Source organism: Vibrio sp. TRT 17S01 (genome assembly GCF_050113695.1).
GTDB lineage: Bacteria > Pseudomonadota > Gammaproteobacteria > Enterobacterales > Vibrionaceae > Vibrio.
Window position 1 is genome coordinate 173014 of record NZ_JBNJOG010000001.1, and the last position, 230686, is coordinate 403699.

215 protein-coding genes, 1 other RNA gene, 2 riboswitches and 1 other annotated feature (2 of these 219 running past the window's edge) are annotated in these 230686 nt (G+C 43.4%); of the genes, 134 read left to right on the forward strand and 82 right to left on the reverse strand.

Annotated elements, in window-relative coordinates:
* The 12 genes from ACQEXS_RS00735 to ACQEXS_RS00790 form a co-directional block, all read left to right on the forward strand.
* A protein-coding gene (locus ACQEXS_RS00735) for a beta-ketoacyl-ACP synthase III (RefSeq protein WP_427010932.1) crosses the window boundary here: on the forward strand, positions 1 to 130 show its end. It extends 821 nt beyond the left edge of the window; the window shows 130 of its 951 coding nt (coding positions 822–951); its start codon lies beyond the left edge, outside the window; it ends in the stop codon at positions 128 to 130.
* A gap of 76 nt (positions 131 to 206) precedes the next feature.
* Positions 207 to 1130 carry an ACP S-malonyltransferase gene (fabD, locus tag ACQEXS_RS00740; protein WP_427010931.1) on the forward strand — a complete coding sequence of 308 codons (924 nt, stop codon included), beginning with the start codon at positions 207 to 209 and terminating at the stop codon, positions 1128 to 1130.
* 34 nt (positions 1131 to 1164) lie between these two features.
* Positions 1165 to 1899: a 3-oxoacyl-ACP reductase FabG gene (gene fabG, locus ACQEXS_RS00745; RefSeq protein WP_427012814.1), complete on the forward strand. Its 735-nt coding sequence runs from the start codon at positions 1165 to 1167 to the stop codon at positions 1897 to 1899.
* A 235-nt stretch (positions 1900 to 2134) separates the two neighbouring features.
* Positions 2135 to 2368 carry an acyl carrier protein gene (acpP, locus tag ACQEXS_RS00750; RefSeq protein WP_004406112.1) on the forward strand — a complete coding sequence of 78 codons (234 nt, stop codon included), beginning with the start codon at positions 2135 to 2137 and terminating at the stop codon, positions 2366 to 2368.
* A gap of 90 nt (positions 2369 to 2458) precedes the next feature.
* A complete protein-coding gene (fabF, locus tag ACQEXS_RS00755) occupies positions 2459 to 3703 on the forward strand; it encodes a beta-ketoacyl-ACP synthase II (RefSeq protein ID WP_427010930.1) in 1245 nt (414 codons plus the stop codon).
* A gap of 76 nt (positions 3704 to 3779) precedes the next feature.
* Positions 3780 to 4586 (forward strand): aminodeoxychorismate lyase, encoded by an 807-nt coding sequence (gene pabC / locus ACQEXS_RS00760; RefSeq protein ID WP_427012487.1) that lies wholly within the window; start codon positions 3780 to 3782, stop codon positions 4584 to 4586.
* A complete protein-coding gene (mltG, locus tag ACQEXS_RS00765; RefSeq protein ID WP_427012488.1) occupies positions 4579 to 5595 on the forward strand; it encodes an endolytic transglycosylase MltG in 1017 nt (338 codons plus the stop codon). Before pabC ends, mltG begins: the two co-directional genes overlap by 8 nt.
* The gene (gene tmk / locus ACQEXS_RS00770) at positions 5592 to 6227 is read left to right on the forward strand and encodes a dTMP kinase (protein WP_367988592.1); all 636 of its coding nucleotides are present in this window, start codon (positions 5592 to 5594) and stop codon (positions 6225 to 6227) included. The genes mltG and tmk overlap by 4 nt, the downstream gene beginning before the upstream one ends.
* Complete coding sequence (holB, locus tag ACQEXS_RS00775) at positions 6224 to 7183, forward strand: DNA polymerase III subunit delta' (protein ID WP_427012489.1); 960 nt, start codon at positions 6224 to 6226, stop codon at positions 7181 to 7183. Before tmk ends, holB begins: the two co-directional genes overlap by 4 nt.
* Entirely contained in the window at positions 7174 to 7950 is a 777-nt protein-coding gene (locus ACQEXS_RS00780) for a TatD family hydrolase (RefSeq protein WP_427010927.1), read from the forward strand. The genes holB and ACQEXS_RS00780 overlap by 10 nt, the downstream gene beginning before the upstream one ends.
* A 433-nt stretch (positions 7951 to 8383) precedes the next feature.
* Positions 8384 to 9814, forward strand: a complete 1431-nt coding sequence (gene ptsG, locus ACQEXS_RS00785) for a PTS glucose transporter subunit IIBC (protein ID WP_427010926.1) — start codon at positions 8384 to 8386, stop codon at positions 9812 to 9814.
* A 167-nt stretch (positions 9815 to 9981) separates the two neighbouring features.
* Positions 9982 to 10386 (forward strand): hypothetical protein, encoded by a 405-nt coding sequence (locus ACQEXS_RS00790; protein ID WP_427012490.1) that lies wholly within the window; start codon positions 9982 to 9984, stop codon positions 10384 to 10386.
* Positions 10387 to 10442: 56 nt separating this feature from the next.
* Here ACQEXS_RS00790 and ACQEXS_RS00795 read toward each other — a convergent pair whose 3' ends face one another.
* The 3 genes from ACQEXS_RS00795 to ACQEXS_RS00805 all read right to left on the reverse strand — a co-directional run bounded on the left by ACQEXS_RS00795 (position 10443) and on the right by ACQEXS_RS00805 (position 13058).
* Positions 10443 to 10538, reverse strand: coding sequence for a MetS family NSS transporter small subunit (locus tag ACQEXS_RS00795; RefSeq protein ID WP_367988597.1), 96 nt, complete (start codon positions 10536 to 10538; stop codon positions 10443 to 10445).
* Positions 10535 to 12001 (reverse strand): sodium-dependent transporter, encoded by a 1467-nt coding sequence (locus ACQEXS_RS00800; RefSeq protein WP_427012491.1) that lies wholly within the window; start codon positions 11999 to 12001, stop codon positions 10535 to 10537. The genes ACQEXS_RS00795 and ACQEXS_RS00800 overlap by 4 nt, the downstream gene beginning before the upstream one ends.
* A gap of 466 nt (positions 12002 to 12467) precedes the next feature.
* Positions 12468 to 13058: an outer membrane beta-barrel protein gene (locus ACQEXS_RS00805; protein ID WP_427012492.1), complete on the reverse strand. Its 591-nt coding sequence runs from the start codon at positions 13056 to 13058 to the stop codon at positions 12468 to 12470.
* A gap of 152 nt (positions 13059 to 13210) precedes the next feature.
* Between ACQEXS_RS00805 and ACQEXS_RS00810 the strand changes: the two genes are divergently transcribed.
* The 6 genes from ACQEXS_RS00810 (at position 13211) to ACQEXS_RS00835 (ending at position 20260) form a co-directional block, all read left to right on the forward strand.
* Complete coding sequence (locus ACQEXS_RS00810) at positions 13211 to 13300, forward strand: YnhF family membrane protein (protein WP_367988599.1); 90 nt, start codon at positions 13211 to 13213, stop codon at positions 13298 to 13300.
* Between the two features lie 13 nt (positions 13301 to 13313).
* On the forward strand, positions 13314 to 14489 hold the full coding sequence (locus ACQEXS_RS00815) for a patatin-like phospholipase family protein (RefSeq protein ID WP_427012493.1): 1176 nt from the start codon (positions 13314 to 13316) through the stop codon (positions 14487 to 14489).
* Between the two features lie 159 nt (positions 14490 to 14648).
* The gene (locus tag ACQEXS_RS00820; RefSeq protein WP_427012494.1) at positions 14649 to 16325 is read left to right on the forward strand and encodes a GGDEF domain-containing protein; all 1677 of its coding nucleotides are present in this window, start codon (positions 14649 to 14651) and stop codon (positions 16323 to 16325) included.
* Positions 16326 to 16640: 315 nt separating this feature from the next.
* A complete protein-coding gene (glgC, locus tag ACQEXS_RS00825) occupies positions 16641 to 17858 on the forward strand; it encodes a glucose-1-phosphate adenylyltransferase (RefSeq protein ID WP_427012495.1) in 1218 nt (405 codons plus the stop codon).
* Positions 17848 to 19305 carry a glycogen synthase GlgA gene (gene glgA, locus ACQEXS_RS00830; protein ID WP_427012496.1) on the forward strand — a complete coding sequence of 486 codons (1458 nt, stop codon included), beginning with the start codon at positions 17848 to 17850 and terminating at the stop codon, positions 19303 to 19305. The genes glgC and glgA overlap by 11 nt, the downstream gene beginning before the upstream one ends.
* Positions 19306 to 19456: 151 nt before the next feature.
* On the forward strand, positions 19457 to 20260 hold the full coding sequence (locus tag ACQEXS_RS00835; RefSeq protein ID WP_367988605.1) for an alpha/beta fold hydrolase: 804 nt from the start codon (positions 19457 to 19459) through the stop codon (positions 20258 to 20260).
* Here ACQEXS_RS00835 and ACQEXS_RS00840 read toward each other — a convergent pair.
* The 5 genes from ACQEXS_RS00840 to torD all read right to left on the reverse strand — a co-directional run bounded on the left by ACQEXS_RS00840 (position 20254) and on the right by torD (position 24251).
* Positions 20254 to 20571 (reverse strand): DUF2007 domain-containing protein, encoded by a 318-nt coding sequence (locus ACQEXS_RS00840; protein ID WP_367988606.1) that lies wholly within the window; start codon positions 20569 to 20571, stop codon positions 20254 to 20256. The two genes, ACQEXS_RS00835 and ACQEXS_RS00840, sit on opposite strands and share 7 nt — an antisense overlap.
* Entirely contained in the window at positions 20571 to 21263 is a 693-nt protein-coding gene (locus tag ACQEXS_RS00845; protein WP_427010921.1) for a TVP38/TMEM64 family protein, read from the reverse strand. Before ACQEXS_RS00845 ends, ACQEXS_RS00840 begins: the two co-directional genes overlap by 1 nt.
* 175 nt (positions 21264 to 21438) lie before the next feature.
* Entirely contained in the window at positions 21439 to 22029 is a 591-nt protein-coding gene (locus tag ACQEXS_RS00850) for a TfoX/Sxy family DNA transformation protein (RefSeq protein WP_367988608.1), read from the reverse strand.
* Between the two features lie 108 nt (positions 22030 to 22137).
* Positions 22138 to 22223: riboswitch (cyclic di-GMP riboswitch) on the reverse strand.
* Positions 22224 to 22365: 142 nt separating this feature from the next.
* Positions 22366 to 23373 (reverse strand): HTH-type transcriptional repressor PurR, encoded by a 1008-nt coding sequence (purR, locus tag ACQEXS_RS00855; RefSeq protein ID WP_427010920.1) that lies wholly within the window; start codon positions 23371 to 23373, stop codon positions 22366 to 22368.
* A gap of 230 nt (positions 23374 to 23603) precedes the next feature.
* Positions 23604 to 24251: a molecular chaperone TorD gene (gene torD, locus ACQEXS_RS00860; RefSeq protein WP_427010919.1), complete on the reverse strand. Its 648-nt coding sequence runs from the start codon at positions 24249 to 24251 to the stop codon at positions 23604 to 23606.
* A 238-nt stretch (positions 24252 to 24489) separates the two neighbouring features.
* On the opposite strand from torD, the gene torR reads away from it, so the two are divergent.
* Entirely contained in the window at positions 24490 to 25203 is a 714-nt protein-coding gene (gene torR / locus ACQEXS_RS00865) for a two-component system response regulator TorR (protein WP_367988611.1), read from the forward strand.
* A 72-nt stretch (positions 25204 to 25275) separates the two neighbouring features.
* Here torR and elyC read toward each other — a convergent pair whose 3' ends face one another.
* A complete protein-coding gene (gene elyC, locus ACQEXS_RS00870; protein WP_427010918.1) occupies positions 25276 to 26079 on the reverse strand; it encodes an envelope biogenesis factor ElyC in 804 nt (267 codons plus the stop codon).
* Between the two features lie 115 nt (positions 26080 to 26194).
* Between elyC and cmoM the strand changes: the two genes are divergently transcribed.
* The 7 genes from cmoM to ACQEXS_RS00905 all read left to right on the forward strand — a co-directional run bounded on the left by cmoM (position 26195) and on the right by ACQEXS_RS00905 (position 35526).
* Positions 26195 to 26977, forward strand: a complete 783-nt coding sequence (cmoM, locus tag ACQEXS_RS00875; RefSeq protein WP_427010988.1) for a tRNA uridine 5-oxyacetic acid(34) methyltransferase CmoM — start codon at positions 26195 to 26197, stop codon at positions 26975 to 26977.
* 12 nt (positions 26978 to 26989) lie between these two features.
* Positions 26990 to 28327, forward strand: a complete 1338-nt coding sequence (gene mukF / locus ACQEXS_RS00880; RefSeq protein WP_367988613.1) for a chromosome partition protein MukF — start codon at positions 26990 to 26992, stop codon at positions 28325 to 28327.
* Positions 28308 to 29030: a chromosome partition protein MukE gene (gene mukE, locus ACQEXS_RS00885; RefSeq protein WP_367988614.1), complete on the forward strand. Its 723-nt coding sequence runs from the start codon at positions 28308 to 28310 to the stop codon at positions 29028 to 29030. Before mukF ends, mukE begins: the two co-directional genes overlap by 20 nt.
* Entirely contained in the window at positions 29027 to 33502 is a 4476-nt protein-coding gene (gene mukB / locus ACQEXS_RS00890) for a chromosome partition protein MukB (RefSeq protein ID WP_427012497.1), read from the forward strand. The genes mukE and mukB overlap by 4 nt, the downstream gene beginning before the upstream one ends.
* Positions 33503 to 33724: 222 nt before the next feature.
* Positions 33725 to 34258, forward strand: coding sequence for a hypothetical protein (locus ACQEXS_RS00895; protein WP_427012498.1), 534 nt, complete (start codon positions 33725 to 33727; stop codon positions 34256 to 34258).
* The gene (locus tag ACQEXS_RS00900; protein WP_427012815.1) at positions 34258 to 34476 is read left to right on the forward strand and encodes an Imm49 family immunity protein; all 219 of its coding nucleotides are present in this window, start codon (positions 34258 to 34260) and stop codon (positions 34474 to 34476) included. The genes ACQEXS_RS00895 and ACQEXS_RS00900 overlap by 1 nt, the downstream gene beginning before the upstream one ends.
* A gap of 345 nt (positions 34477 to 34821) precedes the next feature.
* On the forward strand, positions 34822 to 35526 hold the full coding sequence (locus tag ACQEXS_RS00905; protein ID WP_427012499.1) for an Imm49 family immunity protein: 705 nt from the start codon (positions 34822 to 34824) through the stop codon (positions 35524 to 35526).
* A 65-nt stretch (positions 35527 to 35591) separates the two neighbouring features.
* On the opposite strand, the gene ACQEXS_RS00910 is transcribed toward ACQEXS_RS00905, so the two are convergent.
* The 6 genes from ACQEXS_RS00910 to ACQEXS_RS00935 all read right to left on the reverse strand — a co-directional run bounded on the left by ACQEXS_RS00910 (position 35592) and on the right by ACQEXS_RS00935 (position 41762).
* On the reverse strand, positions 35592 to 36560 hold the full coding sequence (locus tag ACQEXS_RS00910) for an alpha-L-glutamate ligase-like protein (RefSeq protein ID WP_367988618.1): 969 nt from the start codon (positions 36558 to 36560) through the stop codon (positions 35592 to 35594).
* A 3-nt stretch (positions 36561 to 36563) separates the two neighbouring features.
* Positions 36564 to 38069 carry an inactive transglutaminase family protein gene (locus ACQEXS_RS00915; RefSeq protein WP_367988619.1) on the reverse strand — a complete coding sequence of 502 codons (1506 nt, stop codon included), beginning with the start codon at positions 38067 to 38069 and terminating at the stop codon, positions 36564 to 36566.
* Between the two features lie 9 nt (positions 38070 to 38078).
* Positions 38079 to 38825 carry an ATP-dependent zinc protease family protein gene (locus ACQEXS_RS00920; protein WP_367988620.1) on the reverse strand — a complete coding sequence of 249 codons (747 nt, stop codon included), beginning with the start codon at positions 38823 to 38825 and terminating at the stop codon, positions 38079 to 38081.
* A gap of 221 nt (positions 38826 to 39046) precedes the next feature.
* Complete coding sequence (gene cmoB / locus ACQEXS_RS00925) at positions 39047 to 40033, reverse strand: tRNA 5-methoxyuridine(34)/uridine 5-oxyacetic acid(34) synthase CmoB (protein ID WP_427012500.1); 987 nt, start codon at positions 40031 to 40033, stop codon at positions 39047 to 39049.
* A gap of 67 nt (positions 40034 to 40100) precedes the next feature.
* Positions 40101 to 40838, reverse strand: a complete 738-nt coding sequence (cmoA, locus tag ACQEXS_RS00930; RefSeq protein ID WP_367988622.1) for a carboxy-S-adenosyl-L-methionine synthase CmoA — start codon at positions 40836 to 40838, stop codon at positions 40101 to 40103.
* A gap of 90 nt (positions 40839 to 40928) precedes the next feature.
* Positions 40929 to 41762, reverse strand: coding sequence for a DUF72 domain-containing protein (locus ACQEXS_RS00935; protein ID WP_427012816.1), 834 nt, complete (start codon positions 41760 to 41762; stop codon positions 40929 to 40931).
* A gap of 309 nt (positions 41763 to 42071) precedes the next feature.
* Here ACQEXS_RS00935 and aspS point away from each other — a divergent pair, with 309 nt between their 5' ends.
* Positions 42072 to 43850 carry an aspartate--tRNA ligase gene (gene aspS, locus ACQEXS_RS00940; protein WP_427012501.1) on the forward strand — a complete coding sequence of 593 codons (1779 nt, stop codon included), beginning with the start codon at positions 42072 to 42074 and terminating at the stop codon, positions 43848 to 43850.
* A gap of 178 nt (positions 43851 to 44028) precedes the next feature.
* On the opposite strand, the gene ACQEXS_RS00945 is transcribed toward aspS, so the two are convergent.
* Positions 44029 to 44724 carry a pseudouridine synthase gene (locus tag ACQEXS_RS00945; RefSeq protein ID WP_427012502.1) on the reverse strand — a complete coding sequence of 232 codons (696 nt, stop codon included), beginning with the start codon at positions 44722 to 44724 and terminating at the stop codon, positions 44029 to 44031.
* A gap of 306 nt (positions 44725 to 45030) precedes the next feature.
* Between ACQEXS_RS00945 and ACQEXS_RS00950 the strand changes: the two genes are divergently transcribed.
* Complete coding sequence (locus ACQEXS_RS00950; RefSeq protein ID WP_427012503.1) at positions 45031 to 47253, forward strand: NADP-dependent isocitrate dehydrogenase; 2223 nt, start codon at positions 45031 to 45033, stop codon at positions 47251 to 47253.
* Positions 47254 to 47323: 70 nt separating this feature from the next.
* Here the strand turns inward: ACQEXS_RS00950 and cspD are convergent, their stop codons facing one another.
* Positions 47324 to 47545 (reverse strand): cold shock domain-containing protein CspD, encoded by a 222-nt coding sequence (gene cspD, locus ACQEXS_RS00955; RefSeq protein ID WP_367988626.1) that lies wholly within the window; start codon positions 47543 to 47545, stop codon positions 47324 to 47326.
* A 470-nt stretch (positions 47546 to 48015) separates the two neighbouring features.
* On the opposite strand from cspD, the gene clpS reads away from it, so the two are divergent.
* Positions 48016 to 48336, forward strand: a complete 321-nt coding sequence (gene clpS, locus ACQEXS_RS00960; RefSeq protein WP_367988627.1) for an ATP-dependent Clp protease adapter ClpS — start codon at positions 48016 to 48018, stop codon at positions 48334 to 48336.
* Between the two features lie 42 nt (positions 48337 to 48378).
* Positions 48379 to 50649 carry an ATP-dependent Clp protease ATP-binding subunit ClpA gene (gene clpA / locus ACQEXS_RS00965; protein WP_367988628.1) on the forward strand — a complete coding sequence of 757 codons (2271 nt, stop codon included), beginning with the start codon at positions 48379 to 48381 and terminating at the stop codon, positions 50647 to 50649.
* A gap of 144 nt (positions 50650 to 50793) precedes the next feature.
* Here clpA and ACQEXS_RS00970 read toward each other — a convergent pair whose 3' ends face one another.
* The 4 genes from ACQEXS_RS00970 to ACQEXS_RS00985 all read right to left on the reverse strand — a co-directional run bounded on the left by ACQEXS_RS00970 (position 50794) and on the right by ACQEXS_RS00985 (position 53932).
* Positions 50794 to 51294, reverse strand: coding sequence for a YchJ family protein (locus tag ACQEXS_RS00970; protein WP_427012504.1), 501 nt, complete (start codon positions 51292 to 51294; stop codon positions 50794 to 50796).
* Positions 51295 to 51354: 60 nt separating this feature from the next.
* Positions 51355 to 52569 (reverse strand): EAL and HDOD domain-containing protein, encoded by a 1215-nt coding sequence (locus ACQEXS_RS00975; protein ID WP_427012505.1) that lies wholly within the window; start codon positions 52567 to 52569, stop codon positions 51355 to 51357.
* Between the two features lie 80 nt (positions 52570 to 52649).
* Positions 52650 to 53378 carry a UDP-2,3-diacylglucosamine diphosphatase gene (gene lpxH, locus ACQEXS_RS00980; RefSeq protein WP_427012506.1) on the reverse strand — a complete coding sequence of 243 codons (729 nt, stop codon included), beginning with the start codon at positions 53376 to 53378 and terminating at the stop codon, positions 52650 to 52652.
* Between the two features lie 59 nt (positions 53379 to 53437).
* Complete coding sequence (locus tag ACQEXS_RS00985; RefSeq protein WP_367988634.1) at positions 53438 to 53932, reverse strand: peptidylprolyl isomerase; 495 nt, start codon at positions 53930 to 53932, stop codon at positions 53438 to 53440.
* Between the two features lie 201 nt (positions 53933 to 54133).
* Between ACQEXS_RS00985 and cysS the strand changes: the two genes are divergently transcribed.
* Positions 54134 to 55516, forward strand: a complete 1383-nt coding sequence (cysS, locus tag ACQEXS_RS00990; protein WP_367988635.1) for a cysteine--tRNA ligase — start codon at positions 54134 to 54136, stop codon at positions 55514 to 55516.
* A gap of 80 nt (positions 55517 to 55596) precedes the next feature.
* Positions 55597 to 56175 carry a thymidine kinase gene (locus tag ACQEXS_RS00995; protein ID WP_427010900.1) on the forward strand — a complete coding sequence of 193 codons (579 nt, stop codon included), beginning with the start codon at positions 55597 to 55599 and terminating at the stop codon, positions 56173 to 56175.
* A gap of 94 nt (positions 56176 to 56269) precedes the next feature.
* On the opposite strand, the gene infA is transcribed toward ACQEXS_RS00995, so the two are convergent.
* The 3 genes from infA to aat all read right to left on the reverse strand — a co-directional run bounded on the left by infA (position 56270) and on the right by aat (position 57987).
* A complete protein-coding gene (gene infA, locus ACQEXS_RS01000) occupies positions 56270 to 56488 on the reverse strand; it encodes a translation initiation factor IF-1 (RefSeq protein ID WP_001040192.1) in 219 nt (72 codons plus the stop codon).
* A gap of 81 nt (positions 56489 to 56569) precedes the next feature.
* Positions 56570 to 57268 carry an arginyltransferase gene (locus tag ACQEXS_RS01005; protein ID WP_427012507.1) on the reverse strand — a complete coding sequence of 233 codons (699 nt, stop codon included), beginning with the start codon at positions 57266 to 57268 and terminating at the stop codon, positions 56570 to 56572.
* Positions 57265 to 57987 carry a leucyl/phenylalanyl-tRNA--protein transferase gene (gene aat, locus ACQEXS_RS01010; protein ID WP_427012508.1) on the reverse strand — a complete coding sequence of 241 codons (723 nt, stop codon included), beginning with the start codon at positions 57985 to 57987 and terminating at the stop codon, positions 57265 to 57267. Before aat ends, ACQEXS_RS01005 begins: the two co-directional genes overlap by 4 nt.
* Before the next feature lie 23 nt (positions 57988 to 58010).
* Here aat and ACQEXS_RS01015 point away from each other — a divergent pair, with 23 nt between their 5' ends.
* Positions 58011 to 58466 carry a glycine zipper 2TM domain-containing protein gene (locus ACQEXS_RS01015; protein WP_427010897.1) on the forward strand — a complete coding sequence of 152 codons (456 nt, stop codon included), beginning with the start codon at positions 58011 to 58013 and terminating at the stop codon, positions 58464 to 58466.
* A 162-nt stretch (positions 58467 to 58628) separates the two neighbouring features.
* On the forward strand, positions 58629 to 59909 hold the full coding sequence (aroA, locus tag ACQEXS_RS01020; RefSeq protein ID WP_427010896.1) for a 3-phosphoshikimate 1-carboxyvinyltransferase: 1281 nt from the start codon (positions 58629 to 58631) through the stop codon (positions 59907 to 59909).
* Between the two features lie 90 nt (positions 59910 to 59999).
* Here the strand turns inward: aroA and ACQEXS_RS01025 are convergent, their stop codons facing one another.
* A complete protein-coding gene (locus tag ACQEXS_RS01025; RefSeq protein ID WP_427012509.1) occupies positions 60000 to 60248 on the reverse strand; it encodes a YciN family protein in 249 nt (82 codons plus the stop codon).
* A gap of 320 nt (positions 60249 to 60568) precedes the next feature.
* On the opposite strand from ACQEXS_RS01025, the gene topA reads away from it, so the two are divergent.
* Positions 60569 to 63196, forward strand: coding sequence for a type I DNA topoisomerase (gene topA, locus ACQEXS_RS01030; protein WP_427012510.1), 2628 nt, complete (start codon positions 60569 to 60571; stop codon positions 63194 to 63196).
* 67 nt (positions 63197 to 63263) lie between these two features.
* Here topA and pyk read toward each other — a convergent pair whose 3' ends face one another.
* Positions 63264 to 64706: a pyruvate kinase gene (pyk, locus tag ACQEXS_RS01035; RefSeq protein WP_427012511.1), complete on the reverse strand. Its 1443-nt coding sequence runs from the start codon at positions 64704 to 64706 to the stop codon at positions 63264 to 63266.
* Positions 64707 to 64973: 267 nt separating this feature from the next.
* Here pyk and mlc point away from each other — a divergent pair, with 267 nt between their 5' ends.
* Positions 64974 to 66191, forward strand: a complete 1218-nt coding sequence (gene mlc, locus ACQEXS_RS01040) for a sugar metabolism global transcriptional regulator Mlc (RefSeq protein ID WP_367988644.1) — start codon at positions 64974 to 64976, stop codon at positions 66189 to 66191.
* Between the two features lie 132 nt (positions 66192 to 66323).
* Positions 66324 to 67271 (forward strand): chemotaxis protein CheV, encoded by a 948-nt coding sequence (locus ACQEXS_RS01045; RefSeq protein WP_367988645.1) that lies wholly within the window; start codon positions 66324 to 66326, stop codon positions 67269 to 67271.
* A 51-nt stretch (positions 67272 to 67322) separates the two neighbouring features.
* Here the strand turns inward: ACQEXS_RS01045 and ACQEXS_RS01050 are convergent, their stop codons facing one another.
* The 4 genes from ACQEXS_RS01050 to ACQEXS_RS01065 all read right to left on the reverse strand — a co-directional run bounded on the left by ACQEXS_RS01050 (position 67323) and on the right by ACQEXS_RS01065 (position 73358).
* The gene (locus ACQEXS_RS01050) at positions 67323 to 70394 is read right to left on the reverse strand and encodes an error-prone DNA polymerase (RefSeq protein WP_427012512.1); all 3072 of its coding nucleotides are present in this window, start codon (positions 70392 to 70394) and stop codon (positions 67323 to 67325) included.
* Between the two features lie 12 nt (positions 70395 to 70406).
* Positions 70407 to 71807, reverse strand: a complete 1401-nt coding sequence (locus tag ACQEXS_RS01055; RefSeq protein WP_427012513.1) for a Y-family DNA polymerase — start codon at positions 71805 to 71807, stop codon at positions 70407 to 70409.
* Between the two features lie 2 nt (positions 71808 to 71809).
* On the reverse strand, positions 71810 to 72487 hold the full coding sequence (imuA, locus tag ACQEXS_RS01060) for a translesion DNA synthesis-associated protein ImuA (protein WP_427010891.1): 678 nt from the start codon (positions 72485 to 72487) through the stop codon (positions 71810 to 71812).
* 127 nt (positions 72488 to 72614) lie between these two features.
* Positions 72615 to 73358, reverse strand: coding sequence for a YciK family oxidoreductase (locus tag ACQEXS_RS01065; RefSeq protein WP_427010890.1), 744 nt, complete (start codon positions 73356 to 73358; stop codon positions 72615 to 72617).
* Positions 73359 to 73447: 89 nt separating this feature from the next.
* On the opposite strand from ACQEXS_RS01065, the gene sohB reads away from it, so the two are divergent.
* Positions 73448 to 74509 (forward strand): protease SohB, encoded by a 1062-nt coding sequence (gene sohB / locus ACQEXS_RS01070; protein ID WP_427010889.1) that lies wholly within the window; start codon positions 73448 to 73450, stop codon positions 74507 to 74509.
* Positions 74510 to 74520: 11 nt separating this feature from the next.
* On the opposite strand, the gene rrtA is transcribed toward sohB, so the two are convergent.
* Positions 74521 to 75072, reverse strand: coding sequence for a rhombosortase (rrtA, locus tag ACQEXS_RS01075; RefSeq protein ID WP_427012514.1), 552 nt, complete (start codon positions 75070 to 75072; stop codon positions 74521 to 74523).
* Positions 75073 to 75075: 3 nt separating this feature from the next.
* On the opposite strand from rrtA, the gene ACQEXS_RS01080 reads away from it, so the two are divergent.
* Entirely contained in the window at positions 75076 to 75687 is a 612-nt protein-coding gene (locus ACQEXS_RS01080) for a tRNA-uridine aminocarboxypropyltransferase (RefSeq protein WP_427012515.1), read from the forward strand.
* Between the two features lie 7 nt (positions 75688 to 75694).
* On the opposite strand, the gene ACQEXS_RS01085 is transcribed toward ACQEXS_RS01080, so the two are convergent.
* The 4 genes from ACQEXS_RS01085 to ACQEXS_RS01100 form a co-directional block, all read right to left on the reverse strand.
* Positions 75695 to 76276: a C40 family peptidase gene (locus tag ACQEXS_RS01085; protein ID WP_427012516.1), complete on the reverse strand. Its 582-nt coding sequence runs from the start codon at positions 76274 to 76276 to the stop codon at positions 75695 to 75697.
* A 135-nt stretch (positions 76277 to 76411) separates the two neighbouring features.
* Positions 76412 to 77734 (reverse strand): anti-phage deoxyguanosine triphosphatase, encoded by a 1323-nt coding sequence (locus tag ACQEXS_RS01090; RefSeq protein ID WP_427012517.1) that lies wholly within the window; start codon positions 77732 to 77734, stop codon positions 76412 to 76414.
* A 95-nt stretch (positions 77735 to 77829) separates the two neighbouring features.
* The gene (locus tag ACQEXS_RS01095) at positions 77830 to 79377 is read right to left on the reverse strand and encodes a DHA2 family efflux MFS transporter permease subunit (RefSeq protein WP_427012518.1); all 1548 of its coding nucleotides are present in this window, start codon (positions 79375 to 79377) and stop codon (positions 77830 to 77832) included.
* Positions 79378 to 79380: 3 nt separating this feature from the next.
* Positions 79381 to 80442 (reverse strand): HlyD family secretion protein, encoded by a 1062-nt coding sequence (locus tag ACQEXS_RS01100; protein ID WP_427012519.1) that lies wholly within the window; start codon positions 80440 to 80442, stop codon positions 79381 to 79383.
* 130 nt (positions 80443 to 80572) lie between these two features.
* Between ACQEXS_RS01100 and ACQEXS_RS01105 the strand changes: the two genes are divergently transcribed.
* A complete protein-coding gene (locus ACQEXS_RS01105; RefSeq protein WP_427012520.1) occupies positions 80573 to 81469 on the forward strand; it encodes a LysR substrate-binding domain-containing protein in 897 nt (298 codons plus the stop codon).
* Positions 81470 to 81487: 18 nt separating this feature from the next.
* On the opposite strand, the gene yfbR is transcribed toward ACQEXS_RS01105, so the two are convergent.
* Together yfbR and ACQEXS_RS01115 are read right to left on the reverse strand one after the other, a co-directional pair.
* Positions 81488 to 82087 carry a 5'-deoxynucleotidase gene (yfbR, locus tag ACQEXS_RS01110; protein ID WP_367988658.1) on the reverse strand — a complete coding sequence of 200 codons (600 nt, stop codon included), beginning with the start codon at positions 82085 to 82087 and terminating at the stop codon, positions 81488 to 81490.
* 76 nt (positions 82088 to 82163) lie between these two features.
* Positions 82164 to 83378: a pyridoxal phosphate-dependent aminotransferase gene (locus ACQEXS_RS01115; RefSeq protein ID WP_367988659.1), complete on the reverse strand. Its 1215-nt coding sequence runs from the start codon at positions 83376 to 83378 to the stop codon at positions 82164 to 82166.
* A 218-nt stretch (positions 83379 to 83596) separates the two neighbouring features.
* Here ACQEXS_RS01115 and ACQEXS_RS01120 point away from each other — a divergent pair, with 218 nt between their 5' ends.
* The 5 genes from ACQEXS_RS01120 to menE all read left to right on the forward strand — a co-directional run bounded on the left by ACQEXS_RS01120 (position 83597) and on the right by menE (position 89876).
* Complete coding sequence (locus ACQEXS_RS01120; protein WP_427012521.1) at positions 83597 to 84904, forward strand: isochorismate synthase; 1308 nt, start codon at positions 83597 to 83599, stop codon at positions 84902 to 84904.
* The gene (gene menD, locus ACQEXS_RS01125; protein ID WP_427012522.1) at positions 84901 to 86610 is read left to right on the forward strand and encodes a 2-succinyl-5-enolpyruvyl-6-hydroxy-3-cyclohexene-1-carboxylic-acid synthase; all 1710 of its coding nucleotides are present in this window, start codon (positions 84901 to 84903) and stop codon (positions 86608 to 86610) included. Before ACQEXS_RS01120 ends, menD begins: the two co-directional genes overlap by 4 nt.
* Positions 86600 to 87394, forward strand: coding sequence for a 2-succinyl-6-hydroxy-2,4-cyclohexadiene-1-carboxylate synthase (gene menH / locus ACQEXS_RS01130; protein WP_427012523.1), 795 nt, complete (start codon positions 86600 to 86602; stop codon positions 87392 to 87394). The genes menD and menH overlap by 11 nt, the downstream gene beginning before the upstream one ends.
* Before the next feature lie 125 nt (positions 87395 to 87519).
* The gene (gene menC, locus ACQEXS_RS01135; RefSeq protein WP_367989155.1) at positions 87520 to 88506 is read left to right on the forward strand and encodes an o-succinylbenzoate synthase; all 987 of its coding nucleotides are present in this window, start codon (positions 87520 to 87522) and stop codon (positions 88504 to 88506) included.
* Positions 88506 to 89876 (forward strand): o-succinylbenzoate--CoA ligase, encoded by a 1371-nt coding sequence (gene menE, locus ACQEXS_RS01140; RefSeq protein ID WP_427012524.1) that lies wholly within the window; start codon positions 88506 to 88508, stop codon positions 89874 to 89876. Before menC ends, menE begins: the two co-directional genes overlap by 1 nt.
* Positions 89877 to 89944: 68 nt before the next feature.
* On the opposite strand, the gene nagE is transcribed toward menE, so the two are convergent.
* Entirely contained in the window at positions 89945 to 91405 is a 1461-nt protein-coding gene (gene nagE / locus ACQEXS_RS01145; RefSeq protein WP_427012525.1) for an N-acetylglucosamine-specific PTS transporter subunit IIBC, read from the reverse strand.
* A gap of 175 nt (positions 91406 to 91580) precedes the next feature.
* Between nagE and ACQEXS_RS01150 the strand changes: the two genes are divergently transcribed.
* Positions 91581 to 92462, forward strand: a complete 882-nt coding sequence (locus tag ACQEXS_RS01150; protein ID WP_427010880.1) for a LysR substrate-binding domain-containing protein — start codon at positions 91581 to 91583, stop codon at positions 92460 to 92462.
* Between the two features lie 99 nt (positions 92463 to 92561).
* A complete protein-coding gene (locus ACQEXS_RS01155; RefSeq protein ID WP_367988667.1) occupies positions 92562 to 92735 on the forward strand; it encodes a hypothetical protein in 174 nt (57 codons plus the stop codon).
* Here the strand turns inward: ACQEXS_RS01155 and ACQEXS_RS01160 are convergent.
* From ACQEXS_RS01160 to ACQEXS_RS01170, 3 genes are all read right to left on the reverse strand, one after another.
* Entirely contained in the window at positions 92721 to 93644 is a 924-nt protein-coding gene (locus ACQEXS_RS01160) for a YeiH family protein (RefSeq protein ID WP_427012526.1), read from the reverse strand. The genes ACQEXS_RS01155 and ACQEXS_RS01160 overlap by 15 nt on opposite strands.
* A 97-nt stretch (positions 93645 to 93741) precedes the next feature.
* Positions 93742 to 95616, reverse strand: coding sequence for an MFS transporter (locus ACQEXS_RS01165; protein ID WP_427012527.1), 1875 nt, complete (start codon positions 95614 to 95616; stop codon positions 93742 to 93744).
* Between the two features lie 15 nt (positions 95617 to 95631).
* On the reverse strand, positions 95632 to 96222 hold the full coding sequence (locus ACQEXS_RS01170; RefSeq protein WP_367988670.1) for a TetR/AcrR family transcriptional regulator: 591 nt from the start codon (positions 96220 to 96222) through the stop codon (positions 95632 to 95634).
* 186 nt (positions 96223 to 96408) lie between these two features.
* On the opposite strand from ACQEXS_RS01170, the gene ACQEXS_RS01175 reads away from it, so the two are divergent.
* Positions 96409 to 97278: a Tim44 domain-containing protein gene (locus ACQEXS_RS01175; protein ID WP_427012528.1), complete on the forward strand. Its 870-nt coding sequence runs from the start codon at positions 96409 to 96411 to the stop codon at positions 97276 to 97278.
* Positions 97279 to 97393: 115 nt separating this feature from the next.
* Positions 97394 to 97711 carry a DUF1244 domain-containing protein gene (locus ACQEXS_RS01180; protein ID WP_367988672.1) on the forward strand — a complete coding sequence of 106 codons (318 nt, stop codon included), beginning with the start codon at positions 97394 to 97396 and terminating at the stop codon, positions 97709 to 97711.
* 63 nt (positions 97712 to 97774) lie between these two features.
* Here ACQEXS_RS01180 and ACQEXS_RS01185 read toward each other — a convergent pair whose 3' ends face one another.
* The 3 genes from ACQEXS_RS01185 to ACQEXS_RS01195 all read right to left on the reverse strand — a co-directional run bounded on the left by ACQEXS_RS01185 (position 97775) and on the right by ACQEXS_RS01195 (position 100586).
* The gene (locus tag ACQEXS_RS01185) at positions 97775 to 98116 is read right to left on the reverse strand and encodes a hypothetical protein (protein ID WP_427012529.1); all 342 of its coding nucleotides are present in this window, start codon (positions 98114 to 98116) and stop codon (positions 97775 to 97777) included.
* Positions 98117 to 98276: 160 nt separating this feature from the next.
* On the reverse strand, positions 98277 to 99227 hold the full coding sequence (locus ACQEXS_RS01190) for a copper resistance protein NlpE N-terminal domain-containing protein (RefSeq protein WP_427012530.1): 951 nt from the start codon (positions 99225 to 99227) through the stop codon (positions 98277 to 98279).
* Between the two features lie 288 nt (positions 99228 to 99515).
* Positions 99516 to 100586 (reverse strand): PLP-dependent cysteine synthase family protein, encoded by a 1071-nt coding sequence (locus tag ACQEXS_RS01195; RefSeq protein ID WP_427012531.1) that lies wholly within the window; start codon positions 100584 to 100586, stop codon positions 99516 to 99518.
* A 124-nt stretch (positions 100587 to 100710) separates the two neighbouring features.
* Between ACQEXS_RS01195 and ACQEXS_RS01200 the strand changes: the two genes are divergently transcribed.
* The gene (locus tag ACQEXS_RS01200; protein WP_427010873.1) at positions 100711 to 101169 is read left to right on the forward strand and encodes an Lrp/AsnC family transcriptional regulator; all 459 of its coding nucleotides are present in this window, start codon (positions 100711 to 100713) and stop codon (positions 101167 to 101169) included.
* A gap of 30 nt (positions 101170 to 101199) precedes the next feature.
* Here ACQEXS_RS01200 and tesB read toward each other — a convergent pair whose 3' ends face one another.
* A complete protein-coding gene (gene tesB / locus ACQEXS_RS01205) occupies positions 101200 to 102063 on the reverse strand; it encodes an acyl-CoA thioesterase II (protein ID WP_367988679.1) in 864 nt (287 codons plus the stop codon).
* 217 nt (positions 102064 to 102280) lie between these two features.
* On the opposite strand from tesB, the gene ACQEXS_RS01210 reads away from it, so the two are divergent.
* On the forward strand, positions 102281 to 102712 hold the full coding sequence (locus ACQEXS_RS01210; protein WP_367988680.1) for a YbaY family lipoprotein: 432 nt from the start codon (positions 102281 to 102283) through the stop codon (positions 102710 to 102712).
* A 32-nt stretch (positions 102713 to 102744) separates the two neighbouring features.
* Here the strand turns inward: ACQEXS_RS01210 and ACQEXS_RS01215 are convergent, their stop codons facing one another.
* Positions 102745 to 103047, reverse strand: a complete 303-nt coding sequence (locus ACQEXS_RS01215) for an MGMT family protein (protein ID WP_427012532.1) — start codon at positions 103045 to 103047, stop codon at positions 102745 to 102747.
* 94 nt (positions 103048 to 103141) lie between these two features.
* Here ACQEXS_RS01215 and ACQEXS_RS01220 point away from each other — a divergent pair, with 94 nt between their 5' ends.
* The 9 genes from ACQEXS_RS01220 to ACQEXS_RS01260 all read left to right on the forward strand — a co-directional run bounded on the left by ACQEXS_RS01220 (position 103142) and on the right by ACQEXS_RS01260 (position 112079).
* Positions 103142 to 103882 carry a hypothetical protein gene (locus tag ACQEXS_RS01220; protein WP_367988682.1) on the forward strand — a complete coding sequence of 247 codons (741 nt, stop codon included), beginning with the start codon at positions 103142 to 103144 and terminating at the stop codon, positions 103880 to 103882.
* A 180-nt stretch (positions 103883 to 104062) separates the two neighbouring features.
* Positions 104063 to 104159, forward strand: an RNA gene (ffs, locus tag ACQEXS_RS01225) — signal recognition particle sRNA small type.
* 583 nt (positions 104160 to 104742) lie between these two features.
* Positions 104743 to 106374 carry an ABC transporter substrate-binding protein gene (locus ACQEXS_RS01230; protein ID WP_427012533.1) on the forward strand — a complete coding sequence of 544 codons (1632 nt, stop codon included), beginning with the start codon at positions 104743 to 104745 and terminating at the stop codon, positions 106372 to 106374.
* A gap of 106 nt (positions 106375 to 106480) precedes the next feature.
* A complete protein-coding gene (gene oppB, locus ACQEXS_RS01235) occupies positions 106481 to 107401 on the forward strand; it encodes an oligopeptide ABC transporter permease OppB (RefSeq protein ID WP_367988700.1) in 921 nt (306 codons plus the stop codon).
* 15 nt (positions 107402 to 107416) lie between these two features.
* Positions 107417 to 108319, forward strand: coding sequence for an oligopeptide ABC transporter permease OppC (gene oppC, locus ACQEXS_RS01240; protein ID WP_367988701.1), 903 nt, complete (start codon positions 107417 to 107419; stop codon positions 108317 to 108319).
* Between the two features lie 28 nt (positions 108320 to 108347).
* Positions 108348 to 109319 (forward strand): ABC transporter ATP-binding protein, encoded by a 972-nt coding sequence (locus ACQEXS_RS01245; RefSeq protein WP_367988702.1) that lies wholly within the window; start codon positions 108348 to 108350, stop codon positions 109317 to 109319.
* The gene (gene oppF / locus ACQEXS_RS01250; protein WP_427010326.1) at positions 109316 to 110308 is read left to right on the forward strand and encodes a murein tripeptide/oligopeptide ABC transporter ATP binding protein OppF; all 993 of its coding nucleotides are present in this window, start codon (positions 109316 to 109318) and stop codon (positions 110306 to 110308) included. Before ACQEXS_RS01245 ends, oppF begins: the two co-directional genes overlap by 4 nt.
* A gap of 224 nt (positions 110309 to 110532) precedes the next feature.
* On the forward strand, positions 110533 to 110985 hold the full coding sequence (azu, locus tag ACQEXS_RS01255; protein WP_427012534.1) for an azurin: 453 nt from the start codon (positions 110533 to 110535) through the stop codon (positions 110983 to 110985).
* A 140-nt stretch (positions 110986 to 111125) separates the two neighbouring features.
* Positions 111126 to 112079 carry a glutathione S-transferase family protein gene (locus ACQEXS_RS01260; RefSeq protein ID WP_427012535.1) on the forward strand — a complete coding sequence of 318 codons (954 nt, stop codon included), beginning with the start codon at positions 111126 to 111128 and terminating at the stop codon, positions 112077 to 112079.
* Positions 112080 to 112162: 83 nt separating this feature from the next.
* Here ACQEXS_RS01260 and pta read toward each other — a convergent pair whose 3' ends face one another.
* Together pta and ACQEXS_RS01270 are read right to left on the reverse strand one after the other, a co-directional pair.
* Positions 112163 to 114328 (reverse strand): phosphate acetyltransferase, encoded by a 2166-nt coding sequence (gene pta / locus ACQEXS_RS01265; protein WP_367988706.1) that lies wholly within the window; start codon positions 114326 to 114328, stop codon positions 112163 to 112165.
* Positions 114329 to 114450: 122 nt separating this feature from the next.
* Positions 114451 to 115647: an acetate kinase gene (locus ACQEXS_RS01270; protein ID WP_427012536.1), complete on the reverse strand. Its 1197-nt coding sequence runs from the start codon at positions 115645 to 115647 to the stop codon at positions 114451 to 114453.
* A gap of 366 nt (positions 115648 to 116013) precedes the next feature.
* Between ACQEXS_RS01270 and yfbV the strand changes: the two genes are divergently transcribed.
* On the forward strand, positions 116014 to 116466 hold the full coding sequence (gene yfbV, locus ACQEXS_RS01275; protein ID WP_367988708.1) for a terminus macrodomain insulation protein YfbV: 453 nt from the start codon (positions 116014 to 116016) through the stop codon (positions 116464 to 116466).
* A 95-nt stretch (positions 116467 to 116561) separates the two neighbouring features.
* Here yfbV and ald read toward each other — a convergent pair whose 3' ends face one another.
* Positions 116562 to 117686 carry an alanine dehydrogenase gene (gene ald, locus ACQEXS_RS01280; RefSeq protein WP_427012537.1) on the reverse strand — a complete coding sequence of 375 codons (1125 nt, stop codon included), beginning with the start codon at positions 117684 to 117686 and terminating at the stop codon, positions 116562 to 116564.
* Between the two features lie 156 nt (positions 117687 to 117842).
* Between ald and lrp the strand changes: the two genes are divergently transcribed.
* Positions 117843 to 118337 (forward strand): leucine-responsive transcriptional regulator Lrp, encoded by a 495-nt coding sequence (lrp, locus tag ACQEXS_RS01285; RefSeq protein ID WP_367988710.1) that lies wholly within the window; start codon positions 117843 to 117845, stop codon positions 118335 to 118337.
* Positions 118338 to 118478: 141 nt separating this feature from the next.
* Positions 118479 to 121406 carry a DNA translocase FtsK 4TM domain-containing protein gene (locus ACQEXS_RS01290; RefSeq protein ID WP_427012817.1) on the forward strand — a complete coding sequence of 976 codons (2928 nt, stop codon included), beginning with the start codon at positions 118479 to 118481 and terminating at the stop codon, positions 121404 to 121406.
* 219 nt (positions 121407 to 121625) lie between these two features.
* Here ACQEXS_RS01290 and dsbB read toward each other — a convergent pair whose 3' ends face one another.
* Positions 121626 to 122144: a disulfide bond formation protein DsbB gene (gene dsbB / locus ACQEXS_RS01295; protein WP_427012538.1), complete on the reverse strand. Its 519-nt coding sequence runs from the start codon at positions 122142 to 122144 to the stop codon at positions 121626 to 121628.
* 85 nt (positions 122145 to 122229) lie between these two features.
* Positions 122230 to 123819 carry a Na(+)/H(+) antiporter NhaB gene (gene nhaB, locus ACQEXS_RS01300; RefSeq protein ID WP_367988712.1) on the reverse strand — a complete coding sequence of 530 codons (1590 nt, stop codon included), beginning with the start codon at positions 123817 to 123819 and terminating at the stop codon, positions 122230 to 122232.
* A gap of 638 nt (positions 123820 to 124457) precedes the next feature.
* Here nhaB and fadR point away from each other — a divergent pair.
* On the forward strand, positions 124458 to 125297 hold the full coding sequence (fadR, locus tag ACQEXS_RS01305) for a fatty acid metabolism transcriptional regulator FadR (RefSeq protein WP_367988713.1): 840 nt from the start codon (positions 124458 to 124460) through the stop codon (positions 125295 to 125297).
* 101 nt (positions 125298 to 125398) lie between these two features.
* Here fadR and ACQEXS_RS01310 read toward each other — a convergent pair whose 3' ends face one another.
* Together ACQEXS_RS01310 and ACQEXS_RS01315 are read right to left on the reverse strand one after the other, a co-directional pair.
* Entirely contained in the window at positions 125399 to 127081 is a 1683-nt protein-coding gene (locus ACQEXS_RS01310) for an aspartate:alanine antiporter (RefSeq protein WP_427010319.1), read from the reverse strand.
* Positions 127082 to 127235: 154 nt separating this feature from the next.
* Positions 127236 to 127499 carry a GrxA family glutaredoxin gene (locus ACQEXS_RS01315; protein ID WP_367988715.1) on the reverse strand — a complete coding sequence of 88 codons (264 nt, stop codon included), beginning with the start codon at positions 127497 to 127499 and terminating at the stop codon, positions 127236 to 127238.
* 265 nt (positions 127500 to 127764) lie between these two features.
* On the opposite strand from ACQEXS_RS01315, the gene ACQEXS_RS01320 reads away from it, so the two are divergent.
* A complete protein-coding gene (locus tag ACQEXS_RS01320) occupies positions 127765 to 129006 on the forward strand; it encodes an iron-containing alcohol dehydrogenase (RefSeq protein ID WP_367988716.1) in 1242 nt (413 codons plus the stop codon).
* Positions 129007 to 129030: 24 nt separating this feature from the next.
* Here the strand turns inward: ACQEXS_RS01320 and ACQEXS_RS01325 are convergent, their stop codons facing one another.
* From ACQEXS_RS01325 to ACQEXS_RS01345, 5 genes are all read right to left on the reverse strand, one after another.
* Positions 129031 to 129885, reverse strand: a complete 855-nt coding sequence (locus ACQEXS_RS01325; RefSeq protein ID WP_367988717.1) for a MurR/RpiR family transcriptional regulator — start codon at positions 129883 to 129885, stop codon at positions 129031 to 129033.
* Positions 129886 to 130168: 283 nt separating this feature from the next.
* On the reverse strand, positions 130169 to 131815 hold the full coding sequence (panP, locus tag ACQEXS_RS01330) for a pyridoxal-dependent aspartate 1-decarboxylase PanP (RefSeq protein ID WP_427012539.1): 1647 nt from the start codon (positions 131813 to 131815) through the stop codon (positions 130169 to 130171).
* Positions 131816 to 131922: 107 nt separating this feature from the next.
* Complete coding sequence (locus tag ACQEXS_RS01335) at positions 131923 to 132435, reverse strand: hypothetical protein (protein WP_427010317.1); 513 nt, start codon at positions 132433 to 132435, stop codon at positions 131923 to 131925.
* Positions 132436 to 132518: 83 nt separating this feature from the next.
* The gene (locus ACQEXS_RS01340) at positions 132519 to 133424 is read right to left on the reverse strand and encodes a lysine exporter LysO family protein (protein WP_427012540.1); all 906 of its coding nucleotides are present in this window, start codon (positions 133422 to 133424) and stop codon (positions 132519 to 132521) included.
* A 20-nt stretch (positions 133425 to 133444) separates the two neighbouring features.
* A complete protein-coding gene (locus ACQEXS_RS01345) occupies positions 133445 to 134365 on the reverse strand; it encodes an HDOD domain-containing protein (protein WP_427010315.1) in 921 nt (306 codons plus the stop codon).
* Positions 134366 to 134730: 365 nt separating this feature from the next.
* On the opposite strand from ACQEXS_RS01345, the gene ACQEXS_RS01350 reads away from it, so the two are divergent.
* Positions 134731 to 135318 (forward strand): TfoX/Sxy family DNA transformation protein, encoded by a 588-nt coding sequence (locus tag ACQEXS_RS01350; RefSeq protein WP_367988722.1) that lies wholly within the window; start codon positions 134731 to 134733, stop codon positions 135316 to 135318.
* A 94-nt stretch (positions 135319 to 135412) separates the two neighbouring features.
* On the opposite strand, the gene ACQEXS_RS01355 is transcribed toward ACQEXS_RS01350, so the two are convergent.
* From ACQEXS_RS01355 to ACQEXS_RS01365, 3 genes are all read right to left on the reverse strand, one after another.
* Complete coding sequence (locus ACQEXS_RS01355) at positions 135413 to 135961, reverse strand: hypothetical protein (RefSeq protein WP_367988723.1); 549 nt, start codon at positions 135959 to 135961, stop codon at positions 135413 to 135415.
* A gap of 181 nt (positions 135962 to 136142) precedes the next feature.
* A complete protein-coding gene (locus tag ACQEXS_RS01360; protein ID WP_427012541.1) occupies positions 136143 to 136640 on the reverse strand; it encodes a response regulator in 498 nt (165 codons plus the stop codon).
* A gap of 10 nt (positions 136641 to 136650) precedes the next feature.
* On the reverse strand, positions 136651 to 138597 hold the full coding sequence (locus ACQEXS_RS01365) for an ATP-binding protein (RefSeq protein ID WP_427010313.1): 1947 nt from the start codon (positions 138595 to 138597) through the stop codon (positions 136651 to 136653).
* A 173-nt stretch (positions 138598 to 138770) separates the two neighbouring features.
* Between ACQEXS_RS01365 and ACQEXS_RS01370 the strand changes: the two genes are divergently transcribed.
* The 10 genes from ACQEXS_RS01370 (at position 138771) to ACQEXS_RS01415 (ending at position 147469) form a co-directional block, all read left to right on the forward strand.
* Positions 138771 to 140036 carry a DUF945 family protein gene (locus ACQEXS_RS01370; protein ID WP_367988726.1) on the forward strand — a complete coding sequence of 422 codons (1266 nt, stop codon included), beginning with the start codon at positions 138771 to 138773 and terminating at the stop codon, positions 140034 to 140036.
* Between the two features lie 124 nt (positions 140037 to 140160).
* Positions 140161 to 141243: a 3-phosphoserine/phosphohydroxythreonine transaminase gene (gene serC, locus ACQEXS_RS01375; RefSeq protein WP_427012542.1), complete on the forward strand. Its 1083-nt coding sequence runs from the start codon at positions 140161 to 140163 to the stop codon at positions 141241 to 141243.
* 180 nt (positions 141244 to 141423) lie between these two features.
* Positions 141424 to 141843, forward strand: coding sequence for a nuclear transport factor 2 family protein (locus ACQEXS_RS01380; protein WP_367988728.1), 420 nt, complete (start codon positions 141424 to 141426; stop codon positions 141841 to 141843).
* Positions 141840 to 142565 (forward strand): SDR family NAD(P)-dependent oxidoreductase, encoded by a 726-nt coding sequence (locus ACQEXS_RS01385; protein ID WP_427012543.1) that lies wholly within the window; start codon positions 141840 to 141842, stop codon positions 142563 to 142565. The genes ACQEXS_RS01380 and ACQEXS_RS01385 overlap by 4 nt, the downstream gene beginning before the upstream one ends.
* Positions 142566 to 142578: 13 nt before the next feature.
* Positions 142579 to 143859 carry an NAD(P)/FAD-dependent oxidoreductase gene (locus tag ACQEXS_RS01390; protein WP_427012544.1) on the forward strand — a complete coding sequence of 427 codons (1281 nt, stop codon included), beginning with the start codon at positions 142579 to 142581 and terminating at the stop codon, positions 143857 to 143859.
* A 1-nt stretch (position 143860) separates the two neighbouring features.
* Entirely contained in the window at positions 143861 to 144631 is a 771-nt protein-coding gene (locus ACQEXS_RS01395) for a DUF1365 domain-containing protein (RefSeq protein WP_427012818.1), read from the forward strand.
* A complete protein-coding gene (locus ACQEXS_RS01400) occupies positions 144631 to 145878 on the forward strand; it encodes a class I SAM-dependent methyltransferase (protein WP_427012545.1) in 1248 nt (415 codons plus the stop codon). Before ACQEXS_RS01395 ends, ACQEXS_RS01400 begins: the two co-directional genes overlap by 1 nt.
* A gap of 31 nt (positions 145879 to 145909) precedes the next feature.
* Entirely contained in the window at positions 145910 to 146455 is a 546-nt protein-coding gene (locus ACQEXS_RS01405) for a DUF2878 domain-containing protein (RefSeq protein WP_427012546.1), read from the forward strand.
* Positions 146385 to 146945 carry a chalcone isomerase family protein gene (locus ACQEXS_RS01410; protein WP_427012547.1) on the forward strand — a complete coding sequence of 187 codons (561 nt, stop codon included), beginning with the start codon at positions 146385 to 146387 and terminating at the stop codon, positions 146943 to 146945. The genes ACQEXS_RS01405 and ACQEXS_RS01410 overlap by 71 nt, the downstream gene beginning before the upstream one ends.
* Complete coding sequence (locus ACQEXS_RS01415; RefSeq protein ID WP_427012548.1) at positions 146942 to 147469, forward strand: DUF3833 domain-containing protein; 528 nt, start codon at positions 146942 to 146944, stop codon at positions 147467 to 147469. Before ACQEXS_RS01410 ends, ACQEXS_RS01415 begins: the two co-directional genes overlap by 4 nt.
* 72 nt (positions 147470 to 147541) lie before the next feature.
* Here ACQEXS_RS01415 and purB read toward each other — a convergent pair whose 3' ends face one another.
* The 3 genes from purB to mnmA all read right to left on the reverse strand — a co-directional run bounded on the left by purB (position 147542) and on the right by mnmA (position 150841).
* Positions 147542 to 148912 carry an adenylosuccinate lyase gene (gene purB / locus ACQEXS_RS01420; RefSeq protein ID WP_367988735.1) on the reverse strand — a complete coding sequence of 457 codons (1371 nt, stop codon included), beginning with the start codon at positions 148910 to 148912 and terminating at the stop codon, positions 147542 to 147544.
* 149 nt (positions 148913 to 149061) lie between these two features.
* The gene (gene hflD / locus ACQEXS_RS01425; protein ID WP_367988736.1) at positions 149062 to 149682 is read right to left on the reverse strand and encodes a high frequency lysogenization protein HflD; all 621 of its coding nucleotides are present in this window, start codon (positions 149680 to 149682) and stop codon (positions 149062 to 149064) included.
* Positions 149683 to 149719: 37 nt separating this feature from the next.
* The gene (gene mnmA, locus ACQEXS_RS01430) at positions 149720 to 150841 is read right to left on the reverse strand and encodes a tRNA 2-thiouridine(34) synthase MnmA (protein WP_367988737.1); all 1122 of its coding nucleotides are present in this window, start codon (positions 150839 to 150841) and stop codon (positions 149720 to 149722) included.
* A 194-nt stretch (positions 150842 to 151035) separates the two neighbouring features.
* On the opposite strand from mnmA, the gene ACQEXS_RS01435 reads away from it, so the two are divergent.
* Positions 151036 to 151305 carry a hypothetical protein gene (locus ACQEXS_RS01435; protein ID WP_367988738.1) on the forward strand — a complete coding sequence of 90 codons (270 nt, stop codon included), beginning with the start codon at positions 151036 to 151038 and terminating at the stop codon, positions 151303 to 151305.
* Between the two features lie 104 nt (positions 151306 to 151409).
* On the forward strand, positions 151410 to 152714 hold the full coding sequence (locus ACQEXS_RS01440; protein ID WP_367988739.1) for an inosine/guanosine kinase: 1305 nt from the start codon (positions 151410 to 151412) through the stop codon (positions 152712 to 152714).
* A 64-nt stretch (positions 152715 to 152778) separates the two neighbouring features.
* Here ACQEXS_RS01440 and ACQEXS_RS01445 read toward each other — a convergent pair whose 3' ends face one another.
* Positions 152779 to 153192 (reverse strand): H-NS family nucleoid-associated regulatory protein, encoded by a 414-nt coding sequence (locus ACQEXS_RS01445; RefSeq protein WP_367988740.1) that lies wholly within the window; start codon positions 153190 to 153192, stop codon positions 152779 to 152781.
* A gap of 462 nt (positions 153193 to 153654) precedes the next feature.
* A riboswitch (Lysine riboswitch) is annotated at positions 153655 to 153836 on the forward strand.
* Positions 153837 to 153951: 115 nt separating this feature from the next.
* Between ACQEXS_RS01445 and ACQEXS_RS01450 the strand changes: the two genes are divergently transcribed.
* The 10 genes from ACQEXS_RS01450 (at position 153952) to ACQEXS_RS01495 (ending at position 163942) form a co-directional block, all read left to right on the forward strand.
* The gene (locus tag ACQEXS_RS01450; protein WP_427012549.1) at positions 153952 to 155550 is read left to right on the forward strand and encodes a Na+/H+ antiporter NhaC family protein; all 1599 of its coding nucleotides are present in this window, start codon (positions 153952 to 153954) and stop codon (positions 155548 to 155550) included.
* A gap of 184 nt (positions 155551 to 155734) precedes the next feature.
* Positions 155735 to 155870 (forward strand) — a sequence feature (His leader region).
* A 48-nt stretch (positions 155871 to 155918) separates the two neighbouring features.
* Complete coding sequence (gene hisG / locus ACQEXS_RS01455) at positions 155919 to 156815, forward strand: ATP phosphoribosyltransferase (protein WP_427012550.1); 897 nt, start codon at positions 155919 to 155921, stop codon at positions 156813 to 156815.
* Positions 156816 to 156820: 5 nt separating this feature from the next.
* Positions 156821 to 158131: a histidinol dehydrogenase gene (hisD, locus tag ACQEXS_RS01460; RefSeq protein ID WP_427012551.1), complete on the forward strand. Its 1311-nt coding sequence runs from the start codon at positions 156821 to 156823 to the stop codon at positions 158129 to 158131.
* A 12-nt stretch (positions 158132 to 158143) separates the two neighbouring features.
* Positions 158144 to 159184 (forward strand): histidinol-phosphate transaminase, encoded by a 1041-nt coding sequence (gene hisC, locus ACQEXS_RS01465; RefSeq protein ID WP_427012552.1) that lies wholly within the window; start codon positions 158144 to 158146, stop codon positions 159182 to 159184.
* Between the two features lie 69 nt (positions 159185 to 159253).
* Positions 159254 to 160327, forward strand: a complete 1074-nt coding sequence (hisB, locus tag ACQEXS_RS01470; protein ID WP_427012553.1) for a bifunctional histidinol-phosphatase/imidazoleglycerol-phosphate dehydratase HisB — start codon at positions 159254 to 159256, stop codon at positions 160325 to 160327.
* Positions 160328 to 160353: 26 nt separating this feature from the next.
* Positions 160354 to 160968 (forward strand): imidazole glycerol phosphate synthase subunit HisH, encoded by a 615-nt coding sequence (gene hisH, locus ACQEXS_RS01475; protein ID WP_005450758.1) that lies wholly within the window; start codon positions 160354 to 160356, stop codon positions 160966 to 160968.
* A 12-nt stretch (positions 160969 to 160980) separates the two neighbouring features.
* A complete protein-coding gene (gene hisA, locus ACQEXS_RS01480) occupies positions 160981 to 161718 on the forward strand; it encodes a 1-(5-phosphoribosyl)-5-[(5-phosphoribosylamino)methylideneamino]imidazole-4-carboxamide isomerase (RefSeq protein ID WP_427012554.1) in 738 nt (245 codons plus the stop codon).
* The gene (gene hisF, locus ACQEXS_RS01485) at positions 161700 to 162473 is read left to right on the forward strand and encodes an imidazole glycerol phosphate synthase subunit HisF (protein ID WP_004749837.1); all 774 of its coding nucleotides are present in this window, start codon (positions 161700 to 161702) and stop codon (positions 162471 to 162473) included. The genes hisA and hisF overlap by 19 nt, the downstream gene beginning before the upstream one ends.
* The gene (gene hisIE, locus ACQEXS_RS01490; protein ID WP_427012555.1) at positions 162470 to 163105 is read left to right on the forward strand and encodes a bifunctional phosphoribosyl-AMP cyclohydrolase/phosphoribosyl-ATP diphosphatase HisIE; all 636 of its coding nucleotides are present in this window, start codon (positions 162470 to 162472) and stop codon (positions 163103 to 163105) included. Before hisF ends, hisIE begins: the two co-directional genes overlap by 4 nt.
* Before the next feature lie 87 nt (positions 163106 to 163192).
* Complete coding sequence (locus ACQEXS_RS01495; protein WP_367988748.1) at positions 163193 to 163942, forward strand: YebC/PmpR family DNA-binding transcriptional regulator; 750 nt, start codon at positions 163193 to 163195, stop codon at positions 163940 to 163942.
* Positions 163943 to 163978: 36 nt separating this feature from the next.
* Here ACQEXS_RS01495 and ACQEXS_RS01500 read toward each other — a convergent pair whose 3' ends face one another.
* The gene (locus tag ACQEXS_RS01500; RefSeq protein WP_427012556.1) at positions 163979 to 165181 is read right to left on the reverse strand and encodes a putative manganese transporter; all 1203 of its coding nucleotides are present in this window, start codon (positions 165179 to 165181) and stop codon (positions 163979 to 163981) included.
* A 186-nt stretch (positions 165182 to 165367) separates the two neighbouring features.
* On the opposite strand from ACQEXS_RS01500, the gene ACQEXS_RS01505 reads away from it, so the two are divergent.
* Complete coding sequence (locus tag ACQEXS_RS01505; protein WP_427012557.1) at positions 165368 to 166273, forward strand: manganese-dependent inorganic pyrophosphatase; 906 nt, start codon at positions 165368 to 165370, stop codon at positions 166271 to 166273.
* A 65-nt stretch (positions 166274 to 166338) separates the two neighbouring features.
* On the opposite strand, the gene ACQEXS_RS01510 is transcribed toward ACQEXS_RS01505, so the two are convergent.
* The 4 genes from ACQEXS_RS01510 to ACQEXS_RS01525 form a co-directional block, all read right to left on the reverse strand.
* Entirely contained in the window at positions 166339 to 166638 is a 300-nt protein-coding gene (locus ACQEXS_RS01510) for a hypothetical protein (RefSeq protein ID WP_367988751.1), read from the reverse strand.
* A 173-nt stretch (positions 166639 to 166811) separates the two neighbouring features.
* Positions 166812 to 167042, reverse strand: a complete 231-nt coding sequence (locus ACQEXS_RS01515; RefSeq protein WP_367988752.1) for a hypothetical protein — start codon at positions 167040 to 167042, stop codon at positions 166812 to 166814.
* A gap of 134 nt (positions 167043 to 167176) precedes the next feature.
* Complete coding sequence (asnS, locus tag ACQEXS_RS01520) at positions 167177 to 168577, reverse strand: asparagine--tRNA ligase (protein WP_427012558.1); 1401 nt, start codon at positions 168575 to 168577, stop codon at positions 167177 to 167179.
* Between the two features lie 193 nt (positions 168578 to 168770).
* Entirely contained in the window at positions 168771 to 170378 is a 1608-nt protein-coding gene (locus ACQEXS_RS01525; RefSeq protein ID WP_427012559.1) for a methyl-accepting chemotaxis protein, read from the reverse strand.
* A 286-nt stretch (positions 170379 to 170664) separates the two neighbouring features.
* Between ACQEXS_RS01525 and queD the strand changes: the two genes are divergently transcribed.
* The 8 genes from queD (at position 170665) to ACQEXS_RS01565 (ending at position 178508) form a co-directional block, all read left to right on the forward strand.
* Positions 170665 to 171027, forward strand: a complete 363-nt coding sequence (gene queD / locus ACQEXS_RS01530; RefSeq protein WP_083148820.1) for a 6-carboxytetrahydropterin synthase QueD — start codon at positions 170665 to 170667, stop codon at positions 171025 to 171027.
* A gap of 449 nt (positions 171028 to 171476) precedes the next feature.
* Entirely contained in the window at positions 171477 to 172631 is a 1155-nt protein-coding gene (locus ACQEXS_RS01535) for an amino acid permease (protein WP_427012560.1), read from the forward strand.
* Positions 172632 to 173215: 584 nt separating this feature from the next.
* A complete protein-coding gene (locus ACQEXS_RS01540; RefSeq protein ID WP_367988758.1) occupies positions 173216 to 173659 on the forward strand; it encodes a PTS sugar transporter subunit IIA in 444 nt (147 codons plus the stop codon).
* 12 nt (positions 173660 to 173671) lie between these two features.
* The gene (locus ACQEXS_RS01545) at positions 173672 to 175093 is read left to right on the forward strand and encodes a PTS mannitol transporter subunit IICB (protein WP_427012561.1); all 1422 of its coding nucleotides are present in this window, start codon (positions 173672 to 173674) and stop codon (positions 175091 to 175093) included.
* A gap of 47 nt (positions 175094 to 175140) precedes the next feature.
* Positions 175141 to 176412 (forward strand): zinc-binding dehydrogenase, encoded by a 1272-nt coding sequence (locus tag ACQEXS_RS01550; protein WP_427012562.1) that lies wholly within the window; start codon positions 175141 to 175143, stop codon positions 176410 to 176412.
* A gap of 59 nt (positions 176413 to 176471) precedes the next feature.
* Positions 176472 to 176990 carry an MltR family transcriptional regulator gene (locus ACQEXS_RS01555; protein WP_427012563.1) on the forward strand — a complete coding sequence of 173 codons (519 nt, stop codon included), beginning with the start codon at positions 176472 to 176474 and terminating at the stop codon, positions 176988 to 176990.
* Between the two features lie 9 nt (positions 176991 to 176999).
* Positions 177000 to 177734 carry a nucleoside/nucleotide kinase family protein gene (locus tag ACQEXS_RS01560; protein WP_427012564.1) on the forward strand — a complete coding sequence of 245 codons (735 nt, stop codon included), beginning with the start codon at positions 177000 to 177002 and terminating at the stop codon, positions 177732 to 177734.
* Between the two features lie 27 nt (positions 177735 to 177761).
* Positions 177762 to 178508 carry a phosphatase gene (locus tag ACQEXS_RS01565; RefSeq protein ID WP_427012565.1) on the forward strand — a complete coding sequence of 249 codons (747 nt, stop codon included), beginning with the start codon at positions 177762 to 177764 and terminating at the stop codon, positions 178506 to 178508.
* Between the two features lie 59 nt (positions 178509 to 178567).
* Here the strand turns inward: ACQEXS_RS01565 and ACQEXS_RS01570 are convergent, their stop codons facing one another.
* From ACQEXS_RS01570 to ACQEXS_RS01580, 3 genes are all read right to left on the reverse strand, one after another.
* A complete protein-coding gene (locus ACQEXS_RS01570) occupies positions 178568 to 179929 on the reverse strand; it encodes an L-serine ammonia-lyase (protein WP_367988764.1) in 1362 nt (453 codons plus the stop codon).
* Between the two features lie 96 nt (positions 179930 to 180025).
* Positions 180026 to 181279: an aromatic amino acid transport family protein gene (locus ACQEXS_RS01575; protein WP_367988765.1), complete on the reverse strand. Its 1254-nt coding sequence runs from the start codon at positions 181277 to 181279 to the stop codon at positions 180026 to 180028.
* A 279-nt stretch (positions 181280 to 181558) separates the two neighbouring features.
* Positions 181559 to 182164: a CoA pyrophosphatase gene (locus ACQEXS_RS01580; protein WP_367988766.1), complete on the reverse strand. Its 606-nt coding sequence runs from the start codon at positions 182162 to 182164 to the stop codon at positions 181559 to 181561.
* Between the two features lie 91 nt (positions 182165 to 182255).
* On the opposite strand from ACQEXS_RS01580, the gene ACQEXS_RS01585 reads away from it, so the two are divergent.
* Positions 182256 to 182801: a heme NO-binding domain-containing protein gene (locus ACQEXS_RS01585; protein ID WP_427012566.1), complete on the forward strand. Its 546-nt coding sequence runs from the start codon at positions 182256 to 182258 to the stop codon at positions 182799 to 182801.
* Positions 182802 to 182803: 2 nt separating this feature from the next.
* Positions 182804 to 184498, forward strand: coding sequence for a response regulator (locus ACQEXS_RS01590; RefSeq protein ID WP_427012819.1), 1695 nt, complete (start codon positions 182804 to 182806; stop codon positions 184496 to 184498).
* On the opposite strand, the gene pabB is transcribed toward ACQEXS_RS01590, so the two are convergent.
* Complete coding sequence (pabB, locus tag ACQEXS_RS01595) at positions 184495 to 185865, reverse strand: aminodeoxychorismate synthase component I (protein ID WP_427012567.1); 1371 nt, start codon at positions 185863 to 185865, stop codon at positions 184495 to 184497. The genes ACQEXS_RS01590 and pabB overlap by 4 nt on opposite strands.
* A gap of 261 nt (positions 185866 to 186126) precedes the next feature.
* Between pabB and ACQEXS_RS01600 the strand changes: the two genes are divergently transcribed.
* From ACQEXS_RS01600 to ACQEXS_RS01675, 16 genes are all read left to right on the forward strand, one after another.
* On the forward strand, positions 186127 to 187644 hold the full coding sequence (locus ACQEXS_RS01600) for a fumarate hydratase (protein ID WP_427012568.1): 1518 nt from the start codon (positions 186127 to 186129) through the stop codon (positions 187642 to 187644).
* Between the two features lie 137 nt (positions 187645 to 187781).
* Positions 187782 to 187967, forward strand: coding sequence for a hypothetical protein (locus ACQEXS_RS01605; RefSeq protein WP_367988771.1), 186 nt, complete (start codon positions 187782 to 187784; stop codon positions 187965 to 187967).
* 111 nt (positions 187968 to 188078) lie between these two features.
* Positions 188079 to 189455, forward strand: coding sequence for a YcjX family protein (locus ACQEXS_RS01610; RefSeq protein WP_427012569.1), 1377 nt, complete (start codon positions 188079 to 188081; stop codon positions 189453 to 189455).
* On the forward strand, positions 189452 to 190477 hold the full coding sequence (locus tag ACQEXS_RS01615) for a YcjF family protein (RefSeq protein ID WP_427012570.1): 1026 nt from the start codon (positions 189452 to 189454) through the stop codon (positions 190475 to 190477). The genes ACQEXS_RS01610 and ACQEXS_RS01615 overlap by 4 nt, the downstream gene beginning before the upstream one ends.
* 100 nt (positions 190478 to 190577) lie before the next feature.
* Entirely contained in the window at positions 190578 to 192122 is a 1545-nt protein-coding gene (gene tyrR, locus ACQEXS_RS01620; protein WP_427012571.1) for a transcriptional regulator TyrR, read from the forward strand.
* The gene (gene rimJ, locus ACQEXS_RS01625; protein WP_427012572.1) at positions 192122 to 192700 is read left to right on the forward strand and encodes a ribosomal protein S5-alanine N-acetyltransferase; all 579 of its coding nucleotides are present in this window, start codon (positions 192122 to 192124) and stop codon (positions 192698 to 192700) included. Before tyrR ends, rimJ begins: the two co-directional genes overlap by 1 nt.
* 2 nt (positions 192701 to 192702) lie before the next feature.
* Positions 192703 to 193287, forward strand: a complete 585-nt coding sequence (locus tag ACQEXS_RS01630; RefSeq protein WP_427012573.1) for an HD domain-containing protein — start codon at positions 192703 to 192705, stop codon at positions 193285 to 193287.
* Positions 193288 to 193301: 14 nt separating this feature from the next.
* Complete coding sequence (locus ACQEXS_RS01635; RefSeq protein ID WP_367988777.1) at positions 193302 to 193775, forward strand: DUF2947 domain-containing protein; 474 nt, start codon at positions 193302 to 193304, stop codon at positions 193773 to 193775.
* An 801-nt stretch (positions 193776 to 194576) separates the two neighbouring features.
* Complete coding sequence (locus ACQEXS_RS01640; protein ID WP_427010275.1) at positions 194577 to 195173, forward strand: GTP cyclohydrolase II; 597 nt, start codon at positions 194577 to 194579, stop codon at positions 195171 to 195173.
* 161 nt (positions 195174 to 195334) lie between these two features.
* The gene (locus tag ACQEXS_RS01645; protein WP_427012574.1) at positions 195335 to 196600 is read left to right on the forward strand and encodes an imelysin family protein; all 1266 of its coding nucleotides are present in this window, start codon (positions 195335 to 195337) and stop codon (positions 196598 to 196600) included.
* Between the two features lie 83 nt (positions 196601 to 196683).
* Entirely contained in the window at positions 196684 to 198072 is a 1389-nt protein-coding gene (locus ACQEXS_RS01650; protein WP_427012575.1) for a di-heme oxidoredictase family protein, read from the forward strand.
* A gap of 8 nt (positions 198073 to 198080) precedes the next feature.
* Positions 198081 to 199091 (forward strand): imelysin family protein, encoded by a 1011-nt coding sequence (locus ACQEXS_RS01655; RefSeq protein WP_427012576.1) that lies wholly within the window; start codon positions 198081 to 198083, stop codon positions 199089 to 199091.
* Positions 199072 to 200160, forward strand: coding sequence for a DUF1513 domain-containing protein (locus ACQEXS_RS01660; RefSeq protein WP_427012577.1), 1089 nt, complete (start codon positions 199072 to 199074; stop codon positions 200158 to 200160). The genes ACQEXS_RS01655 and ACQEXS_RS01660 overlap by 20 nt, the downstream gene beginning before the upstream one ends.
* Positions 200161 to 200254: 94 nt before the next feature.
* A complete protein-coding gene (locus ACQEXS_RS01665) occupies positions 200255 to 201808 on the forward strand; it encodes a L,D-transpeptidase family protein (RefSeq protein WP_427012578.1) in 1554 nt (517 codons plus the stop codon).
* 181 nt (positions 201809 to 201989) lie between these two features.
* Positions 201990 to 202532, forward strand: a complete 543-nt coding sequence (locus ACQEXS_RS01670; RefSeq protein ID WP_367988783.1) for a DUF882 domain-containing protein — start codon at positions 201990 to 201992, stop codon at positions 202530 to 202532.
* A gap of 71 nt (positions 202533 to 202603) precedes the next feature.
* The gene (locus tag ACQEXS_RS01675) at positions 202604 to 203260 is read left to right on the forward strand and encodes an MBL fold metallo-hydrolase (RefSeq protein WP_427012579.1); all 657 of its coding nucleotides are present in this window, start codon (positions 202604 to 202606) and stop codon (positions 203258 to 203260) included.
* A 49-nt stretch (positions 203261 to 203309) separates the two neighbouring features.
* Here the strand turns inward: ACQEXS_RS01675 and ACQEXS_RS01680 are convergent, their stop codons facing one another.
* Complete coding sequence (locus tag ACQEXS_RS01680; protein ID WP_427012580.1) at positions 203310 to 203990, reverse strand: DUF2982 domain-containing protein; 681 nt, start codon at positions 203988 to 203990, stop codon at positions 203310 to 203312.
* Between the two features lie 218 nt (positions 203991 to 204208).
* Between ACQEXS_RS01680 and ACQEXS_RS01685 the strand changes: the two genes are divergently transcribed.
* The 9 genes from ACQEXS_RS01685 to ACQEXS_RS01725 all read left to right on the forward strand — a co-directional run bounded on the left by ACQEXS_RS01685 (position 204209) and on the right by ACQEXS_RS01725 (position 214343).
* Positions 204209 to 204583, forward strand: coding sequence for a MarR family transcriptional regulator (locus ACQEXS_RS01685; protein ID WP_427012581.1), 375 nt, complete (start codon positions 204209 to 204211; stop codon positions 204581 to 204583).
* Positions 204584 to 204965: 382 nt separating this feature from the next.
* Complete coding sequence (locus ACQEXS_RS01690; protein WP_427012582.1) at positions 204966 to 206057, forward strand: TRAP transporter substrate-binding protein; 1092 nt, start codon at positions 204966 to 204968, stop codon at positions 206055 to 206057.
* A gap of 124 nt (positions 206058 to 206181) precedes the next feature.
* On the forward strand, positions 206182 to 206721 hold the full coding sequence (locus tag ACQEXS_RS01695) for a TRAP transporter small permease subunit (RefSeq protein ID WP_367988789.1): 540 nt from the start codon (positions 206182 to 206184) through the stop codon (positions 206719 to 206721).
* A 12-nt stretch (positions 206722 to 206733) separates the two neighbouring features.
* Positions 206734 to 208017: a TRAP transporter large permease gene (locus tag ACQEXS_RS01700; RefSeq protein WP_367988790.1), complete on the forward strand. Its 1284-nt coding sequence runs from the start codon at positions 206734 to 206736 to the stop codon at positions 208015 to 208017.
* Between the two features lie 87 nt (positions 208018 to 208104).
* Entirely contained in the window at positions 208105 to 209460 is a 1356-nt protein-coding gene (locus tag ACQEXS_RS01705) for a cache domain-containing protein (RefSeq protein ID WP_427012583.1), read from the forward strand.
* Positions 209453 to 210091, forward strand: a complete 639-nt coding sequence (locus tag ACQEXS_RS01710) for a response regulator (protein ID WP_427012584.1) — start codon at positions 209453 to 209455, stop codon at positions 210089 to 210091. Before ACQEXS_RS01705 ends, ACQEXS_RS01710 begins: the two co-directional genes overlap by 8 nt.
* Before the next feature lie 371 nt (positions 210092 to 210462).
* The gene (locus ACQEXS_RS01715; protein WP_427012585.1) at positions 210463 to 213210 is read left to right on the forward strand and encodes an EAL domain-containing protein; all 2748 of its coding nucleotides are present in this window, start codon (positions 210463 to 210465) and stop codon (positions 213208 to 213210) included.
* Positions 213211 to 213296: 86 nt separating this feature from the next.
* Complete coding sequence (locus ACQEXS_RS01720; protein ID WP_367988794.1) at positions 213297 to 213638, forward strand: DOPA 4,5-dioxygenase family protein; 342 nt, start codon at positions 213297 to 213299, stop codon at positions 213636 to 213638.
* 102 nt (positions 213639 to 213740) lie between these two features.
* Positions 213741 to 214343 carry a 2OG-Fe(II) oxygenase gene (locus tag ACQEXS_RS01725; protein WP_427012586.1) on the forward strand — a complete coding sequence of 201 codons (603 nt, stop codon included), beginning with the start codon at positions 213741 to 213743 and terminating at the stop codon, positions 214341 to 214343.
* A 33-nt stretch (positions 214344 to 214376) separates the two neighbouring features.
* On the opposite strand, the gene ACQEXS_RS01730 is transcribed toward ACQEXS_RS01725, so the two are convergent.
* Complete coding sequence (locus ACQEXS_RS01730) at positions 214377 to 215243, reverse strand: patatin-like phospholipase family protein (protein WP_427012587.1); 867 nt, start codon at positions 215241 to 215243, stop codon at positions 214377 to 214379.
* A 232-nt stretch (positions 215244 to 215475) separates the two neighbouring features.
* Between ACQEXS_RS01730 and ACQEXS_RS01735 the strand changes: the two genes are divergently transcribed.
* The 4 genes from ACQEXS_RS01735 to ACQEXS_RS01750 all read left to right on the forward strand — a co-directional run bounded on the left by ACQEXS_RS01735 (position 215476) and on the right by ACQEXS_RS01750 (position 219402).
* A complete protein-coding gene (locus tag ACQEXS_RS01735; RefSeq protein WP_427012588.1) occupies positions 215476 to 216621 on the forward strand; it encodes an HD domain-containing phosphohydrolase in 1146 nt (381 codons plus the stop codon).
* A 121-nt stretch (positions 216622 to 216742) separates the two neighbouring features.
* Complete coding sequence (locus ACQEXS_RS01740) at positions 216743 to 217219, forward strand: Dps family protein (RefSeq protein ID WP_367988798.1); 477 nt, start codon at positions 216743 to 216745, stop codon at positions 217217 to 217219.
* A gap of 84 nt (positions 217220 to 217303) precedes the next feature.
* Positions 217304 to 217525, forward strand: a complete 222-nt coding sequence (locus ACQEXS_RS01745; protein ID WP_427012589.1) for a hypothetical protein — start codon at positions 217304 to 217306, stop codon at positions 217523 to 217525.
* 458 nt (positions 217526 to 217983) lie between these two features.
* Positions 217984 to 219402: a basic amino acid/polyamine antiporter gene (locus ACQEXS_RS01750; protein ID WP_367988800.1), complete on the forward strand. Its 1419-nt coding sequence runs from the start codon at positions 217984 to 217986 to the stop codon at positions 219400 to 219402.
* 51 nt (positions 219403 to 219453) lie between these two features.
* On the opposite strand, the gene ACQEXS_RS01755 is transcribed toward ACQEXS_RS01750, so the two are convergent.
* Complete coding sequence (locus ACQEXS_RS01755) at positions 219454 to 219819, reverse strand: winged helix-turn-helix transcriptional regulator (RefSeq protein WP_427012590.1); 366 nt, start codon at positions 219817 to 219819, stop codon at positions 219454 to 219456.
* Between the two features lie 113 nt (positions 219820 to 219932).
* Here ACQEXS_RS01755 and ACQEXS_RS01760 point away from each other — a divergent pair, with 113 nt between their 5' ends.
* Positions 219933 to 220808, forward strand: coding sequence for a nuclear transport factor 2 family protein (locus tag ACQEXS_RS01760; RefSeq protein ID WP_427012591.1), 876 nt, complete (start codon positions 219933 to 219935; stop codon positions 220806 to 220808).
* 89 nt (positions 220809 to 220897) lie between these two features.
* On the opposite strand, the gene ACQEXS_RS01765 is transcribed toward ACQEXS_RS01760, so the two are convergent.
* Positions 220898 to 222433, reverse strand: a complete 1536-nt coding sequence (locus ACQEXS_RS01765; protein WP_367989161.1) for an alanine/glycine:cation symporter family protein — start codon at positions 222431 to 222433, stop codon at positions 220898 to 220900.
* A 696-nt stretch (positions 222434 to 223129) separates the two neighbouring features.
* Between ACQEXS_RS01765 and ACQEXS_RS01770 the strand changes: the two genes are divergently transcribed.
* The 4 genes from ACQEXS_RS01770 (at position 223130) to ACQEXS_RS01785 (ending at position 227255) form a co-directional block, all read left to right on the forward strand.
* Positions 223130 to 224128 (forward strand): ABC transporter substrate-binding protein, encoded by a 999-nt coding sequence (locus ACQEXS_RS01770; protein WP_427012592.1) that lies wholly within the window; start codon positions 223130 to 223132, stop codon positions 224126 to 224128.
* A complete protein-coding gene (locus ACQEXS_RS01775; protein ID WP_427012593.1) occupies positions 224125 to 225450 on the forward strand; it encodes a diguanylate cyclase in 1326 nt (441 codons plus the stop codon). Before ACQEXS_RS01770 ends, ACQEXS_RS01775 begins: the two co-directional genes overlap by 4 nt.
* 857 nt (positions 225451 to 226307) lie before the next feature.
* Positions 226308 to 226865 (forward strand): DJ-1/PfpI family protein, encoded by a 558-nt coding sequence (locus tag ACQEXS_RS01780; RefSeq protein WP_367988805.1) that lies wholly within the window; start codon positions 226308 to 226310, stop codon positions 226863 to 226865.
* A 21-nt stretch (positions 226866 to 226886) separates the two neighbouring features.
* The gene (locus ACQEXS_RS01785; RefSeq protein ID WP_367988806.1) at positions 226887 to 227255 is read left to right on the forward strand and encodes a ribbon-helix-helix domain-containing protein; all 369 of its coding nucleotides are present in this window, start codon (positions 226887 to 226889) and stop codon (positions 227253 to 227255) included.
* A gap of 54 nt (positions 227256 to 227309) precedes the next feature.
* Here the strand turns inward: ACQEXS_RS01785 and ACQEXS_RS01790 are convergent, their stop codons facing one another.
* Positions 227310 to 227996, reverse strand: a complete 687-nt coding sequence (locus ACQEXS_RS01790) for a DNA-3-methyladenine glycosylase I (protein WP_427012594.1) — start codon at positions 227994 to 227996, stop codon at positions 227310 to 227312.
* A gap of 109 nt (positions 227997 to 228105) precedes the next feature.
* On the opposite strand from ACQEXS_RS01790, the gene ACQEXS_RS01795 reads away from it, so the two are divergent.
* On the forward strand, positions 228106 to 228279 hold the full coding sequence (locus tag ACQEXS_RS01795; protein ID WP_367988808.1) for a hypothetical protein: 174 nt from the start codon (positions 228106 to 228108) through the stop codon (positions 228277 to 228279).
* 37 nt (positions 228280 to 228316) lie between these two features.
* Here the strand turns inward: ACQEXS_RS01795 and ACQEXS_RS01800 are convergent, their stop codons facing one another.
* The 3 genes from ACQEXS_RS01800 to ACQEXS_RS01810 form a co-directional block, all read right to left on the reverse strand.
* Positions 228317 to 228916, reverse strand: a complete 600-nt coding sequence (locus tag ACQEXS_RS01800) for a thiol:disulfide interchange protein DsbA/DsbL (RefSeq protein ID WP_427012595.1) — start codon at positions 228914 to 228916, stop codon at positions 228317 to 228319.
* Between the two features lie 86 nt (positions 228917 to 229002).
* Positions 229003 to 229341, reverse strand: coding sequence for a hypothetical protein (locus ACQEXS_RS01805; protein WP_427012596.1), 339 nt, complete (start codon positions 229339 to 229341; stop codon positions 229003 to 229005).
* A 164-nt stretch (positions 229342 to 229505) separates the two neighbouring features.
* On the reverse strand, positions 229506 to 230686 hold the end of the coding sequence (locus ACQEXS_RS01810; protein WP_427012597.1) for an Hsp70 family protein. The gene runs 1645 nt beyond the window's last position; only the last 1181 of its 2826 coding nucleotides appear in the window; its start codon lies beyond the right edge, outside the window; its stop codon occupies positions 229506 to 229508.

Genomic DNA, 230686 nt, shown 5'->3' on the forward strand with positions numbered 1-230686 from the left:
GTCTGCAGCAACGGTACCTACAGCGTTGGATGAAGCGGTTCGTGATGGTCGAATTAAGCGTGGCCAAACGCTACTTCTTGAAGCCTTTGGTGGCGGATTTACTTGGGGCTCAGCCCTAGTGAAGTTTTAAATTTCACAAAAATTCAAAATTTAAGATGCACTAAGGTGCATCTTATTTCTTTTTACTTTGCTTAAAGGAAAATAACATGAGCAAGTTTGCTATCGTATTTCCAGGTCAAGGCTCTCAAGCTGTTGGTATGCTTGCTGACCTAGGCGAACAATATGACGTAGTAAAACAAACATTTGCAGAAGCATCTGATGCACTAGGTTACGACCTATGGGCGCTTGTTCAAAATGGACCTGCAGAAGATCTCAACCAAACTTTCCGTACTCAGCCTGCATTGTTAGCTTCATCGGTTGCTATCTGGCGCGTGTGGCAAGAGCTTGGTCTTGAGCAACCAGCAAATCTAGCGGGTCACAGCCTAGGTGAGTATTCAGCACTGGTATGTGCTGGCGTGATTGACTTTAAAGAAGCAATCAAACTGGTTGAGCTACGTGGTCAACTTATGCAAGAAGCAGTACCAGCAGGTACTGGTGCAATGTATGCGATCATCGGTCTAGATGATGAAGCGATTGCAAAAGCTTGTGAAGAAGCAGCGCAAGGTGACGTAGTTTCTCCAGTAAACTTCAACTCGCCTGGTCAAGTTGTTATCGCAGGTAGCAAAGACGCAGTAGAGCGTGCGGGCGCACTATGTAAAGAAGCGGGTGCAAAACGTGCACTTCCTCTTCCTGTTTCAGTGCCTTCACACTGTGCTCTAATGAAACCAGCAGCAGAGAAACTAGCGGTTGCGCTAGAGTCTATCGAGTTCAATGCACCACAACTTCCTGTTATCAACAACGTTGATGTGGCAGCAGAAACGGATCCTGCAAAAATCAAAGACGCACTTGTTCGTCAACTTCACAGCCCAGTTCGTTGGACTGAGAGCGTGCAACTAATGAGCGAGCAAGGCGTAGAAAATCTTCTTGAGCTTGGTCCTGGCAAAGTACTGACAGGTCTGACTAAACGTATCGTGAAAACACTAAGTGCAACAGCTGTTAACGACGTAGCGTCGCTAGAAGCCGCTAAGTAATTCGTTCACGATAAGAAAAGGAAAACACAACATGATGAATCTAGAAGGTAAGATCGCTCTAGTGACAGGCGCAAGCCGTGGCATTGGTCGTGCGATTGCTGAACTTCTTGTTGAGCGTGGTGCAACGGTAATCGGTACTGCGACTTCTGAAGGCGGCGCAGCGGCGATCAGCGAGTACTTAGGTGAAAATGGTAAAGGCCTAGCACTTAACGTAACTGACATTGAGTCTATCGAAGCAACACTAAAAACCATCAATGATGAGTTCGGTGCAATCGATATTCTTGTTAACAACGCAGGTATCACGCGCGATAACCTATTGATGCGTATGAAAGATGATGAGTGGAATGACATCATCAATACGAACCTAACACCAATTTACCGCATGTCTAAAGCGGTTCTACGTGGCATGATGAAAAAACGCGCTGGTCGCATCATCAACGTAGGTTCTGTTGTTGGTACTATGGGTAACGCGGGTCAAACAAACTACGCTGCTGCGAAAGCAGGCGTAATTGGTTTCACTAAATCAATGGCTCGTGAAGTGGCTTCTCGTGGCGTAACGGTTAACACTGTTGCTCCAGGTTTCATCGAAACTGACATGACTAAGGCGCTAAATGATGACCAACGTGCAGCAACGTTGTCGAACGTGCCTGCAGGTCGTCTAGGTGATCCACGTGAAATTGCATCAGCAGTAGTTTTCCTTGCTTCACCTGAAGCGGCTTACATTACTGGTGAAACTTTGCACGTAAATGGTGGTATGTACATGGTTTAATGTCTAATCTGAACAAAATGAGCTGTTTGCTGTCTTATAAAACGGCTTCTAACTTGTGAGATTAGATGTAAACCTGCACAACAGTTGTGCATGATATAAGTCAAAAATGTATTGAATTTCGGTTAAAATCGCTAAAATTGTGGTTTGACCAGCAAGGACCCCCTTGCAACTTTCAATAGTTCGAATAAACTACGGAATCATCGCATTAGGCGAAATCTGTAAAGGAAAAGAAAAAATGAGCAACATCGAAGAACGCGTAAAGAAAATCATTGTTGAACAGCTAGGTGTAGACGAAGCAGAAGTTAAAAACGAAGCTTCTTTCGTTGACGATCTAGGTGCTGATTCTCTAGACACTGTTGAACTAGTAATGGCTCTAGAAGAAGAATTCGACACTGAGATTCCAGACGAAGAAGCTGAGAAGATCACTACTGTTCAAGCTGCAATCGACTACGTGAACAGCGCTCAGTAATATCTCCCCCTAGGCGGCCTTCTGGCCGCCTGTGTTTTTAAACTCTTCTATCTCTCTCGTAGAATCACTTCAATCCCGGAGAATAAAATCGTGTCCAAGCGTCGTGTTGTTGTCACTGGCATGGGTATGTTGTCACCGGTAGGCAACACTGTAGAATCATCTTGGAAAGCCCTGCTAGAAGGTCAAAGTGGTATCGTTAATATCGAACATTTTGATACTGAAAACTTTTCTACTCGCTTTGCAGGCCTTGTAAAAGACTTCGATTGCACTGAGTACATGTCTAAAAAAGATGCTCGTAAAATGGATCTTTTTATCCAGTACGGTATCGCCGCGGGTATCCAAGCCCTAGATGACTCTGGCTTACAAATCAATGAAGAAAATGCGGCTCGCGTAGGCGTTGCTATCGGCTCAGGTATTGGCGGTCTAGACTTGATCGAAACTGGCCACACTGCGTTGGTAGGCAAAGGCCCACGTAAGGTTAGCCCATTCTTCGTTCCATCAACCATCGTTAATATGGTTGCGGGTAACTTATCTATTATGCGCGGTCTACGTGGTCCAAATATTGCGATCTCGACGGCGTGTACAACTGGCCTTCATAATATTGGTCACGCAGCACGTATGATTGCATACGGCGATGCGGAAGCTATGGTTGCTGGTGGTGCAGAAAAAGCATCTACTCCACTAGGCATGGCTGGCTTTGGTGCAGCGAAAGCACTTTCTACTCGTAACGATGAACCTCAGAAAGCTTCTCGTCCTTGGGATAAAGACCGCGATGGTTTCGTTCTTGGTGACGGTGCCGGAATCATGGTTCTAGAAGAATACGAACACGCAAAAGCTCGTGGCGCTAAGATTTATGCTGAAGTTGTTGGTTTCGGTATGTCTGGTGATGCTTATCATATGACCTCTCCAAGTGAAGATGGGTCTGGTGGTGCGCTTGCTATGGAAGCAGCGATGCGAGATGCAGGTATTACCGGTACTCAGGTTGGCTATGTAAATGCGCATGGCACATCGACACCAGCAGGTGATGTTGCAGAAATAAAAGGTGTCCGTCGTGCCTTGGGTGAAGAGGGAGCTAAACAAGTTAAAGTCTCTTCAACTAAGTCAATGACAGGCCATTTGTTGGGTGCGGCAGGTTCTGTGGAAGCTATCATTACAGTGATGTCATTAGTGGATCAGATTGTACCTCCAACAATTAACCTCGATAACCGCGATGAAGGTTTGGATGATATCGATCTTGTTCCACACACTGCAAAAGCAGTAGAAATGGAATACGCGATCTGTAACTCATTTGGTTTCGGTGGTACAAACGGTTCTCTTGTATTCAAAAAGATTTAAAGAGAAATCAACCGAATTGTGGTAAAACGGCTTAATGCTTTGGCATTAAGCCGTTTTGTTTTGTTTGGAAGTAAATATGTATTGGATAAATGGAATGAAGACCGAAAACCATATGGTTAAAGATCGGTCTTTTCAATACGGTGATGGATGCTTTACGACGCTGCTTACTCGCAAAGGTGAGCCTGCTCTTTGGCCATGTCATGTTAATCGTATGAATGCATGCTTGGAGAAACTTTCGATTCCACTTCCTGATTGGCAACAAATTGAAAGTTGGGTACGCCAAGCAGCGCTGAGCGATGATAAAGCTGGAATCAAAATTCATATTAGCCGTGGTGAAGGTGGGCGAGGATACAGCCCCCAGGGCGTCATTAATCCTACCGTCACGATCAGCACTTTCCCTTACCCTGAACTCTACGCTGATTATCGTCATCAAGGGATGATTTTAGGTGTTTGTGAACAGCGTTTGGGATTAAATCCAATGTTAGCAGGGCATAAACACAATAACCGATTGGAACAGGTTTTATTAAAAGCAGAAATGGATAATCAAGGTTATGTCGATGGCGTGGTGTTAGACATCAATGAACATGTCATTGAAACCACGATGGCTAACCTTTTTTGGACTAAAAATGACGTGTTATTTACGCCAGACTTAACGAATTCTGGTGTAGTAGGCGTGATGCGAGCTCAGGTCTTAGAGTTCGCGCAAGCAAATCACTGGGAGTTGCTTATTGGGCATTTTTCTCTCAGTGATATAGAGAATGCTGATGAAGTGTTTATCACTAATTCAATTCTAGGTGTAGTGCCGATTAAAAACATTAAACAGAAGTGCTACCCAATTGGAAAAATAACAAAAATGATTCAGGAGAACATATCCTGTGATTAAAAAAATCACTGTACTGACTATTGCCGCTGTTTTGCTACTTGTAAGCGGATATTTTTATGTGACTAAGCAAGTGAACTTATTTGTTAATCAGCCATTAAATCTTGCTGGAGAACAAATAGTAACGATTAAACCGGGCACAAGTTTCAATCGACTGTTGGTCCAACTGTCAAATGATCAGCTCATTGAAATTAATGATTTATCCCCTCTTTCCCGTCGATTTTATCCTGAATTAACTGGTGTCAAAGCCGGTACTTATTTAATAAAGGGGCCAACCACATTAAGAGATGTTCTTATTCAATTTAGTGAAGGAAAAGAACATCAATTTTCTCTTACCTTTGTTGAAGGCTCAACGTTTAAAGAGTGGCGAGATGCACTGGCGAGTGCGCCTTATCTGCAGCATACAATTGACAAGCTGAGTGAGAAAGAAATCGCAGCCCTTCTTGGACTGGATGTAGATAAGCTTGAGGGAATGTTTCTTGCTGAAACTTATCATTACACCAATGGTATGTCAGATGTTCAGATCCTGAAACGAGCCAACACTCAGCTGGCTCAAGAGCTTGATTCGAAATGGGAAAAGAGACAGAAAAATCTACCATTAAATAATCAGTATGACGCACTCATTCTGGCCTCCATTATTGAAAAAGAAACGGCCATTGCTTCGGAAAGGCAACGGGTGGCCTCGGTATTTGTGAATCGATTGAATAAACGAATGAGACTTCAAACGGATCCTACGGTCATTTATGGCATGGGAGATAAGTACGATGGTAATATTCGTAAACGAGATTTACGTACACCAACGCCCTACAATACTTATGTGATATTTGGATTACCACCTACGCCGATCGCAATGCCGGGTCGAGCATCCATTGCTGCTGCATTAGATCCTGAAGATAGTAACTATCTCTATTTTGTTGCGAGTGGGGATGGTGGTCATGTATTTTCCAAAACATTGGCAGAACACAATCGTGCCGTTAGGGCGTACTTGAGAAAATTAAGAAGTAAGAAATGAAGCAAGCGAAGTTCATAGTCATTGAAGGTTTAGAAGGTGCTGGGAAAAGCACGGCAATTGAAGCAGTATTGAATTGTTTAAATCGAGCGGGCATTAAAGATATTCAGCACACTCGAGAGCCGGGTGGTACAGATTTAGCAGAGCAACTACGAACCTTGATTAAACAAGAGCACGAAGGTGAAGTACTCCAAGACATGACAGAGTTACTTCTTCTTTATGCTGCTCGAGTTCAGTTGGTTGAAAATGTTATCAAGCCTGCCTTAAATAAAGGGGTATGGGTTGTCGGTGATCGCCATGATATGTCTTCTCAAGCTTATCAAGGTGGTGGCAGACAACTTGATCGTCATGTGATGACTGTTCTGAAACAAACCACATTGGGTGAGTTTAAACCTGATTTGACGATTTATCTTGATATCGATCCTCGTGTTGGCCTAGAAAGGGCTCGTGGACGTGGTGAGCTTGATCGTATTGAGAAGATGGATATGAGTTTCTTTGATAGGACTCGTGAGCGTTATTTGGAGCTTGCTGCGCAAGATCAAAGTGTTGTCATTGTTAATGCGGAGCAATCAATCGAACAAGTAGCCACTGATATTACATCAACACTGAACCAGTGGCTGGATTGTCAGGCATGAGCACGCTAGCGCCTTGGTTAGAAGAGGTTTGGCGGCAATGGCAAACTAACCTCGCAGCGTCCCGCTTTTCGAATGCAATACTACTGAGTGCAGAAAAAGGTATGGGCACAGAGCCTTTGGTTAGTCGTTTTGCTCAAGCATTGATGTGTTCGAATGATGAGCAAGACGCGTGTGGGTTTTGCCATAGTTGCCAGTTAATGCAATCAAATAGTCACCCTGACTATCATTATATTGCACCTGAAAAATCAGGTAAGTCGATTACGGTTGATCAAGTTCGTCAATATAACAGGGTCGCACAAGAATCCTCTCAATTATCAGGCTTCCGTTTGTTTGTTATTGAACCTGCAGAAGCGATGAATGAATCAGCGGCTAATGCGTTGTTAAAAACCTTAGAGTCTCCAGCAGAAAACTGCTTTTTCTTGCTGATCACAACGCAAGTCAACGAATTACTTCCCACCATAAAAAGTCGTTGTCAGCAGTGGCATATTGCTAACCCAGAGCCACAACTCCTTACGGCATGGTTAACTAGTCATGTTTCTAAGCCGATCCCAGAATATGCGGCACATATTCATGGTAATTCGCCTTTGTGTACGCGTGAGTTTGTGGAAAAAGGTTTAGATGCTGAATATAAAAAAATCGAACAATTTTTTTTATCTTTTCTTTCTGGTACTGAAGACGGGGTTAATCTTGCGAAGCTACTAGCTAGTCATGAAGACAGCTTATTGTGGTTATGGTTCTTGCTTTCAGATGCACAGAAGAGAAGTTTCAGTATTACGGAACCTTTTTTTACTCCCGGTAGTGAAACGTTAGCAAGTTTATTGAGCTACGATACGTTATATAAACACACAAAAAGCTTAGGTCGATTGCGAGAGCAACTCGCTCATCATACTGGCTTGAATAAAGAGCTGCTGATATTAAACTGGCTATTCGAATTTAATGGGGAAGTATGTTTGTAGATTCGCACTGTCATCTGGATAAACTAGATTACCAAAATCTTCATTCGGGGATAGAAGATGTTGTATCAAAAGCAAAGGCAGCTAACGTAAATCAACTGTTGTCTGTTGGGGTAACGTTAGACTCTTTTCCTAATATGATGGAAATGATCAGCCCTTTTGAGGAAATATATGCGTCTTGTGGTGTTCATCCACTAGATGTCGAAAGTGATTTTGCGCTTGACCAGTTACATGAGTATGCGCGTCATCCTAAAGTGGTGGCGATAGGGGAAACAGGCCTTGACTATCATTATCAGCCTGAAACGGCAGAGCTACAGAAGCTACGGTTTTCACAACAAGTTGAGCTTGCTGTGGACTTGAATAAGCCACTGATAATCCACACAAGGGATGCACGTAAGGACACGTTAGATATCTTAACGAAGGGGCAGGCTGATCAATGTGGTGGTGTTATCCACTGCTTTACTGAAGACCTGCCTTTTGCCAAAGCAGCGATGGAACTCGGCTTTTATATCTCAATCTCTGGCATTGTGACATTTAGACAAGCGACAGAGCTAAAAGAAGTGGTTAAAGAGCTTCCTTTAGAGCGGCTGCTTATTGAAACTGACTCTCCTTACCTCGCTCCCGTACCACATCGTGGTAAACAAAATCAGCCCGCCTATGTGGTTGAGGTCGCGGCATACATTGCGCAATTAAAAGGGTTAGCCCTTCATGAGGTTGCGCATAAAACAACCGAAAACTTCAAAGATCTTTTTTTGAGAAATAAAACATAGATTGTATAAAAAAGGAGCCAAGGCTCCTTTTTTTGTAACTAATCTCACGTTTGAACGTTTGCTTAATCGTGTTTACCCAAATTGTTGAACTTGAGAGCTCAAAAAGTCCAAGATGTAATTTTGTTACATAAAATAACAACCGTACCTATTTTATTTACCCATTAAAATTAATCTCATATCTTTATAAGTTTATAAATATTAGATAGTTAGCTTGTTTGCAATGCATTTCATGACTGTCTCGTTATTGTGATCTATCTATAAATTTGAAACTAATTTTCGTAACTCACTAGCATGGAGATTGGCTCACCAGATATATTTAGATGCAGAAAATAAACTGTTACAAATAGTTACATTTTCTGGGGTGCTAACATTATGGCTACGGGGGTGTGCCGTTAGAACCCAATAACACATATAATTTTTCAGGAGCATGAACATGTTTAAGAACCTTTTTGCTAACCTGCAAAAAGTTGGTAAGGCTCTGATGCTTCCAGTATCAGTTCTTCCAGTTGCGGGTATTTTGTTGGGTGTTGGCGCCGCCAACTTTTCTTGGTTGCCAGAAGTTGTTTCACATTTAATGGAACAAGCGGGTGGTTCCGTTTTCGGTCAAATGGCTTTGCTGTTTGCCGTTGGTGTTGCACTAGGTTTCACGAATAATGATGGTGTATCTGGTCTATCTGCGATTGTCGGTTACGGCATTATGACCGCTACGTTAAGCGTTATGGCTGACGTAATGGGTGTAGATAAGATCGATACAGGTGTACTAGGTGGTATCCTAGCTGGTGGTGTTGCTGCATGGGCATTTAACCGATTCTTCAAAATTCAATTGCCGGAATACCTTGGTTTCTTCGCTGGTAAACGTGCAGTGCCAATTATCACTGGTTTTGTTTCTATCGCACTTGGTGTTGTATTGTCATTCATTTGGCCACCAATTGGATCTGTAATCGCTTCATTCTCAGATTGGGCAGCACACCAAAACCCTGTTACAGCATTTGGTATCTACGGTATCATCGAACGTTCTTTGATTCCTTTTGGTTTGCACCACATTTGGAACGTACCATTTTTCTACGAAGCTGGTACTTGTGTAAATGGTAGTGGCGAGGAAGTTCATGGCATCATGACATGTTTCCTAACTGCTGATGATGCATCACGTGCTGCAGGTAATGGTTTCGGTCAATTAGCGGGTGGTTATCTATTTAAAATGTTCGGTCTTCCTGCTGCTGCTTTTGCTATTGCACATTCAGCTAAACCAGAGAACCGTGCAAAAGTAATGGGTATCATGGCGTCAGCTGCGTTAACTTCTTTCTTGACTGGTATTACTGAACCAATCGAGTTTTCATTCTTATTCATTGCTCCAGTTCTATATGCAATTCATGCGATTCTAGCTGGTTTAGCTTATGTGTTGACAAATTCACTTGGTATTATCCACGGTCATACATTCTCGAACGGATTTATTGATTTTGTTGTTCAGTCTCCTCGAGCAGAAAATATACCTCTGTTAATTGGTCTTGGTGTTGCGTACGCAGGTGTTTACTATGTTGTATTCCGTGCAGTAATTAAAGCGCTTGATCTTAAAACTCCAGGTCGTGAAGACGAGTCAGACGATGAAGCGACTGCAACGGGCTCTGAGCTAGCTGCTGAACTTGTTGCTGCATTTGGTGGTAAAGAGAACATCACTAACCTAGATGCATGTATCACACGCTTACGCGTATCTGTTGCTGATACTGAAATCGTTGATCAAGACAAGCTGAAAAAGCTTGGTGCAGCGGGTGTTGTTGTTGTTTCTGGTGGTGTTCAGGCTATCTTTGGTACCAAGTCTGATAACCTTAAGACAGAAATGGACGAGTGGATCCGCCATCACGGTTAATCCCCATACGTAAATAAAAAGGAGGCTATTTAGCCTCCTTTTTTTGATCTTTAGAAACTAGCCTTAACACCGGCTTAACTTTTGTCTGACATCCATTTCCTATGCGTTAAGTATAAAAAGAACAGTGTTTTTTATTCGAAAATAAACATCTCAATAGAGGAATGTGTATGAGAAAGGTTTTAGCGATGGCTTTTATTGTCGCTTGTGGAACTGCAGTCGCTGCAGAACAAGAAGCAACGAGTCTGTCTGTTGGCATGGCAGTGGACCAACAGTTGAGTGTGGTGGCTGAATTAAATGAGCAATATCGCTTCATACTAGGTAATGAAGGTGTGGCATTTGACTATATTATTGCCCGAGGCCATTTTGAGGAGCATCAACCTTTGAGCTGGTATGTGGGTGCTGGTGGTTGGGCTGAATGGAAAAATGATTTTGGAATGAGAGTACCACTTGGCTTGAGTTATCAAATTAGTAAAGGGTGGGATGCTTATGCGCAGGTTCAGCCTGAGCTGAACTTGTATAAAGGGCCTGAGTTACAAATAGGTGGTGCGTTAGGTATTAAGTACACATTTTAGGTAACAAAAAGCCGACATTCATAATGTCGGCTTTTTATCAGTTGAAAGGTGATTAACTACTGCTTATTCATGGCGCGTTTGATGCAAATTGCAGCTCCGCCCCAAGTAATGCCTAAGCCTAGAACCATCATAATGATTGCACCTGTTGTCATGAGCGAACCTCCCCACGGTTAGTCGCGTTAATAATGATAGCGTAAACAAAAAGCGCTCCAATGACAGCCCAACCCAATGTTAGATCGTAGCCACCGTAGCCTTCAGTGAATAAGGTTTGCAGTTTGGTGGCTAGGATAACCGCCAGCATGACAGGCGTGATAAAGCGCAAGCAGATGTCAAACCAAACACCGATAGAGAAATCAGAAGTACTGTTTACATAGTTGCGGACTTCAGGAACTTTGTTGAGTAGCCATGCCATTAGAATGATCTCGATTAGGCCACCTAGCATGATACCGACATTATTAGCAAAGTGGTCAACAAGATCGAGTAGCAGTAAGCCACCGTTTGTTGCAAAAGCCATTGATACGACTAAGCCGACACCTACCACGATATTTGCTGCTTTCTTACGGCTCCAGTTCAGTTTATCCATTAGAGCTGAAGTCACCGCTTCCATAATAGAGATATGCGAACTTAGGCCAGCAACAACAAGTGCAAAGAAGAACAGTGGACCAAGGATAAATGGTGCAGGGAGCAAGTTAATTGCGGCTGGTAGGGTTACAAATGCTAAACCAACGCCAGCAGAAACCACTTCAGTCAACGGTTTACCTTGCTCTTGTGCCATGTAGCCAAGAACTGAGAAGATCATAATACCAGCAAGGATAGAGAAGCCACAGTTGATAAGTACGGTCATGAAAGCATTGTTGGTAATATCTGACTTCTCAGGCAAGTAGCTCGAGTAGGCAAGCATGATTGCGAAACCAATACTTAACGTGAAGAAAATCTGACCATAGGCTGCGGCCCATACTTTCACATCCCATATCTTGCTAAAGTCTGGCTCAAACATATAGTTCACACCATCAAGAGCACCTGGCAGGAATACCATGCGTCCAATTAGCAATAGAACCATAACAAATAAGATTGGCATCATGATTTTTGATGCGCGCTCAATACCAGCCTTAACACCCGTATGGATGGCGACATATGTTATCGCCCAAGCTATGAGCATTGCAGCTGCGATCTTCCACTGAATACTACCTAGATTGGTTGGTGAGTTATCACCTAAACCAAGGTATTCACTAAAGAAAAATGCGTTTGTGTCGGTTCCCCAACTTTGGGTAAATGACATCCCAAAGTATGAAATAGCCCAGCCGATAACCGCAACATAGTAAACGGCAATCACTGCGGCTACACCAACTTGGAACCAGCCTAGCCATTCAAATTTAGAATGGATTCGACCAAGAGTTGCAGGTGCGCTCCCTCGATATTTTTGACCCATACTGAATTCGAGGATCATAAAAGGAATACCTGCGGTGAGCATGGCAAAAAGGTAAGGAATAAAAAAGGCACCGCCACCATTCTCGTAGGCCATATAAGGGAAACGCCAAATGTTTCCTAAGCCGATTGCTGACCCTACAGCTGCTAGAATAAATCCAGCACGGGATCCCCATTGTTCTCGCTTCATATTTAGACTCCTATAACAACTCCCTGAGGAATGAAGCTTTCTTGATATACGTTATGGTCGATGTTGAGCTCGAATAAATGCTCTATCTTCCGTGATTGAACCAATTTTTGGTTTATTGTTTTGTATGCATCAAGAAAAATTAGAATATTGTTCTTTATTGTTCGATGTGTGTTTGCGAAACCTGAAATAATCAGCTGCGCATGTTTTACAGACTAACCACTAATGTTAGTTAACGCAATAGAATATAAATGTTAACTTATGGTGTTCTGGTGGTATTAAGTTTGTTTGAAATGGATTCTGGTGGTATTGCTGGGAGGGTGTTGAACATTTGATTTTGCAATAGTTCTATCTTTAGTCTGTATTTTAGTTTTTTATTCTATTGTGAATAAATAGAGTGTATGACTGAAAAACATACACTCTGGCTTGGTATTTTGCTGAATTGTTAAAATTATCAACTAATTAACAATTAGAAGGTAAAAGTAACCCCAATGTTTGCGGAAACTTGATTCATCCATTCTGTTTTAAATCGAATGACACACGGTCCTTCAGAGGATGGGATATGGCAAACACCGCTGGTATCGTTGTCAACTGCGGTCCCCAACCAGCGTAGCTGTGAGTTGAGGGCAAGATTGTCAGTAATCGCATATTCAAAGCCACCATATACACTGGCAGAGAAGCCGTACTTGTCATCAACCCAATCTGCATCGACATAAGACCCCCCTAAACCTAAACCCAGATATCCAGAAAATTGGTTTTCAAGCGGATAATAAATAGCGCTCTGGAACAACAAGTAGTGGATGGTCGAGCTCGCATTAACCTCTTCGACGTCACTACTTTGTGCGGAATAAAACATACCGACGCGACCATTATCTAAGTCGGTTTCAACCGAAAGCGCATAGTTCTCAGACGGTTTGATATCAAACTCTGCTCCATCTTGATTTTCAACACTACCACCTGCGGTGTAACCCACCCATGGCGTTAAATAGATGTCTGCTTGTACTACAGGAGTAAAAGCAAAAGACGTCATCAGTAACGCAGCTAACGTTGTTCGTTGCATTTTCATATCCTTTGAAATTAGGTAAACGATTAAAACTTTTAAAAACACTCACTTATTGTGATGTTAACGCCATAATTAAGCACAAAAAAAGAACAATAATTGAAGACGCTTCACAGTGATGTTATTACTTTGTTAAAGGTAAGGAGGTCTCTATGGAACATGATCTAAAATTCGCTCTTGTTGTTACCGTCACTGTCTTTACTGTGTTGATTGCATTTGGTCTAGTGGCAATCACGCACTAGTGCGGTAATTCAGATGCCCAACAGCGGTATCATTTCTAACGCTGCAACATTAGTCGATGTTACTCGACTATCGAAATACACCGGAGGCAAAAATACTTTGGTGGCCCAAGGTGGCGGTCAGCGAGGTATTTTTACATCCGGTGTGTTGGATGCCTTCCTATTATCAAATTTTGATCCTTTTCATGAGTTTTATGGCACATCCGCAGGTGCGTTGAATGTCTGCGCATTCTTGTGCCGACAACAAGGAATAGGGCGCGCGTTCATTAAAGAACTCACCACAGATCCAGATTTCTTCTCTTTATTTGGTTACATACGGCGGAAGCAGTTTCTAGGGCTAGATTGGGCTTTAGATAAGATTTGCCATTATCCATATCAGCTGGATATTGATATGGGTCAGCTTGCCTTAGGAGAAAGAAGAGCTTTCGCTGCCGTGACTGATACAACAACACTTGCTGACCATTACTTACCAATGTTGAATGAGGATTGGTATAAAGTTCTGATCGCAACATGCGCAATCCCAAGGCTCTATGACAAGCAAGTAGAACTTGCTGGAAATTGGTATGTGGATGGGGGCGTCTCTGCTTCCATTCCAGTACAAGAAGCGTGGAGAAAAAACGCCCGTTGTATCATTGTGATCCGTACAGAAGGAGAAGATTTAGAAACTTCGCATAAGAACATTGCTGTTGAAACGAAAGAGGTGGAATGGTTTGAAGAGTCTTTTCAGCTTATTCACCAGCAGTTTCAATCAAAATTGGCGGAATGGAAATCTGATTGGAATGAGTTTTTTACCCAACAAATTATTCGTTCTAAAGAACAAAAGAAAGATCAGTTACATCTAGAGTCTTTAAATGGCGGTCGGTGGCTATTCGGAGCGGATGATATATACAGACTAAGCCATTTGCTAGGAGATAAGTTCGACTCAGGACTTGCGGACATGCTGATGGTCCATTATCAAACATATTCTCTCACACAGGAATTTCTTGAAAACCCACCTGATGATTGTTTTGTTGTGCAAATCAAACCCTCATCTCCACTTAAATCATCATCGCTATTGAGTGAGCAAGAAGATCTCGAGCATGATTATCAATTAGGGCTAGAAGCCGGTTTTCGTTTTGTGGATGTGTTTAGCCAATGTCATCATTCCTCGTTTGTTATCAAGCAACCGATACGTACAGTGAACGCAAATTAGCTATCTAATTGTAAAATTGTCATTTTTATCATTCAGTATCGCGAGTCAGTTAACAAAACTCTGTTCGGGGGAGGGTTATTAATACATGTCTCATTTTGATACTTTGTTTAGAATTCATATCGTGTTATTTGCTTATTTAATAGAGATAAGTGGGTAAATATGACCTTAAAGCTCCAGACATTATTTTTTTCTGTGCTACTAAGTATCGCAATAAGCGGAACATTGTTTTTCACTGTCAGAACCATACTCGATGGCGTTATTAACGAGCTTTTATGGAAATACGGCGAAGTGGCTACCCATTACGATATCGATCGTACGCTATCCCCTATACTGCAAGAGATTCACTTAGTTCAGGAGCTGTCACAGCATCCAAATATCATTAGCTGGACACAAAAGCATGATGATGAGATCTATCGCTTCGTTGCTGAGCAGACACTAGAGCGATATCGTTGGCGATTTGAAGCAAAAAACTTTTTTATTGCTGTGGACGCCGACGCTTCATTTCATTTCAATAGTGTTGCCTCCGTAAGGGGACAATCATTTTTTCGTTACTTCCTTTCAAAGAATCGACCACAAGATAATTGGTATTATCATCATAAGAATAGTGAAAGCCCATTGGCACTCAATATGGCTGAAGATAGTCACCTAGGGATCACTAAATTATGGGTTTATCAATCTATTATCAAAGATGGGGAGTTCTTAGGCATTGTCGGGACGGGGTTAGATGTCGAGCCTTTTGTTGAGACATTAACACAATACCAAAACCCTGAACTTACAACAGTTTTCATTGATCAAAGCTTTAAAGTGCAGCTTCATAGTAAATCTGGCGTAATACAAAGCATTCCTACCGAAAAGCATAATATGACGGACTTCTTCGATGACCCGAAAAGCTACCTTGCGGTGCAGTCGTTAATGGGAAAGCAAAAGAGGGGTGAAGAAGCAAGCTCTATTATGATTGAAGGAGAGGATGGAAAATCCATGATTTCTATCCACTATATCGATGCGCTTGGCTGGTATGAAGTCACGTTTGTAAATCTAGAAGGTATTGTTCCTGCGAAGACAATAGATGTGCTCATATACGTTACACTGGCATTGACTGTGGTACTCGCGTCGCTGATTTATATGCTTTGCCTTAAAAAGTTTGTGTTACCTATTGAAGCCGCTAAACGGCAGTTACAACGCATAAGTCCATGCCATGAACATGGCCCTTGCAGTGAGCTTTGGCATTTGCAAACCAACATTGAACAGGTGGGTAAAGAGCTGATACAAGCCAGAGGTTCAATTGAGCAACTGGTGTCGGTTAGAACCTCAACGTTATATCAGATGGCGATGCTTGATCCCACGACTGGACTACTGAACCAGAAAGGGATGGAGCGAGAGTTGTCAAATGAATTGGCCAGAGCAAAAAGAGAAGATTATTGTTTTGGCTTATTGTGGTTGGACGTTGAAAAGCAAGGTCAAGATACGAGTGTTGAGCAAGAAGACAACATTCTTCATACGGCGGCGAAAGGTATTAAAACGGCGGTACGAGAATATGATTCCGCCTGTCGTTGGCATGATGGTGAATTTCTGGTTTTAATTCGTTCAACCGAAGCAAATTCGTTAGATGCTATTGCTTCTAGACTAAATCATTATATTGATGAGTGTGTTATTGCCGAGCCGTCACTATTTGAAGATTATACCTTATCCATTGGCGCCATTATGATTGAACCCGAGCTGACATTAAAACAAGCGTTAGCAAAAGCTGATGGAGCACTTTACCTGGCCAAAAATAAGGGAATAGGAAACACACATATCATTAATGACAAATGCCTTGATGCCTCCGCAACTACTTAGTTTTTATCACTACCAATTAAATCTCATATAGATCCTGTCATATCCGGTGAGTATATCTGTGTCAGCCATTGTTTTGTGAGCTGAATCAGGCATATAAAAGTAACCAGATGAACATTTCGCGTATGTCGTATTTTAAATTGTAATCTGCAACGAAATGGTTACTTTATAGTAAACCTTTTGCGCATTGTTATGCTGTCGGTTTGCTGCCGAAGTATGGTGACTTGCAATAACATGGACTCGTGAGTTGGCGTAAAAGGGGAAAGGTATCTCGATATGTAGATATCAATAAGCCAAACAATAAAAGGAGAGATAGTAATGGCTGGCGTTTTAGGCATGATTCTGGCTGGTGGAGAGGGCTCTCGTTTACGTCCCCTGACGGAGAGTCGCAGTAAACCCTCGGTTCCCTTTGGTGGAAGCTATCGTTTAATCGATTTTGCACTAAACAATTTTGTTAATGCAGATCTCATGAGAGTTTATGTACTCACCCAATTTAAATCGCAATCTTTATTCCACCACCTTAAAAAAGGGTGGAATATCAATGGTATTACCGATCGTTTTATTGACCCTATTCCAGCTCAAATGCGCACAGGTAAACGATGGTATGAAGGTACCGCGGACGCCATTTATCAAAACCTTGGTTTTATGGAGTTGGCAGAACCTGATCAGGTGTGTATTTTTGGTTCCGATCATATTTATAAGATGGACATCAAACAGATGCTTGAGTTTCATAAGCAAAAACAAGCGTCTCTAACAGTTTCGGCGTTAAGAGTGCCACTCGAAGAAGCGTCTCAATTTGGAGTGATTGAAGTCGATGAAGAGGGGAAAATGATTGGCTTCGCCGAAAAGCCTGAATCACCGAAAGCCATTCCAGGAGATCCTGCACATTCTCTCGTCTCAATGGGGAATTACATCTTTGAAGCACAAGCTTTGTTTGGTGAGTTAATTGAGGATGCGGACAACCCTGAATCTTCCCACGACTTTGGCAAAGATATCATCCCTAAAATGTATCCTCGTGGCGACGTCTTTGTATATGACTTTAGTAACAACCAAATTCCAGGTGAAAAAGATAACGTCTATTGGCGTGATGTGGGCACCATTGACGCCTACTGGCAAGCGCATATGGATTTACTGGAAAAAGACGCGCCATTTTCACTGTATAACCGTAAGTGGCCAATGCACACCTATCACCCACCTCTACCACCGGCTACTTTTTCTGACTCTGTTAATGGTCGGGTACAAATCATTGACAGTTTGGTGTGTAATGGGAGCTATATCCGCGGCTCTCGTATCGAAAAATCAGTGCTAGGCTTTCGAACAAATGTTGCTTCTGCTTGCGATATTAGTGAAAGTATCCTGCTCGGTGATGTAAAAATTGGCGAAGGTTGCGTTTTACGTCGTGTGATTATTGATAAGGATGTGGATATTGCACCTGGTACTGAGATTGGCGTGAACTTGCAGCAAGATCGTAAGCTTTATCATGTATCAGAAGAAGGCATTGTCGTTATCCCTAAAGGAGCAAGAATTGGCTACTGATACATTCTCTATTTTGTTTGTTGCATCAGAAGTTGAAGGCTTGATTAAGAGTGGTGGTTTGGCCGATGTGGCCAAAGCACTGCCAGAAGCACTTTCTAAGCTTGATCAAAATATTCGTATTGCTTTACCTGCGTATGGGCAAATTACTGGTATTAAGCAATGTAAAGTCTTGCTTGATACGCGACTCGATACTTGGCCTCATACTCAATATAAAGTGCGGCAAACAGAAGTCGCTGGTGTCATGGCGTATGCAGTAGAGTGTCCGGAGTATTTTGACCGCCAAGAAATGTATGCGGAACAAAACCAAGCTTATAAGGACAATGGAGAGCGTTTTGCTTTTTTTAGCGCTGCTTGTTTGGATATGCTTCCTAAGCTCGACTTTTTACCAAATATTATCCATGTCAACGACTGGCATACCGGGCTGATCCCATATTTATTAAAGCATCGTTATCACTCGACGCCTTTTTATTCCTCTATCAAAACTATCCTTTCCGTTCACAATGCTGTATTTAAAGGGCAGTTTCCTTTCGAAGAGGTTCAGTGTATTCCTGAATTCCACACACGATTTGCACCGGAAGCACAGGTGAGTGGCTCACACATTTCCATGCTCAAAGCCGGTGTGATGTGTGCTGATAAAGTGAATGCGGTAAGCCCACGCTATGCCGAAGAACTCAAAACGGATCTGGGAAGCCATGGGATGGGGGAAGAGTTTCTCTCTAGAGCAGAAGATTTAGTCGGCATTCTAAACGGGTGTGATTATTCTGCTTGGGATCCGCGGCATGACCCTATTATCCCGGTAAATTACCATGGTGATCTTAAGAGTATGCTCCAAGGGAAGAAGGCGTGTAAGCGTGCTTTACAGCAACGGGTTAATTTACCTGAAAAAGACGTTGCGGTTTATGGCATGGTTTGCCGATTGACTCATCAAAAAGGCGTGCATTATTTTATGCCCGTTTTAAAAGAGTTTTTACGCAATAATTTACAACTTGTGGTTGTAGGGACTGGTGATCCTGTCTTTGCTTATCAGCTTGAACATATTGCAGAAGAGTTTTCGGATAACTTTGTTTTTGTAAATGCGTACGACAATGAGCTCGCTCATTTGGTGGAGGCGGGAGCCGATTTCTTCATTATGCCTTCAGAATTCGAACCTTGTGGTTTGAATCAAATGTACAGTATGGCTTATGGTACGTTACCTATCGTTCGCTCCGTCGGCGGGCTAAAAGATAGCGTCACGGACTACGATGAAGATAATACTAAGGCAACCGGATTCGTTTTTCATAAGCCTGAACCTGAGGCTTTATTGGCCAAACTTCAACGAACATTTTTACTCTATTTACAATCGCCACAAGAAATTCAACGAACTCAATGCTTTGCTATGCAACAAGACTTTTGCTGGAATAATGCTGCAAATGAGTACTTGAAGTTATATCAATCGACTCAGAATTGAGAAAATGAAAGGCGCATTGGCGCCTTTTGACATTTTGTTACGCCCTTTCCCGAACAATTGTAAGGAATTGACTTAAGCTGAATATATTCAGTCATGTTCTGTGATATTCTTCGAAACTCGAATTTGTTAAACCTAAATTATTCGAAAAGATATGTCAGATAGTTTGCTATTTCATAAAACGTTTCTTCATCCAACTAGCTCTGAATGGGTTGTCTTTGTCCATGGAGCAGGGGGGAGTTCGTCTATCTGGTATAAACAGATCAAAGCATATAAAGCTCACTTCAATCTTTTATTGGTTGACTTACGAGGGCATGGAAAATCTAACGAGTTGCTTAAAGGGTTGATGTCTAATCAATACACGTTTAAAGCCGTGACAATGGATATTCTCCGCGTTCTTGATCACTTAAAGATACAGTCCGCTCATTTTGTTGGTATGTCTTTGGGAACCATCATTGTTCGAAACTTGGCAGAGCTTGCTACTGACAGGGTACAGTCGATGGTGTTAGGGGGGGCGGTCACAAGGCTGAATACTCGATCTCAAGTGTTGGTTAAGTTAGGGAACCTATTTAAACACATCGTGCCTTATATGTGGCTATACAGCTTATTTGCTTATATCGTCATGCCACAAAGAACTCAGAAAGAGTCACGCCATTTATTTATCCGGGAAGCCAAGAAATTATGCCAAAAGGAATTTAAACGCTGGTTTATTCTGACGGCTGAAGTGAACCCGCTTATGCGTTACTTTAAAGATAGAGAGCTTCCCATCCCGACGTTATATCTGATGGGAGAACGGGATTATATGTTTATTCAACCCGTAAAAGAGATGGTTGCGGTGCATCAAGAAAGCCATTTACTTGAGATTCCCGATTGTGGTCATGTATGTAATGTTGAGCGCTCTGACGAATTTAACAATCACTCCATTGCCTTTATTCAAAAGCAAATTGTAGCTCAATGACTTTCCGGTAACGCTCCACAGTTCCAACATAAACCAAATTGTGATTCATTCTCCTCCCCGCACAGGTGGCAATACCAGCTAGGTGCATTGCTGTTTCTCTGCGCTTCGTACTCCTCAATAATTGATAGAGCTAAAGTGTGTTTGGATGGGGCAAGTAACCATATATAGGCATTGGTCTCTGGTGATATAGGTAATTCGCCTTGCAAGCTAAAGATACCTTCTCCTCTAACCTCACAAGAGACATTCTGAGTTTTTAAAAGCTCACACAGAATGTGAGCTTCGGTTGGGTTTTTGGCAATGTAGATTTTCACTACGCTTTTCCATTCTCCGCTGAAGGTGAGACGCGAATTTTCGCCATGATCCATTTAGCAATGACTGGGAATAAGCCAAGCAGAGCAAAAGAAACTAAGACTGATGGAGAAACAATACCGGATAGGCTTTCAATTTGCGCAAGCTGTGTACCTGCATTAAGGTAGACGGCCGTTCCTGGGAGCATGCCAAGTTGGCTTACCAAATAAAATCGCAACGTTGTGATTGGTGTTAACCCCATTAGTAGGTTTATGAGGAAAAAAGGAAAAACTGGAATTAAACGTAGAGAGAATAGGTAGAATGCCCCGTCTTTTTCAACCCCATTGTTAATTGCAGTCAACTTATCACCAAACTTACTTTGCACCCACTCTCGTAATAAGAAGCGGCTACTCAAAAAGGCGAGCGTCGCACCGATCGTGCTGGCAAATGAGACAAGCAGTAAACTAGTCCAAAACCCAAATAAAGCGGCGCCAAGCAATGTCACCACTGCCGCTCCAGGAATAGAAAAGGCAGTGATGGCAACATAGGCAAAGAAATAGGTTGTTGCTGCAATGAAGAAATTGTTTTCAATAAAGTTTGCTAGTTCAAGCTGCTGAGCTTTTGCGTTTTCGAGTGTGAGATGTTGGCCGAAATTCATTGCCAGAAATATGATGGTCACAACCAGTAATACACCAAGAATGAGTTTTTTATTCATACAGATAGCTCCCATGACCAATTGGCTCAATTAACAAAAAAAGAAACATAAAAAAGTAACAATAGCATTTAGTTTTAAATGGTAGTACTAAGCTATTAGAACAGGGAGAGGGGCAAAAAATTTCAAATAATAAAAAACCAGCGACGAGCGCTGGTTTTTATTGGTCAATATAGAGTTACTTCAAGCTACTCATTAATTCTTCACGTCGGTTTTGAGGGATCACCGACCAATGAGTGCCTTTAATTGCTCCTTCCAAAGCCCACAGCAGTTCAATGCTGACATCTGAGGAATGAGTCTGCTGAATCGCTTTAAACGCTTCTACTGCGCCTTTCTCTTCCAAATTCTCGACTGAATCAATACCTGCTTTTTTGAGCATGCGCTCTGTAGCAAGTCTTAGGTTAGGAAGATCTTTTAAGCGTTCAGGTTTAGCCTTCGCTTGAGTTGTTTTCTCTTGTTTTGCAACGACTAGCGCTTTTTGAGCTAGAGAGATAATACGTTCTTTATCGTCATACCATGCTTCTGGCATAGCGAAGTATTTAGTGACAACCGGGAAGCCGCGTTTTTTATAAACATAAGGCTCTAACCCTTGAGATTTAAACATTTCCGCGGACTGCTCGTCTGCTCTGATGTGTAACTTATCGTTTACCACCAATGCGAACATAGTGCTGTCTGCGAAAACTCCAAAGCCACCAAACATTGAACGAGATTTTATGCGCCCTAGTTGTTCAAAGAGTCGCATTGAGTCTTTTAGTACTGGTTTATCCATGCTGTAAATTCTCGGTGTATAGTTATACGCCACCAATGCAGGTCCGAGAGATTAGCAAAATAATGCAGATGTATTGTCAGTAAGGAGTTAACAGTTTGCATTTTTGCCATCGGCAACCCCGCTACCTTGCAGTTTCCTGTGTAGGCCGGAGGCTTTGCGTCCCATCCTTTCGGATTGGTTTGCCCTGTGCGTGGCTTAATTTATTCCACTAAAGAATAAATAATATTTGAGGTAAGTATCACACTCTGATGGTCTAAATGTGATCTTAATTCAGATATTTACTTGTTTGTTGTGTTTGGTTGGCAGAAAAAGCCGATACCGAACAGTACAAAGTTACTAGCTATTGATTTTTTTAACAGTATTTCGCTCGACAATTTCGGGATGCATCTCAAAAACACGTTTTTCATGTTCTTTGTCTTTGATTCGTTCCAGTAATATTTCGAACGCGTTTTTACCAACACGGCGCTTTGGTTGGTGAACGGTTGTGAGTGGTGGCGAGAAATACTCTGCAAGTTCAATATTGTCATAGCCAATAACAGACATATCTTCAGGAATGCGGATTCCTTTCTGTTGAAGGCGGCTCATTAAGCCTAATGCCATAGTGTCATTAAAGCAGAATATTGCAGTTGGTTTCTTGTCCATGGCGACAATTTTATCCGCAGCCAATACCGCAGTGTCACACTCAAAGTTACCTTCAAGGATCCAGTCTTCATTGACGGCTAAATTGGCTTCTTTCATCGCGCGTTTGTAGCCTAGAATACGTTCTTGGCAGGCAGCTTTTTCAAAATGGCCACTGAGACAAGCAATATCTGTGTGCCCGTGGTTAATCAGATATTTCGTGGCAAGGTAGCCACCTTCTTCAGAATTGTCGATGATCTTATCAGCTTGCGAGCTTTCTGGGCCCCAATCCATCACTACTTTTGGGATGTCAGCGTGACGATCGAGCATTTCACTCAGTTCTTCTGTTAGGTCAGAACACATCACCAAGATGCCATCTACGCGCTTTTCCGCAAGCATACGAATGTAATCTCGTTGTTTTTCGTAAATACCACCTGTATTACACAGGATAAGTGTATAACCTTGGCGATAGCAGTAACTTTCTACGCCATCAATCACTTCTGAGAAAAACAGGTTTGTAGATTGGGTAACAAGCATACCGATCGTGCGAGTCGTGTTGCATTTTAAGCTACGAGCAACCGCACTCGGAGCGTAGTTTAGCTCCTTGACGGCTTCCATCACTTTTTCTTGAGTCGCTTCAGCAACAAATCGAGTTTTGTTGATCACATGAGAAACGGTGGTGGTAGATACGCCAGCAAGGCGAGCTACATCTTTTATAGTGGCCATAGGTTTGTCCTGTCGATGACTGCCACAAATCTCTATTCTGATTTTAGAATAATTTGGCAGAAAGTATCAGAAACACAAAAACCGCTTTTAAAGAGCGGTTTGTATTTTACATTATTCGTTTTTATCGTTTGCGGTCTCGATTTTAGACCGCCAAATTCTCACTGGCAAATAAAAATAGCAATTAAGCTCGTGCTTAAATCACAATTTAACTAACCATAAAGCTGACTTGATTAGTTACCAGCTAAATAAACGCAATCTAACTCAAGAAATGCAATGGTTAGTTGGCTAATCGCAGCGTAAAAACCAAATTCGTCCAAAGACTGACACTTATCACTAAATTGAGGTGTCCAATTTAGAATGTGTTTCTTAATAAATTGCTCTTGTTCTGCAAGTGCTTCTTCCATGTGGCGCTCTTGTTCAAGCTCATTAGAACGAATGATCAGGTTGCCGAGAAAGTCGAGTTCAATAGCAATATGGTCAGCAGGTTCATTTAGGTTTTTATCGATAGCAATGCCGTGCTGCTCCATGATGGTTTGCATTTCTTTAGCTGGCTCATCATTTAAAAGACCGGATTTACCCACGTACATAGATGCATATGGTAGGGCGGAATCCTTATCCGACTTCAAGAAAATGTCACAAAAGTCTGCCGCTAATTCTAACTGTGCATCTTCGCGATCCATTAAGCGGTTTAGAGCGTCAATCAACTTGTCTGACGCGGTTTTTAAGCTTTCGTTTTCGCCCAATCCAGTCAAAAAAGCGCGAATTTCTGGTGAATGATATTGTTCAATATCTGTTTCTGTTAGCTCTCTAGCAAACACACTTGATAGCCACCAGTATATTTCTGCTCGCTTTTCATTAAACGCCTTGATTTCTTGCATTATGCGCGACTCCTAGTATCGGTATATAGTTAGTTTAACGAATAAAAATGAATAGCGGTAATATGTGTTGTGACAAATAAAGCCCAATTATTCGAAAATATGAACCGTTGGTCGACATTTGTTCTGAATCAAGAAAAAATCACCTTTCTTGATTTTAGAATGATAAAAGCTAGATATGTTACGAATTATGAATAGAATATAACGGCAAATAATTCCATATACAATATGAGTAGTGTAGATGAGCTATCACGTACTAGTAGTTGAAGATGATGCGGTCACTCGCAGTAAACTGGCAGGCTACTTTCAGAATGAAGGTTACTCTGTCAGCGAGGCTGATAGTGGTGAAAAAATGCGCGAGATGCTACAGGCCAATGAAATTGACCTAGTTATGTTAGACATTAATCTTCCAGGAGAAGATGGTCTGATGCTTACTCGTGAGCTTCGCAGTCAGTCTGATATTGGGATTATCCTGGTGACAGGACGCACGGATAGCATTGATAAAATCGTTGGCCTCGAAATGGGTGCAGACGACTACGTAACAAAACCTTTTGAGCTGCGTGAGCTATTGGTTCGAGTGAAGAACCTATTATGGCGTATATCTAATGCTCGAAATGGCTCTGAGCGAGATGACGCGAAGAAGCAAGATGAAAATGTGGTGCGTTTTGGAGAGTGGACGTTTGATATTCAGCGTCGAGCTCTGAGCCGAAATGGCGAACCCGTCAAATTAACCAAAGCAGAATACGAATTACTTGTCGCACTGTCTTCGTACCCTAACCAAGTCCTTAGTCGCGAACGTATTTTGAATATGATCAGTCACCGTGTTGATGCACCAAATGACCGTACGATTGATGTTCTGATCCGCCGTATGCGTGCGAAGATGGAGTTTGATCCGAAGAACCCACAAATTTTCGTTACCGTTCATGGTGAAGGTTACATGTTTGCTGGTGATTAATACCAAGGTATGAATCAAATAATATAAAAAGCCGAAGCATTTGCTTCGGCTTTTTGTTTTTTAATCTATGGATTAAACGTTACTTTGAGAAGATTCCAGCGCTTTTTCTTCGTAATCAGAAGCCCAATCGCGAAGTGTTTGCCAGATAGTTCCAAGCGTTTCATGCCAATAGCGCTCTGTTTGCTCTAAATAACGTGCTTTAGGCGCATATTTTTCCCAAAACTGAGAGACATTACTTTGTGCTAGATAGTTAGTTGGAGCAGGGTAAGGCGTTAGACCCGCGGAGTGAAATTCATTCAAAGCGCGATTCATATGGCTAGCTGAAGTGACAACAACCAGCTTTTTGCGTTGAACAAAGGCTGCAGCTTGTCTTGCTTCCTCCCAGGTATCTTTTGCCGTTTCCAGTAAGATAATATCAGATTTAGATACACCTAAGGCTAAGGCTACTTTTGCCATCATGCGAGCATTACTGACTTCTGAGCCTCCAGCATAGCCAGACAAGATCAATTTTGCGCCAGGGTACATACGTAAAATACGGATTCCCTCGCTCAAACGCATTAACCCAGCGCGGCTGAGTTCAGATGTGGGCGGGATTTTATCGTCCACCACATGACCACTGCCTAGTACCATGACGTAGTCGATCGATTCATCGACAGGGAAAAATGCAGAATATTGGCGCTCCAAAGGCATAAGAAGGCGTGAAGACACAGGTTGGAATGCGATCAAAAAGAGCCCAATGAATGAAAATAATACAATGAAACACCCAGTTTTCTGTTTACGTGTAAACATGATCAGCATTAAGCCAGCGAAACCGATGAAAAGCATCGCAGGTAATGGCATGAGCAAGGATGAAACCATTTTTTTCAGCTCAAACATACTTAAATAGTCCGAAAAAACATCAATTGATTATAAATTTAAGAGAAAGCCTCTTTATTCCTGCTTTCCTTGTGACAGAATAGCAGCACGATTAGTTATGATACCCCAAGCTGCTGTGACTGAAGATCGCAATTTCGACGATATTGCCCACAAATTTGCAAAAAATATTTACGGTTCAGGGAAAGGTGAGGTGCGCCAAGTGATTGTTTGGCAAGATCTTCAGCAAATTCTCTCTGAACTTAACGCTGAGAATAGCTCAATTTCCGTATTAGATGCGGGAGGTGGCTTGGCACAAATGTCGCAAAAGCTTGCTAAGCTCGGACATCAAATCACGTTATGTGATCTATCTTTTGAAATGCTGCAGCTTGCCAAGCAAGATATTGCAAAAAATGGCGTGCTTGAGCAGTATCGCCTGATTCATTCGCCAGTCCAATCGATCTCCGAACATATGGAAGAGCCGGTTGAACTTGTGATGTTCCACGCTGTGATGGAGTGGTTAGCTGACCCGCATACGGCGTTGCAAAAAGTTTTAGAGCAGGTTAAGCCCGGTGGTATTGCATCAGTGATGTTCTATAACCACCATGGCTTAGTCTATAAAAATGTAGTGTGTGGCAACCTACCGCATGTGCTTGATGGCATGCCACACCGGAAACGATTTAAATTACAGCCACAGAAAGGCTTAATTCCAGCCGATGTTTATCAATGGATTGAAGATGCTGGTTTTGAAATCTGTGGTAAATCTGGGATCCGCTGTTTTGCTGACTATATAGGAAATATGGAGTATATGGGGGATTACCAGTTTGAAGATGTACTGGCACTCGAACAAAAATTATGTCGACAAGAGCCATACCTCTCATTGGGTCGATACATTCATGTATGGGCCAAAAAAGAAAAATAAGCAGGAATAACAATGAGTGAGATGACTCAAAACGCTGCTGAACAACCCATCGATGAATTAGTTGGCTGGGTTAAACAGCATGACTTCTCATTGAGCCTAACCACTGAACGGCTGGCATTTCTAATTGCCATTGCTGTTTTGAGCAACGAAAGGTTTGATGAGGAGCTGGGTGAAGGGGAGTTACACGACGCCTTTACCATTGTCACTCGACTATTTGAGGACACCGGGGAAGCTTCTGCATTTCGTGCGAATAACGCCATTAACGAAATGGTGAAACAACGTCTTATCAGTCGCTTCACCAGTGAAGTGACTGATGGTGCAAGTATCTATCGATTGTCACCGCTGGCAATTGGGATTACTGATTACTATGTGCGCCATCGTGAGTTTTCAAAACTCAAGCTGTCGATTCAGTTGTCAATGGTGGCAGATGAAATGGCGAAAGCCATTGAAGCCGCACAAAAAGGTGGCACACCGGGGCATTGGAAGAAAAACGTTTATGGCGTACTAAAGTATTCTGTTGGTGAGATCTTTGATCAAATAGACCTTAACCAACGCGTCATGGACGAGCAACAGCGCTCAGTTAAAGAGCAAATTGCAGAACTGCTAAATAAAGACTGGCGCGATGCCATCAACAACTGTGAAGCACTGTTAACCGAAACGTCCACGACGCTTCGTGAACTGCAAGATACGCTTCAAGCAGCAGGGGATGAACTACAAACTCAAATCCTAGACATACAGGAAATTGTATACGGTGATGATGAGTTAGAGTTCATTGAAGAAACCCTGTTTGGCTTGCAGATGAAGCTCGACAGAATCACCAGTTGGGGTCAACAAGCGATTGATTTGTGGATTGGTTACGACCGCCACGTGCATAAGTTTATCCGTACTGCAATTGATATGGATAAAAACCGCGCGTTCAGCTCTCGTTTGCGTCAGTCTGTCAAAGATTACTTCGATATGCCTTGGTATCTGACTTACGCAGATGCTGAGCGTCTCACCGATCTCCGTGATGAAGCTCTTGTGCTTCGTGACGACGAAGTGACGGGCCATATTCCTCTTGAAGTTGAATATGAAGAGTTCCAACAGGTCAATGATGAGTTGTCAGAACGTATTGGCGATATGCTGCGTGTTCATAAAGAGCAGGGCACGCCAATCGATCTTGGTCTGGTATTGCGTGATTATCTTGCGCAGCACCCACGCACTCATCACTTCGATTTAGCACGTATCGTGATTGATCAAGCGGTTCGACTGGGTTACTCCGAGTCAGATTACAACGCTATCCAGCCAGATTGGCAGGCGATCAACGAATATGGTGCAAAGGTACAAGCAAATGTCATCGACCGATACTAATGAATACATGTCAGAGAATCTGGCAAAAGCAATTTCAAACCCTCTTTTCCCTGCACTGGACAGTATGCTGCGTGCTGGGCGTCATATCTCAAGTGAAGATCTCGATAACCATGCGTTATTGTCTGATTTTGAGGTTGAACTGGCGTCTTTTTATCAGCGATACAACACGGAGCTAGTCAAAGCACCAGAAGGTTTCTTCTATTTGCGCCCCCGTTCTACATCGTTGATTGGCCGCAGTGTTTTATCCGAATTGGATATGCTGGTGGGTAAAGTTCTGTGTTTCCTTTACTTAAGCCCAGAACGTTTGGCTCATGAGGGGATCTTTACCAACCAAGAACTGTACGAAGAGCTTTTGGCTCTGGCGGATGAAAAGAAACTGATGAAGCTGGTGACTAACCGTGCAACAGGCTCTGATCTCGACAAAGAAAAACTGTTTGAAAAAGTACGTACGTCTCTTAGACGTCTGCGCCGTCTGGGTATGATCATCAATATTGGTGAAACAGGCAAATTCAGCATCAGTGAGTCAGTGTTCCGTTTTGGTGCTGATGTACGCGTTGGTGATGACATGCGTGAAGCTCAGCTTCGTCTGATCCGTGACGGTGAAGCAGTGGTGCACACGAAAGAGCCAAGTCAAGGTAGCCTGCTATCTGAAGACGATGAGAACAATGACAACGAGCAAGCAGAATTAGAGGGTGAAGCATGATTGAAAGAGGTAAATATCAATCGCTGACCATGGTCAACTGGAACGGCTTCTTTGCTCGTACTTTTGATATTGATGAATTAGTTACCACACTCTCTGGTGGTAACGGCGCGGGTAAATCGACCACGATGGCGGCATTTATCACGGCGCTGATCCCAGATCAAACCTTACTTCACTTCCGTAACACAACGGAAGCGGGCAGTAGCCAATCATCTCGAGATAAAGGCCTATACGGTAAGCTTCAACCGGGAGCGTGTTATGCCTCTTTGGATGTGGTGAACTCACGCAAACAACGTTTGTTATTCGCGGTTAAGCTACAACAGGTAGCAGGTCGAGATAAAAAAGTCGACATCAAACCTTTCGTGATTCAAGGCCTACCGAGCCATGTTAAGCCGACTGATGTACTCATTGAGAATGTCTCGGACACCCAAGCGCGCGTTCGTCAGATCAACGAAGTGAAAGATGCAGTTGCGCAATATGAAGGTGTGCAGTTTAAGGCATTTAGCTCGATTGTTGACTACCACGCGCAAATGTTTGAGCTCGGGGTGATCCCTAAGAAGCTGCGTAATTCCAGCGACCGTTCTAAGTTCTACCGTCTTATTGAAGCCTCCCTTTATGGTGGTATTTCCAGCGCGATCACGCGTTCACTCCGTGACTACTTATTGCCACAAAATGGCGGGGTGAAGAAAGCATTCCAAGATATGGAATCTGCGCTGCGTGAAAACCGCATGACACTGGAAGCGATCAAAACCACACAGGCTGACCGCGATCTATTCAAACACCTGATCACGGAATCCACCAACTATGTTGCGGCAGACTATATGCGTCATGCTAATGACCGTCGTAACAAGTTAGAGCAAACATTGGCTCTTCGTGGTGAGCTATTTGGTTCGCGTGAGACTTTGGTTGAGCAAAATAATCTGCTTAACCGGGTACAAGAAGAACTCGAGTTGCTGATTGAGTCGGAAGCGGCACTAGAGCAAGATTACCAATCTGCGTCTGACCACCTTCAATTGGTGCAAAATGCGCTGCGTCAGCAAGAAAAAATTGCCCGTTATCAGGAAGATCTTGAAGAGCTCAATGAGCGCCTTGAAGAGCAGATGATGGTAGTCGAAGAAGCGAAAGAACGCGTGATGATGGCGGAAGAGCAATCCACAGTTGCGGAAGAAGAAGTGGATAGCCTGAAAACGCAACTTGCCGATTATCAGCAAGCGCTAGACGTACAACAAACGCGAGCACTGCAGTACCAACAAGCCGTCCAAGCGTTAGAGAAAGCGAAGCAATTACTGGGTAAAGAGAACCTCACGGCAGAGGCTGCGCAAGCATTGGTGTCTGATCTGAAAAGTCGGGAAACAGAGAACACCAATAAGCTCCTTGCAGTGAAACATAAGCTTGATATGTCCTCAGCGGCGGCTCAACAGTTCGATACCGCACTTAAACTGGTGAAGAGCATTGTTGGTGATATTGAACGCAAAGAGGCCTCAAGCCACGCTCAGTCTGCGATTTTGAAGGCGCGTGATGCAAATCAAGTGGTGCAAAATGAGCAGCAATGGCGTGCCCAACACCGTGATGTTGAGCGTAGCCTGAATCAACAGCGTTTGGCAAAAGAGTCAGCTGCGGCGTATCAAAAGCAATTTCAGATTGAATTGAACGATGAAGTGACGTTTGAACAAGAACGTGAACGTCATGCGATGCAAATTGAATCGCTTGAAGTTGCGCAAGAAGAGCTGCGTGAACAACGCAGTGAGCAGCGCCGTCTGGAGCAAGATGCAAGAGCTGAAATCAATAAGCTTGAAGCAATTGCGCCAACATGGATTGCCGCCAATGACGCACTAGAAGCGTTAAAAGAACAAAGTGGTGCGGACCTGTATGACAGTCAAGCAGTCATGTCACAGATGCAAGTGGTGTTGGAGCAAGAGAAAGAGCAATCTCTGGCAAAAGACAAGCTTGCCGAGCGCCGTACTCATTTAGAGGGCGAAATTGAACGTCTGGCTTCACCGGGTGGTTCAAATGATCCGCGCCTTAAAGGGTTAGCCGATACGTTAGGTGGTGTACTGCTGTCTGAAATTTATGACGACATTACCATCGACGATGCGCCATATTTCAGTGCGATGTACGGCCCAGCACGTCATGCGATTGTGGTTTCAGACTTATCTGGCATTGAAGAGAAACTGGTTGAGCTAGACGACTGTCCAGATGATCTCTACATCATTGAAGGTGATATTGACGCCTTTGATGACAGCTCATTCGACGCAGAAGAGTTGGAAGGGGCGGTTTGTGTTCGCATGAACGATCGCCAAATGCGTTACTCGCGTTTCCCTGAGATCCCATTGTTTGGCCGTGCAGCACGTGAACAGCGTCTTGAGTTGTTACGTAATGAGCGTGAAAAAGTGGTTGAGGAACATGCAAAAGCCGCATTTGACTCTCAAAAACTTCAGCGTTTGTACCAAGCGTTCAACAGTTTCGTGGCGAAACACATTCAGGTTGCGTTTGAAGCTGACCCAGAAAAAGCATTGCAAACGTTGCGTGATAAGCGCAACCAGCTTTCTCGTACCTTGGCTGATTTGGATGCAAAAGAGCAGCAACAACGTAGCCAACTGCTTAATAGCAAACAGGCGCTTTCTGCACTCGATAAACTGGCGTCAAGCATTAACCTAATTGAAGACGATTCATTGCAAGCGCGCTTTGATGAGCTGGAAGAGAAAATTAACCAGTTGTCAGAAGCCAAAGTGTTCTTAACCAGTCGCGGCAAAGCGATTGCAGAGCTGGAGAAGATCGCCTCTGCTTTAGAAGCGGACCCAGAGCAGTTCGATGCGCTAGAGGCCGAATACAAAGCGGCTGATATCAACTTACAAGAGTTGAAGAAACAAATTTTTGCGCTTTCTGATTTGGTGGAACGTCGTCATTACTTTGCGTATTCAGATTCTGTTGATTTGCTTAACCAAAGCAGCGAACTCAGTGAGCAGTTGAAAGCGAAGTTGGTGGAAGCTGAACGTATGCGAACTCGTACGCGTGACGAGCTGAAGCAAGCACAAAGTCAGATGAACCAATACAATCAGGTGTTGGCATCATTGAAGAGTTCTCATCAGGCGAAACTTGAAACTGTTCAGGAATTTAAGCAAGAGCTGCAAGAATTTGGTGTGACAGCGGATGAAGGCGCACAAGAGCGTGCAATTCGTCGCCGCGATGAGCTGCATGAGCGCTTACATACGTCTCGAGGACGTAAGAGTGAATACGAACGCACTATTACCTCGACAGAGCTCGAAATGAAAGGCGTGGCGAAACGTCTGAAAAAAGTACAAAAAGAGTACATTGAACTGCGGACATTCGTTGTCGCTGCCAAAGCTGGCTGGTGTTCAGTACTTCGCCTTGCGCGCGAAAACGATGTTGAGCGTCGCCTGCATAAACGTGAACTAGCGTACATGTCGGCGGGTGAGCTACGTTCTATGTCGGATAAATCATTAGGTGCGTTGCGTCTGGCTGTGGCTGACAATGATGACCTGCGCGATGCACTTCGTCTGTCTGAAGATAATGTGCATCCGGAGCGTAAAGTTCTGTTCTATATTGCGGTTTATCAACACCTTCGCGAACGTATCCGTCAGGATATTATTCGCACCGATGATCCGGTCGAAGCGATTGAAGAGATGGAAGTTGAGCTGGCACGTTTGACGGAAGAGTTGACTCAGCGTGAAAATCGCTTAGCAATCAGCTCTGAATCTGTGGCGAGCATCATCAAGAAAACCATCCAGCGTGAGCAAAACCGTATCCGAATGCTGAACCAAGGCTTGTCGAACATTGCCTTTGGTCAGGTGAAAGGTGTGCGTTTGAATGTGAAAGTACGCGAAAGCCACGAAGTACTGCTGAATGGTTTAGCGACTCAACAAGAACAGCATAAAGACTTGTTTGAATCAGCGCGTTATACCTTCTCTGAAGCGATGGCCAAGCTGTTTCAACGTGTGAACCCACATATTGATATGGGTCAGCGTTCGCCTCAGGTATTGGGTGAAGAGCTGTTGGATTACCGTAACTACCTTGAGCTAAGTATTGAAGTTAACCGTGGTTCTGATGGTTGGCTGCAAGCGGAGTCTGGCGCACTGTCTACTGGTGAAGCGATTGGTACCGGTCAGTCAATCCTGTTGATGGTAGTTCAAAGCTGGGAAGAAGAATCTCGTCGCTTACGCAGCAAAGACATTGTTCCATGTCGTTTACTGTTCCTTGATGAGGCGGCACGTCTGGATGCGAAGTCGATCTCAACCCTGTTTGAGCTGTGTGATCGTCTGGACATGCAATTGCTGATTGCAGCACCAGAAAACATCAGCCCAGAGAAGGGCACCACCTACAAATTGGTTCGTAAGGTCTTTAAAGATCATGAACACGTTCACGTGGTGGGGCTACGTGGCTTTGGTCAGGAAGAAAAGCCCGCCTTTTCATCAGGACAAGAGGATCCAGAACAAGAACTGGCTGAAGAGTTGTAAGCTGCGTTTACATTGAGAGAGTGAAATGGATCCCCGACATTGGTTCGGGGATTTTTTTATCCTCAATAAGCCCGCTAGTTCCTCTTGATATCAGGTATATTTTTGTAAATTGATGGGTGTTATAAATTTATCAATCAACCATTTGCCTTGTTAATCGCAGACTGTAGAGTGGTCTTATCGTACGAACTAAGATGCATCGCATGCAGTATCAAGGGTATTAATTTGAATCGAGATAAAAAAAACATAGCTACGCATATCGCAAATTTATCCGGAGAAGAGCGGTTGTATAAAGTAACGTTATCAAACTATTACAAAGTCAACCAGTATAGCTTGGAAGATACGACAGGAGAATTTTATAGTTTCAAATCAGGTTTCGAAAAACATTTTAAACTGCTGTGTATCGGCCACCACTTACCTTCAGTGTCGCGGGACGCAATTTATCAGCACCTGCAAAAGGCACAAGAATATGCCTTGCTCCGGTATAGAGAGCTAACTGCACCTAAGGATGAAACAATTCATTATCATTACCAAGGGCGTGATTTTTATGTCCAAGGGAAAGGTAAAGAGGTTAACGTTATAGAAAGTACTAATTGGATTAAGTTGATCTTTTTAACCATTGTTTCTGGGCGATATCAGGATCTGAATTTTCTAATGGGTATGCTGGCGAAAGGGCAAATAGAGTTTTTAAGTGAGCAATCTTACTTGATGAATCAGCTTTATGTGGCATCACAATTACTTTGGGCTTTTTTGATGTGATGAAAGCGATTCATAACCAAGATGAAATAGCTTTTCGAGCAGCGATGAAACGCGCTCTAGAGATGCATAAAGAGTGGTGGACTCACAGTGAAGATTTCAGCAACAACCCGAGTGGTTATATCGCATTTCCGTTACTAACAGCCACTAAGTACGCCAAAGAAAAGTATGGCTATTCGCTAGACTTTGAGTCTGATTATTTACCTATTGATCTTATTTAGTTGTGTAAAAACTTAAGTTATCACGAAGGCTTAAGTGGCTCTGTAATAAAAAACTTACGATATAAAATAGAGGTATATCGATGTACGATTTTCTCAACATTATTTCCCTGCTCGACTGGTGGAGTACGATGCGCTGGAAGGGCGGCCACAGGATCTCGTTAATCAGGTGAATCGTTGTATTGAGTCTTTTAATGTATTAAACCCAGAACGATATCCTCATATTATGTACTTGATTGCCGATGAATTAGTCGGTTATGCCGTGCAATGTGAGATTTTTGGATGTGCCCATTGGCAGGTTAAATGGTTGCTTAAAGAGGCGGTCGAGCTCATTTTAATATGGAGCGTATGCCCGGCAAGGAAATTACGTTTGAGTTGTTTGGTCAAACTCGCCGCCCTGTAGGGGAGAGTAAGTCACACTACACTCGTGATGCTCTTTGGCTTAATGCGCTTTGTCTTGCGGAGCTGGTGGGGGATAAAGATGCACAAACGGATCTACTGGCTTACCCAACAAATAATTTCCTCAATGTGGGCGCTATATCAACAGTGACCACAACGGTTGAATTTGTTGAGCTGTTTAAAGTGTTTTTCGCTCGAGAAAAAGACAAGCAAATTAAAAGTGATGTGTTTAATCGCTGCAATGCGTTGGCGCAACCCGGAGCAATATCAGCAATAGATACTGAGCTGGCGGAAACCTATGCTTGGTTTATGGAAATACCCCTGTTTCAGCTGATAGGTTACCACTGGGGAGTACAGCAGGAAACGCTTGAGGAAATTACTCAAGCTGCCATGCAGGCTAACTATGACTATTTTAGTGAAATTGCACCGCAGTCGGGCGAGGAGACAGGCCCTGAGTCGGACACACTAAATAACACTTATGCCATGTTGCACATTCATATATTGGCATTTCTGCGTGTGATTTATCTTCAGCGAGGAGAAACCGTTGGCTTTGACTCTCCGTTTTTACCTTTGTGGTTGATTAAAGGTGAAGGGCCTACTTTAACAGCATTAAATGAAACAATGCCCCATTTTGAACTTTCGATGTTTTCATAAAGCAACAAACAAAAAATCCCTCGACTAAATCGAGGGATTTTTATTTGAGACCTGAAAATGAGTGACTAAAAATCGGGCGTAGAGCCAAACTGTTTCATGGCGTAAGCCACGCGTTCATGCGCTTTAGGATATTCAGCCGGAGTACCAAGGTTTTCAATATGGTGCAGCCTTGGTAGCAAACCTGCGCCATTTGCTATCTGAATGGCTAAACCGGGACGTGCATTCAGTTCAAGCACCATTGGCCCTTCTTCTTTATCCAGCACCATATCCGTACCCATATAGCCAAGACCTGTCATTTCCCACGCACTCGCTGCGAGCGTTAATAGGCGCTCCCAGTGTGGGACTTGAAGGGTGGATAAATCTTTATCGGTATCTGGGTGATTCGCGATCGGTTGGTCAAATTGCACCGCGCGAATGGCTCGACCAGTAGCAATGTCAATACCAACGCCAACAGCGCCTTGGTGCAAGTTCGCTTTGCCGTCAGAGGCAGAAGTTGAGCAACGCATCATTGCCATCACTGGGTAGCCTTTAAATACGATAATACGTACATCAGGCACCCCTTCATAACTGAAACCTTCAAAGCAATCATCGAATTTGATGAGGTTTTCGACCACGGCAACGTCATTTTTACCACCAAGAGAGAACAGGCCAGCCAATGCGTTACTGATATGGCGTTCAACGTCTTCTTGGTTAATGGTCGAGCCAGATGGCTTGGTATAGACGCCATCTTTATGAGAGGTAATGACTAAGATGCCTTTACCACCACTGCCTTGAGCGGGCTTAATAACAAAGCCCGGCCAGTTTTTCACCATGTTGTGAATGCTTTTTACTTCAGCTTGGTTATGAATTACACCAATCAGTTTTGGCACCGTACAACCGGCTTGTTCTGCAATGATTTTGGTTTTTAACTTATCGTCCACCAATGGGTACTTAGAGCGATCATTGTATCGACCAATGTAACTGTGGTTACGTTGGTTCATACCCATGATGCCTTTTCGACGCAACTTAAACGGGGAGGTGAAGTTCGAAAACATCGATTAATCCTCCGCAAGTGGTTTAAAGCGGCGAAGCTCAGTTAAACGGTAACCTGTGTATGTACCAAGCAGCAAAATGCCAGCCAGCACAATCAGTTGAAGACCGATAAAGTTAAATGTTAGGTGTTGTACGTATGGGTTTGTCATTGCAAGATAAACCAGCACAGAGGTAAGCAATGAACCACCACCTTGGAGTACCACTTCTTTAGCACCTTCTTCTTCCCACAAAATCGACATACGTTCGATAGTCCAAGACAAGATGATCATTGGGAAGAAGGTAATAGAAAGCCCTTCAGTTAGGCCAATCTTAAACGCCACGACGGTAAACACGGAAATGATCATGATCACGGTGATGATGACCGCTGAAATCCGGGCAACCAGCAGTAAGTTAAGCCTAGATAAGTAACTTCGGATGATTAAACCTGTGCCGACAATTAGTAAGAAGCCAACAATACCCGTCACCAATTGTGTTTGTACAAATGCAACCGCGATCAGCACTGGCATAAAGGTACCAGAGGTTTTTAGGCCGATAATGACACGCAGGAATACCACGATAAGTGCGCCAATTGGGATCAACATAATGGTCTTAAACATCGCTTGCTCTTCAAGTGGCAAGCTATGGATTGAAAGGTTAAGCAGACCATCAGCTTCGACTTTGTCGTTGGTTGCTTGCTGAGCCGAAACTTGCTGAGCAATCATTGAGAAGTGCACTTGGCTGTTTTGGCCGCCAACAACATCAAGTAGTGAGATGTTGGATTCATCCCAGACTAAGATATTCGGCTGAACAGATTGATTGGTGCTTTCTGGGTTGAATAGCTTCCACTCTTTTCCATCCCAAACTTGGTTCATTTGTTGAATGCTTTGGCGGCGACGGCCATCTTCCAACTCAACAACACCGGCAATTTTGCTTGGAATTTGAGCGTAAGCGAGGATTTTATCGACCGCTTCAACCTTGCTCATCTTATTTAAAATAAGCGCGGCATTTTGGCTTTCATTGTCGTTGATGATTTTAACCAATTCACGGGTGAAGGTGATGTCGTCGGCTGAGCGTTGGTTTGCACGCTCAATAACGGCAACAACGGCAGCTTCAACCGGGCCTTCAAACGTTGGTTTTGCGATTTCTTCACTTGGGGGAATAGGGTCCACTTTCGCTTGCGGGTCAACCAAGAATTGAGCTTTGTAGTAAATGGTTTGTGGGCCCATGGCAGAGCGGATTGACCACTCAGCACGTCGGCCTGCATCGCTGTCTACGTAAGAAACGCCGTAACCCGGAGAAGAGGAAGACTCACTAATCAGAGTGTAACCTGTTTGGGTATGAGGCGCGGCTAAAGAGGCTTTAATTGGCTTACCTTGGCCGTAAAATTCGACTCGAGCTTCAATATCCCAGATCTGGCGAGCCTCGCCTGGAGTCCATGGCACACCATAATTTTGGTGGCGGAACATACTCAATGCAATACCTGCCACAATCAGCAGGATCACTGAGATGTAAAAGGGTACTTTTGACGTCATAAAGTTACCTTATTTTTTCTTATTGTTTCCCGTGAAAATGTACTGGCGACTTACGTCTACCACAGCGATGTCACGGATGAACTCGCGCCCCAGCAATACTGGGTGGCTCATTTGAGAACGGTCAGCTAGTGTAAACTGTGCTTTCTCGTGGATTTTGCCAACTTTAACCCACAATTCGACCACAGCACGACGCTCAGAATCGTCGTTTGTTGATTGACGAATTTTCACGTAACGCTGCACCGGAGCTTCAATCCAGTTATCGTCACCAGCCACATTTTGCTCATCAGATAAATGGAAACGGACCCAGTTTTTGCCGTTACGCTCAAATTCTTCGATATCAACAGCATTGAGAGAAGAGGTTGCCGCACCGGTATCCACACGTGCATCAAATGTTTGGTTGATTGAGTCGATAGTCACTTTCTCTATTGAGCCAAGTACAACTTCATGAGAGGGTTGAGGAGGTGTTGGGACAGGTGCAGGTAAAATGACCGGCTTTCTCTCTTTTTTGATCTCGGTAATTGCTTCTTTCTTGAATGAAAGCAATTCACCGTTAAGAGATTTAATTTGACCTTCAAGGCTTTCAATGTAGCCAGACTGACTGCTTAGCTGAAGTTCCAGACTAGAGATTTTATTGGTCAGATTGGTTTCAGAAGCTTGGATAGCTGCTAACGTTTCTTGGTGATATTGTTCGCTGTTTGTCAGAGTACATCCGGAAAGTACAGCGAGCGCGACTACTGGTGACAATCTTTTAAGCATTGAAAAACCTGAAAATGGTTAAATTATTTTAATTTTGGGAGTTTAGCTTATCCAATCTCACACTCCAAGCAACCAGATGACTATGGTTCTTAAGTCGTGAGGATTGGCAAATAAACGTAAAAAATTAAGGACGCAAGACGCATCCTTAATACAACAGTATAAGGGTAATGATTTGACGTGTCAGAAGGGTTAACTCTTTGTCAAATTAGCAAGACACCGTCTTAATTTTGTTTCTTTATCGGTTTTTTAGCGATAAGAACAGCGCGGCGAGGTGCTGGGTGTCCTTCAACGGTTTTGCTTGGGTCATTTTGGTCGAGATAATCGGGTAGTGAATTATGCGTCATCCACTCAGTGGTACGCTGTTCTCCTACGGTGGTGACATTCTCGTCTACAATACGGACGTCTTCAAAACCAACTTGTTCAAGCCACACTTTTAACGCTTTTGCCGATGGGAAAAAGTAAACGTTGCGCATTTGCGCGTAGCGATCAACCGGAACCAGTACTGAGGTTTCATCTCCTTCAATAACCAGTGTTTCCAGTATCAGTTCACCACCCGCAACCAGTTGGTCTTTCAGTTGGATCAAATGATCAAGCGGTGAGCGACGGTGATAGAGCACACCCATGCTAAATACTGTGTCAAAAGCTTCCAACTTAGGCAGTTGCTCAATCCCGAGAGGCAATAAGTGGGCACGTTGATCATCCCCCATCATTTTTCTGATGGCTTCAAACTGGACGAGGAACAGGTGAGAAGGGTCGATACCGACACAAAGGCGAGCGCCTTCACCGAGCATGCGCCACATGTGGTAGCCGTTGCCACAGCCTACGTCAAGCACACTGCGATTCTTTAATGGTGAAATGTGAGGAAGCACGCGATCCCATTTCCAGTCACTGCGCCACTCAGTATCAATGTGGATACCATGCACCGTGTATGGCCCTTTACGCCAAGGGTGGAACGTACGCAATAGGTTTTCCAGTTTCTTCAGCTCGCCGGTATGAAACGGGGTGTCATTGGCAATGGTGACCGAGTTTTTAAGATCAACTTGATCGGGCGCACCTTGTGGGATCTTATTCAGTGCTTTAACCCAACGGTCAAAATCACCATGTTCGGCATTCTGCCAATCTGTCAGCTGTTGTGGCAATGTGTTAAGCCAAGGTTGAAGACGAGTATCTTGAGCGATCAACTGATAAAAATTAGCAAAATTAAACATACTGAGTGAGTCACTGTAATTTAAATAGAAAATAAGAAGCCGTTATAGAATACGCAAGTGATAAGCACTATTTTATGGCGAACATTGAACCAAAGTTAAAGCATTGGAACCAAACATCAAAGCTGCTGAAGCCAATTTGAGCAAAGCGTTCTTTGTGCTCTTTTTTGGAGTTTGGACGCATGACATTTTCAATTGCACTGCGTTTTTGGCTGATCTCCAGTTCGCTGTATCCGTTAGCGCGTTTAAAGTCGTGGTGAAGATCTATCAGTAGCTCATTGGAAACCTGATCTTCAAAGACGTACTTCTCAGACAAGATTAAAATCCCGCCCGGACGCAAACCCGCATAAATTTTTTCTAATAAAGAATAACGGTCTTCTGGCGACAAAAATTGCAGGGTGAAATTCAACACCACAACAGAAGCATTTTCGATGTTGATATCACGGATATCTGCTTCAACGACATCAACTGGTGTATCACTACGATAGGCGTTGACGTGTAGTTTACAACGTTCAACCATGGCAGATGAGTTATCAACGGCAATGATTTGGCAGCCTTCTTGTTGAATATGACGGCGCATAGACAGCGTGGCGGCACCCAACGAACAACCTAGGTCATAGATATTGCTGTGCGGCTTAACAAAGCGTTCTGCCAGCATACCAATGGCTGAGATGATATTGCTGTAGCCCGGCACCGAACGTTGGATCATGTCTGGAAAAACTTCCGCAACACGTTCATCAAACGTGAAGTCGCCGATCTTATCGATCGGAGCAGAAAAAATAGTATCCGGATTGCTCTTTGGGTTCATAACAACGTCTCTTGATTGCGCTGAGCATTAAAAAAGGCGCGTATTTTATGAGATCTTGGCGCGCCTGTCATTATTGAGCTGCTGATTGAATTAAAACATCGGTATTTGTGGATTGCCATCTTGGCATGGAAAGGGGGCTAAATCGGGCAAAGTGATACGTTGGCTGAGTTTGTTATATAGCGAAGTAGCGAGCTCCGGGGCTTCCACATTGTCCGGCGTATGTATCATGACATACGGCTGTTTACCTTGTGCAATCCAAGTGGGAAGTTTATTTAACCAAGGTTCAAAAAACGGCAAGTTTTCCGCAAGTTCTGGGTGGCCAATAAAACGAATCATGGGGTGAGTGGCGGTTGAAATCGCATGAACGGGCACGCGTGGCTTTTTTTGTTGTGCGTCTATGATCACGTCATTGATAGGCTGTGCCGCGAAAACTGGACGGCTGTCCATAATGATGCGGTCGATACCGTGTTCCAGTAACCACTGGTTTAACGCTTTCTCTTCCTCCCCCTTGTTAAAGAAGGCGATGTTTCGAACTTCAACCCCCAATGGGAAACTGGAAGGGAATTGCTGACAAAACTTCTTGAGTTGTTCTAGGTGCTCGGGGCCAAATGCGGCTGGTAGCTGGATGGTCCATTGGCCAACACGATTATGAATAGGTTCCATGACGGCCATGAAATCTCGCAGCATGTCTCCCACACCTTTTAGCATATGCTGGTGGGTAATGGCTCTAGGGAGTTTAAAGGTAAAGCGAAATTCATCTGATGTAGCCGCTCGCCAATTGTTGACGGTACTTAAAGAAGGGGTGGCATAGAAGGTGGTATTTCCTTCAACAGTATGAAAAACCTGAGCGTATTTAGCTAAGCGCTCCGCTGGTTTGGTGCCGCTGCCATAAAAGCTTTGTTGCCATCCTGAATGAGACCACATAGTGAGCCCAAGCCGCAAAGGTAAAGTCATGGAAAATTCGCTTACTAGATACTGATGTTAGCTACTGTACGAGACTTTTGAATAAATGCCCAAATTAACGCTATAATCAGCGCCAATTTTTTTGGTTAGATGTGGTTTTGCTCATTTGTTGTGCTAAAAAACGTCTATCCCAGATAAAAGGCAATAAATTGTATTCTGAATAGTCGATCTCGGACGACTTTCAGCGTATAAATGGATCTTTGCTCTGTCGCCAGCCAGACTAGGCGGCGGAACGTAATCAACAAATTTTAAGAGATTGGGAAATTCATTATGCGTACCCATTACTGTGGTCACCTGAACAAGTCCCTTGCAGGACAAACTGTAGAACTTTGCGGCTGGGTTAACCGTCGCCGTGATTTAGGCGGTCTTATTTTTATCGATATGCGAGATCGTGAAGGCGTTGTTCAGGTAGTTGTCGATCCAGATATGGCAGATGCGTATGAAGTGGCAAACACACTTCGTAATGAATTCTGTATCAAACTGACGGGTGAAGTTCGCGTTCGTCCAGATAGCCAAGTCAACAAAGACATGGCGACGGGTGAAGTTGAGATCATCGCGAAAGGCCTTGAAATCATCAACCGCAGTGATGTTCTACCGCTAGACTTCAACCAAAAGAACTCTGAAGAGCAGCGCCTGAAGTACCGTTACCTAGATCTACGTCGTCCAGAAATGAGCGACCGCATCAAACTACGTGCTAAAGCGTCTAGCTTCGTTCGTCGTTTCCTAGATGACAACGGCTTCCTAGATATTGAAACGCCAGTACTAACAAAAGCGACGCCTGAAGGTGCACGTGACTACCTAGTACCAAGCCGTGTTCATAAAGGCAGCTTTTATGCACTTCCTCAGTCTCCACAGCTATTCAAACAGCTGCTAATGATGTCTGGTTTTGACCGTTACTACCAAATCGTTAAGTGTTTCCGTGATGAAGACTTGCGTGCTGACCGTCAACCAGAATTTACTCAAATCGATATCGAAACGTCATTCATGACGGCTGACGAAGTTCGTGCAACCACTGAGAAAATGGTTCGTGATATGTGGCAAGAGCTACTAAACGTAGACCTAGGTGAATTCCCAGTAATGCCATTCTCTGAAGCGATGCGTCGTTTCGGTAGCGATAAACCAGACCTACGTAACCCACTAGAGCTCGTCGACGTTGCAGACCTAGTGAAAGACGTTGAATTCAAAGTATTCTCTGGTCCAGCAAACGACGAGAAAGGTCGCGTTGCAGTAATCCGTGTACCAGGTGGCGCTAAGCTAACTCGTAAGCAAATCGATAGCTACGGTGAGTTTGTTGGTATCTACGGTGCGAAAGGTTTAGCGTGGATGAAGGTTAACGACCGTGCAGCAGGTATGGAAGGTATCCAATCTCCAGTGGCTAAGTTCCTAAACGAAGATGTGATCAACGGTATTCTTGACCGCACTCAAGCAGAATCCGGTGACATCATCCTATTTGGCGCAGACAAAGCAAGCACGGTTGCAGAAGCAATGGGCGCACTACGCTTGAAGCTTGGCACAGACTTAGAGCTTACCGATACGTCTGCATGGGCTCCGCTATGGGTTGTTGACTTCCCAATGTTTGAAGAAGACGACGAAGGCAATCTACACGCGATGCACCACCCATTCACATCACCTCTTGGTGTGACAGCAGAAGAGCTAAAAGCGAACCCAGCGGCTGCGAACTCAAACGCATACGACATGGTTCTAAACGGCTACGAAGTAGGTGGTGGTTCTGTGCGTATCCACAATGCAGAAATGCAAGCCGCGGTATTTGATATCTTAGGTATTGATGCCGAGGAGCAGCAGCTTAAATTTGGCTTCCTATTGGATGCTCTGAAATTTGGTACTCCTCCTCACGCAGGCCTAGCATTCGGTCTTGACCGTCTAGTAATGCTACTTTGTGGTACTGAAAACATCCGTGACGTTATCGCATTCCCGAAAACAACGGCTGCTTCTTGTCTGCTTACAGATGCACCAAGCCTTGCAAATCCAGCTGCGCTTGAAGAACTAGCGATTGCCGTTAAAGCTGCAGAGAAGAAAGAAGAAGAGTAATTTTATTTTTCTGGTTGAATTAAAAATGCCGCTTCAATTGAAGCGGCATTTTTGTATTTGGATATACGTCTTTCCATAGAGTGACGTAGGAGCGAGTAGGGAATCTAGGTAGCGTTAGCATTAGGTAGATTCTGAATCACAGTCGTTCCTCCTTGTTCAGAATGACGAAATACAGCCGCTAGAGGCTGCTGATCTCTTTCCATTCACCCGGCTGCAAATCACCTAACGTCACATCACCCATCGAATAGCGGATTAAACGCAGAGTAGGGAAGCCGATGTTCGCTGTCATGCGACGTACTTGACGGTTACGCCCTTCAATAATGGTGATGGCCAACCATGTTGTTGGAATATTGGCTCGAAAGCGCACTGGAGGGTTACGCTCCCAAACATTGGGTTCAGGCATTACTTCCACTTTTGCCGGGAGCGTCATGCCATCTTTCAGTTCGACCCCTTTACGCAGTTTATCGAGATCTGCTTCCGTTGGTGCACCATCGACTTGTACCCAGTAAGTTTTTGGAGACTTAGATTTCGGTTGTGTTAAGCGAGCCTGCAAAATGCCATCATTGGTTAATACCATCAGTCCTTCGCTATCACGATCAAGGCGGCCGGCAGCATAAACATCTTTCACTGGAATGAAGTCCGCCAGTGTTTTTCGACCTTCGCCATCGGTAAATTGACTTAACGTATCGTAGGGCTTATTGAAGACTATAACTTTACGCTCTTCAGGTGATACACGAGACTTCTCGTTCGTTGGTTTACGACGTTGTCGAGATGAATGATTTTTGCTTGTATTGTTGGGTTTTGTTCGTTTAAAACCCGATTGATTAGGTTTAGAACTTCGGCGAGAAGACTCACGTTGTGAGCGTGGGGACATGTTAACTACCTTGCAAAAATGTAAACGAAGTGTGTGTCTAAGTTTTCTGAACACACAATTTGAGCTATGATTTGCGCGCCCAAAAACAGGTTTAAGACACAAGATGATAGACTATTCTCATCATTTTGTTTAATTATAAGCACTCAAGGAATAAGGATATGGCACGCTCAACGCTTTATCCCGATAATTTTAAAGAGTGACAAAATCGCAAACAAGCTTTGAGGGGATGATACACCATCTTGTTAGCGGACATTCACACAGGGCCAGTCATCCAATAGGGCACTGTTAGAACAATAGGGAAATTTCATGCCTACAGAAAAACCTACAATTATTTATACCATCACTGATGAAGCACCTGCGCTAGCTACTTACTCTCTACTGCCGATTATTCAATCATTTACAGCGTCATCGGGTATCAACGTCGATACACGTGATATTTCGCTAGCGGGACGCATTATTGCAAACTTCCCTGAGCATTTGACGGAAGAACAACGCATCGGTGATGCACTTGCTGAATTGGGCGAGCTAGCAAAAACTCCAGAAGCAAACATCATTAAGCTACCAAACATCTCAGCTTCGATTCCTCAATTGAAAGCTGCAATCAAAGAACTACAAGACAAAGGTTACAACCTACCTAACTACCCAGAAGAACCAAGCACGTACGAAGAAGAAGCAATCAAAGCAACGTACGATAAAATTAAAGGTAGCGCAGTAAACCCAGTACTGCGTGAAGGTAACTCTGACCGTCGTGCGCCTCTATCTGTAAAGAACTATGCGAAGAAAAATCCGCACTCAATGGGCGCATGGTCTGCAGATTCTAAATCTCACGTTTCTAGCATGTCTGGTAATGATTTCTTCGGTAGTGAAAAATCGCATACGGTTGCAGGCGCAACCGACGTTAAGATTGAATTCGTTGCAGCTGATGGTGCCGTGAAAGAGCTGAAAGCAGCTTTCCCACTTCAGGACAAAGAAATCATAGACTGTTCAGTCATGAACAAGAAAGCGTTGGTTGAGTTCTTTGAAGCGCAAATCGCTGAAGCGAAAGAGCAAGACGTGCTGCTTTCACTGCACATGAAAGCAACTATGATGAAAGTGTCTGACCCAGTAATTTTTGGTCACGCGGTTAAGGTTTACTACAAAGACGTATTCGCGAAATACGGTGATGTATTTGACAAGCTAGGCGTAGACGTAAACAACGGTATCGGCGATGTTTACGCGAAGATCCAATCACTGCCTGCAGCTCAGAAAGAAGAAATCGAAGCGGCTCTACAAGCGGTTTACGAAACTCAGCCTCCTCTAGCGATGGTTGATTCAGACCGTGGTATCACGAACCTACACGTACCAAGTGACATCATCGTTGATGCATCTATGCCAGCAATGTTGCGTTCTTCTGGTCAAATGTGGGGCCCAGATGGCAAACAGAAAGATACTAAAGCGATGATCCCTGATCGTAGCTATGCTGGTATCTACCAAGCAGTTATCGACTTCTGCAAAGAGAACGGCGCATTCAACCCAACCACAATGGGTAGTGTGCCAAACGTCGGCCTAATGGCTCAAAAAGCAGAAGAGTACGGTTCACATGATAAGACGTTCATCCTAGACGCTGCCGGTACAGTACGTGTTGTTGATGCATCAGGTGCGGTGCTACTTGAGCAATCAGTAGAGGAAGGCGACATCTTCCGTATGTGTCAGGTTAAAGATGCGCCAATCCAAGACTGGGTTAAGCTCGCAGTAACACGCGCTCGTGCAACAGGTGTTCCAGCAGTATTCTGGCTAGATGAGAACCGTGCACACGATGCTCAGCTAATCAAGAAAGTAAATGCATACCTTCCACAACACGATACTTCTGGTCTAGAGATCAAGATCCTAGCGCCACTTGAAGCGTGTCAGTTCTCGCTAGCGCGTATTAAAGAAGGTCAAGACACTATCTCAGTAACAGGTAACGTACTTCGTGACTACCTAACTGATTTGTTCCCAATCCTAGAACTTGGTACTTCTGCGAAGATGCTTTCTATCGTTCCACTAATGAACGGTGGTGGTCTATTTGAAACAGGTGCTGGTGGCTCTGCACCTAAGCACGTTCAGCAGGTAGAGAAAGAAAACCACCTTCGTTGGGACTCTCTTGGTGAATTCCTTGCACTTGCAGCCTCTTTGGAACACTTAAGTACAATTACAGGTAATGCGAAAGCACAAGTTCTTGCTGATGCGTTGGATAAAGCTACTGGTGAATTCCTAGACAACAATAAGTCACCTTCGCGTAAAGTTGGCGAGCTAGATAACCGTGGTAGTCACTTCTACCTAGCGACTTACTGGGCTCAAGCTCTAGCAACTCAAACAAAGGATGCGGAACTCGCGGCTGAGTTTGCTCCTGTGGCAAAAGCACTAGCAGAAAACGAAGACAAAATTGTTGCTGAGCTAAATGACGCTCAAGGTGTTCCTGGTGTTCTTGGTGGTTACTACACACCTGAATTCGACAAAGCATCACCATTGATGCGCCCGAGTGCGACACTCAATAGCATCATCGATTAATAAAGTGATAAAAATGAAACCCGCCGAAAGGCGGGTTTTTTATGGAATAATTAACCAGTTTTGGCAGCGATTATTTTGCAACTTGGCTTTCGACCGGAGTTACAGAGCTTGCGTGGTAACCTTTTGGTCCTTCTTCCACTTCGAACGTTACTTGTTGGCCAGCTTTCAGAGTACGGTATCCATCCATTTTGATGGTTGAGTAGTGTGCAAATACATCTCCATCTTCACCCTCTGGGCAGATAAAACCAAATCCCTTGGCATTGTTAAACCATTTCACTGTACCTGTAGCCATGCTATACATCCCTCATGCATTTTGTTACTGATGTTGTTAACCCTCAACTCACGTCATAATGTAAGCTGTAAATAGTGAATTTCCATTCAGCCGCTGCCAAATTTTCAGTCACTATTTGACCAATTTAGTCAATGATTGAGCGCAGTCAATAGGCAAGACGTATAATATCCTACATATTTGCAAACAAATCACTTTTGAGATTTACATTTTTTCAACAAAAATCAGTATGTTTCACTATTAATCATCATTGATATGAGTAGGTTGTGGTGTCTTTTTAATCAATTAGATAGCACATATGCCACAATAGAAATCTTTTATTTGCAGCGATACAATTGCTGCATTAGTCTCTAAGTATGGGTGTTTTTTTTACTAAACCGTTTTTTGTTCTTATTACGAGTGAAATCTACATTTTTGCTTTGGTGAAGTGGTAAAATTAGTGAAGAAACTCTCTAAACGTTTTAAATGGAACAATGAGTAATAATTTTGAATGGGTAACTCCAGACTCGGATTTGCTGGAGGCAGAGAAGACCAAAGTTAAGCCGCCATCGATGTATAACGTGGTGCTTAATAATGATGACTACACACCAATGGACTTTGTTATTGAAATCCTTGAGCGCTTTTTTTCAATGGATATCGATCAGGCGACACAGGTAATGCTCAAGGTACATTATGAAGGTAAAGCAATTTGTGGCACGTTTACTGCAGAAGTTGCTGAGACTAAAGTGGCACAGGTCACTATGTATTCAAGGGAAAATGAGCACCCACTGCTTTGTACGATGGAGCAAGCCTAACGCTAAATTCTATCGGCAGAGCCGTTCCATAAGGAGGTACTTATGCTAAATAAAGAACTAGAATCGAGTTTGAATGGGGCATTTGCCCGAGCTCGAGACAAACGACACGAGTTTATGACCGTCGAGCACCTCCTGCTAGCATTGCTTGAAAACGATGCTGCCAGAGAAGCGTTGTTAGCTTGTCAGGCTGATATTGACGGCTTACGCGCTGAACTTGATGTATTTATCGACCAAACAACGCCTTTAATCCCCGAAAACGATGAGACTCGTGAGACCCAACCAACATTGAGTTTTCAACGAGTGTTACAACGCGCTGTATTCCATGTTCAGTCTTCAGGGCGCAGTGAAGTAACTGGTGCAAATGTACTGGTTGCTATCTTCAGTGAACAAGAATCTCACGCAGCGTATCTTCTTAAAAAGAACGACATTAGTCGTTTAGATATCGTCAATTTTATATCACATGGCATAACAAAAGCGTCAAGCTCCGGTGACGATTCTTCGTCATCTGATTCATTTAGCAGCGATAGCGTTGAAGAAACTAACTCGGAAGAGCGATTAGAAAGTTTCGCAACAAACTTAAACCAATTGGCTAAGCAAGGGCAGATTGATCCGTTGATTGGCCGTGAAAAAGAGCTTGAGCGCACAATCCAAGTACTATGCCGCCGTCGTAAAAACAATCCACTTCTTGTTGGTGAAGCGGGGGTAGGTAAAACTGCGATTGCAGAAGGTCTTGCTTGGAGAATTGTTGAAGGTCAAGTACCTGAAATTATCAAAGACAGTGTAATTTACTCTCTTGATATAGGGTCACTGCTTGCGGGTACTAAATATCGTGGCGATTTCGAGAAGCGTTTCAAAGCCATTTTGAAACAGCTAGAGAAAGAAGACGACGCAATCCTATTTATTGATGAAATTCATACTATCATCGGCGCTGGTGCTGCTTCTGGTGGGCAGGTGGATGCAGCAAACTTAATTAAGCCGTTACTAAGTAGTGGTAAGTTGCGTTGTATTGGTTCAACCACCTATCAAGAATACAGCAATATTTTTGACAAAGAGCGAGCACTTTCTCGACGCTTCCAAAAAATTGATGTTGTAGAGCCGTCGTTAGATGATACGACCAAAATTTTGATCGGTCTTAAGCCGAAATACGAAGCTCACCATGAAGTCCGTTACACCAATAAAGCACTTCGAGCCGCAGTAGAGCTTTCAGCGAAATACATCAATGAACGTCATCTACCTGATAAGGCAATCGACGTTATTGATGAAGCAGGGGCGCGCAGTCGTCTAGCACCTGCGAGTCGTCGTAAGAAAACAGTAGGCGTGGGTGACATTGAAGCAATGGTTGCGAAAATGGCTCGAATTCCTGAAAAGTCAGTTTCTTCGTCAGATAAAGAGATTCTTCAAAATCTTGATGAGAAGATGAAAATGCTGGTATTTGGTCAAGATGATGCGATTGATGTATTAAGCGAAGCCATCAAACTGACTCGTGCTGGGTTAGGTGCAGACAACAAACCTGTTGGTTCTTTCTTGTTTGCAGGCCCAACAGGGGTAGGTAAAACCGAAGTCACAGTTCAACTGTCGAAGTTGATGGGTATCGAGCTACTTCGCTTTGATATGTCTGAGTATGGTGAACGCCACTCAGTGAGCCGTTTAATCGGTGCTCCTCCAGGTTACGTTGGGTATGATCAAGGTGGTTTGCTAACTGACGCGGTTATCAAGCATCCTCATTCAGTTGTCCTATTGGATGAGATTGAGAAAGCACATCCTGATATCTTCAATTTGTTACTGCAAGTAATGGACAATGGTACGCTTACTGATAACAACGGACGTAAAGCCGATTTCCGTAATGTTATCTTAGTAATGACAACCAACGCTGGTGTTCAGATGACTGAGAAGAAATCAATCGGTCTGATCCAGCAAGATCACAGTCATGATGCGATGTCGGAAATTAAGAAGGTGTTTACACCTGAGTTTCGTAACCGTCTTGATAACATCATCTGGTTCAATAGTCTTGATGAGCATGTTATCCATCAGGTTGTCGATAAATTCATTGTTGAGCTTCAGGCCCAATTGGACTCTCGAGGCGTATCATTGGAAGTCTCGGATGATGCGCGCCATTGGCTAGCTGTGAAAGGCTACGATAAAGCGATGGGTGCTCGCCCTATGGGACGAGTAATCCAAGAGCAATTGAAGAAACCATTAGCGAATGAATTGTTGTTTGGCTCATTAGTTGATGGTGGGACTGTAAAAGTTGCTCTTAAAGGCGATGAGTTGCAGTTTGAATACCTTAATGAAGAAGAAGCTGTAGTACATTAATTCTGAAAGATAAGTAAGAACTTAAATGCCGTTCACATTAAGTGAACGGCATTTTTATTAGGTAATAGCGAAAGAGTCATCGTTGGTTAGAACGGTATAATCGTTATCATCCACAGAAATGTTGAGCTGGTGGTGCTTTTGAATTTACCCACAACACTTCTTAAATTTTTTGCCACTACCGCAAATACAGGGGTCATTGCGCCCAACTTTCAAAGCTTTGATTGGCTGACTTAGTCTTGGATCGGGCTTAGTTTCTTGCTGTGGAAACTCACCGTCAATGTAGTACCAAAGCTCTTTTTCTCGGATGAAACGAGAGCGCTCAGTCATGCAGTATTCAGAGCCTTCTTCAATGAAGTAGGCACTAAATGTCACGTAACCTTCATCTACATGGCTGCCTTCCTCGGTACTTGTGACTTCTAGTTTTTTCCATTCAGAATTTATCGACTCTTCAATACCTTGTCGTTGGTTTTCAGCTTGGCAGCTTGGGTGATAGGTATTAATGACGAAGTCCACCAGTCCTAAGACGTGCGCTGAATATCGAGCACGCATTAGTTGCTCTGGTTTTAAGGCGTTGTGGTGATCTTTATGAATCGGCTCACAGCAAACAGAATAATCAGACTGGCTATGGCATGGGCAAGAAGGCATAAAATGTCTCGGTTTGATCAAATGCCAGCAGTGTATAGCCAGTCTCAAGGCAAGTAAATGTTACATCGTTACGTCTAGCAACTCAGCCGTCCATTTTACGGAAGCATCGTAGGCTTGACTGAGCATCTCTTCCGGTAACTCTAATTCGGAGTTTATCTCGCTCACCTTATCCCAATCAGCGCGTTCATAAGCTTGAGTTAACAAGAGTATTTGACCAAGTCTTCCTTCACCATTGCTCAACGCGAGTTTGACATCCTCGGCGATTGGCATGGAATCCACTAGTTGATCAAATGGCTGATCGAGTAGGCTATCTAGCAGCGAGAACATTCCGGTTAGAAAAGCTGAGCCTGGTTCTAAAAATGAAGAAAAATGTTTTGCCAGCAATTCACAATATCTGGCTCGCTGGATTGAAAGGCTATAAAGGTAATCGGGTTTAGAGTCTTGGGTTGAAGCAATTGCTACCAAAGAAACAAACTTACGCAGTTTATCTTCACCTAGATAAACAACCGCCTGTTTGAACGACCGTATTTTGGTGCTCACCATGTAGGAAGAGTTAACAAAGGTAAGCAATTTATAGGACATGGTAAGGTCGGTGCTGATCAACGACTCTATCGCCTTATAATCAATTTCTTCTTTTGCTACTTCCATACATAACTGAACAAGAGTGACAAAAGACGGTTCGAGGGCTTTACGTTCGATCATTTCAGGTTTACTGAAGAAATACCCTTGAAAGTAATCAAAGCCCGCATCTTTAGCTTGTTGAAACTCTTCATGCGTTTCGACTTTTTCCGCTAAAAAGAGAATTTTGCTCGTTTTAAGTTTTTGAATGAATATCGCTGCTTTTGCGATCGGTACGATTCGGATATCAAACTTAATCACTGAGATATAAGGCAAAAATGCTTTCCATTCGACACTTGGAACAAAATCATCTAATGCGATTTTGTAGCCTGCTTGTGCCATTTCTTTTATTGCTTCAAGCAACTCTGGTGTCGGAGGGCAATCTTCCAGTACTTCAATGACTAAATTGTCTGACGGGAATAGGGTAGGGATACGATTCAATAAGCTCTGATAAGGAAAATTAACAAAACCTAAGCTCTCACCAAGTGTACTGTAGTGAGTTGAGAGAAAGTGGTCCGAAAGCAAGCGGCTGGTGGCGAGTTCGGGTTCAATTTCTGGAAAAGTATTCTGAGGCCCATCACGAAACAATAGTTCGTAGCCAATCGTTTTTTTCTCGCAGTCGAGGATCGGCTGACGAGCAATATAGGAATATTTCAATGGAATAATTCTTAGCTAGATTAACCAGTCGGATGATAATAAAGCATTGATATCTTATCAAAGATAAATATCAATAGCCGCTATTGGTTAAATGTTAAAACTTGTAACTCGTAACCATTTTTATCATAGACCAAGATGGAACCTTGCGTATACCAGTCTCCTAAAACAATGCGAGTTTTGTGGCCATCTTCTGTTTCCAATGAATGGATGTTTGGTCGATGGGTATGCCCGTGGATCATCAAATCAACATGATGTTGTTGCATGACTTTTTCTACTTCACTTGGTGTCACATCCATAATTTCAAGTGATTTAGTGCTTTTATCATCTCGAATATCCGACTGAACTTTGGCAACAATCTTTTGTTTGATAAACATAGGGATACGGTTAAATACCCATTGTAACCAAGGTTGATGCACTTTCGCTCGGAACTCTAGGTACTTGGTATCTTGAGTGCAGAGGGTGTCACCATGTAGCACAACGGCATTGCGGCCATATAAATCGATCACTGTTTCATCACCGAGCAGCGTAACCCCAGTTTGTTTGGCAAACCGTTTTCCGACTAAAAAGTCTCGATTCCCTTGGGTAAAAAAGACTGGCACACCAGTATCAGTAAGGCGTTTGAATTCGTCACGAATTTGCTGGGCGAAAGAGGATTTATCATCGTCACCGACCCAAAATTCGAACAGATCACCCAATACGTACAAAGCATCGGCCTTGATGGCTTGCGTTCGCATAAAATGAGTAAAGCATTCTGTAATTTCAGGGGCTTGTGGAGTGAGGTGTAGATCAGAAATGAATAGAGTGGTCATAGGTGTTTTATAGCTGAAGGAATAAAAGAGAAGAGCGCCAAGGCTCTTCTCTGCATGACTTATTCTTCGATGGTTGTGCCAGTGATCACAACATCTTCTAGTGGAACATCTTGGTGCATGCCGTAAGAGCCAGTGCTGACACCTTTGATTTTGTTTACGATGTCCATGCCTTCAACAACTTCAGCAAATACACAGTAACCCCAACCGTCAAGGCTTTCGCTACGGAAATCTAGAAAAGTGTTGTTGTTCACGTTGATGAAGAATTGTGAGCTTGCAGAATGCGGTTCCATCGTACGAGCCATAGCAAGTGTGCCAACTTTGTTGCTAAGGCCGTTGTTTGCTTCGTTTTTGATTGGTGCACGAGTTGGTTTTTCACGTAAACCAGATTCCATGCCACCACCTTGAATCATGAAACCATCGATAACACGGTGGAAGAGTGTGTTGTCGTAGAAACCATCACGGCAGTACTGTAGGAAGTTTGCGCTTGTTTCTGGTGCTTTCTCTTCATTTAGCTGAATTTTGATGTCACCAAAATTAGTGTGAAGGGTGATCATGATTAGTACCTTTACATATGTTTTTGATTTGAGAGTCGGATTCTATCTTAACTTTTCTAACATTTATACGTGAAAAGTGAAGCGTGAGACTTGAGTATAGGCTTTGTTGCGGATTTTTTGTCCATGTCGGGGATTACCTAGCGGCACGCAAATTGATATACTGCACCACTATTTTGTTTCATCCGATAAAGCACAGAGATCATGTTGAAGATATATAACACACTCACAAGACAGAAAGAGGAATTCAAACCAATCAATGCCGGCAAAGTTGGCATGTATGTCTGTGGAGTAACCATCTACGATCTCTGTCACATTGGTCATGGTCGCACATTTGTGTCTTTTGATGTCGTCTCCCGTTACCTACGTTACCTAGGTTATGACCTAACGTTTGTCCGCAATATTACTGATATTGACGATAAGATCATCAAACGTGCGGCTGAGAATGGTGAGTCATGCGATTCATTAACAGAGCGTTTGATTGGTGAAATGCACGCAGATTTTGATGCATTGAATATGAAACGTCCTGATATAGAGCCACGTGCTACTCAGTTTATTACAGAAATCATTGAGTTAGTTGAGAAGCTAATTGAGCGTGGTTTCGCGTACGTTGCAGACAATGGCGACGTGATGTTTGAAGTCAGCAAATTTGATGAATACGGTAAGTTGTCTAAGCAAGATCTTGAACAACTTCAAGCTGGTGCGCGTGTTGACGTTGAAACCGCTAAACGCAGCCCATTGGATTTTGTGTTGTGGAAAATGTCTAAGCCAGGTGAACCTACGTGGGAATCGCCATGGGGGCCGGGCCGTCCAGGGTGGCACATTGAGTGTTCAGCGATGAACTCATCCATTCTGGGTAATCATTTTGATATCCACGGTGGTGGTTCCGATCTTCAGTTCCCACACCACGAGAATGAAATCGCACAATCGTGCTGTGCACATGGTACTCAGTATGTAAATACTTGGATGCACAGTGGCATGGTGATGGTAGACAAAGAGAAAATGTCGAAGTCACTAGGTAACTTCTTCACTATTCGTGACGTGTTAGAGCACTACGATTCAGAAACGGTGCGCTACTTCTTGATGTCGGGCCATTACCGTAGTCAGCTTAACTACAGTGAAGAGAACCTAAATCAAGCTCGTGCTTCATTGGAACGCCTGTACACTTCGCTACGTGGCCTAGATTTAGAAACTGCGGCAGCAGGTGGAGAAGAATACGTATCACGCTTTACTGAAGCGATGAACGATGATTTCAACACGCCTGAAGCATATTCTGTGCTATTTGACATGGCACGTGAAATCAACCGCATTAAAGCTGACGATTTGGCGGCCGCAAGTGCGTTAGGTGCTCAAATGCGCGAACTGGCTGAGGTTATTGGTATTTTGCATCAAGAGCCAGAAGCCTTCTTGAAGGGAGACGCAGGTAGTGATGATGAAGTGGCAGAAATTGAAGCGCTTATTAAACTACGTAATGATTCTCGTGCGGCTAAAGATTGGGCTAATGCAGACATGGCGCGTGATAAACTGACCGAAATGGGCATCGTGCTCGAAGATGGTCCAGAAGGCACAACGTGGCGTCGTAAGTAATACCATTTTTATTTTATGAAGGGCTGTTGATTCAGCCCTTTTCTTTAAATTCTTATCAATTTCGTTATAGGTAACAATCAGTGGCCCAGATGTACTTCTATTACTCCGCAATGAATGCGGGTAAATCCACCACTCTTTTACAGTCTTCTTTTAACTACCAAGAACGTGGCATGACGCCAGTTATTTTCACCGCAGCTTTAGATGACCGTTATGGTATTGGCAAAGTGAGTTCGCGTATTGGTCTTCAGTCAGATGCTCAGCTTTTTAGGCCAGACACTAACCTCCACCAAGAAATTGCAGCGTTAAATGAGGTAGAAAAGCGTCATTGTATATTGATTGATGAATGCCAGTTCTTGTCTAAAGAGCAGGTTTATCAGCTGACAGAAGTGGTTGATAAGCTTGGTATCCCTGTACTGTGTTACGGCTTACGTACTGACTTTTTAGGAGAGTTGTTTGAAGGAAGTAAGTACCTGCTTTCTTGGGCTGATAAGTTGGTAGAGCTTAAAACCATTTGCCATTGTGGACGCAAAGCGAACATGGTGATTCGTACTGATGAACATGGAAATGCGATTAAAGAAGGTGATCAAGTCGCTATTGGTGGTAACGATCGTTATGTATCAGTATGCCGACAGCACTACAAAGAAGCATTAGGTAAGTAAAAAGAGGGGCCGTAGTATCGGCGCCTTTACAGTGACTGATGGCAACAAAAAAACGGAGCATCATGCTCCGTTTTTTAGTATTCGCAATCAGAGATTAACGAGCACGGAAGACGATGCGGCCTTTAGATAGGTCGTATGGAGTCATTTCTACCGTTACTTTGTCGCCAGTCAGGATGCGGATGTAGTTTTTACGCATCTTACCTGAGATGTGAGCTGTAACTACGTGACCGTTTTCAAGTTCAACGCGAAACATGGTGTTTGGTAGAGTATCAAGGACAGTACCTTGCATCTCAATTACGTCTTCTTTAGCCATTTAATCCTCTTTTAAAAAATGGGCGTTTTTAAGCGGCGTATAATGCCCTTAAAAATGAATTATGTAAAGTTGGGGCGTATTCTACCCTTGCCAACGCTGATTTACTAGCCTTTGATGTCGGTTAAAACGGACTTTGTAATTCATCGCGGAGCACTCATCAATTTGGTAACCAAGATACAGCCATTGTTTGCCTTGTTGACGACAATATTCCAGCTGAAATAAGACGCCCAGAGTACCGATAGATAAGGCATAGTCAGGATCGAAAAATGTGTAGAAAGCGCTTGCGCTGTTAGAAAGAATATCGGTCACTGCAATGGCGATAAGCATGTCATTTTCATAGATGTGGAGGAACTGCGTATTCAACCATGAACACATAGCAAACTGCGCAAACTCTTTCTCTTTAGGTGGGTACATCGACCCATCACGATGGCGCGCTTCGATATAGCGCGAGTACAGCGCAAACCAATTCTCATCCATTGTCTCTTTCAATTGCCAGCTAAGGTGAGAAGCCTTGTTTAATAGCCGCTTTTGGCTCTTGGAAGGAAAAAATTCTGGCACTGCTACTCGCAAAGCATTGCATGCGTTGCAGTGGGTGCAGTGTGGTTTGTAAACGGTGTCTCCACTACGACGAAAACCATTGGCCAGCAGCACCTCATAACTTGAAGCGCAGTGCATTGCCGAATCTAACGCCACGGCTACCCGCTCTTGTTGCTCCTTTAGATAACTGCAAGGATGGCTATCAGTTAAACCAATTCGGATTTGCTGCAATTCCGGATTCATTGGCGTTCCTCTAATGGCGATTCCAACCACTGAGATGTGTAGCAATGTTCTTTTAATTTATTTTGTTTAAAGGATAGCAGGCTTTTCATAAACTCTTCGCGTTCCAGTTGATAAGCTCCTAGAGAGGCTAAATGATCGTTCATCACTTGGCAGTCAATAAGCTGACCACCATGTTGTTGAAAATGATGGCAAAAATACCATAAGGCGATCTTTGACGCGTTGGTTTCCAAACTAAACATCGACTCACCGCAAAAAAGCTGACCAACAGAGATACCATACAAGCCACCAATCAGAGTATTGTCGAGCCAGACTTCAACGGAGTGACAGTGCCCTGCGTTAGCTAAGGCGTTATAGCTGGTGCGCATTTCTTCATTTAGCCACGTTTCGCTTTCGGTGCGAGTCTTTGCACAAAGCTCAATTACTTGCTCAGTAGCATGATTGATACTGACGCGATATTTATGCTTTCGTTGAAACTTTTTGAGACTTTTTGCCGCTTTAAATGTCTTAGGATCAAAGACTGCACGTGGAGAGGGGCTCCACCACAGGATGGGTTCCCCTGGTCCGTACCAAGGGAAGATTCCTTGTTGATAGCCAGCTAGAATGCGCTCGGGTTTGAGATCGCCGCCAAAAGCTAAGAGACCATTGGGATCTGCCAATGCTTCAAAAGGTGACGGAAACCATAAATTATCGCAGTCTAGTTCGGTTAAATAAATCGCCATTTATTAAGAGAGTTTAGAGCATTATGAAAAAGTGGTTGTGGATCTTATTGATTTTTCCGCTGTTTGCCAACGCAAGCTATCAACGAAATCAAGCAAGACCGGTTAATGAGGTGGTTTTTGGTAAAATAGATTCGGTTCGCTACATTACTCAACAAGAAATCATTGAGTCCAAAGGGAATGGATGGACGACATTACTGGGGGCTGTAGTTGGTGGCGTAATTGGTCATCAGTTTGGTGATGGTACCGGCAAAGAGGTTGCGACAGCAGTTGGAGCTGTTGCTGGAGCGGGGATTGCAAGAAATCAAGTAAATAACCGCTACCGAGTTGAATATCAATTAGTAGAATTGTTGGTGAAAACTGAAAAAGGGAAACTAATCGACATTATTCAAGATGTCGATAGTTCCATGCTGTTCTCACGCGGGGACCGGGTGAGAGTTTTGTATTTTAATGATGGCGTGAGGGTTGATAAGGAGTACTAGAAATACGGAATTATACCGCTCTCACTGAAAGGGCGATAAAAATCGTGTTTTTATCCACGATTTACTCTGGTTTTAACAGAACTTTTTAGATAGGCTGCAAGTACGAAGAATTTTTCATCGCTTTAGTAGGATGTCAAAGCGAGTCAAGGAATAACAACTGTAATGGAAAGCCTTACGTTACAACCTATCAATAAAGTTAACGGTGAAGTTAATTTACCGGGTTCAAAAAGTGTTTCTAACCGAGCGTTGCTTCTAGCGGCGCTTGCAAAAGGGACAACTCGTCTTACTAATTTGCTCGATAGTGACGATATTCGTCATATGCTGAACGCACTCACTAAATTGGGTGTGAGCTACCGTTTGTCTGAAGATAAAACCGTATGTGAAGTTGAGGGATTAGGTCAGCCATTTTCGGTGTCACAAGCAACGGAGTTGTTTCTCGGGAATGCAGGAACAGCGATGCGCCCACTTGCGGCAGCCTTATGCTTAGGTGAAGGCGAATATGTCCTGACGGGTGAACCTCGCATGAAAGAGCGCCCAATTGGGCATTTGGTAACCGCGCTGCGCCAAGCTGGCGCTGAAGTTACATACCTTGAGAATGATGACTATCCACCATTAAAAATTACCGGTACTGGCTTGAAAGGGGGCGTCGTTTCTATTGACGGGTCGATTTCGAGCCAATTTTTGACCGCATTTCTAATGTCGGCACCTCTTGCTCAAGATGACGTGACGATTAAGATTGAAGGCGAACTGGTTTCCAAACCATACATTGATATCACATTGCATATCATGGCTCAGTTTGGCGTGGAAGTTGAAAACCGAAACTATCAAGAATTTGTTATTCGTGCAGGCCAATCATACGTAGCTCCAGGAGACTTCTTAGTTGAAGGCGATGCATCATCTGCCTCATACTTTTTAGCTGCGGCAGCTATAAAAGGTGGAGAAATTAAAGTCACTGGGATTGGCAAAAAAAGCATTCAAGGTGATATTCAATTTGCAGATGCGCTAGAAAAAATGGGGGCTGAAATTGAATGGGGAGACGATTACGTTATCTCTCGTGTGGGACAGCTAACGGCTGTTGATATGGATTTCAACCACATTCCCGATGCAGCGATGACCATTGCCACTGCAGCGCTATTTGCGAAGGGAACAACGGCAATTCGCAATGTATATAATTGGCGCGTCAAAGAAACGGATCGTTTAGCTGCGATGGCAACAGAGCTTCGTAAAGTGGGAGCCGAAGTGGAAGAAGGTGAAGACTATATCGTCATCACTCCACCGCAGCAGTTAAAACACGCGGCAATTGATACTTATGATGACCATCGCATGGCTATGTGTTTTTCCCTTGTGGCGTTGAGTGACACGCCTGTCACGATTAATGACCCTAAATGTACCTCAAAGACCTTTCCGGACTACTTTGAGAAGTTAGCGTCTCTCAGTCGTTAAATTTTGTTGAAAGCCAGAGTTTGACTCTGGCTTTTTTATTATTGGGACTTTTTGCTTTCTTATTGCAAGAAAGCATCATTCGTTAGCGGTTTATTTTTCTAACGTAAATTCTTTTGAAAGATGATGAGCTAGGTATTTGAACATGTTAAATACTGCCGTGGTATTCATTGTTGGCAGCCCGTTGTCATCAAGGAAGTAGTTTCCTTTGAATACTAAAACGCCTTCTTTTTCTTCGACAGAATCTGCACGCATGCCCTCAATATAATCATCATGTTCTTGGATGATTTGGTTTGCGATCAGTAGTAAATCAAATTCTGAGATGGCTTTTTTATCACTCATTTGGGTACTCCAGTATGGTTTTCTGCTGCGATTGTAGAGTGCTGGGAGCAAAGATCAATTACCATATGATGGACTCATTCAAAGGTTTTGTGATCGAAGACTGAAAATCATCGCTTCGATTAGGGTGATTTGGTCTGCCCGTATAGTATGGCGCCTCTTTTGATAATTCACTCATCGTTGAATTGTCGAGCAATCAAAGGATATTTTCAAAAAAGATATTGATCTTCTGGGAATCTCGCTCAATAGTAAAAAAAGAAGCAATATTTTAAGTATGCCGTTCTATAAATAATCGGCAATGATTGAGGGCATTTGAGTCAGTTATGGGTAAGTCACTCGTTATTGTGGAGTCTCCTGCGAAGGCGAAGACCATCAATAAGTATCTCGGTAAAGACTTTATCGTTAAGTCCAGTGTGGGTCACGTGCGTGATCTTCCTACAGCAGGGCAAAGTTCTGGCCAAAAGGCTGCAGCTGTGTCGACTAAAGGCTTAAGCGTAGAAGAAAAAGCACGTATTAAGAAAGAGAAAGATCGCAAAGCTCTGATCAAAAAGATGGGTATTGACCCATACGATGGTTGGGAAGCGAACTATCAAATTCTGCCCGGTAAAGAAAAAGTGGTTGCCGAGCTTCAAAAACTCGCGAAAGACGCAGACAGCGTTTATCTCGCAACCGATTTAGACCGCGAGGGAGAGGCTATCGCTTGGCACCTTCGTGAGATCATCGGTGGCGATGAAGAGCGATACAAACGAGTGGTGTTTAACGAGATCACCAAAAACGCTATTCAACAGGCATTTGAAAAGCCTGGTGAGTTAAGCATGGATGGTGTGAATGCTCAGCAAGCTCGACGTTTCATGGACCGCGTAGTGGGCTTTATGGTGTCGCCGTTACTTTGGAAAAAAGTAGCGCGTGGTTTGTCTGCTGGTCGTGTACAGTCAGTAGCCGTGAAGTTGCTGGTTGAGCGTGAGCGTGCCATCAAAGCGTTTGTTCCTGAAGAATTCTGGGACATTCATGCTGACACCAAGACTCAAGATAAATCTGATTTCCGTTTGCTGGTTGCCCAAAGAGATGGGACAGCTTTCAAACCAGTAAATGAAGCTGAGGCAAAGGCGGCGATGTCTGTTTTGGAAAAAGCAGATTACGAAGTTTGCAAGCGTGAAGATCGTCCGACATCGAGCAAACCGTCAGCACCATTCATTACATCGACACTGCAACAAGCAGCAAGTACGCGCCTTGGTTACGGTGTTAAGAAAACAATGATGCTTGCTCAGCGTCTGTATGAAGCGGGTTACATCACTTACATGCGTACCGACTCAACCAACTTGAGTGCAGAAGCGGTGGAAGCGGCTCGTAGCTTTATCGGTTCTGAGTATGGTGACGCTTACCTTCCTGAAAAAGCGAATGTTTACGGTAGTAAACAGGGCGCACAGGAAGCGCACGAAGCAATTCGACCTTCAGATGTCGCAGTAAAAGCCGATGATCTTCAAGGTATGGAAGCGGACGCTCACAAGCTGTATGCATTAATTTGGAATCAATTTGTGGCTTGTCAGATGACACCGGCAAAATATGATTCAACAACCGTGAGTGTAAAAGCCGCTGAATACACGCTGAAAGCAAAAGGCCGTATCCTGAAATTTGATGGTTGGACTCGTGTTCAACGTCCTTTAGGCAAAAATGAAGACCAAATTCTTCCCGCTGTTCAGGTTGGCGACCGAGTGAACTTGGTAACACTTGATCCTAAGCAACATTTCACTAAGCCGCCAGCGCGCTTTACAGAAGCCGCCTTGGTTAAAGAGCTAGAGAAGCGTGGAATTGGTCGTCCTTCTACTTACGCATCTATCATTTCAACGATCCAAGATCGTGGCTACGTCAAAGTAGAACAACGTCGCTTTTACGCAGAAAAAATGGGTGAAATTGTTACCGACCGTTTAGATGATAGCTTTAACGAGTTGATGAACTATGAGTTCACATCTCGTATGGAAGAAAAACTTGACCAAATTGCAGAAGGTGAAGCGAACTGGAAAGGGGTGTTAGATAACTTCTTCAGTGACTTTACTGGTGATTTAGAGAAAGCAGAGCAAGACGAAGAACATGGTGGCATGAAGCCCAACCATATTGTTCTGACAGACATCGAATGTCCGACCTGTTCACGTCAAATGGGGATTCGCACTGCTTCAACAGGTGTCTTCCTAGGCTGTTCAGGTTATGCATTGCCACCGAAAGAGCGTTGTAAAACAACGATTAATTTAGGTGACGAAGAAGGCATTATCAATGTTCTAGAAGAAGATGTTGAAACGGCGGCTCTACGCGCGAAGAAACGTTGCCCTATTTGCGAAACAGCAATGGATGCGTACTTGATTGATGACAAGCGCAAACTTCACGTCTGTGGTAATAACCCAAACTGTGATGGCTTTGTTGTCGAACACGGTGAATACAAGGTTAAAGGTTACGATGGCCCGGTTGTCGAGTGTGACAAATGTGGCAGTGACATGGTGCTTAAGAATGGTCGCTTTGGTAAGTATATGGACTGTACCAGCGACGATTGTAAAAACACTCGTAAGATCTTAAAAAATGGCGAAGTGGCTCCTCCGAAAGAAGATCCAGTTCACTTCCCTGAACTACCGTGTGAAAACTCAGACGCTTACTTTGTGTTACGTGATGGGGCATCCGGCCTGTTTATGGCAGCGCACAACTTCCCTAAATCTCGTGAAACACGTGCACCACTTGTTGAAGAGTTGGCTCGCTTTAAAGAGCGCTTATCTCCTAAGTTCCATTACTTAGCGGATGCACCAACTCATGACCCAGATGGTCGCCCGACTGTGGTTCGGTTTAGTCGTAAGTCTAAAGAAAACTATGTGCGTTCAGAGATTGACGGCAAGCCTTCTGGTTGGACTGCATTGTACATTGATGGCAAATGGGACATCACTGACAAGCGTAAGAAACCAAAGAAGTAATTTCGATTTAAGCATAAGTAAAAAGCCAGTCAGATGACTGGCTTTTTCTTTTTCGAAAGCGGATAGGTTATGCCGAGAGAATACGCATGCAGTTCGTGGAGCCGACAACGTCCATCACATCACCTTGTGTGATAATCACGAGATCTCCTTCATGTAAAAAACCAATCTGTTTGAGTCGGTCTACTGCTGCTTGTGCTGTAGAAAGGCCTACATCGCCTTTAGAGTCAAAGTAGACGGGGAATACTCCGCGATATAGTGCGCTACGGTTTAGAGTTCCCTCGTTGCGGGAGAGTGCGAAAATAGGCAAACCAGAACTTAGACGTGAGGTCATGAGTGCAGTTCTGCCTGACTCGGTCAAGGTTACGATCCCTTTGATGCCTCGCATGTGATTCGCTGCAAACATGGTTGACATAGCAATAGTTTCTTCGCCTGTCTCGAATACATGATCCATCCGATAGTTAGAACGGTTGATAGCCGCCATTTTTTCTGCGCCGAGACAGACACTTGCCATCGATTGGACTGTTTCTAGTGGGTACTTACCGGCAGCAGTCTCTCCAGATAACATGACTGCATCAGTTCCATCGAGTACCGCATTGGCAACATCCATGACTTCTGCTCGGGTTGGCATCGGGTTTTCCATCATCGATTCCATCATTTGCGTAGCAGTGATGACCGCTCGATTTAGGCTGCGTGCTCTTCGAATTAATTGTTTCTGCACGCCGACAAGTTCCGGATCGCCAATTTCTACTCCAAGATCACCACGTGCGACCATGACAACATCAGAGGCGAGAATAATATCGTCGATGTTTTCTTCGCTTTCTACCGTTTCAGCTCGTTCCACTTTGGCGACCAGTTTCGCTTCAAGGCCAGCATCTCTTGCAAGTCTTCGAGCGTACTTCATGTCTTCGCCATTGCGAGGAAATGAGACAGCGAGGTAGTCCACTTTAATTTCAGCGGCCAGAAGAATGTCTTTTTTATCCTTCTCTGTCAGAGCGTCGGCAGAAAGACCGCCGCCTTTTTTGTTGATGCCCTTATTATTCGACAAGGCGCCACCAATGATAACTTTTGTATGAACCTTGCAACCTTCGACTTGGACGACTTCCAACTGTACGCGTCCGTCATCAAGTAACAAAATATCGCCTTTGGAGACGTCATCAGGAAGTTCTTTGTAATCCAAGCCAACGGCTTGCTGGTGGCCTTCACCGGCAGGTAATTCACTGTCTAATGTGAATTTTTCACCTACATTGAGGTGGATTTTCCCATCTTTGAATGTGGAGACTCGAATTTTTGGTCCTTGTAAGTCTCCCAATATCGCAATATGCGTCCCTAATTTTGCCGCAATGTTACGTACTCTGGTGGCTCGAAGCTTATGATCCTCAGCACTGCCATGTGAAAAGTTCATCCTGACGACGTTAGCACCCGCAGTAATAATGGACTCTAATACGTCATCTTTATCTGTAGAAGGACCGAGAGTAGTGACAATTTTTGTTCTTCTTTGAATTGCAGTCATGCGCTTCTCCATAGGTAGGACACTGAAGTAAGTATACGCAAGGCCTCGATAATTGAGAGAAAAATAACCGGAATTTGATACCTGTATTGTAGATATTTATCAGAGCAAAAAAATGCTATCGATAATGAGATTAATCGTTCTCTATTTGACTGAGTACGCAAAGAATCATGTTTATGCGTGATGCTTGTCACGGCAATCTACCAAAGGTCTTCACAATTACTTCGCAAAGTAAAAAAATTACCATGTCATTGATATTCGGAGTGCTCTATGTACATGGCTCAACCTGGCCATATTGATCATATCAAGCAGGTCAATGCTGGCCGTGTATATAAACTCATTGATCAAAAAGGTCCAATTTCCCGTATCGACTTGTCGAAGGAAAGTGAACTTGCCCCCGCTAGTATTACTAAGATCACGCGTGAATTAATTGAAGCTCATCTTATCCATGAGACGACCGTTCAGGAAGCAACCAGTCGTGGTCGTCCTGCTGTTGGCCTACAAGTAAATAATGAAGGTTGGCAATTTCTTTCCATGCGCCTTGGGCGTGGTTACTTAACCATTGCACTCCATGAATTGGGTGGCGATGTACTGATCGACACCAAAATTGATATTCATGAAATTGATCAAGAAGATGTACTCCAACGTCTTCTGCATGAAATCGAAGAATTTTTCCAAACGTATTCTGATCAGCTTGATCGGGTAACAAGTATCGCCATTACATTGCCTGGTCTCGTCAATTCTGAGCAAGGTATTGTGCTCCAGATGCCTCACTATAATGTGGAAAACTTAGCTTTAGGGCCTGAAATCTTTAAAGCAACCGGTTTGCCTGTTTTTATTGCTAATGATACTCGAGCATGGGCACTGGCTGAAAAGTTGTTTGGTCACTCTCAAAACAACGAAAACTCTGTTTTGATCTCTATCCATCATGGGCTTGGCGCTGGGATTGTACTTGATGGGCGTGTGTTACAGGGGCGACATGGCAATATCGGTGAGTTAGGCCATATCCAAATCGACCCGAAGGGTAAAAAATGCCATTGCGGTAATTATGGCTGTCTTGAAACAGTGGCTAGCTCGCAAGCCATTCGTAATGAAGTGAGTGAACGAATTGCTGGTGGTGAAGCCTCTATCTTAGCTGATATTGAAGAAGTGTCTGTTGAAGACATTTGTGAAGCCGCCGCTAACGGTGATGCGCTTGCTGTGGATGTTATTGAAAAGCTAGGGCGCTACCTTGGCTCTGCTATTGCGATTGTAGTGAACTTGTTTAACCCAGAAAAAGTGTTGATTGGTGGTGTTATCAATCAAGCGAAAGATGTTTTATATCCTGAGATCAGAAAGTGCATCGAAGAGCAAAGTCTGCCTGTTTACTATCAGGATTTGGAGTTGGTCGAGTCCCGCTTCTATAAACAAGCAACAATGCCGGGGGCAGCGTTGATCAAACAAGCTTTATTTGATGGCTTATTGCTAATGAAAGTGATTGAAGGTTAACACTTTTATTTCTGCAACTAAGGTTTCTTTTTACAAACGACCCATATAACTTTAAGGTTATATGGGTTTATTTTTGTCTTAGTGACTCGCTATAGACTATTTTTGATATAAATAAGTTTTTCGGGAAGCCTTATGTCCGGAGTATTAAATACAGTAGACCAGCGTACCAATCTGGTGGGTGAGAATCGCCTAGAGCTATTACTGTTTAGCCTGAACAGTCGTCAGATCTTCGCCATTAATGTGTTTAAGGTGAGAGAGGTGATAAAAGTTCCCCCGCTTACTAAAATGCCAGGTTCTCATCATCATATTACGGGAGTAGCATCACTTCGTGGCGTTTCAGTTCCTGTCATTGATCTACGTAGTGCCATTGGTTTTCCAGCTTCACGCTTAGAAGAAACGGAAGAAAACCTGATCATCACAGAATATAACCGAACGGTTCAAGGCTTTTTGGTTGGGCAGGTCCGTAATATCGTCAATACCGCATGGACTGAAATTCAGCCGCCACCAAAGACAGCTGGTCGTGCAAACTATCTCACGGCGATCACTCAACTTAAAGAAGGTGACGAGAAGAAAATCGTTGAAATTATTGACGTTGAGAAAGTGCTTGCCCAGATCATCGACTACGATGTGTCGATTTCTGAAGGTGTGCTTGACCATGATTTAGTCTCTCAGATGGCTGGACGCAATGTACTCATTGTGGATGATTCATCGACTGCGAGAGCGCAAGTTAAAGGGACGCTATCTCAGCTCGGCCTTAACATTATCGAATGCCGAGATGGGTTAGAAGCATTGAATTTACTTAAAACTTGGTGTGATGAGGGCAAGAAAGTCACAGAAGAACTGCTGTTAATGATCACCGATGCAGAGATGCCAGAGATGGATGGTTATAAATTAACCTATGAAATCCGTAATGATCCGCGAATGAAAGACATGCACATTACGCTCAATACTTCTCTTAGCGGAAGTTTTAACGATGCGATGGTGAAGAAGGTGGGATGTGACCGATTTATTTCTAAATTTCAGCCTGATTTGTTGGTGCAAGTGGCGCAAGATCGCTTGCGTGAGGTGTTAAATCGTTAAAACAAATCAATAATAACGAAAGGGAGCAATGCTCCCTTTTTCTTTTCTCCGCTAGTGGAAATCTCGTGATTTTGTCTTCAATCCCGTTAAATGATCCGTCACATCCATCAACTTGCCAGCGATAACATGGGTTACTTCGCCCTCTCGCTCCAAAATTCCTTTTACGACTAAAATTTTTGCGGTGAGATACGCTTGTTTTTGTGCTCGGGCTGTCGCGCCCCAAACGACGACATTAATGTTGCCACTGTCATCTTCTAAGGTGAAAAAAGTGACGCCTGCTGCTGTGCCGGGTGATTGTTTACCAGTGACAACCCCCGCGACAGTGACCAAAGATTTATGTGGTTTTGCCAATAGCTCTTTCATTCGGGTAAATTTGGGCAGTCGCCTTGCTTGTTCAAGTAAAGTAATAGGGTGGGCGTTGAGTGATAGCCCTGTTGCTGCGTAATCTTCGACCAATGTCTGTACCGGACTGGGTTGATACAAGTGTGTGGTGCTCTCTTCTTCAACGCCTTGGAAAAGAGGAAGATCAGACACAGAATCCATCATCGCCCACCGTGTTTGGTAACGGTTATTAGCAAAAGCCTGCATGGCATTGGCTGAAGCCAATAACTCAATATCGCGCTGGCTTAAACCAATGTGTTTAAGCTGAGAAGGGTGTTGGTAACCTTGTGAAGGCTTGGCTTTCCAGAGTTGATGAAAACTGTGCTCACTGAATCCTTTAATTTGTCTCAGGCCAAGCCGAATGGCTAGTTGGTCACCCATTCTTACTACTTGATGGTGGAAACCTGATTGGTTCACACAACAAGGCAAAATGTTAAGACCGTGTCGCTTGGCATCCTGAACCAACTGAGAAGCGCTGTAAAATCCCATGGGCAAACTATTAAGGAGAGAAGTATAAAACGCTTCTGGGTAATAATATTTTAGCCACGCCGAGCAATAAGCCAGCACCGCGAATGAGGCCGAGTGGCTTTCTGGAAAACCGTACTCTCCGAAACCGCAGATTTGGTCAAAAATACGTTCTGCAAATTGCTGTTCATAACCGCGTTCTTTCATGCCATCAATCAGCTTGTTTTTAAATTTAAAAACACTGCCGCTTTTCTTCCATGCTGCCATGGCTCGGCGAAGTTGGTCGGCTTCACCGCCACTAAAACCAGCAGCTACCATGGCTAATTTGATTACTTGTTCTTGAAAAATAGGCACTCCCATCGTTCGCGACAGTACGTCTCGCACGTCTTCAGATGGGTAGGTCACAGGCTCTTCGCCATTACGTCTTTTGAGAAAAGGATGAACCATATCGCCTTGAATTGGCCCCGGACGGACGATGGCAATTTGGATGACTAAATCATAATAGCTGTTTGGCTTTAGCCTTGGCAGCATGCTCATTTGAGCACGTGACTCAATTTGAAACACACCAATGGTGTCTGCTTTTTGGATCATTGCATACACATTTGGGTCATCTTGCTGGGCGGTGATCGCTGCAATGGAAAGTTCTCTGTGGTGATATTGCTTGATAAGGCCAAAGCATTTACGTATAGCGGTGAGCATACCCAGAGCCAACACGTCTACTTTTAGTAGGCCAAGGCTTTCCAAGTCATCTTTATCCCATTGAATGACGGTACGATCTTGCATCGATGCATTCTCAACAGGCACCAGTTCGTATAGCGGGCCTGATGAAATCACAAAGCCCCCAACGTGTTGTGAAAGGTGGCGTGGGAACCCCATAATTTCATTCACTAATTGGATAAATTGTTCACCTTTTAGTGAATCTGGCTGTAAGCCAAGTTCAACAATTTGTGCTTGCCAACCTTGGGATCGATCGCGTCGATTAACATTTTTTATAAAGTAGTCCAGCTGTGTTTCTTCGATTCCCAGCGCTTTCCCTACATCACGAATCGCACTTTTAAAACGGTAAGAAATCACAGTCGCTGCGAGTGCGGCACGCTCACGGCCATATTTCTGATAAATGTATTGAATGACTTCTTCACGTCGCTCGTGTTCGAAGTCGACATCGATATCGGGTGGCTCATCTCGCTCTTTACTGATAAAGCGCTCGAACAGTACAGAAATCTGCCTTGGGTCGACTGAAGTTATCTCGAGGCAATAGCATACGACAGAATTAGCTGCAGACCCCCGGCCTTGATACAAAATGCCATTACGCTTAGCGAACATCACAATGTCGTGAATGGTGAGAAAATAAAATGGATAGTTGAGCTCTTCTATCAGAGCCAATTCTTTATCAATAGTGTGCTGGATCGATTCTGGTACACCTTTGGGAAAACGTTGCCTTTTCCCTTGATTAACCAGATTGATTAGGTGGCTGATTGGCGTTTCCCCATCAGGGATCAGTTCACTAGGGTATTCATAACGTAGTGAGCCTAGGTCAAACTCACAACGGGTGGCAATACGTACGCTCTCTTCTAACCATTGTGGTTTGAACAGGCGGTGGAGTTTTTCTTTACTGCGTAGTGCATGCTCTGCATTAGAGATTAAATGAGCACCCACTTTCTCGACGCTACTGCCTTGCTGAATAGCGGTTAAGACATGTTGTAAGGGTAACCGATTGGCCGTATGCATTAATACACCACCACAAGCCGTAATAGGAAGGTGCAATTCGCTGGCCAACGTTTGGCAATGATGAAGGTAGGTTTGGTCGCTATCTTTGAGGTGACGCTGCACACCAAGCCACAACCGAGAGTGATGATGTTGACCGAGCCATTGGCCCCACTTGAGGTCGTCTTCTTTATGACTGGGAAGCCAGATTATGAAGCAGTGCCTGATGGACATGAGATCCCATTCAGATAGCTGGTATTGCCCTTTCTCAGAGCGCCGTCTTGCATTAGTGATGATCCGACACAGCTCTGCATAAGCTTGTCTGTTAGGGCAGAGGAGAACCACTTGGCATTCTTGATTGAGCCAAAACATGCTGCCGACAATCAGCTTAATCCCTAATTGATGTTGTTTAATGGCGCTGTAAGCACGGACAACCCCTGCGACAGAGCATTCATCGGTGATCGCCAGTGAGTGATAACGCAGAAAATCCGCTTGTAAGATCAGCTCCTCTGCATGGGAAGCACCAGTAAGAAATGAGAAATTAGTTTGGCAAAACAGCTCGGCATAATTCACTACTTAGGCTCCTTAACTGAATTGACCATGAAGAAACCAATGTTTGTCTTGATCGCGGAATACCCATAGCCACCGGCCTTGCTGGCTTCGAGCAACAAAGTAATCACGAATAACACTATCGCCATCCCACCAACCGGTCACTAGTCGCTCTGGTCCTTGTATTAAGGTGACTTTTTCTGTTAACGACTCTGGTTCTGGCAACATAAGGCTCGGTCGTAACCGCGTTACACGGCGTATTTGAGGCGGGGTATGAGTTGGAGCACACAATACAGTGGCTTTTTCTGGCCTAGGATCATCGGTTCGTGCAATTTTTCGTACTTGCTCCTTACCTAATTTGGCTTGCAACAATGCAATGAGTTCTAGCTCACTTTGTTGCCCTTGATGACCACAAAATAAATCTTGTGCGTTGGCCTCAAGTTCGCCGCTACGCTCAATTTTGAGCGTTAACCCTTGAACAGGCGCTTCGAGTTGCACGGATTCAAGTGTGAGTTGGCATAAGGTCATCCAACGACTTGCTTGATAATCACCACACGCGGAGGTGAAGGTTATCTGGTTTGATTGACCATCTCTTTGATGTAACTGCAAAGAGAGCTCATAAGCGACTTGATTACGCAGGTTTAGAAAATGTTCCAGCTTATTCAATAAAATAGTAAGTGGCTTCTCTAGCCACTGAATATTCTCGATATCGAACAGCAGCGCTAGATGACTTTGAAAATGTTCAGGAGGATGATAGTACGTCACCGGGTGTTTAAATTGGCCCATTAAGCGACCAAGGTAATTGACAAGATCAATGTCAAAACGTCGCGCGACTTCCTGTAACGGTAGCGCCAGTAAATCAGCAAGTGTTTGGATGCCTACTCGGGATAGTTTCTCTACTTGTTTTATCGTTAACTCAGTGGCAGCCAGTGGGAACGGCTGTATGCGTTCAAGTAGCTGCTGCTTATCTTCAGAGAGGAAATCTTGCTGTCCTTTCGCGAGCAAAATTGCAGAATAGGGGGAAAAACCGCATGCAAAATGATAGCGTATCTGCAAGGTATTCAGGTGCTGAGAGAGGGTACCCCAATATTTCATTAGGCCACCATAAAGAGACAGCATATCCGTCACTTTTAACAAGATCCCCTGTGGTGGCATGAGTACGATGTCAGAGGTCACCAAATAGAGCCATTGAGCTATGTCCGTTAAGGTTTGTGCTTCCACTTTTTCATCATAAGGATGGACTTGCAGGGAATGGCACATTGCCGCAGCGCTGCCGAGGCCCATGCCTATTTTTATGCCTTGATCCAGTGCGTTTGGGTTTGCTTGAACCACGTGATGCGCTCGCCCATCCACAATGACTAAAGGGGATTGAGTTTGGTCAGAAAATAAGGCGTCCAACTGTAACGCCGGAAAATATAAATATAACCAGAGTTGCATGTTTAGCCTTGTTTTTGCATGGGAAAAGGAATAACGACGGGCGTTTTGCGCTGCAATGACAGCGAAGGCCAGCGCTCACTCATATCTAAAATAAAGCTGCTGTGTGGCCAACCACCACGCCGCTTGGTGATACTGATCTCGAGTCCCTGTTCATGGGGTTGTAATCGAAGGCTTAAACTTACGGGAAGTGAAAACACATGCTTGCGCTGAGCTTTGAATAGAAACTGTAAGCAGCGCCCAGTCTCACTGGCAACCTGAAGTCTGCGCGCCTGATGCACCTCAAGCTCTGAATGCCACAGCAATACATTGTCACAGGCTCCGCTTTTTAGGCACTGTTCTGCTGCCCATAACGCTTCACGTTCAGTTTTGGGGTTGATAAAGAGAATGTGGTTACGATCGAGCCCTTCGCTTTCGAGTTGTTCAGCGCAAAGATAACCAGGCGGCTGAATAAATACACTCAATCGTTGTTGTTGATTTTGGCGAAGGTGTGGCATGAGCAAGCGTAGTTCGCCAATGCCTGAAGGGGAGTCCACCTCAACAACACCTTGTTTAGGAAAACCACCTTGTAATTTTTCATCCAACAGACGAAAGCCAGTGGAGAAGAATTCTTGCGTGGTTTGATGGTATGACCCTTGCCAAACCCACTGTTTATTTTTCAGATGCTCAATCAATTCATACATAACAAAATACCTGTATATTTATACAGTATAATTCATTATAAAGAAGCGGCAAGAGGAAAAGAGAGGAATAAATACAAAAACGCCTCGCAAAAAAGCAAAGCGTTGAATAAACGGAAAATCTTTTTAGTTATTTCTTTGGCTGAGCATCAATGCACTGGCCATGTACGTCACGGCCTTCTGGCGCCATCAAATAAAGGTAAAGTGGCATGATATCCAGTGGTGTTTTTAACAACTCAGCATCTTCTGCTGGGTAGGCTTTAGCACGCATTCCCGTACGGGTGCCACCTGGATTAATTGCATTAACACGTACGCTGGAGTCGCTCAGTTCATCTGCCAGAACTTGCATCATGCCTTCGGTTGCAAATTTAGACATAGCGTACGTGCCCCAAAAAGCACGGCCGTCATGACCAACCGTTGAAGAGGTGAACACAAGGCGAGCGTCGTCTGATTTTTTCAATAAAGGCAACACCGCTTGAGTCATCATAAACTGAGCTTTAACGTTGACCTGCATGACATCGTCATAAGTGTCTTCGCCAATTTGATCAAATGGGCTGATCACACCAAGTAAGCTGGCATTGTGTAACACGCCATCTAAGCGGCCAAACTGTCCTTCGATGGTATCGACCATATCGAGGTAATTCTGTTTGGTTGCTCCTTTCATATCCAGTGGGATGATTGCTGCTTGTGGGTAACCAGCCGCTTCAATTTCATCGTAGGTTTGTTCCAGCTTTTTCACTGTGCGGCCAAGAAGAATAACGGTTGCCCCATGTTGTGCATATGACAATGCTGCCTGTTTGCCGATGCCGTCACCTGCACCAGTGACTAAGATTACTTTGTCCTTTAGGGCTTGTTCAGAAACTGAATACTCCACAGTTTGTGTCCTTATCGTTATGTTCTACTTTAAGTATTTATGGCAAGGTGGTTACAATACACCAATTCGTTCATTTGGGGATAAAGACGTTGGAATTTTTATTGGACTATGGCCTGTTTTTGGCCAAGATTGTGACCGTCGTGGTCGCGCTTGTAGCGATTTTGGTGATTGCCAAAGCGGTTAGCGGAAAAAGCGGTGGTGCGAAAGGTGAATTGGAAATCACCAACCTGACGGAAGCGCATAAACAGACAGTAGAGCAATTAGAACATCACCTTCATGATGAAGCCTTTATTAAAGCGCGAGATAAAGCAGAAAAGAAAAGCGAGAAAGAAAAAAATAAGGCTCGCGAAAAAGAGATCAAGCAAGCTTCAAAAGAAGGTGCCTTGGACAGTAAGCGTGAACCACACCTGTTTGTTCTCGATTTCAATGGCAGTATTGATGCAAAAGAAGTTGCCGCGCTGCGTGAAGAAGTGACGGCGATTTTAGCTGTGGCACGAGAAGGGGATGAAGTATTGCTTCGCCTTGAGTCTGGTGGTGGCATGGTCCATGGCTATGGTTTGGCTTCTTCTCAGCTTGACCGCATTAAAGCGGCTGGCCTGCCTTTGACGATTGCCGTTGATAAAGTTGCTGCGAGTGGCGGTTATATGATGGCGTGTATCGCCGATAAAATTGTGTCTGCACCGTTTGCTATTGTTGGCTCAATTGGTGTGATTGCTCAGTTGCCAAACTTTAACAAGTTACTGAAAAAACATGATATTGAGTTTGAACAACTGACGGCTGGCGAATACAAACGTACTTTAACTATGTTTGGTGAGAACACAGACAAAGCTCGTGAGAAGTTCAAACAAGAACTGGAAGAGACGCATGGTTTATTTAAAGACTTTATTCGTGAGCGTCGTCCTGAGTTGGAACTAGATAAAGTTGCAACGGGTGAGCATTGGTTTGGTACCCAAGCACATGAACTTGGTCTTGTGGATGAAATCAAAACATCGGACGACATCGTTGTAGAAGCGTGTAAAGACAAAACCGTATTGGCGATTCATTACGTTGCGAAGAAGAAATTGGCTGACAAGCTAGCCGGTGTTGCTGGTGAGGCCGCTGATAACGTACTGATGAAACTAATCAGCCGTGGTCAACGACCTATCGTTTAATCGCGTTACGACTAACGCCTGTCCAGTAGTGACAGGCGTTTTTCTATTAATGCAAATAATACCCCAGTGACAGCGCCAGCAAGATGAGCTTCAACCGCAACTCTCGCCTCAATTAATGCGGCTGTGGAGGCTGACGGGCCAGCAAACTGTTCCCATAATACTTTTGCCGCAAGACCAATGAGAAGTAGCCAACTGCTTTTGCGTCCTTGAATCACCTCTTGAATGACAAAATAGCCAAACAGCCCATGCAGTACACCAGATAATCCAACGTAGATGTTCATATTGGATAGAAAAATGGCAAAGCCGACACCAAGGCTGGTGGTGAGCAGGGCAAACAACAGCGCTTTCGTTGAAGGTTTGAAAATATAGCTGATGACCCAAAGCCCCGCGAGATTCATTCCAAGGTGCGGAAAGTTGGTGTGGGTGAAATTTCCTGTTAGGATGCGCCACCACTCTCCTTGGTTCAGAGCGTGACGATTCCATTCACTCAATGTAGCCAATGGCTCGAACTGTAAGCCTAAACAAATTAAGCTGATAACGGATAACAGAAGATACAAATTCACTTTATGTCTCGATATTGTACTCAGTGTGGAAAGCCACACAAAGCCTGTATTTGCCAATGGATAAAAAGCTTACCATCGAATGTAGAGCTGATTATTTTACAGCATCCGAGTGAAACGAAACGACCGATGGGTACCGCTCGAATACTGACCTTATCTCTGCCAAATAGCCATTGCTTTGTTGGAGAAGACTTTAGTCAACATGCTGAGCTAAATGCATTGTTAAATCAAGCGGATATGCAGCACTTTGTGTTGTATCCGGGAGAGAATGCGATTGAAGTGAATGAGGGGTTTAGTCACACGGATGAAAAGGTGGCTTTGCGGGTTATTTTACTTGATGGAACGTGGAAAAAAGCATACAAGATGTGGCAGTTATCAACCAATCTTCATACTTTACCATTGCTCAAGTTGCCGAGTAACCTTGCAGGGAATTACCGTATTCGAAAAGCACCGAGTGATAACGCACTTTCTACCGTGGAAGCGGGTTTCCATATTTTAAGTTTGTTACAACCTGAGCAAGACTTTACACCGCTTCTACATGCTTTTGATCAGATGATCGAATACCAAATCCAACAGATGCCCGCTGGTGTTTTTGAACGCAATTATCATAAAAACTAGGCAGAGCTTACATACTTACCACTGTGAGGAAGCGTCTAGGATAGCCACTCTTGTAGTAATTGGTTTCAGTGACGCCAAAGTGCTTTTTGGAAGACGAGCTATGAATGAAGCTGAGCTTTCCATCGCCAATTTCGGTAATAATGCCAGCATGACCCGGTTTTCGAATGTTAGGGTTGGTACCGGTAAATACAATTAAATCCCCAACTTTCGCATCTTCTAACGACACCTTATTGGCATACAAGCTCGGGTAGGCCGCCGTTGTGCGAGGTATGTTGATATCAAACTTTCGATAGACGTATTGGATGTACCCGGAGCAATCGAATCCTTTCGGCGTGCTGCCGCCGTAGATGTACTGAGTACCCAAAAAGCGCCGTGCATAATCGATCATTTCAGTTTGTGGCTGCTCTTTCTCAAGTGTTTTGACTGTATCCACACTTTCACTTATCTCAATTGGCTGTAATTGAGTAAACATTGGTTCTACTGCATGTTTAGTTTCTACGTGACTGGTTGGCTCTGAAGCCGTTGGAACGGCAGAGCAAGCGACAGAAAGTAAGGGTAATGGAAGCAGTATTAAGTGTTTTAAGTTCATAGAGCGAGATCGATTGACGGTATTTCTGCGCAATAAACTAACACGAGACGAGCAGTCGATTGATAAGAGTTTTGTCAAAATGTCGATTGGAAAAAGAGTGGCATGAACCACTCTTATCGATAAGTTCAACAGACCCTAGTATCCATGAGATGAAAACAGCTGCTGATGCAGTCTTTGAGCGTGACCGTCAGTCATGGATGAAATGTGGTCAGAGATCACTCGCAGGCCATGCGTTTCATCACTACTGCTTTGCCAACGCTGGCGTGGCTGCTCAGGTAACAGACGTTCAGGATCGGCACTGAGTGCTTCAAAGATATCCATGATAATTTGCTGGCCTTTGTATTCCACCATTTGAACCTGTGGGATCTGGATGACATAGTGACTAACAAAGTGTTTCAGTATCTCCAGTGCTTTTGCCATGGTCGGCTCAAGAAAGGCATTAAACGCGAGTAACTCAGAATGAAAGGCAGCTTCAACCGGCTTGATAGAGATACTGGTTAATAAGGCATTGACCATGCCTCCGATGGCGTCTTTTCGTTGATAGTGCGTATCAGAAAAGAGCATCTCGCCGACAGAATCGATATGCGCCTCGAACCATGGGTCGCCACATTCTGCCAGAGCACAAGCTGCGACCTCTTGCCATTGATTGCGAGTGACAAGACCAAGCACAATCGCGTCTTCGAGATCATGAACGCCGTAAGCAATATCATCCGCAAGCTCCATAATTGAACAATCGAGAGATTTATAACGTGTTTTATGGTGTTGAGTTGCGGGGAGCGTTTCTTCTCGCATCTGACTAAACGCGTCTTTGTCACTGTCTGAAAGCGGGGCAAGAACCCATTCAAACAACGCACTGTCACAGTCGTAGATACCTTTGGCTGGCATCCAATCTTTCGCTTTAAGCTTACGCTGATGGAGAGCTGGTTCAGGTTGTTGGGAAGCACAAACTTGGCTAAGCAAGGCGGGGTATTTGATTAGCCCAAGTAAGGTTCGGCGTGCGAGATTCATGCCGAAATGCTCGGTGTAAGGCTCAAGTTTGGTGACGATACGGAAAGTCTGTGCATTGCCTTCAAAGCCGCCGTGGTCGCGCATCATGTAATTGAGCGCTACTTCACCACCATGGCCATAAGCAGGGTGGCCGATATCGTGAGCTAAGCACAGGGAATCAATCAGGCTATCACTCGGGAGCAAATCACGGAACTCAGGCTGTTTCTTTTTCAGTTGCGCTACAATGCCCGTACCGAGTTGTGCTGCCTCTAATGAATGAGTGAGCCGAGTGCGGTGGAAATCATCGACACTTTTACCATGTACTTGGGTTTTTGCTTGTAAACGACGAAAAGCCGCCGAGTGCAGAATACGGGCACGATCGCGCTGATATGGACTGCGGTGGTCATCACGACGAATTTTATGTTCGTCATCATGACGTTGATGCCATAAATCACTGATTTTAAAAGTCATGGGCAATCTCCCTCTGTTTTATCTTACCGTATACTCATGCAGCAAGGACTTCAAGTAGCAGAAGAGGATGGAATGTTTACCATTTGCAGTACTTACTAGTCTTTCATACTCAAAATCAACATAGCGGCGACCGCGAGGAAACCCGTCATCATCAGAAATACATCATTGTAGGCCATGATAGCGGCATCTCGCTGCATGATGCCAACCAGACTAGCCTGTGCCTGTTGTAGAGCCGTTGCAGCATCGCTGCCAGATTGAATAAAGAAAGCCTGCTGTTGCTGAAGTGTCTGCCAGCCTAACTGATTAACGGTTGGCAACGATTCTTTAATATGAGCCAGATGTTCGCGGGTTTTGTTATCAAGCAAGGTCGCAATGATAGCGATACTAAATGCACCTCCGAGGTTGCGCATCACGTTCGTTAATGTTGAAGCATCTGGTGTATCCGGTTTATTGATGTTCTTCATCGCAACTAAGGAGAGTGGCACCATGATGAATGGGCTACCAATAGCACGTAATACCATAGATAAAATCAGTTGTTGGCCGCCAAAATCGACGGTCATATGTGTATTCACAAAACAGCTTAATCCAAACATTGTAAAGCCAAATGTGACCAAATATTTAGGCTTAATAATCTGAGTTAGCTTTGGCACTAATGGGAAAATGAGTAACTGAGGAAATCCCATCCACATTAACACTTCACCAATCTCCATCGCGTTGTATTGCTGAATTTGAGTCAGATACATTGGTAGGACGTAGATGGATCCAAGCAGTGCCATCCCCAAAATCAAATACGCAATGCAGGCCATCGCAAACTGACCGTCACGCAATAATCTCAGGTTTACCAGAGGCTTCTTGTGCTGTAACTCGTTAATGATGAAGTAGACCAAGCTAACAGCTGAGACAATACTGAGTGCAATAATAAAGCTTGAGCTGAACCATTCTTCGCGATTTCCTTCTTCGAGCACCACTTCAAGGCACCCTAGGCCGAGTGCCATAGTGACAATGCCAAACCAGTCGGCTTTCTTTAGCAAACTCAGTTCTAGCTTTTCATCATCCAATCCATAGCGAATCATAGAGATCACCAACAGTGCTGGTGGGAGGTTGATGTAAAAGATGTAGTGCCAAGATAGGTTCTCTGTCAGCCAACCGCCAAAAGTTGGCCCGATAGATGGGGCAAATGTGGCTGTTACGCCAAACAGAGCCATACCAACGGCTCGCTTGTTTAAGGGGAGCAGTTGCACGACCAGTGAGAAGGCGAGGGGAATTAAAGCCCCGCCGCTAAAGCCCTGCATGGCCCGAAAGATGATCATCGAAGTCATGTTCCATGAGAAAGAACACAGCAGCGATGAAAGGGTAAAGATTGCCGTAGTCCAGGTTAGATAACGGCGCTTACCTAATGCTTTAGACAGCCAACCACTGAGAGGAATTGCGATCATCTCAGCAACCAAATAGGAGGTAGAAATCCAAGAGCTTTCGTCGAGTGTCGCCGAAAGGGCCCCCTGAATATCCTTGAGTGATGAATTGGTGATTTGAATGTCTAAGATAGCCATAAAGGCACCAATCAGGCCACCGAATAATGCTACCCAGTGGCGAACTGGTACTTCATCAGCTTCCACGTGAGCAATGACAGTAGATTGGCTCATTGCTTAGCCTCGTGTATCAATGGTTGCAACAACCGATAGACCTGGTAGTAATCGGCCTTGGAGAGATTTTTGGTCTGGGATGGTGATTTTTACCGGTACGCGCTGAACGATTTTAGTGAAGTTACCAGTTGCATTTTCGGGTGGTAGGAGCGCAAATTTAGCGCCAGTAGCTGGAGAAAAACTGTCAACCACACCTTCTAAGGATTGACCAGGGAAGGCATCCAGTTCAACGGTTACTTTTTGTCCTTTATGGATGCCATTTAGCTGGGTTTCTTTAAAGTTGGCTTCAATCCACACGCCTTGTTGCGGAACCAAACTCATTAATGGTGAGCCTGCTTGAACTAACAAACCTTCACGAACGCTGCGTTTACCAATGATACCATCGGCAGGAGCATAGACCTTCGTGTAGTCGAGGTTTAGCTGAGCTTGTTCTAGTTGAGCCTGTGCTTCAGTGACAGATGCTTGTGCTTGTTCTATTTCGCTACCAATCACAATTAACTGGTCATTAGCAGCAGAAAGATTAGCCTTTGCTTCCTCAAGTTCAGCAAGAGTCACCTTCTGTTGAGCCAGCATGCTGTCAAGCTCGTCCTGCGACGCGTAGTTGCGTTTTAGCAGACTACGGGAACGAGACACTTGTTGAGCGGCACGCTCGTATTCAGCACGAGCAGAATCTACTCGGCTTTCAGCCTGATTAATTTGGCTGCGCTGTAAGTTTTGTTGCGCGCTAAGGTTTTTAACACTCGATTGCGCCACTACGAGGTGTGCTTGGGACTGATCCAATGCCGCCTGATAGTCGCGGTCATTAATTTGAACCAGCAACTGTCCCTGTTTCACCTGTTGGTTATCGGATACGTAAGACTTAACGATATAACCTGACACTTTAGGGCTGATGGTAGTGATATCACCTTGAAGATAGGCATTGTCAGTGGATTCAAAATATTGCCCATAACCAAACCAATATCCACCACCCAGCAGACCAAATGACAGCATTAGTGCGGTTGCGATCAAAGGTGCTTTGTTGCGTTTGGACTTGGTTGTGCTGGTTGTTTGTTGGGTCTCTGCCATTTTGCACTCTTAAAGTTAACTGAATTTCGAATGCAACGAATTGTAAATGAATCACATTGGTTGATAAGATAGGAAAAAAAGGAAACACTGTTGCAAAAATTTAACTAATAAGGTGTTTCTGGGAGGCTTTATGGATTTAAATTCAGTGACTGTATTTACCCAAGTTGTTGATTGTGGGAGTTTTACCCACGCAGCAGAGACACTGAACATGACAAAGTCAACGGTAAGTCGAAAGCTCGTTGAGTTAGAGCAATATTTAGGTGTGAGATTGATCACGCGCTCAACGCGCAGTTTAGTACTGACTCCTGAAGGAGAAGCATTTTATCAATCCAGCTTACAAATGCTGGAAATTATGAATCAGGCTGAGCTGGAGGTTTCCGCCAATCAGGATCTGGTTCGCGGACCTCTTAACGTTGTTCTGCCAGTTGAATTAGGCCATCAGGTGCTGGGTAGCTATATCCACCAATTCCTACTCGATTATCCTCATGTAACAATGAACCTAGAATTGAGTAACCGTGAAGTGGATATTATTGGTGAAGGTATCGATCTTTACGCCCAAATCGGAGACCTTGAAGATTCTAATCTCGTCTCACGTTTTCTAACCTCTTCTAAACGAGCACTAGTGGCAAGTCCGACGTACTTAGCTCAGTTTGGTGAAATCACTTCTCATCAGGACTTAACTGCTCCCCATCATTTGGTGGAAGTATTTAATAAGGCTGCTCGTTTGCCAAAGTGGCATCTGCAACCTGACAGTGGTGAGTCATACCATATTGACTTGCCGTATCGGTTACGAGTCAATACTATTACTGCCTGTTTAAAAGCCTGTATTGATGGTTTAGGTATTGCTGTGCTGCCGGAGTTTATCTGTCGCGAACACTTTGTTAGTGGTGCATTGGTTCATTTGTTGCCAGAGTATAGAATGCCGGAAGTGCAGGTGAGTTTGGTCTACGCAGACCGAAAGTTGGTGCCAAAACGCAAAAAAGTATTCATTGAGTACCTACTTAATGCGTTTCAGCAACGGATGTGAGTATTGGCTGAATATCAATTAGCTGATTTCGTCTAGTGATAATTCAAAACTTGGTGCAAAGACATTAAGAAAATAGAGCATTTCTTCTGTTTCACGTTCTTTCAGCGAAATATCAAGACGCTTTTTGGCCAGTGCATATTCGTGGTTCCCAGCGCTGAGCTCTTCTAGGCATTTTAGGTATGCACAAATGGTGTCGGCTTGTTTCACTATTGCAGCGTCTTCACTATTTGCTTGATGGCTGAGCAGAAAGGGTGCGAAATCATCTTTGAATTCATCAGGCAGCATACCAAGTAGCTTTTTTTCCGCTGCTGCTTCGATTTTTTTGTATTCTTTGGCGATCTCGGGACTGTAATACTTAACTGGGGTGGGAAGGTCGCCCGTCAAGACTTCACTGGTGTCGTGGTACATGCCTAAAATGGCAATTCGCTCCGGGTTCAGATTACCACCAAATTTTTTGTTTTTAATAAGTGCCAGAGCGTGAGCAACAAATGCAACTTGCAGGCTGTGTTCAGAGATATTTTCACTGGAAACTGAGCGCATAAGGGGCCAGCGCTGGATAAGCTTCATACGAGCAAGGTGGGCAAAAAAATGGCTTTCTTTCAGTGTGGGTTCGGACATCGTTTGACTCCTTGCTAAACGAAAAAGGATACTCCAAAGAGTATCCTTTTAGCATATGAGAGATCGAATCTGAATACTACTGGCGATAAGTTGACAAGAAGCGCTCAAAGCGACCAATCGCCATTTCGAGATCCTCAACATGAGGCAATGTCACAATACGGAAGTGATCCGGCTTTGGCCAGTTGAAGCCAGTGCCTTGTACCAGCAGTACTTTTTCTTGAATCAAGAAATCGAGGACCATTTTTTGGTCATCTTTGATGTTGTACATCTTGGTATCAATTTTAGGGAATAGGTACATTGCCCCTTTGGGCTTGACGCAAGAGATCCCCGGAATCTGATTTACCAGCTCCCAAGCACGATCGCGTTGTTCAAGTAAGCGACCACCAGGCAAGATCAATTCATTAATGCTTTGGTAACCGCCCAGTGCCGTTTGCACTGCATGCTGCATCGGAACATTGGCACACAAACGCATGGATGCCAGCATTTCTAAGCCAGAAATATAACCTTGGGCCAAATGTTTTGGTCCGGTTAGGAACATCCAGCCGCTGCGAAAACCACAAACGCGATAGGCTTTAGATAGGCCGTTGAATGTGACGACGAGTACATCGTCTGTAAGGCTAGCGACAGAAGTGTGGGTCGCACCGTCGTACAGAACCTTGTCGTAAATCTCATCTGCAAAAATGATCAACTTATGTTGGCGAGCAATTTCGATCACTTCCAATAAGAAGTCACGGCTATATACCGCACCCGTTGGGTTATTTGGGTTGATCAAGACGATACCACGCGTTTTCGGTGTGATTTTCTTTTTGATATCGTCGAGATCGGGATACCAGTCAGATTCTTCATCACAGAGGTAATGAACGGCGTTACCACCAGACAGTGAAACTGAGGCAGTCCAAAGTGGATAATCTGGTGCTGGTACCAGCATTTCATCACCGTTGTTGAGCAGAGCTTGCATCGCCATCACAATTAGCTCAGATGCTCCGTTCCCGATGTAAACATCTTCCACGTCTAAAGAGCGGATACCTCGACGTTGGTAATATTGCACAACGGCTTTACGCGCAGAATAAAGGCCTTTCGAATCCGCATAACCTTGAGATGTTGGGAGGTTACGGATGACATCAACCAAGATTTCATCAGGGGCGTCAAAACCAAATGGGGCAGGGTTACCGATATTTAGCTTCAGTATATTATGCCCTTCTTCCTCCATGCGCTTAGCATGTTTCAATACTGGTCCGCGGATGTCATAGCAGACATTGTCGAGTTTTGACGACATTCCGATATTTTGCATTGTGTAAAACCCAAAAATGAATTAATTTCTTTATTAAACTACAACAAAAAAAGGTTTGATAGAATAAAAATCTACTTTGTGGCGTTATTTAAACGTCCCTTTATCTGGTGGCTATCACAGGATTCTGCAAAAGATTGAGTACATCCTTGATTTGAGAAGGGTCTAACAATAGAGTAGCGTTCAAATTCTATCGAAATCTCCTGTAAGACGAGGCTGATTTGTCACACTTTCATCAAGCCGTCATTGAACTTATTGAGCGTGTAAAGGATGCAAAAGACGGCACTAGCCGTTTGGTTCAAGTTCTTAAGGAAAAACCTGACTTTGCCTTTATTGATTGGTTGGACGCGCAACCGATATTTCCCAAATTTTACTGGCAATCTCGTGATACTCGTGAAGAGGTTGTTGCACTAGGACAACTGCACACATTTACTGACCCTGCACCAGCTTATACTGTACTTGCTGAAGATCAGCGAGTTTGGGGAGGCCGTTCCTTCGATGGTCAGACAGATAAAAATCGCCGCTGCATGTCTTCATTTTTCTTCTTACCGCAAGTGGAGTTGATCCGCTTTGATAATACATGGTCTATTGCGGTGAATCTCAATGGAGAGCGGCATCGCACCTTATCAAGTCTGAATAAACTACAAGTTGATGTGACCCCTCTGGCTCCTGTTTCCGCACATATCTGCAATATTACGCATGTACCACAACAGCCACAGTGGAACGAGTTAGTGGAACGTGTATTAACCGGGATTGACCAACAGGCGTTTAAAAAGGTGGTGTTGGCACGTAAAACAACCGTTGATCTCGATGGCCCACTGTGTCCGGCTCAACTGTTGAAAGCCAGTTATCAAAATAACCATCATAGTTTCCACTTTCTTCTGGCTCTTGACCAAAAACATGCTTTTATTGGGTCAACGCCTGAGCGTCTATACTCTCGTCAAGGTCAAGAATTACATACTGAAGCGTTGGCTGGCACGATTGGTCGTGGGGTGAATGCGCAACAAGATATGGATCTGGCCAACTGGTTGTCGCAAGACAGTAAGAATTTGAATGAAAACCAGTATGTGGTGGATGATATTATTGAGCGCCTTACGCCACACTCAGAAAAGGTTCATGTTGAATCAGAAGCTCGCTTGGTTCGTTTGCGCAAAGTGCAGCACTTAAAACGCAGTATTCATGCCACACTTAATCCTGGGGTGAATGGTGTTCAGCTACTTAGTGCGCTTCAACCAACGGCAGCTGTTGCTGGCTTACCTCGGCAAGAGTCTATCGATTTTATTCGTCAGAATGAACCTTTTGCCAGAGGTTGGTATGCAGGTTCGATTGGTTATATCAGTCATAAAAAAGCAGAATTTTGCGTCGCAATCCGAAGTGCGTTGATTGTTGATGAGCAGCTCCAATTGTTTGCCGGAGCTGGCATTGTTCCCGGCTCGGTTGCGAAGCATGAATGGCAGGAATTAGATAAAAAAATGTCGACCTTATTGTCGCTGATCTCGGAGAATGCCCCGCTGGGAGTGGCTTCATGAGTACCAACCAAGCGGTATTAAACCGTATATGGTCACAAACCATTCTTGAAGAGTTAAGTCGATTAGGTGTCTGTGATATTTGTGTGGCGCCAGGTTCTCGCTCAACCCCTCTTACTTTGGAAGCGGCTGCAAACCCCAAATTAACCATGCACACACATTTTGATGAGCGTGGTTTAGGCTTTTTAGCGTTAGGGCTTGCCAAATCAAGTCAGCGTCCTGTCGCAGTTGTCGTCACATCCGGTACTGCAGTAGCTAATTTATTACCAGCGATTGCGGAATCACATCTAACGGGTGAGAAGTTAGTTGTGTTGACTGCCGATCGCCCCGTGGAATTAGTCGGGTGCGGCGCGAATCAAGCCATCGACCAACAAGGCATTTATTCATCTCATGTGACAGCAGCCCTTAATTTGCCAACCCCAGCTTTGCATACTCCGTTGAAATGGCTGCTCACTTCGATTGATCAAGTCATGCAAAAGCAAGCGCAAGACAGTGGCAGTATCCATATCAATTGTCCTTTTCCTGAGCCGTTATACAGCTCGGAATCTAAATCGATATTTCAACACTATTTAGATACCGTTAGTCATTGGTGGCAAAGTAACCAGCCTTACTGTCAGCGTATATTGGCGGAGTCCGGTCAGTTCTTCGATACAGCTTCATTTGCCGAGAAAAAAGGTTTATTGATTGTCGGTAGTGTTTCAATTGAGGAAGCGAAGCGAGTGCAGCAACTTGCGAATGAAGCGGGCTGGCCTCTATTGTGCGATCCACAATCTGGTATTTCGAGTGAATGGGCTCATTTTGATTTGTGGCTGCAACGGCAAGAATGGGCTGACAAGCTTAATGAGTGTGATTTGGTGGTGCAGTTTGGTTCTCGCTTGGTATCAAAAAGGCTGAATCACTGGCTCAAGCAACGAGTTGAAAATAGCGATTGTGAGTACCATTACATCGAGCACGCTCATGGTCGAAATAATCAAGATCATCTGCCACAGTACCATCATGTGTGTGATATCCAGCAATGGCTTGCAGCGAATGACAACTGGCAACAAGGTGTTACGACTCGTGGTTGGGCTGATGACCTTCGTAAGGTTGCCAGTGCTACCCTCAGTACCGCCAAAACCATGCTAGCGGATGAATCTTCATTATCTGAAGCGTCATTGGCCCTGTCTTTAGCCAATGTGCCTCCCCATACACAACTCTTTATTGGCAATAGCCTGTTTGTACGATTAACCGACATGTTTAGTCGGTTGCCGGGGAGGGCGGTATACAGCAATCGCGGCGCTTCGGGTATTGATGGGCTTATCGCGACTGCAAGTGGGGTTGTACGACATACTAAAGTGCCGACTTTAGTGGTAGTGGGCGATACTTCGCTACTGTATGATCTTAACTCTTTGGCGTTGTTTACTCATGAACCAACACCAACGGTTATTGTGGTCACGAATAATGATGGCGGTGCTATTTTTGATTTGCTGCCAGTACCAAACGTGCAAAAGCAAGCGTTGTATCAGATGCCTCATGGCTATCAATTTGCTGGTGCGGCGAATCAGTTCCAGATCCCTTATTGCTGTCCTCAAACATTAGATGAATGTTCAAGTATGATCGAACAACATCTAGGGACAGGCCACGGACCACTATTAATTGAGGTAATGACGCCTCCTGAACAAGCTTCAAACCATATTAAACAGGTGGTACGTCATCTCCATGCTCTATAGTCAGCTTCACCATTTTTCAGCGGTTCAGGAGCAGCCAGCGGTTGTATTCCTACATGGTTTATTGGGAAGTGGTGATGACTGGCTAGAGACATTAAACCTTCTTCCTGACTATGCTTGCCTATGCATTGATCTACCGGGTCATGGACAAAGTAATGGCATAATCTGCCAAGGCTTTGAGCATTGTTGCGACATGATTGTTGATGCAATCAGTTCTCATTTTCCTCCTGAGATGCCCATCATTTTGGTGGGCTATTCTATGGGAGCGCGCATCGCGATGCATGGTTTAGCTCATGATTGCTTTTCAAGGCTCAATATTTGCTTATCACTACTTGAGGGCGGCAACTTTGGTCTCGATACGGTGTCTGATAAACAAGCGCGTTGGGAAAATGATGTGCGTTGGGCAGAACGTTTTTGCCGTGAGCCTATCGAGCAAGTGCTTGCTGATTGGTATCAACAAGCGGTATTTGCAGAACTCACTTGCGAGCGAAGACAAGCGGTAATCGCTAAACGTAGCAAGAATAATGCGGCTCAAGTTGCCAGCATGCTAAAAGCAACCTCATTGGCTAAACAGGATTATTTGCTGGATAGGTTAAAGTTAACTTCGGTACCTATCCATTATATTTTCGGCGATAAAGACGTGAAGTTCCGTCAAATGGCAGAACAGAGCGGACTTGCCTTCACTCAAGTGAATGCCGCAGGACACAATGCTCATCAAGAGCAACCCGCAGCTTTTTCTGAGATTATTCGCCATCACATAAGACTCATGTATGAGTCAATCAGATAGAAATGGGACATTCCATGACAAGAGCTACCACCATACCATCCTCTTTTCCTCCCTCGAGACCTTCGATGAAAAATAGATAAATAACGTTAGGTCTACTACAACAATAGAATTGGGGAAGAGAAATGATAAAGTCAGCGAAACTGTACCGTTACCTGCTGCCTATGGACAGCGGTGTGATACTTAGAGAACAAAGACTAACTGAACGAGAAGGCTTTATTGTTCAGTTAGAACATGAAGGAAAAATAGGGAGAGGAGAGATTGCGCCTCTACCTGGTTTCAGTATTGAAAGTGCAGAAGAAGCATGTACTCAGACTCTTGAGCAACTTAAGCGCTGGGCTGCTGGTGAGGCATTTGACTATGAAGAGCTTTATCCATCGGTTGCATTTGGTTTGTCGATGGCAGAGCTTGAGCTAAGTGGTCAATTACCGCCAGAAGGCAATTATACGGCGGCACCACTTTGCAGTGGTGATCCTGACGAACTGATTCCTAAGTTAGATCAGATGCAGGGTAAGAAGGTCGCTAAAATCAAAGTAGGTTTGTATGAAGCCATTCGTGATGGTTTGATTGTTTCTCTGTTTTTAGAATCGATTCCAGACTTAACATTACGCTTAGATGCTAACCGCGCATGGACGGCAGAGAAAGCGCAGCAATTTGCCAAGCACGTCGTTCCTACATTACGTCAACGCATAGCGTTCATAGAAGAGCCATGCCAAGTGCCGGGCGACAGTTTTTCATTTGCGATTGATACCGGCATTCCAATCGCTTGGGATGAAACGTTGCAGCATGCGATTCGCAGCGATGATTTTCGTTTAGAAAATCTAACAGGTGCCAAAGCGATCGTGATCAAACCCACCTTGATTGGTTCAGTAGAGCGCTGTATTGCACTTATTGAAAGAGCGAAAGAGTTGGGGATCACGTCGGTGATCAGTTCAAGCATTGAATCAAGTTTTGGCCTGACTCAACTGGCACGTTTGGCTAAATGGCAACTGCCAGATGAAGTGCCAGGTTTAGATACCGTAGGCTTGTTTGCTCAGCAGCTTGAAGTGGAATGGCCAGGGTGTGAGCTTCCGCTCTCTCCATTGGCAGAACAAACGCTAATTTGGCAGTCTTAATGAGTACATCTCCTCTAACAAAATGGGCGCAACAGCGCCCATCTTCATTAGCATTGCTCACAGAAAACCACCAGTATTGTTGGCAGGAGCTGAAGGAGCGGGTGGATGCCTATGCTGCGCAAATAACTCTGCGTGGACTAAAGCAAGGGGATGTGCTGACCTGCATTGGAAAAAATACGCCTGAAATGATGATGGTTTATTTGGCGTGTCTTGAGCTTGGTGTGATTTGCGCGCTGACCATGCCTCAACCCGATGAAGTGCTACAAAACAAGCTCGACACTCTCTATTCAGGACCGCCACATTTATGGTGGTCGGCGCACGCTTCTCTTCGTTACACATCAAACAGCATTGAACTTAGTAGCTCATCATCGGCTCATTCTTCATTCAATAGTTATCTGCCAGACAACCCTGCTTCGATAGTATTTACCTCAGGATCGACGGGTAAACCGAAAGCGGTGCTTCATACTTCGGCACAACATCTGGCGTCTGCTTCGGGGTTATTAGAAAAATTTCGATTTACTGAGCAGCACACTTGGTTGTTGAGCCTTCCTCTGTATCACGTTTCCGGGTTGGCGATTGTGTATCGCTGGTTATTTGCTGGAGCCTGCTTAAAGGTAGGTTGTGGGGAATTGCTCAAAGATATTCAGGGCGTAACTCATGCATCCTTGGTTGCTACCCAGTTAAAACGTTTGCTAGAAAGTGGTATCGACACCGAACTGAGCCATGTTTTACTCGGGGGGAGTCATGTTCCTCAAGAGCTTAGTTTAGCCGCGGCGGAACGTGGAATTGAAACTTGGCTTGGTTACGGTATGACTGAGGCTGCTTCAACGGTGACAGCAAAGCAAATCAATGATCATCATAGTGCAGGTTGCGTGTTGCCAAGGAGAGGGGTCAAGCTGGAGGAAAAACGCATTTTTATCAAAGGTGAGACGTTAGCAAAGGGCTACTATCACCAAGGTATGGTGACGCCATTAATCTCTGATGAATGGTTCGATACTAAAGACCTAGGGGAATGGCGAAATAATGAGCTAGTGATCATTGGTCGAGCTGACAACCAATTTATTTCTGGTGGCGAGAATATCCACTGTGAGGAAATTGAAGCAGTATTGAATTCACATGAACAGGTTGCCCAAGCGATCGTGATTCCAGTTGCTGATATAGAGTTTGGTACTCGTCCTGTGGCGGTTGTGCAAACATCAATGCCTATAGTGAAAGCAGAGTTCGATGCGTTTCTTTCTGACAAATTGGTGAAGTTTAAATGGCCGGTGGCGTACTATGTCATGCCAAAATCGTTATTGGAAACGGGAATAAAAGTATCTCGACAAGCGGTTAAAGATTGGTTGGAAAAAGAAGTGCAAAACAGTGACTAGTTGTAGTTGCACTTCAAGGGGGAAGGGCGAAGGTGACTCGCCCTAATTTTTATTGATTTTGCTAATGGTTACGCAAGAACGTTTTTCATTTGCTCAGCGACTTTATCTACCTTACCTAAGCCGACGATAACTTGAAGACCAGTTTTACCGACCGGTACGACCCCAGCAGCACCCAACTGTTTAAGTTTATTGCTATCAGCGAGTGATGAATCTTTCACGCCAAGGCGAAGACGAGTAATACAGTTGTCCACCTCTGTGATGTTTTCCGCACCACCAATGGCTGCAATGTATTGTTTCGCAAGATCTTCAAGTTGCTCTGGTGACTCGTCTTTGTCTCCAGCCATGTCTTCACCACGACCTAGAGTTTTCAGGTTAAATTTGATGATAACGAAGCGGAATACAGCGTAGTAAACCACGAAGAATACAAGGCCCAGTGGAATTAGCATGTACCACTGTGTCGCCAACGGGTTTTGACTTGATAAAACGAAGTCAACAAGACCTGCTGAGAAGCCAAAGCCAGCAATCCATTGCATTGTTGCCGCAATGTACATTGAAATGCCCATAAGCACCGCGTGAACGAAGTACAATGCTGGCGCTAGGAACATAAAGCTGAATTCAAGTGGTTCAGTGATACCAGTGAAGAAAGACGCCATTGCACCTGCAAGCATAATAGAGAAGACATTGTCTTTATTCTTTTTGTCTGCACAGTGGTACATCGCCAGAGCCGCACCCGGTAGACCAAACATCATAATTGGGAAGAAACCAGCTTGATACATACCCGTTTTACCAATAACGGCAGTTCCATTAGTAATCGACTGAGCGCCACCTAAGAAGTTTGGAATGTCGTTAATACCAACCACATCAAACCAGAAAACAGGGTAGAGCGCATGGTGCATGCCAATAGTCAGAGTTAGTCGGTTGAAAAAGCCGAACAGGCCCGCACCAACAGCACCCATAGACTCTAGCTGAGTACCAAAGACGATGAGGCCATCGTAGATGATTGGCCAGATGTACAGCAAGATAAACGCCAAAACCATGCCAGCAATTGACGTTAGGATAGGCACCAAACGTTTACCACTGAAGAACGCCAATGCTTTTGGTAATTCAACGGAAGAATAACGGTTATAAATTTCTGCTGAGATAATACCAACGATAATACCGACAAACTGGTTGCTGATCTTATTGAACGCCGCTGGAACTTCGTCTGCGCTAACGCCAAGCAGCTGAGTTACTGAATCAGGGGATAGCAATGTGGTCAAAACCATAAAGCTAATAAAGCCAGCTAACGCTGCGGAACCATTCTTGTCTTTACTTAAGCCAAATGCGACACCGACGGCAAATAGGATGGCCATGTTGTCGATAATGGCACCACCAGATTTGATCAAGAAAGCAGCTAATACATTATCTGCTCCCCAACCTGTTGGATCGAGCCAATAACCGATCCCCATTAATATTGCCGCTGCAGGCAGTGTGGCCACAGGGACCATCAGCGCCTTGCCGACTTTTTGCATATACCCAAGAATATTCATGTTTACCCCTAATGAATTATTTGTTTATTCATTTATTTTTCTAATGAGTAATAATATTGGTTTTGATTTTTACCCATCGCTAAATTAATAACGGCGCATATTTGAAACATTTTTCGCGCTGTAAACAAACGAAAGAAAGAGTAATATGGATTAAAATTTTTAATGCGTTAATGTCATGGCAAAACAACAATCACTTCTTAGAAATCTACACACATTCAATGTGGCATCACGAACACTCAGCTTTACGCTTGCAGCAAAAGAGCTTCACCTAACGCAAGGTGCAGTAAGCCATCGGATAAAAGTGCTGGAATCAGAATTGGGTTTTAATTTGTTTGTTCGAGGCATTCGCAAATTAGAGTTGACCGAGGAAGGGAAACGATTTCAGGCCACCTTGTCTAGTTCATTAAATAAAATTTTTACTGAAATAAATGACATTAAATCGCTAGATGAGGGGGGGGAATTGAACATTGCGACCTCTCTCGGCTTTGCAAATGGTTGGTTGCTACCAAAGCTTGCAGACTTTAAAGCACAATACCCTAAGTTCAATCTGAATATCTTTGCGCAGGAAAACAATCAAGACTTGGTCGGAAATAACGTTGATGTTGCGATTTTTTATGCCTCGGAACATCATGCCAATATGCATCGTAAGCGCTTATTGAATGAAAAGTACATCCCAGTATGCAGCCCACAATATGCTGAAGAATTAGGTTTATATAAAAAAGGATTAGAGTCACTCCATGAGGTGAACTTCATTCATGCATTAGGCTCGGAAGTATGGCAACAATGGGTTGAGCATATGAAACTAAAGGTGGACGTATTTAAGCATTCATACAGCGTAAGTTATCGTGAAATGGGGATCACATGTGCTCGCAATCATCTGGGTGTTGCAATGGGACGATATCAATTTGTAAAGCCTCTTATTGAATCAGGCGAGTTAGTTTCCCCTTACCCTTATATGGATACGGAGCTAGGTTATGATGTGATGTACCCAGTGGGTGCGGACGGGAGACCTAAGGTGAAGGTATTTATTAACTGGTTGGAGGAACAACTTAGTTAATTTTGATATTTGATAGTACAAAAGCGAATTTTGTAACCTTATAACCCTGACTCATAATGATTTAGAAATTTAATGGAATCAGATATAAGAGTCAGGGATATGAAAGCAATGATTATCGTGGCGGTGCTCATTCAAATTGTGATTGCGATTCAGAGCGAAGGGCTTGCGCGCGCGCTTGCCGAACTGACGGCCTTTATATTGGTAGTGATGTTGGTGCTAGAAAAAAAGAAAACGACACAACCCCAATCTGAACGCGTGTTAAGCGAAGAGTAACCATGCTAATGAGCAACTCGAGATAAGTCCCCACATCGTTACGCCAAAAATAAGCGGTTTGGTTCCTGCCGATTTGATTTTTTCTACTGAAATTCCACAACCAATCAAAAATAAACAAACAATCAACGCTTTTTTTGCGAAGCTAAATATCAATTGATAGGTTTGTTCATATTGCGGTAATACGTCACTAATCGCGATGGCGATGCAATAAAAAAGAATAAAGTAAGGTAGGGTGATTTTCTTTGAATCATTACGGAAAATCATGGCACTCACCAGTGCGACGGGAATAATCCACAATGCGCGTGCCAGTTTGAGTGTCGTCGCTGTTGTTAAAGCTTCTTCCCCATATGCAGACGCCGCTCCAACCACAGAAGATGTGTCGTGAATTGCGATAGCAGCCCAAGTCCCGAAGGTTTGCTGGTCGAGAGCTAACGCATGACCAATTACAGGAAAGACAAAAAGGGCGATAGAGTTAAGGACAAATACGGTGGCTAAGGCTAAGCCAATTTGCTCGTCCTCAGCTTTGATTGCTGGGGCAATGGCTGCAATAGCACTTCCTCCACAAATTGCGGTACCCGATGAAATAAGGTAGCCCGTTTTTTTATCCAGTCCTAAGGCTTTTGCAAGTCCCCAGCCGAAGAGAAGTGTTCCAATAATAGTTGCAACTACTAAGCCAATACCATCTGCAGTAACGGCTAGCGCTTGATCAAAGTGAATCCCAAAACCTAGCCCAACAATGGAGTAGGCTAAAAGTTTTTTCGTGATTGATGACAATGCGATTCCGCTTGGTATCAATCCAAGGCTGGCAAGAAAAAAACCAATGACCAATGCCATCGGTGAAGAAGCGTAGGGCGAAAGACAAAAACCGATAGCAAGGACAAACGGAATGGTTTGTTTTAATGATTTCATTAACTTATTACTAAAACTAAAAGAGACGCGATTGTACAGAGGACCATACAATCAGTAAGTATCAATGTTTTGAACAAATGTTCAGGATCGCTGAACGTTATCGCCATTCACCTCGTAGGGTGAGGACTTTATCGTGCATGACTTGCGTGGTTGCCAATTCAGGTTGAACTGGTTCCCCTGCTTCAATTTCTAGCTTAGACCAGAAGCGAGTAGGAAGCCCTTTACAAGCACTGCCTTTATAACGGCTGAAATAACTGCCCCACAGTCCTTTTAGCGCCATTGGAATGACCGGAACGGGGCTGCGACGCAATATGATGTCCATTCCTCGCATAAAGTTATTCATCTCGCCATCAGCAGTGAGACGTCCTTCAGGGAAAATACACACAATGTGCCCTTCTTGAAGCGCTTGTTCTACGTCAGTAAAGGCTTTTCTTATGGAGCCTTTGCGCGTCGCTGATATTGGGATAACCCCCGCTCGCTTAAGAAAGCGCCTTAAAGGAGGAAGGTTGGCGTAATCTTCTTCCATCACAAAGCGGATCAATCGAGGACACACGGCACTTAATAATAATGCATCCATGTAACTTACATGGTTGCAAACGACAAGAGCGCCCCCCTTCTCGGGTAAGTGGTGTAGATTTTTGTGGTTCACGCGGTACATGGTATGGGTAAGAATCCAAACCAAGAAACGAACCACAAAGACAGGAACTTGCAAGAAGAGATAGCTAGCGACAAGAAAGTTTAAAATTGTCAGTGTGATAAATAACTGAGGAATAGACCGTTCAAGGAGACTTAAACAGACGATACCTAAAACCGCACTACCAACCATGAACAGAGAATTATAAATATTGAGTGCAGCGATAACTTGTGCACGTTCCGTGACTTTTGCCCGTTGTTGCATCAGGGCATATAAGGGAACGATGAATACGCCTCCTGATGCGCCAAGTAATAATAGGTATGCAAATAGTGGCCATAAATCTTGGTAACTGACAAAATCAGAGAAATTCTGAAAGGTCGGGAGTTGCTCAGGAATGCTGGTGGCCATTAAAAAACCGAATACTGTGATGCCAAAGCTGCCAATCGGCACGATGCCGACTTCAATACGATGATTCGATAGTTTGTCGCATGCCAACGAGCCCGCGGCAATGCCAATAGAAAAGAGTGCGAGTAAAAACGACACCGCACTCTCATTTCCATTGAGATAAAGTTTGGTGAAATTTGGAAACTGAGTTAAGTATGCCGCTCCCAAGAACCAAAACCAGCTGATGGCCATGATTGACTGGAAGACCACTCGATCAGATTTGGCAATCGAGATGGTTTTTCTGGTGTGTTGAATCGGTTGCCAGCGGAATTTTAATTCAGGTGCACAAGCTGGTGCTAATGGAATTGAACGGCTGGATAGGTAGCCAAGCAACGCAAATAAAATTACGCATCCAGCGGCTATGTATTTTGCGTTATCAGCGGAGGCAATGATTCCTGCACCAATAGTACCGAGTAAAATGGCGAGAAAAGTACCGGTTTCGACTAGAGCATTACCGGGAACCAGTTCTTTTGGGTTGAGCTGCTGGGGTAGCAGTGCGTATTTCACTGGGCCAAAAAAAGCAGATTGCGTCCCCATCAAAAAAAGTAGCAGCAATAAAATAGCGTAACTTTCGGTGATGAAACCAATGGCACCAAGGCACATAATGCCAATTTCAGCCAGTTTGACTTTGCGAATAAACCAAGACTTTTCGTACTTATCGGCTAAAACACCCGCTGAGGCCGAAAATAAGAAAAAGGGCAGTATAAATAAGCCAGCAGCAAGATTGATAAATAAATGGCTTGAGACGGGCAGTGCATTTGCTCCCGCAAAGGCAACAAATAACAGCAGAACATTTTTAAAAATGTTGTCGTTAAATGCGCCAAAAAACTGCGTAATAAAATAGGGTAAGAAGCGCTTTTGCGCTAACAGAGAGGCTTGATTGTGGTGTGGCATTGCATTTCCTTATGCTTACCAATTAGCCAAGTAATTCGAGAGCAGATTTTCGATTAACTCTTTTCCATCAATTGGTTCGGCGGCAAAGAACTTATCATCAACACTCAATAGTGTAATACCGTGAACGCCAGACCATAAAACGCGGCTTGCTTGAAGCACTTCTGAATCGGTACGCTGAGGAGCGAGTACTTTCAATAGCCCTTCCAGCATTGCCGTCATATGATCAATACGTTCCGCTTGCCATTCAGGCAATGCCTCACCATTCATATTGTGTTCAAAGATCAGCTGCCAGCGATGTGGGTGCTTCTGGGCAAAATCATGGTAGCAATATGCCAGTTCATAAAGTGCCGATTGCGGGTCTTGGCAACCAGCAACCACTTTACGTGCGTCTTGTGATAATTCGTCTAATGTTTGCGCGACGGCATGGAGCAACAGAAGATTATAGTTCCCAAATACATTCACTAAAGTACTAGGTACATAGCCAATCATATTTGCGATTTTTCTCAAGCTCAGCTCATGATAAGAGTGTTCGTTGAGAAATTCTTTGACAGTGTCTAGTGTAAGGGCAATAAGCTCCTCACGAGTATGATCGTTTCTACGCGCCATGGTTAAATTATTAATAATGAACAACGTTCAATATTTTAATGACCGATCAAGAGAAGCGTCAACTTGAATAGTGTAATCTTTGCAATATTCTGATACATGTATTGGCTTTTCGCATATTTCATTATCAAGCGTGTGGGGCTATGATTACCCTGCCTCTAAAAGTAAACCTAAACCCTAAGGAAAAATATGAAACGGCTTTTTTCCCTTGTTGCCTTGCTGATGGTTTCAGTTGCCATAACTCCAATCGCTGAAGCGAAGAAGTTTGGCGGTGGTAAATCATTTGGTAAGAGCTATAAAACCGCTCCTGCCCCTAAGCAGCAACAACAAAACACAAATAACATCGGAAAAGATCAAACAACGAAGACCCAAAGCTCAACGAAAAAAGGGTTGATGGGAGGCTTGCTAGGCGGATTGCTTGCTGGCGGTCTATTGGCTGCATTCTTCGGTGGTGCGTTTGAAGGAATCCAGTTTATGGATATCCTGATCATTGGCTTGATTGCTTTCGTCATCTTTAAATTGATGAGAGGAATGCTAGGTGCTAAGCAAGGTAGTATGAATCAGCATCGTCAGCAGCCTGCATTTGGTGGTCAATCACCAAAATTTGAGCAGCCAAATGTGCATAATTTCGAACAGAATGCTGGTGCTTCAAACGGCGGTTTTGGTGGTACGACGGATGTTCCACATAACTACCCACCAGGTTTTGACAAAGCAGCTTTCGTTGAAGGTGCTCGTGAGCACTACCGCATTCTTCAAGGTGCGTGGAACCACAATCAGTTAGAAAAAATTGAAGAATATGTTTCGCCGAGCTTATTAGAAGATCTTAAGTCAGAACGTGCAAAACTTGATGGTGAACAGCATACTGACGTCATGTATGTTGATGCGGACATTGTTCGTGCTGATTACGATGCAAACAAAGCTCAACTGAGTTTGCAGTTTAGTGGCCGCTACCGTGATGCAGTTGAAGGTATCGAAGAGAATATTGAAGATATTTGGCACCTAGAACGTGATCTCACAACACCAAATGCACCTTGGTTGATTGTTGGTATTCAAGGCTAAATTTAACAAATAGTTAGTGATAAAAACGCCCGGAGATATCCGGGCGTTTTTTTATTGAGTATTTTTACGGCTTAGTCATACTGAGTAAGTACACAAAACAAATAAGGAAAGTAAAGTGGCTGAATTTAAGTATAAAAATTTGTCTCAACAACAACAGGATTCTCTAGATGCTGCCGTGTTTCGCCGTTTGCTAAAACATCTTGATGACAATAAGGATGTCCAGAATATTGATTTGATGATCCTAGCTGGTTTCTGTCGTAACTGTTTCAGTAAGTGGTATAAGGCAGAGGCTGAATCACAAAACTTATCACTTGATATTGATGATGCGCGAGAACGAGTTTATGGCATGACTTATGATGAGTGGAAACAAAACCATCAACCTGCAGCCACACCAGAGCAGCTTGCTGCATTCGAAGCCCGCCAGAAGAAATAATGCCCTCTCTACATAATCAGTGAACTTGGTTTGCGAACGTATATTTTGTCGTCACTAACAGCATTACTGGATTATAGGGTAGGTGTATTCGAAAACTCCTGAAGTGGTGAGCTCAAACTGCCAATTTTGGTAATAATAAGTATCAGGCTTGTTTGACACGGGTTTGAGTTTGCTCAGAAAATCAGCGACTCCAGAAGGAGGAATAGTAAAATGGCCAGTGGAAGTGTTTAAGTCTAGGTCGTTGCGAATTTCTAATTGGACTGCGGTTGGTGGCAATATATCTGGCAACCAGCCCCGTTCAAATAGCTTATCTTCCTTAGCTTGTTGGTAAGTATTGTAGTGACTGGTCACAACATCAGAGCAGCCAGTGATCAGAAAAGCCAAAATTAAGGTTAGGAGACGCATAGATTTTGTTCTTGTCATATGTAAGAACATACAGATTAGCGAAAAAGGCATTATATATAAATGCGGGTTATTTTGTTTTTGTTGTTATCTGCCGTTTGTATTATTTACCTGTGGCTCTATGAGAGAAAAAACGCCGGACATGCCGGCGTTTTTTTGATGATTATTTTTGCTTTTTCAGATTGTAAAGCGGAGCTAGGTCACCTGTGATTTTCTCACCGTTCACATCTAGTTTCATCAGTGAATTTTCACCAACCAAGTACTGGTTTGCAGCTTGGTCTTCAGACTCTAGTGTCACGATGTTACCTTGTTTACTCCAAGTGAAGTGGCCTTGTGATTTGAACTCTGCGTTTTCTTTACCTTGATAAACTTGAGTTAAAGAGTAAGTCATATCAGGGTTTAGTGTTAATGTTGTTTGGATACCTACACAATCTGCGCAAGGTACAGTACCTGTGTATGTTCCGTCCCAATCGATGCTCACACGTGCCGAGTCCGCTGAATTATCAAGTGTCATTTTATCAATCACCTGATCGGTTTCTGTTACAACGGCTTCCTGAACATTTGCTGCTTTCTCTGCCACTGCATCTGCTGCATTTGTCGTGGTTTCAGCCACAGCATCGACTGCTGCTGCGGTTGTTTCTGCTACAGCTTGTGTTGCGTTTGAAGCGGTTTCTTGTGCTGAATCGGCAGCGTTTGCTGTCGCTTCTGATACAGAGCCTACAGCTGCTGCTGTTGTTTCTACTGCGCTTGCTGCTGTGTCTTTAACTGCATCCGCAGCATTGGTTGTTGCTTCCGATACAGTGTCGACTGTTGCCGATGTTGTTTCTGCAACAGCATCAACCGTTGTCGTCGCACCTTCCTTCAGTGCTTCTGCTGTTTTTTCTGCACCATCTTTTACCGCTGTTGCTGTATCCGATGCCGCTTCTTTGATCACATCCACTGAGTCACCTGCTACTTCTTTGGCTTTTTCAGCAGAAATGGTTGCGATCTCTTGTGTTTGCTCAAGGATGGTTGTTGAAGACTCAGTCGCTGGCGCTTCTGGTTTATCTGCTGCGGTGTCGCAACCTGCAATTGCAATTGTCAGTACTGCAAGGGCTAGAGCATGCTTTTTCATCTTCATTCCTCTTATTCTATTAATGATTTCCAATCATATGGATTGTGTTGACTTTATTATCTATATGAAGGCATATGCAGCGTCATGCGCTTGTCATTAATTATTCTGAGCCTGTCAGTTTGTTGTGAGTGAATGTCAAGAAAAGCGGGGCGTTGTAAAAACTGCAGCGAGTATCAATTTTGAAATGTTTGAAAGGATATTGGTAGAGCTAGCTATTATGGAATTTAGGCGTTAGGGCCTCTTACAAAAGACTCCCAGTAGGGAGTCTTTTAGGACTAAACTTGTGGTTTACTGTTCCAACTGTCCTGTTGCTTGAAACACTTCCAACTTAGCCATATACGGCTGAAGATCGGCAATATTCTGATTGAGCCATTTATCGTTGTAGTAGGTATCGAGGTAGCGTTCTCCACTGTCACATAATAGAGTGACAATCGAGCCGGTTTCGCCACGTTGCTTCATTTCACTCGCAAGCTGTAATACACCATACAAATTGGTTCCGGTGGATGCGCCTGCTTTCCGACCCAAAATTTTCTCTAGCCAGTGGATGGTTGCGATGCTTGCGGCATCTGGAATAGTGCGCATTTCATCAATGACACCGGGAATGAAGCTTGGCTCAACTCGTGGGCGGCCAATACCCTCAATCTTGCTTCCACACTGACCGGTAAGCTGAGCATTTCCTGTTTTGTAATAGTCGTGGAAAACCGAATTTTCAGGGTCAACCACACACAACTTAGTATCATGTTTTTGATAACGAATAAAACGGCCAATGGTTGCTGATGTGCCTCCTGTTCCCGGGCTCATCACAACCCAAGTTGGAATAGGATGATCTTCCATTTCCATCTGGTTAAAGATTGAGTTGGCAATATTGTTGTTGCCACGCCAGTCAGTTGCTCGTTCAGCATAAGTAAATTGGTCCATGTAATGGCCGTTTAATTCTTTCGCTAAGCGATGAGATTCAGCATAGATTTGATCTGAACGATCAACTAAATGAGCTTTACCGCCGTAAAATTCAATCTGTTCAATTTTTTTACGGGCAGTGCATTTAGGCATGACGGCAATAAAAGGCAACCCTAATAAGCGAGCGAAATACGCTTCAGAAACAGCTGTACTACCTGAAGAAGACTCAATGATCGGTGTATTTGGACCAACCCAGCCGTTACAAATTGCGTATAGAAACAGTGAACGTGCAAGTCGGTGTTTGAGAGAGCCTGTCGGATGGGTGCTTTCATCTTTTAAATAAATGTCGATGCCATCGACGCAAGGAAGGTCGAGCTTGATCAAGTGAGTATCGGCAGAGCGCTGATAATCTGCTTCAATTTTACGAACGGCGTTGTTAATCCAGTTATGATCGGTACACATGATGTTTTCCTCAAGCTTCGTTATGATGATAATTTACCTATTCTTGTAGAGAAAAACTTTGCTTCTTTGTTTGTTGTTTGGTTTAAATGGAGAAAAATATTCTCTTTTGTTGAGGTTGTGAGGAATGGAATTGGATAAGATTGACCGAAAGATACTCGCACTATTGCAAGACGATGGTACTTTGTCGCTGAACGAGCTTGCTGAATCAGTAAATCTAACCACCACGCCTTGCTGGAAGCGGTTGAAAAAATTGGAAGAATCTGGCGTCATTGCAAAGCGGGTTGCGTTGTTGAATCCTGAACTCCTAGATTTATCCTTTACAGCATTTGTTTTGGTAAAAACAAGTGATCATTCACACGAATGGTATAGCCAATTTGTGGCAACGGCTTCCGAGTTCCCCGAAGTCATGGAATTTTATCGTATGGCAGGAGAATACGACTACATGATGAAGGTGCTGGTTAGAGATATGAAGTGTTTTGATGAATTTTACAAAAAGTTGGTTAATTCGGTAGACGGAATTTCTAATGTGACCTCAACATTCGCTATGGAACCTCTCAAATACACCACCGCACTGCCGATATAAAAAAGTGCCCAGCTATGAGCCGGGCGTTGTCTATTTATGATTGAAGCGCATAACACCTTCTTGAACGGCAGACGCAACTAAGTCACCATGACGATTGTATATTTCGCCTCGCACTAAACCTCGGGTATTGCTGGCTGTCGGGCTTTCAATCGCGTAAAGCAGCCAATCATCTAGCTTAAATGGGCGGTGAAACCAAATAGAATGATCAATCGTTGCCACCTGAAAATTTGGTGTCATCAATGACACTTCATGTGGATGTAGTGCTGTCACCAGAAATCCCCAATCGGATGCGTAAGCTAACAAGTATTGATGAATCAATTGGTTGTCTGGCATCTCGCCATTTGCACGGATCCATAAATACTGTTTTGGTTCCGCCTTATGAGGCTTGAGTGGGTTAACTACGGTTACAGGACGCATTTCAATGGGCTTTTCACCACAAAATACTTTCTTGATTTTTTCTGGTAAATAATCAGAAATCCGGGCTGCTAGCTCAGACTCTGATGCAAAGTTTTCTGGGCCGGGGATATCAGGCATGGCATTTTGGTGTTCAAATCCAGGCGCTTCGCCATGATAAGAGGCCGTGAGATAGAAAATGGGTCTGCCATTTTGAATTGCTTTTACTCGTCTTGTGCTGAAGCTCTTCCCGTCTCTTAAATTTTCAACATCATAGATGATGGGTTTTTCAGGATCGCCAGGATAGAGAAAGTAGCTATGAAATGAATGTACTGTGCGATCGGGATCGACGGTATAACGGGCAGCAGAAAGTGCTTGTCCAATGACTTGCCCACCATAAACCTGAGGCAAGCCAAGGTTTTCACTTTGGCCACGAAATAAACCTTCTTCCAGTTTCTCTAGTTGTAACAGGTTTAGCAGTTCGGTTAGTGGTTTACTCATGTCGATTCTCGTTTGCTTTTGACCTATTTATTATTGTACGGTTTTGTACGAGTTGAAAACAAATGTTTGATTTATAAGTAGCAGGATTGAATGTTCTTATTTTTGATACGAGAAAAATAACAGAGTCAAAATCTCGTCAATAGATAAAAACTGTTCATGACAAGAGCAAATTCTCTACCTATAATCTGCCTGAATTAAATAATTGAAGAGAGGCTTTATGAAAAAGGCACTAGTAGCAATAATGTCGGTTGTATTTGGTTTGGCTCTATTTGGTTGTCAGTCATCATCAGACTCAAATGTTGATGAGGCGAAAGTACAATCTATTACAGGTACGATTGCATACCGTGAGCGTATTGCTTTACCAGATAGCGCTATCGTCACTGTTACCCTTGAAGATATTTCTTTAGCAGATGCACCATCAAAAGTGATTGCTAAACATCGTTTTGAAACAAATGGTGCGCAGGTGCCTTTCAATTTTGATCTTGCTTATGATCAGAACAAAATCGAAGCACGTCATACATACAGCGTTCGAGCTCGCATCGAAGTTGATGGAAAACTTCGCTTCACAACTGATACGGTTTACCCTGTGATCACAGATGCAAACCAGACGCAGAAAGTAGACTTACGTCTGGTTGGTGTTCGAGGCTAACCTAACACCTTATTCAATATAAAATGGCATCTCTAGGGCTGCCATTTGTAGTTTTTCAGCCTTACTTTTCCCACTTCATTGACTTCAACCCCTTCGCTTTGTAGCGCATTTCTCTGTCGTTCCATTGCGCTTCCTGTCAAAGAGATCTGTCCTTGACTATTAATGACTCTATACCAAGGTAACTTGCTATCTTTAGGAAGGTTTCCCAATGCCTTACCAACGTGACGAGCGTAACCCGGATAGCCGGCCATTTTTGCAATATCACCGTAAGTTGTTACTTTCCCATAGGGAATTTGGTGAATCACAGCAAAGATTTGTGAGAGAAATTGATCCATACTGGTTTTGTCCTAAGTCGTTAACCAAGTAAGGATACTTGGCTTGTCGCTTTGATGGAATATTGAAGCACAAAGGGTATCAAAAGGAGAGGGCATGGTATTTTCTACACTGCAATTTGTGATAACCACGTTACTTGCTATCGTGTGTGCTCGAGCTTTTAGTCTCAGTCAGGGAGATATCCCAGTACTGGCTATGGTCATTCCTGCTTTGTGGATGCTGCCTTATGGCGGTATTAAAGGCTTGGTGTTGCTTGCGGCTATGACGTTGTATGGGCTAACTCTACCTTATCAACCTATTCCCCTTTCTGTGAGTGTGTGGATTCTATTCCCATTATTGATGGTGGTTTTTTCTAGGCGCAGCAGTATTGGTGTTGTATTAACGGCTGCATTAATAGTGTTGACGTTGGAAGTGGGCATTATGGTGACACAATCTGCGGGAAAATTATCAGGTACCCCACTGGTAACAGTATTGCAGGTAGCGTCTGTTATCGTGATCTGGTGGGCCGCTTCTCATTGGAAGCCTTCATACAAACACAGTTGGTGGGTGTTAGCTCTGATAATCCCTTTGTGGCTGGCTGATTTGTCTTATGCGGTATTAGTCGCGTTAAGCATCACAGGTATGATGGCCTCAATGGAAAGTTTGACAAAACTAACCAGCTTTCGATGGAACAAACTGTTGTGCTGGACGCTTCCTACCGTTGGCTTTGCCGCACTTGTTGTGACTCCGTCAATCGATGTTCCTAATCCCGTGTTTGTTGTTTGGTTGTGTTTATTAGGCACCGCATGGATGACAGACTATATTTTGCGCTCTGCTGAAGAGTACGATGGGGAATAATGCTTTTGAATACCGGCTGCGTTTCATGCGAGAAGTGGTTAGATTAGTCTAATTTGCTTATTTGCTGCCCACTTAGCGCTGAATTAGGCATTTATTGCGATTGAACCCTTGCATTGCATCACGTGATAATGAATAATCTCCGCACTCTTCGGGAAACTGAAGAAAACAAATCGATGGAGGCCCTGGTCCTCCCGCAACAATAGCTCGTGAACTCGGTCAGGTCCGGAAGGAAGCAGCCGCAGCGTGTGACTTGTGTGCCGGGATGTGGCTGGGGCCTTCGCCCATCTGAACGTTAGTAAATTTACTGATCCTGTTATTTTTGTCCTATTTCTCTTTTGAATATTTTTCCTCTTAAAAGAACTCATTCTGAATAACTATTTACTAAGAAAAAATACTTATTTTATTCGGTGTTTTTCTATACGTAACTCTTCTTATTTAACGCGTGATTCCGCTCACGTTTTACCTCATTTAATAAGACGAATGTAGCTATTTGTTATCCTGATTACATAACTTTTGTTAAATTTTATGCACAATGCCTAGCATAAGATGCTAAAAATAAGTGTCTTATTAGATTATTTGGCACTTCAATCTATTGGCAAAAGATTTCCTATTGGAAAGTGCCGCAAATGTTAACTGTGGTAGTGATATTTGCTAATTTGTTGAGGTAATCGGAGAATTATAAGATTTTTTGCTACATTTTTATGGCAAATTACTTCAATGATTGCTACTGTGTGCCGCAATCTTTGTAAGGTTTTAGATTTTTTTGCTTATTTTGCAGTCAAAATAAATCTAAATCACTTCCGTTCAAGTGAACTTGCAAAGAAGTCATGGATGCAAAATGAAAACTTGGAGTTTTACGCATGTATAAGAACAAAATCACACAAGCCCTTCTTCTAGGTGCAGGTCTAGCAGTGGCCGCCACTTCAACTACAACTTTTGCCGCTGACGTTCCAGCTGGCACTAAATTAGCAGAAAAACAAGAGATCGTTCGTGGTAATGGTGCGGAAGTTGCGACCATTGACCCTCACAAATCTCAAGGTGTTTCTGAATCTCACGTTATTCGTGACCTTCTTGAAGGCTTGGTGAATCAAGATGCCGAAGGTAATACTATTCCTGGTATCGCAGAATCTTGGGAAACGGCAGACAACAAAACGTTCACTTTCCACCTACGTAAAGATGCAATTTGGTCAAACGGCGATCCTGTAACAGCTAAAGACTTTGTATACAGTTGGCAACGTGCTGTCGACCCAGCAACCGCTTCGCCATACTCTTGGTACATGGAATACACCAAGATGAAGAATGCTAAAGATATCGTTGCTGGTAAGAAAGACAAAAGTACACTTGGTGTGAAAGCAGTTGATGATTACACGTTAGTTGTTGAACTAGAGACGGCAGTTCCATATTTTGTGATGATGACAGGTCACACAACAACTAAACCAGTACACCAAGCAACGGTTGAAAAGTTTGGTGATCAGTGGACTAAGCCTGAAAACTTCGTTGGGAATGGTGCATACGTAGTTGATAACTGGGTAGTGAATGAACGTTTGGTTCTTAAGCGTAACGAAAAGTATTGGGATAACGATAAAACTGTTCTAAACAAAGTTACATTTTTGCCAATTGAAAACCAAGTAGCAGAAATGAACCGCTTCTTAGCAGGTGAAATTGACGCGACTTATGAGATTCCAAATGAACATTTCCGTCGTTTGAAGAAAGAGCATCCAGAATCTCTTTCAATCACAGGTAACCTGTGTACTTACTACTACATCTTCAACACTAAGAAAAAGCCATTTGATGATGTTCGTGTACGTAAGGCAATCTCTTATGCAATTGACCGTAACATCGTAACAGACGCAATTCTTGGCCAAGGTCAAAAACCTGCATATTTCCTAACACCTGAAATTACAGCTAACTTTAACCCTGAGACACCAGAATACGGCAAGATGACACAAAAAGAGCGTAACGCAGAAGCCGCTCGTCTTCTTGAAGAAGCTGGCTTTGGTAAAGATAACCCGCTTAAGTTTACGCTTCTATACAACACATCTGAAAACCACAAGAAGATTGCTGTTGCACTTGGTTCAATGTGGAAGAAGACACTTGGTCTTGATGTAACTCTTGAAAACCAAGAGTGGAAGACTTACTTGTCAACAAAAGACTCGGGTAACTTTGAAGTTTCACGCGCAGGTTGGTGTGGTGATTACAATGAAGCCTCGTCATTCTTAACGCTAATGAAGAGCACCAATACTACTGGTGGTATTCACTACGATAGCAAAGAATACGATGCGATCATGGAAAAAGCACTGTCTTCAACATCTGAAGCTGAGCGTACTGCACTTTACCTAGACGCTGAAAAGCTACTGGCTAAAGACATGCCAATTGCTCCAATTTACCAGTACGTTAAAACACGTCTACTGTCTCCTAAAGTTGGTGGTTTCCCAGTAAACAACCCAGAAGAAAAGATCTACTCAAAAGATCTTTATATCAAAGCTCAGTAATCAACTAAGCTGATAAAACTATAAGTAATCTAGACACTGCATGTGCCATCGCGCATATGCAGCGTCTCTTATCATTTAAACTGTCACAGACTGAAAGAGTGAGTTTATGCTTAAATTCATCGCAAAAAGGATATTTGAGGCGATCCCAACGATGTTGGTTTTGATCACCGTATCTTTCTTTCTCATGCGTTTCGCACCGGGTAATCCGTTTTCAACTGAAAAACCATTACCTCCAGAGGTTATGGCGAATATCGAAGCCAAATATGGCCTAGATAAGCCGGTGTTTGAACAATACACAACCTATCTAACCAATGTCATTCAAGGCGATTTTGGCCCGTCATTTAAGTACTTAGATTATTCGGTAAATGAACTGATCTCCGTTGCTTTGCCTGTTTCAGCGAAAGTCGGTTTTGCTGCCTTTATCTTTACGTTGATCATGGGAGTGGGTGTTGGCACCATAGCCGCGTTAAAGCAAAATACATGGATGGACTACAGTATTATGTCCACAGCAATGCTGGGGGTGGTAATGCCATCTTTTGTTCTTGCACCAACCCTGATTTATATCTTCTCTATCAACCTCGGCTGGTTCCCAGCGGGCGGTTGGCATGATGGTTCGTTTAAATACATGGCTCTACCAGTAATTGGTATGTCTCTCCTATATGTCGCGACTTTTGCCCGTATTACACGTGGTTCGATGATTGAAACGCTAAACAGCAACTTTATCCGTACTGCACGTGCTAAAGGTTTAAGCTACCGCTACATCATTTTAAAACATGCTTTAAAACCTGCGTTATTACCTGTTGTTTCATATATGGGCCCTGCGTTTGTTGGGATCATTACAGGTTCTGTAGTTATCGAAACCATTTTTGGTTTACCCGGTATTGGTAAGCTATTCGTTAACGCCGCGTTTAACCGCGACTATTCCCTAGTAATGGGTGTAACCATTTTGATTGGTTTCCTATTCATTCTATTCAATGCAATCGTCGATATTTTGTTGGCAATGATTGATCCGAAGATTCGCTACTAACAGGGAAGTATGGTTATGTTAACGAAAAAAGAGAACTTAGAAGCGATTGAGAAATTCTCTGAGAACTTGGAGATCGAAGGTCGCAGTTTATGGCAAGACGCCCGCATCCGTTTTATGCGCAACAAAGCGGCAATGGTGAGTCTGTTTATTCTTGCGTTGATGACGCTTGCAGTCATCTTCTTGCCGATGATGGCTCAATATGCATTTGATGATACAGACTGGTATGCAATGCATGTGGGTCCAAATGCCGACCATTGGTTTGGTACTGACAGTTTAGGGCGTGATCTCTATGTTCGCACTCTAATCGGTGGCCGTATCTCGCTGATGGTTGGGGTAATGGGCGCATTTGTCGCAGTACTGATTGGTACTTTGTATGGTGCAGCATCAGGTTTTATTGGTGGGCGTACGGACCGCATCATGATGCGGATTCTTGAGATCCTCTATGCTGTTCCGTTTATGTTCCTAGTTATCGTTTTGGTTACTTTCTTTGGACGCAACATTATTTTGATCTTCGTTGCGATCGGTGCCATTGCGTGGCTAGATATGGCACGTATTGTACGTGGACAAACACTTAGTTTGCGTAGCAAAGAGTTTATCGAAGCGGCGCATGTGTGTGGTGTGAGTAAATGGAAAATCATTACGCGTCACATTGTTCCAAACGTATTGGGTATCGTCGCGGTTTACTCGACGCTACTTATCCCAAGTATGATTCTGACGGAATCATTCCTTTCATTCCTTGGTCTTGGTGTTCAGGAACCAATGACGAGTTGGGGCGCACTTCTGCAAGAAGGTGCTCAGACAATGGAAGTAGCAATCTGGCAGCTAGCATTCCCAGCAGCGTTTATGGTTGTGACTCTATTCTGCTTCAACTACGTTGGTGACGGCCTGCGCGACGCGCTTGATCCAAAAGACAGATAATTAAAAATAAAAGATTAAGGAAGCAATGATGAGCTTATTAGATGTCAAAGATCTGCGAGTCGAATTCACCACACAAGATGGTATTGTTACCGCAGTAAACGATCTGAACTTTTCACTAAACCAAGGGGAAACTCTAGGTATCGTGGGTGAGTCTGGTTCAGGTAAATCACAAACCGTATTTGCTATCATGGGGCTCTTGGCAAAAAACGGTATTATTTCAGGAAGCGCGAAATTTGAAGGTAACGAAATCTTAAACCTTCCTGAGAAAGCACTGAACAAAGTCCGCGCAGAACAGATCGCGATGATCTTCCAAGACCCGATGACGTCACTTAACCCATATATGAAAGTCAGTGATCAACTGATGGAAGTATTGATGCTGCATAAAGGAATGGGTAAAGCTGAGGCATTTGAAGAATCAGTGCGTATGCTTGAAGCGGTTAAAATTCCAGAAGCGCGTAAGCGTATTACGATGTACCCCCATGAGTTTTCTGGTGGTATGCGCCAGCGTGTGATGATTGCGATGGCTCTGCTATGTCGTCCAAAATTATTGATTGCAGACGAACCAACCACAGCACTTGATGTGACCGTTCAGGCTCAGATCATGGATCTACTGAATGAGCTGAAAGATGAGTTCAACACAGCAATCATTATGATCACGCACGACTTGGGTGTGGTTGCGGGCTCTTGTGACAAAGTACTTGTGATGTATGCAGGCCGTACCATGGAATACGGAACAGTAGATGAAATTTTCTACAATCCAAGCCACCCTTATGCGGAAGGTCTACTAAAGGCGATTCCACGCCTAGATACCGAAGGTGAAATTCTGCCAACTATCCCAGGCAACCCACCAAACTTACTTCATTTACCACCAGGCTGCCCTTACCAAGAGCGTTGCCATAGGGTGACAGACCGTTGTAAGAGTGAAGCGCCAATCCTGACGCCATTTGGTGATGGCCGTCAGCGCGCGTGTTTTTCTGATTGGGAGGCTTGGACAAAATGAGTGCAGAAAAGAAATTACTATTAGACGTAAAAGATCTAAAGGTTCACTTCAGTATTGCAGCTAAGTCAGCTTGGCCTTGGACTAAGCCGTCAAACTTAAAAGCTGTCGATGGCGTAAATATCCGACTCTATGAAGGGGAAACGCTGGGTGTCGTTGGTGAATCTGGTTGTGGCAAATCGACGTTCGCTCGTGCCATTATCGGCTTAGTCGAAGCAACGGATGGTGAAGTGGTTTGGTTAGGCCAAGATGTCACCAAAATGCGTGAAGTTCAGCGCCGTGAAACGCGTAAAGAGATGCAAATGATTTTCCAAGATCCACTGGCATCGCTTAACCCACGTATGACGGTTGGGGATATAATCGCTGAGCCATTAGAGACCTTTTACCCGCAGCTTTCTAAAGATGAAGTTAAGTCGCGCGTAAAAGAAATGATGGCGAAAGTTGGTTTATTGCCAAACGTTATCAACCGTTATCCTCATGAGTTTTCAGGTGGTCAGTGTCAACGTATCGGCATTGCCCGTGCTTTGATCCTAAACCCGAAAATGATTATCTGTGATGAGCCGGTTTCGGCATTGGATGTATCAATTCAAGCTCAGGTTGTTAACTTGTTGAAAGAGTTGCAAAAAGAGCTTGGTCTTTCTCTGGTTTTCATTGCTCACGACCTCTCTGTCGTAAAACATATTTCTGACCGTGTGTTGGTTATGTATTTGGGTAACGCTGTAGAGCTTGGCGAAGCAGATGCCTTGTTTGCTGATCCTAAGCACCCGTACACGCGTGCTCTTATGTCAGCGGTTCCAATTCCGGATCCGAAAATTGAGCGTTTGAAAGAGATTGAGATGCTAGAAGGCGATCTTCCATCGCCAATTAATCCTCCTTCTGGTTGTGTTTTCCGAACTCGTTGCCCACAGGCAACTGAAGCGTGTGCTCAAACAAAACCAAGCATCAAAGGGAACGACATTCATGCCGTTTCTTGTTTACATGTTGACGTGTAATTATTGGTTCAGCCTGTGACGGGCTTAAGCGCGGCATCTCTCGGGAGCCGCGCCTTTTTTATGCCTGATCTTACCCAAGAAGCCAATTGAAAAAAGTTCTCATTAAAATGTCACAGTCTGATCTGCCCTAAAGTTTTATTCCTTTTCCTAATAGATAATGCATCAGGGATTCATCATAGAATGAACCTTAGTTGTAAAATTTTAAGCTCAACGAGGAATTAACTATGCGATTACGTGTTTTTGTAACCCTACTTATGTTAGGGAGTACTACTTTTGCTGTTCAGGCGACAGAACAATGCGACGTCACTGTCGATGCCAATGATATGATGCAGTTTTCAACGAATACCTTGAACGTTTCTTCATCATGTAAAGAAGTGACATTAACGTTGAATCATACTGGGAAGCTACCGGCAACTTCGATGGGGCATAATGTTGTGATTGTTGATACAGCCAATGTTCAAGCGGTAGGTACTGAAGGCATGTCTGCTGGCATTGATAATGCGTATGTTAAACCAAACGACGCTCGTGTCTATGCTCATACTAAAGTGATTGGTGGTGGTGAAAGCACTAAGGTCACATTCAGCCTTGATAAAATGAAAGCAGGAGGAAATTACAGCTTCTTTTGCTCATTTCCAGGACATTGGGCCATCATGCGCGGTAAATTTGTTATCCAGTGATGCTTGACTGGAAATTGACCGGATTCAATGAGTCCGTGTCAATCAAATAATTAGAACAAATAAGCCAGCTTATTCGAGTTTTTACTGAGCTGGCTTTTTTTATACTTAGCTCATACAGATTAAACAGTCAGGAGTATGGAATGGGCAAGTTGGTACAAGGGGTATGGCACAATGTTTGGTACGATACAAAAAATAACAACGGGCGATTTATACGAGAAGACGCTGGCTTTCGTAATTGGATCGAAGACAAGGTAGATACCGTTTTTAAACCTGAGTCGGGCCGCTATCATCTGTACGTCTCATTGGCGTGTCCATGGGCTCACCGTACTTTGATCTTTCGTAAATTAAAAAAGCTGGAAACACATATTGATGTGACAGTGGTGTGTCCTGATATGTTAGAGGAAGGGTGGTATATGGGCTTGCCAGAGCCATTATTTGGCTATAAGAAGCTTCATCAACTTTATACCAAAGCAAAGCCGGATTACACCGGACGGGTTACCGTTCCGGTATTGTGGGACAAAAAGCTCAACACGATTGTCAGCAATGAGTCGTCAGAAATTATTCGCATGTTTAACTCTGAGTTTAATGTGTTGACTGGTGAAGAGTCAGACTATTACCCAGAACCACTAAGAGCGGTTATTGATGAGTGGAATGCGTATGTTTATTCAAGCATCAATAATGGCGTTTATCGCTGTGGTTTTGCCACCACGCAAGATGCTTACGAAGAAGCCTATGATGCACTGTTTGCGGCATTAGATAAAGTGGATGCCCATCTAGCTACACATCGTTATTTAGCGGGAAATACATTAACTGAAGCTGACTGGCGACTGTTTACGACCTTAGTGCGGTTTGATGCTGTATATGTGGGACACTTTAAATGCAATAAAAAACGCATTGCGGATTATGCGCATTTGCAGGGATATTTAAAAGAGCTCTATCAAGTTGACGGAATTAAAGAAACCACGGATTTCTACCATATTAAACGGCATTATTATTTCAGTCACACGGGAATTAACCCGACGCAAGTGGTGCCAAAGGGACCGGAATTAGATCTTGATTCGCCTCACGGGCGTGAAGGTGTCGGTGACGCATAGTCGTTCAAGCAGTGCAATTGTTGAACGACAAATAAAAAACCTCGCCGTGGCGAGGTTTTATTATTTTGGAAGAAGCGAAGTAATTAGTTAACTGCTTTTTCGCGAGCTTGGTCAGCTTGATCTGCCTGAATCGCAGTTAGAGCAACTGTGTACACGATATCGTCTACTAGTGCGCCGCGAGATAGATCGTTTACAGGCTTGCGCATACCTTGCAGCATTGGACCGATAGAAACTAGGTCAGCTGAACGTTGTACCGCTTTGTAAGTCGTGTTACCCGTGTTTAGGTCTGGGAATACGAATACCGTCGCTTTACCTGCTACTGGAGAGTTAGGCGCTTTAGAAGCTGCCACATTTTCCATGATCGCTGCGTCGTACTGTAGAGGACCGTCGATCACTAGATCTGGACGTTTCTCTTGAGCAATCTTAGTTGCTTCACGTACTTTATCTACGTCTGCACCCTTACCAGATTCACCAGTAGAGTAAGAGATCATAGCAACGCGTGGGTCGATACCGAATGCTGCTGCAGAGTCAGCAGATTGGATAGCGATTTCAGCAAGCTGTTCTGCTGTTGGATCTGGGTTGATCGCACAGTCACCGTAAACCAATACTTGGTCAGGTAGCAGCATGAAGAATACAGAAGATACGATAGACGCATCAGGTGCAGTCTTGATGATTTGGAACGGAGGAACGATAGTGTTTGCTGTGGTGTGAACCGCACCAGAAACTAGACCGTCTACTTCGTCGTTCTCAAGCATCATTGTGCCTAGGAATACTGAATCTTGTAGTTTCTCGCGAGCAACAACTTCAGTCATACCTTTCGCGCCACGTAGCTCAACTAGGCGAGCAACGTAGTTTTCACGAACTTCATCAGAGTTGATGATAGTTACGCCAGCACCTAGCTCAACGCCTTGCTGTGCTGCAACGCGACGGATTTCGTCTGGGTTACCTAGAAGCACACATTCTGCGATGCCGCGTTCAGCACAAATAGCCGCAGCTTTAACAGTACGTGGCTCATCACCTTCAGGAAGAACGATACGCTTGCCAGCTTTACGAGCGAACTCAGTCAGCTGGTAACGGAATGCTGGTGGGCTTAGACGACGAGACTTCTGAGTGCCTTCAGTCATAGATTCGATCCAGTTACCGTCGATGTGACCAGCAACGTGCTCGTTGATGAACTCGATACGCTCTTTATCGTCAGCAGGCACTTCGATAGAGAAGCTCTGTAGGTTTAGAGAAGTCTGCCAAGTGTTACCTTGTGCTTTGAAGATCGGTAGACCCGTTTCGAATGCTGGCTTACATAAACCTGCAATCTCTTCAGGAATGTCGTAACCGCCAGTTAGAAGCACTGCACCGATATCAACGCCGTTCATGGCTGCAAGTGCTGCTGCAACGATAACGTCTGGACGGTCTGCCGAAGTAACAAGTAGAGAGCCTGGTTTGAAGTGCTCAATCATGTTTGGCAGAGAACGTGCACAGAAAGTGATGCTCTTAATACGACGAGTCGCGATGTCACCTTCGTTGATGATGTCAGCGTTTAGGTGCTGAGCCATATCGATAGCACGAGTAGCGATTAGATCGATGCTCCATGGCACGCAGCCTAGTACACGAATTGGAGAAGTGTTGAAGATTTCCATCACTTTCATTTCGTTTTGCTTCGCGCTGTCTGCATCGTCAAAGATTTCAGATAGGTCAGGGCGAGTACGGCCAGCTTCGTCAACAGGTGCGTTTAGCTTGTTGATGATTACGCCAGAAATGTTCTTGTTCTTAGTACCACCGAAGTTAGAACATGCTACTTCGATACGCTCTTTAAGTTGCGCTGGGTTATCGGTACCTGGAGTAGCAACAAGAACAATTTCTGCGCCTAGAGTTGCCGCGATCTCTGCGTTCACTTGGTTAGCGAATGGATGCTTACGAGTTGGTACTAGACCTTCGATAAGCGTTACTTCTGCATCTTTATTGATTTGGTTGTAACGCTCAACAACAGTTTCTAGCAGCTCGTCCATGTTGTCGTTACCGATTAGGCTTTCAGCAACAGACATTGCCATAGCTTGGCCGATCTTCATATCGCTGTTGTAACCAACGATCGTTGACGTTAGATCAGGCTGATCACCACCAGAACGAGGCTGACAGATTGGCTTGTAGAAAGAAACCTTAACACCTTTGCGCTCCATTGCGCGAAGAACACCCATGCTAACGCTAGTTAGACCAACACCAGCGCTTGCAGGGATAAGCATAATAGTACGAGACATTCGTAGAGTACCTTTAGCTATTGGGGATAAAAGCTCAACTCTTATTCCTTAGTGGTAATTGGAATAGGAGTTGAGCCCCTTAATAAAATACTGGCTAGCGAAATGCTAGCCAGTGAAAGTCATTAAAGACCTGCTAGGCGCGCAGTGTCTTCAGCGATAACTAGCTCTTCGTTAGTAGAGATAACCATTGCTGGGATGCGGCTGTTCGCAGTAGTGATTGTGCCTTCGCCGCCGAAGCGTGCTTTAAGGTTTGCTTCACCATCAACTTCAATACCAAATACACCTAGACGGTTTAGAACCATTTCACGGATAGGTGCAGAGTTTTCACCGATACCACCGGTGAATACGATAGCGTCAAGACGACCGTCTAGAGTAGCAGTGTAACCAGCTACGTATTTCGCTAGGCGGTGCGCGAATACGTCCATTGCACGAGTTGCTTCTGCTTTTTCACCGTAGTTGTCTTCAACGAAACGACAGTCAGATGTCACTTCAGTTAGGCCTTGTAGACCAGACTCTTTAGTTAGCATCGTGTTGATTTGCTCAACAGAGTAACCTAGTGCGTCATGTAGGTGGAAGATGATAGCAGGGTCGATGTCACCACAACGAGTACCCATCACTAGACCTTCAAGAGGAGTTAGACCCATAGACGTATCTACAGATTTGCCATTTTTAATTGCACATACAGATGCACCGTTACCTAGGTGGCAGTTGATGATGTTTAGTTCATCTGCTGGTTTACCTAGACGCTCTGCAGCTTCACGAGCGATAAATAGGTGAGAAGTACCGTGCATGCCGTAACGGCGGATACCGTGGTCTTTGTATAGGCTGTATGGAAGAGCGTATAGGTATGCTTCTTCAGGCATTGATTGATGGAATGCAGTATCGAATACAGCAGACATTGGTAGGCTAGGGAATGCTTTTTGAGCCGCTTTGATACCGATGATTGCTGCTGGGTTGTGAAGAGGTGCTAGTGTTGCACAATCTTCGATACCTTTAACAACGTCATCAGTGATAAGAGCAGATTGAGTGAATTTCTCGCCGCCATGTACAACGCGGTGACCAATCGCTTTTAGTTGCTCAGCAAGTTCTGGCTTAGAAGCAAGAATAGTTTCAACGATGAAAGATAGCGCTTCATCGTGTGCAGCGCCTTCACCTAGTTGTGCTTCGTGCTTGCCATCAAGTTTCCACTTGATACGAGCTTCTGGAAGGTGAAGACATTCTGCAAGACCTGTTAGGTGCTCGTCGCCGTTTGCTGCATCAACAATAGCGAACTTAAGAGAAGAACTACCGCAGTTTAAAACTAAAACTAGCTTAGACATGAGTGACTACCTGTTATTCGTCTGATAATAAAATCAGTTAAGGATGAAAATTAATCTCAAGAATAGTCGAACTGTCTGGCAGCGCGTACTAATCTTGGTCAAAAAAACTGTAATTTCCTTATAGTGAGACGTTACTTTACCGTGAAAGTAACCTGTGCAATCCTTGCAGATATCGTCACAGAGTTGCCTTAATTGTAAATAACAGCAACAATGAGATTGAGGGTGCGCAAAGGATAGCGATAATAGACAAATATAACAAAAAAAATTTGAAAGAATATTAACTTTCGTCAATTTTTTACGCGAGTAGTTGAATCTTTCAACTAAATTTGAGTCAGCGTCGACCCAAAAGTGAAGTGAGAGAGCATTATGAGTAATAAAGTCGGTTTAGTTCATAGTTTGCGAGATGGACAGAAGTACATGGATATTTGGCCAATGCGCAAAGAGTTAAATTTACTCTTTCCTGAACAGCGTATTATTAAGGCGACGCGTTTTGGTGTGAAGGTCATGCCAGCGATTGCTGCGATCAGTGTGCTTACCCAGATGGCTTTTAATAACTATCAAGCAATGCCTCAAGCTGTAATTATGGCACTCTTCGCAATTAGCTTACCCATTCAAGGTATGTGGTGGTTAGGAAACCGTGCGAATACTCAGCTTCCTCCAGCATTAGCGGGGTGGTATCGTGAAATTTATCAGAAAATTACTGAAAGTGGCTTTGCACTAGAGCCAATCAAAGCTCAGCCTCGCTATAAAGAACTGGCTCAAATTTTAAATCGAGCGTTTCGCCAACTTGATAAGTCGTCATTAGAACGTTGGTTTTAAATTACCTTGATGTTGTTGCGACCACACAACACCAACTCTCAAACACAAAAACGGCCACTTAATATAAGTGGCCGTTTTTGTGTTGAGTTGTAATATTAGCCAAACATTGCGATAGCCTTAGCTGGTTCGATGTACTCCAAGTTGAAACTCTCAGCGACTTCTTTACATGTGACTTTACCGTGAATGACGTTTAGGCCTTTTAGGAAGCCTTCATCGCTCATGAGCGCGTCGCGATAACCAAGATTTGCAAGCTTAATAATATAAGGAAGGGTTGCGTTATTGAGGGCAAATGTTGAGGTACGTGCAACCGCTCCAGGCATGTTCGCAACACAGTAGTGAACGACATCATCAACAATATAAGTTGGGTCGGCATGAGTTGTTGCGTGTGAGGTTTCAAAGCAGCCTCCTTGATCAATGGCTACATCTACAACAGCAGAACCTGGCTTCATTTTTTCAATGTGCGCTTTAGTCACTAGTTTCGGAGCGGCAGCTCCGGGGATCAATACAGCACCAATAACAAGATCAGCGTCTAACACGTGCTTTTCAATCGCATCTTCTGTCGAGTAAACCACTTTCGCACGGCCTTGGAATTCTTCATCTAGGCGACGTAATGTATCTACATTCCGATCTAAAATTGTCACGTCTGCACGCAGTCCAACGGCCATACGTGCGGCATTTGCCCCGACCACACCACCGCCAACAACGACTACTTTCGCAGGTTCAACACCTGGAACGCCACCTAGTAATAAGCCTTGTCCACCGTGAGATTTCTCCAAAGTTTGTGCACCAGCTTGAATAGACATGCGGCCTGCGACCTCAGACATTGGTGCTAATAGTGGCAAGCGACCCATATTATCTGTTACAGTCTCATAGGCTATACAGACAGCTTTGCTCTTGATTAGCTCTTCAGTTTGTGGAAAATCTGGTGCTAGGTGCAAATACGTAAATAATATTTGCCCCTCTCGGAGCATGGCTCGCTCGATAGCTTGAGGTTCTTTAACCTTGACAATCATATCTGCTTTCGCGAAAACGTCAGCAGCAGTAGGAAGAATGGATGCGCCTACAGCGATGTAATCATCGTCTGAAAAACCGATGCCATTACCAGCATTGGTTTCAACAAAAACTTGGTGACCTTGTGAGACAAGTTCGCGAACGCTTGCTGGGATCATACCCACTCGGTACTCGTGGTTTTTGATTTCTTTAGGTACGCCAATGATCATCCTGACTCCTCATTTTATTTTGGTTGTATTGACTATATGTAGGGTGTTATTGTCGAATTAATCTCTAGTATAGTGGCTAAAGTAAAAAATTTGATACTGAATATTAATAAGTTGTAGTATATTTTTTTGCAAGGAAGTAATAAGGTGGAATAAAAAATGGCAGACAATTATAAAAAGCCGTCTAAGGATTTGGACCGTATTGATCGCAATATTCTAAATGAACTGCAGAAAGACGGTCGTATTTCGAACGTAGAACTGTCTAAGCGTGTAGGCCTTTCGCCAACACCATGTCTAGAGCGTGTACGTCGCCTAGAACGTCAAGGGTATATCATGGGTTATACGGCTCTGCTAAACCCTCAATACTTAGACGCATCTCTATTGGTATTTGTTGAAATTACGTTAAATCGTGGTGCGCCGGATGTATTTGAACAGTTCAATACTGCGGTTCAAAAGCTTGATGATATTCAAGAATGTCATCTTGTTTCTGGTGACTTTGATTACCTTCTAAAAACACGTGTATCTGATATGGGCGCTTACCGTAAGCTGCTTGGTGATACATTACTACGTCTTCCAGGAGTGAATGACACTCGCACTTACGTGGTAATGGAAGAAGTTAAGCAAACAAACCAATTGGTTATCAAAACACGATAATTGGGTTAAGTATCAAAATCCCTTTCGATATTCTGACTTTAGATAATTGGGTTTTTGATTGCGATATGGTTAAATCAATAGTCCGAGCACCGTTGGCTGCTCGGACTATTTTTTTATATGAACAGTGAATTTAAGTTGGTTATGTTCAAGCAGAACAAAAGTAAAATTGAGACAATAATTAAAACGGGCGAAGAACCTCAGTCTTCACGCCTTAACGGACCTCAGCGCCTAAAAGAGTGCAGTCTTATTGTGGTTGTATTGGCGTCCATATTATTGTCTGTCGCACTTCTTACATTTAGCCCTGCAGACCCTTCTTGGTCTCAAACTGCATGGGGTGTCGACATTGAAAATGCGGGTGGCATGGTAGGCGCGTGGATTGCAGACACGTTGTTTTTTACTTTTGGCTCCTTAGCTTACACATTACCAGTAATTATTACTGTCACCGCATGGATAGTGTTGCGCACACGAGATGAAGATGAACCTATTGATTTAATGCTATGGGGAACGCGACTTTTAGGTCTGACTGTTTTGATACTAACCAGTTGCGGCTTAGCAGATATTAACTTTGATGATATCTGGTTTTTCTCATCTGGCGGTGTGATTGGAGATGTGCTGACCAGTTTGGCACTGCCAACATTAAACGTCTTGGGTACAACACTTGTGCTTCTATTCCTTTGGGGCGCAGGCTTTACACTACTTACGGGTATTTCGTGGCTCACCATTGTGGAATGGTTAGGTTCATCGGCGTTATCCATGGTGACGAAGCTACTTAACAAAATGCGTGGAAATGGTGATGAGTTGGTCGAACCTGCGCTCAACGAACCCGTATTTGATCAAAAAGAAGTGACGGAACCTAGCTTGGGAAGGGGTGTTGAGTCCATTAGTCTAGAGCCTATTGATGAGCCAAAACTCACAGCGGATCCTGAACGTCATTTCAATATCCATATGCCTTCCTCTCAATCAAATGTTGACCAAGAAGAAGAGTGGGACCCATTACTTGCACCAAGTACGCCCGAATCAGCGGCATCTCCTGAGCCTGTTCAACCCGTTGTTAGAGTAGCCCCTGAACCCGTGCAAGCGATTCAGCCAGCACAGCCTATTGTTGAGCGAACTCGCCAGCTTGGAGCGACCATTGAGGAACTCGAGGCCGCAGCAATCAGTGCCGATGATCTAGCACCTCAAGAGCAGGTGCCACCACAACCAATGGCGTCGATTACCGAACCAAAGGCAGAAGTGATTGATGAACCCGTGGAAGACATGCCGTGGCAAGTACAAGAAGAGGAAAAAGAGCCGCTTCAGTCAGAAGCTTCGTCTTCAATGAGCATGGTGCCAGAGGTTTCTGAGCCCAATGAACCAATCATTTCTGACTTCAATGTTGTGGATGATGATGCTTCAGCTGAAAGAGCGGAACCAGTAATCGTTGAGGAGCCAGTATTTGAACCAATGGCAAATGAAGCTCCAACCAACGACGTTGAAGCGTTCCAGAATATTGTGGCAGAAGCTCAGGCAAAAGTTGTTGCGCAGCAAAATCCATTCTTAGTTCAGCAAGACGTGAACTTGCCAAAACCGGCAGAACCTATGCCGACCTTAGAGCTACTTTACCATCCAGAGAAACGTGATAACTATATCGACCGTGATGCGCTTGAAGATATAGCACGCCTCGTTGAATCGAAATTAGCGGACTACAAGATCAAAGCCGATGTGGTCGGTATATTCCCTGGTCCTGTCATTACACGCTTTGAATTGGATTTAGCACCTGGCGTTAAGGTGAGCCGCATTTCAGGCTTGTCAATGGATCTGGCTCGTTCATTGTCTGCAATGGCGGTCCGTGTTGTTGAAGTGATTCCAGGTAAACCGTATGTTGGTTTAGAACTGCCAAATATGAGTCGCCAAACGGTGTACTTCTCGGATGTGGTAGGTAGCCCACAATTTGTTGAGGCGAAATCGCCAACGACTGTGGTACTGGGTCAAGACATTGCTGGTGAAGCGGTGATTGCTGATCTGGCTAAAATGCCTCACGTACTGGTTGCCGGTACGACAGGCTCTGGTAAGTCTGTGGGTGTGAACGTCATGATTTTGAGTATGCTTTACAAAGCAACACCTGAAGAAGTTCGCTTTATCATGATCGACCCTAAAATGCTTGAATTGTCTGTTTATGAAGGCATACCACACCTTCTATCAGAAGTTGTAACAGACATGAAAGATGCTTCAAACGCTCTAAGATGGTGTGTGGGTGAAATGGAGCGTCGTTATAAGCTTATGTCTGCGCTGGGTGTACGAAACATCAAAGGCTTTAACGACAAGCTTAAAATGGCAGCAGAAGCAGGCCACCCAATTCATGATCCATTGTGGCAGCCGGGAGATAGTATGGATCCTGAGCCACCGCTACTAGAGAAGCTACCTTATATCGTCGTTATCGTAGATGAGTTTGCCGACTTGATGATGGTGGTTGGTAAGAAAGTAGAAGAGCTAATCGCTCGTCTTGCCCAAAAAGCTCGTGCTGCCGGTATCCATTTGATTCTGGCTACGCAGCGCCCGTCTGTCGATGTTATTACCGGTTTGATCAAAGCGAACATTCCAACAAGGGTTGCGTTTACCGTTTCGACTAAGACTGACTCACGTACGATTCTTGATCAAGGTGGGGCAGAATCCTTACTTGGTATGGGGGATATGCTTTATCTACCTCCAGGTTCAAGCCATACTGTGCGTGTTCATGGTGCTTTCGCGTCTGATGATGATGTACATGCTGTTGTTAACAACTGGAAGGCGCGTGGTAAACCAAATTACATTGAAGAAATTACCAGTGGGGATCAAGGCCCAGAGACGTTGCTACCGGGTGAAAAAGCAGAAGCAGATGAAGATATGGACCCGCTGTTTGACCAAGTTGTTGAACATGTGGTGCAGTCTCGTCGTGGTTCGGTGTCCGGTGTTCAGCGTAGATTCAAGATTGGTTATAACCGAGCCGCTCGTATTGTCGAGCAATTAGAGGCTCAGGGTATTGTGAGTGCGCCTGGACATAACGGAAACCGCGAGGTGTTAGCGCCTGCACCAGGACGAGAGATGAACTAACTACTTTCATAAATAAAAAAGCAGGTCATTGACCTGCTTTTTTATTGCTCGCTTTAAACGTCTTGGCTCTTTAAACAAGCAAAGTGTAGTTAATCATTGCTTGAAGAGATTTCTCCTAGCTAAGGAGAACAAGGGCTCGGTATGAATGGATTGTAGATGGCAGGCAATAAAAAAGGTTGGCGTTTGCAGGCCAACCTCTTGATGTTGTGTAGTGATTGTTTACTTAGTTTTTGCAAACTGAGCGAGAACAATAACCGCAAGAGCGACAAGGTTTGCCGCAAAAATAACCACTAACCACTGAGGCATAGAAAGTGTCAAAAATTGCCATACAATTTTGCTGCAATCTCCGTAGGCTTCAAACATCCAAGGAACCCACTTATTTAATGGCGCCCAATTTGGAAATGTGACGAATAGATCGCATGTAGCAAATGGAGAAGGGTTAAACTGATAATCGACGTGCTGAAGCGCTAACATTAGACCTTTATAAGCACTTAATCCCCACGCAGCCAAACCAAGCCAACGAACCACAGAATTGTTTGGTGCCATCAAGCCGAACAAAGCTGCGATACCCACACCCATCATTGCGACACGTTCATAAATGCACATCACGCACGGGGAGAGCATCATTACGTGTTGGAAAAATAATGCGCAGGCTTCAAAGAAGATGACAAAAATAAGCAGTAACAGCCAAGATAATCGGCTTTGAGAAAATGATTTGATGGTCGAAAGTATGTTCACGGAAGTATCCAAAATAAGAAAAAGCTCTGACTAATCAGAGCTTTTTATCGCGGAAAAGTTTCAGTATCAACAAAAACTTTTAATATTAATGGCCAACAGTTACGGCCGGGATCACATCATTTGCATGAGGTACGATCCAGCCAGCATCGTAAAACCATGCCGTCATAGGTTCAACAAGGAATACAATACCTGCTAGGCCTACCAATGCCAAAACAACAGTGTATGGTAGTGCCATGATCACCATTCGACCATAAGAAAGGCGAATGAGTGGAGCTAATGCTGAAGTTAACAGGAATAGGAATGCCGCTTGGCCATTTGGTGTCGCCACTGATGGTAGGTTAGTACCGGTATTAATAGCAACCGCAAGTAAGTCAAACTGATCACGAGTAATAATACCTTCAACAAGCGCGGTTTTAACTTCGTTGATGTAAACCGTGCCCACAAAAACGTTGTCTGATACCATCGACAGCAATCCATTTGCCACATAGAACAATGCCAACTGCGCACCTTTATCTTCAACGTGCAATACTGCATCGATAACGGGCTTAAATAGCTCTTGGTCAATGATGACAGCTACGATAGAGAAGAATACCGCAAGTAGGGCTGTGAATGGCAGCGCTTCTTCAAAGGCTTTCCCTAACGAATGCTCTTCAATCACACCTGTAAAGGCGGTCGCAAGGATAATGACAGATAAACCGATTAACCCAACAGCTGCTAAATGAAGCGCAAGACCAACGATCAACCAAACGGCAATTAAACCTTGAATCCAAAGCTTAGCGACATCTTGGTTGGTACGATTCTTACGCTCTTCAGTGTCGAAGTCGACTAAGATCTGACGGACATTCTCAGGTAGGCGAGCGCCGTAACCAAATACCTTAAATTTTTCCACCAACACACACGTAATTAGGCCACAAACTAAGACCGGAGCGGTCACTGGCAACATTCGCACGATGAATTCGCCAAATTGCCACCCAGCTTGATCAGCGATAATAAGGTTTTGTGGTTCGCCAACCATTGTCATTACGCCACCTAGAGCAGTACCGACCCCGGCATGCATAAGTAGTGAGCGTAAGAAAGCACGATAATTCTCAAGGTCATCACGAGTGAGCTCAGACAAATGGTCATCTTGAGTATGGTCGTGTGAAGCATTTGACCCCTTTCCTGACGCAACTTTGTGATAAATAGCGTAGAAACCAATTGCCACGCTAATCACAACTGCGATTACAGTTAATGCATCTAAGAAAGCTGACAGAAACGCAGCCGCAAAGCAAAATGCGACGGAAAGCATCGATTTAGAACGAATACCAAGAAGAATCTTAGTAAAAATAAATAGAAGCAACTGCTTCATGAAATAAATACCAGCAACCATGAAGACCAGAAGTAATAACACTTCAATGTTGGCAACTAATTCATGTTTTACTTGTTCCGGGCTAGTCATGCCGATAGCTATGGCTTCTATCGCAAGCAAGCCACCGGGTTGAAGTGGGTAGCATTTTAAGGCCATTGCGAGTGTAAAAATAAACTCTGCAACAAGTAGCCAGCCAGCTACGAATGGATCAACCAAAAAGAAGACAATAGGGTTGATAATAAGAAAGGAAATAATGGCAACTTTGTACCAATCTGGGGCTTTACCAAGAAAATTCTTAATAAAGGCATTTCCGAGCGACATCGGCATTGTTAATACTCTTTATTGTAATGAATAGACACTGCATGTGCTTGTATCCATTATCGGCACGTTATTTTAGGAAACAATCCCGATTCAACAGTGACTTAGAAAAACAACATAGAGTTGGGCAATGTGGCCTTGCCAAGTCACTCCCTGAGAAAGACAAGCACTCCTTTACTTTGGTCGCCACTCTACTCTTCGATGGGATTTAGTCAATATGAATGTATGATTCGACTCTCAACTGATAAGAATTTTGTTTAAAAACGCGATCAAAGTGGCGTTAGCATAACATAAGAGTTGTGAAAAAAAGTATTCGGTGGCTACAAATTGAGATAAATGATGTGAAAAGCAGTTTAAGTTGAATATATCAATGAAAAAAACAACATAAAATTGAGTTTTTAATAATTGAACTAAACACCATAACACTATATGCCATCTAGTGTTAAGTACGTTTTAGAGAGTGATAATTTGAATAAATACTCGTTCTCTTATAAACATATGTTCTAATATATTCAGATTAAATTAGAGTTAACACTCTATATTGATTTTGACTGAAGTTTGTTGTTCGCCGGTTTCCGATAAGCTCCAACTAGTGGTATGATGAGTTCCATTCGACCCAACTAAATATAAATTGGAACAATAAATAAATGGTCATAAAGGCAAAGAGCCCAGCAGGTTTTGCGGAAAAGTACATAATCGAAAGCATTTGGAAGGGGCGCTTTCCTCCTGGTTCGATTTTACCGGCAGAGCGTGAGCTGTCTGAGCTAATTGGTGTTACTCGAACAACGTTACGTGAAGTACTGCAGCGTTTAGCAAGAGATGGCTGGTTAACCATTCAACATGGTAAGCCGACACGAGTAAACCAGTTTATGGAAACATCGGGTCTACACATTTTAGACACGTTGATGACGTTAGATGCCGATAATGCAACGTCGATTGTAGAAGATTTGCTTGCAGCACGTACTAATATCAGCCCAATTTTTATGCGTCATGCGTTTAAGGCAAATAAAGAAAATGCTGCAAGAACGATAGCCGGGGTGATTGAATCGTGTGAGGCGTTGGTTAATGCTGAATCTTGGGATTCTTTTATGGAGTCTTCGCCATACGCTGAAAAAATCCAGCAGCACATTAAAGATGATGGTGAGAAAGACGAAGTTAAACGCCAATCAATCTTAGTTGCGAAGACTTTTAACTTTTATGACTATATGCTTTTCCAACGTTTAGCATTTCATTCAGGCAACCAAATCTATGGTTTGATTTTTAATGGTTTGAAGAAACTTTACGACCGTGTTGGTAGTTATTATTTCTCAAACCCACAAGCGCGTGATCTCGCGTTGAAGTTTTACCGTGATCTATTAGAAGTTTGTGAAAGTGGTTCTCGTGATGATATTGCAAGTGTTGTTCGTCACTATGGTATGGAAAGCGCTCAGATCTGGAATCAGATGAAAATGACATTGCCGACCAACTTTACGGAAGACGATTGCTAATTTATAGCTCATCCGTTTGCTACGAATAGAACCGTGATATAACAGCACCACTAAAAAAAGCCACCTTCAAAAGAAGGTGGCTTTTTTAATGGTTTGTTTTTCTAGCTTAAAATGATTAACACCGTACCCGCAAGCGTCATCAGAATATTCGCTATTGCGTAGGTCCCGGCATAGCCTAGAGCTGGAATGGTAGACTTAGCGTAGTCGTTCACAATATCCATTGCCGGAGCGCAAGTTCGGGCCCCAATAATGGCCCCGAATAAGAGTGCTCGGTTCATCTTCAATATATAGGCACCTACAAAATAGGCTAACGCAACAGGCACGACACTGACAATAAAAGCCAGTCCAATAACCTGAGGGCCAACTTGAGAAAGGTGCTCGAACATCTTCCCGCCTGCACTTAATCCAATGCCAACCATAAAGAACATCAGGCCTAGGTCTTTGACCATATTCAGTGCCCCTTGAGGGACATAGCCGAACGTTGGGTGGTTGGCTCGCAAGAAACCAAGCGTGATACCTGACAATAAAAGACCCACTGCATTACCTAAGCCAAAGGAGACTTGACCAAAAGTCATTGTTATCAAGCCAAAAAGAATACCCAAGATAAAGAAGCTGCAGAATGCGAGTAAATCGGCCATCTGGCTATGGATTGAGATGAAACCGATTTTTTCAGCAAGGCCGTGTACGCGGCTTTTCTCACCACTTACCTGAAGAATGTCCCCTTTGGCTAGAACAATATCTAAATCCATCGGCATTTCAATCTGAGCACGTACTACGCGGTTTAAGAAACAGCCATATTCAGAGAGGTTCAAGTCAGAAAGACGCTTCCCAGCCATCGAGTCACTTTTTACCACGATTTCTTCTTCTGCAATACGCAGATCCAGCAAGTTACGATCGAACACTTCCTTACCATTACGAAAACTTGGATCGAGGCGAGCGTGGCTGTCTGGGAACCCTACCAGCGCAATTTCATCACCTTCTTGCAAAATCGCATCACCATCTGGGTGGGCAAGAATACCATTTCGTCGGATACGTTCGATGTAGCAGCCAGTTTGACGGTAAATACCCAACTCGCGCAAGTTTTTCCCATCTATCCAATTTATCAGCTCTGGTCCGACACGATACGCTCGAATAATTGGAAGGTAGACCTTACGTTGGCCGGAGTTGCCAAGCCCACGCTCCTGAGCTATTTGCTGGGCAGAATCAGAAAGGTTTTGCTTTTGCATTTTAGGCATCAGCTTGGCAAACATGATCATACTGATCAATCCGATCAAATAAGCCATTGCATAACCGACAGAGAGATTCTCTATGACTAAGCCAAAGTCCATATTTCTTGGGATTGACGCCAAACCCGAATTCAGCGCATCTTGTGCACCAACTAAAACTGGGGTTGAAGTGAGAGCACCTGCCATCATACCGGCAGAAAGACCAAAATCGAGGCCAAGATAATGGCTGGAGTAATAAGTAATACAGAGTGCTGTGGAGAGTACAACCATACTCAAAATAAAGTAATGTTTACCATCACGGAAGAAAATACCGAAGAAGTTCGGCCCAGCTTCAATGCCAACGCAATAAATAAATAGCATAAAGCCAATGGTCAATGCATCGGTATTAAAAGTAAAACCTAGGTGACCCATGATCAGCGCGGTAATGAGTACGCCGATGGAGTTACCTAATTGGAGATTTCCAATGCGGACTTTACCAATTGCCAGCCCTATTGCGAGGACGACAAAGATCAAAAGAATTGGGTTTTGTTTGAGCAAGAGTACGACGTCAATGTTCACGGGGCAGTTCTATATTTTTTGTGCCGACAGGATAAGTGTGCGAATTGTATCTGAATATTGCAAAAAGATAAGTGAATTATTTTATTTTTAGCGATTAGTTCAGGTATTAAAAAACCCGCTGTAAGTAGCGGGTTTTATATAATCAGGAGGTCAATTAATCGAATAGACCCAAGTTTTCTTTTGCATATGCTTCGAAATCATCACAGCCGCCAATGTGCTCTTGATCAACAAAGATTTGTGGTACCGTTTCAACAGGTTTACCAACCGTTTTTTCAAGGTCAGCTTTAGAGATACCTTCAGCTTGGATATCTACATAGCGGTAGTTGAAGTCGTCACGCTTTGCTTTTAGTGTTTCTGCGTGTTCTTTTGCACGAACACAGAATGGACAAGCTGGGCGACCAAAGATAACTACGAACATATACTTTCTCCTTCATTTTGATAACGACAACTATGCCTCATCCCTCATAGGAAATAAAGATGCATTTACCTCTTGTTTCGATAGGTAAAATCTATCGACGTATTTTTGTTCAACTCGGATTAAAAATGCGATAGATCACGTGAAATTTTTTAGAAAGACACTATTTTTATAAGGGTATTTTCGACAAGTTGCACTTCATCAAGTTAATTTTATTCAGTAGCAGGCAAGCTATTGATAAAGGAGTCTTAGGTTCGGGGAGCAAGCTATGTTTCAGTTTATGACCTCAACGCGCATTGTTTTCGGGGAAGGTGCGTTGCAGTCTTCGTTATCTCTTTTTAATCAATATGGGTACAGCGTACTTCTCGTTACAGGGAAACGAACTGAACGGGCAAATCCTATTATTCGGTATCTGAAATCTCAAAAAATGCGTTACCAGCATGTTGCGATCTCGGGTGAGCCGAATATTACTATGGTCGAAGAAACGGCCAATATGGGCAGAAAATTTAAGCCGGAGATGGTGGTCGCTATTGGGGGTGGAAGCGTTCTCGATACAGGTAAAGCGTTAGCGGCAATCATTCCTAATCAGGGTGATGTGTACGATTATGTCGAAGTTGTTGGTCGTAGTGTTCCCTTGAAAACCAAACCTCTCCCTTTTATTGCCATTCCAACTACTGCAAGCACTGGTTCGGAAGTGACACGCAATGCCGTGTTACGTTCAGGGCAAGATCAAGTCAAAGTCAGCCTACGTAGCCCAGATATGTTGGCAGACATGGCTATCGTCGATCCGACATTAACATACGGCATGGACAGTTACACTTCAGGACGAGGTGCAATGGACGCATTTACCCATCTGATGGAAGCTTATGTATGTGGAGACCCGAACCCATTGACCGATATGATCTGCGAAGAAGGGTTAAGAAGGTTAAAAAAATCGATTCTTCCAGCCTGTTTAAATGATGACTTTGCTGCTCGATCTGATCTTTCTTTTGCCGCAATGTTGGGTGGAATGGCCACTACCAATGCAAAATTGGGGGCGGCACATGGTTTAGCATCAGCGCTTGGCGGCAAGCTTCATGCTCCTCATAGCGTTATCACCGCACGGCTCGCGCCGCATGTAATGACTGAAAATATTCGAGCAGCGAAAGTGATGCAACGCAATGATGTATTACATCGTTATGCCAAGGTTGCTCAAATCCTTACAGGACGTATTAATGCTCATATTGAAGATAGTGTGCTATGGGTAAATATGATGCTAGATAAACTCAAACTTCCTGAACTTAGAGAGTTTGGTGTCTGCAGCACATCGTTTGAACAAGTCGCAGAAGATGCGTTGAAATCGGTAGCCATCAAAGGAAATCCACTACCATTAACCGAAGGACGTTTAGTTTATATATTGCAGCAAGTGTGTGAGTGTGATGGTCGGTGTGAAAGTGGTGGTGCTGTTCGTGATGATATAGAAGCACCCGCGATCATGTTTATGCAGGGAGAGCAGGTGGAGGAGCAATAAAAAAGGAGCGTATACGCTCCTTTTTTAAAAGTGTGATAGCTTGTCATAGCGTGAGTCTTTTAATGCATCTTTAACACGCTTTAGGTTTTCTCTGAAACCTGAACCACGACGAAGCGTAAAGCCGGTTGCGAGTACATCAATGACAGTCATCTGTACTACTCGACTTGCCATAGGCATGTACACATCAGTGTCTTCTGGAACATCTAATGAAATTGACAGCGAACTTGCTTTGTCGAGCGGAGAGTCCTTTGCTGTAATTGCAATGACTGTCGCACCGTTTTCACGGGCCAAATTAGCGATCTCAACTTGGCTCTTTGTTCGACCGGTGTGGGAGATCAGTACGATAACGTCGTTATCAGTACAGTTAATGCAGCTCATTCGTTGCATTACGATATCTTCAAAACAAGTGATTGGGATATTAAAGCGAATAAACTTGTTCTGAGCATCCTTCGCCACAGCAGAAGATGCACCTAACCCGAAGAAGGAAATACGTTTGGCTTGTGTCAACAAATCAACCGCTCGGTTTACCTGCATTGGGTCTAGGCTATTTTTTGCCACATCAAGACACGCCATTGTTGATTCGAAAATCTTATGCGTGTAGGCATCTGGGCCATCATCTTCCTCGACATTACGGTTCACATAAGGTGTCCCGTTAGCCAAGCTTTGCGCTAAATGAAGTTTAAAGTCTGGGAACCCTTTGGTGTCCAGTCGGCGGCAGAATCGGTTAACAGTTGGCTCACTAACGTCAGCCATCTTTGCCAGTGTGGCAATACTAGAATGGATAGCAGTCTGCGGTGACGCCATTATTACTTCGGCAACTTTACGCTCGGACTTACTAAAGTTTTCTAGATTTTTTTGAATTTTTTCTAATGTATTCATAGTGTTCACGAGAGTATAGAGAACAACTCGTTGGTTATGCCTGCCTGATTGGCATTGAGGGAATAAATGACTTCCCAAAGTAGGCAACAACTAACCAACGCCATGGAACCAGTATAAACCTAACCTTTAGGTTTACAGTAATTTTTATACATATCAATTGGTGAGAATATGACAGGCCTCAAGTAAATTTTGTCTAAACTACAAAAAAACTTAGCTCAAGTGCTCAAATAATCAGAATGAGGCCCGGAATGACATATAAATTACATCAAATAGAAAGAAATTTTCACTTTTGCGTAATTTGACGTGCCAGAGTATCAAGTTGTGCCATGAGATTTGATGCCTGTTTTGCGATTTCTCGCTGCTCACATAAAACGGATGTCAAAATATCATTCGTTGTCAGTGGGTTAGCTAAAACGACTCGGAATACAATGGTGTCAGCTCTTTGCCATTTCTCTGGGTTGAGTTGGGTTCGGGACACAAACGATTTACCGGTTTCCCGTTGACGTTTTTGAATGAACTTAGTCAACTCGTTTAGTAACTGATTGAGTGAAAGTGCTTCGTTAGCATCTGCTTTATCTAACGCTTTTCGTACGTGCACTGGTATGTAACGATAGGTGAGAAGACACAATTCAGGTTGTGAAATGAGCTCAAAATCGTCTTGGTCAGCCACCAAATCTGCAAAATAACGCGCTTTGGTAATGCTTTGATCGATAAGTAGCTCATAGCCAGGGCGGCTGATAATGTGCATTGCGGCATAAACAAGCATCGCCATCCCTGAACGAGAGCCCTCTAGTGTATGGCTTCCTAAATCTTTAGAACCTTGACGTAAGATGTACTGTGCATGATGCTCAATAGACTTCATGGCATCAGGATCTTTAAACAGAACCATGCCAGCTCCCATAGGAATATAGAGTTGCTTATGGGCGTCAATGGTGACGGAATCAGCCAATTCAATGCCGTCGAGTAGGTGGCGATAGGTATTCGACATTAACGTCGCACCACCCCATGCTGCATCAACGTGGAAGTGACAGTCTTCTTGCTGACAGATCTTAGCGATAGCGTTTAACGGATCAATGTTGCCCGTTTCAGTGGTACCAGCCACCCCAACGACGGCAAATGGTTTGATATTCTGTTCTTTTAATGCGGTGATCTGGCGCTGTAAATCTTCAGGACAAATACGATTGTCCGCGCCTGTTTTTACCGGCACCAAGCCCTGTTGACCAATACCAAGGACGTCGGCAGCTTTCTTCAGTGAATAGTGTCCTCTTTCAGACACCAAAACTGCTAACCCTTGATAGCCATAGTGAGTCATTGCTCGGAAAAGACCTTCTTTTTCCACTCCTTGAAACTCACCATTTGCTTTCAGAGCGTTATTTCGAGCAACCCAAAGTGCAGTAATGTTGGCGATTGTACCGCCGGAGCAAAACGCACCGAGAGAGTGTACAGCGCTGTGCATCCATCGCGAGTAAAAGTCGTCATTTTGGTTGTAAATGAGTCGGTGGAGCATTCCAAGCACTTGGCGTTCTAAAGGCGTAAATGCCTTTGACGTTTCGATCTTCACCAAATTCTGGTTTAGCGCGATCATAATTTTCGACAAGGGCATCAAAAAATAAGGAAGCGCAGAGGTCATGTGACCAATAAAACTAGGTGAAGAAGTGTGTACTGAATGAGATACCAAGGTATCAAGCAGGTGCTGTGTATGATCCGAAACAAATGCCGGTTGTTCAGGCATAGCTGATGTTGAGAAATCTTTCTCAATGTCACGCAAAGGCTTTTCTTCTGCAACGATATGTTCGCGCAGGAATTTATTTAGGTTTTGCGATAACTCTTCATCAATTTTAGTTAAGGTGGAGTCTGGTCCTTCGGGAACCGTGAAAATTCGAAGTAAACTTTCGAAACTCACATCCGCCGTTTTATGTTCCATAACCATACAACGATTGCTCTAATTGAATTGTTTTTCTTGCAGGCGGGACAATCTAAACGAAAACGGGACTAATGTCCCGTCTTAAATGTTACATCTCGCGATAGAAATCTTAGTTAAGGGCAGGAAATCTGCTCAAGCTGCTTAATTGCACCATTATAGCGGGTTAAAGCTTGGTCAATTTGAGTCGGGTGGCTCAATAGATCAGCGAATGCTGAGCGAAGCTCGTAGTTCTGATTGTGGGGCTTAGCTTGGCGATCGTTAAAGGTCTTCTGAGCGATAGTACCAAGCTCATCACTGCGTGAGGCAAGAACTTTTACGTCATGCTGTTCGAGCTTTAACCATGCCTCGACAGGTTGTGCTGTCGCAACTTTTGAAGGGTCATTTTGTAGAAAGTATTTAACGGCTGCTCGATTGAGCTCAAAGTGGTTTTTCCTACCTTGCAAAAACCATTGGCTCACTTCTGCAAGATCTGGGTATTGCTGTACGGTTAACGTTGTCAGATCTTCATACCAATGCAAGGAAGCGTCAATGTAAGCATCGTATTTCTTGGATAAACAAGCATTATCTGCTGCAAAAGACATCGTTGATGCTGTAGTTAGTAACAGCGCAACAATAGTGCGTTTCATAATCAATCCTTTTGAAGTTACTTCGATATCATTATTATATTTTCGCAAACATCATAGAGAATATGTGCGAACTTTCCTGCGATCTAGCCTACAAGTGATACAAAGAATAGCATTAAAACAGGCACTAATAAGCTGAGAATAAACCCACTAACAATGGCAACAGGCACGCACCGTACCCCACCTGTTGTTTGGATGACGGGCAAAGTAAAATCCATTGCGGTTGCACCAGCATAGCCTATAGACGTGCACGGACGGCTGCGGATAAACAAAGGAATAAGCACCAAAGACACTAATTCTCTAAGCAGCTCTATCATGAATGAAGCGCCACCATAAACGGGGCCAAAGGCGTCACCCATCAAGATTCCCGCGAGGGAATACCAGCCAAAACCAGACGCCATCGCTAACCCTTTATATGGGCTGATATCTAACACAAATGCAGAGAGTAGGCCCCCAATTATTGAGCTGATGATCACAGTCAGGGCGATGATCATTCCATGTTTGTTGAGCAGAATTTGTTTTAGCGTCAGGCCACTGTTTCTCAACTGAATACCGATAAAAAACAGCAAGGCAAATAAGATCCACTCGCTAGCAGTATCAACCCAGCCTAAATCGATGGAAAGCATCAGCCCGACAACTAAGCCGCCACCGACGACAAAAATGAGCTTTAGAGACTCTAATGCCATGCTCGACAGTGGCAGTTTGCTGTGCTTTGTATCGGTGTCTATCGGCATGAATTTGTCGATGAGAGGAAGTGTTGCTAAGTTGCACAAGCCAATGCAGGCAAAGAATACTCCGGTATATTTCAAAATAAGCTGTAAATTCTGTCCAAGGTTATCCAATGCGGCCAAGCTGAGCCCCATTAACGCCAATATGACGTAGATAAGATTCGATGTAATCTTATTAATGGATTCTAAGCGAGAGGGGTTAGAGACAGAAATTAAATACCCCGCAACAAGCGGGGCAAATATAAACAGCATTCCTGAGAACATGGCACTTCCTGTTAGCGTTATTAAAGGCCGCTAGCGTTAATAACTTCATCAATCTGAGTTTTAAACTCAATATCACTCAAATTGCTGAGTTTGTACAGAATATCTGCACCGGTAATGTCAAATTCAACAGTATGTTCATCGATACTCTCATCTTTACGACGGAACATCAGAATGTGGTTAGCCATACGTGCAATATCAAGGTATTTCACGTCATAAGCAGAAATAGACGAAGATTCATTAGTTGCAACTTCAATAAAATCATTATCGAAGCCCCAGCTGGTCAATACCATTTTACTGGCGATAGAACATTGGTTATTAAAGATCTGTAGTGCGATATCTTGATCGAGATAATTACCGCGCTCTAGGTAGAGATAATATTCACTGACAATGCAGAACAAGCCAATATCAGCTAATAAACCAGTGAGAAGCGCTTTATCTGTTTCGATATTGCGATATTCACTGCTATTACTTTCTTTAAAACCTTTGGCAACCATCACCATAGTGGCGGCAAGCTCGCGAGAATTCGCGGCACTCTCAAGCAGAATTTGATTGCACTCTTTGCTCATATTTACTGAATGCTTTAGCTGCTCAATCGCTTGAGCGGTGACAATATCTCGGACACGCAAGATTCCAAGTCGAGATACTGCAGTGACTAAGTCAGTGCAAGTGATGTTTCGGCGATTAAAAATGACAGAGTTTGCAACACGGATAACAATGGCGGCTAAACCGGGATCTTCTAGAAGACAATCGGCGACATCACTGACGGAAGTCATCTCTTGAGTACATAGCTTTTGAATACGTAATACGACTTCTGGAATAGGAGGAAGAGAAATTTTTCCAGTACTAATGGACTGCTCAATAAGTTGAGCAAATTCGGTTTCGATTCCCTTGATCAACAGCTCGTTGTTCTCAGGGAGCCAGTAAAAAGATAAATGATTCATAAAAGAGTTTTTAGATGACGTTACATATACAGTGTAACTTTTCTACGAGGAGATAGGCAAATAAGTTGTAACGAACAATTGATGTCTATCGAAAGAATTTCCTAATGACGAGTGCTGTTTTTTTGACGATAACTATCAAAAAAACTCGCCACGTGATATCTGTCACTAATTGATATGAATTTAGTTTAATTGATGTGAGCTGTGCACAGACTTATTTTTCAACGTTAACTATCATTTATGGTATTCGATATTGGCACAACACAATACAAATAAACTTACAGTTGGCCAAACAGTTTACTTTTTCGCTTTAAAGCTGCTTCTATCTGGTGATCAAAAATAATCGGGGTTATAGATTAAAAGGATCAATGGATATGACAGAGCAATCGTTCATGCAGTACGTTAGCAAATTTGGTACTTTCCAAAAACGCTCTATGTTCGGTGGTACCGGCTTGTTTCAGGAAGAAGCAATGTTTGCACTTATCAGTGCGGATAAGATTTTTATTCGAGGTGGTGATGAGTTAGACCCTCAGCTAATTGAGCTCGGTTGTCAGAAGTATCGTCATGTTAAAAAACAGACGACGGCAACTGTAAACTATTATGAAGTGACAGAGCTATTTACAGAGAGAAGTGAGCAGCTTGACCATATTGTAAAACAGTCAATTGAATACTCAGTTTCTCAACGTAAATTCAAAAAATCATCGGCTAACCGTCGTTTACGAGATTTGCCTAATATGCAGCTTACATTAGAGCGAATGGTAAAAAAGGCGGGCATTGAAGATGTTGAAACATTTATGGAGTTAGGTGCGGCTGAAGTCTTCAGTAAAGTACGTCAGACATATGGCAGTGATGTTGATGTGAAATTGCTATGGAAATTCGCTGGTGCGATAGAAGGCATTCATTGGAAATTGCTCCAAGAGCCACGTAAGCGTCAGCTATTATCGAACTGTCAGTAAACCGTATTCTAAATATAAAAAACCGAGACATTTGTCTCGGTTTTTTGTTTATTTATGTCCAAGAGCTTTAAGCTTGCTTGGACATAATAACGAATTAGAACTTGAAGCGAGTGGTAAACATGATCTGGTCGCCATAGAAATCATTGATACGAGCTTCTGCGCCGAGAGAGAAAAGCTCTGTAGAGTGGAAGCGAGCGTATGCACCACCAATCCAGTCATCATTATCATCAATCGACACGTAACCAAGCTTACCACCAACTTCTAGTTGAGGACCTAGCCATTGGCGTACACCTAAGTTCAGCTCCATACCGGTATCAGTGCCTTTATCTGCGCCGTCATCGACTAAACGGAAAAGCATTTCACCCGTAAAGTCTGCCCAGTTATTAATTGGAGCGTGGAAACCGAAGCCTGCTGCTGCATCATAATCGCCTTCAAACTCAGAATCGACGCGGCCAATAACGTGAGCATTCGGGTGGATGGACTTACTCATTGCAGCACCGAAAGTAACTGGACTGGCACCAATGCGAGCCTCAAGATAATCGTAACTGAAGTTACTCATTACCGATGGGCTATTAGGATCAGTGTTTGCGAAAGAGTGGCCAGATGCAAGCACAAGCGCTGTTGCTAAGATTGTTTTACGCATACGAACGATAAACCTATTTAAAATTGTTAGTTTCCTTGGTCTTTAGCGACGACTCGCCACGACGTTATGTTTACGACATGATAATGCATCCAGACGGGTAGTCACCAAATAAATGTCATTGTTTTGTCGCTACTTCATAAAATAAGCAATCTGTGTGCCAGATCAATATGCTATCTGGTTATTATTCTCCGAAATTGATCCGGTTATCTGCGATTGCGTTAAAGATTTTTTCTGTATCGAGAACTTGGGCCCATTGCATGAGATCCGGGTCATTGTTAATGACGTATTGTGTTAGCTGTGCTTTTACGGTGTCTCTTAAGTCGTCTCCACGCCAAGGTTTGGCAATATAAAAATCAAGACTGGAGTGATTGACTGCTTCTACGGTGTCTTCTAATCCTGCTTGGCCAGTGAGCAGCAGTTTTCTGGTTGCTTGGGTGGCATCGTCTTGGTTCAGCTCGATCAGAAAGCTGATTCCAGTTTGCTCAGGCATGATGTGATCGCAGAGAATGAGTGCGAGCGGTGTCTCTTCATTTTTATATTCTTCAATGATTTCCTTAGCTTCAGAGACTGACTCCGCAGCTTCGATGGAAAAATGCGCTTCAAACTCATCGAGATCTTGAATCACGCTGTCTAAGACTTCACGTTCATCGTCGACACATAAGATTAGGTATTTACTCATGGATGACTCCTTATGGTGTTGTGGACGAGGTATCCTTTTGAATAGGCAACCACACGCTCATTTTGGTAAAGTGGTTTTGTTCTGACTCCACGACTATTCTTCCTCCATGTTGGGCGACGATTTGCTGGCATACTGACAATCCTATTCCCAAGCCGAAATTCCCTTCTTTTTTCGTCGTGAAGTTAAGGGTGAATATCTGTTCAACCAGTTGTGGTGGTATTCCGCAGCCATTGTCTTCAAAGCTGACCACTGCCCAATCTTGGTGTTGGGCATACTCTAAACGTGTTTGCAGCCGAAGTTTTCCTTTGCTAGGAAATGCGTCAATCGCATTAGAAATCAGGTTGGTCCAAACTTGTTGCAAAGCAATCGGTAAACAATAGATGTGCGGTAATTGGCAATATTCTTTTTCAACGTGATGGAACTTGAGCCGGTTTTCAAAGATCATCAAGGTATCTTCGATGCCTTCGTGAATATCTACCGAATGGAAGGTTTCATCATCTGGTCGCGCGTAACCCTTGAGACTTTTGACCATATCAGCGATGCGTTGGGCGCAAACATGGATAGAACGGAGTGTACTGCCAGTTAAATGGTAGTGTTCAAGCATGTTTAGTTCTTTAAGGGTTTCTGATGGTGATGCTTGTACTTTGCTTTTTAAGTGTGCATCCAGCTCTAACCCTAACTTTACGATCTTTTTAGCAAGGCGCCGGTCACCTAACTCAGCTTCGAGCTGCTTGGCCATTTGCCGTTCTTGAGAGGTCGATATTGGCTTTGCAGTAAGCGCATTGGCCAACAGTTCTGCACCTTTGTTACTAATGGCTTGATGTTCAGGTGAAGTCACAATGTTGGCAATGTTTGCTTTTAAGGTGTCTGTTCCTCTTAATATCGCTGCGACAGGGTTATTCAGTTCATGAGCGACACCAGCAACCAATTGTCCTAGCATCGCCATCTTTTCTCTTTCGATAAGCTGCTGATGGGCCGACTCTAAAGACTCTAAAGTTTTTTGCAGTTCTAATTTGGTATGAATACTTCTCTGTAAACGACGATTGAAGTGACGGAGTAACAGGTTGGTAAATAATGGCAATAAGCTGGTGTTGGAGTGCATGACTTTAGCAAACACCTCACGATCCAATTTGATAACCTCAGTTCTTGTCAACGTAATGGCTGTTGAGAATGATAGTTCTCCTGTTACGAAAGACATGCCACCAACAATATTTCCTTTGTTATGTCGAACCACTTCGCGCTGCATACCAAGGTCATCTTTTTTATATAAGGCCACTTCGCCATCGGTAATGAACCATAGAAAGCGGTTTTCTTCTCCTTCTTTTGTTAGAAGGTGTTCGGCTGAATATGTCCGGCATGCCCGGGTGTCATCGTTTGAAGCAAAAAAGTCGTGAAGTGCCTGAATGACTTGCTGTGCCAGTTCGTCATCACTGAGTCGGTGGTGGTCACTGATGAATCCTTCGCGATAGCTGCGCATCTTAAGATCAATATGGGCTCGAAGGAGGCGTTGTTGTTCTAATACTTGGCTGTAGGAAAGCGAATTTTCTACATCATTTTCTAAAACATAGGTAGTGAGCTCTTTTAAAGCTGTTTGATACACCAGCTTGTCTTGTAAAGGTTTGGTTAGGCAGTGATCAAGGCGACCTTCATTGACCGCAGTCACGATGGCTTGGATATCTTGTCCACAGCTGATGAGGATTTTACGAGCGCCCTGAGTATGCTTTAGCTTGTCGAGTTGAATTAAAAAATCGGCGCCATTGAAATCATCTTGATGGCTTGCGATGACGAGTGCCACGGTTTGTCCGTTATCTTGGCAATAATCAAGGGCAGTGTGTGCCTCTTCAAGTGAGCTTGCAGTATGAAGATCGAATTTTGTAGTGAAGTGGCTAAGCTCATGACGCAGTTGTTCTGCGCTGGTGGGGTTATTGTCTAAGCAGAGGATTGCAAATTGATTCACTTAATCGCCATAAAGTGACTGAAAGACTGATTTCACTGTAGCAATCTTTGCCTTTAGGTGTTGAGAGCTAGGTTCTATTATTTCTGCAGATTTGTACTTAAGGCCAATAGTCTGATTTATCTCAATGTTTTTTGGTGTAGACTGATTGAAACGATCAACAAAGAAAATAGACCATGCATCAGCTTAAAAAAATCGGCGCTATAGGTGGCGCAATCTCATTAGCACTATGTTGGCCTCTTGCGGTAGGGCAAATTGGTCAGAATGTTATTACCGATGGCATCAATAATTTCGATAACGCTTCCGTAAAAGCAGAAATTGTCAGCTACGACCGTGGCTACTTATCGTCCGTTGTTAAAACGCGCTACACCTTAACCGATGAAGCGTTGGCGGAGCAGCTTCAGGCCGACGGCTTGCCAACCGACTGGATTGTGCTCAGTAATATTGATCATGGGTTATTAAGCTTGAGTGCCGTTTCTGTTTTAGAAAATGTGCCTCAGTTACCGCTTACTTTGAATACGGTGACGCAATTAAATGGGAATACCGACTTCTCGCTAGAGCTGGCCGCTTGGCATCAGGAATTCTCTGGTGAGGATGGTGCGGCTATTTCCATTGCACCGTCAAACTTAACTGGACATGCTACCGTTTTAGGCAATGTGAATTATCAGTTAGATATTCCTTCGATAGAGATTGATTTTAACTCTGGTGAAAAATTGATCATGACGAGTTTAACTGGTCAAGGTGATGGAAAACAGCTCAATGGATATTGGCTGGGTGATCAAGTTGCCAAATTGGATAGTATTCGCCTTACCGAGGGTGAATCGACAACACTTCTCGACATTAACCAAGCCCAATATGAGTTCAACTCAGCGCTAGATGACATGACGAGCCGTTTAGATAGCCATCATGTATTTACCATCAATAATGCAACAATGGATGAAGACACGTTGTCTAATTTCAAAGTGGATGTTTCGCTTGGTGATATTGATAGTGAATCATTCAGTCAATTACTTTCCTTATATCAAAATAATCCTCAGTTGACTGAAACAGAGATTCAGAAAGCGATTCCTTATGTTGAAACGTTATTCTCTAAAGGCTTTAATCTGACGATGAATAAGATGGCTTTAACACTTGGTAAAGGGGAATTTGAGTCTGCATGGAATGTTACGATTCCTGAAGGTACCGATAATGTGGCTGCCGATCCAACAAAAATTTTGCCAGCTCTGACTGGTAAATTGGATACCTATTTTTCTGATGAGCTTGTTGAAGAGTACCCATTTATCAAACAAGGTATCGATGAAGCAGTGATCATGGAATTTGTTCAGGATACCGATACAGGTTACAAGATTAATGCGGACTTAAAAGATGGTAAGTTAGTTTTTGCTAATGGACAGCAAGTGCCTTTGTTTGCTCTTCTCATGCCCTTGATGTTACAACCATAGTGAAAATTATTCATGTTTAGGAAAGAAAAGAGGTCTTAAGACCTCTTTTCTTGCTTTTTATCCGCGAAAAAACGTGTTATTAATCGTGTAGTTCTTAATTAAAGCATGAGCAAGGAAAGACAGAATGGACAATGTATATAACTTTAGTGCTGGCCCTGCAGGTCTGCCTAAAGCAGTGATGGAAAAAGCGCAAGCTGAGTTCGTAAACTGGAATGAGCTGGGCACGTCCGTCATGGAAATCAGTCACCGTAGTAAAGAGTTTATTAAAGTGGCTGAAGAGGCAGAGCAAGACTTACGTGATCTGCTGAACATTCCGAGTAATTACAAAGTACTGTTCTGTCAGGGAGGCGCTCGTGCTCAGTTTGCGGCGGTGCCATTAAACTTGCTTGGTGAGGCAAAGAAAGCGACTTACATTGATGCTGGTTATTGGGCCGAAAGTGCAATTAAAGAAGCGAAAAAGTACTGTGAAGTGGATACTTTTCTCGCAAAGTCAGAGAAAGATGGCAAAACGGCAGTATTAGAAGCTTCTAAGTGGCAGATCGATTCAGAATCTGCGTATGTTCATTTCTGTCCAAATGAAACCATTGATGGTATTGAAATTTCTGATTTGCCGGTGACGGATAAACCGATTGTAGCGGATATGTCTTCAAACATTCTGTCTAAACAGATAGACGTATCTAAATATGGCGTAATATATGCGGGCGCCCAAAAGAATATCGGTCCAGCAGGTATCTGTATTGCTATCGTTCGTGACGATTTACTCGATCTAGCGAGCGAACTGTTGCCAAGCTTCATTAACTACAAAGTGTTGGCAGAAAAAGACTCGATGTTTAATACGCCACCAACGTTTGCTTGGTATCTGTCAGGGCTAGTATTTAAGTGGCTTAAAGAGCAGGGCGGTGTCGCTGCAATGGAGCAAGTAAACCGAGAGAAAGCAGAAGTGCTTTATGGCTACATCGATCAATCCGATTTTTATCATAATGGCGTTCATCCAGAGAACCGTTCTCGTATGAACGTGCCTTTCCAGCTCGCTAAACCTGAACTTGATGGTTTGTTTTTAGAGCAAGCGAGCGCACGTGGTCTAGTGGCTTTGAAAGGGCATCGTGCTGTTGGTGGCATGCGTGCTTCCATCTACAATGCAATGCCTCTTGAAGGGGTAAAAGCGTTAGTTGAATTCATGAAAGAGTTTGAAGCAAATAACGCTTAGTATTCCTACTCATATGCAAAGGCTTGGTTTTTACCAAGCCTTTTTTGATCCTTCCTTATATTTCTTTCGTATCCAATAACATAAAAGCTTCAAGCTGAGGTTTGTGCGTATGGTTGCATTTGTCTACGCTTAAATCTAAGCCGATAAGCGTATGGTGTTCAGGAAGGGCGGATAATATATATGGACATTTCAGAAGTTGGGAGACTTTACCAACAGCTAGACAAGTCGAGCTTATTTTTGCTCAAAGATATCTACCATCAAAATATTGTGTTCGAAGATGCTGCACATCGTTTAGTTGGGATTGAGCAACTAGAGCGTTACTTTCAGGGGTTATACGATAACGTTCTTCGCTGCGATTTTGATATTGATGAGCTGCAACAAGTCGGTGAGACTGGCTTCTTAACATGGACGATGCATCTCCAGCACCCGAAACTCTCCAAAGGCAAGAACATCGAAGTGAGTGGCGTAAGCCACCTAAAGTTCTCGGAAGGAAAGGTCATTTACCACAGAGACTACTTTGATCTGGGTGAGATGCTCTATGAAAATCTGCCTCTTCTTGGTCGTGTCGTTAAAGGTATCAAGCAGAGGCTAGCTCAATGAGTTGTGTGTTCATTACCGGAGCTACATCAGGCATTGGCCGGCAGTTAGCGATAGATTATGCCAATGCTGGTTGGATGGTCGTGGCTTGTGGCAGAAATCAAAGTCGTTTATCTGAGTTATCACGGTTGTCCCCTGTAATACAAACGCTTTGTTTTGACATGACTGAACTAAGGGCGATTAAAGAACAAGTCGCTCAAATGCAGTGCTCTCCAGAACTTTGGATATTAAATGCTGGCGATTGTGAATATATCGACCATGGGAAGATTGATGCGGCGCTAATAAAGCGCGTGTTTGATACGAATGTTATTGGATTGGCTAATACCTTAGAGGCCATTCAACCCTATTTTAGTACTGGTGACAGAGTGGCTATTGTCGGTTCCATCGCAAGTGAAGTTGCGCTACCTAGAGCTGAAGCTTACGGCGCTTCAAAAGCGGCAGTAAGCTATTTGGCTCGATCGCTTGCTCTTGATTTAAAACCTTATGGAATAAAAATATCTACGATCTATCCCGGTTTTGTTAAAACGCCACTAACGGATAAGAACACCTTCCCAATGCCTTTTCTCGTCTCGCCTGAGCAAGCATCAAAATGCATCCAGCTTGGATTAGAAAAAGGGAAAGAAACGATCTACTTCCCAACTCGATTCACCAGCATGCTCCGATTTCTTGGGGTGCTACCTTATTTTTTACAGCGCAAGCTCACAGCGCAACTCACTTCCCGATAAGAAGGATACGACTATGAAAATAGCAATAATAGGAACGGGTATTTCAGGCTTAACGTGTGGCTATCATCTTCATAAACAACATGACATCACGTTATATGAAGCAAATGACTATATTGGTGGCCATACCGCAACGGTAGATGTTGAATTAGAGGGGCGCATGTATTCAGTGGATACTGGTTTTATTGTTTACAACGATAAAACCTATCCCAACTTTATTAAAATGATGAACGAGATTGGTGTTTCAGGGAAAGAAACTGAAATGAGCTTCAGTGTTCGAAATGACAATCAAGGGCTCGAATATAATGGTCATACACTTCGTACCTTGTTTGCTCAAAAACGTAATCTGTTTAGCCCAACATTTTATCGGTTTATCTTTGAAATATTGCGTTTTAACCAAACTGTAAAAAGTAGCCTGTATCAAGATGAGGATGAATTAACACTGGGTGAGTTCTTAGAAAACAACGCATTTAGTGACTATTTTTGTGAGAATTATATTTTGCCCATGGGTGCTGCCATTTGGTCTTCTCCAATGACCGATATTCGCGCATTTCCTTTTTCATTCTTTGCGCGCTTCTTCCTTAATCATGGTTTGCTCGATGTGGTGAATCGTCCTCAATGGTATGTGATTGAGGGAGGCTCTAAAGCATACATTCCAAAATTGACCAAAGAGTTTCGTCATAATATTCGCTTAAACAGTCCGGTTGAAAAAGTTTGGAGAGAAGGCTCAGGCGTTTGGGTCATGAGTTTGGGGAAGGCGGAATACTACGACCACGTGATTTTAGCTTGTCATAGTGATCAGGCATTGAAGTTGTTGGCTGATCCCAATATGTCAGAAACAGAGATCTTACAAGATTTAGCTTATCAAGCGAATGATGTGACTCTGCATCTTGATGAATCAATGTTGCCCACCAGAAAAGCTGCGTGGGCTTCTTGGAATTATCACCTCTCTGGTAACCAAGGGACATTCAGTTCGCCACCTGTTCTGACTTATAACATGAACATACTGCAGCATATTGAGTCTGAGCATACATTCTGTGTCACGTTAAATGGCGATGCTCAAATTAGCGAAGATAAGGTATTACGACGTTTTACTTATCATCACCCCGTGTTTAACTTGAAGTCGATGACCGCCCAACAAAGACGAAGCGAAATTAATGGCAAACGCAATACTTGGTTTTGTGGCGCATATTGGCACAACGGTTTTCATGAAGATGGGGTGCGCAGTGCACTAAGTGTGGTGGAAGATCTGCAGGCGTTATCAAATGCTTGCCTTGTTCATCGCGGAGCAGCATAAGATGGTGTCGCAGCTAAATAGTCATTTATTCATCGGGACGGTTAGGCATCGGCGTTTCTCGCCAGTGAAGCATCGCCTTAACTATACTTTGTTTTCACCCTGTATCGATCTCGATGAGTTAGCAAAAGTACAAGAGCGAATTTGGGGGCTGGGTGACAAATGGTGGCACTGGGCTCGCATCAAACGCTCTGATTATGTCGGAAAAACTGGGGATTGGAAGAGCGCAGTCCATCAGAAAATTTATGAGATCACGGGTGACGAAGTTAATGGCAAAGTGCTTGCTGTCGTTCAACTGCGCTATATGGGAATCTATTTTAGTCCGGTGAACTTCTATTATGTTTTTGATGCCCAGCAAAATTGGAAATATCTCTTAGCCGAAGTCAGCAATACGCCATGGAACGAAAGGCATTATTATGTTGTTCCAGCCAATCAGAAAAGATGGGTACATAATAAGGCTTTTCATGTCTCACCGTTCAATCCAATCAACCAGTCTTACCTATGGCGAATAAAGCCTTTAACAAAGCAGCTTTTTATCCACCTTGAATGCTATGAAAACGACAAAGTCTTTGATGCCACCATGGTGATGAAAAAGATCCCGCTTTCTAGTCGAGCTTTGATCACCCAGTTGATCAAAACGCCTGTCATGGCAGTAAAAATGGTAATAGGGATTTATTGGAACGCGCTAAAGCTTTGGTGCAAAGGCGCTCCTTTTTACTCTCACCCCAAATATAACTCGGAACCAATAAAAAATAATAATGAGGAGAATCGGTGATGGCCAGTAGTGATGCATTGATTTTAAATAAACGTACCAGCCAATTGGACAAACTAACACGAGCGCTTTTTTTTAAGCTGATTAACCATTTAGATGCCGGTTCACTGATTATTGATGAGACATTTGAAAGTGATGAAAGTCAGCGTATTCACCGGTTTGGTTTTTCGTCTGAGGGGACTCCTACGGCCAGTATAGAAATTCACAACCCGGCGCTTTATTCGCGTGTTCTAAAAGGTGGTAGTATCGCGGCGGCTGAAGCGTATATGGACGGGTGGTGGGATAGCCCTGATCTGATTCAGGTGATTGAGTTGTTTGCACTCAATATGAAAATGCTTGATAAGTTAGAGAGCAAAACCAGTTGGATGACTCAGTTCACTGATAAATTACAGCACTGGCTAAATCGTAATACGTTGCGAAATTCGACTAAAAACATTCACGCTCACTACGATATTGGCAACGCGTTATACAAGTTATTTTTAGACAGTTCAATGTTGTACTCGGCCGCAGTTTTTAATCAACCAACAGACAGTTTAGAAGTGGCTCAAACCAATAAAATGGAACGGTTATGTCAGCAATTACAACTGTCTAAACATGATCACGTTATCGAAATTGGTACGGGTTGGGGTGCGATGGCTATTTATATGGCGAAACAATATGGATGCCAAGTAACCACAACAACGATATCGGAGGAGCAATATAACTACACGAAACAACGCATAATCGAAGAGAAGCTAGAAGATAAAATCACTTTGCTTAAAAAAGATTACCGCTTATTAGAAGGGCAGTTTGATAAGTTAGTTTCCATTGAAATGATTGAAGCGGTCGGGAAAGAGTTTCTCTCTACCTTTATTGAGAAATGCAATTCCTTGTTAAAAGCGAATGGATTGATGGCCATTCAAGCAATTACGATCGCTGACCAACGTTATGATTATTACAGTCGAAATGTAGACTTTATCCAGAAATACATCTTTCCAGGTGGCTTTCTGCCTTCTGTCTCTGTACTGACCGATGCCGCTACATCGAAGAGTGAGTTGGTTGTAAGAGACTTATTTGATATTGGACTAGACTATCAAAAAACACTCGAAGAGTGGTTATGTCGCTTTGATAAATCACTAGCTGAGGTTAGAGCGTTAGGGTTTGATAGTCGATTTATAAGAATGTGGCGCTTCTATTTTTGTTATTGCGCAGGTGGCTTTAAAGCAAGAACGATTAGCACTGTACACATGACATTCGAGAAAGTTGGCTAGCCAACAACTTAAGGTGTCAGGAGGAAACAACATGGCAAAGCTGTTTATCATTTCAACCTGGTTTCAAGTTATTTGGTTTGCTGCTGTTGTTGGTGGGGAAAACTATCAATGGCTGACCATTGCTTGTGTAGTGGCAACTTACGCTATTACATTGATGAAGCACTATATCCCTCTAGAAAAAGTTGTTTTATTGAGCTTACTCGGTATTGCTGTGGATTATGCCAATATTCAGTTCGAGTTGTTGCGATTTGAAATACCAGAATTTCCATTGTGGCTGCTCGCACTATGGTTTGCCTTTTTATGGTATGCCTATTATTTAATGCCATTTTTGACCCGATATCCTGTTTTTCCCGTATCACTATTAGGAGGGTTTGCAGGGATGGCAAGTTACTTTGCCGGTAATGGTTTAGGTGCAGTGACTTTCCCAAACTCTGTAAGCAGTACGGCAATCATTTTGTTTGTTGAATGGTTTGTCATCATATTTGTGATATGTCGGGTTTATCGTTATGCAAATAGTGAAACAATGGAAAACAAGCTTCTTTGCTCTACTGATTGGGACAAACGTAGTAAGCGCTGAGGCCACTACAATAGGAAAATCGCCTGTTTGGCATGAATGGCAGGTGGTTGGGACGGCACAACTTACCGTCTTTATTTTTGACGTGTATTCTTCACAACTGCTATCTCCCAATGGAAAGTATGCAGCATCCAACGATATTTCTCCCCATCCTCTAGCGCTAGAAATACACTATCAACGTAACATTTCAAGTCAGCAACTCATTGATGCCACCGAAGAACAATGGCGAGAGTTAGGGTATCAATCTAGTCAAATAATGCCTTGGGTAAAAACGGTGGAAGGTATATTCCCAAATATAGAGCAGGGGCAAAAGCTGACGTATGTGACTGATGGAAGAGTCGGGCAATTTTTTTACGCTAACGGTGAGGTTGATTTATACCAAATTGGTCAGATTGAAGATGAGCAATTAAATGATGCTTTTCTCGCGATTTGGTTATCGCCTGAAACAGAATACCCAGAGCTACGAAAACAGTTGATAGGAGAAAATCAATGAGTTGGAAAGCTATTCTCTTATTAACTTGCTCATTTTGGTTTTCGGGGTGCTCTACAGACTTAAACGACTATAGCGACAGCAACCCCGCATTTAACTTATTTGAGTATTTTGATGGGAACACCAAAGCTTGGGGAATGGTTCAAGACTATACCCAAAAGCAAACTCGCCGTTTCGAGGTCAACATCGTTGGCTCTGTTAAGGGAAAGACACTGACGTTGGTTGAGGATTTTGTATTCGATGATGGAGAAACAGATCAACGGATATGGGTAATTACACGATTAGAAGATGGTCGCTATCAAGGAAAGGCGGATGACATCATTGGTGTGGCGACAGGGAAGGAAATAGGTAATGCCTTGCAATGGCAATATGACTTTCAGTTGGCGGTAAATGATTCAAGCATTACGGTGTTTTTTGATGATTGGCTCTTTCGCCAAGATGACAAGCATGTGTTTAATCTAACGAAGATTAAGAAATTTGGTGTCGAAGTGGGAACCATCACGTTGTTCTTTCAGAAAATACATTGAGAACACACAGGAAAATAAAAAGGTTGGTGCTTTCACACCAACCTTTCATATCGTTAATTGATAACGAATTAATTACAGCTTATCAGTTAGCTCGATTGCTTGACCAATATAGTTCGCTGGTGTCATCTCTTTAAGGCGTGCTTTCTCGTGCTCAGGAAGCTCAAGACCGTCGATGAAGTTACGCATTGCTTCGCCATCTACACGCTTACCACGAGTCAGCTCTTTTAGCTTCTCGTATGGCTTCTCGATGCCGTAACGACGCATTACAGTTTGTACTGGCTCTGCGAGTACTTCCCAGTTCTTGTCTAGTTCAGCAAGAAGTGCTTCGCGGTTTACTTCTAGCTTGCTGATGCCTTTAAGCGTAGAAGTGTAAGCAATGATTGCGTAGCCAACACCAACACCAAGGTTACGCAGAACCGTTGAGTCAGTTAGGTCACGTTGCCAGCGAGAAACAGGTAGTTTTTGTGCTAGGTGACCGAACACAGCGTTCGCAAGACCTAGGTTACCTTCTGAGTTTTCAAAGTCGATTGGGTTAACTTTGTGAGGCATTGTTGAAGAACCGATCTCACCAGCAATGGTTTTTTGCTTGAAGTGGCCTAGCGCAATGTAACCCCAAACGTCACGGTCGAAGTCAATCAGGATAGTGTTGAAACGAGCAATAGCGTCGAACAGCTCAGCGATGTAATCGTGTGGTTCGATCTGAGTTGTGTAAGGGTTCCAAGTAACGCCTAGAGACTCAGTGATGAACTCTTCAGAGAACTTGTGCCAATCTAGCTCTGGGTAAGCAGAAAGGTGTGCGTTGTAGTTACCTACTGCACCGTTGATTTTCGCAAGGATCTCAACGTTTTCGATTTGCTTGAATTGACGCTCCATACGGTACGCCACGTTTGCCATTTCTTTACCCATAGTAGATGGAGAAGCTGGCTGACCGTGTGTACGAGATAGAAGAGGAATATCACGGTATTCCACTGCTAGTGCTTTGATAGCGTCGATTAGGTTGCGAATTTCTGGAAGAATCACGTTCTCACGCGCTTCTTTAAGCATAAGAGCGTGTGATGTGTTGTTGATGTCTTCAGAAGTACATGCGAAGTGGAAGAACTCGTTTACTGCGTGCAGTTCAGGAACGTCTGCTACTTTCTCTTTTAGAAAGTACTCAACCGCTTTAACGTCATGGTTAGTTGTACGCTCGATCTCTTTGATACGGCGTGCATCTTCTTCAGAGAAGCTTGCAGCAAGGTCGTCTAGGAATTGATTTGCTTCTGCGCTAAACGCTGGCACTTCTGCAATTTCAGCAGTAGCAGCAAGCTTTTGTAGCCAGCGGATTTCAACGATAGTGCGGTACTTTAGTAGACCGTATTCACTGAAAATTTCGCGTAACGCAATTGTCTTGCTTCCGTAACGGCCGTCTACTGGTGAAACAGCAGTCAATGCTGACAGTTCCATGATGTTCTCCTGAATTGGGTTTCTAAATTTCGTGAGCTTTATACCAATAACTGTGGCAATTGTCACGAATATTGCGCAAACGTTTGCGCGAGATTTGTATTAGTCAAAAAAATGAGCTCGCGATAAACGCGAGCTGCTTACTTGATATCTTACTGCATTCGAGCAAGAAGGATTTGTGCTTGCTCTACCATCTTCTTGCGTCCGAAAATCAGGTGGCGACGTTTACCGCCAACCTGACGCCAAAGTACTGCGCTACGGATACCTGATAACAACAGCGCACGAACTTTGTGTTGGTTAGAGGTTTGTTGCAGAACAGATGGAGTACCAGTGACCTGAATTCTAGGGCCTATTGGGCTGATGACATCTAGGTATACACTGGCAACATTGCTGATCATGTTCTCGTCTAAGAGGTCATAGTGTTCAAGCTGTCGCTCTAACATCTGAATTCGATCGCCAAGTTGTGACATTGCATCATTTCGTGCACTGAGTTTACGTTCGAGTGCCATCAGGCTAATAATATAGCGCGTGATTTCACTGCCAGTCGGCGTGCTATCGATTCCTTTAACCAAACATTCCAGACCGAGTTTTAAATTGGCTTCATTCCCAAATACCGCAACTGTGTTAGAAGGGTTGGTGCTTAGAATTGCATTGAGTGAAGCTTGAAACGCGTCAGAATCACAATAACCGTCTTTTGCTACTTGTTGCACTAATGCAACGGCCTGACAAATACCAGCAAAGGCAATAGTTCGGTCATAAAGTGCGTTAGCCACGTAGTGATACTCCTAATAACGATGAACTTTAATTCAATTAAATTCGTTCTTCGATGATGCCGCCACCGAGGCAAACTTCATCTTTGTAAAATACAGCTGACTGTCCCGGCGTTACCGCAACTTGTGGCTCATCAAAGATCACTTTGATGTTTTCATCATCAACAGGGATGATCGTGCAAGGAATATCAGTCTGACGGTAGCGTGTTTTAACCGTGCATTTCATTGGTTCTTTAATGGCTTCGCGGTTGACCCAATGTAGTTGTGATGCAACCAGCCCTTGAGACTTTAATAACGGATGATCAGCACCTTGAACGGCAATAAGCACGTTACGTTTCAGATCTTTATCTGCGACATACCATGGTTCTTCGTTACCGCCACCGCCTTTTTGTCCACCTATGTGCAGGCCTTTTCGTTGACCTAACGTGTGGTACATCAATCCTTGGTGTTCGCCAATAACATTGCCTTCAGGTGTTTCGATTTTACCCGGCTGAGCAGGTAAATAGCGAGATAAGAAGTCTGTAAATTTGCGCTCACCAATAAAACAAATACCTGTTGAGTCTTTCTTCTTCGCAGTAATTAAACCTTGCTCTTCCGCGATGCGACGCACTTCTGGTTTCTCTAGCTCTCCAACAGGGAAGAGGCTACGTGCAATTTGCTCGTGGCTTAGCGTATATAAGAAGTAGCTTTGATCTTTATTGCTATCAATACCACGCAGCATTTGTGGTTTTTCATCCTGCTCTGGGAATGAACGACGCACATAGTGACCCATAGCAATATAATCGGCATCTAGCACTTCGTCTGCAAACTCAAGAAATGCTTTAAACTTGATTTCTTTGTTACAAAGAATGTCTGGGTTGGGTGTTCTGCCTGCTTTATATTCAGCTAGGAAGTATTCAAATACGTTGTCCCAGTATTCCGCAGCAAAATTTATTGTGTGCAAATGAATACCAAGTTTGTCGCAAACCGCTTGTGCATCAGCAAGATCTTCAGCAGCTGTACAGTATTCTTCGTTATCATCTTCTTCCCAGTTCTTCATAAACAAGCCTTCAACTTGATAGCCTTGTTGTTTAAGAAGATAAGCGGAAACGGATGAGTCTACGCCACCAGACATACCTACAATAACTTTCTTTTGACTGTTGTCAGAACGGTTTTCGGACATTACAAAACACCACTTGATTTAACTGGGGGCAGATTCTATCAGAAAGAGTTGATTGGTGACAGATCCGAGACCGAAATCACAATTTTCTTTGATTAAAAAGTAACGGCTTAGAGCCAGTGTTTGCAAGGGAGTCTAGCATCTTGATAGGACTCAGGTATAACATTGGGGACAATTGTAAATATCGAGAACATGAGATGACAGAAGAAACACAACTGATCCAAGAAAATGAATTGATACAAGTGATCGAAAATCAGCTTGAGGATAGCAACCCAATTAAAGTTAAAGAGACCTTAATGCGTTTAATGATGACTGGAACCTCGCGTGAAGATGCTATTGCGATGATGGCGTGTGCTGTTTCAATCGAGATATTTGATGTCATGAAGAATGATGGAGAGTTTAATCTCAAGCGATACACTGAGCATCTAGATATGCTGCCGGATTTAAGTTTTATGGAGGGTGAATAAAAATATCCCTTAGCAAACGTTTGCTATAATTCTCTATTATTGCCGCGCCTGTTTGTGCGCGGTAGAATCCGGCATCCTTTCATCCCTTACTCAGAATCATTGTTATGAAATTTCCTGGCCAACGTAAATCGAAGCACTACTTTCCGGTTCACGCTCGCGACCCATTAGTCAGTCAGTCGCAAGAAAGCAAAAAAATGTCTCGTACTCATATTATCGGTATTGACCAAACTTTGGTGGATATTGAAGCAAAAGTGAGTTCAGAGCTTATCGAAAAATACAATTTGAGTAAGGGACACTCTTTAGTTATTGATGATGCGACTGCAGAAGCTTTGTATAACGAGCTAAAAGATCAGCAACTCATTACCAACGAGTATGCAGGCGGTACAATAGGAAATACCCTTCATAATTATTCTGTATTAGCAGATGATCGTTCTACTTTGTTAGGTGTTATGAGCCAAGATATTAAGATTGGCAGCTATGGTTATCGTTATTTATGCAACACATCTAGCCGAATGGATTTAAATTACCTCCAAGGGGTGGAAGGTGCTATTGGTCGTTGTTTTGCGTTAATAACTGAAGATGGTGAGCGAACGTTTGCGATTAGTGAAGGGCAAATGAACCAACTTCATGCGGATAATATTCCAGAGAAAATTTTCAAAACTGCATCAGCTTTAGTTTTAACGGCTTATTTGGTTCGTTGTAAAGAGGGCGATCCAATGCCTGAAGCGACAATGCGAGCAATTGAATATGCTAAAAAACATGATGTTCCAGTTGTTCTAACCCTAGGTACAAAATTTGTTATTCAGGACGACCCGGAGTTTTGGCGTGAATTTTTGCGAGATCATGTCACTGTTGTTGCCATGAATGAAGATGAAGCAGAAGCATTAACTGGAGAGTCTGACCCTCTTGCTGCGTCAGATAAAGCACTAGACTGGGTTGATCTGGTCCTATGTACTGCTGGTCCAGTTGGTTTATTTATGGCGGGTTATACAGAAGATTCAGCAAAGCGTGAAACATCGCTGCCATTATTGCCAGGGTGTATCGCTGAATTTAACCGTTATGAATTCAGCCGACCTGCATCAAAAGCAAGTTGTGAAACGCCTATTAAGATCTATTCGCATATTTCTCCTTATATGGGTGGCCCAGAAAAGATAAAAAATACAAATGGAGCAGGGGATGCGGCATTATCCGCACTGTTGCATGATATGGCTGCAAATAAATATCATAAAGAGAACGTTCCCAATTCAAGTAAACATACATACTCATTTCTAACTTATTCATCATTTTCACAAGTTTGTAAATATTCAAACCGTGCTAGCTATGAAGTGTTAGTTCAGCATTCGCCAAGATTATCGCGTGGTCTGCCAGAACGTGAAGATAGTCTCGAAGAGGCATATTGGGAAAGATAAAAATAAAACCCGCCGAAAGGCGGGTTTTATTTTATAACTGGTTTAGCGCAGGGACTAATTCTTATTAGATGAGGAAATCATCTAGAGATTTGCCAGCGTCTAATTGCTCTTGGATTGCTGAAGGCGTACGGCCTTGACCTGTCCAAGTTTTCTCTTCGCCATTAGTATCAGTGTATTTGTACTTAGCTGGACGAGGAGCGCGTTTTGACTTAGCTTTACCTTTTGCTTTGTTTTCACCAGAAAGAGCAGAAATTAAAGCTTCAACATCAATACCGTCACTTGTAATTTGTTCTGCAATAGCTGCTAATTTAGCTTCTTGTGCTTCACGTTCCGCACGTTCTTCTTCATAAGCATCTTTGCGTTCTTGAACAACAGTAGTTAATTTGTCCAATGCTTCTTCTAATTGCTCTAAGGTCAGTTCACGAGCAAAAGCACGCAAGCTGCGAATATTCAATAATGTTTTGGTTAATTCCGACATGTTCATTCCTATAAAATAAAATGGAGTCGATAGTTAAATAGTAAACCTGAGTTACAATTAATACAATATTATATTAGCTATTTTATTCAAATATTACTTACAAATCTGATGAAAAATAAGAACTGTGTCGTCATTTAATTTATTCTTTAGCTTTTATTAATAAGTATTGATTTCTGTATTAGATATAGAAAAGTCAATATTCATTTAGAATGAATGTATCATTTGTTTCATATTGTATATTGCTTTCCATCAATAATAATTAAAGATAGACGAAGTTTTATAACATTGATTGCATAGTTAAACTAACCTAAACAATCATTGTCATATTGTGAACTTCCGCATGTAAATAAAAATCGAAATGTTGTATTGCATTGGTGTTTCAAACAAGTACAATGGCGAACACCTAATGCTCTTTTGTGGTTAAATTGTTGTTAAAATGACTTTTCAATAGTTTAAAATAATAAGAGCGGTAGAGGTGCGAATTGAATGAGTAACATTTGCTAGGGTGATGCCAGTGAACAAATGTGAAGGGTCAATTCGCCGAAGTAAATAGGTAAATCAAAACCGTTTGCTGGGGTTGTTTTCGAAAGGAGCAACACTGCCATAGTCTATAATTTGTAAAACTATGGAGCGCTACTGTAGGGTTGGGTGAAGTGTCCACTTCCCTGTCGCTAAGTTCAACATTAATTGTTTGGAAATGAGTTCCATCAATTAGTCTGCAGTAGATCTCTAACCATTTATTACTGGTTTTTGAAGATCATGAATTTAATTGATTTTGCATCATCCCCTTACTCGCTTTTGCCACCGTTAGTGGCACTTAGTCTCGCAATCATTACTCGTCGAGTTTTACTTTCACTTGGTGTGGGTATTACGCTAGGAGCTGTTCTCCTTAATGATTATTCATTTACTCATTCTCTAAGTTATATTAGTTCGACCGTATCAAGTGTATTTGTTGAAGATGGCGGATTGAATACTTGGAATATGAGTATCGTCGGCTTTTTGCTATTACTTGGTATGATGACCGCATTGCTTACGTTGTCTGGCGGTACTCGTGCATTTGCTGAGTGGGCTCAGTCGCGCGTTAAAAGTAAACGTGGCTCTAAACTTCTTGCTGCCTTTTTAGGCGTATTCATTTTCGTCGACGATTACTTTAACAGCTTGGCTGTTGGTGCTATTTCTCGCCCTGTCACTGACCGTTTTTACGTTTCTCGTGCCAAACTTGCATATATCCTTGATTCAACTGCTGCACCTATGTGTGTTGTGATGCCAGCTTCAAGCTGGGGGGCATACATCATGACGATTATTGGTGGCATCCTAGTTTCACACGGTATCACTGAATACTCTGCACTAGGTGCATATTTACGTTTGGTGCCAATGAATTTCTACGCTATTTTCGCTTTGTTGATGGTGTTCGCAGTTGCATGGTTCAGCCTTGATGTCGGTAAAATGCGAGAGCATGAAATCTCTGCTTCTCAAGGTCGAGGTTTTGATCACGACTTAGAGAATGATACTCAAGAAGCGCACGATCTAAATGAAGAATTAGATATCGTGGAAAGTGAAAAGGGCAAAGTTTCCGATTTAGTTTTACCAATTGTATTCTTAATCGCAGCTACCGTTGCTTCGATGATGTACACCGGTGGACAAGCATTGGCGGCTGATGGTATCGCCTTTAATATGCTAGGTGCATTTGAAAATACAGATGTTGGTACTTCGTTGATCTATGGCGGTTTGGTTGGATTATTTGTTGCTTTATTTACAGTAGTTAAACAAGGGTTACCTGCAAAAGAAATTTCACGCACGTTATGGATTGGTGCGAAGTCTATGTTCGGCGCGATTTTGATTCTGATTTTTGCATGGACAATTGGCTCAGTAATTGGAGACATGAATACAGGTAAATACCTGTCGACCTTAGCGCAAGGTAATATCAACCCACATTGGTTACCTGTTATTTTATTCCTACTTTCTGGATTAATGGCGTTTTCGACGGGTACGTCTTGGGGAACATTTGGCATTATGTTGCCAATCGCTGGTGATATGGCTGGTGCCACAGATCTTGCGTTAATGCTTCCTATGTTAAGTGCGGTGCTTGCAGGTTCGGTATTTGGTGATCATTGTTCGCCAATTTCGGATACAACTATTTTGTCGTCAACGGGTGCTCGTTGTAACCATATCGACCACGTAGCGACCCAGCTACCCTATGCACTTTCTGTCGCATTAGTATCGTGTATCGGGTTTATTGTTTTAGGAATGACAGCTTCTGTTGGTCTTGCTTTTGCTGCTGCTTCTTTAACATTTATTGCTGTATGTGTCGTACTTTCTATGCTTTCTAAGTCTAAAATTGAAAGTGCTCATATATAGTAACGTATTGAAATTATGAATAATAAGAAGGGAGGCGAGAGCCTCCCTTCTTATTTGTATTATACAAATTGAGTTTTTTTAAAATTAATGGTTGAAAAAAGTTAACAGCTTAGTTAGTGTGGATGTTAACGAAACAAACCAAGTATTGAAGCTTAATATATATGCGCAATTTTGTAATGAATATTCATCATCACCATCACCCATCCTAGTCTTTCGGGAGATGTGCGCATATCCGGGAGACAGGAAACTCCCGGAGGCTAAATCGCTAGATTCAGATTCAGACCCTCGGGAGACCAAAGATCTCTTGAGGGTTTTTTAGTTTTAGTCATTAGAAAGTTTATAAATTTAAATTGCACAAGGAATTCGCAATGCAAACACAACGCCTAAGAATCGCAATTCAAAAGAAAGGTCGCCTAAGTAAAGAAAGCCAAGCGCTATTAAAAAAGTGTGGCGTGAAATTCAACGTAATGGGTGAGCGTCTAGTGGTTCACTCGGAGAACATGCCAATTGATTTGCTTTTGGTTCGTGATGACGACATCCCTGGCCTGATTATGGATGGCGTAGTTGACCTAGGCTTTATTGGTGAAAATGAACTGGAAGAAGTTCGTCTTGATCGTAAAGCACTGGGTGAACCGTCTGAATTTGTTCAACTTCGTCGACTTGATTTCGGTGGTTGCCGTTTATCTATCGCAATCGACAAAGACGAAGAGTACAACGGTCCTCAAGATTTAGCTGGAAAACGTATCGCCACAACTTACCCGCAGCTGTTAAAAGCTTATATGGATGAAGCGGGTGTTCCATTCTCAACATGTATGCTGACAGGCTCAGTAGAAGTTGCACCTCGCGCTGGTCTTGCTGATGCCATCGCTGACTTGGTCTCTACAGGTGCAACACTGGAAGCGAACGGTCTTAAAGAAGCAGAAATCATCTTCAAATCGAAAGCGACACTGATTCAGCGCACTGGTGAATTTGACGCTGATAAAACCGCTCTTATAGAAAAACTTCTAACTCGTATGCAAGGTGTACAGCAAGCCAAAGAGTCCAAGTACATTATGCTACACGCGCCAGCTGAGAAGCTAGACCAAATCAAAGCACTGCTTCCTGGTGCGGAAGACCCAACCGTATTGCCTCTCTCCGCTGAAAAGCAAAAAGTTGCGGTTCACTTGGTAAGTACTGAAAACCTGTTCTGGGAAACCATGGAACAGTTAAAAGAACTGGGTGCGAGCTCAATTCTAGTACTACCAATTGAAAAGATGATGGAGTAATCGCAATGAGAACAGTCGTATGGCAATCGCTAAGTGAAACGCAGCAAGATTCGATTCTAGAGCGCCCTGCAATCGCTGAAGGTGCGAACATTACAGCCGCGGTTTCTGAAGTAATCGCGAAAGTTCGTAAAGAAGGTGATGCTGCATTATTGGAGCTGACTGAGAAGTTTGACCGAGTGAAGCCGGAATCCATCCGTGTATCCGCTCAAGAAATCGATGAAGCGTCAGCGCGTCTTTCTGAAAAAATGAAGAACGCACTGGAGCAAGCGTATGAAAACATTGCTAAGTTCCACAAAGCGCAGAAGCCACAGCCAATCAAGGTAGAAACTCAACCGGGTGTAGTCTGTGAACAGGTAACGCGCCCAATTCAAAAAGTGGGTTTGTACATTCCCGGCGGCAGTGCGCCACTGCCTTCGACTGTTCTAATGCTCGGCGTTCCTGCAAAAATTGCAGGTTGTCGTAAAGTGGTGCTTTGCTCTCCACCGCCAATCGCTGATGAGATTCTGTACGTAGCAAAATTGTGTGGCATTGATGAAGTATACAACGTCGGCGGTGGTCAAGCCGTCGCTGCGATGGCTTATGGAACAGAAACCGTATCCAAAGTTGATAAGATCTTTGGCCCGGGTAATGCCTATGTTACGGAAGCAAAACGTCAGGTAAGTAATGATTTCCGTGGTGCAGCGATTGATATGCCAGCAGGCCCATCAGAAGTGTTAGTGATTGCCGATGAAACCGCAGACCCAGACTTCATTGCTGCAGATCTTCTAAGCCAAGCGGAGCACGGCCCTGACTCTCAAGTGGTACTTATAACTCCTTCACTTGTGGTTGCGGATCAAGTGACGGACGCGGTTCAACGTCAGCTTAAAGCATTGTCTCGTGCGGACATTGCCGAGCAAGCTTTAGCTTCAAGCTTAATCATCATTGCTGAGTCTCTGACTCAATCGGTTTCAATCTCAAATTACTACGGTCCTGAGCACTTAATTGTTCAGACTAAGAACCCACGCGAGCTTCTGCCTCTATTAGACAACGCAGGTTCTATTTTCCTTGGTGATTGGTCGCCTGAATCAGCAGGTGATTATGCATCGGGTACTAACCACGTTCTTCCTACTTACGGTTACACACGTACTTATTCAAGCTTAGGTTTGGCGGATTTCTCTAAGCGTATGACGGTTCAAGAACTGTCTGCTGATGGTCTAAAAAACCTTGCGCCAACGGTAGTAACCATGGCTGAAGCGGAAGGTTTGGACGCACACAAGCGTGCAGTGACAATCCGTACTGAGAAATTAACCCGTGTAGATAAACTGGCCGCTAAGTAAGAGGACAATGAGATGGAAAAGCTAGCGCGTAAACAAGTCCAACAACTTACCCCTTATTTATCGGCTCGCCGAATTGGTGGTACCGGTGACGTATGGCTAAATGCTAACGAATCACCATTTAACAATGAATACACAACAGATTTTGCTCGTCTTAATCGTTACAGCGAATGCCAACCGAAAGAACTGATTTCCGCTTACGCAGCGTATGCGGGTGTGAAACCAGAACAAACGCTGACTTCTCGCGGTGCAGATGAAGGCATTGAACTACTGATTCGTGCTTTCTGTGAGCCGGGTGAAGATGCGATTCTTTACTGTCCACCAACTTACGGTATGTATGCCATCAGCGCAGAAACCATTGGTGTCGAGCGAAAAACCGTGCCGCTAACGTCAGATTGGCAACTAGACCTTGCAGGTATCGAAGCTAATCTGGATAACGTGAAACTGGTTTTTGTATGTTCGCCAAACAACCCAACGGGTAACTTGGTTAATCGTGAAGATATTGTCTCTCTGCTTGAGATGACAAAAGACCGTGCAATCGTGGTGATGGACGAAGCTTACATCGATTTTTGCCCTGAAGCATCAACGGTAGACCTATTGGCGCAATATCCGAATCTTGCGATTTTGCGTACTCTGTCGAAAGCTTTCGCGCTTGCTGGTCTGCGTTGTGGATTTACGCTTGCGAACGAAGAGCTGATTAATGTACTTCTTAAAGTTATCGCACCATATCCAGTACCGGTGCCAGTAGCAGAAATTGCGACTCAGGCGCTTTCGGAAGCTGGCTTAGCACGAGCGAAGTTCCAAGTTCTCGATCTGAATGCAAACCGTGCTTACTTACAAGTTGGTCTTTCAATGATTCCGGGTTTGGAAGTGTTTGAAGGGTGGGGGAACTACCTATTGGTAAAATTCCCAGATGGCGATGATCTTTTCAAAGCCGCTTGGGATACAGGCATTATTTTGCGTAACTCGCCGATTGAGAACTGCGTACGTATCAGTGTTGGTAACCGCGACGAGTGTGAAAAAACGCTTGGATTTATTAGAAACTACTACGCATAAGTAGAGACAAAATTAATCGCTCTCGCTCAATAGCGGGAGCGCCAAAAGAATAGCAATAAGGAAGTTCGAGTGAGCAAACAACAAAAAATCCTTTTTATCGACCGTGATGGCACCTTAATTGTTGAGCCGCCAGTTGATTTTCAAGTAGACCGTTTAGACAAACTAAAACTAGAGCCATTTGTTATCCCAAGCCTGTTGTCGTTGCAGGATGCAGGATACCGCCTAGTGATGGTCACTAACCAAGATGGTTTGGGTACCGACAGCTATCCACAAGCAGACTTTGATGCTCCACACAACATGATGATGGAGATCTTTGAATCTCAAGGTGTGAAGTTCGATGACGTGCTGATTTGTCCGCACTTCGATGAAGATAACTGCTCTTGCCGTAAGCCTAAATTGGGCTTGGTAAAAGAGTATCTTCAAGGTGGCAAAGTTGATTTCCAAAACTCTGTTGTGATTGGCGATCGTCAAACTGATCTTCAACTTGCAGAAAACATGGCAGTTCGTGGCATTCAATACAACCCAGAAACCATGGGTTGGAAACAGATCCTAAAAGATCTAACGGTGAAGGCACGCGTTGCTGAAGTGATTCGTACTACAAAAGAAACAGACATCAAAGTTGCGGTGAACCTTGATGAACAAGGCGGCAATGACATCTCTACAGGTCTTGGTTTCTTCGACCACATGCTGGATCAAATCGCGACGCACGGCGGATTCCAGATGGTGTGCAAAGTAGAAGGTGACCTGCACATTGATGATCACCACACGGTAGAAGATACCGCTCTTGCTTTGGGTCAGGCGTTGAAAGAAGCACTGGGTGACAAACGTGGTATTGGTCGCTTTGGTTTCAGCCTGCCAATGGATGAGTGCTTGGCACAATGTGCACTGGACCTATCTGGTCGTCCTTACCTTAAGTTCGACGCGCAGTTTAGTCGTGAGCAAGTGGGTGACCTCTCAACAGAGATGGTGGTTCACTTCTTCCGTTCTCTGACTGACACCCTAGCGTGTACGCTGCACCTTTCTTCTGCGGGTAACAATGACCACCACATCATTGAGAGCCTATTTAAAGCGTTTGGTCGCACTCTGCGCCAAGCAATCAAAGTAGAAGGCACTGAGCTACCGAGTAGTAAAGGCGTACTTTAAGGCTAACGTTAGCAAGGAGAAAAACAGTGACAGAACAGAAAGTTGTCATTATCGATACTGGCTGTGCCAACGTCTCTTCGGTGAAGTTTGCTATTGAACGTCTAGGCTATGACGTAACGATTTCAAAAGATCCGCAAGTTGTATTGGCGGCTGACAAGCTATTCCTACCGGGCGTGGGAACCGCCAGTGAAGCGATGAAAAACCTAGAAGAGCGTGACCTAATCAGCTTGGTAAAACAGGTAGAGAAGCCGCTACTAGGTATCTGTTTAGGCATGCAACTGTTGGGCAAAGTGTCTCAAGAAAAAGGCCAGAAAGCCGACGAGTTAGTTGAGTGTCTTGGACTTTGTGATGGTGAAGTGAAGTTGCTACAGACTGGCGACTTACCGCTGCCGCATATGGGCTGGAACACGGTGTCTGCAAAAGCAGGTAATCCACTGTTCAAAGGTATTGAAGAAGGTGAGTACTTCTACTTCGTGCACAGCTTTGCAATGCCAGTTGGGGACTACACAATTGCGGAATGTGAATACGGTAACCCGTTTACAGCCGCAGTACAAAGTGGCAACTACTACGGTGTGCAGTTCCACCCTGAGCGTTCTTCAAAAGCGGGCGCGAAGCTTATTCAAAACTTCTTAGAATTATAAAAGGGATTTAGTGTGATTATTCCAGCTCTTGATTTAATTGAAGGACAGGTGGTTCGCCTTTATCAAGGTGATTACGGCCAAGTAACTGAGTACAAAGTCGACCCAGCAGAGCAGTTCAACTTGTACCACCAGGCAGGTGCCAACTGGCTGCACTTGGTGGATTTGACTGGCGCGAAAGACACAACAGCGCGCCAGCTTGATTTGATAGCAAAGCTACTAGCAAGCACGCCAGCGAACATCCAAATCGGTGGCGGAGTGCGTACAGAGCAAGACGTGATTGATCTACTAGAAGCCGGTGCTCAACGTGTTGTCGTTGGTTCTACAGCAGTAAAACAACCAGAGCTTGTGAAAGGTTGGATGGAAAAATACGGTGCTGAAAAAATCGTTTTAGCGCTAGACATTAACATCGATAAAGACGGCACACGTAAAGTGGCGATCTCTGGTTGGCAAGAAGACTCAGGCGTGACCATCGAAGCTCTGATCAACGATTATCTAACGGTAGGTCTACAGCACGTGCTGTGCACGGACATTTCTCGTGACGGTACGTTAGCGGGTTCAAACGTTGAGCTTTACGTCGACCTATGTAAACAATACCCACAAGTGCAATTCCAATCTTCAGGTGGCATTGGCTCATTAGCAGATATCGAAGCACTAAAAGGTAGCGGTGTTGCTGGCGTGATTGTTGGTCGTGCATTGTTAGATGGTAAGTTCACAGCAGAGGAGGCGTTTGCATGTTGGCAAAGCGAATAATTCCATGTCTTGATGTTCGTGATGGACAAGTGGTGAAGGGCGTCCAGTTTCGCAACCACGAAATTATTGGCGACATCGTTCCTCTGGCGCAGCGTTATGCTGAAGAAGGCGCAGACGAGCTTGTGTTCTACGATATTACCGCTTCAAGTGATGGTCGTGTCGTCGATAAAAGTTGGGTCGCTCGCGTTGCAGAAGTGATTGATATCCCGTTCTGTGTGGCTGGTGGCATTAAATCAGCAGAAGACGCGGCGCGCATTCTTGAGTTTGGTGCAGATAAGGTATCGATTAACTCTCCTGCCTTGGCGAACCCTCAGTTGATTACTGACCTTGCTGATAAGTTTGGTGTGCAATGTATCGTCGTTGGTATCGATTCATACTACGACAAAGAGACGGGCAAGTATCAGGTTTACCAGTTTACCGGTGATGAAGAACGCACCAAAGCGACCCAATGGGAAACGCGTGATTGGGTGCAAGAAGTACAAAAGCGCGGCGCTGGTGAAATCGTGCTGAACATGATGAACCAAGACGGTGTACGTAACGGCTACGACATCGAACAACTGAATATGGTGCGTGAAGTGTGTAACGTGCCATTGATTGCATCGGGTGGTGCAGGTGCCATGGAGCATTTCGCAGAAGCCTACCAAAAAGCAAATGTGGATGGCGCGCTTGCCGCATCGGTATTCCACAAGCAAGTCATCAATATTGGTGAACTAAAGCAGTATTTGAAACAACAAGGCATTGAGGTACGACTATGAGTGTGAAAGCCGCCGAAGTAAGTTCGCTAGCTGAGCGAATCAACTGGGAAAAGGTGGATGGTCTGGTACCTGCCATCGTACAAGATTTCCAATCAAGCCAAGTGTTGATGATGGGTTACATGAACCAAGATGCGTTGGCAAAAACGGACGAAACAGGTCAAGTGACGTTTTTCTCTCGGACTAAGCAGCGTCTTTGGACCAAAGGTGAAACCTCTGGCAACGTATTGCAATTGGTGAACATGCAGCTCGATTGCGACAACGATACATTACTGGTGAAAGTGAATCCCATTGGTCCCACTTGTCACACTGGCACGACAACCTGCTGGGACGGTGACCCTCAGGAGGAGTCACAAATGGTGTGGCTTCATCAACTTGAGCAGCTATTGGCTGCCCGCAAGAGTGCCGACCCAGATTCCTCTTATACTGCCAGTCTTTATGCCCGTGGCACCAAGCGTATTTCGCAAAAAGTGGGTGAAGAAGGCGTTGAAGTTGCGCTTGCGGCGACGTCGGGCGATAAGGCGGAGTTAGTGTGTGAATCAGCAGACTTGATTTACCACTTAATGGTATTGCTACAAGACCAAGGCCTATCGATGAACGATGTAGTGAATAAGTTGAAAGAGCGTCACAAGTAACCCACGTCGTTTTATGGTAAAGTGATTCAATAATTAAAGCCGTAAGTTCCCCTTACGGCTTTTTTCATTTTGAACTCGGAGAGGTTTATGGCTGGTCATAGTAAGTGGGCGAATATCCGTCATCGTAAAGCGGCACAGGATGCCAAACGAGGTAAGATTTTTACCAAACTCATTCGTGAGATTGTGGTTGCTGCGAAAGAAGGTGGTGGTGAGCCAGAAAACAACCCTCGACTTCGTGCCGCTATCGACAAAGCCCTGTCAAATAACATGACTCGCGACACTGTTAATCGTGCGGTGTCCCGAGGTGCTGGTGGGGAAGGAGATGAAGGAATGGAAACCGTCATCTATGAGGGCTATGGCCCCGGTGGTACTGCCGTGATGGTTGAGTGTATGACAGATAACCGCAACCGTACCGTCTCTGGTGTGCGTCATGCGTTCTCTAAAGCGGGTGGTAATCTGGGAACAGATGGAAGTGTTAACTACCTTTTTGAGAAGAAAGGTGTGATCTCATACGAAGCGGGATTAGATGAAGACGAAGTGATGGAAGTTGCACTTGAAAGTGGTGCAGATGATATCGAAACTGCGGATGATGGTGCGATTGATGTATTTACTGCGCCTGCAGATTTTGGGGGCGTAAAAGATGCGCTTGATGCGGCTGGGTTTAAGGCGGCAAATGCCGAAGTCTCCCTTATTCCATCCACTAAAGCTGAACTTGACGCCGAGACCGCCCCAAAATTACTTCGATTGATTGATGCTCTGGAAGATTTAGATGATGTTCAAGAGGTGTATCACAACGGTGACATTTCCGATGAAGTTGCTGCTTCTCTCGAAGAATAAATCATAAAAGCCCCTTACTAAGGGGCTTTTTTCAATTTACATCTCAAACAAGAAGTAATAGCCATAACCGACAAGGAATGCGGGAATTGCTGAGTATATTGTCGCAATTAATGCAGCTTTTGGTGCCATTGCAATCGCAGGGAATAGCGCATCACCGTCGTTTGAAATTGCATTAGAGAGTTGAGCACTCATTGGCACAGCTCCGGATATGTATAAACTAGTGACTAATATTTGAGGTCCACACCCTGGTAACATGCCTACAGCAAGGCCAATGAGTGGCATCCAAACACCCCAACCCGAAAACAGTTGATGGAGGTCTGCACCGCTATAGAAGGTGGTTAGTTCGAAGGCCATAAATGCTACCACCACCCATGCGGTAACAAAGTTGGTGTCCTGAGCAGCTTTTTGTAGAGGATGCGATGCAAGGCATTTTTTATCTTCGGAAACCGTCGATTCATAATCCTTGATTTCTTTTGTCATCGCCCAAAGCAACATACTGATAACTAAGAGTATTGCACCTAACCATTCAATTGAGCCTGTCGGTAGATTAAAGGTCACATTGGGGTCAACTTGAAACGAGCCCATAAAAGCAATGACAGTTGCTGGAATGAGTAAGTACTTCCAAAATACCCCTTGTAGATTGATTGCTTTTTGCTCAGTTTGAGAAGGTTCAGCGTTGCATGAGAAACTTGACAGTGTTTTTGCAACTTGTGGGCGTAAGAAATCATCAGAATGAAAGAGGTTCACGACCCAGCCACTCACACAGCCAACGATAACGCCAAGTATCACAACGGCTATACCAATATCAGGTTTACTGGCGAGCAAAAGAAATGCAGCATCACCCATTGTTGCAGTTAAAACTGCAACAATGGCACCGAAGCCAACCCGGCCACTAACAAATTGTGTTGTAACGATGATAGCCCCACCACAACCCGGCAAGGCACCTAGTAAGGCTGCGAACAGAACTTGGTAATAGCGTGACGAATTGTATAACGTTGCGATACGGCTTTGTTTACTGAAGAAGCGAGAAATGTAATGGTAAATTGCGAGTGTGAAAGCGACATAACTCGAAACTGCCCAAAATGCATCAGATAACGTATTTACAGTGACTTCCCTTGTGCCATCAACAACAAGTAATGCAATAAGGCACAAAGGTAAAATCAAACGCTTATAGGCTAGATCAAATTGCGATAAACAAAGCCACTGCGGTAAATGGGGGAAAGCTCTAAGCGTATTCATAATGACTTACATGAAAATGCGAATTATTATCAATACTACCTTAATGCGAATTATTATCAACAATAACTTTCAGACACGTTTTTCTTTTTTGTAAGTCATGACAAATTTCAAAAATCAGGTAAAGTAATCACCTTTCGTGAGTAATAGCCCCAATTAGGGCTCGTTTAGTCTTAAATAGGAAAAGAGATGATTCTAGTAGTAGGTCACAAGAACCCTGATAGCGATAGTATCTGTAGTGCACTAGTAGCCACTGAGCTACTTAAAGCACGTGGCGTAGAAGCTATGCCAATTCGCCAAGGCGAAATCAACCGTGAAACACAACATATCCTAGAAGTAGCCGGTGCTGAAGTGCCAGAACTACGCACTTCTGTTACGGGTGAGAAAATCTGGTTGGTGGATTACTCAGATCTAGCACAAGCGCCAGATGATGTGGCTGAAGCTGAAATTCTAGGTATTGTTGACCACCACCGTCTAGGTGATGTGATGACGGTAAACCCAATGGAAGCTTGGATCTGGCCAGTTGGTTGTACAAACACCGTACTTTTCAACATGTTTAAGATTGAAGGTCATGAAATTACACCTAAAATCGCTAAATTGATGATGTCTGCAATTCTTTCTGACACTGTTGGTTTTGCTTCACCAACCTGCACGCAAAAAGATAAAGATGCTGTTGAAGAACTAGCAAAAATCGCAGATGTATGTGATGTAGATGCGTTCATCAAAGACCTTCTTATCGCGAAAACGAACATCGAAGGTCTTTCTGCAGCAGAGCTAGTAGAAAAAGATCTAAAAGGTTACCCATTCAATGGTCGTGACGTTGTTGTAGGTCAAGTTGAGCTGGCGACACTTGAGCAAGTAGATGGCATGATCGATGCGCTTGAAGCTGATCTAGAGCGTCGCTGTGCTGAAGATGGTCTTGCATTTGCCGCAGTGATGCTAACAGATATCACGACCGCTCAGACTCGCCTTCTACACAAAGGTGAATGGTCTGAAAAACTCGTTAAGCACGAGCAAGACGGTATGCTGATGATGGAAAACACATTAAGCCGTAAGAAACAAGGTTGGCCTTGGCTTCAAACTGAACTTGCTTAATTTGTTGCTTCTTACTGAAAAGCCCGCGTTTGCGGGCTTTTTTATTCTTTACTTTAAGCGATGAGCTATTTTTTCAGGTCAATTTCACGCTCTATCGCGTTAGTTTCCACTTCAGGATTTTGTGAAAACTTAGTGACTGCCCAATCATTCATGTGTTTCAGAATCGCTGAAACAGCATGTTCTTTAGTCGCTTCTTCAGAGCTTTCTAATTCTAACGCTTGTTTAGGGTGTGAACCTGTCGCGTCTTCTGCAATATGGAGCCAGTCTGGATGCCAATAATATGGCTGCCCGTGTGGTGACGTCCAGCTGTGAACCCCGTTACTTTCGCCTTTATACTGAATATCGCCTGCGTTGTATTTTGTCATTGTTATCATCTCTATTTTGTTTGGCATTTGTGCCATCAATATTCACTATTAAAGTAATCAAACTGGCATTGGAAATATGTGATGCAAAACGTTTGCTTATGCAAAGTGTAAAGAAATTAACCTGAGACGATCAGATAAGCCGAGGTGACTTATCTGATAATAAGGGGAGGGTATTACTCGTCGTTTAAGTGGTCGATGATGGTCTTCTTGGCATGGTCTTCTGTTGCTGACGTACCGTCTTCAACATTAATGTCATGCTTACCATGTAAACCCGTTATATCTTCTGCGACGTGCAACCAGTCTGGATGCCAGTAGTATGGCTGTGTCCCTTGAGGGTGTGTCCAGCTGTGCACTCCGTTTGTTGCTCCGTTGTAATAGAGATCTTCAATTTTAAACACTTTCATGATTAACGCTCCGAAGTGAAGTACACACTGTTAGTATGGTTGATTTTCTAGCAGTATGAAAATCAAATTGAGCAACGTAACAGGCAATAAAAAAGCCTCCGTATAAGGAGGCTTTTATTCACAAAGTTCAGTTTTTAGAAGTTTGCGCTTCTTGGTGTACGTGGGAATGGGATCACGTCACGAACGTTGCCCATACCTGTTACGTAAGAGACCAGACGCTCGAAGCCTAGACCAAAGCCTGCGTGTGGCACTGTGCCGTAACGACGTAGGTCGCGGTACCACTTCATGTGCTCTGGATCGATGCCAATTTCACGCATACGCTCATCTAGAATGTCTAGACGCTCTTCACGTTGAGAACCACCGATGATTTCGCCGATGCCAGGTGCAAGAACGTCCATTGCAGCTACCGTTTTACCATCGTCATTTAGACGCATGTAGAATGCTTTGATGTCTTTCGGGTAGTTCTTAACGATTACAGGCGCTTTGAAGTGTTCTTCAGCAAGGTAGCGCTCGTGCTCAGAAGACATATCGATACCCCACTCAACAGGGAATTCGAACTCACGACCAGAATCAAGAAGGATTTGGATCGCGTCAGTGTAGTCTACTTGAGCGAAGTCAGAAGAAACGAACTTCTCAAGACGAGTGATTGCTTCTTTGTCGATACGTTGAGCGAAGAACTCTAGGTCATCACGACATTCTTCTAGTGCTGCTTTAAACACGTACTTAAGCATGTCTTCAGATAGTTTCGCAATGTCATTGAGATCTGCGAATGCTACTTCAGGTTCAACCATCCAGAATTCTGCTAGGTGGCGGCTAGTGTTTGAGTTTTCAGCACGGAAAGTAGGGCCGAACGTGTAAACTTTGCTTAGTGCACAAGCGTAAGCTTCGCCGTTAAGCTGACCAGATACTGTTAGGAAGGTTTCTTTACCGAAGAAATCTTCGTTGTAGTCTACTTTGCCTTCTTCTGTACGAGGTAGGTTTTCCATGTCTAGCGTAGAAACGCGGAACATTTCACCAGCACCTTCAGCATCAGAAGCTGTGATCAGTGGTGCAGATACCCAAAAGTAACCTTGCTCGTGGTAGAAGCGGTGGATCGCTTGAGATAGACAGTTACGTACACGTGCAACCGCACCGATTACGTTTGTACGCGGACGTAGGTGCGCAACTTCACGTAGGTACTCGATAGAGTGACGAGTTTTTGCCATTGGGTAAGTGTCAGCGTCTTCAACCCAGCCAACAACTTTAACGTCAGTTGCTGCTAGCTCGAAGTCTTGACCTTTCGCAGGAGACTCAACAATCTTACCAGTTACTTCAACAGAACAGCCTGTAGTTAGCTTAAGTACTTCGTTGTCGTAATTATTAAGATTATTAGGGACCACGGCCTGAATCGGGTCGAAACAAGAGCCGTCATAAATGGCAAGGAAAGAGATTCCAGCTTTGGAATCACGACGCGAACGGATCCAGCCGCGAACAGTGACTTCACTGTCTACCGCTAGCTGACCTTTCAATACGTCTGATACAGGCGCGTAAGTCATGTTTTCAATATTCTCCATTGAGGTGAAAATTCAACCCAATACCTGCTTATTGCACTGAGTGCCTAAAAAGTAAGCAAAATATTGGGTTGGATAGAATTTTTACTATTTCAACGGAACATATTACCTGTCATCTCGTCAGCTTCAACCTTTATTCTCATTTGCCAAGAGAAAAACGCAGCAATTTCGCGTATTTCTATCGATTAAGAGTAAATTGATTTAAAAGTGATTCAAGTTGCTCAGACGATTGCTCAAGATTTACGCTGATGTTTCTTGTTTTCGCCGCAGATTGAGAGGTTTCGTTCGCATGCCGTGTGATGGTTTCAGCCTTATATTGAATATCTTCACTTAACTGAGTTGTGGTACCAGTTTGCTGCTGAATTGACTGAGCATGACTAAGTGCTTGCTGCATTTCTGTGACCACAGAATTCATTGCTTCGACAAGTTGCTCTACTTCAGCAGAACGCTGGTGAGCAGTACCACAAACCCTATCGACTGACTGCATAGAGGTTTGGCCATCATTTTGAAACTGGCTAATAATGGTTTCAATGTTACATGTTGCTTCAGCGGTTCGACTTGCCAGCTGGCGAACCTCGTCTGCTACCACTGCAAAACCACGGCCTTGTTCTCCCGCTCTGGCTGCTTCAATAGCCGCATTTAAAGCAAGCAGATTTGTTTGTTCCGCAACGCCTTTAATTACTTCAAGAATCGTCGTGACTTCTCCGGTTTGGTTATTAAGACCGACAATGCTGTGTTTAACATCTTCAATTTCTTGTACCAGATTTTTAATATCCGTACTGGCGTTGTGTGCCTTAGTTGCACTTTGTTCTGCAAGCTGCGTTGTATGAAGAATGAGCTTTGAAGCTTCTTTTGTTGATTGCTCAACCAACGCTTGTTGTGACTGCATATGCTCAATGTTGGTTTCGACGTCGGAGGTTTCATTTTGTTGGTTTTTTGCTGCTCGATCTGTTGTGAGAGCAACATCTGTTAACTCACCGGCAGATATCGTGAGGGAATGGGAGGTGTGTTGTACGTTTTTTAGCCCTTGGCTCACGGTTTCTATAAATGAATTGATTGATGTTCCCATCTGTCCTAATTCATCTTTTGAACTGCTATGCAGGCGCTGGGAAAGATCTTTCGTCCGACTCACTTCTTGCATGAACTGAGAAGCATTTTGAATAGGTTTGACAATCATTTTTCGAATTAATGCAAGCGTGATAATAAAGCCAATAAATGCGATACCTGCCATGATCACAATGGCAATCATGGTACGTTGGTTAATCAGGGTTTCAATATGAGAAAGGTTATACTCTAGCCGAACTGCGCCTAGAACTTCTCCTTCTGCGGCCATATGGCAAGCCACGCAATTGGTCCCACGATAGTTTTCACTTGATTTCATGGGTAGTGCAACGACAAGTCCTTGTCCCCAATCTGCCATGATCGGTTCGATGACAAGTTCACCAGAAAGCGCTCTACGATCAATATCATCAACTGGTTTTTGGTTTTCATCTCCGGGGCCATAGAGTTTACTGACTAGCTCTGAACGAAGAACGCGAACCTGCTCAATTCCTTCTTGTACTAGAGCCTTTTGGCGTAATGTTTCTTTCTGCGCCATAGTGCCAGTGAGCATCATCATGTTCAGACTGTCAAAATAGTTGCTTGCTTTGTCGTGCAACTGCTCACTAAGAACTGAGTTAATCAGATTTCGTTGTTGGATGTATTGATAAATGGTTGAGCCAGTAAGCACTAAAGTAAACACAATGACTAAAGTCACGAGGAGTTTTTTTGTTATTGTCATGCTCATATTAGTAGTGATGAATTATTGGAATAGACATAACAATTTTGCTTGAATTCTGTACGGTGAAAAAGACGTGTTGGAATGGAATGTGACCATAAACAAAATGTGGATTTTGTAAATGTGATGTAAGTGTTGGGTTATCAAATCATTGGCGGAATGACAGAAAATCGACATAAGACAAAGGTCTAAATGGCGATTAAATTAAAGGCAAACGCTTACTGTGCTTATCCGCTTGTGTCGAGAAAAGATATTCCTTAGTATTGCGTCTCTTTTGAAAAGTCTGAGAAACGAAATGAAAACCGAATTGTATAAAGAATTCATGTTTGAAGCTGCACATCACCTCCCGCATGTACCAGAAGGGCACAAGTGTGGACGTTTGCATGGGCACTCATTCTTAGTTCGCCTTTATGTAGAAGGTGAAGTGGATCCACATACTGGTTGGGTTGTTGATTTCGCAGAAATTAAGGCGGCATTCAAACCTATTTATGACCGCTTAGATCATTACTACTTAAATGACATCGAAGGTTTGGAAAATCCAACCAGCGAAGTGTTAGCAAAATGGATCTGGCAGCAGCTTAAGCCAAATCTACCTTTATTAAGTAAGGTAGAGATCAAAGAAACCTGTACTGCGGGTTGTATATATAAAGGCGAGTAATAGTTGTGACGAGAAAAAGCGAAGCTTAGGCTTCGCTTTTTTGCATTTGGAAAGTTGTTAATTATAGAGTTACATCTGTCCAAAAAAATAGGCGTTGCAATCGACTCCTTACAAGTTATGATGAATCGTCTCTTGCTGTTAAGAGGCCTGCTGCGAAGGATTCGCTGCATCGTTACCTTAAGGAATGTCTAGCTGTAATGGACGTCTCAATGATTTTCAAAATTACCCAACCAATTATTGAACCGACAGAAGGTTCGCCCCATCTTGCGAAACTGGCACATATTAATTCTACTGCTATCGCTTTTTGTCGTTTCTATCACGCCTTCTCTGTCTCTTTTTCTCGAACTTTTCGCTTTAAAGCCCGCTATTCGTATTGCTTTTGATTGTTAGCCATCGCGCTAGGCAAGCGCATCTTTCTCTATACATTCATCAAACAGAATACGAAAAATATGAACACTAAACTTCTAGGGAGCTCCCTAATTATTTCCGGCACAGCGTTGGGCGCTGGCATGCTTGCTATTCCAATGGTTTTAGCTCAATTCGGCTTATTATACGGCACGTTATTGATGGTGCTGATTTGCTTTGGCACGACGTACGCGGCACTACTCCTGCTTGAGGCAACCGTTAAATCTGGTGGTGGACTTGGAATGAACTCCATCGCACGCAAGACACTTGGAAAAGGCGGCCAAATTGTTACCAATGCTTTGTTGTATGCACTGCTGATTTGTCTATTGATGGCGTACATTTTAGGTGCATCTGATTTGATAGGTAAGTTATTAAGTAACCTCGGGTTCAGCTTTAGCGCGATGCAGAATCAGGTTTTATTTACTCTAGGTGCTGGCGTTATTGTTGCCTGTGGAACGGGGGTGATTGATAAATTAAACCGCTTGTTGTTTATCGTCATGCTATCGAGTTTGGTGTTGACGTTAGTCTTTTTATTACCAGACTTTTCATCCGAATATTTAGGACAGGTGACCAACCACGATCACCTTGAACTCATCAAAACTAGTGCAGTGCTTTTTACAAGCTTTGGCTTTATGGTGGTGATACCTAGCCTTGTTTCCTACAACCAAGAGGCGACAGACAAGCAACTCAGAAACATGGTCATTATAGGCTCGCTGATCCCTCTAGCATGTTACCTTTTATGGCTGTTTGCTGTTGTGGGAAATTTAAAACCAGAACAATTAAGAGCGTTTACAAATGTCTCTGAGCTAATGACGGTGTTTGAACATCGCTCCCCTTGGATTGGTCGTATATTATCGGTGTTCACGGGACTTGCGTTGTTAACTTCGTTCTTTGGTGTTGCGATGGCATTGTTCCACCAAAACACAGATACGTTTAAACAAAATAAAGTGGTGACTTACGTGATCACTTTTATGTTGCCACTTGCTGGTGCGATCCTAGCTGCGGACAAATTCCTTGCTGTGTTGAGCTACGCCGGCATTATTTTGGTCTTCTTAGCGGTGTTTGTTCCGTTTGCCATGGTGGTAAAACTAAGAAATAAAGACCTTGAACAGAGCCGTTATACTGCTGAAGGTGGTATGGCTATGTTGTTGTTTACAGCCTTGTTCGGCGGTTTTTTATTGTTTTCTCAACTTATCTAAATCGTACCGACAAAAAAGCCCGGATATCTCCGGGCTTTTTTAATCCATCGTGCTTTTAACAGATAACTTTGATCGCTAGACCGCCTTGGGGGGCACGGTATTTCGCGTTCATGTCTTTATCAGTCTCTAACATGGTTTGTAACAAACCATACATTCTGTTTTCTCTTTTTTCAGCAATGACGTAAGCAAATTATTGAAACTTAATTACGTCCTGACGTTATTTAATAGACAAATGTGATAACTGTCATCGTTTGAACCGTATAACTCATCAATTGAGCGGAAATTAAGTTTGAATTTAGTCACGATATAATCCGAGTCAATAGTCATAGTGTGATCAAGTTAGATTATTGCGAATTTAGTGAAATGTCTCAAATGGTGGGGTAGTTCAAATTATGCTTATTGACATGTTGCTGAAAGAAAATTTGTTATTAACTTTCTTTGTCAATTCTTGAGATACATTCATTAAAACAAATTGACAGCTATTTAATTGTGAGTTGTTGCACAAAAATGATGTGCTTGCGCGGTTCAACTCCTCTTATTGATAATTAACCCATCGGACAATGAACTGTGGATAGGGTTTAAAAATGCTGTATGAACTGATCGACCACGAACTAGTAGATGTCATTAATGACGGTGTTTACCAATGGCAAGAGGCGGTTAAGAAGACAACGCAATACCTAGAAGATAAAGGTTACGTTTCTCAGCAATACGCGGATGCCATCATCCAATCTACCAAAGAAAATGGTCCCTACTATGTCTTGTGCCCAGGACTTGCCATGCCACATGCTCGCCCTGAAACCGGTGTGCTAAAAACGGGCTTGGGCATTCATATTTTCCCTTCACCAGTTGATTTTGGTTCGGACCTTGGTCCTGCCAACATTCTTATCACCCTAGCTGCAAAAGACTCTGATACCCACATTGAGGTGATTCAAGCATTAAGCGAGATGTTTGTGGACGAAGAGAACATTGCAAAACTGGCACAAGCCTCATCTAAGGAACAAGTGCTAAACATAATAAAAGCATACTAAAAGGAACATAACGTGAAAGCAAACATGCGAGCCAATGTGCAAGCCTTCGGTGGTCATTTGACCGCTATGGTGCTGCCAAATATCGGAGCCTTTATCGCTTGGGGCTTTATTACTGCACTCTTTATCCCAACGGGTTGGATGCCAAACGAAGCATTTGGTGAACTTGTTGGTCCTATGATCACTTACTTGTTGCCACTGTTGATCGGTTACACCGGTGGTCAGATTGTTGGTGACAAACGCGGCGCGGTAGCCGGTGCTATCGGTACCATGGGGGTTATTGTTGGTGCAGACATTCCAATGTTCGTCGGTGCGATGATCATGGGGCCTCTCAGTGCTTGGGTTGTGGTGCAAATGGATAAACGTATCCAACACCGCATTCCTTCTGGCTTTGAAATGGTGGTGAACAACTTCTCACTGGGTATTGTGGGCATGATCCTGTGTTTGTTCGCTTACGAGATCGTTGGTCCTGCGGTAACTGCTGCAAATCTGTTCGTGAAATCAGGCATTGAAGCTTTGGTGGCAACGGGATTTCTTCCTTTGCTTGCGATCATCAATGAGCCGGCGAAAGTTCTATTCCTTAACAACGCCATCGACCAAGGTATTTACTACCCTCTAGGTCTGCAAGCGGCGGCAGAAACAGGTAAATCGATCTTCTTTATGGTGGCATCTAACCCAGGCCCTGGTCTCGGTATGCTGCTGGCTTACGCGAAGTTTGGTCAAGGTCTGTCTAAACGTTCCGCGCCAAGTGCCATCATCATTCACTTCTTCGGTGGTATTCACGAGTTGTACTTCCCGTACGTACTAATGAAGCCAATCATGATTGTGGCAATGATTGCGGGTGCGGCAACTGGCATTGCGACCTTCAATCTACTGGATGCAGGTCTAGTAGCTGGTCCAAGTCCAGGCTCAATCTTCTCATACCTAGCATTGACACCAAAAGGTGGTTTCCTAGCAACCATCGCAGGGGTAACAACTGCAACGATTGTTTCGTTCCTTGTCGCAAGTGCGATTCTGAAGATGAGTAAATCGGTAGAGACAGAAAGCGAGTTTGAAAAATCTGTCACCGATATGAAAGACATGAAGGAAGAAGGTGCGATCAAATCTACAGCGACTGCGACGCAACAAGCAAATAAGTCAATTTCATTTATTGCGTTCGCTTGCGATGCGGGTATGGGTTCAAGTGCGATGGGAGCATCAACCTTCAAACGTAAGTTGGTTCAGGCTGGGATTGATATTGAAGTGAAGAACTTCGCTATTGAGAAAGTGCCAAGTGAAGCTGACATTGTCGTGACACACGAAAGCTTAGAAAGCCGCGCAGTCAACGCAACAGGTTTGCCAGTGGTGACAATTAAGAACTTCCTCAACGACCCAGCGCTGGATGAGCTGATGGATAAGATTAAGCAACAAACGGTCGCAACTGAGCAACCAGCCTAACAATGCAGTATGGGGTGGAACCTGCCGCCCCATTTAGGAGAGAAATCATGGTACAAACAACGGCAGCGGTTATCTGCGGCGAGAAAGACGTTCAACTAAGAACCTTTGATTTGCCAAGCATCTCAGCCGATGAACTTCTGGTTAAAAACATTTCAAACAGCATCTGCTTGTCCACTTACAAAGCGGCATTGTTAGGTAGCAAACACAAACGCGTACCTGAAAACATTGATGAAGTACCAGTGATGACAGGCCACGAATACGCAGGTGTGATTGTTGAAGTTGGTGAGAACCTAAAAGACCAATACAAAGCAGGCGATTACTTTGTACTGCAACCAGCAATGGGTTTGCCTACTGGTTACTCGGCGGGTTACAGCTACGAAACCTTTGGTGGCAACGCAACGTATTCCATCATTCCAAAAATCGCTATCGATTTAGGCTGTGTGCTGCCTTACCACGGCGATTACTTTGCAGATGCGTCTTTGGCTGAACCTATGTCATGCATCATCGGTGCTTACCATGCGAGTTATCACACTACGCAATACGTGTACGAGCACGATATGGGCATCAAGGAGGGCGGAGCATTAGCGCTACTTGCATGTGCTGGCCCAATGGGCATTGGCGCGATTGACTACGCGATTAACGGTCCAGTGAAGCCAAAACTGATTGTGGTAACAGACATCGACGCCGCACGTTTAGACCGCGCAGAGTGTCTAATTCCGGTTGAGAAAGCAAAACAGCAAGGCGTTGAGCTGCATTATGTGAATACCGCTCAAGTGGATGATCCGGTGACTTATCTGAAAGCACTGAACGATGGCAAAGGCTATGATGACGTGATGGTGTACGCGGCGGTATCGCAAGTGCTAGAACAAGCCGATGAATTGCTTGGTAATGATGGCTGCCTAAACTTCTTTGCTGGGCCAACAGATAAAAATTTCAAAGTACCGTTTAACTTCTACAACGTGCATTACGAGTCGACGCACATTGTGGGTACGTCTGGCGGCTCGACAGGTGACATGGTGGAATCTATCGAGTTGTCTTCACAAGGTAAGATCAATCCATCGTTCATGATCACCCATGTAGGTGGTTTGCAAGCAGCACCGCATACGATTTTGAATCAGTTGGATATTCCGGGTGGGAAGAAGTTGATTTACCCGCACATTGACCTGCCATTGACCGCAATTGATGACTTTTTATCGTTAGTAGACCAAGATCCATTCTTCGCCGAATTAGACGCAATTTTGAACGCTAATAACTATGTGTGGAACGCACATGCAGAAAAAGCGTTACTTGAGTTTTATGACGTGAGCTTAACGGTTTAGTCGCAACGAATTTGTGTGGTAGCCTTTGCACTGCCACATAATGGAGAGGTCATAAGACGTTGTCACGTGAAGATGAATTACTGGAGAAGCTGGATGAGTGTGATAATGCTACAGCGTTTCTTCAGGTTTCTAACAAAATAATAAACCTCAAGCTAAAAGCATTACTTCCAAGCGTATTCGTCCAAGACGAATTTGTGAAGGAATATGCTGTGGATCCTTTATTAAAGGAAAATGGTCCCTTGGTCACAACCGATGTGGTGTCGAAGTTGATGTTTGCGATGGGCAAAATCTCATTGGAAACCTATGCTGATATCGGTTTGTATGACCAAGTGCTGGAGTACGTGGTTAGCCAGCCAGAGAAGGTCGAGTTTACTGATGATGTAATTTACGACTTCATCAAAAACCAAGCGGTACTCTCTTCTCTGCAAGACAGCTTTTATCTTGAGTCGATCAATCAGCTTAAGTTCTCTTCGTTTGAGTCCTTTTCGCAAATGAGGTACGAAGCCCTCATTAAAACAGTATTGAAGCTGTCGTGCGAAATGTTGATAGAAAGAATCGAAGGGGAGATCAATCAATAAGGATTCACCATGAAAGTGAATTTAAACGTCAGTGGTTTTGAAACCGACGCTATCTTTCCTAATGTCGACGTAAAGCGAATCCATCAACCTCTCATAGAAAAATTTACCCGCCTCTATAATGAGAAGCAGGAACGCATTGTGGTGTTCTTATGTGCGCCCCCTGGCAGTGGTAAATCGACACTTGCCGCGTTTTGGGAGTATCTATCCGAACAGGATGAAAATCATGAGCCGCTTCAGGTTCTGCCTTTTGATGGTTTTCATTACCCAAATGAAATCCTCGACAACAATACTATTGAACGCAATGGTGAAGTTGTTCCTCTGCGCAGCATTAAAGGTTCCTACGAAACCTTCAATCTCACGGATCTCATTGCCAAGCTTAAACAGCTCAAAGTAACAGACAGCAAATGGCCTTACTACGATCGTAACTTGCACGAGCCTGTTGATGATGCAATTAAGGTTAACCGTAACATCGTCGTTGTAGAAGGGAACTGGCTGCTACTTGACGAACCAGTATGGAACGAATTGCATCGTTTGGCCGACTTCACCGTGTTTATAGATACCCAAGCGGAGTTTCTACAACAGCGTTTGGTCAATCGTAAGATCCGCGGAGGCACAGATCCAGAAGCCGCATTAGAGTTCTATTTACGTTCTGATGCGGTGAACGTTGATAAAGTGTTGAATCACTCGATTCCTGCGGACTTATCATTGTTTCTTAATCAAAAAGGTTCACTCGACATTCGATAGTTTGTCCACAATTTTCAGGAGAACACCATGGATATCGTTGTTGATAGCCACACCCATACTATTGCTAGTGGACATGCTTACAGCACCATTTTAGAGAACGCATTGTCTGCCAAGAATAAGGGGCTAAAACTTCTTTGTACCACCGATCATGCTCCCGAGATGCCAGGAGCACCTCACTACTGGTATTTTAACAATCAAAGAATTTTGCCCCGCTTTTTACACGATGTAGGTATTCTCCGCGGTGTTGAAGCCAACACGCTGAATGTGAAAGGGGAGATAGACTTACCACCGTCCTCTGACCAACATCTTGACTGGGTGATTGCCAGCTTTCATGAGCCCGTATTCAAGCCCGCGACCGAAGCTGAACATACCGCTGCCCTGATCAATGCGATTAAAAGCGGCAGAGTGGATGTTCTTGGTCACTTGGGTAACCCAAATTACCCATTCGATATGGAACAGGTGCTACGCTGTGCAAAAGAGCACAATGTTGCGGTTGAAGTAAATAATACGTCTTTGACGGGGAAAAGCCGCAAAGGAAGTGACAGTCGTTGTGATCGCATTGTCGAGTTAGGCAAAGAGATTGGTGTGTACTTTAGTACAGGATCTGATGCTCACTTCTGTGAAGAGATTGCCAGATTAGACTTGGCGATTGCTTTGCTGGAAAAGCATGGTGTGGAAGAAGAGAAAATCCTAACCACATCAACTAGCCGATTTCTAAACTTCTTGCAGCTAAGGGGTAAGCCGCGGATCTCAGAGTTTGATGTGCTCTATTAATATACCTAAAACAAAAATCCCTCGAATGAGCCGAGGGATTTTTCAGTCGAGATATCAAGTTAACAGATAACTTTGACCGCTAGACCACCTTGAGAGGTTTCGCGGTATTTCGCGTTCATGTCTTTACCCGTTTCTAGCATGGTCTCAATAACCTTATCCAGAGAAACTGTTGGTGCAGAAGAACGACGTAGCGCCATACGAGTCGAGTTGATTGCTTTAACCGCTGCAATACCGTTGCGCTCGATACATGGAACCTGAACCTGACCAGCAACTGGGTCACAAGTAAGACCTAGATTGTGCTCCATAGCAATTTCAGCCGCCATACAGACTTGCTCTGGGCTACCACCCATAAGCTCAGCCAGACCCGCTGCTGCCATTGAACATGCAACACCAACTTCACCCTGACAGCCTACTTCAGCACCAGAGATAGAGGCGTTACGCTTGTACAGACCACCAATTGCACCAGAAGCTGCAAAGTAACGAATGTAGTCTTTCTCAGTTACCGTTTGGATGAACTTGTCGTAGTAAGCTAAAACTGCTGGGATGATGCCACATGCGCCATTGGTTGGAGCCGTCACAACACGGCCACCGGCTGCGTTTTCTTCGTTTACTGCGAAAGCAAACATGTTTACCCAGTCCACAACCGACATTGGGTCATTGGTTGTTTTCTCTGAAGTAAGTAGCTGCTGGCGAAGAGCTGCTGCACGACGAGGCACACGCAGAGGACCAGGTAAGATACCTTCGGTATTCATACCGCGATCCATACACTCGCGCATGGTTTTCCAGATGTTTGCAAAGTATGTACGAGACTCTTCGTCAGAATGCAATGCAGCTTGGTTTTGCATGACCAGTGTGCTGATAGAAAGACCGTTGTCTTTACACTGATTAACAAGCTCTTCTGCTGTTGTGAACTCGTAAGGTGCTTTAACTGGGTTTTCTTCTTCTTTACCGAAGTTCTCTTCATCAACGATGAAACCACCGCCGATTGAGTAATAGGTTTTTGAGTACACGTTTTCTTCGCCGATCCAAGCGTGGATTTGCATGCCGTTTTCGTGTAGCTCAAGGTTGGTTGTATGGAAGTTCATACCACCATCTTTTGGGAACGATACTGTGTGACAGTGCATGCCAACAGGAAGGCGTTCAGTTTCTTCTACGCGAGCAATAAAGCCCGGAATAGAGTCGATATCTACTTTTTCAGGAGTGTTGCCAGCAAGACCCATGATGATTGCGATATCAGTGTGGTGACCTTTCCCTGTCAGTGATAGTGAACCATAAACATCGACGGTAATTTTAGTGATGTCGCGCAATTTTCCCATTGAGCGTAAATCATCAATAAATTCCTTACCTGCTTTCATTGGACCAACAGTATGCGAGCTTGAAGGACCAACGCCGATTTTATAGATGTCAAAAACACTAATCATATCGATTACCTCAAAACTAAGCCTCCCAAGGGGGGAGGGAGGCTTATTATTATCGTTATATTCTTGGTTTGATCAGACTTTTATAAAGTCGAGAAATCAAAGAGCGCCGTAGATTACAGAAGTAATTGCTGCAATACCACAGATAGCTGTGAAAATCTGTACAGGTGCAGAAGTTTTGTACTTCGCCATTGCTGGCACTTTCTGCATTGCGAATACAGGCATTAAGAATAGGATAGCTGCAATCATTGGTGCACCCATGGTTTCAATCATGCCTAGGATGCTTGGGTTTACGATAGCGACAATCCAAGTTGTTACAACGATGAAGATTAGCGATGCTTTTTCAATCTTGCTTACTGGCGTTTCTGAGCGAGATTTGATTAGACCTACTAGACCTTCATGCGCACCTAGGAAGTGACCGAAGTAGCTTGAAGTGATTGCTGCGAAAGCAACTAGTGGGCCCATGTAAGAGATAAGTGGAGATTCGTGAACGTTTGCTAGGTAAGAAAGAACAGAGATGTTTTGCTCTTTAGCCATTGCGAGTTGCTCTGGAGATAGAGAAAGCACTACAGAGAAAACGAAGAACATCACGAAGCCCATTAGCATCATTGCTGCGCCACCAGTGATAGCGTCAGTTTTCTTAACCGCATCGTCACCGTATACGCGGCGTTGCTCTTTAGAGAACTGAGAAATAACTGGGCTGTGGTTGAACGAGAATACGATGATTGGGATTGCTAGCCACACAACTGATGGCATAGAAGACCAGTCTGGTGCAACAGACATCATTGAGCTGTTCCAATCAGGGATTAGGTAGAAGGACAGCGCAAGTAGGATGAACACAAGCGGGTAAACCAGTGCAGACGTTGCTTTCAGCATGAGCTCTTTACCAAACACAACACCAGCTGTCATCGCAGCGATTAACGCACCAGAAAGTAGCCAGCGAGGGATAGATTCCATGCCCATTTGGTTAACGAGGAAAGAGTCAACTGTGTTTGTGATACCAACACCGTAGATTAGAACGATAGGGTAGATAGCGAAGAAGTAAGCAAAAGTGATGATGTTTGCGCCAGTTTTACCGAAGTGTTCTTCTACTGTGTCAGTGATGTCAGCGTCAGGGTTTTTCGCAGAAAGTACGAAGCGTGCAAGAGATTTGTGTGCGAACCAAGTCATTGGGGCCGCGATTAGAGCAAGGATAACTAATGGCCAGAAACCGCCAGCACCTGCTTTAATTGGAAGGAAAAGTACGCCAGCACCTACCGCAGTACCGAAAAGTGACAGACACCAAGTAAAGTCCTTGTAAGTAAACTTACTAGGAGATTGTGCGGTAGATACCGCAGAAGTTGTAGTATTCATTTTGTGATACTCATTTTTGGGAACAGGAAATAAGTCGGGGGCATTCTTGCATAGAATTGATGTGCTAAAACTAGATCTAAATCATGAATTGATATGGGTTATAACATGATATGGCAAAAATCTGTTTTTAATCACGAAAATGATGTGCCACATCTGATTTTTGCTAATGATTAAGATTAGAAAAACTAATCTGAATAATAAATAATCAGAATGCGTGCATAGGCAATCGTTTTCTTTGGGGGCGGTTAGTTTTATTTATGTTGGAATATGCTGTTTCAATTAAGAGAGTGAGATGTGATTCTGCATTGCTTGAATGATTTGTGCGGTCATACCCCATATAAAGTGCTGGTGGTAAGAAAGCCCAAATACGCGATGTGAGTGATTGTTCAACTGAAAGGTATGGCTCTTTAGTTTGTCTTTATCCAGTATCACGGAAGCGGGCACTTCAAAGACTTCGTCGACTTCATTGGTATCGATAAGCGTTTTGTAATCAGGTGAGACAAACGCAATAAATGGTGTTACTGAGAAACGGCTGATGGTCACCAGCTCTTTCATATTGCCTAAGATATCAATATGTCGTTCAGCGATGCCTATCTCTTCATAAGTTTCTCGCAAAGCGGTATGGGCGAGGCTTGAATCACTCAGTTCATATTTGCCCCCAGGGAAGCTGATCTGACCGGGGTGGTGTTTTAGATGTTTTGCCCTTCGAGTGAAAATAATATGCAAACCACTTGGGCGTTCAACAAAGCCAATTAATACCGACGCTTTTCTGAGCGAATCGCTATTCAAATGGGCGACTCGTTTTAAAGCCTCTCCATGATATTCGCTCGGTGTAAAGAATAAAAACTTTTGAATAACATGATCTTTTTTAAGTTCTGACAGCACAAAATCCCCTATGAACGAAGTTGAAAAAGCGACTCTTATAGACAATGCTTTGAAATAGTCCCTCCCTTCTTATAAAGGATAGTCGATTAAGATGAAAGGAATAATCTTTACCGAGTTCATGGAATTAGTTGAACAGAAATTTGGTCCGGAAAGTCTTGAAACTATCCTTGAGCAAGCAAAGGACCAAGGTGTTTATACGACAGTGGGCAGTTATGATCACAAAGCCTTGGTTAAGCTGATTGTCGCATTAAGCCAATTAACCAACATTCCTCCAGAGGAGTTACAACGGGTGTTTGGGCATTCTATATTCAAAAATCTTTATCAATCTTTACCTAAGTCAGCCAGTCTTCATGAGTGCAAAAATACCTTTCAATTTATTCGCTTGGTTGAAGACTACATTCATCTTGAGGTCAAAAAGCTCTACAGCGATGCAAATCCGCCAAAATTTGAATTTATTTCGGAAACAGAAACCAAGTTGGTGTTTGATTACGTCAGCGCGCGCTGTATGGCACACGTTTGCTTGGGCTTAGTTGAAGGCTGTGCGGAATATTTTGACCAGAGTGTTGAAATTTTTATGGATAAGCAAACTGACGTAGGAAATCAAGTTCGGTTTAGTCTACAGCTTGTGGATGCATGACGATGAACAGAGAGCAGCTTCTAGAGCGTAAGCTTATTCGGGAAAGTGCAATTCGAAAAGAAGCAGAGCGGCTGTTAGAAGAGAAAAGTCTTGAACTTTATCAGTTGAATCAGAAGCTGCAAGTCGCGCTGAGCCAACTAGAAAAGCAATCCAAACATGATCTGCGTAAATTGGAATTTGAGGCTCGTATTGATGAGGTGTTGATCGATTTTGGTCGAGCATTTCTAAATCGAACGTTAGATGATGGATTAATTTCCAGCTTTTTGCACCGCTTAACAGACAATTCGGTCATTACGAACTGTTATCTGGAGCTTGATAGTGAATTGTTGGAATCGGCAGTGGAACACCGGTTTGGCGATCAGACCCTCAGTAAAAAAGAACCTAAAGAGTCACGATTTGTTTGGGATGGTGAGATCCTTCAACTGAGCATTGAACTTGATCATGAACAAGTCGGTTATTTTGTGTTTGATTTGCTGGTTGGCGATATTGAAAAAGACTTTATCGCGAATCAAATGTCGTTGGTCAAAGACTTATTTTGTAGTGCTGTGAGCCGCCAGTTAATGCACAGCAAGTCGCGCCGTGCACAATTAAGGGCGGAAGAATCTGAAAAAGCAACAAAAGAGTTTGTTGCGATGATCAATCACGAACTGAGGACACCTTTAAACGGCTTATTGGGTAGCGCAGAATTACTTGCTGATACAGAACTGACTCTAGAGCAGAGCAGTTTGCTGGGTAACCTTACCAATTCCGGTGAGCTGCTCAGGCACATCATCAACGACTTGCTTGATTTTAGCAAAATGAATGCAGGCATGATGGAATTGGTCAACAAAACGTTTGGTCGAGATGAATTGACTGAGACGCTAACCAGTATCTTTAAACCAAAAGCTCAAGAGAAAAATATTGGCTTCACGATTCAGATGTCACAACAGATACCAGAATACCTTGTTGGTGATTTTGAACGTATATGTCAAATATCAGTAAACCTTGTTGGTAATGCAATCAAGTTCACCTCATCGGGTGCGGTGCTAGTGAATATAGATTGGCGAGATGAAGCCATGCGTATAGAAGTGATTGATACCGGTCCGGGTATAGAGAATGACCTACATGAAGCACTTTTTGATCCTTTCGTACAAGCGGACAGAACGGCCAAACGCCGTTTTGAAGGGACAGGGCTGGGCCTTGCGATTTGTAAAAACCTCGCTTTATTGATGCAAGGTGACATTGGTTTTTCTAGCACTGTTGGAAAGGGGAGCCAGTTTTACGTGAGTCTACCATTGGAAGAAGCTGAAGCGCCGTTACAAAGTGTAGTTTCGGGTGATGAAGAATTAACAAGCTTTGAAGCGCTCTCTATTTTAGTGGTTGATGACATTCGGATGAATCAAATCATCATTAATCAAATGTTGAAGAAATTAGAGGTGGTACCGCAAACAGCCAATAACGGAATAGAAGCGATAAAGCTAGTTGAAGCTGTTCACTATGACATCGTATTTATGGATTGTCGGATGCCTGAAATGGATGGGTTTGAAGCAACACATCATCTGAGAGAGCAAGGTTATCAACTGCCAATTATTGCTCTAACTGCAGGAACCACGTTAGAGGAACGCCAGCGGTGCATCGAATGTGGTATGAATGACATTCTCACCAAACCATACACCGCCAATGACTTAAGAATGATGTTAGCTAAGTGGAGCCCTTAATCTGTTATAAGAACAGGTAAAATTCGACTCAACTTATCTAATGTTTCTTGGTATTCAGAATCACACTGACTATCGGCCACAATGCCACCACCGGCCCAAGCGTATAGTTGCCCTTTTTCTGCAACGAGTGTTCGTATCGTAATACTGGTATCCATCTGACCGTGACGTGATATGTAGCCAATACTGCCACAATAAGCATTCCGTCGATGAGGCTCTAATTCTTCAATGATAGCCATTGCCCGAACTTTCGGAGCACCAGTGATGGACCCGCCCGGAAAGCTGGCTCTGAGTAGATCCATTGCATGGTAGTCTTCATCTAACTCTGCGCGAATAGTACTGACTAGATGGTGCACGGCTGGGAAACTTTCAATATCAAATAGTTTTGGTACATGAACTGTACCCGGTTTGGCTACTCGGCCGATATCGTTACGAAGGAGATCGACAATCATTAAGTTTTCTGCCTGATCTTTTTCTGCATGCGCCAAATCGTAAGCATTGGCTCTATCTATTACCGAATCTTCAGAGCGGGGGCGAGTACCTTTGATCGGTTTCGTTTCAATCACGCGATCATTGAGTTGTAAAAAACGTTCAGGGGAAACGCTGATAATGGCGCTTTCCTCTGTTCTGATAAACGCAGAAAATGGTGCTTGGTTTCCTTTTTCTAATCGTTGATACGCTTCCCACTCACTGCCTTGATAACCGGCATTAAAACGCTGGGCTAAGTTAATTTGGTAGCAATCTCCTGACAATAAATAATCTTGAACGCGACCGAATTTATCTGAGTATTGCGCTTTCTCCATATTCGATTGCCAAGCCGTTGTCAGCTTGAAGCTTGGTTGATTCGTGCTTTTTTGCGCGTTTAACCATGCCATTTTTTCTTCGGGATTTTGGCCTACAACGAATGCTTTTTGCTCTTTGTGGTCAACGATTAACGCCCAATCATAGAGTCCTACCGCCATCTCTGGAGTTGAGATATCTTGCTGAGCAATGGTTGGAATCGTTTCTACGCTCCGTCCTAAGTCATAGGAAAAATACCCTAACGCCCCACCAACAAATGGCAGAGGTTCATCTATGGAAATATCGGGTAAATACTGTTGTTGCGCGTTGTGCAAGACGGTGAATGGGTCTTCGCTACTTTCGAATGTTTCGCTTGGACCAGTGACAGTCGTGACACCACTGCGAGTAACGACATAGGCGATGGGTTGAGCGACCAAAATATCGTATCGGCTATCGATGTGGCTTTGGGATGCTGAACGCAGCAACATGGCCCATGGTTGCTGTTCAATCGTAGAGAAAAATTGGTTGGCAAGGTAGGCTTGATAACTTAGAGGCTTGATTTCAATACCAATTGAGTTGTTGTTATTCATTTGTTTAATTTGTGACAAAGAGATCGTTGGAGAAATAGCGCGTTGTAGAAAGCAAGAGTATCATAGTCATGAGCTCGCTCACGATGCTTATTTTGTAAAAAGCGCATCATCTAAGCTCAATACTATAAGACAAATAAAAAATACTTACTTAATGTGTCACCAACTGATTTGGTATTCACAATATAAATATCGACAACTCGCTCAACAAATACCGATAATTAAGTAAGTTGAAATGGAAGCATAACAATAACGAGGCATGCAATGACGGTAATTCGCGCGCAAGATGTCATCAGTAGTGTTGCTGATGCGCTTCAGTACATCTCTTATTATCACCCAATGGATTTTATCCAAGCCCTAGAAAAAGCCTATAACCGTGAGGAAAGCCAAGCAGCAAAGGATGCCATTGCGCAGATCTTGATTAACTCACGAATGTCCGCAGAAGGACACCGACCGATATGTCAGGATACCGGTATTGTCACATGCTTCGTCAATATAGGAATGGGAGTGAAGTGGGATTCCACCGAACTTACTGTTCAACAAATGGTTGATGAAGGCGTTCGTCAAGCCTACACCAATCCAGATAACCCGCTACGTGCCTCAGTACTCATGGATCCAGCGGGTAAACGCATCAACACCAAAGACAACACGCCAGCCGTTGTGCACATCAACATGGTGCCGGGTGATAACGTAGAAATTCAAATTGCAGCGAAAGGTGGCGGCAGCGAAAACAAAACCAAGATGGTGATGTTAAACCCATCCGATGATATTGCAGAGTGGGTAGAAAAAACACTGCCAACAATGGGGGCTGGTTGGTGTCCACCAGGCATGTTGGGTATTGGTATTGGTGGTACAGCGGAAAAAGCGGCGGTACTGGCAAAAGAATCGTTGATGGAACACATTGATATTCAAGAGCTGATAGACCGTGGCCCACAAAATGCGGAAGAAGAACTTCGACTTGATATCTTCAATCGTGTGAACAAACTTGGCATTGGCGCGCAAGGTTTAGGTGGTTTAACAACGGTTGTTGACGTGAAGATCAAAACTGCGCCGACCCATGCAGCTTCGAAACCGGTGTGCTTAATTCCAAACTGTGCGGCCACACGTCACGTTCACTTCACATTAGATGGCTCTGGTCCAGCAGACCTTCAACCACCTAAATTAGAAGAGTGGCCAGAGATCACATGGGAAGCGGGAGAAAATACACGTCGTGTTAATCTTGATACGGTAACGAAAGAAGACGTGGAACAGTGGAAAACTGGTGAAACGGTGCTTCTTTCTGGCAAAATCCTGACAGGTCGTGATGCTGCGCATAAACGCATTCAAGGCATGCTCCAAAGTGGTGAAGGCTTACCAGAAGGTGTAGACCTAAAAGGTAAGTTTATTTATTACGTTGGACCCGTTGATGCAGTGGGTGATGAAGTGGTGGGCCCAGCAGGCCCGACAACATCTACGCGCATGGATAAATTTACCGATATGATGCTTGAAGAAACTGGCATTATGGGCATGATTGGTAAAGCGGAGCGTGGCCCAGCAACGGTTGAGTCAATTAAAAAGCATAAAGCGGTTTACTTAATGGCGGTTGGTGGTGCTGCATACTTAGTGGCTAAAGCGATTAAGAAAGCACGTGTTGTCGCTTTTGAAGACTTGGGTATGGAAGCGATTTATGAATTTGAAGTTGAAGATATGCCAGTCACGGTCGCTGTTGACTCTCAAGGTGCGAATGCCCATCAAATTGGTCCAGATACATGGAAAGTTAAGATTGCAGAAATGGATTCGTAGTCTTAAATATGAGATCATAAAAAAGTGTTGATTTCTATAGCGAAGAATTGACAAAAGTGCAGCGAATGCTGCACTTTTTAGTTATACAATATCGCTCATCAGAGTTTGCTCGAAATAATCATATATCAGGAGAGCTCATGCCTCGTTTTATTCAAATTTTACAAATTATTCTTGCCGTGGTTGTCGGTAGTTTCGTGGGATACGATTTAGTGCTTCACGGTATTAGTATTTTTGACGAGAAGTACATCACTATCACGTGTGTGCTTTGGGTTCTGCTTGAGATTGCCCTGTTTGTTATCTACAAACTGATTGAAGACGATTAGAAAGTAACCACTTTAAGACTAAGCCTCTGATTTTTATCAGAGGCTTTTTTGTTCATCTCTGATTAAGATTGTATTTAGTATTATTAGGGCTGATTAACAAAGAGAGACTCAATGAAAAGAATTAAACAAGAAGTCAGTGATTTTATCAGTCGCGGTATGGATTCTCATGTGCGTATTGCGGTAACCGGCTTATCTCGTGCAGGTAAGACGGCATTCATTACGTCGTTAGTCAACCAACTATTGCATACATCGACGCATGAAAACTTACCGTTATTGGTTGCAGCACGCGATAAACGGTTGGTCGGCGCAAAACGAGTACCCCAGAGTAATATGATGGTCCCGCGTTTTGCCTATGATGAGGCAATGCACCAATTACATATGACACCTCCTATGTGGCCTGAGCCCACACGAGACGTGAGTGAAATTCGCTTAGCTATCAAGTATCGACCTAAAAAGACGACGAAAAAGTTACTCAGTAGCACAGCCACCTTGAACCTCGATATTATTGATTATCCGGGAGAGTGGTTACTGGATCTTCCATTACTTAACATGGATTTTCACCAGTGGTCTCAAACGCAGTTTGATGCCCTTAAAGGGTTACGTGGAGAGTTATCTAAAGAGTGGGTTGAGCTGCTTGCGCAATTGGATCTCAATGCCGAATTGAATGAGAAGCAACTTGAGCAGGTCGCGCAGATTTACACCGATTACCTTCATCAGTGTAAAGCTGAGGGCTTACACTGGGTTCAGCCGGGTCGCTTTGTTCTTCCCGGGGAATTAGAAGGGGCACCTGTCCTTCAGTTTTTCCCGTGCCAGTTCGATCAAGAGCAGAAAATCGAACGTAACTCAAATTTGGCCATGTTGAAAAAGCGGTATGAGGAATACCAACAGAAAGTGGTAAAAGCGTTTTATAAACACCACTTTGCAACGTTTGATCGCCAAATTGTACTGGTTGACTGCTTGCAGCCTTTAAATGCGGGGCACGAATCATTCAATGATATGAAGATGGCACTTGAACAGTTGATGCACAGCTTCCGATACGGCAAAAGCAACATCCTAAAGCGGCTGTTTTCTCCGAGAATCGATAAGATTCTTTTTGCTGCCACTAAAGCAGACCACGTCACGCCGGAGCAGCATTCAAACCTTGCTTCACTATTACAACAGATGGTGCATCCTGCATGGCAGACTGCTGCGTATGAAAACATCGAAATGAGCTGTATGAGTATGGCTTCTGTGAAGGCTACTGAATCCGGTTTTATCACACGTGACAGTGTCTCTATTCCAGCACTTCAAGGGGTAGCGTTAACTGGTGAGCGACTAACCGTATTTCCAGGAGAAGTGCCTAAGCAACTACCGAATCAATCTTATTGGCAGAGCAATGGGTTTGAATTTACGGCGTTTAGACCGATGCCACAAAGTGATCAGGCACCTTTGGCTCACATCCGTATGGATAAAGCATTGCAATACTTGATTGGAGATAAATTGAGATGAGTGAATTAAAACAAAAGCAGATCTTCAATCAAGATTTGAAAGGAAAAGATCCTCAACCAGAACTGACGGCTCAACAGCAGTTTTCTGAGCAAGAAACCTTTGTTCCTACTCAGACTGACGTTGAAACAGAACACGAAACTGAACGCCAATTAGAACGCATTATTCGTCCTAAACGTGGCCGAAAATGGTTGGCAAGTGGCTTGCTTATATCGTTTGCCGGTTTAGTTGGCTTACAAGCAGTCGACACAGTGGTTACTGCTTTTCAAACCAATGATTGGCTAACTATCGGTTGGGCAGGCTTTATGGCGGCCATTGCAAGCCTTGGTATTGGCGCACTTGGCCGTGAATTATGGAAACTTCGTACATTACGCAATCACTTTAGTGTGCAAGAGCAAAGTGAAGCGCTGATTGACGCAGATGGCGTTGGAAAAGGCAAAGCATTTTGCCAAGAGGTTGCCAAACAAAGTGGTATATTGCCGGAATCACCAGCGTATGATCGCTGGTTGAACAGCATTGATCCAGCCCATAGTGATGCTGAAGTATTGGATATGTACGATGCGATGGTGATTGCAGAGCAAGATAAGCAAGCAACCGCGATTGTTACGCGTCATGCGACGGAGTCGGCAGCGCTGGTCGCAATTAGCCCGCTTGCTATTGCAGACATGCTGCTTGTGGCTTGGCGCAATTTTAAGATGATCGATAACCTTGCTAAAGTATATGGTATCGAACTGGGTTATTGGTCACGCTTGCAACTCTTTAAAAGTACGCTGATTAATATGGCAGCGGCAGGTGCAAGTGATTTGGCGGTTGATGTCGGCATGGACTTAATGTCGATGGATCTAGCCGGCAAAGTATCAGTGAGAGCGGGGCAGGGAATAGGGATAGGAATTCTAACCGCACGCCTAGGAATCAAAGCGATATCGCTGCTGCGCCCAATTCCTTGGCAGAAAGAAAGGTCTGTTAAATTAGGCGCAGTACGCAAAGAAATTGTCGCTAAAATCGCCGCTATCGCTATGAAATAGTGTGATTGTGAAGCAAGTGATATCAGGTTGCTTGACGCCAATTCAGCCTTGCGCGAAACTACTGTCAACATTTCCTGACACCTTAAACTAGGAATTTTCAGTGCGTCTAGAAGTTTTCTGTGAAGACAGACTCGGGCTGACTCGTGAGCTGCTTGATATTCTTGCTTCAAAAAATATTGATCTTAGAGGTATCGAAATCGATATTTCAGGGATTATTTACCTGAACTGTCCTGATATCGACTTTGATACGTTCAGTGAACTCATGGCTGAAATTCGTCGAATCTCAGGTGTTAATGACGTTCGCAAAATACAGTTTATGCCAATTGAACGTCACAATACTGAACTGATCTCTTTGCTAAACAACCTGCCTGAGCCTGTTCTTGCGATAGATCTCAAAGGTCACGTTGATATGGCGAATCACGCCGCGCTGAACTTATTCAATCACGATGAAGATGAGATGATTGGTATGCCAGTTGCGAGCTTGCTACCCACATTCAACTTTTCTAAATGGTCAGAAGGTAAGAGTACTCGTCAGCGAGATACTATTGTGATCAATGGCTTGGACTATGTAATGGAGATGACGCCCGTCTACATTACGGACGAATCCAATGAATCCGTATTAGCAAGTACGGTGATGATCATTCGCTCCGCTCAGGAAAAACCGGTATTCAATGATTCGCTTCCGCTACAAAATAACCTTGGTTTTGAGCATTTTGTCGGTGTTTCAAATCGTCATAAAGCGCTGATCACTCAAGCGAAAAAACTGGCGATGCTTGAACAACCTTTGTTAATTCAAGGTGAAACAGGCACTGGTAAAGAGATGCTTGCGCGTGCTTGCCACAATCGTTCACACCGAGCGTCAGAACCTTTTCTTGTTTTAAGTTGTGCGTCGATGCCAGATGACGTAGCGGAAACAGAATTGTTTGGTCATGCTCCTGGCTCGTTTAATCACGAACAGGGCCATAAAGGGATATTTGAGCAAGCAAATGGCGGCACTGTTTTTCTCGATGAAATTGGCGAGATGAGTCCGCATCTACAAATTAAGCTATTACGTTTGTTGCAAGACGGCACCTTCCGTCGTGTGGGTGAAGAGCACGAAATGCATGTCGATGTGCGAGTGATAGCTTCAACGCGCCATAATTTAGCTGTATTGGCCGAATCTGGAACTTTCCGTGAAGACTTATTCTATCGCTTAAATGTGCTTACTTTGGCCATTCCAGCACTGCGAGACAGAACGAACGATATTGGTCCATTGCTGGATTTGTTTATCTTGAAATACATCAAGCAACTGGATATTGCCAAACCAAAAGTGGATGAACATTTGGCGGATCAACTCGCTAACTATCAATGGCCGGGTAACATGCGTCAGTTAGAAAACATGGTGCTTAGAGCGTTAACTGAACTTGATTGTGACACGCTAACGATCGACTTGTTCCATTTGCCTCAAATGGACAGTAGTTCATCTAGCATACCAACGCTAAACATTGATGGCTCTCTTGATGAGATCATGAAAGATTATGAATCACAAGTATTAGAGCGACTATACCAGTCTTTCCCTTCGAGTCGAAAACTGGCGAAACGTCTCAACGTTTCTCATACCTCAATCGCTAACAAACTTCGTGAGTACGGAATCAGAAAAAGTTAATGGAACGAGTAAGTACGCCTTGTCAGGTTTATGAAACGGAAGGCAATGTGGTGCTGCGAACGGCCGAGCCGACGGATGCAGCGATGATTGTTGAATATTTTAATCAAAACCGTGAACACTTAAAGGAGTGGGAACCCACACGTGAAGAGGCATTTTTTACGTTGGAAGGTTGGACACGAAAGCTGATCAAATTGAATGAACTTCATCGAATCGGCTTAGGTTTTTACTTACTGATCCTCGATAAAGAAAGCGGCGCAATGCAGGGTACCATTTCTTTTAGCAGTTTATCACGCTTTCCACTCCATGCTTGTAATGTTGGCTATTCACTGGCCAAAACAGCGCAAGGGAAAGGGGTGATGACTACCGCTCTTCGACTTGCCGTGAATTACATGTTTTCGATACAGAACATGCACCGTATCATGGCAAGCTATATGCCCCGAAATAAACGAAGTGAAGCCGTCTTAAGTCGCGCTGGTTTTATGCAAGAAGGATTTGCGAAAGATTACTTGCTGATAAACGGCAAATGGGAAGACCATAATTTGACGGCCATCATTAACCCTGACTGGAAAGAGGGTTGAGTGTGACAAGATTAGAACAACAACTTGCATTGGTGATTGAACTTGATCAGTTGAAGTCTGTTTTACGTCGTACACGCGTGAAAAGTGCTGATGAAAGACTTGAAAATAGCGCTGAGCATAGCTGGCATGTCGCGTTAATGGCGCTATTGATGGAAGAACATGCCAACGAGCCAGTTGATATTGCGCGCGTGGTTAAGATGTTACTTCTGCACGATATTGTCGAAATCGATGCTGGAGACACCTTTGTTTATGATGCGGAGGCATCCTTAGAACAGGAAGCGAAAGAGTTTGCGGCAGCAGAGCGTTTATTTGGTATGCTTCCACCGGATCAAGCGGCGGAATTAAAGTCAATTTGGTGTGAGTTTGAGCAGGCCAAAAGTGCAGATGCTCGTTTCGCAAAGGCTCTCGATCGCATTATTCCAATGCTACTAAATTACCATAATCATGGGCGTAGTTGGCGTGAAAACAATGTGACCGCAGAACAAGCCCTGACCATAAATCGGAGGATTGATGATGGTTCTCACGCGTTATGGCAAAAAGCACAACAGTTAATCAATGAAGCGAGCGATAAAGGCTGGCTGAAGTAATTTAAGGATACTTAATGTCTTATTTACCTTTGGATGAATACCAAAGAAAATGGATTTTTACCCACCAATCAATGCCTGTGCCTGATGCTGACTTATCGTCGATCAAACCTATGTCTCAGGCAAGAGCTGCACAGTTATGGAAGGAAAATATCAGTGCGCAAAGTCCAGATGCAGAGCGCATGAGTTCAAGTGACTGGCCGATGAAGGCAAGTAATTGGTCAGAAACTGTGGATTGGATGGATGCTTGGGAATCGGACGATGACACTCTCCCTGAAAGCATTTCTGCTCATATTGATTGGCAAGATGATGTCACCGTTTATTTTTGCTACGAAAAGTACAATGTCATCGAAACTAAGTGGTCAGTATTTAAAAAGCATTGGAAAAACTTCTTATTCTATGATGATGGCCCTATTTTGATTGGTCGAAGACGAACGCAGGCTTTGTGGTTTGATTCAAATGGGCAAGTAAAACTAGGAAACCGTGAATAGAAAGAGAGCAGCTTAATCAAGCTGCTTTTTTTATTTACATGTATACCTTTGCCAATGTTTAATTATATTTTTTCTGAGATATGAAAATAGAAGAATAGAATTTAAGGCGCTTTTGGTCAGAATAAGTGATTAAATTTTAATCTAAGATCCAAGCACTTAAATGATCTCTGATTTGATCTTAAAGATCCTCATAAAATAAAAAGAAATCCATCGTTCATTCGTAAATATAGTGTGATTGTTATTCCACAAACTGTATTTTCTTGTGCAAGATTTATGCAAAAAGGTATCATTTTTAAGAGTAAGGTAAATTTTATGTCATTTAAGGGAAAGCAGTGGACACATTGATATCGCAATTAAAAAGAGACTTTTATGCGCAGATTAGCTCACTGCAAGCTTATACACTGCCAAATTCGAAGCCAACATTATCCTTGCTCACGGATGAAGAGTTAAGAGAGTTGGAAAATGTTTGGGTTGAGCTTTCGGTTTGGAAGAAGAACCAAACCCATTAATGGTGTGATCAAATAACCTTTCATTCTCCTGCATTTATCTATGCACTAAGCTTCTGAGACCTCAGTTTGTTTGATACAAACTGAGGTTTTTTATTGCCTCAAAAAATAATTGTTATAATATAACAATTGCTAGGGAGGCATTGAATTTCGTATTGATAGTCCCCATAGTTAGGACGTAGAAACCATTTACATGGCCAAGTGACCTCAGGATGTTAATACTTTCCAACTAGCATCATGAGATGACCTGGTTATTAAATGGAAAAATGAAAAGAAAGATTCAAGTGAGTAGAGCATGGCGGAAGTAAGAGCCAGGGTTGATTTTAAAGTCGGTGCCCAAAGTAATATTGATGCAGAATTACTGTCATTTAATGATCTAAAGACAGAAAAAGAACACGTCGCAGTTATCTTTAAGCAAGCAGACAAAGCGGAAAACATTCCCCTAGTGCGAATGCATTCAGAGTGTTTAACCGGCGATGTTTTTCATTCCTCTCGCTGTGATTGCGGTGAGCAACTTGAAGAAACCATCAATCGTATGGGGCAGTGTGGTGGAATCATTCTTTATCTTCGCCAAGAAGGGCGAGGTATTGGACTTTACAATAAAATCGATGCTTATCATTTGCAAAGCCAAGGTTTAAATACTTACGAAGCAAATAATCACTTAGGTTTTGGTGATGACTTACGTGACTTTTCTGAAGCTGCACAAATGCTACAAGCGTTGGGTGTCAATCGTATTCGTTTGGTGACAAATAACCCTAAAAAGGTGAAAGAGCTTCAAGAGAATGGCATCGTCATAGAAGAGGTTGTAAATACCTCAGCGCATTTGAAAGAAGGAAACGAAAGTTACCTGCAAGCAAAAGTCTCTCATGGGAAACATAATCTGAAACTTTAAAACATCATCGTATTGTTTGTTGATAAAAGCCTCACTTTTGTGAGGCTTTTTTCGTATTAAGGTTGCATTAAAATTGTAAATTTGTATGATCGCGAAACTAAAAGTGCAAATGATAATAATTAGCACTATTAATATAATTAAGCTCAACAAGGATGCTTTTCATGAAAGTTAAATCTCTTCTCTCGCGATCAATTGTAACGGCGATGGTTGTTGCAAGTAGTTCATCTTTTGCCGCGGAAGTGACAAAAGAACAAGTGGTTGAACACTATGCAGATCTCGCTCATGCGGTCTATGCAGATGCATTAACGACGGCAAAAACGCTTGATGCGTCCATCGAATCATTTCTAGCAGCGCCTTCTGCTGCAAAGCTAGAGCAAGTTAAGCAAGCATGGCTAGACTCTCGCGTACCTTACCAACAATCTGAAGTCTTCCGTTTTGGTAACGCGATCGTTGATGATTGGGAAGGGCAGTTGAATGCATGGCCGTTAGATGAAGGTTTAATTGATTACGTCGCTAAAGATTACTATCAACATGAGTTAGGTAACGAAGGTGCGAATGCAAACATTATCGCAAACCAGAAACTCGTGATTGGTGGCTCTACCCTTGATGTCACAAAAATTACGCCAAAGCTTATTGCGGATTTAAATGAAGTTGGTGGTTCTGAAGCCAACGTAGCTTCTGGTTACCATGCCATTGAGTTTTTGCTTTGGGGTCAAGACCTGAACGGTACTAATGCAGGCGCAGGTCAACGTGGTTATACCGATTTTGTTGTTGGTAAAGGCTGTACTAATGGTAATTGTGACCGCCGTGGTGAATATCTAAAAGCAGCAGCCGATCTGCTTGTTCAAGATCTAGAGTGGATGGAGAAGCAATGGTCAGCTGAGACAAAAGGTAATTACCGTGAAGAGTTACTTAGCGCAAGCGCTGAAAATGGCCTTCGTAAAATGCTGTTTGGTATGGGGTCTCTGTCATTAGGTGAATTAGCTGGTGAGCGTATGAAAGTGGCGTTAGAAGCCAATTCAACAGAAGATGAGCACGATTGTTTCTCAGACAATACGCACAATTCACACTATTACAACGAGCAGGGGATCTACAACGTTTACACCGGTAGCTATACCCGTGCAGACGGCTCGCAATTATCAGGGCCGAGTATCGCAGACTTGGTAGCGCAAAAGGATAAATCAGCAGCTAAAGGTATTCAAAAGCAGTTCGATGTGACGCGCACTCAAGTGGGGCAGCTAGTTAATGCTGCCGAGAAAGAGAATCAATATTTTGACCAATTGATTGCTGTCGGAAATGACAAAGGTCATGTTCTAGTTAACGAAACCATTATGGCACTCGTTGCTCAAACCGCTTCTATTGAACAAGCAGCAAAAATCGTAGGTATCGACAGTTTGAACCCGGATACCGCTGACCACGAGTTCTAATCAAAAAGACCTTACTGTCTCTGGGCTCCTCGTGAGCCCTTTGCTGTTTGTGAGCAAAACAAATATAACAAGAGAATGTCGCAATGAAGAAGTTGAGTTCCCCTTTATTACTTGCCCTTTTGACCGCTTCGACGACCGTGTCCGGCTATGAAGTGAAATCTGGTGGAAATACGACGGTTAAAAAGGAAGGGCCAAATGCCTTCTCGCTACCGTCGGCGAATTTGCCAATGAGTAAGCGGTTGGATTTTAGTGTCGGGAATAGTTTTTTCCGCAACCCTTGGGTTCAAGCTCCGGCTTCAACCGATGCCAGAGATGGGCTAGGGCCGCTGTTTAATACTAATGGCTGTCAAAACTGCCACATTAAAGATGGGCGTGGGCATCCACCTGAAGAAAATGATCTCCATGCTGTATCGATGTTAGTTCGCTTAAGTATTCCTGCGATGACACCTGAACAAAAGAAAGCATTCATTGTGGATGGGGTGATCCCAGAACCAACTTATGGCGGCCAATTACAAGACTTTGCTCTACAAGATCAAACACCGGAAGGCACCATTAACATTAAATACAGTGATGTGCCTGTAACGTTTGCCGATGGCACGGTAGTGACCTTGAGAAAACCACATTTAACCATCACAAATCTAGGTTATGGCCCAATGCATCCGGATACCCAGTTTTCGGCGCGTGTGGCTCCGCCAATGATTGGTTTAGGCCTTCTAGAAAGTATCCCTGTTCAAACGCTACAAAACTGGGCGGATGAAAATGACAGTGATGGCGATGGTATTTCAGGTAAGTTAAATCGTGTTTGGGATGTTCAAACGAAAGATTTTTCTATTGGCCGATTTGGTTGGAAAGCAGGGCAGCCGACATTGATGCAGCAAAATGCCGCCGCATTTAATGGCGATGTTGGCTTAACCAGCCGTTTGTTCCCTAATGAAAACTGCACCGCTAAACAATCGATCTGTGATGAGTTACCGAATGGTGGTTCGCCAGAAGTGAGTGACAAGATCCTGAAGTTCGTCGAGTTCTATTCTCAACATCTTGCGGTGCCATCGAGACGTAATATGGACGATCCTCAAGTTCAATTCGGGCAAAAACTATTCTCTCAATCTGGTTGTGAAAGCTGCCACAAAACAAGTGTCACCACAGCAAAGCGTGAAGATCTTCCTGCCTTGTCTGAACAGCGAATTCACCCTTATACCGACTTGCTCCTTCATGATATGGGGCCGGGTTTGGCTGATGAGCGTCCTGAATATTTGGCAAATGGTCAGGAGTGGCGTACGGCTCCTCTTTGGGGACTTGGTTACACGCAAGAAGTCAATGGTCACACTTACTTCCTTCATGATGGACGAGCGCGCAACGTATTGGAAGCAGTCTTATGGCACGGAGGTGAGGCGGAAGCTGCAAAGCAGAAAGTTCTGAAGTTTAACCAGAAAGAACGTGATGCCTTAGTTGCCTTTCTTAACTCGTTGTAAAGGATAAGATGATGATGAAATTGATGTCCTCAGTGGCGCTATTGAGCGCCGCAGTGATGAGTGCTCAAACTCACGCAAATGTTCATAGTAGCCATCAGGTTTATTTGGTTGAGCAACAGGCAGCGCAGACCTTTTCAAAGAAAACTGAAAATTTGGCCTCCGTGTTCGCCGATTTTTGTGCAACAGAAAGAAGCGATAGTGCACCAGTTACTCAAGCTTGGCATCAAGCGATGTTGAGTTGGATGGCTCTGCAAGGCCAAGAGCGAGGGCCTGTTGCTGCGTTAGAGCAGAGCTGGAATATCCAGTTTTGGCCAGATAAGAAAAACACGACAGGGAGAAAAATGGCGGCGTTGATCCGTCAAGATCGAGAATGGCTTCCTGACGATATTTCACAGCAAAGCGTGACAATGCAAGGGCTCGGAGCTATCGAGTGGTTACTGTATGATCCGGCGTCTGATTTACAAGTCAATTCCAAAACTTGCAAAACAGGGACAGTGATTGCGCAGAATTTGCAAAATAACGCGAAAGCCATTGCTTTGGCATGGAAAGAAAATCCATGGCAAGCACTTGATCAGGCTGGATGGTATGCAGAATACATTGCGCTGTTATCAAATCAACTCGATTACAGCATGAAAAAGCTCAGCCGACCAATGGCTAAGATCGGAAAGCCACGTCCTTATTTCTCGGAGTCTTGGCGTTCACAAACGTCACTATCTAACCTTAAATCTAACGTTGTGGCGATGGAAAAGTTGTATCTGGCCAACGGAAAAGGATTGGATGCCACTTTACGTGCTCGAGGCAAAATACAGCTTGCAGATAGCATTAAAACGCAGTTTGCAACTGTCCTCGAAACTTGGCCGTCGCAGAGTAGCTTATTTGGTCTATTGAAAAGTAAACCGGGATATCAAACCGTGATGGCACAGTTCAACAAACTTGAACAGCTTAACTACTTGATTCATGAAGAAGTGGCTATCGAACTTGGTGTAGTAATAGGATTTAATGCAACCGATGGTGACTGATTCAACACGAAGAATGCTGTTAAAGGCAGCCCTTTTTGGGGCAGCCGCTCCGGCGTTTTCTCTTCATGCTCAAAATAATGAACAAGGTAAAACTGCGGCCTTAATCGGATGCGCTATTCGCGGCCGCGACAAATTCTCTGCGGTGGTGGCCGATCAATTCGGTTGGCCGATACGGGAGGTTGCTTTACCTTCACGCGGGCATGGTGTCGCCATTAATAACAAGCGACACCATGCTGTCGTTTTTGCCCGCCGTCCCGGTGTTTATTTTTTAGTTTTTGATTATCAAAATGGTGAGACGATTCACCTCGCGGCAGCAACGAAAAACCGTCACTATTATGGGCATGGCGTTTATTCAAATGATGGAAAATGGCTGTATGTTACAGAGGGTGAACGAGGAACCAGCCGAGGGAGCATCGGTGTATATGATGTGGCAGCTGGATACAACAAAGTCGAGGAATTTACTGACTTTGGGATTGGCCCTCATGAAGTGATTGTGATGCCAGATGATTCACTTGCGATTGGTGTTGGTGGTGTTCATACCAATGGAAGAGAGCCATTAAACATTGACACGATGCAGCCTAGTTTAAGCTACTTAAATCATGAAGGGGTACTGCAGGATCAAGTTTCTCTTGAGGATCGTCATTTGAGTATTCGTCATTTGGCGCACGATGGTGCAGACACTGTGTTATGTGGTCAGCAATATCGTGGTGAGCCGGATGAATACCCTTCATTATTGGCGATGCATACGAAAGGTCAGCCAATGATGCCGCTAGAAGCAGAGCCGGAAGAGTGGGCTAGGTTTAACCACTACATCGCCAGTATTGCCGCGACAAACGAGTGGATTTTAGCGACTTCGCCAAGAGGAAATTGTTACGGCATTTGGTCGAAACAAACCCGCCAATTGATAGAGCTTGCGGCTCTGCCTGATGCATCAGGGGTCGTGGTTCAAGACGAGAGCTTTCGTATCAGTTCTGGAGCAGGCAGTGTTGTGACTCAATTCGAACCCAAAGTAAAACAATTACTTAATACTGGCACCCATTGGGATAATCACTGGTCTGCGATCGTTTGACGTTTCTCATAACTAAGACACTTTAATGCTATATAACGTTGCCTTAATTTAGACCTTTGCCATACTTTCGGAGAAGGCAAAAAACGGGGTGAACATGATTAAGGTTAGGTTGTTATTGTTGGTGTTTTTATGTATTCCAGTGCAGGCAAATGCACTGGAATATTTTGAGCATATGGGATGGATGAAGCCCAATGATAAGCTCGAAACCTTGATCCAGTATCCAGAGCTGGTGGAGCGCATCTATCGTAAAAATGATGCTCAGCTAATCTGGTTTGATTTACAACAAAGCAGTAAATTGGAATTTCAACTTGAAGTGATTCAACGTGCGGGCTTTAGCCCTATGTTCTCAAAACGTTTAAATCACTTGCAGTTTTACCGTAAAAGTAACCGCTGGTTTGAATATGATTTACTCGCAACAGATACGCTGATTGCCTACTTAAGCTACGCAGAACAGGCTTCAGCTATTGGCACTCATTGGTTCTTTGAAAGTAAGCTCAAAGGAGGGTTACCTCAACCGAGCCAAGCATCAATGACAGCGCTATATGCTGCTGTAGAAACGCAGCAAATGCGTGAGTTAGTTGAAAGTTACACGCCAGACTCAGATGGCTACGAGCAACTCGTCAATACTTATCTGCACTTACAGAAATACCATAAACTGGACTTGCCTCTCTATCACCAAAAAGGCCTAAAGCGTGCTGGCGATATACTAGAAGATCGTGAGGCTTTATTGGCTCGTCTAGAAGTTGTCGATATCGATCTTTCCAAAACGCCGCAGCACACATCTTGGTATGACAATGAGTTGGAAAAAGCGGTGAAGCGTTTTCAGAGCATCCATGGGCTTACAGCAGATGGCATCATTGGTCCATCAACACTCAAATGGCTTAACATGCCACCGGAATCTCGTTTGTCGACATTAGCTTTGAATGCAGAGCGATTACGACTATGGCCAATGCAACGAGATGCGTTGATCATGGTGAACGTTCCTAGTTTTGAGATGAAGTATTGGTATTTAGGTGAAGAAGTATTTGAATCCAAAGTAGTTGTTGGGCGTACAAGCCGTCAAACTCCCGTCATGACAACGAACCTTGACTCACTGATCCTTAACCCGACATGGAATGTTCCACGTAAGATTATGGTTGAAGATATCTTACCGAAAGTGAAAAAAGACAGTGAGTATTTGGCTAAACACAATTACCAAATTATTCCTAAATGGAACTCATATGATTCGATTGATCCGCAGGAGATCGATTGGTCTACCTTGGAGCCTCGTAACTTCCCTTACAAGATGCGTCAGATGTCAGGTAACTACAATGCGTTGGGTTTATACAAGTTTAATACTCCTAATGCTCGAGCTATTTACCTTCATGACACGCCGAGCAAATACTTGTTCAACAACTCACGTCGTGCCTTTAGTTCTGGATGTATTCGCGTAGAGCACGCCGATCAGTTTGCCTCTCGTCTGCTACAAAGTCAGGGGTTAGATCCACATCGTTTGTCACAATCAGAAGGCGCGCCTAATAAAGCGATCCCTTTGAAGAGACGTATTCCTGTGCACATTATTTATCAGACGGCATGGTTTGAGGAAGGGGTTGTCCACTACAGGGATGACATTTACCGCTTTGACAAATTCAGTTACACAAAAGGGTGAACTGCATTCAAGAATGAAAAAATCCAATAATTGGTAAAAAAGTCAGTAAAGTCAGGCGCTAACAAAATAAATTGTTAGCGCCTGTTTTTTTAGCACGATTTATGCATTTGAACTTCATAACTAAGTTAGGTAGTGTCGGCAATTCGGCACGTTTTGATTCGTTTTTGTGAAGGTTTATATAGTGCAGGTATCGCGTCGAGAATTTATTAAGTTAGCAGGAAGCGGGTTAGTTGTAGCCGCATGTACACCAAGCATGGCAATGGCAGCTAGTTCAGTAAAACCTCGCTCATTAGCATTGAGCAATCTCCATACTGGAGAGGCATTAGAAACGTGTTATTTTGATGGTCGTAATTACGTCGGTAAAGAGCTCGCCAGACTTAATCATCTGTGCCGTGACTTTCGTCGAAATGAAGTCTACCCAATGGACAAACGACTTTTCGACCAGATTTCCAAAATCCAATCTTTGTTAGGAACACAGGCGGAAGTTCAGGTTATTTCCGGCTACCGTTCTCCAGCAACCAATGAAAAACTCAGAAATCAATCAAGTGGTGTGGCTAAGAAGAGCTACCACATGCTGGGTCAAGCAATGGACTTTCGTTTAGACGGCGTGAACCTAAAACAGGTTCGTGAAGCGGCGATTAGTCTTAAGGCTGGTGGTGTTGGATATTACCCGAGTAGTAACTTCATTCATATTGATACTGGACCAGTACGTAACTGGGCATAACCTCACTGGTTGCAAAGGCATGGCGCTAGTGTCATAGTTCTGCCAGTTTCGATATGAATAAAGGTTTAACAATGGCACTTAAATATCAGGTTGTTCCTGTGACTTCGTTTTCTCAAAACTGTTCAATTGTATGGTGTGATGAAACCATGCAGGGCATCGTTATTGATCCAGGTGGTGACGTCAAACAGCTTGCGATGTTGATTGAAGAGTTAGGTGTAAAGGTTGTTAGCTTAGTTTTAACGCATGGCCATTTAGATCATGTTGGCGGAACTGAGCCATTGTCTGAAGCTCTAGGTGGCATTGAGATTATTGGCCCGCATAAGGACGATAATTTTTGGCTACAAGGTTTGGAAGGCCAAAGCCAAATGTTTGGTTTTCCGCTGACTCAACCATTTGAGCCAAATCAGTGGCTAGATGATGGCGACACGGTGACATTTGGTAACCAGACCATGCAAGTTCTACATACGCCAGGCCACACACCAGGCCACGTTGTTTTGTTCAGCGACGAGGCAAAGTTGGCCTTTGTCGGCGATGTTCTTTTTAACGGCAGTGTAGGGCGCACTGATTTCCCTAAAGGGGACTTCAATACCTTGATTGATTCAATTAAAACCAAACTTTGGCCATTAGGCAAAGACGTTCGATTTGTTCCGGGTCATGGCCCTGAATCGACATTTGGTCATGAACGCGCGACAAACCCATTTGTTGCTGACGAGATGCCTCTCTACTAACGCCTATTCTTAATGTATCAACAGTGGCGATTTTCCTTCGCCGCTGCTTTCATATCCGTTCGTCTTCTTCTGATTTCGCAGCAGCAAGGTAGCGCCTTGCCAATCCTACAAATTCTTCTGCTGGCCTATCTAAATCATTGGTCGAGATAAACACATCATAATCATAATATTGTCTTTGGTAGCGCATTCGGTTGGCGAGCATGGCATGTAATCCAGAAAACTCATTTCCTTGTGAGTTTACGTAAGGGCTAGAGTCTAAAACGATATCTTCAAAATGAGTGGTTTGTTTGACTTGTTTAGCTCCTAAGTAGAGCAGAGCTCGTTGGCTCAGCAGCACATCTGTGGCAATGCGAGGACAAATGCTCGTGATATACGGTGAGTAGTGTTTTAGCTTTATTCCTATCCATGGCATTGGTTGCTGCCAACCATCATTATCGTAATAACAGAGCCCAATTTTGCTAATGTTGATCCATTTAACAACCCAACCACCTTTAAACAGGTGTTGTTGGAAGTGGGTGGCGGTTAAGGTGAAGCGAACAATGCTGGTAATGATCAACAGATAACCAAAGCCGAGTAAGCAAGCTAGAGCAAACAGAGACAAGATTAACTGTTGCCAACCAGGGGCAAAGAGAAACAGAAAAAGCATGCCAGCAACGATAAAAGCCAGAAGAATTCTAGTCGTTGGGGAACGCCATTCTAAGGGATGATTGGTTAAGTGTATGGTCTCCATAGCTCACCAATAACTGTGATAGATAGTCTGCTTATATATTCAGTAGTGACAAAATAAAACCACCCTCTATTGATTAAATTGTAGTCTTACACAGCAAAATTGCGCATTTTTGCATCAGAAACCCCCTTGTACTCTGTAAATGGAAGCAAAATTTTGGTATAAAACGCGCTTCAAATTTTCACCACTGCTCCGTATGCAGTGAAATGGAGAAATACTCGATGAGACTTGCTCATAAGCGTAAAGTGCAGCTTAAACTGCAAAAGCGCATTAAAGCGACAGTTGCAAATGTTGAAGCAACAAAGAAAGCTAAGCCTGTAGTTGAGAAGAAAGTAGCTGCAAAGCCGGTAGCAGAGAAAGTAGTTGCGGCGAAAAAAGCAGTTGATGTTGCGCTAACTCCAAAGCAGCAACAAGTACTGGATATCGTTGTCGGTAACACTGAAGGTATCAATCCGAAAGGTATTGGTTTAGTTGCGGGTCAAGAAGAGTCGAAAGCGGCTTCTTGGGCAACAGGCGCTCTTAAAAAGCTACTTGAAGAAAACTTAGTAGTGAAAGAGCAACTAGCTGGCAATAAAGTTATCTATAAAGCAGTTTAATTGCCATTAGACAGTTAGTTAAAAAAGCCCCGATAAAATCGGGGCTTTTTTATGCAACCAGAACAATGTACTAGGACACTTTTTCTATGCCTTGTCACATTTCTACAATCTTCTGTTAATACTTTCTATCGCATAAATCACTACGTAATTTTGCGCTTGATTAGATGCCGTTACTTTAAAAATTCCCTATCTGTTAATCGTTTATTTTATTAGTGGTGAAAAGGCTACGTAAAAATACGTATTTCATTCATTGTGATTAATGACAGGCCGTATTCTCGTTTGCGTGTTCTCGCTGATTTCGTGCTGTTCATTAATGGCGCATTCTGTAGGTGAAACTGAAAGTACCTGGAAAGGAACGGTTAGCCAACAAAGGACGTGAACAATGAGTCTTATCCAAAAAACATTAAAACAAGTAATGAAAGGAACCATCGTCGCCGCTGCATTTGCATTAATGGCAACATCAGCGACAGCGGCAGAAAAAGTATATCGCTTAAAGCTTGCTGAAACATGGGGACCTAACTTCCCAGTATTTGGTGATGCGACAAAGAATATGGCTGCAATGGCAGAGAAGATGTCCAATGGTCGCTTGCAAATTCGAATCGACTCAGCGAATAAGCACAAGGCGCCTTTAGGTATCTTCGATATGGTCAAGTCGGGTCAGTATGATCTTGGTCATTCTGGCTCTTACTATTGGAAAGGTAAGGTCCCGAATACGCTCTATTTCACATCAATGCCGTTTGGTATGACACCAGCAGAACAGTACGCATGGTTCTACCATGGGGGCGGTATGGAGTTGATGGAAAAAGTTTACTCGCCACACAATTTGCTTTCATTCCCTGGAGGTAATACAGATATTCAGATGGGCGGATGGTTTCAAAAAGAGATTAACTCTGTGGATGACCTGAAAGGCCTGAAAATGCGTATTCCAGGTTTCGCAGGTGAAATTCTTGCAGAGCTTGGCGCTAAACCAACCAACATTGCTCCGGGTGAGCTCTATACCTCGCTAGAGCGTCGTACCATCGATGCATTGGAGTGGGTGGGACCTTCGCTTGATTTACGAATGGGCTTCCACAAAATTGCTCCGTACTATTACACGGGCTGGCATGAGCCGGGTTCAGAGCTTCAGTTCTTAGTGAATAAACGTACTTGGAATCGTCTTCCTGAAGATCTGCAAGAAATCCTACGCGTAGCAATGCGCACTGCTGCGTACGACATGTACACGCAAGCAACGCACGAAAGTGGGAAAAACTGGGTGTCAATCAAATCAGAATACCCAGACGTGCAAGTTAAAGGCTTTCCACCTGCTGTCATGAAAGAGCTAAAAGCTGCCAATGATCGTTTACTAGCTAAACATGCAGAGAAAGATGATCTAGCAAAAGAAATTCAAAAATCTCAAGCTGATTACCTGAAACAAGTCCGTTCATGGACTGATATTTCCCACCGCGCTTACCTAAACAGTCAGGCGCAACAATAACTGTCCCAATAGCGGGAAGCCCAAGAAAGATACCCATTTGACTCATCCCTTGTGGGTATCACTATAAAAAAGCTCCGCTAGCACTGCTAAGCGGAGCACCTTTCTAAGTTCCATGGAGTAAGGAATGAGAAGTCTTATCTATATTGAGCGATTATTTAACCGTTTCGGAGATTTTCTTGGATGGTTATCAAGCATCCTCTTCATCCTGCTGCTCGCTAACGTTGTCTATGACGTGGTGATGCGTTACGTGTTTAATGATGTGTCCATTGCATTTCAAGAGATGGAATGGCACCTGTTCTCTGCGGTATTTCTACTCGGAGTGCCTTACGCCATTAAATCTGGTGGTCATGTTCGAGTTGACCTGTTCTATGAGCGTTTATCCCACAAAGCTCAAGCCATTATCGATTTACTCGGAACCTTGTTGTTCCTATTCCCGTTTTGTTTATTGGTTGCCTGGTATGGCATTGATTTCGCCAAAGAAAGTTATGCTTTAGGAGAAACGTCAGGCGACCCGGGAGGCTTGCCTTATCGCTGGATTATTAAGGGGATGATTCCACTGTCATTCTTATTTATGGCAATCAGCGGTGTTGGCTTACTTCTCCATTCTTTGAACAAGATTTTTAATCCTCATTTGGTTCACGCCAATTTAACCGGTAAGCAGTAAGGAGCACTGAAAATGATCGGTATTGTGATGTTTTTTGTTGCCCTATTTGCCTTGTTATTAGGGTTCCCGGTGGCGTTTACCTTTGGTGGTATCGCGTTGATATTTGGTGTTTGGGCTGAAGGTATGGACATGTTTGCTTTCATGCCATATCGAATTCAATCCATCATGGAAAATACGGTGCTAATGGCAGTGCCTTTGTTTGTTTTTATGGGGTTAGTCCTTCAGAAAACACGCTTAGCAGAGCAGCTACTTGAATCAATGGGGCGCTTATTTGGCGGTGTTCGAGGTGGTATTGCTATCTCAACGGTTTTGGTTGGTGCGCTGCTCGCAGCTTCAACGGGGGTAGTTGGAGCGTCAGTGGTTGCTATGGGGCTTATCTCATTGCCTGTGATGCTTAAGTACAACTACGACAAAGGCTTGGCCTGCGGCACGATTTGCGCCTCTGGCACATTGGGTCAGATCATTCCACCATCGATTGTGTTGATTCTATTGGGAGATGTACTCGGCGTACCTGTTGGGGATTTATTCCAAGCCGCAGTGTGGCCGGGTTTGGTGCTAGTTGGGGCGTATGTTATTTACATTTTGATTTACGCCAAGCTTAACCCTGAAGCGGCGCAGCCGATTCCAAGCGATGACTCTGTTAGCCGCCGAGAAGAGGTGATTGCAGCGCTTAAAGCAGTGGTTCCACCACTAGCGCTTATTGTTGTCGTTTTAGGCTCAATCTTTGCTGGGGTTGCAACGCCAACAGAGTCTGCAGCGTTAGGTGGCGCGGGTGCAATTGTGCTTGCTCTGCTATACAAGCAATTTAGCTGGAACATGGTTTATGAGGCCGCAAAAGAAACCGTGAAAGTAACGGCTATGGTATTTGCCATCTTGCTGGGTGCAACTGCGTTTTCGATGGCGTTTACTTACACCGGAGGTGATTATCTGGTTGAAGAGTGGATGATGCAGTTGCCGGGAGAAAAATGGGGTTTCCTCATCATAACCATGTTGGTGATTTTGGTTTTAGGCTTCTTTATCGATTTCGTTGAAATCTGTTTCATTATTGTGCCCATTTTAGCGCCAGTGGCTGAGCTTATGGGGATCAATATGACATGGTTTGCTATCTTAGTTGCCATGAATCTACAAACATCGTTCTTAACCCCACCGTTTGGCTTTAGCCTGTTTTATTTAAAAGGCGTGGCGCCACGTGGCGTAACAACGCGTGATATTTATCGTGGCGTGATGCCTTTTATCGCGATTCAAGTTGTGGTTCTTGCCAGCTTGTTGGCTTTCCCAGGATTTTATGGAATGTGATATTTCCATTACATCTGGATAACAACAAATGGTACAGTTGAACTGCTCGCCGACATGGTGCGAGCAGTTTTTTATTGAGGAGAAGGAATGCCTCTAAAAGCAAAACTTATATTGCTCACACTGATACCACTGTTGATCGTGACTGCCAGTATCAGTTGGATATCGGTGTATCAAGCAAAAACGCTGGGCGATCGAGAGATTGAGATCTTCAGAGCGAGCTTGATCAAATCTAAAGAATCTGCGTTAAAAGACAGCGTTGATCTGGCTTTTGACGCGATCTCCCATGTTTATAATGATCCCACTCTTGATGAAGTACGTGCCAAAGCGGAAGTCAGAGCCATTCTCACCAAATTACGTTATGGAAAAGACGGTTATTTCTTTGCTTACGATCGCAACGGGACCAATTTAGTCCATCCGATCTTACCGGAACTGGTGGGCCAGAACCTACTGCATATCCAAGATGAAAATGGTGATCACCTTATTGAAGCGCTGTTGCAACAGGCCCAAAGTGGTGGCGGGTTTCATCAGTATCTATGGCAAAAGCCCTCGACAGGAGAAACGGTCCCTAAGCTAAGCTACGCAGCTTGGTTGGAAAAATGGCAATGGATGATTGGAACAGGATTGTATATTGAAGATGTCAGTTTAGAAGTGGCGAATATGCAGTCAGAGATCAACAAAAACATCGAAACCACATTTTTCTCTCTTATCGTGATTGTGGTAGTGACGGTGGCGGTTATTGTCGTTCTGACATTAGCGATTAATTTGCATGAGCATCGAATTGCCGATAGAAGCCTAAAAGAGCTGGCCCACAAAACAGTAATGTTTCAAGAAGACGAAAAAAAGCACCTTGCCCGAGAGTTACACGATGGTATAAACCAACTTTTAGTATCGAGTAAATGCCACCTTGAACTGCTAGGCCACAAACTTCAGGAAGAATCTCAACGGCAGCATTTAGCCAAATCACAAAACTCGCTGATGACTGCGATTAATGAAGTCAGACATATCTCGCATAAACTCCGACCAAGCGCACTGGATGATATCGGTTTAGAGGCCGCTTTAAATACACTACTGCAAGACTTTAAAGCGCATTCCGGTGTAGACATTGAAACCTTATTCGATACTCAGCCGGGTAAGCTAAAATCTGAAGTAGCGACAACCTTGTATCGAGTTGCGCAAGAGTCATTAACTAACATTGAAAAGCATGCCCATGCCACGACAGTCACTGTGATCTTGCAGCAGTTAGGTAATATGCTGCAACTGATGATCCGTGATGATGGTGTCGGTTTTCATGTTAATGACGCATTAAGGCAGAGAGGGATTGGCCTGCGCAATATGCGTGAGCGCGTAGAGTTTTTAGGTGGAGAAATAGAGCTTTCTAGTGAACCTGGATTTGGTACTGAAATCACCGTGTTGTTGCAGTTAGATGGACTTGTATATGGATAAACCGATCAAAGTGGTGATTGTTGATGATCATCAAGTCGTATTAGATGGCTTCATCGCTCGATTAGAGATGGAGCCGGATATTGATGTCGTTGGTACAGCCAGTAACGGCATAGAAGCATTAGATGTTGTGAAGCGTTTGCTGCCAGATGTGATTCTGATGGACGTAAGCATGCCGTTGATGAATGGCATAGATGCAACAAGAGTTATCAAAGAGGAACTGGTTGATGCTAAGGTTTTAATGTTAACCATGCATGACAACCGTGAGTACATCATGAAAGTGATGCAGAGTGGTGCCGTGGGTTATATGTTGAAAGAAATTTCGGCGGATAAAATGGTTCAGGCGATCAAAACGGTGAATCAAGGCTCGACCTACTTTTGTGAATCTGTCGCTCAAACCTTATTTACTCAAGAGATCACCCCAGCAGCACAAAAGCCGAATCCACTGAGTCGCAGAGAGGAAGCGGTGTTGAAACTGGTTGCTCAAGGTTGTAGTAGCAAGAAAATAGGAACCATGCTTGATATTAGCGCGCGCACGGTGGAAACACATCGACAAAACATCAAGCATAAGCTTGATTTACATAGCACGGCTGAATTAGCAAAGTATGCCATTGAGAAGGGCTTGATTGATTAACCTCGGTAGTGTCACTTAGCCTCAGTGGCTGATTATTCCTCCCTTAATTTTACATAGCTGTCCACTGAAACTGGATTTGTAGAGGCATCGTCTTTTATCAATATGATGCCTGTGACAATGAACTCCCTATCTTCAGAGCCTGTTGCAGTTAGTGGGTTTTGTGACTGTCTTTGTCGGTGTGGCTATTACTAACTATAAACCGGATCCATCACTCACTTTTGTTGAGGATCTGTGACTGAATGAATAGATTAGACGCATTGAAAACAGTTTTTAGTCATAAAGTTTAATAAATTCCGATTTATATCAAACAAACTATAGTGTTGAGTCATCTAAAATCGCAGTATATATATAAAAAACACTATAATTACACTATGTCTATTCGAAGCATATCTCGTTTTGGTGTTCTAACACTGAAGACGAAAACGGCACTTCTCTTTGCTACCGGACTGCTCAGTATATTGCTGAGCAGCCTCTTCATTACACGATATTTTTTCTTATTAAGTATTGACCAGCTTGAACTGGATCAGATCGTCAAGGCTAACCGTCAGGCAGAGTCCGTTATAGAACGCATTGTTGAAGCACAAAACGAACGAGCTTATGACTGGGCCCATTGGGATGAGTCGTATTTGTTGTTAAAACAAGGGGACCCAGGGTATTACGATCGAAACTTAGGTCTATCGACATTGGATACACTTGGTTTAGATCTGATTGCGTACTTACAAACCGACTTTACGGTGACAGAGTCACTTTATCGGAACATGGATGGAAAAGGTTTTGAGCTGCTCTTGGAAGCCTTCTTGCGTTCAAAAGGAATGAACGCCCATATTGCAAGAATGAAAACGGTTTTGGATGGAGATAAACACGGTATCTCAGGAATTATTAAAGGGAATGGTGAACTGTGGATCATTTCATTGACACCGGTGCGCGATAGTGAAGGTGAATCTGAAATGGTGGGTTGGCAAATATGGGGACAGCATCTGTCATACCGCTTTCCACATGAATACAGCGGCATTCTTTCTGCTGAAAATGAAATATTGTACGACCAGCAACATGATATTAAGTCGACGGATGAGCATTGGTTGTTAGATTCAGGAATATTCGTTCATAAAGATGACCAAATTCTCTCTGCTCATTCTCCACTTGTCGGTCTAGGTGGTGAAACCCTTGCAATTTTACATACTGAGGTGCCAAGAGCGTTCTATTCAAAAGGAAATCGCTTATTCTTGCGCCTTATCATCATTGTACTGGCTGTCGCGATTGCCATCACTACCGTCACGGTATTTTTATTTCGAATCCAAGTCGGAAACCGGTTTAAACACCTAGAACACGGGATCACTCGGCTTTTTGATGGAAATGAATTGCCGGAGCGAAAAACTAAAGATGAATTTGAACGAATTACTGAGCTAGTTTCACACCTTGCGCAATCTTCAAGTGTCAATGAAGACAAGCTTTCAGAAACGCTACAAAAGTTTGAAGCGTTATATCAAAGCCAAAATATGGGAATGATGCTGGTTGTTGATAAGGTGATCGTGGATTCCAACTTGGCTGTTGAACAGATGCTTGGTTACAAAAAGCATGAGTTACAATCAATGTCACTTGAAAACTTATGTGCTGCTCAAGCACCGCATCATTGCAAAGTGGAAGATATGTATGCAGCGATAGAACAGGGGCAGCGAGAGTTTGAGGCTGAATTAAACTGCAAAAATGGTGAGTTAACACCATGTCACATTGAAATCTCAGTGATTGAGCTACAGTCTGGACAGTCATTAATGCTATCAGTTAAAGACTTAAGTGAGCAAAAACAACAGCAAGAATTAATTCAAACACTCACGACGAAAGATACAATGTCTGGCTTTTTGAATAAGCCTGCCACTATCCAGCATATTGAACGCAGCCTCGTTGAGAATGAACAAACAGGTACTTTCGCTGTGCTCTATATTACCTTTTCACGCCTAAGTGAAACGGCGGAAGTCTATGGGCTAGCCTTTTATGATCGTGTTGTGAAGCACTTAGTTGAAAGCATTAAGTCTAATGTTGATTGCAACCAAATTGGCCGCGTTAGCGAGCACGAGTTCCTTATTATTGCTAATAACCACTGTAATACAGACGCGCTATGGCAGATTGGTGAAACGCTGGTGGAGCGGTACGGAAATCGGGCTGCTATCGGTGGTATTGAACTTGAACTGGGTATGAAAGCAGTGATGGTTGATAATGAATACGTGGGGGCAAACTTTGAGTCACTTTTACAATTAGCACAATATGTCACCAACCGATCGCAGCACTTTGGCGGGAAAAAGCTGCAGTCAGTTGATTCTGCTTTATTGCGTGAGGCTCAGAATGCCCAAGCGATTACTCGTGATCTTCTGGGTGCCGTACAACGGAATGAGTTTTTTGCCCATTTCCAACCTATTGTTGATTGCAGTAGCCAAGAGATCAATGGCTTTGAAGCGTTAGCCCGTTGGGTCCACCCTGTGCTTGGAAATATTTCTCCTGCTGTCTTTATCCCGCTTGCTGAAAAACAAAAACTGATTGTTGAAATCGGTGAGCAAATATTGGAGCAAGCATGTCAATTTATCTCCGAGATCAATAACAAGACAAATGGTGTGACCGCAAAACCGCTGACGGTGCACGTTAACCTATCAAGCCCTCATTTCTACCATACGTCTCTGGTTAGTTACTTAGCATCGTTAATCGAAAAATATTCGATAAAAAGTGGCCAGCTGACACTCGAAATTACAGAAAGTATGTTGATGGTTGGGGAAAGCGACGTCATTGAGAGAATGGCGCTTATCAAGCAACTCGGTGTTCACTTGGCGCTCGATGATTTTGGTACGGGCTACTCTTCATTCAGTACATTATGTACGTTCCCTTTAGATGTTGTGAAACTTGACCGCTCATACATCGATCAACTAGAACACAATGAAAAGGCTCGAACGTTAGTTCGAAGCATTGCTTCTATGTCACATGAATTGGGGCTAACTATTGTGGCTGAAGGGGTTGAAACTTCCTCCCAATACAAAAAACTGAAAGTTTGGAATATAGATGAAGTTCAAGGATTTTATTTCTATAAACCAATGGGAGAAGGGGACGCTAAGTCTTTGATTATTGAAAAAGATTAAACAAAGTGTAAGGAATGTAAGTCTCGGGGATATTTTTAAAGGCTGTTGTTATGATGGTTTTTTAAACCTCAACAGACCATCCCGTTATGTCTTACCCTCAAAACCGTCATGATTTCTATCATGCCCATGTGTATTTTTGTGAAGAAAGTTGTGAGTTTGCAAGGGCGCTAAGAGAAAGCATCTTTTCAGAGCTCAATTTAAAGGTGGGTAATTTTAATTGCCAACCAGTCGGCCCTCATACGAAATGGAGCTTTGAGGTGCACTTTACGCGACAAGAGTTTGAGCGCTTTATTCCTTGGTTGGAACAAAGAAGAGCGGGGCATTCTGTTTTAGTTCATGCAGTCACAGGGGATGACTTATTAGATCATACTGAATTCGCTTATTGGTTAGGTCATCCTGTCCCCCTTAAACTTGCTTTGTTTCAGTAGTCAGTAGTCAGTAGTCATTTGTCGTGTCGATTACTAACGTGAATTGTTCGTTTGCCTATCTTGGCATATATAAAGCGCCCGAATTTCTTTCCGAGCGTTTGAATGAACAAGTTAATCGATGCACTGGCAACCCAAGGTTATTACATTTGGGACGATTTTATTTCTCCTGAGCAAGTAGCTGAATTAAGAAACTCTATTCCGGATGAATGGAAAAAAGCTCGCATTGGACGCAATGAAGAAACGTCAAGAGAAGTGACGATACGCAGCGATAAGATCCAATGGCTCAGCAGTAATATGGGTGCCGCTGTAGCAAGTTTTCTTGAGAAGATGGAACAGATCCGCCTTGAGGCGAACCGACATTTTTTTCTTGGTTTGTTTGAATATGAAGCCCATTTTGCGAAATATGAAAAAGGTGACTTCTACCAAAAACACCTGGATTGTTTCAAAGGCAATGATAATCGCCGTTTAACCACGGTGTTTTATATGAATGAGCATTGGAATGATGAGGATGCCGGTGAGCTTAAAGTGTATGATTTGAAAGATAATCATATTGCTACCATCCCTCCTAAAGCGGGGCGGTTATTTGTCTTTTTGTCTGAACAATTTCCTCATGAAGTACTACCAACGAATACGGAACGCTACAGTATTGCGGGTTGGTTCCGGGTAAATGGAGTGCAAGGGAATACGCTCGATATTGCAAACTAGAGAAAAAGGTCGCTGTATCGGCGACCTTTTTAGTTAGATACAGAAGTGACAATTTTCATCGGTTAAACCGTGAATGCCCTGTTGTATTTGTAGATGCTGTTCTCCAGCCTCAAGCCCCATTTGGTAGCCATGCTCTAAAATACGTTTATTTTTAGTTAGCCTTTGCACCGCAAACTGTTCGGGTGGAGCGATGACGCGCACGATCGCGTCTGTTGGAGGATGGCGGATAAACTCCAGTGATTGATTATAATTCTCCGCGCGTTTTGCTAATGCACTTGCTACATGAGGGTAATCTGCCAATACCTTTTGCATTAACCAATCGAATTTTGGTGCAGGCATTTCATAACTTATCGGGTGAGATAGAATAACCGTAATATCTTTTGCACCTCGGCGATACGCTTCTTTTACAGGAATTGAATCGGCAACCCCGCCATCGGTATAACATCCTCCTGAAAAACAAGGAACAGTTTTATAAGCGATCGGAAGTGCACAAGTTGCTTCGAGAATACGCTCAAGATTGTCTAAATCTAGTTGGTAATAATCGGCGTTTCCGGTATTGATATTGGTTGTAGTTGCAAGCATTGGGTTTGCATGTCGCACCTTTTCAATATCAAGAGGGTAGCGACGGTTAGATTCTTCGATAAGCCACTTTACATCGACCAAATGCCCACCCTTCACAAATCTGGCGGGATTTAAAAAGCGTTTGTCAGTCGCAAGTTTCGTGATGACATGGTAACTCCGTTTTGGTTGATGGGCGAGGTAGCCCACTAAGTTAGATACACCCGCAGAAACACCGATAGAAAAATGATAAGGGTTGTAATGTTTGCGCATAAATGCATCTAAAACGCCACTAGCAAAAATGCCTCGCATCGCACCACCTTCAACCACTAGAGCCTTCATCTTCCTGTTCCTAAGTCTGACTATCAATGTGATCAAGCATACCGATGGCAACGTAAGACGGATAATAGAAAATATTTATCATTTGAATAGGTTTCAACGATGGGATGATGAAGAAATTATCATAGGTCAACAGAACAACGGATTTATTGGTTATGGAATGGTATACAGGGTATCTAACCGTCTAAACTTTAGTTGATGCTAATGGAAAGGAAATCTAAAGGGCAGGAACGTCATGGAACATTTACATCGTTATCAGCCAATTTGCTATTTTGAATATGCTGATTCACTGAATGCGCAGTTACAATCCATTAAAAGTCGTATGAGTAGTCACATACCTCACTTAGACAGAATTTCATTTGCCCTTTTCGATGAGCATGAGCAAATGCTTAGGACGTACGCGGACAGCTCCTTGTTATCGCTGCAAAAAGCGCACTATGAAGCATCGATTTCTCGCCTACCAGCTTTAAAACAATGCATGGAGTCCGGGGTGCCACGGGTGTTGAACGATTTAACAGACATGACGCCATCGCCTCATATCACCATGCTTATTGAGTGTGGTTATCGTTCTTCGGCGGCGATACCGTTATATCAAAGTGGAGATTTCATTGGCTTCGCGTTTCTTAACTCATTTACCAAAGCTGCGTTTGACCTTTCCACCATTACTAGGCTCAAACCGTATATTGATATGATTCAGTTCGCGGTGTTTTCTGAGTATCAATTGGTGCACGCCATTATCGAGTGTGCAGAACAAGTACAGAGGCATTCGCCTGTATATCATCGTGAATCGCAAGCGCACAAAGAGCGTATTGCGTTTTATGCTCGTATTATCGCCGCTAATTTAGCAGATATGTACGGCTTTGATGATGAAACGGTTGAGAATATCTCTTTGTTCGCTCAGTTTCATGACTTAGGCAAAACCCGTCTCCCCGTTACTTTGTTATGCAAAATGGCACCACTAACTAGCAAAGAACTCATCCAAATCAGAAAGCATATTCAACATGGCATGGACATTATTGATGAGATACTAGAAGCGCTGGGGTACCCTCATCACCCAAGTGTTTTATTACTAAGCCAAATTATGGCGCATCACCATGAATTTTTAGATGGTTCAGGGTATCCAGATGGGCTGATAGGTGAAGAAATACCTATTGCGGCACGGATTGTATCCGTCGCTAACATCTATGATGCGATGACTGCACATAAACCCTATCGCCAAGCCTGTTCGGCTATGCATGCCATTTTAGAGTTAGAGAAAATGGTTCATCAGGGTAAGCTCGATAAACATTGTGTCGAAGCACTAAGAGAAAACCAGAGCATATTGGCAGAGCACGCATCAGATTTTCCAGAGTTCGACCCCAAAGATGGCTTCTATCAATAGTTTTTATCTATCGAACTTATAGATAGTGAAGATTTTATCTATCTAATGTAAATACGTATACTTTTCCCATAAAGAGGTAATTCAGCCTCTATTCGTTTTTGATTACGAGAGGAAAATGCATATGTCTCACCAAATTAGCTTAATCGGCCTTGACCAAGAACAGTCACAAACACTATCTGAACAACTAAATGATCTGTTAGCGCATTATCAACTTCAATACATGAACTCTCGCGGGTATCACTGGAATATCAAAGGCCAGCAGTTTTTCGAATTACACGTGAAATTTGAAGAGATTTACACGGATCTGCAAACAAAAATTGACGAACTAGCTGAGCGTATATTGACTCTTGGTTTTACTCCTGATCATAGCTTTAGCCGTTACCTTGAGCGCAGTGCAATTAAAGAGCATCAAAATGCGACGACAGGAAAAGCGTGTGTTCAAGGGTTAGTTGATGGTTTTAGTCAATTGATTGCAAAACAACGTGTGATCTTGCAATACGCAGCTGAAGCGGATGATGAAGGCACTGCTGCGTTGATGGGTGACTACATTCGTGAACAAGAGAAACTTATGTGGATGTTAAACGCATATCTACAATAACCTGTTTAAATAAACAGTAAAACTTGATCACTATGATGGAAGAACTATACTGTATATAGAAACAGTGAACATCTGGAGGTGAGTATGATTTGGGAAACCTTAGAAAGAGTGAACCGACTCCGCCAAGAAGCCTTAGCAAGTCCAGAGTTTGTCGAGTCGGCAAAAGCACACGAAAAAGCATTGCAACATGAGTTGGAACTTAGTGAACCAACCAAGACGCGCAAAAGAGTGAAAAAAGCGAAAAGCCTTGCTGATATCTATCACGAAGTGGAGTTTGGTCCAAATCAAACTGGCACACAGCATTAATCTTCCATCAACAAAAAGCAGCCGAATCGGCTGCTTTTTTTATATTCAGGTCGTCAGTTCGAGAGAAATTAAAGACAAAAAAGAAGCCACATCATCGTGGCTCAAAGGAAGTAATGGATACTGTGTTTAAAATGTAGCACAATTTTTCCCCTTTGGTTTTTTACGAAGATAATGAGAGCGATTGATCGCGGAACTTACCTAGACTTATGTTTTTCAATAATGTCACTTAGTTAGTTAAGGTGATTGTTTGGCGGTTGTTTTTTGTATTAATGTTTCAATTTCACTTTAATTGTCGGTGTTTTATTCTGCTGTTCTCTTGTCGTTTTGATCAATCACAATGAAGTGCGCTATTTAGCGAGAAAGTTTGCGACTTTTATCACAACGGATCTGCCTTAAATTGAACATTGCACGTAGAATAGCGAGCTCTTAACGCATTGCTGCATATATCGGATTTTACGATGGATAATAAACTTGGACTTGGCTCACTAACTGCAATCGTCATTGGTTCAATGATAGGAGCTGGAGTCTTTAGTCTGCCACAAAATATGGCTTCTGTAGCTAGCCCAGCTGCAGTCATGTTAGGTTGGCTGATCACCGGTGTCGGAATGATCTTTCTTGCTTTGTCATTCCAAAAACTTGCTACAGCTAAACCACACGTAGAAAGTGGGGTGTTTGGTTATGCAAAAGAAGGCTTTGGTGATTTTGTCGGTTTTTGCTCGGCTTGGGGGTATTGGTTGAGCGCGATGCTTGCCAACGTTTCTTATCTGGTGATCGTATTTAGTACCTTAGGCCTCTTATTTGATACTCCGACCAATGTGATTTTTGGTCAGGGCAATACTTGGGTTTCTATTGTTGGTGCGTCTTGCTTACTTTGGATGGTGCATGCGCTAGTTTTGCGCGGTGTGCAAACTGCAGCACTAATTAATATGGTGACCACGTATGCCAAATTAGTTCCGCTGATCATTTTTATTATCTGCGCTTTATTTGCCTTCAATTTAGATACCTTCACATTAGACTTTACAGGGGTACACTTTGGTGCTGAGCATGACTTGCTATCTCAAGTCAAAAGTACGATGTTAGTGACTGTCTGGGTTTTTATTGGTATTGAAGGTGCTGTTGTTGTTTCTAGCCGAGCACGAAACCGAAAAGACATTGGCCGAGCTACAATCCTTGGCTTGCTAACCGCTTTGGCTATTTATGTCTTTGTTACACTCCTTTCCATGGGGGTAATTAAACCTGTTGAGCTTGCCCAATACCACAATCCGTCAATGGCGAAAGTTCTCACTACAATCCTTGGTCCTTGGGGACAGGTAATTGTAAGCGTTGGCCTTCTTATCTCGGTCTGTGGTGCCTTTTTGAGCTGGACAGTGCTGGCTTCCGAAGCTCCTTATTTATGCGCTAAAGAAAACATGTTCCCTAAGAAGTACGCTGAGGTGAACAAAGCAGGTAGTCCCTTCCGTCCATTGCTTTTAACAAATGTGTGGATACAAATCTCGCTGATAGTGGTGATGTTTGCTGGCAGTACGTACGACACGTTGCTCGTGATAGCATCAGAAATGATATTGGTTCCTTACTTCCTCGTGGGTGCGTTTACATTAAAACTGGCAATCGAGAAGCGTGATAAAGGAAGCTTATTAGCGATTGGATTAGGCGCTAGTGTTTATGGTTTGTGGTTACTGTATGCTTCAGGGTTAAATTATTTACTGCTATCGGCGATTTTATACCTACCGGGATTGTACTTTTACATGCAAGCAAAACGAGAGCAGGGTATTCATCCGTTTCAAGGAAAAGAAAAATGGGGTGCGTGCGGCTTAAGTATTGTTGCGATTACTGCGGTCGGTATGATTTCACAAGGCATACTAAGCCTTTCAATGTAAGATTTTTATATAGAAAGCCTTTCTGGGAAAGGAAAGGCTTTTTTATGACCTTTAGCTTGAGTACTTCTCACGGTTTTTCAATATCTTGGAATGATTCTGTTCTGCCCAATGAATCAACTCTCCAATCGGATCTAAGATACTTAATCCCATCTCGGTAAGCTCATACACGACCTTTAGCTGATTTTCATGGTATTCCGTTCTATTTATATAACCATCTTGCTCTAAATTTTTAAGCACCTGAGTTAACACTTTTTGAGAGATGTCGCCCACCGTTCTTTTTAACTCATTAAATCGGGTGGGTTGCTCTGAAAGTATCACTAAAACGATTAAGCTCCACTTGTCACCAATTCGATCGATGACGTTGCATATTGGGCAATTTATTGCATCTTTTTTATCCAGAACTGTCACTTTATGCATAATGAACCTCTTTTTATTCTTCTTATTCAATGGGTTACCTCAAGGTAACTAATTGACGCATTGCTAGCCAATGATAACATTCAGCACGCAAATAGATACTTGGAGTAATAAATATGAATATAAAGTCCATATGTTTTGTGTCGGCAATGTTAGTGAGTATGGCGGTTCTGGGTGGTTGCTCCGCTCGTTCTGTTGATACCACGAATTCAAAGGAGAATACTTCGATGAAACAAACTGCAATGAATGCTCAAAATGCACTTTTTAAAGATTATGATGCTGCTGAAATAAGAAAATATTTTCGTGAAGATTACATTCAGCATAACCCACACGTTCCAACAGGCTTAGCCCCAATGCTAGAGATGTTGCCAGCATTAAAAGCGGCTGGAACAACATATAAAAATCACCGTCTACTGCAAGATGGGGATTTCATTGTTATGCATAACACCTATGACAATGCTGAAGCTTTCGGCGCTAAAGAGGTGGTCACATTTGACGTTTGGCGAATGGAAAACGGCCAAGTTGCGGAGCATTGGGATGCAATTTCTCCGATTGTTAAAAATACAGCAAGTGGACGTTCGCAATTTGATGGCCCGACTACCGTTAAAGATTTAGATAAAACAGCTGACAATAAAGTATTGGTGACAAAATTTGTTGAAGATGTTCTTTTTGGTAATGCACCAGAAAAGATTACTGAATATGTAAGCCTAGAGCAATACGACCAACACAACCCAGTGGTTAAAGATGGATTAGATGGGTTGCAAGAAGCACTTAAATATCTAGCGTCGCAAAATAACTTGTTTGAATACCATAAGATCCACCGAATTTTAGGTGAGGGTAACTTTGTATTGACTCAAAGTGAAGGTCGTTGGAATGGCAAACCTCAGGCGTTTTATGATCTATTTCGTGTCGAGAACGGCAAAATAGTTGAGCATTGGGATATCATCCAAGAAATTCCGGCACAAATGGCTCATGGTAATGGCATGTTTTAAGATTAAACCGAACGACTAGAAACAAAAAGCCACACAGATTAATCTGTGTGGCTTTTATATTGTTCGTGATTTGAACTTACAATTCTGAATTAAGACTCTTGAGAAGCTGCTTCAAGCTTACCTTGTTTACGTGCTTCTAGGCGTACAAGATAATCTGCAAGGTCACGTTTAATTTCAGGAACCAGAATATATAGACCGACAATGTTAACCAGTGCCATAGAGAAGATCATAGCATCAGAGAAGTCGATAACTGGGCCTAAGTTCATTGCAGCGCCAATCACAACGAAGACACAGAACTTCACTTTAAAGATGATTTCAGCTGTTTTACTTTCACCAAATAGGTAAGTCCAAGCTTTTAAGCCATAGTAAGACCACGAAATCATCGTCGAGAATGCAAAGAGAACGACTGCAATAGCTAGAATATACGGGAACCAGCTAATTGCGCTACCAAATGCAGCAGAAGTTAGTTCAACGCCAGCTAAACCAGTGTCCGTGTCCAAGTAACCTGTGATAATGATGACCAAAGCTGTCATCGTACAAATCACAACAGTATCGATAAATGGTTCAAGTAGAGAGACAAAGCCTTCAGACAATGGCTCTTTCGTTTTTACCGCAGAGTGAGCAATCGCCGCTGAACCAACACCCGCTTCGTTCGAAAACGCTGCTCGTTTGAAACCTTGGATTAGCACACCAATCACACCACCCGCAATGCCTTCACCGGTAAATGCGCCATGGAAAATAGCACCAAATGCATCATCGATACGATCATAGTTAATACCGATGATGATCAAAGCAGTACCCACATAGATGAGCGCCATAAACGGTACGACTTTTTCAGTTACTTTCGCAATTGATTTGATACCACCAATAATCACGATACCTACAATCACAGCAAGGATAAGGCCAAATAACCAACCTTTATCAGCAAGGAAAGAGGCATCACCACCTGTCACGCTAACCACTTGCTTAAATGCTTGGTTGGCTTGGAACATGTTACCGCCGCCTAAAGCGCCACCGATAGCACATACCGAAAATAGTACAGCAAGAGTGCGTCCAAGAGCGGCATTGCCACGTGCTGCTAAGCCTTTACTCAAGTAGTACATTGGGCCGCCAGAAACTGTCCCATCAGGGTTTGTGTTTCGGTATTTAACACCCAGCGCACACTCCACAAACTTACTGGACATACCCAATAAGCCAGCAAGGATCATCCAGAAAGTCGCTCCAGCACCACCAATCGAAACAGCAACAGCAACACCTGCAATATTACCCAAACCGACAGTACCGGAAAGAGCAGTTGTTAGTGCTTGAAAATGGGTGACTTCACCATCTTGCTTTGCTTTCGGATCGCTGTATTTGCCTGAAACTAATTCGATAGCATGCTTAAAACCTCGGACGTTAATAAACCCAAGGTAAGCCGTAAAAAAGATAGCGGCAACGACTAACCATAATACAATCCAAGGCACCTGTACGTCAGAAAATGGGAATGGAATAGTCGAAAAGATCATTCCAACAAAAGGGTTTACGATAGGTGCAACTACTTCATTAATTTTTTCATCTAAGCTGGACGCAACGGCATTTGAGGCAAAAAATCCCCCTGCCAGTGCCAGCAACACGTTTTTCTTCATCATCTGTCCTGTCTTATTAAATTTTATAGTTATAAGAATGGTGGTTTTAGTAATTTGTTATGTTATGCGGTTACATGTATGTAACATTCGCAATTATTCCTGTTTTAAACAATCACGCAACATCTTTAACCTGTTTTATGATCCATCATGCATTTTGTGATTTACGCTACATATGTCCCATTCAGCAGTAATATTCTGCTCAATAGCGTCCTTGGTAGTGGCTAAGTTATGACGATTAGCGGTTTGTGTAGTGGTTTGTTCTGTAAAAGTGTTTTTTCTAAAGATCTACAACTTTGCAGCCTGCTTAGCATTTAATATGGGTAATTTGACTAAAAAGTGTTCAATTGCAAAAGGGCAGTGATTGAAATATGCATTTCAATTTATATGTGGTTGTTTTACCTGTTTGGAAGAGGTGAAGAGGTTAATATCACTGTGTAATAACGCGTGGTATGAATCATGGGCAAGACTACAAATCGATACAGTTAAAGTAATCGAAAACCGTAATTGAAGGGAGCTTATTGAACCACTGCTAAGCGGCAGGCTAGAGCACATTGTTATGAGTTTTATTGCTTAGTATCAAAGAAGCGAGGTTAAATACGGTAAAAAGCACTAATGTTGCTAACAGAAGTGATATTTGCTGACTAGACTAACAATTAAATACCGTTAATTCTAAAGTGCTAGGTAGGGTTGTGGAATATGGAACCATGGAAAAGGTTTACGCTACTCATCATTGCTGTTTCTTCGAGTGTTTTATTAGCAGCGTTTGTTTCTCCGATAAAAAATGAAGAGCCTTCAGCAAAGCCTTTAACGATTGCCGTTTCTCAAACCCCCTTATCTGCGCCTTTTATCGCTCTTGAACATTTACGTTTAGATGAAAAGTACAACTTAAACTTGCGCTTTTTAGCCTGCACGGGTGGTGTTGTGTGCAGTCAGAAAATGTTCACTGGTGAGGCTGATTTTGCGACGGCATCAGAATCTGTAGTTATGTTTAAAAGCTTTGAACGTGATGATTTTGTCGTACTGACCAGTTTTGTTGAATCTGCCAATGACCTTAAATTACTGACACTGGAGAGTCGTGGCGTAGAGCGTATTCCAGATTTGCAAAATAAGCGCGTCGGGATCATAAAAGCGAGTGCCAGCGAGTTTTATTTTGATTCCATGTTGATTGCAAATAGTCTTAAAGGGCTTGATTTAGAACGAGTGTACTTGAAGCCCACTGAACTCAACGAAAAGCTTGTTAAAGGTGATGTCGATGCAATATCTGTTTGGGAACCTTATGGTTATATGCTCCAAGCTGATGCCAACGAAGACATTATTAATTTAAGTTTACCTGGGATCTATCATCTTTCATTTAACCTTTTATCTCTTAACACAACCTATCAACAAAACCATGAGCAAACAGTGCGACTACTCCAAGCTCTTGCTGAATCAGTCGATTGGATAAATACCAATCAAGAAAAAGCTCGCACCTTAATTGCCAAAAAACTCGATGTACCGGAAGAACAGTTGTTGTGGTCTTGGAAAGACTACGTGTTCCGACTTTCACTGAGCAATGCGTTGCTTTCAAATTTGCAAATGCAGGCGAGATGGGCGGTTGACGCAAACTTAACTCAGGGAAAAATACCGGAGTTCCGCTCTTTTATGGCGATTGAAGCCTTAGAAGAAGCGATAAAGTTAGAGGTAGCCGTCAAGTGATTGAATCCATTTCACGTAAGCTAACAGTGTTATTTATATCAACGGCGTTTCTAATCGTATTGATTACCTATTCTTTGGGAAAATTGCATTACGAGCAAAAGCGTATTCAACAGAATATTCAGGCAGTGATTCAGATCCAATCACGGGTAAACATGTTGCGAAGCCAGTTATGGGTATTTTTGCAATATGAGGATAGCAATAGCCTTGAGCAGGTATACATTGCTCAACAAAGATTGTCTGAAAAGCTTAGTGAATCGACATCTTATCAGGATTACATAGCAAACTTAGATAAACTCAATGAGAGTCTTGCTGTACTGATCGAGCAAGAGCGTTCGCTAGTGGAAAGTAAACAGGAAAGACAAAACTTCGCTGAAGCAAAAGCATTACTTCACTCACGGTATAACATGGTTGTACAAAATATGACCGAAGAACTTTCTTATTTAGAACAGCACATTCTTAAGCAGAGTGCAGAAAGGCAGGCCTTTGCCTTAACCTCAAGCGCTGTTCAACTACTTCTGTTTTCCATCATTGTTTGTGGTATTGCTTTTATGATCCTCAAACGCTTTCGCCAAGGTGTGCATTTTATACGCCAGGCTATTGATGAGTTAGGTCGCGGTAATCTTGTTAGTCGCATGCAATGCCCACTCCCCAATGATGAGTTTGTTGAGCTGGCAAAGTACTTCAACCATATGAAGCAAAGCCTCCAAAACAGCATTATTACTAAAGAAGAATTGGAACAAGAGATTAAGCGAAAAACATCGACCCTTGAATTGCAAAAAGAACAACTGGTATTTCTCTCAGAGCGTGATCCTTTGACTGGTTTACGCAATCGCAGAGCGTTTCTTCGCGCTTCAGAGCAAGCGATAATGAAAGCGAATCGAACTGGTTTGAAAATTGCCCTATTTTTTATTGATTTAGACCGTTTTAAAGAGATCAATGATAATTATGGGCATGATGCTGGTGATGAAATCTTAAGACAGTTTGCGTTTCGCATTGAGCGAAGTTTCCGTTCTACCGACTTTGCGGGTCGTTGGGGCGGTGATGAGTTTGTTGTGTGTTTGGATCTGCTGGAAAACTACGATGGGGTGATGCAAAAAGCTGACGAGTTTGTGGAGTATCTAAAACAACCAATTGATTATGAGGGACAATTGCTTTCGGTAGGGGCCAGTATTGGAGTCAGCTGTTTCCCCGGCGAAGGAAAAGATATGAATACACTGATCAAACTAGCTGATGAGGCGATGTATCAAGCTAAACGAAATAATGAAAATCATGTTTTTTCGTATTGGTTAGACAATCCCACCTCCAATAAAATTGCAGGATAGTGAATAAAAAGAATAGTTATAGGTTATAACAATAAAAAATATAACGCCATGACATATATGTAATTAATTATCTGAGTGATTAAAGACATGCATATTTTGTATTTATTGTTGATTTGCCTATTTTAATTTCATTGTTTTCATAATTAAATGCGGCATTGGTTATAGTATAAAAATTTAAAAATCTGTTAAGGTAATTTCATTAAATATGCTGAGTAACTTCTTCTTGGCTATTTTGTGGTGTAAAACTTGGCTTGTAATGATAATAATATTCTAGAACATACTGTCTTATATTAAATGGTTATTACTTTAAAACCATAAAGGATGTGATAATGGATGGCTCTCTTATTTTGTTTGAACATTGGTGTTTTTAATCGTCAAAAATAAGTGACTAATATTTGGCGTTTTTTGATGGATTGTTTGCTAAGAATAGATGCTTAAAATATCCGACAAGTTTAGAAGTTGATTTATGCATCTATCAATGCATTAATATAGGTTTTATCTATTAGTTAGTATGATTACTTAAGAAACTATATAGAATTAATTAGACATTATTTTATTATCTACATTCTTAAATAAAGAATATCTTATGACTAAAATAATGGTAAATTTTTTATGCTTTATCAAAATAGCCATTATTTTATAAAAGTAAATTACAAAGTTCTATTCGCCCTTTTAGCTCCGATATATCGGAGTTTTTTTTACATCGAACCGAATATTTTGGATGTAGTAATGAACTTTTGTTTTTTTTAGAACCAGATAACAAGCGTAGTAATCAATTACTACCTGTCATTCACCTGACCATGCTAAACCTTGAAGCGCACACTAGGTGGAACAGAGTTAATAAATGGAGAAACAAGATGGCTAAAGTACTGATGATCACTGGTGATTTCGTTGAAGACTATGAAAATATGGTGCCATTTCAAGCACTGCTAGCAATGGGACATGACGTTGATGCCGTGTGCCCGTGCAAAAAAATCGGTGATTCTATTGCAACAGCGATCCATGATTTTGAAGGTGATCAGACCTATACAGAAAAAAAGGGACACAACTTTACACTCAATGCTACTTTTGATGAGATTGAGTTCGCTCAATACGATGCGTTATATATTCCAGGGGGTAGGGCTCCGGAATACCTAAGATTAAACCCAGAAGTGATCGAGTTAGTTCAATCATTTATTAATACAGGTAAACCAGTCGCAGCCATTTGTCATGGCGCACAGTTACTTACAGCTGCGGATGTTGTGAAAGGCAAGAAAGTTTCTGCTTATCCTGCGTGTGCTCCTGAAGTAACAATGGCTGGAGGCGAGTATGTCGCGCTAGAAATGGATCAGGCAATTACTGACGGTAAGTTGGTAACAGCACCTGCTTGGCCTGCTCATCCAGCGTTACTTCAGCAGTTTACGGCGTTACTATAACAATACTCAGGAGGAGTGATCATGTGTCAGTTGTTTATACAGGCAGAACAAGATTTATGGACCAGCAAAACACGTTCGTTGAGAATTGATGGCGTGGTCACCTCCATCCGTTTAGAGTGTTTTTTTTGGGAAACTTTAGAAGAAATTGCAGAAAGAGACAGCTTGACTGTGAACCAAATGATCACTCGTTTGTACCGTGAATCCCTAGAAGCACAGCATGACATCAGTAATTTTACTTCTTTTCTTCGTGTGTGCTGCGGACGTTATTTGTCGCTGATAGCCGATGGCGCGATTTCTAGAGATAGAAACTCACCATTAAGTGAGGTCGATGTGGAATGTATTCTTGCTGAAGAGCGACATCGAGAAGTGCTAAGAACCACGATATATTGAATTCAGTTACCGAAAAGCCAGTGTAGACTGGCTTTTCTATTTTGGTTTGAGTGATTAAAGCCGATTATCGCCAGTGCTGAATGCTATAGTCTGACTGATTTCGCTGAGGCTACGGCCGCTTTGGGTTTGCCATTCTGCGAACGCTTTATTGATGGCAAGTAGGGAGCGTTTGGTATCTTTTCCTCCCTCAATGATCTTACTATTTCGCAAGTAAGACTCTACATCCCCTGACAGAATGAATGTATCTACTCCCATCTGCCGCAAGCTATAGGGGCCCGTATTTCCACCGAGTCGGCTACCGTGTTTCTTTAAAAAGCCCCATAAGCCTGTGATGTCGCTTTTTGGCCATTGTGCGATCATATTTCCAAACGAACCATGTTGAAGAGAAGCTTCATGGATCATTTGAGCGTTGGCTTGTATTGATTTGACTTTAGCATGGTGGCGAATGATACGAACATCTGAGGCTTTGTTGTCCCACTGCTCGTCTGAGAGCATCAGTAATGGGCCAATATTAAAACCAAAGAATACCTCTTCAAAGTTTGGCCATTTATTACGAACGACATTCCAAGAGATACCACTTTGAAAGATCTTCATACTAAATGCAGATAGCCACCGATCATTGGGTATCTGTGCGATTTCTTGAGACGTTAATGGTGAAGACAGCAATGTCTCCAAGTTTTCATTGCCACCTTTGCGTTCTGCTGCGCGGTAGTATATGTCTTCAAATTTCTCGAGTTTCAAAATCTACTCCGTAGGCTGAATTGACACCGTAAATTGCAAATTGACTAATTAATGACATTCTAGAATGTAAGAAACGTAAAATCTGCGACAAACATGAGGGTATCATCAGATGAAGAAAATTTATCTAGCACTTTGTATGTGCGGACTTTTAGCTGGTTGTCAGATCAATAGCTTAGAAGGCGAATACAAAGACGTTGAAGTGAAAGTGAGTAATAAAGACTCAAAATCTGGTTCTGACGGTGAGTTTTGTCCACCGGGCCAAGCGAAAAAAGGCAGATGTTAGAAATAAAGGCCAGAGTTTAGCTCTGGCCTTTTTAGTTTTACAGTGTCAGCAAGTAATTGACTAGCTGATTATATTCTTCGAAACTTTTTATCTTCTCTGGTTTCACAATGTATTTGTCGTTAACCAATACGCCCGGAACGCCGGTTAGCGTGCTTTTCTCAAACTGTTTGTCAAATGCACGTTGCATAGAATTAACAACAAAGCTGTTGTAAGTTGAATCAAACTTCTTCCCATCCACACCATTATCTATAAATACTTGGCGCAATGCCTCCTCATTTTTCGGTGCTGATTTTAGTTCATGTATTTGTTTAAACATGGCAGGAACGAGTGTTTTCTCCACATCCAATGCGACCATTGTTGCGTACGATTTAGCCATTGGTACTGCCATGTTATTTCCCATAAAAGCCACATGAACTTTTTCAAATTTTGCATCTTTAGGTAATGATGCTTTTAGGTTGTTGATGACGGGCTCAAATTTGTAGCAGTGTGGGCAATAGAATGAGAAAAATTCAGTCACTTTTTGAGAGTTAGATTTTTCAACATCCAGTACTTTGTAATGTGTCCCTTCTTCAAATTGGGCAGCTTGTACACCAAACGCGATAAGTAGTGTAGTAACGAAAGTAACCAGTTTTTTCATGGCTTAGATTCCTATAAATTCATTATTCAGTGAACACACGGGTTCGCTCGAGACGACAGTGTGATAGATAGATTTGTGAATGGAATTTAAGCGATTGGGGGGCGGAATAAGGTTTGAATTCGGCTGATGGCTTCGCCAATCTTATTGGGATGGATGGAGGCACGAGCCACAGATAGTTTACTGATGATATTGACGTTCTGACTGCAAGGGATTTTCAGTAAGCAAACAGAAGCGCAGCAATGATGATTGTTTATTTCATTTTGATGCTCCGATTTCGGGCACTCTACTGGATGAACTTGCCACTTAAAATCACCGGCTGCTGAGTGGGAAAAGGTTTCTTGACCCGCTTGAACACTCACCGCCACACTGGAAAAAAACAGTGCGGTGACAGCAAATAGCGTGAGTATAAAAGTTCGGTTTAGCAAGATAACAGCCCCACAATAAAACGTGCTCAGCTTACTGGATTTTCTTTTTAATACAAAGAGGTACTACAAAGAAGTGAGAAGGTGGTACCAGTGTATTAAATAAAGCGTGGCATGGAGTATTAGCCGAAGTTTGTCTACGGAAAGTAAACTTCGGCTAATGTACTCTACTGATTGACTAAAGTGAGGCCTGCTGGCAATGCGTCACCAAAGATACGCTTCGATTCGCTTTCAGATAGTGCTTTAACTTCTTCAACCAGTGATACCCAAGATTCAGGCACCTTGCTTTGCTTCAACTTAGCCAGCACTTGTTCACGGTAGTCGTCTGAGATATCAAATAGGCGGTCGCCCGTCTTGCGACAAATCATTACGGCTGCGAAAGCGATCATTGGCTCTTTCTGCCAGTTCTGCTCTAACAGCTTAGGCAACCATTGTTCTGCTTGTTCACGAGGAATGACGTTATGCTGGCTGCCATACAAAGGCGTACGCGATGCCAAGCGACCCATTGCCCACCAGTGCGCTTGTTCGAACTGGTTATGGTTGATGGCTTTGCTCAAGAACCACGTTGCCAATAGAACTTTGTCTTCGACTTCTAGGTGTTCAAGTGATGCCGCTAATCGAACCATGGATTCATAACCCATGTCTTGTGCCGCTTTGGCTGATTGTGGGTTTTTCATCGCACCAGGATGTAGGTATTTCGCGATGTCCGCCAAGATGGTCTCTTGTTGCTCTTGGCTCAAGCCACCTGCGATACGACGCCAGAACACCCACCAGTCGGTCCAACCTTGATGGTTCTTGAATTGAATGTTTTGTTGGTAGAGACCCCAAACTTGCTCAATGCGCCATGAGTCGGTTGGATCGCCAAAGCCTGGACGCAGTGCAAAACCGGCCAAACGAAGCCAGTTTTTCTCGTGTTGTTCAGAACGACGGCGACGCTTACGACCTTGTGCAAAGGTATCGAACAGTTGACGTAGGGTAGTGAAATCCCACTCGTCGCGCTTGCCAAGTTTTTTCTCAAGATCTTTGGCTAAGGTTTTGATCTCTTTGCTTTCTGCGCTTTTCTTGTTACCGCTGTAAAGGCGAGCGATCAGCTCCTTACATTCGTTCAGTTTAGGGTGAAGTTTAACTTGCTCGCTGTCGTCGGTTTGCTTGTTGCGAACTTCGAACTCTAGCTCCCAACGTTTGCTGTCGTCTTCTGCGCTGACACATTCCATCTTTAGTGTGCCGACTTCAGTCAACTGACACGCCAGTTGTACTTCTACACGCTCTTTCTGGTTGGCTTGTAGCTCGGCGCCTTCACCTTCAAGGGTGGTGATATAAGGCGGCAGAGGAGCAAACAAGTCAGGAT

What these genes read in the sequence shown, in the direction of transcription:
- fabD (WP_427010931.1), top strand. Translation starts at nt 207, where the DNA reads ATGAGCAAGTTTGCTATCGTATTTCCAGGTCAAGGCTCTCAAGCTGTT.
- fabG (WP_427012814.1), top strand. Translation starts at nt 1,165, where the DNA reads ATGAATCTAGAAGGTAAGATCGCTCTAGTGACAGGCGCAAGCCGTGGC.
- acpP (WP_004406112.1), top strand. Translation starts at nt 2,135, where the DNA reads ATGAGCAACATCGAAGAACGCGTAAAGAAAATCATTGTTGAACAGCTA.
- pabC (WP_427012487.1), top strand. Translation starts at nt 3,780, where the DNA reads ATGTATTGGATAAATGGAATGAAGACCGAAAACCATATGGTTAAAGAT.
- tmk (WP_367988592.1), top strand. Translation starts at nt 5,592, where the DNA reads ATGAAGCAAGCGAAGTTCATAGTCATTGAAGGTTTAGAAGGTGCTGGG.
- holB (WP_427012489.1), top strand. Translation starts at nt 6,224, where the DNA reads ATGAGCACGCTAGCGCCTTGGTTAGAAGAGGTTTGGCGGCAATGGCAA.
- ACQEXS_RS00780 (WP_427010927.1), top strand. Translation starts at nt 7,174, where the DNA reads ATGTTTGTAGATTCGCACTGTCATCTGGATAAACTAGATTACCAAAAT.
- ptsG (WP_427010926.1), top strand. Translation starts at nt 8,384, where the DNA reads ATGTTTAAGAACCTTTTTGCTAACCTGCAAAAAGTTGGTAAGGCTCTG.
- ACQEXS_RS00790 (WP_427012490.1), top strand. Translation starts at nt 9,982, where the DNA reads ATGAGAAAGGTTTTAGCGATGGCTTTTATTGTCGCTTGTGGAACTGCA.
- ACQEXS_RS00795 (WP_367988597.1), bottom strand. Translation starts at nt 10,538, where the DNA reads ATGACAACAGGTGCAATCATTATGATGGTTCTAGGCTTAGGCATTACT.
- ACQEXS_RS00800 (WP_427012491.1), bottom strand. Translation starts at nt 12,001, where the DNA reads ATGAAGCGAGAACAATGGGGATCCCGTGCTGGATTTATTCTAGCAGCT.
- ACQEXS_RS00805 (WP_427012492.1), bottom strand. Translation starts at nt 13,058, where the DNA reads ATGCAACGAACAACGTTAGCTGCGTTACTGATGACGTCTTTTGCTTTT.
- ACQEXS_RS00810 (WP_367988599.1), top strand. Translation starts at nt 13,211, where the DNA reads ATGGAACATGATCTAAAATTCGCTCTTGTTGTTACCGTCACTGTCTTT.
- ACQEXS_RS00815 (WP_427012493.1), top strand. Translation starts at nt 13,314, where the DNA reads ATGCCCAACAGCGGTATCATTTCTAACGCTGCAACATTAGTCGATGTT.
- ACQEXS_RS00820 (WP_427012494.1), top strand. Translation starts at nt 14,649, where the DNA reads ATGACCTTAAAGCTCCAGACATTATTTTTTTCTGTGCTACTAAGTATC.
- glgC (WP_427012495.1), top strand. Translation starts at nt 16,641, where the DNA reads ATGGCTGGCGTTTTAGGCATGATTCTGGCTGGTGGAGAGGGCTCTCGT.
- ACQEXS_RS00835 (WP_367988605.1), top strand. Translation starts at nt 19,457, where the DNA reads ATGTCAGATAGTTTGCTATTTCATAAAACGTTTCTTCATCCAACTAGC.
- ACQEXS_RS00845 (WP_427010921.1), bottom strand. Translation starts at nt 21,263, where the DNA reads ATGAATAAAAAACTCATTCTTGGTGTATTACTGGTTGTGACCATCATA.
- ACQEXS_RS00850 (WP_367988608.1), bottom strand. Translation starts at nt 22,029, where the DNA reads ATGGATAAACCAGTACTAAAAGACTCAATGCGACTCTTTGAACAACTA.
- purR (WP_427010920.1), bottom strand. Translation starts at nt 23,373, where the DNA reads ATGGCCACTATAAAAGATGTAGCTCGCCTTGCTGGCGTATCTACCACC.
- torD (WP_427010919.1), bottom strand. Translation starts at nt 24,251, where the DNA reads ATGCAAGAAATCAAGGCGTTTAATGAAAAGCGAGCAGAAATATACTGG.
- torR (WP_367988611.1), top strand. Translation starts at nt 24,490, where the DNA reads ATGAGCTATCACGTACTAGTAGTTGAAGATGATGCGGTCACTCGCAGT.
- elyC (WP_427010918.1), bottom strand. Translation starts at nt 26,079, where the DNA reads ATGTTTGAGCTGAAAAAAATGGTTTCATCCTTGCTCATGCCATTACCT.
- mukF (WP_367988613.1), top strand. Translation starts at nt 26,990, where the DNA reads ATGAGTGAGATGACTCAAAACGCTGCTGAACAACCCATCGATGAATTA.
- mukE (WP_367988614.1), top strand. Translation starts at nt 28,308, where the DNA reads ATGTCATCGACCGATACTAATGAATACATGTCAGAGAATCTGGCAAAA.
- mukB (WP_427012497.1), top strand. Translation starts at nt 29,027, where the DNA reads ATGATTGAAAGAGGTAAATATCAATCGCTGACCATGGTCAACTGGAAC.
- ACQEXS_RS00900 (WP_427012815.1), top strand. Translation starts at nt 34,258, where the DNA reads ATGAAAGCGATTCATAACCAAGATGAAATAGCTTTTCGAGCAGCGATG.
- ACQEXS_RS00905 (WP_427012499.1), top strand. Translation starts at nt 34,822, where the DNA reads ATGCCCGGCAAGGAAATTACGTTTGAGTTGTTTGGTCAAACTCGCCGC.
- ACQEXS_RS00910 (WP_367988618.1), bottom strand. Translation starts at nt 36,560, where the DNA reads ATGTTTTCGAACTTCACCTCCCCGTTTAAGTTGCGTCGAAAAGGCATC.
- ACQEXS_RS00915 (WP_367988619.1), bottom strand. Translation starts at nt 38,069, where the DNA reads ATGACGTCAAAAGTACCCTTTTACATCTCAGTGATCCTGCTGATTGTG.
- ACQEXS_RS00920 (WP_367988620.1), bottom strand. Translation starts at nt 38,825, where the DNA reads ATGCTTAAAAGATTGTCACCAGTAGTCGCGCTCGCTGTACTTTCCGGA.
- cmoB (WP_427012500.1), bottom strand. Translation starts at nt 40,033, where the DNA reads ATGTTTAATTTTGCTAATTTTTATCAGTTGATCGCTCAAGATACTCGT.
- cmoA (WP_367988622.1), bottom strand. Translation starts at nt 40,838, where the DNA reads ATGAACCCAAAGAGCAATCCGGATACTATTTTTTCTGCTCCGATCGAT.
- ACQEXS_RS00935 (WP_427012816.1), bottom strand. Translation starts at nt 41,762, where the DNA reads ATGTGGTCTCATTCAGGATGGCAACAAAGCTTTTATGGCAGCGGCACC.
- aspS (WP_427012501.1), top strand. Translation starts at nt 42,072, where the DNA reads ATGCGTACCCATTACTGTGGTCACCTGAACAAGTCCCTTGCAGGACAA.
- ACQEXS_RS00945 (WP_427012502.1), bottom strand. Translation starts at nt 44,724, where the DNA reads ATGTCCCCACGCTCACAACGTGAGTCTTCTCGCCGAAGTTCTAAACCT.
- ACQEXS_RS00950 (WP_427012503.1), top strand. Translation starts at nt 45,031, where the DNA reads ATGCCTACAGAAAAACCTACAATTATTTATACCATCACTGATGAAGCA.
- cspD (WP_367988626.1), bottom strand. Translation starts at nt 47,545, where the DNA reads ATGGCTACAGGTACAGTGAAATGGTTTAACAATGCCAAGGGATTTGGT.
- clpS (WP_367988627.1), top strand. Translation starts at nt 48,016, where the DNA reads ATGAGTAATAATTTTGAATGGGTAACTCCAGACTCGGATTTGCTGGAG.
- clpA (WP_367988628.1), top strand. Translation starts at nt 48,379, where the DNA reads ATGCTAAATAAAGAACTAGAATCGAGTTTGAATGGGGCATTTGCCCGA.
- ACQEXS_RS00970 (WP_427012504.1), bottom strand. Translation starts at nt 51,294, where the DNA reads ATGCCTTCTTGCCCATGCCATAGCCAGTCTGATTATTCTGTTTGCTGT.
- lpxH (WP_427012506.1), bottom strand. Translation starts at nt 53,378, where the DNA reads ATGACCACTCTATTCATTTCTGATCTACACCTCACTCCACAAGCCCCT.
- ACQEXS_RS00985 (WP_367988634.1), bottom strand. Translation starts at nt 53,932, where the DNA reads ATGATCACCCTTCACACTAATTTTGGTGACATCAAAATTCAGCTAAAT.
- cysS (WP_367988635.1), top strand. Translation starts at nt 54,134, where the DNA reads ATGTTGAAGATATATAACACACTCACAAGACAGAAAGAGGAATTCAAA.
- infA (WP_001040192.1), bottom strand. Translation starts at nt 56,488, where the DNA reads ATGGCTAAAGAAGACGTAATTGAGATGCAAGGTACTGTCCTTGATACT.
- ACQEXS_RS01005 (WP_427012507.1), bottom strand. Translation starts at nt 57,268, where the DNA reads ATGAATCCGGAATTGCAGCAAATCCGAATTGGTTTAACTGATAGCCAT.
- aat (WP_427012508.1), bottom strand. Translation starts at nt 57,987, where the DNA reads ATGGCGATTTATTTAACCGAACTAGACTGCGATAATTTATGGTTTCCG.
- ACQEXS_RS01015 (WP_427010897.1), top strand. Translation starts at nt 58,011, where the DNA reads ATGAAAAAGTGGTTGTGGATCTTATTGATTTTTCCGCTGTTTGCCAAC.
- aroA (WP_427010896.1), top strand. Translation starts at nt 58,629, where the DNA reads ATGGAAAGCCTTACGTTACAACCTATCAATAAAGTTAACGGTGAAGTT.
- ACQEXS_RS01025 (WP_427012509.1), bottom strand. Translation starts at nt 60,248, where the DNA reads ATGAGTGATAAAAAAGCCATCTCAGAATTTGATTTACTACTGATCGCA.
- topA (WP_427012510.1), top strand. Translation starts at nt 60,569, where the DNA reads ATGGGTAAGTCACTCGTTATTGTGGAGTCTCCTGCGAAGGCGAAGACC.
- pyk (WP_427012511.1), bottom strand. Translation starts at nt 64,706, where the DNA reads ATGACTGCAATTCAAAGAAGAACAAAAATTGTCACTACTCTCGGTCCT.
- mlc (WP_367988644.1), top strand. Translation starts at nt 64,974, where the DNA reads ATGTACATGGCTCAACCTGGCCATATTGATCATATCAAGCAGGTCAAT.
- ACQEXS_RS01045 (WP_367988645.1), top strand. Translation starts at nt 66,324, where the DNA reads ATGTCCGGAGTATTAAATACAGTAGACCAGCGTACCAATCTGGTGGGT.
- ACQEXS_RS01055 (WP_427012513.1), bottom strand. Translation starts at nt 71,807, where the DNA reads ATGCAACTCTGGTTATATTTATATTTTCCGGCGTTACAGTTGGACGCC.
- imuA (WP_427010891.1), bottom strand. Translation starts at nt 72,487, where the DNA reads ATGTATGAATTGATTGAGCATCTGAAAAATAAACAGTGGGTTTGGCAA.
- ACQEXS_RS01080 (WP_427012515.1), top strand. Translation starts at nt 75,076, where the DNA reads ATGTCTCGATATTGTACTCAGTGTGGAAAGCCACACAAAGCCTGTATT.
- ACQEXS_RS01085 (WP_427012516.1), bottom strand. Translation starts at nt 76,276, where the DNA reads ATGAACTTAAAACACTTAATACTGCTTCCATTACCCTTACTTTCTGTC.
- ACQEXS_RS01090 (WP_427012517.1), bottom strand. Translation starts at nt 77,734, where the DNA reads ATGACTTTTAAAATCAGTGATTTATGGCATCAACGTCATGATGACGAA.
- ACQEXS_RS01095 (WP_427012518.1), bottom strand. Translation starts at nt 79,377, where the DNA reads ATGAGCCAATCTACTGTCATTGCTCACGTGGAAGCTGATGAAGTACCA.
- ACQEXS_RS01100 (WP_427012519.1), bottom strand. Translation starts at nt 80,442, where the DNA reads ATGGCAGAGACCCAACAAACAACCAGCACAACCAAGTCCAAACGCAAC.
- ACQEXS_RS01105 (WP_427012520.1), top strand. Translation starts at nt 80,573, where the DNA reads ATGGATTTAAATTCAGTGACTGTATTTACCCAAGTTGTTGATTGTGGG.
- yfbR (WP_367988658.1), bottom strand. Translation starts at nt 82,087, where the DNA reads ATGTCCGAACCCACACTGAAAGAAAGCCATTTTTTTGCCCACCTTGCT.
- ACQEXS_RS01115 (WP_367988659.1), bottom strand. Translation starts at nt 83,378, where the DNA reads ATGCAAAATATCGGAATGTCGTCAAAACTCGACAATGTCTGCTATGAC.
- menD (WP_427012522.1), top strand. Translation starts at nt 84,901, where the DNA reads ATGAGTACCAACCAAGCGGTATTAAACCGTATATGGTCACAAACCATT.
- menH (WP_427012523.1), top strand. Translation starts at nt 86,600, where the DNA reads ATGCTCTATAGTCAGCTTCACCATTTTTCAGCGGTTCAGGAGCAGCCA.
- menE (WP_427012524.1), top strand. Translation starts at nt 88,506, where the DNA reads ATGAGTACATCTCCTCTAACAAAATGGGCGCAACAGCGCCCATCTTCA.
- nagE (WP_427012525.1), bottom strand. Translation starts at nt 91,405, where the DNA reads ATGAATATTCTTGGGTATATGCAAAAAGTCGGCAAGGCGCTGATGGTC.
- ACQEXS_RS01150 (WP_427010880.1), top strand. Translation starts at nt 91,581, where the DNA reads ATGGCAAAACAACAATCACTTCTTAGAAATCTACACACATTCAATGTG.
- ACQEXS_RS01155 (WP_367988667.1), top strand. Translation starts at nt 92,562, where the DNA reads ATGAAAGCAATGATTATCGTGGCGGTGCTCATTCAAATTGTGATTGCG.
- ACQEXS_RS01160 (WP_427012526.1), bottom strand. Translation starts at nt 93,644, where the DNA reads ATGAAATCATTAAAACAAACCATTCCGTTTGTCCTTGCTATCGGTTTT.
- ACQEXS_RS01165 (WP_427012527.1), bottom strand. Translation starts at nt 95,616, where the DNA reads ATGCCACACCACAATCAAGCCTCTCTGTTAGCGCAAAAGCGCTTCTTA.
- ACQEXS_RS01170 (WP_367988670.1), bottom strand. Translation starts at nt 96,222, where the DNA reads ATGGCGCGTAGAAACGATCATACTCGTGAGGAGCTTATTGCCCTTACA.
- ACQEXS_RS01175 (WP_427012528.1), top strand. Translation starts at nt 96,409, where the DNA reads ATGAAACGGCTTTTTTCCCTTGTTGCCTTGCTGATGGTTTCAGTTGCC.
- ACQEXS_RS01185 (WP_427012529.1), bottom strand. Translation starts at nt 98,116, where the DNA reads ATGCGTCTCCTAACCTTAATTTTGGCTTTTCTGATCACTGGCTGCTCT.
- ACQEXS_RS01190 (WP_427012530.1), bottom strand. Translation starts at nt 99,227, where the DNA reads ATGAAAAAGCATGCTCTAGCCCTTGCAGTACTGACAATTGCAATTGCA.
- ACQEXS_RS01195 (WP_427012531.1), bottom strand. Translation starts at nt 100,586, where the DNA reads ATGTGTACCGATCATAACTGGATTAACAACGCCGTTCGTAAAATTGAA.
- ACQEXS_RS01200 (WP_427010873.1), top strand. Translation starts at nt 100,711, where the DNA reads ATGGAATTGGATAAGATTGACCGAAAGATACTCGCACTATTGCAAGAC.
- tesB (WP_367988679.1), bottom strand. Translation starts at nt 102,063, where the DNA reads ATGAGTAAACCACTAACCGAACTGCTAAACCTGTTACAACTAGAGAAA.
- ACQEXS_RS01210 (WP_367988680.1), top strand. Translation starts at nt 102,281, where the DNA reads ATGAAAAAGGCACTAGTAGCAATAATGTCGGTTGTATTTGGTTTGGCT.
- ACQEXS_RS01215 (WP_427012532.1), bottom strand. Translation starts at nt 103,047, where the DNA reads ATGGATCAATTTCTCTCACAAATCTTTGCTGTGATTCACCAAATTCCC.
- ACQEXS_RS01220 (WP_367988682.1), top strand. Translation starts at nt 103,142, where the DNA reads ATGGTATTTTCTACACTGCAATTTGTGATAACCACGTTACTTGCTATC.
- ACQEXS_RS01230 (WP_427012533.1), top strand. Translation starts at nt 104,743, where the DNA reads ATGTATAAGAACAAAATCACACAAGCCCTTCTTCTAGGTGCAGGTCTA.
- oppB (WP_367988700.1), top strand. Translation starts at nt 106,481, where the DNA reads ATGCTTAAATTCATCGCAAAAAGGATATTTGAGGCGATCCCAACGATG.
- oppC (WP_367988701.1), top strand. Translation starts at nt 107,417, where the DNA reads ATGTTAACGAAAAAAGAGAACTTAGAAGCGATTGAGAAATTCTCTGAG.
- ACQEXS_RS01245 (WP_367988702.1), top strand. Translation starts at nt 108,348, where the DNA reads ATGAGCTTATTAGATGTCAAAGATCTGCGAGTCGAATTCACCACACAA.
- oppF (WP_427010326.1), top strand. Translation starts at nt 109,316, where the DNA reads ATGAGTGCAGAAAAGAAATTACTATTAGACGTAAAAGATCTAAAGGTT.
- azu (WP_427012534.1), top strand. Translation starts at nt 110,533, where the DNA reads ATGCGATTACGTGTTTTTGTAACCCTACTTATGTTAGGGAGTACTACT.
- ACQEXS_RS01260 (WP_427012535.1), top strand. Translation starts at nt 111,126, where the DNA reads ATGGGCAAGTTGGTACAAGGGGTATGGCACAATGTTTGGTACGATACA.
- pta (WP_367988706.1), bottom strand. Translation starts at nt 114,328, where the DNA reads ATGTCTCGTACTATTATGCTTATCCCTGCAAGCGCTGGTGTTGGTCTA.
- ACQEXS_RS01270 (WP_427012536.1), bottom strand. Translation starts at nt 115,647, where the DNA reads ATGTCTAAGCTAGTTTTAGTTTTAAACTGCGGTAGTTCTTCTCTTAAG.
- yfbV (WP_367988708.1), top strand. Translation starts at nt 116,014, where the DNA reads ATGAGTAATAAAGTCGGTTTAGTTCATAGTTTGCGAGATGGACAGAAG.
- ald (WP_427012537.1), bottom strand. Translation starts at nt 117,686, where the DNA reads ATGATCATTGGCGTACCTAAAGAAATCAAAAACCACGAGTACCGAGTG.
- lrp (WP_367988710.1), top strand. Translation starts at nt 117,843, where the DNA reads ATGGCAGACAATTATAAAAAGCCGTCTAAGGATTTGGACCGTATTGAT.
- ACQEXS_RS01290 (WP_427012817.1), top strand. Translation starts at nt 118,479, where the DNA reads ATGTTCAAGCAGAACAAAAGTAAAATTGAGACAATAATTAAAACGGGC.
- nhaB (WP_367988712.1), bottom strand. Translation starts at nt 123,819, where the DNA reads ATGCCGATGTCGCTCGGAAATGCCTTTATTAAGAATTTTCTTGGTAAA.
- fadR (WP_367988713.1), top strand. Translation starts at nt 124,458, where the DNA reads ATGGTCATAAAGGCAAAGAGCCCAGCAGGTTTTGCGGAAAAGTACATA.
- ACQEXS_RS01315 (WP_367988715.1), bottom strand. Translation starts at nt 127,499, where the DNA reads ATGTTCGTAGTTATCTTTGGTCGCCCAGCTTGTCCATTCTGTGTTCGT.
- ACQEXS_RS01320 (WP_367988716.1), top strand. Translation starts at nt 127,765, where the DNA reads ATGTTTCAGTTTATGACCTCAACGCGCATTGTTTTCGGGGAAGGTGCG.
- ACQEXS_RS01325 (WP_367988717.1), bottom strand. Translation starts at nt 129,885, where the DNA reads ATGAATACATTAGAAAAAATTCAAAAAAATCTAGAAAACTTTAGTAAG.
- panP (WP_427012539.1), bottom strand. Translation starts at nt 131,815, where the DNA reads ATGGTTATGGAACATAAAACGGCGGATGTGAGTTTCGAAAGTTTACTT.
- ACQEXS_RS01335 (WP_427010317.1), bottom strand. Translation starts at nt 132,435, where the DNA reads ATGAAACGCACTATTGTTGCGCTGTTACTAACTACAGCATCAACGATG.
- ACQEXS_RS01340 (WP_427012540.1), bottom strand. Translation starts at nt 133,424, where the DNA reads ATGTTCTCAGGAATGCTGTTTATATTTGCCCCGCTTGTTGCGGGGTAT.
- ACQEXS_RS01345 (WP_427010315.1), bottom strand. Translation starts at nt 134,365, where the DNA reads ATGAATCATTTATCTTTTTACTGGCTCCCTGAGAACAACGAGCTGTTG.
- ACQEXS_RS01350 (WP_367988722.1), top strand. Translation starts at nt 134,731, where the DNA reads ATGGATATGACAGAGCAATCGTTCATGCAGTACGTTAGCAAATTTGGT.
- ACQEXS_RS01355 (WP_367988723.1), bottom strand. Translation starts at nt 135,961, where the DNA reads ATGCGTAAAACAATCTTAGCAACAGCGCTTGTGCTTGCATCTGGCCAC.
- ACQEXS_RS01360 (WP_427012541.1), bottom strand. Translation starts at nt 136,640, where the DNA reads ATGAGTAAATACCTAATCTTATGTGTCGACGATGAACGTGAAGTCTTA.
- ACQEXS_RS01370 (WP_367988726.1), top strand. Translation starts at nt 138,771, where the DNA reads ATGCATCAGCTTAAAAAAATCGGCGCTATAGGTGGCGCAATCTCATTA.
- serC (WP_427012542.1), top strand. Translation starts at nt 140,161, where the DNA reads ATGGACAATGTATATAACTTTAGTGCTGGCCCTGCAGGTCTGCCTAAA.
- ACQEXS_RS01380 (WP_367988728.1), top strand. Translation starts at nt 141,424, where the DNA reads ATGGACATTTCAGAAGTTGGGAGACTTTACCAACAGCTAGACAAGTCG.
- ACQEXS_RS01385 (WP_427012543.1), top strand. Translation starts at nt 141,840, where the DNA reads ATGAGTTGTGTGTTCATTACCGGAGCTACATCAGGCATTGGCCGGCAG.
- ACQEXS_RS01390 (WP_427012544.1), top strand. Translation starts at nt 142,579, where the DNA reads ATGAAAATAGCAATAATAGGAACGGGTATTTCAGGCTTAACGTGTGGC.
- ACQEXS_RS01395 (WP_427012818.1), top strand. Translation starts at nt 143,861, where the DNA reads ATGGTGTCGCAGCTAAATAGTCATTTATTCATCGGGACGGTTAGGCAT.
- ACQEXS_RS01400 (WP_427012545.1), top strand. Translation starts at nt 144,631, where the DNA reads ATGGCCAGTAGTGATGCATTGATTTTAAATAAACGTACCAGCCAATTG.
- ACQEXS_RS01405 (WP_427012546.1), top strand. Translation starts at nt 145,910, where the DNA reads ATGGCAAAGCTGTTTATCATTTCAACCTGGTTTCAAGTTATTTGGTTT.
- ACQEXS_RS01410 (WP_427012547.1), top strand. Translation starts at nt 146,385, where the DNA reads ATGCAAATAGTGAAACAATGGAAAACAAGCTTCTTTGCTCTACTGATT.
- ACQEXS_RS01415 (WP_427012548.1), top strand. Translation starts at nt 146,942, where the DNA reads ATGAGTTGGAAAGCTATTCTCTTATTAACTTGCTCATTTTGGTTTTCG.
- purB (WP_367988735.1), bottom strand. Translation starts at nt 148,912, where the DNA reads ATGGAACTGTCAGCATTGACTGCTGTTTCACCAGTAGACGGCCGTTAC.
- mnmA (WP_367988737.1), bottom strand. Translation starts at nt 150,841, where the DNA reads ATGTCCGAAAACCGTTCTGACAACAGTCAAAAGAAAGTTATTGTAGGT.
- ACQEXS_RS01435 (WP_367988738.1), top strand. Translation starts at nt 151,036, where the DNA reads ATGACAGAAGAAACACAACTGATCCAAGAAAATGAATTGATACAAGTG.
- ACQEXS_RS01440 (WP_367988739.1), top strand. Translation starts at nt 151,410, where the DNA reads ATGAAATTTCCTGGCCAACGTAAATCGAAGCACTACTTTCCGGTTCAC.
- ACQEXS_RS01445 (WP_367988740.1), bottom strand. Translation starts at nt 153,192, where the DNA reads ATGTCGGAATTAACCAAAACATTATTGAATATTCGCAGCTTGCGTGCT.
- ACQEXS_RS01450 (WP_427012549.1), top strand. Translation starts at nt 153,952, where the DNA reads ATGAATTTAATTGATTTTGCATCATCCCCTTACTCGCTTTTGCCACCG.
- hisG (WP_427012550.1), top strand. Translation starts at nt 155,919, where the DNA reads ATGCAAACACAACGCCTAAGAATCGCAATTCAAAAGAAAGGTCGCCTA.
- hisD (WP_427012551.1), top strand. Translation starts at nt 156,821, where the DNA reads ATGAGAACAGTCGTATGGCAATCGCTAAGTGAAACGCAGCAAGATTCG.
- hisC (WP_427012552.1), top strand. Translation starts at nt 158,144, where the DNA reads ATGGAAAAGCTAGCGCGTAAACAAGTCCAACAACTTACCCCTTATTTA.
- hisF (WP_004749837.1), top strand. Translation starts at nt 161,700, where the DNA reads ATGTTGGCAAAGCGAATAATTCCATGTCTTGATGTTCGTGATGGACAA.
- hisIE (WP_427012555.1), top strand. Translation starts at nt 162,470, where the DNA reads ATGAGTGTGAAAGCCGCCGAAGTAAGTTCGCTAGCTGAGCGAATCAAC.
- ACQEXS_RS01495 (WP_367988748.1), top strand. Translation starts at nt 163,193, where the DNA reads ATGGCTGGTCATAGTAAGTGGGCGAATATCCGTCATCGTAAAGCGGCA.
- ACQEXS_RS01500 (WP_427012556.1), bottom strand. Translation starts at nt 165,181, where the DNA reads ATGAATACGCTTAGAGCTTTCCCCCATTTACCGCAGTGGCTTTGTTTA.
- ACQEXS_RS01505 (WP_427012557.1), top strand. Translation starts at nt 165,368, where the DNA reads ATGATTCTAGTAGTAGGTCACAAGAACCCTGATAGCGATAGTATCTGT.
- ACQEXS_RS01510 (WP_367988751.1), bottom strand. Translation starts at nt 166,638, where the DNA reads ATGACAAAATACAACGCAGGCGATATTCAGTATAAAGGCGAAAGTAAC.
- ACQEXS_RS01515 (WP_367988752.1), bottom strand. Translation starts at nt 167,042, where the DNA reads ATGAAAGTGTTTAAAATTGAAGATCTCTATTACAACGGAGCAACAAAC.
- asnS (WP_427012558.1), bottom strand. Translation starts at nt 168,577, where the DNA reads ATGACTTACGCGCCTGTATCAGACGTATTGAAAGGTCAGCTAGCGGTA.
- ACQEXS_RS01525 (WP_427012559.1), bottom strand. Translation starts at nt 170,378, where the DNA reads ATGAGCATGACAATAACAAAAAAACTCCTCGTGACTTTAGTCATTGTG.
- queD (WP_083148820.1), top strand. Translation starts at nt 170,665, where the DNA reads ATGAAAACCGAATTGTATAAAGAATTCATGTTTGAAGCTGCACATCAC.
- ACQEXS_RS01535 (WP_427012560.1), top strand. Translation starts at nt 171,477, where the DNA reads ATGAACACTAAACTTCTAGGGAGCTCCCTAATTATTTCCGGCACAGCG.
- ACQEXS_RS01540 (WP_367988758.1), top strand. Translation starts at nt 173,216, where the DNA reads ATGCTGTATGAACTGATCGACCACGAACTAGTAGATGTCATTAATGAC.
- ACQEXS_RS01550 (WP_427012562.1), top strand. Translation starts at nt 175,141, where the DNA reads ATGGTACAAACAACGGCAGCGGTTATCTGCGGCGAGAAAGACGTTCAA.
- ACQEXS_RS01560 (WP_427012564.1), top strand. Translation starts at nt 177,000, where the DNA reads ATGAAAGTGAATTTAAACGTCAGTGGTTTTGAAACCGACGCTATCTTT.
- ACQEXS_RS01565 (WP_427012565.1), top strand. Translation starts at nt 177,762, where the DNA reads ATGGATATCGTTGTTGATAGCCACACCCATACTATTGCTAGTGGACAT.
- ACQEXS_RS01570 (WP_367988764.1), bottom strand. Translation starts at nt 179,929, where the DNA reads ATGATTAGTGTTTTTGACATCTATAAAATCGGCGTTGGTCCTTCAAGC.
- ACQEXS_RS01575 (WP_367988765.1), bottom strand. Translation starts at nt 181,279, where the DNA reads ATGAATACTACAACTTCTGCGGTATCTACCGCACAATCTCCTAGTAAG.
- ACQEXS_RS01585 (WP_427012566.1), top strand. Translation starts at nt 182,256, where the DNA reads ATGAAAGGAATAATCTTTACCGAGTTCATGGAATTAGTTGAACAGAAA.
- ACQEXS_RS01590 (WP_427012819.1), top strand. Translation starts at nt 182,804, where the DNA reads ATGAACAGAGAGCAGCTTCTAGAGCGTAAGCTTATTCGGGAAAGTGCA.
- pabB (WP_427012567.1), bottom strand. Translation starts at nt 185,865, where the DNA reads ATGAATAACAACAACTCAATTGGTATTGAAATCAAGCCTCTAAGTTAT.
- ACQEXS_RS01600 (WP_427012568.1), top strand. Translation starts at nt 186,127, where the DNA reads ATGACGGTAATTCGCGCGCAAGATGTCATCAGTAGTGTTGCTGATGCG.
- ACQEXS_RS01605 (WP_367988771.1), top strand. Translation starts at nt 187,782, where the DNA reads ATGCCTCGTTTTATTCAAATTTTACAAATTATTCTTGCCGTGGTTGTC.
- ACQEXS_RS01610 (WP_427012569.1), top strand. Translation starts at nt 188,079, where the DNA reads ATGAAAAGAATTAAACAAGAAGTCAGTGATTTTATCAGTCGCGGTATG.
- ACQEXS_RS01615 (WP_427012570.1), top strand. Translation starts at nt 189,452, where the DNA reads ATGAGTGAATTAAAACAAAAGCAGATCTTCAATCAAGATTTGAAAGGA.
- rimJ (WP_427012572.1), top strand. Translation starts at nt 192,122, where the DNA reads ATGGAACGAGTAAGTACGCCTTGTCAGGTTTATGAAACGGAAGGCAAT.
- ACQEXS_RS01635 (WP_367988777.1), top strand. Translation starts at nt 193,302, where the DNA reads ATGTCTTATTTACCTTTGGATGAATACCAAAGAAAATGGATTTTTACC.
- ACQEXS_RS01640 (WP_427010275.1), top strand. Translation starts at nt 194,577, where the DNA reads ATGGCGGAAGTAAGAGCCAGGGTTGATTTTAAAGTCGGTGCCCAAAGT.
- ACQEXS_RS01645 (WP_427012574.1), top strand. Translation starts at nt 195,335, where the DNA reads ATGAAAGTTAAATCTCTTCTCTCGCGATCAATTGTAACGGCGATGGTT.
- ACQEXS_RS01650 (WP_427012575.1), top strand. Translation starts at nt 196,684, where the DNA reads ATGAAGAAGTTGAGTTCCCCTTTATTACTTGCCCTTTTGACCGCTTCG.
- ACQEXS_RS01655 (WP_427012576.1), top strand. Translation starts at nt 198,081, where the DNA reads ATGATGATGAAATTGATGTCCTCAGTGGCGCTATTGAGCGCCGCAGTG.
- ACQEXS_RS01660 (WP_427012577.1), top strand. Translation starts at nt 199,072, where the DNA reads ATGCAACCGATGGTGACTGATTCAACACGAAGAATGCTGTTAAAGGCA.
- ACQEXS_RS01665 (WP_427012578.1), top strand. Translation starts at nt 200,255, where the DNA reads ATGATTAAGGTTAGGTTGTTATTGTTGGTGTTTTTATGTATTCCAGTG.
- ACQEXS_RS01675 (WP_427012579.1), top strand. Translation starts at nt 202,604, where the DNA reads ATGGCACTTAAATATCAGGTTGTTCCTGTGACTTCGTTTTCTCAAAAC.
- ACQEXS_RS01680 (WP_427012580.1), bottom strand. Translation starts at nt 203,990, where the DNA reads ATGGAGACCATACACTTAACCAATCATCCCTTAGAATGGCGTTCCCCA.
- ACQEXS_RS01685 (WP_427012581.1), top strand. Translation starts at nt 204,209, where the DNA reads ATGAGACTTGCTCATAAGCGTAAAGTGCAGCTTAAACTGCAAAAGCGC.
- ACQEXS_RS01690 (WP_427012582.1), top strand. Translation starts at nt 204,966, where the DNA reads ATGAGTCTTATCCAAAAAACATTAAAACAAGTAATGAAAGGAACCATC.
- ACQEXS_RS01695 (WP_367988789.1), top strand. Translation starts at nt 206,182, where the DNA reads ATGAGAAGTCTTATCTATATTGAGCGATTATTTAACCGTTTCGGAGAT.
- ACQEXS_RS01700 (WP_367988790.1), top strand. Translation starts at nt 206,734, where the DNA reads ATGATCGGTATTGTGATGTTTTTTGTTGCCCTATTTGCCTTGTTATTA.
- ACQEXS_RS01705 (WP_427012583.1), top strand. Translation starts at nt 208,105, where the DNA reads ATGCCTCTAAAAGCAAAACTTATATTGCTCACACTGATACCACTGTTG.
- ACQEXS_RS01710 (WP_427012584.1), top strand. Translation starts at nt 209,453, where the DNA reads ATGGATAAACCGATCAAAGTGGTGATTGTTGATGATCATCAAGTCGTA.
- ACQEXS_RS01715 (WP_427012585.1), top strand. Translation starts at nt 210,463, where the DNA reads ATGTCTATTCGAAGCATATCTCGTTTTGGTGTTCTAACACTGAAGACG.
- ACQEXS_RS01720 (WP_367988794.1), top strand. Translation starts at nt 213,297, where the DNA reads ATGTCTTACCCTCAAAACCGTCATGATTTCTATCATGCCCATGTGTAT.
- ACQEXS_RS01725 (WP_427012586.1), top strand. Translation starts at nt 213,741, where the DNA reads ATGAACAAGTTAATCGATGCACTGGCAACCCAAGGTTATTACATTTGG.
- ACQEXS_RS01730 (WP_427012587.1), bottom strand. Translation starts at nt 215,243, where the DNA reads ATGAAGGCTCTAGTGGTTGAAGGTGGTGCGATGCGAGGCATTTTTGCT.
- ACQEXS_RS01735 (WP_427012588.1), top strand. Translation starts at nt 215,476, where the DNA reads ATGGAACATTTACATCGTTATCAGCCAATTTGCTATTTTGAATATGCT.
- ACQEXS_RS01740 (WP_367988798.1), top strand. Translation starts at nt 216,743, where the DNA reads ATGTCTCACCAAATTAGCTTAATCGGCCTTGACCAAGAACAGTCACAA.
- ACQEXS_RS01745 (WP_427012589.1), top strand. Translation starts at nt 217,304, where the DNA reads ATGATTTGGGAAACCTTAGAAAGAGTGAACCGACTCCGCCAAGAAGCC.
- ACQEXS_RS01750 (WP_367988800.1), top strand. Translation starts at nt 217,984, where the DNA reads ATGGATAATAAACTTGGACTTGGCTCACTAACTGCAATCGTCATTGGT.
- ACQEXS_RS01755 (WP_427012590.1), bottom strand. Translation starts at nt 219,819, where the DNA reads ATGCATAAAGTGACAGTTCTGGATAAAAAAGATGCAATAAATTGCCCA.
- ACQEXS_RS01760 (WP_427012591.1), top strand. Translation starts at nt 219,933, where the DNA reads ATGAATATAAAGTCCATATGTTTTGTGTCGGCAATGTTAGTGAGTATG.
- ACQEXS_RS01765 (WP_367989161.1), bottom strand. Translation starts at nt 222,433, where the DNA reads ATGAAGAAAAACGTGTTGCTGGCACTGGCAGGGGGATTTTTTGCCTCA.
- ACQEXS_RS01770 (WP_427012592.1), top strand. Translation starts at nt 223,130, where the DNA reads ATGGAACCATGGAAAAGGTTTACGCTACTCATCATTGCTGTTTCTTCG.
- ACQEXS_RS01780 (WP_367988805.1), top strand. Translation starts at nt 226,308, where the DNA reads ATGGCTAAAGTACTGATGATCACTGGTGATTTCGTTGAAGACTATGAA.
- ACQEXS_RS01785 (WP_367988806.1), top strand. Translation starts at nt 226,887, where the DNA reads ATGTGTCAGTTGTTTATACAGGCAGAACAAGATTTATGGACCAGCAAA.
- ACQEXS_RS01795 (WP_367988808.1), top strand. Translation starts at nt 228,106, where the DNA reads ATGAAGAAAATTTATCTAGCACTTTGTATGTGCGGACTTTTAGCTGGT.
- ACQEXS_RS01800 (WP_427012595.1), bottom strand. Translation starts at nt 228,916, where the DNA reads ATGAAAAAACTGGTTACTTTCGTTACTACACTACTTATCGCGTTTGGT.